Origin of the sequence: Peribacillus simplex NBRC 15720 = DSM 1321 (assembly GCF_002243645.1) — a bacterium.
Taxonomy (GTDB): Bacteria; Bacillota; Bacilli; order Bacillales; family DSM-1321; genus Peribacillus; species Peribacillus simplex.
This window is the reverse complement of sequence record NZ_CP017704.1, coordinates 3,540,417-3,771,102: the sequence shown is the minus strand read 5'-3', so window position 1 is coordinate 3,771,102 and position 230,686 is coordinate 3,540,417. Positions and strand designations below refer to the sequence as shown.

The following is a 230,686-nucleotide window of genomic DNA, read 5'->3' as shown; positions in this document are numbered from 1 at the left end:
AAAGAAGCCCTTTTTGGGTTTATCTGTATTTTGGCAGGCACTGCTTTTCATTGTTTAGCTTTTGGATTCGTCCATTTCTTTCCCTCGTTCCATACTTCCTCTAATGCTAAATTATAAGCGTAAACCCTATAAATATTTACATTTAGTCTGGAAATATAAGTAACATGTCCAAGCAAATGCCTTATTTTATTAATACTATATTTTGTAACTACAACGAAAATACTTTTGGCAGTGCTTTAGTACTGTTCGATACTACACTCCATTTCATTTTCGAAAAAAAAAAGAGTTACAAGAAAGGATTGAGATTTTATGGGAAATTTTGGTAAGAATAATCCGATGCACAGCAACTGGGGTTCTGCATGTTCCGACAGCGACTGGGGTTTTGGGAATGATTCAAGATTCGGTAATGATTCAAGATTTGATCGTCATTCAAAATTTAAAAAACCATGTAAGGTTTGTAAGTCTCACGACGATTCTGCTTGCGATTGCAATTTTAAAGCTCCAGCTCGCCAACTCGCTGCACCATTAAACAGCGATTGTGTCCTAGTTAATTCCGTTGTAGGCTCAAAAACGGTACAAAAGGTTGCAGAAGCAACACTTCCATTTACCGCGTTTACTCCTCCAATACCAGCTGGATCCACTATTGTTTCGGTAGCTGTTACACCGAATCTAGCTGGTGTTACCCGTAATACGACAATCATTAGGGACAAAGTCGTTAACATCGGGTTAATTCCTGTATCTATTCTGGTAACATTTTTGGCACCAGGATCGACAACTCCTGCAACAGCTACACTTTCAACAAGTTTACCATTCCAGGAGCATACAGATTTTCCAGGTGCCTGCCCTGAGGATACAGTAATAGAACCCCCATTAGTGGTAGAAGGGATCTTTGCTCAACCAGGCGTTCCAGTCATCGGCACTACGGGACTTGTTACTACCAATGCTATTTTAGTCAAGATTGTACTACGCACTACAATTACAGTGACTCGACAAGTTATTGTAGATTCACATGGTGGTATTTGCGACGTAAATGAACGTCGTTGTGAAACTACAGCTACTCCACCAACTAGTACTCTTCCTGCTCCATAAATGACGGTGTTGAGTTAGTTTTTAGTCTTGACTAGCAAAGCCTTTCTAAATAAAGAAGGCTTTGCTTCTTTTATTTATATTATTTTATAAGGTAGAAAGGAGTGACATTTCTATGTCTTATCACGAGGATTGTTCTAAGAAAAATCGCTGCGATGAGGACCATCACAAGGATTGTTGTAAGAAAAAACGCTGCGATAATGACCATCACAAGGATTGTTGTAAGAAAAAGCGCTGCGATAATGACCATCACAAGGATTGTTGTAAGAAAAAACGCTGCGATAATGACCATCACAAGGATTGTTGTAAGAAGAATCGCTGCGATGAGGACCATCACCACGATTGGTGTAAGAAGAAACGCTGCGATAATGACCATCACAAGGATTGTTGTAAGAAGAATCGCTGCGATGAGGACCATCACCACGATTGGTGTAAGAAGAAACGCTGCGATGAGGACCATCACAAGGATTGTTGTAAGAAGAAACGCTGCGATGAGGACCATCACCACGATTGGTGTAAGAAGAAACGCTGCGATGAGGACCATCACAAGGATTGTTGTAAGAAAAAACACTGCGATGAGGACCATCACAAGGATTGTTGTAAGAAGAAACACTGTGAGGACCATCACAAGGATTGTTGTAAGAAAAAACGCTGCGATGAGGACCATCACCACGATTGGTGTAAGAAGAAACGCTGCGATGAGGACCATCACCACGATTGGTGTAAGAAGAAATGCTGCGATGAGGACCATCACCACGATTGGTGTAAGAAAAAACACTGCGATGAGGACCATCACCACGATTGGTGTAAGAAAAAACACTGCGATGAGGACCATCACCACGATTGGTGTAAGAAAAAACACTGCGATGAGGACCATCACCACGATTGGTGTAAGAAAAAACACTGCGATGAGGACCATCACCACGATTGGTGTAAGAAAAAACACTGCGATGAGGACCATCACCACGATTGGTAGTTTGTTAAATGGAAAGTACTTTGATGCCGTACTTGATCAAAGTACTTTTTTAGTTCCCAAAAGATGAGTTATGTTAACATCTCATGTATCGCGTACTCATTCTGTTCTCCTTAGACTGACCTCTCTAATTCAACTATCCTTCTTTTAAACTCTTCGTTTATCACATTTTCTGAAACAAATACATACCCATCGTGAGTCTAATTCTGCTCAACCTTTTTAAATAACCTTTTAAATTCCTAAAGCAAGTTGTTCCCGCCCATCTTAAGAAAATATGATTTATTGATTCGACTTGCTTCTTCAACTATCCTGCCCCTTTAGTCTTCAAGAGAATCAAAAATATCCTTTATCAGAGTGATCTTTGAAAAAAAGTAATAATTTTACACATTTATGTTGGAACATTTGTTCTATTCATGTTATTCTTATAAAAACAAATAAAAAGATCAAATCGCTGCAAAAGATTTGATCCGTAATTATAATTAAAGGTCGGTTGTATCCGCGGGCCTTACACGGTTGTACCGCTGAGCCGAGCAATTTGCTAATCTTTAGGGTGCCGGTTATAAAGACAGCTCCGAACTTCAGCTAAAGCACCCTTTAGTTCATTAAGAACCGATTATTTATAACAATTACAGCTATTAATCAACCATTACTCCCCATCCATCTGTTTGCCCACCATAAGGTTTAATTAGTCCATTAAGTCGTTTTTGTATATCAATAATGTCTTCGTAATTTAAAAGCATTTTTGTAAAACAATAACAAGTCCACTCTTCTGTTTCATCATCTTGTTCTAATTCACAAATTAGCCCGTCATCTCTTAATGATTTTAATACAGCTTCACCACTCTTTTTATCTGGAACCGCAATAAAAAAATCTACATCTTGTGGTTCAGTAAATTTAACACTTGTCCATCTTCATCGTTAGGGAATTTTTCAGAAAATAATTTCATTATTTATCATCTCCATCATTCTTGAGTAGTGAATTAGTTCTTCTTGATATCTTACCATTTCACTTTACCTAACAGCCCAATTTAGTGGAACAAAAAAAGGCTGCCGCAGCAACCCCTGATATTTAAAGTAAAGCGTTAAACAAGGTTAGTGCATATTCTCGGCAATCTTTTTCAGTGCCTTTGCACGAGAAACGATAAATTCTCTCATATACTTCTCTAAAAACAACTTATCAGCTAAAACTCCAATTGGACCTAACGGTGACTTATATTGAAATTTATCTATCATTATAGTTCCACCTTGTTTTTCTATAAACTGATGTGTGTGTACGAAGGAATGGAAAGCTCCCTTCACCATAATATCTACAAACTTATTTGGTTTTTCCATGAATGTCACTTGGCTTTCAGCCTTTGTTTAATACCAAAGTGAATGGCTTCCCAAGTTACAGTATCTCCCTTCTAATAGCCCTTCTGTCACACCATCAACAGTAATTTCCTTTGTTTTCGCTGTCGTTTTGGTATGGATATCCACGCTCCTCTTAATGTCAAAACATAATTCAACTGGTGCTTTAATAAATTGTTGATATTCAATAACAGGCATTTCCCAATCTCCTTATAAGCACTTTCTAACCATCATTATAGCTCGTTATAGCAAATATTACCTAACCCGTTTCCATTAACCTGCCCTGTTTGTTCCATAAGAAAAAGCTGCCTTAAGACAGCTCTTTGGATAAATCTTTCGCCTACTATACTTACTTTTTCAAAACGGGGATCCATATTTCACTTCTAAATGTTGGTGAAGTTATATCTTTATTTTCGTTCCAAAGGATTTCTGGCCCTTCTCTTTGTTCATAGTTAGAGGATGGAAACCATTCGGAATAAATACGTCCCCATACATTTTGCAGTGTTTCTGGAAAGGGTCCGACTGCTTCGAATACCGCCCATGTAGACGCATCAACTTTCAGCTGCGTTAAGTTATCTGGACATTCCCTCGTTGTTGCTGCGCCGATATAATGATCAAGCTCCCCTTTTTCCTCCAACCGGCCTTCGGAAAAGTTCGCAGATGCACTAAGCAGCCCTAATGGCTCGACATTCGATAGGTTTTTAAGTTCATTTATCGTTTTCTCGTCTAAACTTTTCCACATAGATGCAATCTCTGGATTAACCCCGTTAAAAATGATTGGAACTCTTTTTTTAATTCCAATTATGTGAAATGCCTCTTTTTCTTCAATTCGATAGTTCATTTCACTGCCTCCTTTAATGGATAATTGGAAGGACATCGGTGGATAGGCTTTAAGTGAATGGCCATTACTTCTCGCTTCTGACGGTGTGATTCCATGCAAATGTTGAAACGCTCTTGCAAAAGAGTCAGGTGAGCTGTACCCGTACTTTATCGCTATATCAATGACCTTTATGTTGTTATCCTTTAGCTCAAACGCTGCAAGTGTAAGTCGTCTTCGGCGGATATACTCGGAAAGTGAAATACCTGCAAGGAAGGAAAACATCCTTTTAAAATGATATTCCGAGCAATAAGCTAGCCTTGCAACTTCTTTAAAGTCAATTTCGTTCGTAAGATTTTCTTCAATGAATTTAATGGCACCATTCATATTTTTTAGCAAATCCATTCAATGACCTCCCTTATATCAACAGAATAGCAGGAGTCGAAACTAATCATCCGACATTCTGTGCACGATTATGCAGGGTCTAATCCCTTTCGCACCTGTTAATGAAAATAACCTTATTGTTGAAATGGGGATTTACTGACTTTTTGCATAAATAGCTCTGGTTTATCAATATGATTAAAACCGTATTTTTTATATAATGAATGTGCATCATTAGTTGCTAACATAAACCTGCGAACCCCTTCAAGTTCGGAATGGTTGGTGATAACATCCATTAACCATTTTGATAATCCTAATTTACGATAGTCAGGTAATATAAACACATCGCAAAGATATGCATGGGTTGCTAAATCCGTTATTACCCTTGCAAATCCTACTTGTTCACTACCTTCATTACCTATTTCACCCTTATAAACCCCAAAACATAAGGTCGTATTTTCAATTGACTTTATTACTGTTTCCTTGGGTATTCCCTTTGACCAGTAAGCTTCTTGATTCAAAAAATTATGTATTAAATCTACATCTAAATACTTTTTATTAGTAGAAATCGAAAATCCTTTAATATACATTTTACATCCCCCTAAATTTTTTTAATTTTCTGTAATTATATCAACTGATTTTATCTTTTGAACTAGCCTGCTGCGTTAATCAAAATAATTAAAAGCTGCCTTAAATATAACTCGATCTTCGGCTAACGCACCAGTTAGTTAAGTAAGGGTTTAAGGGATTCTTGGAAGAATTTTAATTACAACAAGTATATCTAAGTAATTCGGAACAAATATTAAATATGTTGCAAATTCAAAGGAGGTGGCTAAAATGAACGCACAACGAGCAGAAGAAATTGCTTCTTCACCAAATATGGTTAATGTAACCTATAATCAGGAAAGTATCTACATTGAGCACGTGGACGAACAAAATGGAACAGCTACAATCCATCCCCTTGATGATCCCAATAAAAAACAAAGTGTTTCTGTAACCAGCTTACAAGAACAGTAATTTCCTCAATTCAATAATAAACCTCCACTTTCGGGTGGTGGTTTATTGTTCAGTTAATTCAAATACCATCTTTTTAATTAATCTCTCCCCTTGTTGAACTATCCTGCCCCGATAGTTCCATAAGAAAAGCTGTCTTAAAGACAGCTCCGTTCTTCAGCTAACGCACCCGTTAGTAGAATAAGGGTTAATGATTTTTATTTGCATACATTCTTGCCATTGTCGAAGGTGAAAATTTAATTCTATATTTCCCTTCAAGTTCTTTCTTTATTTTTTCTGTTAAATTTAATCCTTGTTTATTGTGTTCTTCTTCAAGTTCAATCCCATTAGGAAGCAACTTATCTTCATCCCAATCAATCCATTCACCATACATATTTACCCATTCAATCAATTCTCTTATTAACTTATTTGAAATCGGAATGTCCTCTATATCCAAGTTACAACCACATTGATTGCACCAAATAGGGTCCGCCCCAACATCACCTTCAACTTTTAACTCATTTATTTCTTTTTGTTCACAAAAACATTCCATATTATTTTCTGACTCCTCTACTACACGCTTTTTTATTATATTTTTCATTACTTTTTGTTAAACTAAACTGCCCCTTTAGTTCCATAAGAAAAGAGCTGCCTTAAAGACAGCTTCAATCTTCGGCTAACGCGCCCGTTAGTTCATTAAGAAAAGCGATTCTTATTAAAGAATCGCGCCCTATTGTTGAAGATTGATTAATTTAATTCAACTGGTGTTTATTGCAGAACTTTCATAAAGTGTCATATCAGCAAAAAAAGGTTGGATATCTAAAAAAGCACCTAACCTTTTTTGTTACCATAACGAGTGTTATAGGCCCAGTGACAGGGTTCTTGCTCTAATTCGTCAGATAGTTTCCAATTACTAGAAAATAGTTCTTGCTAGTATCATGTAATTCACACCTCTGCAGCATGCATAAGTTCGTATATTTTGCGAGTTGTATTTACATTCCTGATTGTTATTTGTTGATATGGCTTTGAACCAACGAGTTTAGCCATACCGGATTTGGTAATTTTTTTTTTATCAACCGACCATAGAATGGCTCCAGGAACGTATTTCACCGTATCAATTTCTGGTTTGATGACCAGCTTATTAAGCACTGACTCATCATCAATTTCGTCCCATAAAAACAGCACATCGCTTCTCATCTGTTGGTCGTTCGTCCAAGACTCTGGAAGGGAGTGTATGACTTTTTTAACATCATCAAAACTACGGACTAAAACTTTGATTTGTAATCCGAAGTTTGTATGTATAGCCTCTTCTAAAATATGGGATATTGTTGTTTTTGATTGGCCATTCACTGTGAAAATAATATTACCTGAATTGATATATGTAACTACAGAGCTCATACCCACTCGTTCAAAAACTTGTTTAAGCAACTTCATGTTAATTTTATTTTTCCCACCAACATTGATTCCCCTAAGCAGTGCGACATAGACCATGATAATCCTCCTATTAGTTTGCATTTTATATAAAACATTTGACGGATTAGAGCAAGAACTCTGTCACTGGGCCTTATAGACAGTTTTTATTTTGTCATATTTTATTTTTTAAATTTCTTAGATTCTCCATATCTCCATTTACTATCACATCAATATGAGCAGAAATGATATCAATATCTAAATCCCACCATTTAATTTCCAGCAATTCGTTAATGATTTCTTCTGAGAAACGGGTATTAAGTTTCTTTGCAGGATTTCCTCCAACGATAGTGTAAGGTTCCACATCTTTTGTAATAACCGATTTGGCTGCTACAATTGCACCATCCCCTATTTTTATTCCAGGCATAATGACAGTATCCATTCCAATCCAAACATCATTTCCAATTATGGTATCACCTTTAAACGGCAACTGATCTAACGTTGGCGTATATTTCTCCCAACCGTGTCCGAAAATATTGAATGGGTAGGTTGAAAAACCATCCATTCTATGATTAGCTCCATTCATAATAAACGTTACACCAGGTGCTATGGCACAAAATTTCCCTACGACAAGTCGGTCACCGAAAAATTCGTAGTGATATAACACTTGATCTTCAAAAGATTCACCATTTTTTGCATCGTAATATGAATATTCACCCACAATAATGTTTGGTCTAGTAATTGTATTTTTTATAAATTGCACGACCCGATTTCCTTTAATCGGATATTTATCTTTAGGATTTGGCCCTTGTTGCTTATTTGATTCCATGGATATCCACTGCCTTTCTTTCAGGAATTTTTTAATAAACTTAGCCGACCTATTTTATTACATTCCTCAGCGAACCAAATGGCACCATCAGGTCCTAATACAATTCCATGTGGCTCCGCATTTTGTGTAGGAATTAGATACTCCGTAATTTTACCTTGCATTGTAATTCGGCCAATTTGATTACTTCCCCATTCAGTGAACCATAAAGCACGGTCAGGCCCTGTTACTATTGCGTGTGGACGAGCATTTGCAGTAGGGATGGTATATTCACTTATTATTCCAGAGGTAGTTATTCTACCGATTTTATTTTCGTTAATTTCCACAAACCAAAGTGCATCGTCCGGTCCACTTGTAATACCTACAGGACCAGCATGTTTTGTTGGCAAAATGTAATTAGTCACTTCTCCGAGCATCGTAATCCGACCAATTTGATTACTCTGATTCTCAGTAAACCAGATGGCACCGTCAGGTCCAGCAACAATAAAAGAGGGATAGGAGCCAGGATTCGGTATCTCATACTGAATAATTTCACCTGATGGTAAAATTCGCCCTATTCTATTTCCATTCATTTCGGTAAACCAAATGTCTCCATTGTGTCCTTCAGTTATTCCAAAAGGTGCTGAATTTGGACTCGGGAGAGTATATTCGATGATTTCACCTGTTACTTTCAGTTTTCCAATTTTATTCGCCCTATTTTCCGTAAACCATACATCACCCTGAGTTGTGGAGATTATAGATAGCACACCTGCATTGGGTGTAGGAACAACGAAATGAGTGACTTCACCGTTAACAGTCATTCGACCAATTTGATTTGCTTTATGTTGTGTAAACCATAGCGCACCATCTTTTCCAGCAGTTATTCCATAAGGGCCTGAATCTATGTCAAGAAGTTCGTATTCGTCAATTTTTATCCCCACTATAATCCTCCTTCCTCTTGTATAAAGTTCTTCTAGTAATTCGTTATAAAATGATTGAATTCCTGCGAAAAAGGTCTTGCATACTCTATTCATATTAAGTTAACATAATTAATCTAACAGAAGTTTCCCCTCACAAACCCCCTTGGGCGCCAAGAACCTGTCACAATTTATTATTTTTTCAGGATTTTATCATTGTTAAATCAACGTTTGTGCACACTCGCGCACCTGGTATCCGTATAAAAAAGTGGGATTTTATGCAACTTCTTATTCAAGAAAATGGCCCGATTGCGGAACAAAAAAAATCCTTCATATCAATACAGGACTTTTGATCAAACTTTATCTCCCAACAACTGCCCACTCCAAGAAGTATGAAACTATCACACCAAAAAGAACATATAAAAAACTGTGTTAATCAAAATATTCAACCTTCGTTCTTTATTTAACGTACATTATAAATTCTATTTCAAATGCAGTATTCCTTGTTGAACTAACCTGCCCCTTTCGTATTATAAGGTCAGCCAGAAAATATTTCTGGTTGACCATTTTTTATATGGTTTTATTATAACGGTAGCCGGGGCAAAACGTACCTGCTCGTGGGGATAGACCCCGTCAACTAAACAGTTTGCCCCCTACTTGTAGAAACATGATTAGGCTGGTTGGGACGTAGATCTCGTATAACAAGCGAAGCTGTGACACTGCAAGGAGAAATAGGGGTACCGGTAATCCACTAGATTAGGAGGAGATTTAGAATGAATCCAGTCGTTGGTCTGGATATTTCAAAAGGGGAAAGTCAGGTTCAAGCATTTTTGGATAAGGGGAAACCTTATCAAAAGAGTTTTAAAATAACTCATACTGTTGAGGGGCTTAATTTACTTGTAGCGTTTCTTGAGGATGTAAAGAAAGTGTCTGGTCAGAAGCCTTCAGTCGTTTTAGAAGCCACTGGACATTATCAAACTCCAGTCGTTCATTACTTGGAAGAACGAGGATATTTATTGATTATCATTAATCCATTGATTTCATATAAGGCAAGAGGATCAAGCTTAAGAAAGGTAAAAACAGATGCCATTGATGCCTATCTTCTCTGTGAGTTGTTTTATAAAGAAGAGTTAGAGCCATATAAAAAGCGTGGAGTCCAGTTATTGAACCTTCGTAATCTCACAAGACAACATGAAAACATAACTGGCGTTATGATTCAAACAAAGCTTCAATTTCAGGCAGTGCTTGAACAAGTGTTTCCTGAATATAAAGGAGTTTTTGGAGATTTATATTCTGTGGTGTCACTCTTAACTCTTTCAGAGTTTCCCTCTTCAGAGGACATTTTGAAGGCAAGTGAAGAAGCAATTACAGCAAGGATATTTGAGTTATGCAAGAGTAGATCAATTAAATGGGCAAATGAAAAAGCGATTCAGCTTAAAGCTGCGGCAGCTCGTAACCCTTTTGAAAAGACAGTCTATCAGAGTCATATTTTAAGCCTTGGTATGTATATAAATATTCTTCTTCAGTACAAAGAGCATCTATCAAAGTTAGAGGCAGAGATAGACGCCCTCGCTAAAGAAATTGAAGAATATACGATCCTCAAATCTATCCCAGGTATCGGAGAAAAGATCGCGGCAACGATTATTTCTGAAATTGGTGAGATAGATCGATTTAATAATCCTAAAAAACTTGTAGCTTTCTCTGGAGTTGATCCTAGTGTATTCGAATCCGGTAAGTTTACAGCTACCAAAAATAGAATCACTAAAAGAGGTTCTAGCAGACTTCGACATGCCTTATATATGGCGGTTCGTTGTGCTATTCGTGATTGCCGGAAGTCTAAGACAACTGATGAAATTATCCCTCGAAATAAGAAGCTACGCGTGTTTTATGACAAGAAACGCGAGGAAGGAAAGCCTTATAAGGTAGCCGTCATAGCCTGTGTAAATAAGCTCTTACACTGGATTTTCGCTCTATTAAAGAACAAAATGACTTTCCAAGATATTGTTTAAAATTTATATTTAACTAAAAAGAACAAAACCTTCCAAATGAGAGTCTGAAGGAAGGTTATTTGGTATGCCTATTATTAGTATATCACGTATGTTTTTATCTTTTTATTGAAAAATGTTGACAAACTATTAGCTGGTTTAGTTCCATACAAAAAAGGCTGCCTCAGCAACCTCCTTATGGAAGTAAAGCACCCGTTAGTTAAACAAGGTTAGAGCATATTCTCGGCAATCTTTTTCAGTGCCTTTGCACGAGAAATGATAAATGCTCTCATGTACTTCTCCAAAAACAACTTATCAGCTAAAACTCCAACGGGACCAAACGGTGACTTATATTGAAATTTATCTATCATTATAGTTCCGCCTGGTTCTTCTATAAACTGATGTGTGTGAACAAAAGAATGGAAGGCTCCCTTCACCATAATATCTACAAACTTATTTGGTTTTTCCATGAATGTCACTTGGGCTTTCAGCCTTTGTTTAATACCAAAGTGAATGGCTTCCCAAGTAACAGTATCTCCCGCCTCTAATAGCCCTTCTGTCACACCATCAACAGCGATTTCCTTTGTTTTAGCTGTCGTTTTGGTATGAATATCCACGCTCCTCTTAATGTCAAAACATAATTCAACTGGTGCTTTAATAAATTGTTGATACTCAATAACAGGCATTTCTTATTCCCCTTTTATAAGCACTTTCTAACACCCACATTATAGTTCGTTGAGGCCATTATTACCTAGCCCTTATTCAACTAAACTGCCCCGATAGTTCCATAAGAAAAAGCTGTCTTTAAGACAGCTCTGTTCTCCAGCTAACGCACCCGTTAGCTTAAGTACAATAATTCACAATCTTACTTTTTTAGATAAAAACTATTACTAAAAGTTTTATATTGTATAAATATTTTAAATATGTAAAAAAGCTTACTCAAAGAGTAAGCTTAACCTCTATAAACACTATCACATGTTCCAGGTTTTGGTTCATAAAAACAATGGTCTTTAAATTGACCAGTATGAGGTTGATCATACCATGTTGGAGGGCATGGAGCATATGGATTAAAATACCAAAGAGCATATCTAGCCGGATGCTGTCTCCAGTGCTTCAAATTCTGTTCTGCTAATCTTCTTTCAATACCTCTCGCTCTTTGATAAAATACATTCCCTTTTTGAACAGCTTCAAAAGAATAATTTCCTCCTTGTACTTGATAAATGACTTGTGGAATTGTTCTTAAACCTTTAAAGTCTAAACAATTAGCTACAAGACGATTCACAATTACATTTCCAACATATAACATTCCTTGTTTTCCTTCACCTTCGGCTTCTGCTCTCATCATCCTTGCCATTAAGTCAACGTCTGAACTTGTGTATTTTGCTCTTGTCATTTTTCCACCCCAAAAATATTGTATGAAAAATAGCCTACAGTCATGTCATTATTTATGTAATATAAATGCTTAGTTATAATAACTTACAGCTTTTAAGTAAAATGAAAACTATTGCATTCTTTTTTCCCTTTAATTCAACTAACCTGCCTCGTTAGTTCCGTAAGAAAAAGGTTGCCGCAGCAACCCTGAAGTAAAGCACCCGTTAGTTCACTAAGAAAAGCGATTCTTATTAAAGAATCGCGCCCGATTGAAGAAGATCGTTACTAAAGGTCAAAAAACGAATTCCTTTGGGCTAAGCAATCTTTTACTAACAGAGAAAAACCTTTAATAGTATTACTTATATTTTTCATTTTCCAAGATAATCACTTTTTCCCCATGCGCTGCTTTCCCAATTTGTTTCGTATTTTCAACCAGCCGAAAAATATTATCACAGCATTGTTTGGTACCTATAAGCAATAATGGTACACCTATAAAATCAATTTTTAATGCTCTTGATAAATACCCCCCTATAGACATAGCAATAGGTACAGTTGGTGATGTATTGGAGAATACTATTTTTTCGTTAAAATGAAATTTCTCTTCTAGTAGTAAAGTCAATTCTTTTAATGCCGGAACAACAAGTTTCTCTCTTTTATGTCCAATTGTATAAACTGAGTTGCCCTCTTCATCGGTCCCGCGAAAAATTAGCTTTCCAAAATCTTCTTTCGTTAATTTATTGAAATATTTTACATTTAATATTTCTTCCGAAGTTAGTTTTCTTTCCGATTGAGGTAATTGTTTTAAATGATATGCGGCAGCCAAAGACGTGGTATGAGTACCCCCATAATCATTATAGATATACATCATGAAATCATCCCTAATAGTTTTATTTAACACTATTATGGGCATATACTCCATTTCCAATTCTGTTGATTATTTTTAGCTTTTATTATTCTCTATGTGGCAAATGCGCCATACTCTCCAAACTACCCCGTCAGTTTCATAAATAGAATACATTTACCCCATATAATTCAGGGAAATATATCGAATTTAGTCATATTCTCTTGATTCACATAATTAAGTTGTCCTATCCATAAACACGACCTTTTTGCGGTATAAGAATATTCCTGTCCTGGAATTATCAAGACCTAAATCATAAAAATCGTTAAAAAAATAAAAAGTACACCTATTAGTCAAGTATAATAAGTGCACTCTTTTATTGTTTTTATTATTTTTAAGCTCCCCTTTAGTGTCTAGGGTATGTATAAGGCAGCAACGCTTCTGATTCCATGCGGTGATTTTTTTAGTAAAAATGACGAAGCCTCCCCATCCTTGAGATGGGACATAAAATTTAGTAGCTCATCATCGATTGTTTCTTTTTTAATCGAGGCAGGCAATACTGTGTTCCTGACATCAGCGACCGTTTTAAGGTCAAAGGATTCTATTGCTTCCCCTTCTTGGTTCATGATTGAGAGAATTCCATCATTACTCGTTTTTAGACTAGGTTGATCACTAATTAAATGAGTATAGAATAAATCTTCGTTCAGCGTGTAGGTATTAGAGTAGTCCGCTGAATAAAGTTTGCTTTTTTTATCAATTTTGCCTGATTTAAAGTTTTCAAAGCCATAGTTGAATAAAAGCTCAGTATCAGAGTAGGCAACTTTGTCTGAAGGAGCTTTTAGAGTGACGGCAATCAAGTCCTGTTCTCCTCTAGTAGCAGTAGAAATCAGGGTGTAGCCGGATTGACTGACGAAACCGGTTTTCCCGCCGGTTATTCCCTTATAGGGGAGTTCGCCTTTTAACATTTTATGATGGGTAATTAGAGTTGTGTCCCATGTTTCCACTTCCCATGGTAAATTCTTCTTCCCAAAATACTCACGGAAAGTTTCATTTTTCATTGCATATTGGGTAATTTTTGCAAGGTCACTGGCTGTAGTTACATGGTCTTTGTCAAACAATCCATGGGGGTTTGTAAAATGAGTATCGGAGATGTTTACTTCTTTTCTTAAAAACTCATTCAAATCTTCCATAAACAGTTTTTCACTGCCAGACATATGCTCGGCAATTGCGATGGCTGCATCATTTCCGGAGTTGATTAGCATTCCTGCAATTAATTTGGAAAGCTCTATTTCCTCCCCAGGTTCAATGAATACCGAAGACCCGTCTGCCTCCGCTGCTTTTTTGCTTACAGTCACTAGTTCGTTCGGATCGCCGTGTTCTATAGCATATATAGCAGTGGCAATTTTCGTTAGACTGGCTGGATACATACTTTTTTTCATATTTTTTTCGTATAATACGTTCCCACTTTTCGCATCAATAATGATCCCGGCTTCACTATTGAGTGGTAAGTCAGATTCTGCACTTACAGTCGTAGAGGCGAAGGGGATTAAAGCCAAAATGAAGATGAAGAAAAACTTTTTCATATGCCGCTCCTTTAATGATAGTAAAATCCTATATAGCCATAATAAAATAAATCTGAAAGTATAGAGATGTTTTATTGAAAGTGAAATACAAAAGTAATTACCCCTTAATAATTTTGGAAACATTTCGGTTAATGACCTTCATTTTATTTCCTGAAATAACTTTATAAGGGGCATTGCCCTGTTAGTGGGAGGCTCCATTTCATTTAAATAAAAAAAGATTCCCCTGTTAAAAAGATAGTATTTTTGTAAATCACCAAATTAGGGTATCTGTGTGTTTTTTTATCTTGATGGCGATGGGTCCACCTCCATGACAATATCTTTTCATGAAAAAACCCTTCAAACTGAAGGGCTAGTTACTTTTTAGGATTACATCACTTATATGAAATATTCATGTTCATGTATTTTGGACCTGAATTTTTTGGACAGTTTACTTCAGATTCTGATTCATCTAGTGTTATGTTTTCATTTTCATACCTATTAATACACATTCCACTTTTACAATCGGTTTTCTTGATAATATAAATATAATGGTTACAGGTATGACTAATAAAACATAATATTGGCCACTTTCTTTGATCCAATCATAAATAAATGAGTTATAAACATATTCCAGAATAAACATATGAAAAAGATAAATTACTAATGTAATGGATCCTATCTCAGTAAAAAATGTATGCTTTTTAGGAACGATACAAAAAAAACAATAAGTTGCTGCTCCCATAATTAAATAAACGATCAACTTATATATAAAACCGAGGGAAATGGAACCTTCCATTAATTCCTTATAGCCTAAACGACCATAAAACCACTCCCTCCAAGTAATTTCACCATAGAAATAAATACCGGTAAAAATTAACCCTAGTACACCCCAGCCTATTAGGGCATTACTTTTCTTTTTAACCCATTCAAAATGATTTTTTTCTAAAAAATGTCCAACTAAAAAGAAAGGAAAGAAAAAGAACGTTCTCGACAAACTTAACCATTCATTTACTTCACCAATGTAACCAATTATTAGAGATACAATTATTGAAAAAACGATTCCATATTTTCGAGAGGAAAATACAAACAATAATAAATTCCAAAAGAATAAGCTTATTAAGAACCATAAGGCCCATCTTGGAGTCAAAATTGTGAATTCAATTGGTTCATCAAATAACTTCTGATAATAGAAGGTATAAATCACCTGGAATATTACATAGGGAATTAATATTTTCTTTATTAGCACCCAGAGGTCCTTTTTACTTTTTATCTTTCTTGAAAAATAGCCGGATACTAAAATAAAAGCTGGCATATGGAATGAAAAAACAAACAAATAAATAGTTAAAATCCATTCGTTTTCTTCTACCATTCTAGCTAATGTGTGTCCTAAAACTACTAGTACGATTAACACAGCTTTCGCATTATCAAAATAAGGATCACGTTTCATAAAATCTTACCTCCTATAAAGAAACTACTAGTTAGATCTCCTGATCCTCAATTATGGTTTGAATGAAAAAACCGGCTTTCCTCTAATAAAGGATTGCCGGCTTTTTACTAAAGGAACTTCATCGGAGTATCTACCATAACATAGCTTGTTTACAGTATAGTTAATGGAAAATAACAGTTTGATAACAGAGACTGAAACCAAAAAACTAACGCACCCGTTTAGTAACTTTCCGGAACGAACAATCACTTCCAGCATTTCAATACCCCAAGCAGTTCCAGACGTTTTCGCCTTACCAAAACGGGTAGTGTATTATATAAGCATGAGTATGATAACGTCTCTCTATAGGAGGAATGTTCATGAATTCGGTCATTTTATTTGATGGTGAATGCAACTTTTGCGATTCGAGTGTCCAGTTCATTATAAAGCGGGATCCTCAGGGGCTTTTTCATTACGCTTCGCTTCAAAGTGAGGCGGGACAAGAGTTGCTGAAGAAGTATGATGTTCCTGCAGATATAGATAGCATGGTCCTGATCGAAAGGGATAAGGCCTACTATAAATCGTCTGCAGCCTTGAGGATTTGCCGCCGCTTACAGGGGGCATGGAAATTGCTTTACGGCTTCATCATCGTTCCAAGCTTCATCCGGAACATCGTTTATGATTTCATTGCCAGGAACCGTTACAAATGGTTCGGAAAGAAAGAAGAAAGCTGTATGCTGCCGTCGCCAAGTGTTCGAAAGCGATTTTTGTAAAAAACAATGTATTTGTTGTATTAGAAATGGTCAACTTTCTAGTATCAAAAAAAAAGGACGATCAGCGATCATGGCTTTTCGTCCTTTCATTGTGTAAATGTGGAGTATCTCCATAAATGGTTGGCCGTTGGATGCGCCATCATTTCAAGCCCTTTGTTTTCCGCTAGGTGCAGGGGTTCCCAGTTTTGTTCATCTGCCTCCTTTAGATAGACTTCGTGATGCGGTGCCTGATCATGATAGCCGGCTATATTGATTTCGCCATTTCGGTAAAAGGTCCCGATCACTTTATAATCCACGGCAGGAGAAATGATGATTGGGTTGCCTACAGAGTGTGTCAGCTGAATCGTTGTTTTCTCATGATTGGATAATACGCGCTTCACTACAATGTCTTCATCCGGGGCCACTCCTTCTTCGAGAAAATCCCCATCATGGTTGTAGGCCTCACTTTTTCCGACTGCTTTGGAAAATTCAATCTCGGCTTCACTTTCCTTTTCGTGAATGTACACATCGACCCTAGTTCTGTATCGGGGTGATTCAGGATCAAACCCGCGGTTGTCTCCTTTAAAATAAGGAACCTTTGAGGCAAGATTGGGGTTTTTAAGCCACTCTTCCGGTAAAAAGGTGGAATAGCGCAGCTGCCAATTTCTTTTCTTTTTACCATCCACATCGTTTTCAACTGACTGCAAAAGCTGTTTTACAGGTCCTATCTTTTTCGTATTCGTTATTTCCTCGATCGCTGCCTGTGCTTGGGATGATCCTTTTTTTACGGCTCCGACAATACTCGCTACAAGGGATTTCACGGCATAGGACTCCTGCTCTGAACGCGGAAGGGGCCGCTTTGCTTTAATGGTATATGTGTATTCCTGATCCTCACTAATACTCCGATCACTGAAGGAACATCCACCCACTTTCCCAATATCCACGCCGTTTCGGTAAACCCGATACTCTTTTATTCCTTTGATGGGCTCCCATTCCAGGCTGGCTTGGCCTTTTGCGACAATCGTGGTGAATACCAAATCCAAAAGGATATTATCCTCTTTTTTATTCTCGGCCGTCGTTGATGTCTGTATTTTCATCCTGTTCACTGACTGTTCCTTTTCATTCAAGCTATCTATCGAGTACGTATAGATGGTTCCTGGAGTCAGTCCCCGATCTGCCATCCTTGGCTCTGGTCCGCTGTAAATCAGCTCTTTCCCCCTAAATACCCGATAGAAACCACCTTCATCAGGCCAAATAAGCTTAATGGCATCTTCTTTCCGTTCGATCTTACACATCAATGAAGCCGTTTTGAATACCGCTTGATGCTTCCTCTTATTCGAAATGAGATAAGCGATGCCCGCAAGACCAAGAGCAAGCAATGAATGCCGTGCAGTGAATGTAATTCCGCCTACTTTTAAACCGGGAAATGAATAATGGGCAATCAACTTCTTCATCACCTCTTCCTTTTCTAGGTGTTATTTCTTTACCCACTTTAATCTCCAAGCACACTTTGCAATGTGCTGTGAAGGTTATTTCCTCTGGGACTTTCTGATGACATAAAAAAACCGAGGGAATGGTTACTCCCTCGGTCATTTATAGTTTCACTGGATTATATTTTAACGGCGGCTTTTTTCTCCACCCTTACGTCCTGCTTCTTCCCTGCTCATTTTTCCATTACCGGAACCGTCAGAGCTGCCGTCGCCATCTCGTTGATTGGCCCGTGCCACTCCGCCTTTTTCGCCGATTTCCTGATAGAATTCCTTGCCATGACTGTCGGATGTCGCTTCTCCGCCTTTTTGGCCATTCTCTTTATAGAATTCCTTATCATGATTTTCGGATGTTGCTTCTCCGCCTTTTTGACCAATCTCTTGATAGAATTCCTTATCATGATTTTTGGATGTTGCTTCTCCGCCTTTTTGACCAATCTCTTGATAGAATTCCTTATCATGATTTTCGGATGTTGCTTCTCCGCCTTTTTGGCCAATCTCTTGATAGAATTCCTTATCATGATTTTTCGCTGTTGTTTCTCCACCTTTACGGCCTGCTTCTTCACTGCTCATTTTTCCATCATCAGACCCATCACGTTGATTGGCTCGTGCCTCTCCGCCTTTTTGACCAATCTCTTGGAAAAATTCCTTATCATGATTTTTTGCTGTAGCTTCCCCGCCTTTGCGGCCAGCTTCTTCCCTGCTCATTTTTTCATTGTTGTTAGTCATTAAAACTCCTCCTTATTAATTGGATTTTTGATGAACTAGCTACAGTTTTATGTATACCCGATGGTTGTGATATAAAACTAGAATCTATTAAAACTTTTCCATTAAAAAGGAAAAGCATCATGAATGATATCACTCATGATGCTTCCCGCTTATCCTTAACCTGACTTGGGAATCCCTTCTCGCAGGCGATCTGGCAGCTCCACAAGGGTTTCATTCAAAGTATCCAATTTCGTTTCAATCCTATGAAGCAAATAAAGGGTAACAATGATCGGGAACCCAATATCACTGACAAATGGCAGGATTTGATCCACTATTCATTCACCTCACTTCCAGGGTGTCCAACAAAGATGACCTTTCCATTCGTTAGATAAGTTCCACTTCCTCGACATTTCGCTCGACAAGGCGCGCCGCCTTCAAATCGACGAAATCCCCTGAAGATGTAACGAACACGTTCCCCGCAATCATTTTTTCCATTGCCAGTTTAACCGTATTTACTTCGACCGGCTCCTTCGGATTATCAACGGAAATCGTCGCTGACTTTCCTTCCTCGGTAACGAAAATCAATTCCAGTACTTTAGCCAATTCAAATCACCTCCCCCTCTTCCGCCATCCTTCCAAAAACCGATTAGCCAATCAATGAATACGTATCCACTCGGGTCACTTCACCCATTGGATGATTCTGAACACTTGTGATTGCAACAGCTGTCGAAAACAACTGATCCGCCGTCGCCTCGACCTTGATGTTCGAAAATGTCCTCCGCTTGAAAACGAGAGCCCCTTTTTCATTTAACCCCGTCTCAAAATCGATCCGCAACGTACTTGATACTGGAATCTGGTTTGCCATGCCACTCACCCCCTTTCACACTCTATATAAACTTTTACGGAATGAAAGTAGCATGGTCTTGAAATTTCTTCAGGGAAACGAATAAAAAGCCGCCCATCAATTGGGCAGCTCTATATCAGTATTTTTAAAAGCCATATTTTTAACAGTTTTTCAGGAAATCCTTTAAAACACATTTTATTACCGAAATTTAAATTCTCTACTCACCATTAGCCATTGTCTTCTTCTCTCATTAAAAAATCTTTCTCAATTATTAGCGGTTTTTCTACAAAATTAATTCTTCTCATTATTTGTTGTATTACTCTCGGAAAAAAGTAAGCTCCAAAGAAAGCACAGATAAAAGCCTGTGACCAAGTTTTTAACCATGTAGATAAGAATATATGATCATAACCCCTATTTATTGAGACTAATATAAATGAAATAAAAAAGGACATACTAAAAGCCATTAAAAATGCATAAATAATATTTCTGTATTTAACGTTAATATTCATTATTTTTCTTCTTCAACCCCTGATCTAATAATTTTAGGTTCCTTGATATTTTTAATTAATTTAATAAGTAAAACATTAATTCCCAACCAATAATCAATTATGCTTGATTTACGTTGTTCTACAGTTCTATTCCCAACTTTATTTTATTTCTTCCATTTACATAAGTAAAACCAATTTTTATAATAGATCTATTAGAATTACTAATATAAAGGAGTTAGTGAGGTTGAATTCGTATTATGCTTTTATCAAAACTATAGAAACAGGCAGTTTTACAAAAGCTGCTGAAGAACTTGGCTATACTCAGTCCGCCATTAGCCAAATGGTGCATTCATTAGAGGAAGAACTTTCTACCACTCTTATTTTACGCTCTCGAAAGGGTATTACACTGACACCAGATGGCGAGGAATTTTTGCCATATATCAGGAAGATTTGTAATTCACATAGGGAACTGACTGAAAAGCATAAAGAGATGGAAGGACTGCAAAGTGGACTTATTCGAATTGGCACATTTTCCAGTGTTACATGTCATTGGCTACCGGGATTGATCAAAGATTTTAAGGAACTTTACCCAACTGTTCATTTCGAATTACAACAAGGAAATTATACGGAAATCTCAAACTGGATTAAAGAAGGCAGCGTAGACTTTGGCTTTGTGAATTCAAATGTTACGGATTTAACTACGATTCCCTTGCAAGAAGATGAAATGCTGGCTGTAATGCCAGTTGATCATCCTTTAGCATCATCCACAAAAGTCTCATTGAAAGAATTGCTAAAAGATCCTTATATCCTGTTGGATGAGGGAGTTATAAATGAACCATTAATAATTTTTAAACAGTACAATTTTGAACCTGATACACAATACCGTGTATATGACCCTTATGCGATTATGTCCATGATTGAACAAGAGCTTGGCATTTCGATTTTACCGAAACTGCTCTTAAATAAATGTCCCTATAATATTGTAACGAAGGCTATCTCTCCTTCTATTACTCGAACAATTACTTTGGCATACAAGGATAAAAGAGTATTGCCAATAGCAAGTAGGTATTTTATTGACTTTATTATTGAAAGGTATAGAAATGAAGCTTAGTAAAAAGTCTTTATTCCAAATATAAAGATGCGAGAGGTCTTGTATTCAAAAACGAACCTGCTCGCTTATTAGTATGAATACCGTACCTCACAGTCTTCTACAACTTAAAAAACTCCCTTCTAAACTAATGAAGGGAGTTTCAAATGGGCCTAAAATTAGAATTTACATGCAGCGGAAGTGGGCTCTGGCTAATTGTCAGGTTATACTATTCCATCAATTGCAATGCTTTTTGCAAACTGCATTGCTTTACTAAATAAAACCTCTGAAAAGCTTATACAACAACCCGCCAGGTTTGCTCCAGCATTATCCGTCCATTAGAATACCGTTTTTGCTTTTCATCTTATTTTTTCCTTTAAATTTTTTTTTATAACTTACATTTTTCAGGTGAAGATATTGCATTTGGCTTTAAATGGCACGTCATGTTCGCCTTTTCTGGGAAATAATAATCACGAAAGGAAGTGGATGTTGATGTCATTAGAATGGTTTGACAGAGTAAGCGGGGAATTGCAGGATCATCTTAAATCAATTTGTGAGAAATATGACCGCAATGGCAGCATGATCGTGGAGCGCGGGTCTAAGCATCCACGCATCGAGTTTTACACAGAGCTGGATGACAATGAGAGGGATTATTTTTCCACGCTGTTTTTTGATCCGTATAATGAAGAATTTTATATGGAATCGTTCGATCCGGACCTAGGGCAGGTCAGCAAGGTCATCCTTTCAGACATTGAAGATATCGTCGATGCTGTACATGAGAGCTTCCATAACTATCTGGAAGAGGATGATACCGATTACGAATATGATATGGATATGGATGATGATAAAGATGATTTGTATGATCCAGACGGCGCAGATTCCGAAATATACGAAATCGATGTAGATTGGGAAACGCCTGAAGTTACCGCCTATATTCAGGATAATGAAGTCGAGGTCACCTATCAATTCGGTATCGTGCAGGAAACAGGTGATGGTGTGCTGAAACGGATAAATCGGATTCGGACAGCAGATGATGACCTGATAAAGGATGAAACGAATTTCATTTTCAGCAAAGAAGAAGCAAGCACGATCATCGCCATGATAGCCAGTCATATGGATTCACTTAGTGAAATGGAATAAAAAAACCAACAAAACCTTGTCCATGATCACATGGACAAGGTTTTATCATATAAGAATCAGTTCATATACCTCTGATAATTGCGTGACCCGTTCCGTATCACTAGCTTCCTTTGCATGCTTAATTTCCTGAGGAAGAATATGGTTAAGAAAGCTAGATTCTTTACCGGAAAGCTTATTGACGAGTTCTTCTTCAGAATGAAAATGTCCGCTTTTGATTTTATTATAAATTTCCTGCGCTTCAGGATATTGGTCCGTATAGTTAGAAATTATCTCACGTAAGTAACCAATCGTACGATCCATCATACCATCCCTCTCGAATGTTAGATTTTTTGCTTACATGCTATACCTTCCCCCATTTTTTGATGATAAATTCCTAAAAAAAAAGATATCCAAATCAATGGATACCCTTTTCAGTCCTCCTCCCAAAACAAATCATCCAATGTACGGGATAATGCTTTACAAATACCGACACACAAACTTAATGAGGGATTATATTTTCCGGATTCAATCAATCCTATCGTTTGCCTGGATACGCCGACAATCTTGGCTAGTTCATCTTGTGACAAGTCCTTTTCTACTCTCGCAAGCTTCAGTTTTATATTTTTCAAGGGAAGGCACCTACTATTTCTTATTATCTTAGCTATTTTTCATGCCGATTTTCTTCGCCAGCAAGTATATACCACCAAAAAACAGAAGTAAAATCGGCAAATAGATCATAACGGATACAAACGATACCAATACAAAATACCATACGCCCTGGGAACTGCTATCCGCATAGGATACAGCACTATTCACCCCCATGAATATAGCGATGATAAGTGCCAAAGCAATCGTACCAAAGACAGTCTTCCTGCTCATCGGTGTTTTGCTGGTGCGGTCATGCATCTCCACTTCATCCCAGAATACACCTAAGAAAATGGAACGGGCTAAGTAATACAGCCCTCCTGCAACAATGATCACGAATTCCAGATATAACTCCCCGCTGTCTGCACCATATTTATATAGTTTGAAAAGTGCACTCACCAAGCAAATGGCCAAGATGACGTGATACATTTCTTTATAAATTTTATTTCTTACATTCTCAATCCGCTCATCGGTGATCTTTTTCGTTCGTTTAAATAGACTCATCATCGATCGACCTCCATTAATTCCATCGCTTACCCTTATTATATGATTTATTTAACTTTTCGCAACATATATATTACATTTTATAATTTATAAATTGCAAAACGCATAAAAAAAGGGATCCACACATCAGTATGGATACCTCCCTAGCCTTATTTAGGGTTTTACTCGTAAGTTTTGGGGATTTACTCGTGAATTCTAAGCTTTTACTCGTGAGTTTTGGAGTTTTACTCGTGAATTTCAAGGTTTTACTCGTGAAATCATGATTTTAAATAATACCAAACCAATTATAGAGGGCAATGGGACGAGTTTGGGAACAAATAATACCTTCTATCTATAAAATTAGAATTTCATATATGAACTCAATAACAGATAGCAAATGAAATTCCCTTCAATACTTATTTAACAGCAAATACAAAAACTCCATTTTTTTTAAAATGGAGTTACTCTTTTTATCTAATTATGAATTTTCCATAAAAAAGTTTGATCATTTCAATGATCTTTATTCCGCAGACTCCCCCATTAGTTGAAAAAGAAATTTATATCATCTTGCTTATCGATTACTCTTCATTAAGATGATAGCAAAGTTGAACAACGCCAGAGGAAAAGCTTTTTGTATCAACGAGTGTTAGATTCAATCTCTCCTTTATGTCAACAAACAAAGGTTTTCCTTCCCCTAAAATAACAGGGTGAACAGATAACCTAAATTCATCAACCAGCCCCAGTCTTATAAAAGATGTAATAAGACTTGCCCCTCCATAAAGCCAGATGTCTTTACCAGGTTTATTCTTTATTTTATTCACTTCTTCAACAATATTATCATTTATGATTGTTACTTTATTATCAGTACTTTTTTTTGTTTTAGAAAACATGAATTTTTCTTTGCCGTGAACTAATTTCCACATTTCTTTTTCAGTATCGGATACCTCATTTTCTGGAGTATATTGTCCCCATAAATCATAGCTTTTTCTCCCATAAAAAATAGTATCAATTTGATTTAAGAAATCAATAAACCCCATTTCAGAGTCCATGATGCACCAGTCGACTTCTCCTTTAGGCCCTTCAATAAATCCATCTAATGTAACTGCTAAATCTAAAATTATTCTTCTTGGTCTTTCGTTAATCGTCATTCTTTAATCTCCTTTTGTCGTGTATCAGCAAAGCCAACAGCTTCGAGGCATTATCCGAATTGAACGTACTCTTGGATGACCTCAGGGACATTACAACAGGCGCATTGTGAAAATAGGCATCCCTATTGTCTCTGGAAATCCCCATGAATCTCGCTGCTTTTCAACATTTCATCAGAAGTTACTTCAGTTACGTTAGTTTTATATTACAGCTTCTATCATAGTATTAAAAGATTGTATCAAAAACTAAGGAGACTCGCGATGAAAGCAATGGTATGCACAAAATACGGTTCACCCGATGTACTGGAACTCAAAGAGGTAGCAAAACCAACGCCCAAGGACAACGAAATTCTGGTAAAGGTCCACGCCGCAACAGTCGCTTCAGGGGACATAAGGGTCCGGAGTTTCAAGAGCCCCTTCTTATTATGGCTGCCGATGCGAATCTTCCTGGGTCTTAGAAAACCGCGAAAATCGATACTGGGAGTGGAGCTGGCCGGGGAAATAGAGGAAACGGGCAGGAATGTGAAAAAATTCAAAAAAGGCGACCAAGTTTTTGCCATGACTGGAATGAACTTCGGGGCTCATGCCGAATACACATGCTTACCTGAAGACGGACCAATCGCAATGAAGCCTGCCAATATGACCTACGAGGAAGCCGCCTCCGTTTCTTTTGGGGGAACGACAGCTCTGCATTTTTTCAGAAAAGCCAATATCCAGGACGGACAAAAAGTCCTCATCTACGGTGCATCCGGTTCGGTAGGTACTTCAGCCGTGCAGCTAGCCAGATACTTTGGAGCAGAAGTTACCGGAGTATGCAGTGCCGCTAATTTTGAATTGGTGAAATCATTGGGAGCCGATAAGGTAATTGATTATACGGAAGAAGATTTCACGGAAAGACAAGAGCGATATGACATCATCTTTGATGCAGTCGGGAAAAGCTCGAAAGCCAATTGCAAGAAAGCACTGACCCCGAACGGGCGATACGTGTCCGTTGAAGGCCAAGGAATAGCAAAGATACTTACGGAAGATTTACTACTCCTCAAGGAGCTAATCGAAACTGGAACAATAAAATCGGTTATTGATAAACGCTACCCGCTGGAACAGATTCCCGAGGCACATAGATATGTAGAACAAGGACATAAAAAGGGAAATGTAGTGATAACCTTGGTTGATAATGATAAATCCTGACAGCGCTTTGCACACAGCCGCTTTTTGAGAACTTTTGTAACCCATGTTTCATTTTGCTGATAATTGGAAAACGAAACCTCATGCTCCTATGGATTTTCCCGTAGGAGTTTCAGCATTTAATCTTAAATATTAATTAACAACATCCGGGTATTTTTAACTATAAACATCTTTTATTTTTAATTATTTTAAGGAAGACCAAAAAAATAGCCCACCTTAGAGGGAGGCCATCTCCAATATGTATTGATTATTTAAATCTCTCCTTTTTCTAGTTTTTTATTTAAAAGTATATAATCATTTTTGTTAAAGGTTATCGCTACTCTATCTAATCTATCTCCATTTGGATATAAATATAACTGTTGATTGAATTTTATCCCTAAAGGTACAGCTGTTTGATAAATAAGATTTAAAATCTTAAAACATTCTAAATCTACCCCTTCTTTCAAATGATTTTTAACATGAATAATTACTAGATCTTCAATATTTTCAAACCTAGGTTTTCGAGGAGAAATATTATCAGCTTTACAAAGTCTTTTTAATAGATTTTGATAATAATCATGATTTTGTTCCAAATAAACCACCTCATTTTATTTATAATATTATTAAAATACACATTATAGAAGGAAAGAAAACTTCAGCATTATTTTCCTAACATTTTCTAATGAAATAGATGATCAAAAATCAGCTCAAATAGGTGAAATTATCTATATAGACCTTGAAATTACAGTTAGAAGTTTTGAAAATGATACAGAAATATCTGATGTTATTTTTAATCATCCTAATAGTAGCATCTATTTGGGAAGTGAATAAATTATACAACGTTTTTGAACTATGCTATATAGTACAAAAGCTAACCCAACTTACAAACAGACTTGGAAAAGATATGAAAATCATTATGATCTCCAAATGAATACTTTCATATGGAAAGTACCTTAAAAGGGTTAACTATTTTAAAAATGAAGATCTGCTAAATGTAGATCTTCATTTTTGTATATCTTTGAAATAATGAAGTTGATCGGATTAAATGGTTCCATAGGAAATATGGTACATCTGTTGAAGAAATGGAAGGAGCTTCGGCAGCACAAATCGCATTTCCTTCTATGATAGATTTAAAATGCGCCGTGATTAACTTCCCCACAAAAAAGCTGCCCCCTTTCCTTCCAAGGGGAAAATCTCACTTTTTCGTTATCACATCGAATCCAAAACCAAAGATATAAGCAGGTCGGCTGCGGTGAATACGGATAACTATAATTCCTTTTAAAATGAAAGAAATCAACGATTTTAACAAACTACACCTTCTTAAATACGAACATTAAATTATATTTATATTTTAATGTTCACTTTTTCATTGATTATCTATCATTTGTTTGTTATATTAGAAAAGTAATAATCGTAATTTACTCGTATATGCTCGGAAATATGGTCTGAGCGTTTCTACCTGGTTCCCAGTGAAAGAACTAGACTACGAGTTAAAGTATTCGGCTGCCCGCTTTCTTGAGCAGCTAATGATTTAGCATTATAATCATTTTGCTTAATCACCTTTACTTTGACTATCGTAGGTCTAGAAGGCAGTAATCATTCTGCCGTTCTGGACCTTTTTCTTTGACCGCAACTGCGAGTGTATCAAACAATCGAATAAATATGTTTTAAGGAGAAATTATATGAGAAAAAACATGTTCAAAAAGTACACTATATTAGGAATCATTACATTACTTTTCGTGTCGGTGATTGCAGCATGCAGTTCTGCTTCCAAAAATGAAACGGTCGAAAAAAAGACTCAAAGGCCTATCATGATTCAAGGTCCAATGCCAATCGAAGCTGAAAATTTCGCGAAAAGGTTAAAAAATGTTAAAGAAGAAAAATCAGGAGATTTTGTATTTTACATTGGAACTTTAGACAATTATCCTGTAATCGTTGCAAAAACAGGTAAAGGGATGGAAAACACAGCTGCCGCTACAGCATTGGCCATTGAAAGATATAACCCTATTGCCATCATCAATCAAGGAACATCAGGCGGACATGATCCAAGCTTAAACGTTTTTGATATTGTTTTAGGAAAAAGAACGGTAAACCTAGGTTCATTAAAAACAGCAGATAAAACTGAAAACCAAGGAATTGATCCAACCATTTGGAAACCGATGGACCTAATGGCTTCTGAAGGAAGTGCAGGAGAAGATCCTAACGCTGAAAAACCACGCTTCTACGAGGGAGATAAGGATTTACTCGCAGCTGCTCATGCAGTTAAAGATACTTACACAAAAGGTAAGGTTGTCGATGGTACTATCGGTTCTGCAGACGTTTGGAATAATGAAGTTGATCGGATTAAGTGGTTCCATACGAAATATGGTACATCTGTTGAAGAAATGGAAGGAGCTTCGGCAGCACAAATCGCCAAAGCTTACGATGTGCCCTTCTTAGGTATACGAGTACTATCGAATAATAAAGTAAATGGCGGTAAATATAACCCTAATACAGCAGCAGCCAATCAAGAATATGTTTATGAAGTAGTCAAAAAATATATCTCTACGATGCCAAGCAAATAAGGCCGGGCTCGGAGCATATAAAAGAATTAGAATCTTTTTGGTCAACTATCCCTATAATGAATAAAAGAAGAGCACATATTATATGTGCTCTTTTTTTATTCGCGTGGGCTGTGTCCAAATTAACCGGACTATTTTCCACATCAGAAATACTGTCTTCTGATAGGATGCTAACCATTCCCATCATTCATGGTGGATTGAACAACTGTTTGTTGATTCTTCCTCTTTGCAAAATGTTAAGCTGAGGCTATTCAATGTGTAAAGTCTAGCGGTAAAAATGAATAAATCGCTGTAGTTATTTTCTACGTACTCTTCAATGATGCCCATCCCTTTTCTGAATCTATCAACTAATAAATGCGTGTAGTTTTCATCCCAGGTAAACCGATTGATTCGTTTAAGTTCATCTGCCAAAACCTGAAACTTAAACTCCTCAACAAGAAGTTTCAATTGATACAATTTATCTCTATTTAAACAAAAGCAATTGTTTTCATTTTCATGATTTTCCCGGACGAATGTAATGAAACCATTTATATTCTCAGCCAACATATTCGCAATTTGCATCTCGAAGTTCATTTCTAACATCTCCTCAATGTCTAAAAATCTATATGAAGAGTGTATGAATTAAAATGATATTTTAACACCAGCAATTCTTCTTTATTTCGCCTGCGCATTTCCTTCTATGATAGATTTATAAAATGCGCCGTAATTAACTTCCCCACAAAAAAATGCCCCCTTTCTTTCCAAGGGGACAATCTCACTTTTTCGTTATCACATCGAATCCAGAACCAAAGAGATAAGCAGGCCGCCAGCGGTGAATATCCCCGTGATCGGCCCTCCGTCTTCAAATGCTTCAGGCATCATCGTTGAGGCGATCATGGCGATGATCCCGCCGCCTGCAAAGGCTGCCATCGCTGCCAGGACATAGTCCGGGGCATGATCGAGGAATAGATAGCCCGACATAGAGGATAGTGCCGAAATAAGCAGGACGGAAAACCACAGCAGCATGATTTTCTTCTTGGAATAATCACTTTTGAGCAGACCTGTTGTACTTGAGAGCCCCTCCGGAATATTACTGATGAAGATGGCAATGACCAATAACCAGCTTACCGAGCCACCACTTATTAAGCTTGCGCCAATCATGATCGACTCCGGTATGGCATCCATTACAGTCCCGATAAAAATGGCTAAGCCCGCTTCCTTCGAAGAGCTATTATTGGACCGTTTCCTTTTATCCGCACCTTTTTTGGAAATAAGAAAATCCAAGGCAGTAAACACGGCGGCCCCTGCGATGAATCCGATCGCCGTCGCCCAGATTCCTCCATCACTCACCGAATCAGCAAGCAGCTCATATGCCGCTGCACCAATCAATACACCCGTACCAAAAGCCATAATATAGCCAATGATGTTTTTCTTTATCGGAATGAAGATGGCGGCTAGTGCGCCAAGCAGGACCGCAGAACCCGAAACCCCTCCCCAAAAGACCGCATTCCACATAGAATTCCCCCATTTCCTTTTATGGGATAGTGTACCCGGGTTGATGTTGGGGTAAACAAGGGGCCGCTTTTTGCAAATTCCAGCAAAAAAAAGCAGTTATATTTCCTGCCGTAGTAGAAGTATAAAAAGAATAGTAGAGTCTTTCCGATTATGGTGCATCGCTGCCTTATATGACTGATATTTGCGATTTTCCTTCTTCTCTTTCACTAACCTTTTCAATTTTATCGACAAACATTTGGAAAACCTTTCTCTTTTCTTCCAGCTCTTTTATAGACTCTTTCAATTCGTTCAATTTTTGTTCAAAAGGTTTATGATAGAGCTCGCGGATGTTTCGAATAATTTCATCATTTATAGTGGATTGTACAACTTGCTTGGTAATATTGAATTTATAGGAATAAACCTGAAGATCACGCTTAACTTCTTCATACTCTTTTTCTATCCCATTTAACACATCACTGATTTCTTCATTCCATTCTACTAAAGCCTTTTTCACATGTTCCTCCACCCTTATTCCCCCTCTTTAACTACAAAAAAATCTTCTCCATAAAAACTTATTTTATCAAAAGTTCATTTCGGTTTCTTTTCGGCTTAGTTACTTAACATATAAGTTTCATTAAAAATAGATAACAGCTAACAACGAGTTACGAAACACTTTTAAAAATTCACATAGAATGTAACATGACAACTATAACCTATGGAGGTGTTTAGACTGATTCATACAGTTAAACCAGGTGAAACACTGACACAGATATCCAGGGACTATCGGAAACCGCTATCGGCAATCATCAATGCTAACCCGACAATAAATCCAAATGTCATTTATCCTGGTCAACCCATTTTGATCCCTGGTTTTCCCCCTCCTGATACCATTCCATTTCAGATCGATGTGTCCGTTAACAACCGTAAGCTAAGGCTGCTAAAAAATGGCGTACTGCAAAAACAATATCCAATCGCTGTTGGAAGAATGCTGTTCGGTACACCGGTAGGACAATTCATCATCATTAATAAAGCCCCCAACCCCGGAGGCCCATTCGGTACAATGTGGATGAGTTTATCAAAAGAACACTACGGTATTCATGGAACGAATGATCCCAGCTCAATTGGTAAAGCTGTCTCAAAAGGCTGTATTCGAATGCATAATCGGGACGTGGAGGAATTATCAAGAATTGTTCCAATCGGGACATTGGTTACGATTCATCCTTAATGTGTTTAGGGAAACCTGGACACTTTTTTTCATTCAAAAAAAGGCAGGGATTTCCCCTGCCAGTACAATAGTATCGTTTTATCAATCAATTCATATTTATCGGCCAATAATAAAACACCAGTGTAACCATGATGATCATGACGCCGCTGATCATTAAATAGGCTGGGTATCTTCGGGTGATGTTCATTTCTTTTTGCTCGTCTATTTCAATTGGGGTTTGAAGGATATTTGCTTGAAACTCCCTTTCTTCGAAGGTGATCGTTCCATACTTGGAGCCAATGATAAGTGCGCCTATACTTAGGATTAAACCGATGATTACAGGATTAAAGTATACAGGAAGACTAATTCCGAACATGCTGAGGCTTTCCCCGAGTATCACGCCAAAGAAGCCGAATACGATGCTCCAAAAGGCTCCTTCTTTTGTTACCTTCTTTGAAAATACGCTTGATATGGCAATCGGTCCCCATGATGCGGCAAATAATGTTGCTGCAAAGTAGCCGATCCACATGACAGCAGGCGGCTGGAATAATCCAATCAGTAAGATGATCAAGCTGATTACGACCATGGAAATGCGGCTGGCCCGTAATAGATGGTGATCTGTGTATTCCTTTTTCCTTGATTGTTCCATGATGTCCCGTGTAATGCTGCTTCCTATTATCTGAAGGAAGCTCGAACAGGATGATAATGCCGCAGCCATGATGCCGCTAACGATGATGACTCCAAGCCATGTCGGGACAATATTCATCGCTGCCCAAATGAATACCTTTTCCGTCGGTGCGATATCCGCTTTAATGGTGGTGATTGTCGATATGCTGATATGGAGAAACAAATAGACGGTCAAAATGGATATGGTGGCCCAAACGCCGGCCCGGATGGCTACATGTTCATTTTTTGCCATTAAATATCGGCTGCTTTGCCATGGACTCACTGCAATGACAATGCCCCAGACCAAGCCCATGATGACTGCCCATGCCAATGCTTCCCAAGGAGTTCCCATCGTTGCGGCCGGTCTGGTAATGCCATGCCAGCTTAATAAATCAGGCCGTTCGGCCAGGTTTGCCGCTTTCGTAACGGCATCAGGAAACCCGCCTGCAGATTTGATAATATAAGGAAAACTAAGATAGGTTGCGATTGAGAATAAAAAGAACATCACCGTATCATTCACCATGACCCCCTTCGCTCCTGAGAGAATGGTAAAGGATGAATACACTACCCACATGATCACTAAGGCCATTGGATAGGAAACACCAGAGACCTCGGCCAATAAAACGGCTGCCCCTTGAGTAACGGCAACCAAGTATGCAGAGATTCCGAGAATTGTCGTGATGGCAGCTGCCAGTCTTACCTTCTTAGAATGAAAGCGGTTACCAAAAAATTCAGGAACCGTCAATGATTTGCTTCTTCTTAAATACCTGCCAAACAGGAAGACTCCGAATATATAGCCGCTTGCATTAAAAATAACGAGGATCAGCAGCAGGATCGGATACCCTTCATAAGAAAATCCCGCTTCTCCCATGAAAGATACGGTGCTTAGGAAAGATGCTACAAGCGTACCGGTTATCATCAATGTGTTTCCGCTTCGTCCAGAAACATAATACTCCTCTGAGCTTTTCACTTTCCTGAATAAAAAGATGCCGATCGAGACATAAACACAAAAGGATACGATAATACCAAGCAGAAAGGCCACTTACATCCCCACCTTTTCAATCGGATCTTTTGCTTTTATTTCTTCTTGATTTCTTTTCATTTTTACTAGGAAAACCTTCGTGATCCACCCCATGACAATTAAGGAACCCCCATAACTTAAAGAGAAAATTAACTCACCCATTTCTTGACCCCCTTATTAAAATAGAAATAATCAATAGTTAAATATGCAATATCCATACCAAGTTTTTGAATATTCAGATTTTAATAGGGGTTTATTTATATTTTATCTTCATCATAAATAAATTGGTATTTGCCTAGTTTGCGCATGATCGTCGTTTGGCTAACCTCCAGCGCTTTGGCCATTTTTCTGGTTGATTTATATGTAGAAAGGGCCTGGGACAATAATTGCTTTTCCGTTTCCTCTAACGCTTTTTTCAAGGGAATGATGCCTGTTAAATTAACTAGCGCCGTATCTTTGTAGGTTAAATCGGAAGGTAAATCCTCTATCGTTACGATAGGTTTTCTAGCCGTCACGACAATTTGTTCAATTACATTTTCCAATTCCCGAACATTACCCGGGTAATCCTGCAGCTGCAGAATTACCTTGGAATGATCATCGATACTGATAGATTGACCGTATTTTTCATTGAATTTCTTCATAAAATAATCGGTTAATAATAGGATATCTTCCTTTCGCTCACGCAGCTGCGGTATTTCCATTGGAACGACATGCAACCGATAATATAGATCTTCACGAAACTGATTATTTTTGATCATTTGCTTCAAGTCTTTATTCGTAGCGGAGATAATGCGAATATTCACCTTTTTCTCCTTCGTTCCTCCCACCTTCATGAATGTTCTGTCCTGGACCAGATGCAGGATTTTCACTTGAATATCGAGCGGCATTTCCCCGATTTCATCAAGAAACAGCGTTCCGCCGTCAGCACTCTCAACAAGCCCTTGTTTCCCGTGCTTATTAGCTCCCGTGAATGCACCGCTTTCGTAACCAAACAGCTCGGACTCAATTAATGCGGATGGAATCGCGCCGCAATTAACTTGAATGAATTTCTTATCCTTTCTACTGCTAAGATCATGAATGACCCTTGATAATACGCCTTTCCCGACTCCGGTTTCTCCATGAATGAAGATCGATGAATCCATCGGTGCTACTTTTTCAGCTAATTCCAAAACCTTTATCATCTTATCCGAATTTGTAATGCAGTTATTGAACGAAACGGTTCTCGAACTCTCATGCTGAGCTCGCTGGTTCTGAAGATTCACTCTGTTCAATTTACTCTTCATCTCAACCAATTCCGTAATATCCCTGGAATTCGAAACGATTCTATATAAGTTCCCCTCCTCATCAAAAATCGGCTTCGCTGTGCTGAATACAGTCAGCCCATGCGGATAGGTTTGCTCCGCTGAATGGATCGCTTTCGTTTTCATCGTTTCTAATGTAACCGAATTGACGATCAGCCCCTTTTCAACTAACTCATTGATGTTCTTATTAATAAAGGCTTCCGGCGGCAGCCCTGTAAGCTTCTTACACGCTTCACTCACGAATAACGTGTTCCCGTTGGCATCCGTCACGAAAATTTCATCATAACTGGAATCCAGGATTTGCGTCAGCTCTTTTACCTTCCTTCTTGTCACCTCCAGCTCTTCATGCAGTGATTCATTTAGACTTATTAAGCTCTTAATCTTCTTTTTTAGCAGTATTTCCCTGACTTCATAGATCGGATAGCTTCTATATTGGTTATCACTATGTTGAATCACAAAATCATAGGTGCTCATATCCTCTTCACTTAGCTTATCTAAATCATCAACGACGACAAACGATGTATTAAGGTAAGCCGTGATTTCCTGATTATGCCCCTCACTATCCAATCTCTTCAAAAAGAAACCTTCATCTAATATACCGAGGATTTCCAAGTGATTTTTCATGACAATAAAAGACGAGGAATGTATTTTCAATAATGCTTTTACATCCAAAATAGAAATATCGGAAAATACAATTAGTGATTCTTTATTTAATTCCGTATCCACACAATCACCCCTTATTTTGATTTCGAACCGATTTTGTTACACTTTTTTATGCGCAAAGAAATAAGTGATCCTCTCATAAGCAACGAATGTCCATATATCAACCGATTCGAACCTGAACCTATAATGAATCACCACTTTTCAAAAAAGGTTCAGTTATCTATATATAAAATACTATATCCATGAGCCATACCCCTCTTTATAAAAGTAAAAAAACTATTTTCATCCAGATTCCCGGAACGGCATGGTTATTGCATATTGAACCTATATAGGGATATATAGAGGGCGATCAATGTCCTCTATACTCTCATTCTATCTAAAATTAGGGAGTGGTCATGATCATTGCTCAATTCAAGAATCTGTTTACTCATTTAACGATCGGTTCTACTGAATTAAAAAACCGGATCTTAAGTACAGCACATCAAACAAATCATGTCACGGACGGAATCCCCACCTCGGATATGGTTGCCTATCATGAAGCCCGTGCTAAAGGGGGCGTCGGATTGATCATCCTTGAAGCAGCATCCGTACATCCATCCGGCATGCTTACGTCCAAAACAATCGCAGGATATGACCAAAAAATTGTTCCTGCCTACAAAGAGATTTCCGACATGCTCCATAAATATGGAACGAAGGTTTTCTCCCAGCTATTTCATGGCGGAAGGGAAGTCGTATCGAGCGACTACCGAAATGCAGCATGGGCACCATCCGCCGTTCCCAGCCTGCGCTTCGGCGTCATGCCAAAGCCCATGAGCTTAGAGGATATTGAAGGAGTGATAGAAGGGTTCGCCCATTCAGCACAACTGGCAAAGGATGGCGGACTTGATGGAGTCGAAATTTGCTGTTCACACGGATACCTTCCTGCCCAGTTTTGGTCAGTGCATACAAATAAGCGCACTGATCTCTATGGCGGGTCTTTTGAAAATCGGATGCGTTTCATCGTGGAAATTTTGGAGAAAGTATGGGAAAGAGTCGGAGAAGACTTTACCGTCGGCATTCGCATGAGCTCGGATGAACTGACGATGGACGGGACCACTATGAAGGATTCCGTACAAATCGTCGAATATCTCGCGGAAAAAGTCCGATTGGATTTCATCAATGTCACGGCCGGAGATTCAAGCACCTTCGAGGGCTCAACACATATCGTGCCGCCATCACCGATAAAGCACGCATACCTATCACCACATGGATTCAAAATCAGGATGGCAGGAGCCGTACCGGTCTTTGTCGGCAATCGAATCGTCGACCCCGTTGAAGCGGAACAAATCGTATCAACCGGAAAAGCCGATGTCGTGGGAATGACCAGGGCCTTAATCGTCGACCCAGACATGCCCAACAAAGCAAAAAATGGCGACCTGCAAGCAATCGATGCATGCATAGGCTGTTTACAAGCCTGTATCGGTCACTATCATAAAGGACTGCCGATTGGCTGTGTCCAAAATCCGACAACAGGTAAAGAAGCATGGATATTACCAGAATTAAAGAAAACAAGAAACAAACAAAATGTCCTGGTCATCGGCGCCGGACCTGGCGGATTACAGGCAGCCATAACTGCTGACTACCTAGGTCATTCCGTTACACTGATCGATCAAAGCAAATCAATCGGTGGCCTGCTCCGCACCATGCGCAAAGCGCCCATGCGGCATGAACTGGCAGAATCGATGCTCGATAACTACTCCCGGAAATTAATGAGAAGCAATATAAATGTCCAATTAGGAAAGACAGCAACCGCCCAAGAAATATCCGAATCAAGACCGGACGCCATCATCTGTGCAACCGGCTCACGGCCCTTTACACCAGCCATCGAGGGAATGGATGACCCGCGGATCATCATGAGTGATGACCTCTTCAGCTCAACTAAAAAAGTTGGTGACAACGTATTAGTATTCGACTTTGGCGGCGACTGGCCCGGCATGGAAGCAGCCATCTATCTAGCCGAAAAAGGCCATGAAGTCACACTCATATCATCACGGCTGCACATCGGTGAAACCGTCCACCAATATCTCAGAAATGAATACCTAAAAAAACTTTACAACCTAAACGTCACACTCCTTCCCCACTACGACATCGGGGCAATCAAAGAAAATCACGTCATTATCCGGAACCTATTCACCCAACAAAAACAAGAACTAACCAATTGGGACTCCATCGTCCTCTCCCTTGGCCGCATACCCAACACAGAGCTATTCGAAGAAATGAAAAGCCATGCACCTATTGTGAAGCAGATTGGGGATTGCCTTGGGCCACGGACGATAGAGGAAGCTACTCATGAGGGGATGATGAGTGCTATAAGTTTATAGGGGAAAGAGACATTCCTTGGGGGATGTCTCTTTTTATTAACATATAGGTTAGGCACGACGCTATTTTATTCTTACCTTTTTTTAAAATTGAGCAATTTCCAAAAAAATATTAACCAAAGTATCATACAAAAAACTAACATGTATATATGAAAATTATCAAAATTAAGAAAGATGTAAGCAATACTAAATAGGATAGGTAAAAGCAAACCTACAAAGATAGTAGACTTTTTAACAATTTTATATTGTAGGAAGCAAATTCCTATCATTATAATAATAAGTAAATAAAACATAATATCAATCCCTAATAAAATTTTTTACTCCATAACTTTTGCTTCATCGAGAGCTTTTTTAGCGTTTAGGGGTATGTCTCTTTTTTTAAGATGTTTTTTTACTTAGCCTTCCGCTCAAAGTGATAATGAAGTCGATATTCACAAATATCCTTAGTCATATTAAACAAAATCCTCTGATCATCTGGTTTAATATCAAAATTCAGCTTAAAAATATCATCTTCGTAAGTAATTAACCCATTAGAGCTGCCGCTCCACTTAGACATAGGCATAGTAGCAATTAACTTGCTAACTCCTGCTTCATCGTAATTCCATAGCTTTTTAGATGATTTATCAGCAAAGTCGATTTGTTTTCGATACTCTGTTTCTGTTAAATAGCTATGAAAGACTGGTGCTGCTTCCTCAGAGGTGATTGGCTTAAACCAACTATCATCTCCTCGTTCTAGCATTGCTAGCAGAACAACCATTTTATAACACTTCGCCATACTCGTTTTCTCTACTTCCAACAGCCATTGTTCATAGCGATGAAAGATTTCGGATTCGGTTTCTGAAAGCTCTTTAGCATAGTCCAAGAAACCATAATATGAAGAGAATTCCTGACGATACTGCGGGGACTCAGAGCCACCTTTTAGATGTAATTCTAAATAAGAAGGCCTTCTACCTAATTCCTGCTTTAATATGAGATATTCATTTACTAATTTATCTCGTCTAGGCTGCTTCTTTTTCGCCATTTCCTTTAAGAGATTAATTACCTGAATATCTAATTCTATATCACATAACTCAGGAACAACCGGCTCAATGGTTTTCGTTTTTTTATTGGTCAAACTTGTATCAAACAAACTTAATTTAACATCTGCATTACGATAATTACCAATCAAATCTATAATAACGCAATGATCCTTGGAGTCATGTAGTCTCAGCCCTCTGCCAATCTGCTGGGTAAAGACCGTTAAAGATTCTGTTGGTCTAACAAATAAAAGCGTATCAACAGCCGGGATATCGACTCCCTCATTGAATAGATTGACCGTAAAGATAATATCGAGGGCTCCATCTGCAAGCTGACTTATTGCATCATCTCTATTCATGTCTTTTTGCTTTGAATGGAGACTAATAGCTCTAAATCCCTTTTGATTAAAAAAGGCAGAAAGAAAATCTGCTTGCTTAATGGATGAACAGAAACCTATTGTACGAGTCTTCCTTTTGTGCTTCCAGGCATTCAATACCTTTTGAGCCATCTCATCTCGTAATTGAAGCTGCAGTAACTCCTTTTCATCATATCGATTTCCGAGCCAAGTAATCTGACTATAATCTGTATCATCATACACACCAAAATATTTAAAAGGCGCTAACCAGTTCCGTTGAATTGCCTCAAGGAAATCGATCCGGAATGCTACATTTCCACCACAGATAGCATATACATCCTTGTTATCATTCCGATCCGGTGTTGCCGTGATTCCAAGCAAAAATTTCGGATTGAAGTAATCTAATACCCGTTGATAAGATTCAGCCGCTGCATGATGAAACTCATCGACGATAATCAAATCAAATTCTTCAGGATCAAAAGCTTGCAAATGCCGCTGCATGCTTAACGTGTAAATCGAAGCAAAACTAGTATGTCCATGCCTTTCCTTCACCTTGCCATTATAAATAGAAAAGCTTGCTTCCGGCATAACCATTTGGAATGACTTCTTAGCCTGATTTAGAATTTCTTCAAGATGAGCAATAAACAGCACCCGTTTAAAATTGCGCGCAAAGAACCCGGCCAAATATGTCTTTCCTAATCCAGTGGCCATTACGACTAACGCCTTATCATAATCTTCTTCCATTGTTTTATTTAATTCCTCTAATGCCTCAATTTGTGCAAAGCGAGGATAAATTTCCCCATACGGTGCAGATGATTCATGAATAATCTCCGCTGTTGGAATAGACTCATCAACTTCACTTGGAAGCATTAAATCCATTTCCTCTGTTTCTGTCCACTTTTGAGGAAGATTTGGATTAGTTATATGAAACTTCTCATAGCTTTTTTCATAATTCTTCAACGTTTCTTGATTTAAAGAAATCGTATGGTCACTATAAAACGTTTCTAAAAATAGATGCAGACCTTGAGAAAATACTTCTTCATCATTACTAACAGAAATACTCCATTCCACTCCATTACTTAAAGCCGAACGTGAAAGATTGGACGAGCCAACAAACAGGCAATCTTGGTTTTCTTTTTGGAATAGATAAGCTTTAGGATGAAAGGACACCCCATTACTCTTCCATAATCTGACCTCAATCCTTGAATCAATCTCTAACAATATCCTTAATGCTTCTGGCTGGGTCACAAACAAATAATCGCCAGTACACACTTTAATTTCCGCTCCACGTTCAGCAGCTGCTTTTAATGCTTCTCTCAAATATTGAACACCAGATTTCATCACAAAAGAGGTCAAAATACAAATAGCAGAAGTAGAATCAATCTGCTTCAATAGATGTGTCCCTAATTGACTGGTAATTAATTGGACCTTACTCATCTTCAACCTCAATCAGATAGATCTTCTCCTTAAATCCCCCGCGTTTATCTGCTTTGATCTTCCTTACCTTCTCCACTTCCTCGATAGAAGCCCCATGATACTCAGCCAGGGCATGAAGGATTTCTAACACATCTGCCAACTCTTCAATCGCATCTTCTTTACTTTCAGTCTCTACATATTCCTGTAACTCTTCAAAGCTCTTCTTTTTCAATTCTTCTATGTATTCCTTCTCATCTAGAACTCTTGTTGCAAATTTCTTTCCTGTAGCTTCAATAACTTCTGGAATACGATCACGAACTAATTTATTGTGGACTGGCATAAATGGGCCCCCTTCAAATTTTATCTTACAATTATATCACTTACCCAAATTTTGTATTTATCACAAACATCACTTAATCATGATATTATTTAATCATAGCAAACCTATAGGAGGATAACATGAAAAAGCAAGTTAAAGTAGTTGCAGCCATTATTGAAAATGAAAAAGATGAAATACTATGTGCGTTACGCTCTCCAGAAATGAGCATCCCAAATATGTGGGAATTCCCTGGTGGAAAAGTAGAAATGGGTGAAGATATTTTTACTGCTTTAAAAAGAGAGATTGATGAAGAGTTACAATGCAAGGTTGAAACAGAGACTTCAATCTTTAATGATACTACGCATGAATATGAAACCTTTATTATTAATTTATTGTCTATAAAATGTAGAATCATTGAAGGTACACCCACAGCCAATGAACATTCTAAACTGATATGGTTAAGGCGTGAGAATCTAAGCTCACTAAAATGGGCTCCTGCTGACATTCCAGCTGTGGAGCAATTAATCAATGAAAAAAATAGTCTTCTCAAATGAGAAGACTATACTCTTTTAGTGAACTCAGTATATAAACTAGCTGGGACTTCATTCTCTAATTCCATTGTAACGGTAATTGGCTTTTCCCCTTCATATTCCACCGTGTTACCCTTCCCGATATAAATATAAGGTTCTGTCTTTCCATCTATTTCTTTATACTTTCTAATAAATAAATGTAAATGTATCCCTCTATCCTGGTTGAATACAATATTCTTTCCTCTCTCAGAACTTGGGGCTGTACTATTTGGAGTCTGCCATTGAAAAATGCGCTCGTTTATAAATTCATCGTGGTAATTAATGCTCTCTTTTATATCTTCTTCCTTGTGTAAATCAATAAATAAGAAATAGTCATTTCCATTCGAAAGTAGACCAGAACCCCTAAAAGCACTATGGCTTTTGCGATAATTTGATAGTAATGCAGCATCCCCCATTTGATATTGCTCATACAGCTTCAAATGTGGCACACCATAGTAATCTTCTTTAAATTCCTTTTCATATCTAAAGATTCCATAAATAATAAGATCTTCTACATATATTCTATATTCTTCATTCTGTAGAACCTTTTGATAAGAAGATGTCTTAAATAAATGACCATCTTCAAGTGTAAATAACTTCAAGTTCCTCTTTTTCTGACCAGGATCATAAAAATCCTGATTTAGACACTGAAAGGCATGCAATACACTATCTTCATCTACCTCTTTAACCAACTTCAAAATCTCATGTTTTGCGGTTTCTAAAGAAATCTCATCATGATCCAATAGATATTTAGCAATAGCAAATTCATACACTCGCTTTAGAGGTAACTTACTCGATAATTCCCTTAATACTCCCTCAAAAGCTTCGTCTAGTAATAGCCTTTTCAATGAATCTTCTTTTTCTACCTTAGCTACAAATTGCAAATAAGTTTTATCCCGATTAATAAACTTAATCGGATCTGGAGCTCCATCAAACTTCATATAATCCATTAACAATAAAGGAATTTTACCTTGATTCATTTTCTTAAATTCAAAGTACTCTTCCTTCAAATACTTCAAAGAATTAAAGTTTTCCTTATCAATCTGCGCTAAAATCCGTTCTTCCGAGATTTTATCCATTTGAATATGCGTACAACCTGGAATATTTGCAAATCCAGTCGCTATAGCAACCTTCAAGCTCTCTTTATCATAATATCTACTACCATTCAAAGCGATGGCAATTAAGAACGTTTTACTATGATTCCCGATGAAATCAAGTACCGTTAGGAAAGTCTTGTCTTTATGTTTACGAAGTCCTCGTCCTAATTGTTGAATAAACACTATCGGAGAATTAGTAGGTCTTAACATTAATACGGTATTTACAGAAGGAATATCAACACCCTCATTAAAAATATCAACCGTGAAAATAAATTCTAAGTCATCATGGTCATCTTCTAGCTTATTTATATAATATGATCTCAGCTCGACTGAATCATTTCCAGATAAACAGATACTTTGAATACCCCTACTATTAAATTCTTGTGCCATATATTGTGCATGTTCAACGGTTACGCAAAAACCTAGACCTTTTCTTTTTTCACCGTCATGGCCATAGAAATTCATATTTTTAATAATAAAGTCGACTCTCTCGTTAACCTTTAATCTCTTCGTTATCTCTGCTACATCGTCAATATCTACATCACTTAAATCAATTCCCTCAATGTCGGTAATACCAAAATAATGAAAGGGAATAACGAGTTCATCCTCTAAAGCCTCATGTAAACGAACTTCCAAAGCAACATTATTATCAAATAGGTCAAAGACATTTTGTTGATCGCTTCTCTCTGGAGTAGCTGTCATCCCTAATGTGAATTGTGGGTCGAAATATTCTAGCACTGCTTGATAACTAGGGCTTGTCGCATGGTGAGCCTCGTCAAAAATAATATAATCAAATTCGTCTCGTTTAAATTCCTCGTAGCATTTAGACAAAGTTTGTATGGTAGAAAAAATATAATCAGCATTTTTTTGCTTTTGATTCCCAGTCAGTAATCCAAATGTCAGATTTTCATTAGGAAGGAGCTTCTCAAAGGTTTCTTTTGCTTTTTTTAATATTTCTTCTCTATGTACAATGAACAGTAATCTTTTAGGCTTGAATCCCTTTACATCAAAAGCAGACATATACGTTTTACCTGTACCTGTAGCAGCTATAACTAAGGCCTTCTTTTCCCCAAACGATCTAATTCTTTCAAGGTTTTCAACCGCACGTTTTTGCATGTTATTAGGAATGATATATTCAGAGCTTTCATAAATAAATTGGTGAGTATTCGTATAGCTCTTTAATTTACTCAAAAACTCTTCATACTTACTAATAAAATTGTCATCCGCTATGACACTACTATTCCATAATCCATCATATTCCTTTAATACATCTTTAAGAAATTGAGCATCCTCTTTAGCAATAATCTCAACATTCCACTCAATATTACTCTTAAGGGCGCTTTGAGTAATATTAGAAGATCCAATAATCACCTTATAACTATCCTTAAATTCAAAAATATACGCTTTCGTATGAAAACCAATCGCCTTATCTGTTTCAAAAATTTTCAAATGAATATTACTAAACTCATTTATTTTCTTTAAAGCCTTCGCTTCAGTAAAATTCAGATAAGTAGAAGTAATAATCTTCCCCTTTACTCCCCTTTTTTCCGCGTTCTTGAAAGTATCCAACAACAGCTGAAGACCACTATAATTAATAAAAGCGACGCTGAAATAAAACTTTTCACACTCATTTATAGAAGAAATTAATTCATTTAATAAATTACCCTTGTCTGAATTGACAATTAGCTTTTTCTCGATGCTCATGATTTGCTCCTGACTGTATATAAATATGAGAAAGTTTCAGATTTCAATACATTGTTTAATTTGTCCAACTTTAATGTTAGATAATGATAGCATAGAATTTCCCATACAAAAACAGCTAACAACCTCAGCTGCTTTAACAATCATTCCAAACATTATTTATCACTCTTTACTTCAGTTACAAGGTAAAAAATTAATGTTCACTTTTTTAGTTCTTTTGTTTACCATCACTTGTGATACGGTTCACTGTGATGTATCAAAGTGAGGCTTTTACTCCTCAAAGAAAACTAAATCCATTTTCTTTACTACATAAACATCTTCATTAGAAGTCAATAGATTCTACATAATTTCTTGATTCTATAGAAAATCTAGTAGTAGTAATCCAAATACCTTTAGAAGCTTTTTCCCTATTAAACTTCCTAAGAATTTTTCAGGTCTAGAAATCGTTGATTCCACTTCCCTCTTTTCGCTTGTAAATTAATCATATCAAACCCAAGGACATCTTCTCAGATGCTCTTTCTTTTGCTTCATAGTAATAGGTGCTTCTGGGAAGTTTCAGGACTTTACACATTACTGATATCGAGTATTTATGTTGATTGTTTTTGATCACATATACTTTCTTCCTCTATTAGCACAGCTTGCTTTAAAATGTCTTTCCCCATTTGCAGTTGTTTTAGTTGCTTACGGAGTTCTATTAGTTCTGATTCTTCTGATGTTCGATTATCAGGTTCTTTGAAAGAACCAGAGGTTTTATATTGAGATATCCACTTATCTAAAGACGATAGTGTCAGACTGTACTCCTGAATATATATAACTGTACCATTTGTTGCTTAAATTCTTGAGTAAATGTTCTTCGCTCTCTTTTGGTAATAGTTGATGCTCCTCGATTATTAACTGTAGTCTACTTGACCTTAAAATATCAGTCCAACTAAGTGTATCCTATCCATATATAACGAAAAGAAGAGATGCACGATTTCCGTGCATCCCTTCTTTTCGTTATCATATATGGAACTACCATTTTTACTACTTGTGAATTTAATATCTCTGTTAACTCATAGGAAAAGCGATCTAATCTCTGGGCAAGTCAAGAGCTTGATATGCTGACTGGTACTTTCCGCCATCAGCAACTTCTGAATGATATAAAGCCTTAAGTGCAAAATTTTTCTCTAGATTGTGTTCTTTCATCAACACTTTTAATTGCGTTTGTAATTCCATATTATCTTTCATTAGCTGTTTCATTTGCATTTTGAAGTACTTCATATAATCGTTACTTCCTTTCAGGTGCCGAACTTACTCATTAATATTCCATTTACTCGATTTTTCTATCATCCACCGTTAATCCAACCTAATGGAATATCCTCTAACACCTTATTTTGCACATTATCTTTACGGGTCACTAATAAATAGATAAAGAACAATGAAAAACATCATTTCACTTGTACTTTCGCAATTTTACTTTTATTCTTGGCCTTATCTACAGCATAGAAACTTAATATCCTATCTTTTTTTTGTTTTGGTATAGTGATGCTAACATTACCTTTTGAATCCACAGTGCCTTTCTTTACATATTTGCTGCCATTATAAATATATACGGTTGCAGCTTTCTCAGCTTTGCCTGTAATCTGTTTTGTCTTCGTCGTTATTTTATTAATTTTTGGTACAGCTGGCGCTTTTCGATCAATTGATTTGACGGTAATCGATTTTGTCATTTGGTTGCCTGCTACATCTTCTACAATAAATGTGTATTTTCCATTTTCATTTACTTTATAAGTAGTTTTGGCCGTTTGAACATACTTACCATTCGGTAGTTTGATACGCTTAATACCATTTTTGTCAGTTGCTTGTGCCGTCAGTATAACACTATTTTTCGTAGGTGCTGTTGTACTCACTTTTAATGTTATTTTCGGTTTAACCTTATCAATATTCGATACCTTCACTGAGCGCTCAAATACGTTTCCTACATAATCAAATACTTGAAATGTATACGTGCCATTTTCTATTGCTGTAAACGTCATTTGTGAGTCGTATTTGATGCCGTATTCTGGATAAGCGATATAATCAATGCCACCATTATCCTTAGCTGTAATATCAATTTTGACATCCTGATTTGTCCACGTTTTCTTGTTCACCTTAAACGTTGCAGTTGGTATTTCATGATCATCCACTAATACATTATATCTCGACACTTTTTCAGAGCCCACATCAGCACCAGTACTTTTTGCTCTCACAATCATTGTATATAGACCATTATGACTCGGTTGCCATGTGTAGCTCGAAGTATTGCTGAATTTTTGAAGAACGGGTCCCGTACCAGCATCCCCTTCGACTACATAATAAAGGTATTGAGGTTTATAACCACCCGTTGCTTGTGCAGTAAAGAAATATTTCCCCGGAACTTTTTTATCATCTATTTGAAGAGTCAGTTTTTCTATTTCAGGAATAATTGTTTTGAGTTGAAATTTGAGACTTTTCGCCAGTTGTTCTCCTTTGTAGCCTGTTAGAGCGCTGTTCGATATCGTTAACGTGTAATTGGAAGCATCTTGTAGCCTCTGTGTAGGCGCAATCGATAATAATCCATTATCCGATGTAATTTTTATTGGAACTGGACCCTCTGGCCCTGTTAGCTTGATTTCACTAGTATCTTTTACATTAATATGTTGATTAAACAACACCTCGAATGCGGTGTCTGTCGGGAATTTTGTCATACTAGTTTTTAAATCATTCATAACAGGCTTATTTTTACGATCATAGCCATTACGATATTGTTGCGTGAAAATACGTAAAGTTTCAGCTTGAATATTTGAATTTACCGTTAAAGTATGATCTCGAATCATCATCAGCCCATTCTGATAGAAAAGCTGATTTGCAACAACACCATTTTGAAGTGTGTATAAATATTTATTCGTATCATACTTGTACACATCGATACCACCTGTAGCTCCTGCTGCGAATGTTAATTGATCTTTTTTACTAAATGCAAAATAGCTATATGCCTGATCGAATACATATTTTTCTTTAAATAAATTAGGTGCAGTTGCCTCAATATTGAATGCAACTCCGCTATTGTACAAACGCAATCCATCAGGAGAAATTTGGGCCGTTTTATTTAATTTATAATCACCTGTATACAGTGAAGAATAAATATCCAATATCTTGCCTTTTTCTATTTTAAATGATGTAATTCCAACTGGACGTACCGTACTTGGAATCGTATAAAGTTTAGAATCCACGACATTGTAATAAATAACAGAACGCTCGGACATTATTGCCTCGGCCTGGCTATTATATACTTCGGTCTCTGTCGATAAATCATATACTTTCATATTATTATGCTGGCCAGAACCGGGTGTAATATAGATAAAGCCATCTTGATCGACAGCAATATCATAGGGATCTGCATCCACATCGATTAAATGATTAAAAGTCAAGTTATCTAAATTAACAACCGCAATTGCACCTTCATATGGGCCAAAATTATATTTATCATGCGCAATTTTTGGTTGCGTTACATATAGATGATTTTGGTAGATGTCCAAGCGCTCTGCCGTATACGGTAAAGTGAGCGTTTGGATCTCACCCGTTTTATAATTAACCGCATATATTTCTTTGCTGTCCACTCTTGTCATATAAATAGTGGAGCGTTCCGAATCCATCATTGTATCAAGGGGTGTAAAACCCAAATCGAATTTCCGTTCTGCCGCATGTGCTTCCCTACTCAAATCCATTGCTATAAAAGCCAAAAACAATAAAAGTATCCATACAGTGCGTATTAAGTACTTCAAAAATAGCCCTCCTTAAAATGTAGCTATAGCATTATATCATTTTAAGACATATAGAATAGTAAAATTTTCAAATTTTCATCAAAAATAAAAGAACACAGATACGGATACCACTTCTAAGTTCTCTTCTAACTCCTTTAAGTCATGTAAAGTAGTTTTTTCTACAGGTTTCCATGTAATATAATCTTCTTCGTCAACTTCACCTTCATAAATTATTGAATTAACATCTTCAGTCACTGGAGTCTTAAATAAGAAGTCCATTCCTTCATCCACAAGCTCTTGTCTCATTCTGAAGTATTGGCCCATTAATTTCTAAATAGACAAAGATATCACCCTTTTCGATTATTAAACCCATTTCAAAAATTTTATACACTAATAGAATAACAACCTAAAAATCGATCTCATCTATAACTTTAGGTGTAATTTTGAACTCTAAATAACATAAAAAACCTTGAAAAGCTTAAGCCAATCAAGGTTTAAAACATTTACATTATAGTTTAGGAATGTCAACCACTTCGCCTGGTGATTTATTAATAAGAATATCAGGAATGTTTGGGTTATTCTTTTTCAACTTATACTTTTGAATTTTTGTTAAATCAGGGTCAAAGGAAATATTCTGAGATTTAAACTCAAAGTTTATAAGTTTATTGTAAATCTTATTCAAAGAATCTTTCCATTCCTCTAATGAAGAACTTGAAACTCCATCAGAATTTTCTAACATACGATAGCCTTCTGCATAATGAAATATTAGTAAACCCGTTCCTAAATCACAAGCTTCGTTTTCTAAAATAACTCTTGGTATGTCAAACCCACTATTCCAATTATAATTTGCAGCAAAATAATGAAGTAATAAAGGGTTGTCTGTATTCGTTAGCTCACTGATTATATAGTCTTTATCTGTATTATAAAGTAACTGTTCAAGGAAACTAATAGTTTTTTTATCCACAGTAACTCACCTTAATTTCAATAATTTTAAAATTACTATTATACATAACTAATAGAAGTGATAAAATCAAACTCACCTATTGATATTTTTTTTAACAGCTTCTTTTATTTGTTCAATTACTTGATAGAGCCACTGAAGTGGTTCTAAATCAAGAGATGGAAAGTACACACCATCTGCACAAGATTGAATGTATTCATTCTTTTCGATATCTGAATACTCACTTCCTATAAAATCTGTTAAAAAGACAATAGCAGATTCCAGAAACTCTTTACTTTCCTCTGTTAATAATTCTTCTAATGCATCTTCTGGAGATTCAATATCCTGATGAAAAGTTCCAGCCAAGAACTGAAAAACAGATTCTTCTAATTTGTTAGAAGACAACATACCATCACAGCCTTTTGTATTAATTTGGATAACCAGCGAGAATATAATTCCCTTCTTGAGCTTTTTCGTTCCTTTCTTTCAGCATTTAGGGGATATGGGCGTACATAAAAAATTTAATTTAATATATTTCTTCAAAAAATAAAAGTTGATAGAACCAACTTTTCATGGTTGTATCAACTCCTCTTTAAATTTTGGATATCCCCGTACTTTATCTAGATCTATAAAACTTAATTCTCTGGTTCTTTGTATCTTTCTGGAATTTTGTTTCTCCATATTAGCATAAGTTCTTTAAATTGTTCAGTTTCCATTTCATTCTCATTTGGCTTATCGAAGATATAAAAGTGGTGAAGAACCGTTGTATCTTTTTTTATCAATACACTGGTAGCATTCCCTTCTATTTCAAATTCATCGTATTCACCTTCCACTACTTTGTGAACAATATCAATATACTCATCCACTTCTGTTTCAAATACAATATATTCAATGAAGTCTGAGAAAAGGTTAATTTCTTGTGGTAGGATAATTCTTAGATATCCTAATGGGTTTCTTTTAAATTCATATGAATATTTCATACGCTTTGATCCCCTTTTAAATTTTTTCATATAATGGATATGCCGTTGCTATTGATTCATCTTTATTCAAGTACATTTCTACCTTAATACAAAGCATAAAATCATTATTCCATAATGGTTCAACCTTCATGAGCTTTGAATTTCAATCATGCATCATTCATGTCGTCCAAATATCTCATAAAAAACAAAAAGCATCTGTTGCCTCAAAGACAATCAAATGCTTTATCGTTAGCCATATAAAGTAATTCATTACAAATCTTATCTTTACCAACGAGCGTTTCTTAATTTCTTAAGTTTATAGCTTGTTCCTTGTAACGATATTTCGTAAGCCTAAAATGCCATCTCGCCTAGCTATCTTTCGTATTTGACATAACTTATATTGTTACAAAAACTCTAGGTTGGCTTAAAACGGATAAATGTAGCTTCCTATAAGTATCATTATTCAGATACATATAGGTTATTAAAGAACTCAGCAAAACTATCTGCAAGGATAAACATATTGCCCATTTCTTCCTCTGGTTCTATATCATGAATCCAAAAATAGATCTTTCCTTGGTATTCTCCACTAACACCTATTAAAATTTCATTCCCTCCTGGGTCATTAGCAATTGAAATAAAATCTTCCGGTATTTCTCCTTCTAAAACCTCAAAAACTTTAGCTAAATTATCTTCATATCCCCAATTCCATAAAACTTATTAACTAAACTTTCTCCTTCATCATCAGATATTCTGAAGTTAGATTCTTGAGGATATCCCCCATTGTATTCTAGTAGAAAATCAACATATTGTTTAGGTAGAGTAACATCGTACTCCTGTTCAAATTGTTTTATATCTTGTAAAGAAATCTTTGGATTTTTGCTACTCATTTTTGTCATATTCGCACTCCTCTAATCTTACTTATTTTTTCCATTAACTTTTGATTGACCACCAATGTGTCTAAACTCTCTATGAATATCTTCATCTACTAGCATCATCGTTTTTCCATCTTGATGATGATGCCATGTATACCCTTCTGGTGGTTTCCTAATATCAATTATTGGAGGATCAGTATCTTTTGTAAGTTTAGCCGCTATATTTGCATTTTCAAAGTCTTTTGGATTATTCTTAGGCGAATGTACCTCGATTTTAACCGGCTCAACATTTGGATGTACATAGGGTGTAAAATCAGGATAACCATTTGGATAACTTACTGATATTCCAGACTTGTTAGTATAAGTCCAAATGCCATTATCATCGATGGAGATTTTCCCACCCTTTTTATACCACTTTTCAGGTATAGGAGATTTTCATTGGTGATAGATACATCTTTATTCAAGTACATTGGTACAAACTTCATGGGCTATGAATTTCAGTAAAGAATCACTCATATCGTCCAAAGAATAAATATCTCATAAAAAAACACCTGTTGCTTAAAAGGCAATCAAGTGCTTTAAAGTTTCACTCGCTTATGTTGCATTACTAACACAAGCTCTTAACATATGTTTTTCACAATAATGTTATTAAGACCCATTCATAGCATTAATCTTTTCAAATTAAACTTCGTCCGACAAAGCATCATTGTAATCCTGTAATTCTTCCATAATTTCTTTTAATCGATCAATATTATTTATAAATTCGTCGTAAGAAATTTCTTGATAATCGAAAATCCCTTCTCCATATTCATCACTGTCAAATATTTTTACTTCTGCCCCTAACTTCAACAAATTATCAACTAACCCTTTTAAATTCTCCATTTCATCAATATCATTCGCATCCGTTTCGGCAAAAAATTCTTTGTTTTCAATTTTATTTTTTATGTCTGTAATTCCTAAACCAGTGTACTTTCTTAAGGGTACTACACATTTACTAAATGGACCATTAGTGCTTATCTTAATTGCCATTTTACTCATCTATTATTCTCCTTTCCATTGAAATTCTAATTTGCAACACCTTCAATCATTTCTCCCGGATCTGTGACAAAACCCCAAACTCCCATCACAAAGTCTTTATCTATATGAGCTGTTTCGTTCTTTTTATAAAACCTAAATAAATCAAAAGTGGATAGTCCCTGGATCTATCCACTTCTTCTTTATATAAAAATATTTCTTACTTTATAACAAAGCATGATACCTTAGCTTTTACCAATCTTCTTCATCTTCATCCCAATCTGCTTTTGCCAATTCAAGGCGTTCAATAAAATAGTCTAAAAAATTATCGGCAAGTGTTCGACCATAGCCTTCATGATTATCCCACATTATTACTGGACATTCTCCATTTTTCATTTTATTAGTATCGAGGCAATAGGCAAATTCATCAATATCTTCTATAACCACAAGTCCATCTATTAAATCATAATACTTTTGATGACCCTTAGTAGCATCTACTACTGCTGGACCCGTAAAACCATATCCAATTATGTCCACACCAAAAAATCCACCATAACCATAGTTTCTTAAAAACCACTTGTAACTTTCCGGTAATGAGACCTGTAATTTTTGTTCAGTTTCTTTTACTTTGTCTTCACTTACTCCACCTGTAAAATCATCATCTTCGCCATACTGCTTAATATATTCTTGTAAAGCTGAATATTTCACCAAAATCACCACTAATCTTGAATTTCGTAATGCACGGACAAGTTTTAAGAATACAACAAGGGAATAATCTACTAAATTTTTTCGCTAATTTATCGGGCAGTTGATGACTTCATTGGATTTTATGAAACGTACCCCAGTATTGAACTAAAACTCCATGATGTACAAAATTTCATGAGTTATGAATATCATAAATGTACCATTTATATTCTCATAAAATTAAGTTTAACTGCATTTTGATTTTCTAATGTAAAAAAAAGCACTTGTCATCTAAAAGACAATCAAATGCTTTTTTGTTAGCTTTATGAGTATTTCATAACAAATCCAATGCGTAACCTAACGCTCTTGTTTAATTTCGAAATGGGTTGTTCCCTGTTAAATTTAAAATATCATCTTGCTTAGTTATCGTTCTTATTTTCATGACTAAATATCGTTAAACAACCCCATGATGGTACAACCATCATGAGTGACATGCTTAAGTCCATTTCACTGTCTACAACTTTTACTATATACCAACATTTACCCGATGTATATCCAATACATCTGAGATCCCTTTCTTACTCATTCTTTTAAGTAGATACTCATGGCCTTTTTCCAATGCTAGATTTCTTTCTTCTTCATAAATAGGAACGAGTGTATAAATGTGTATGTTTCCCTGTTTAGTATGAACGTTATCCATCTCGGATTCTTGGGAACGACAAACCATTATGCATGATAACTTTGTATTTGATGCAAATGGCTGAGGTGGTTCTCCATTTGGAAGAATAACCCCTTCTTCAAGCCATCCATCATAAATATGAGGAATATGAGCCACTTTCCTCAGCCACCCAAAAGGCCAATAATGGTTTTGATCTTTCATATTTTCATTCTCAACTATCCAACTTGAAGGCAATTTTAGTAATAACTCCGCATATTTAAAAGCACTTTCTTTGTCTGAATAGTCCATAGGTTGATCACTCATACCTGTAGTTACAAGAGTTACGAAATCTTTATTTATTGATGGAGGAATTATGTGAATATTGACCGACACTCTACTACCAGGAACAGTTTCACTTATAGTATTTTTGATAGGGCCAAAGTATTTAGCCACATGCTCTAAAATCACATTATGATGGTCTTGATCATTATCGTTTGTTTCAGTTACAGTAGTAGACCACCCTTTTTGATTTTCAAATAACTTAACTATTTCCTCTTGCCCTTGTTCCCTTGCAAAAGTTAATGCGTCCATATCTTTCTTAGATTCACCACTATATTTAACATCCGTATCTATACCACTTTCAATTAATAGTTTTGCAATATCAACATGCCCATTACTAATTGCACCAAACAATGGGTTTCTTTCTGGTTCGCTTACGTCCATATCAGCTCTACAAGATAATAAATATCTTACTATATCAATATGCCCTGCTGAAGCAGCTTCGTTCAATGCTCCACCACCGTATACTCCACCTAGCACATTAATATTTGAACCAAGTTCTATTAGTTTTTTAACTATATTTAACTCCCCTCTAGAAGCTGCGACATGAAGCCATGTACCAAAAGGAGTCATCATATTTAAATGTTCAGCATTAGAGCCGATTAATTCAATTACTTTTTCAATATTGCCTTTTTTTATAGCCGAACGAATTTCTTTTGCAACTTGTTTATTATCCATCCCTTAACTATTTCCTCCTTTTCAGTTCACTTTTCTATTCTTTTACATCCATTCTTTGCTTTAAATATTCAGCAATTTCAGTTTGTCCTCTTTCAATGGCAAATGCATAAGTATCCATATCTTTCATGTTGTCACCAGAGTATTTTATGGTTATATCTATATTATTCTCAACTAACAATTTAACAATCTCAAAATGACCACCATATATTGCAGCAAACAGAGGATTTCTATCTGGTTCACTAGTATCAATCTCAACATTCTGTTTAATGAGATATTCGGCAATATCTAAATGCCCTTTTGTAGCGGCTCTTTCAAGGGCATTTGTAGAAAAAGTTCCACCCTGTGCATTAGTATCTATCCCGGCATTAATAAGATATTCTATTATTTCTAAATGCCCATAAGCTGCTGCTGTATGTAACCATGTACCAAAGGGCGTCATCCATGTTAACATTTCTGGTTCTTTCACAAGTAAATCCCTTACCGTATCCAATTTGCCACTTTTGATGGCACCTCTAATGTCTTTCGCAATTTGAGTTTTATCCATTTAGTTTCTCCTTTATTTTCAAGGTCTTCTATTATTTCAATAATATCATCTAAGTCTGAATCTGCCTTTATGGGTGAGATATTTCTTCAAATTAAAAAGTTGATAGAACCAACTTACCTCGGTTTTATCAACTGTCAATTATTCCGACTATCTTTTTATTCTTAGTTTAGAAATTAATGCTTCAATACTTTCTGAAATAACCTCAAATGAATTCCTTTCGAAATCCTCTAACTTTACCTTACCGTTCTCATTATCAATTACCACTAACAAACCATTCCCTTCGATACCTAAAGGGATATTTTCAAGTCTATTGTTATGATTGCTCTTATATTGCTCTTATATCCCTCTAAGGTCCCCCGGAATGAATCAAACTCGAAGTTTGGCAAAACCGCATCTAATTTAATATAGAAATCATTTAAGAATCCGTCTAAATCAGCGAACCAATACGAATTAAAATATTCAATAATTGATTTATGGAATACCACTTCTACGTTCTCTTCTAACTGCTTTAAGTCATGTGAAGTAGTTTTTTCTACAGGTTTCCATGTAATATAATCTTCTTCGTCAACTTCACCTTCATAAATTATTGAATTAAGCTCTTCAGTAACTGAAGTCTTAAATAAAAAGTCCATTCCTTCATCAGCAAGCTCTTGTCTCAATCTGAAGTATTGGCGCATTGATTTCTTAATAGACAAAGATATCACCCATTTCGGTAATTTAATTAGCTAATAGAATTACAACCTAAAAAGTCGATCTCCTTTAAGTTAAAGAATCGAGGCAACCTCTATAACTTTGAACTATATATAATACATAAAAAAACCTTGAAAAGCTTAAGCCAATCAAGGTTTTTTAACTTAAATTACAAGTATTTACTGCACCTAAAAACTCTAAATCACTTTTATTAATTGTGATTTTCTTTTTAATTCCCTCATATTTAAAGTTGTATAGGAGAATAACAACATTATACTCACTTGGCAACTGTGCGCCACACAATGAAGAAAATTTAGGAATAATATCATCATCGTAAGAGAACCCTTCTAATAATCGACTTAGCGAGTTATCAGCTTCATCATAAAAATCCGCTTCTCTAACAGCGTCGTCATATCTATCGATGCCAAAACTTCGAGCAAACATTGATGGAATAAAATCCCCATCCTCTGTATAAGAAATTTCAAGTAAATTGTCTAATTCCTCTGATGAGTTAATATTCCCTACCCAAAATGATACAAATCCTTCTTTTTGCATAAGTTACCTCCTATTGGGTTTCAATCCACCTAAGTGTTAGACATTGACATTCAGTAGTAGAGTTATTTCTATTCTTAAAATAATAAAGGGTTCACTGGGAAGCCCTACAAAAAAAGGAACCTTGAAAGGCATTTTGCCAATCAAGGATAAGTTTCAATAGTTATTACTCCATCATATCAAAAAAGTATTCATTGTCTTTATCAACTTTTTTTATAAAACTCTCTAATGAATCAGCTATTTTATTGTCAAAGAAGTGTACAGAGTTCCTTTGAGTATCATTTAAATCAAGTGTTAAATATACACCCTCGTTTACTTCATAAAAAACAATTTTGTCTGCTTCTTCATATATCCCCTCTAAGTCAGGGTCATACTCATAGATACCTTCCCTTAGTGTAATATCTGCAATAGTATCAGGATCCATTAATCTACTTATTGAATTCTCATTATTGCCTTTAAAAAAACCATAACCAACTTCTAAGTAAAACTCCCTTAGTTCAGGGGGAAATTTAAATCCGAGTCTTTCCTCTGCTTTAATAAGGTCTTTTTCTTTTAATGGAAAAAACTTATGATTACTATTTTTAATATAATCAAATTTAGCCACCATCAATTACCTCCTTGGAAACAATTTATTTGATGGAGATCCTTTACCATGAATGCCTGCCTGATGTTCATCAGGAAATTTGGCAGGATGTATATTCCACCATTCATGTGGACCACCAAAATTATTTTCTATAATATGATGCGCATCATAAGGTTGCCCGATATCTCTTACGACTCTACCGTTCTTATCATAAACTTCTTCAGTATAACGAGGCCATTTTTGTCCTGTTTTTCCTTCCCATTCACTTATTAGTTTGTCTTTTACACTGTTAAACTTGTTTCTATGTTTCATAGTCTCAACTGGTGTCATTTTTTCAAATTTATGATTCCTTAAAGCTTCCTTTAATTGTTCCGTTTGTGCTTTATGAATCTTTAATCCTGTTATTGTCTCGACATTTCTAATATAATCTTTAGCTAAATCGTAATCAATTTTACCCGCACGCTTACCATTAATTTCAGACTCCACTCTCGCCATTGAAATTAACTGATCTCTCAACCCCACACCATTAACCACATTATAAGGTACTCCCCCTGCCAACGACAGTTGGTTTTTAGGGTTGTATGGCAATAGGTTAGGGATAGAGACTAGTTCTTTTGCCTTCGTAGCACCTTTTACTGCAGCGGCTTTGGTTGTCGCTACCCCAGTCTTCGTTACGGCTCCTGCTCCTTTTGTTCCTACTACTGATGTGACGACTGTTCCGAGGGCATAGGATACCCAGTGAGCCCGCGAATAGGCATCGCCATTTACCATATCTCTTTCATATGAGTCGGAGATGGATTTGGATATATATTTATAGGTTTTTATCGGGTGCATGATTGAATTTGCTACACCTTCAACCGTTTCCCCAGGATTTGTGACAAAGTCCCAAACCCCTGTCACAAAGTCTTTCCCTACATCATAAAAGCCTACGCCGATTCCTTTTGCAATGTCTGCTGTTTGCTTGGACGCTTCTAGCTGCATAACATATTGCTGCTGGGTAGGCCCTAAGTTTTCATACCCGATCTGCTTGGCGATTTTGAGGAACTCATCTGGATCTGTTACATGATCGAGTTGTGCCTTTAATTCTTTGATCCGGCGATTCTCCGCTTCCTCTTTCTTAACCTTCAGATATTGCGCGGTCTCTTTTTTCCTAACTTCCAGGTTTTTATAGGCTTCACTATTTTTATAAGCTGTTGCATTAAAATAGAGCGGGGATACTACTCCTCCTCTTGTACTGGATACTTTCAATTGCTCCATGAGTGCCGTCACTGCCGCTTGGTCCGCTTCGGATTTAGCATATTCAGCCGTCCACTTATGATCGATTTCGTTTACTTTATCTATCGTTTGGGTCCGTTTCTTGTCAGCCTTCTCCATATTCTCAAAGAACGCATCGTCGGAAAAGGGCTCTAACTGAATGATATCATCAATTCCAGCAAATATTTTTTTCAGATCATTTTTCTGGGCTGAGACCATTTCCTTGGAATTTCGAGTGGCATTTGTCAGCTCTTCCTCTAAAAAAGGGACCGTAACCACGGTTTCACTAAGGTTCGCTTCGATTGTATCTCCTTGAATTCCACTTAAAAAGGCAACATGCCGATTGATCAGACGCAGCCAAGAATCCACGACATCGATCTGTGCTTTGTAAAACCCTTTGATTGCCACTGCGCCTTGCCCCTGCAGCTCATCATCCAAATTAACGATACTCTCAAATCCTTTTGTTAATTCCGTTAGCTGTTCTTTTAGGTCCTTATATTGTCCGACACGTGTTTGCATTGCCTGAACTAGTGTTTGAGATTCGTAAATCATAGACATTATTGAAAGTCCTTTCAACTTCTTTTCTTATAAAACCTTAGAGATTACCAGATTTCTTTTTTATGTAATATTTTTATTCACTGTAAAATTATGGACTAAATATATTTTAGAAGAGTTTCTACTTTTATTCAAGAATTGAAGGGACTTTTTACTAAACGGATTAATAATGAAGGAAATAGTTTTCATTACAAAGAGGATAGGCTAATAGATTTGTATGTTTTCTTTGGAATATTGAACAAAGATGGGCTGTCCAGGAGCCACAAAATTGGCAAGCTGGACAGTATTTTTAATAGTAGCTAGACGATGGGTGATCACAAAGTTAAACTGATACGTAAATAAGGGCTATTCCTGTTGAAGGAATAGCCCTTTCTTTGTATCAAAATTAAAATGCCGGTATGGCAGTTTCACTATAATTCTCTTCTAAAAATTTACGTACCTCTGGGCTTGTCATAGCCTTGGCCAACTTTTGGACTGGCTCAGAATCCACGTTATCCTTGCGTGCTACTAATGTAATCGCAAAGTCATTTTCAACACCTTCTGTGAGAAGAGCGTCATTTTTTGGTGTCAAACCAAGCGGTGCAGCGTAGGCAGGTGTTATCACTATCGCATCTGCTTCATCATACGTTCTCGCTAGCATTAATAAATCCACTTCTTTAAACTTATAGTTTTTAGGGTTCTCAGTAATATCAGACATTGTATAGTATGGACCCTTTTTTTCTTTTAAAGTAATAACTTTATGTTGTGCTAGCAATGCCAATGAACGATCAATATTCGACACATCATTTGCAATGGCAATAACGGCACCCTCTGGCAATTGATCGATTGAATCGTATTCTTTGGAATACACACCATAATTGGCAAAATAAATTGGTTTCACTGGTACAAGCTCGGCATTTTTGTTTCGATTGAATTCCTCCATATATGGAACGTGTTGGAAGAAGTTCACATCCACTTCTCCTGCCGCTAGTGCGGTGTTAGGCTGCACATTATCACCTAATACAACCATTTCCAGGTTAATACCCTCCTCTGCTAGCTTTGGTTTAACAAGCTCAAGAATTTCCGTCATTGGGGGAATGAGTGAGGCCACTTTCAATGTTACCTCTTCCTTCTCCTGATTCTGCGCATTTTCTTTCTCTTTTACTTCATTCGCCTTTCCACATCCTACTAAAAGCAACATAATTGCTGTCATGAGAAAGAGTATTTTTTTCATGATGTTTCCCTCCATTATTTATCTTTTATCAATCATTCTGGCTACAGCTGTTCCAATAAATTGGATAAGCTGTACTAGAATAATCATAATGATAATCATATAAATCATTAGCTCTGTTTTAAACTGCTGATAGCCATACCTGATGGCAAAATCGCCGATACCACCGCCTCCGACCACACCCATGATCGTTGAATATGAAATAAAGCTGATAATCGATGTTGTTAGTCCGAGGACAAGCCCTGAACGAGCCTCCACGTAAAGAAATTTGAATATGACATCCTTTACAGAAGCCCCCATGGAAATGGCTGCCTCGATCACACCCTTTGGCACGTCCAATAAAGATTGCTCGACCAATCGCGAATAATGGGCAATGGCAATGATCGCTAATGGAACGCAAGCAGATGCTGTACCAATGGCTGTGCCGATTATGAGTCTTGTAAACGGGATTAAAAAAACAACCAATAACAAAAATGGGAATGAACGGATAATATTGACAAGTAAATTTAAAATCGAGAAAGCCCACGGATTTTCAAGCAAATGACCCTTCCTACAAAGAAATAGCAAGGTCCCGACAGGCAATCCAATCAAAATCGCAGCTAAAATGGACACACCAACCATGGTAATGGTTTCTCCAATTGACTGCCAAATTTCTGCCTCATATTGAACTAAAATCTCAGGCATGACCTAGCCCACCATTCTCTGCTAATTGTTCGATAAAGTATTCTGGACGATTATCCCTTTTTTGAATCCCGGTTGGTTCGATTAAGACAGTGCCATAAATCTCTCCATCTGCCATGATCGTAACACGATTGCATATACTTTTAATGACATCCAGCTCATGACTAACAATGACAATCGTCACACCGAAGCGTTTGTTTATGTTCTCTAGCACGTCTAATATTTCAGCCGTTGTATTTGGATCAAGGGAAGAGGTCGGTTCATCACATAATAACACTTGCGGGTTATTTGCCAATGCCCTTGCAATGGCAACACGTTGCTTTTGTCCCCCACTTAATTGTGCAGGATATCTCTCCATCTCCTTCTCCAATCCGACAAATTGAAGACACTCTACAACACGGCTCCGACGTTCTTTCTTTGGATAATTTGCCAGCTCTAAAGAGGCTGCCACATTGTCATAAACCGTTTTATTTGCCACAAGATTAAAATGCTGAAAGATCATGCCAATCGACTTCCGTGCCCCTCGAAGTGCTTTATTGTTCAATGTTGTCAATCTTTGGCCGTTTACCTCCACTTCACCCGCATCTGGGGTCTCCAACAAATTCATTAGCCGCAGCAACGTTGATTTCCCTGCTCCACTTGCTCCGATTATTCCATGAATTTCACCTTTAGGTATTGTTAAAGTAACAGACTTAATTGCCTGAAACTGTGAAAATTTTTTACTCACTTGATGCAGGTTAATCATAAAATCCCACTTTCTATTTGTTGAAAGATAAGCATATCGATCCTCATTATAGTTTCATCAAAGAAACACAACTGAGAACCATTTTATCAACTAATGAGGACCTAATGCAAAGACACAAATTAACATTTAAGCTCCCTCTTACTATTGGCTTTTTATATACCATTCTTAGATATGCGTGATTATTTCATAATCATCATCCTTTATGATTGGCTTTTTTGAGTTTTCACTCTATTAATCGGATTATTCCTTTCAAAATAATAGAGAGTATATTATAATTATAAATGATAATGGTTATCATTATCATTTATTTTTTTCTAATCTTCAAAATACGAATGTTCTAAAGGACGTGGAGGAAAATACATGATTCAATACCTTGATGAGAAAATTGCCAACTATGAGGTATGTGTCATCTTACCCTCAGGTTACGATCAAACCAAGAAATACCGAACGATCTATATGCATGATGGTGGAGAAACTGCCAAGCAAGCTGCAAACTATATCGATCATTTAATTCTTTCAGGTCAAATTGAACCACTTATCGTTATTGGAATTGAACCAATTGATCGCAAAAATGACTATACGCCGTGGGAAGCACCATCACTTGCACCACATGCTTCTAGCTTTGAAGGACAAGCGCAGGTTTATTTACATACTGTAGTAACCGAAATAAAGCCCTATTTAGATGCCCATTATGCTACGAATCCTGAACCTTCACATACAGCTATTTCTGGCTGCTCACTTGGAGGACTTGTTTCGATTTTCGCCTCCTATTATTATCCAGAGATATTCCATCAATATATCTCTTTATCTGCTTCCTTTTGGTACGAGGATGTTCTTCGCTATCTTCAAAGGGAAAAGATTGAACGGCAAGGAAATATCTATATCAAACCAACTGTGAATCGTAAAGATCATCAGCTCTATTTATATGTTGGGGAATTAGAGGGAATTTATAAAGAAACGATACAACAGCATATGGTTGACTACACGAAGAAGGCCCATCTTGAATTTATCAAGGAAGGCTATTTGGAATCTAATCTATTATTTGCGTCAGATCCAGAAGGAACTCATGATGACCTGTTCTTTTCTACCTACTTCATTCAATCACTTCGTTGGTTATTTGGCATCGAAACTAAAAACGAAACAATGGATCGTTAATTAGTCTTAATGCATCACAATAGCCCCCAAGAATGGTGATTTTCCACAAGTCTTGGGGCTTCGCGGCACGCAATTTATTATTGTTAATCAATTCTCAAGATAAGAAATAAACCACCTTAATTATTCGCCTTTTTCCCCAAGAGCTACCGCCAAAGTAAGGAATATATAAGGATAAGTTAACAAAGCAAGTTCTAAAAACCCAAAACCTCCAAAAACTAACATTTCCGGAGTGTGTCCGTCTAAATAATATCCTTTTCCGGTCATATACAATCCAACAAGGAGATATGTTGTTATAGATATTCCTATTAAAAATATCCTATGATATTAAACTTAATTTTTGTAAAACTATATACTAAAATACCAAAATATAATAATCCAAGCAGTATCAATAAAATAGGTATGTATAATGGCTCATAAAAAAAATCACTCATACTTTCAATTAGCATCTTATACCCCCTTCTAAAAATAAATTATTCTGGATTACAAGCATTAATATAAGTACCAGCCTATGTTTTACTTGGTCGCCACGCTTCCAAGTTCCAAGAACTTTTATAAAGTGGAAGGTTTGTATTCCGATGTTGCCGTCCCAGTATTAACCCTGTAACCCTATTAAGATTACTCTTATTTACAATTATGACTTTCCAAACACTGCCAATTAAAATGGCGGGTGTCGTCTTTTTGATAACTTTATCGGTCCAATATACCAGGTAATGTCTGAGAAATATTTGTCAGTTGGTCGACAACATCAAACACTGCTTTCGTCATAAATATTTGAACCACTATTAAAATGCTCAGTAATATTAAAAGAATTATTTTAAAAGTTGTATTCATGATAACTTATTACCCCTCTTTAGTGGGCCCATCCAGCAGCAGGGTTAAAAGTTTTCCCACTAATCTTTCTACTTAAATCCGTTACTCCATCATGTAACTGTCATCCAGCATAGTATAGTAACGATAGCACATTTCAATAAATATCAATATATTAATACTGTTAATGATTCTTCAAATTTATTTGTTTTTATCTACGCGCTTTTCTACTACGACCCAAGAAAAATAAATCAGTAGAGTGGTTATCAAAATTATGAAGCCAGCTTGTGTGATATAAGAAAAATCCCATTCTTTAATTTCTTTCTCATCAAGTCCATTATAATTTTGAATTACATAGTTCGAAGTCTCATAATCCATAAAAAAGTAACAAATAATTACTCCAATTAAAACTCCACCTAATATTGATAATAAAAACTTTTTCAATATGGTGTCCCCCTAACGCTTAGTAAAATGAGTGAGAAAAAACTTAATTCAGATAATCCCAAAGTCTCTACCTTCATCTCTAAAATTCAGATTACAAGTGCTTCTCTATAATTGTTCAAACTCTACTTCATACATGGTTCTCTTAAAAGGTATAAATACCTTCAAGTTCCTCGAGTAACTCTATAGGCAAATCATCCACTGTTTTTTCATTTTCTTCTCTCCATTTTTAATTTTATTCCTATAATTGCATAATAACCATAAATCCAGATTGATAGATTTCAAAATTGAATTCAGGATTTTCACATATGGAAAACTCCCCTTTCTTTCCTATAGGCTATGTTAAATCTTAATGTTGTTTTACCCCAAAAGAAAACCGCCCTTTGAATAGGCGGTTAATTAAACTATCGTTTCCCGTTAGTGGCAATGAATCCCCGAAGCATTGTTTCCTAATCTTTCTCTATTGTAACAAGTGAATAAACTGCTCCACCACCACCTGCACCTGACATAGCACTCTGAGAGACAACCTTCCATCCCTCTTGCAAAAGTTGATTTAAATCACTTAAGTTATTCTTCTTATCGGTAATATAATAAACTACGATTGCCTTTTGCATAATACATCTCCCTCCAGAACTCAATATATCCTATATAAAATTTCATAATTTTACCGAAGCCGTTCGTCGAAGCTTGCTGTTTAACATCTATCCTTTTGTAAGACATATGACCTCATTTACAACAACAACCGACTATTTCGTTAACTGGATATACACCGTGACGTTATTTCGACGACACCACCAAAAACCGGACAATTTGATCCGAGAAGTTAAACCAGTAATGGGCTTTTCTAGCATCGAACATGAACGACTGCTGTTCATGGAGTTCCATTCTTTCTCCCTCTATTTCCACTGTTAACTTCCCTTCGATAATGAATAAAAATTCATGTCCACTATGAGAAAAGGCGCTTCCTTTATTTTCACCTGGCTTTAAAGTGACAAGAATAGGCGAAAAAACAGCATCACGAATGCCGCTGGATAAATTCTGATAGTGAAATTGTTCATGATTATAATCTGAATTTTCTTGGGAGCGGTCCTCAGAAAAAAAGAAACTTGGGTTGACATCCAATGTATCAGCGATTTTTTTTAATGACTCTAATGTGACGCTTGATTTACCCCGTTCTACTTGTGATAAAAAGCTGATCGAAACGCCTGTTTGTTCAGCAAGGCTCTTTAATGTTAGTTTTCGCTCTTTCCTCAATGATTTCATTTTTTCCCCGATTGAATCAAAAGGCATAGAGATGCCCCCTTTTTTACATAGTATCTAGCTACATTATACAGTACAAATTTTGATGAATGTTCCGTCATTAATAAAAATAATTGACAGAAAATTTTAAATTATTTACAATAAAGGAAATAATAAATTGAAGTGACACTTCAATTTTAACGGGGTGACTCAAGATGGAGAAGAAACAAATGCGGCGAATTTTAATCGCGAGTTTAGTCGGAAGTTCGATTGAGTGGTTTGACTATTTTTTATATGGGACCGTTTCAGCTCTCGTGTTTAACCAGCTATTCTTCGTGAATGAGGATCCGACAATAGGGCTGTTGCTTTCCTATGCATCCTTTGCGTTAGCATTCTTCATCCGCCCTTTTGGCGGAGTGATCTTTAGCCATATTGGCGATCGTATCGGGAGAAAGAAAACACTTGTTTTAACACTTAGTTTAATGGGTGTCGCAACATTTGGGATGGGGCTTCTTCCTACGTATCAAGCAGTTGGGATTTGGGCGCCGATTTTATTAATCACGTTGCGCTTAGTTCAAGGTCTGGGAATTGGCGGTGAATGGGGAGGCGCGCTTTTATTGGCCGTTGAATATGCTCCCGCTGAAAAACGGGGCTTGTTCGGAGCTATTCCCCAGATGGGTGTTACGATAGGAATGCCGCTTGGAACCATTGCCTTATCTATTATGACACAGCTTCCTGAAAGCGCATTCATGACTTGGGGATGGCGTTTACCATTCATTTTTAGTGCTTTGCTTGTATTTTTTGGCCTATGGATTCGTAAAGGAATTGATGAAACACCGTCTTTCAAAAAAGTAAAGGAATCCGGAGAGGTTCCAAAGCTGCCGATTGTAGAAACTCTTAAGAATTATTGGCGTGAAGTGCTTATCGCCGTGGGAGCCAAAGTGGTAGAAACAGCGCCATTTTATATTTTTAGCACATTTGTCGTATCATATGCTACTTCAAATCTCGGTTTCTCACGGACAGCTACATTAACTGCAGTCATGATTGCAACAATTATAACGACGATTTTAATACCATTCATGGGGAAGTTATCTGATACAATAGGCCGCAAAAAGCTGTTTATAGTTGGAACGATTGGGATGGCACTGTTTGCATTCCCATACTTCTGGTTGCTGGAGCAAAAATCGGTACTGCTATTAATCGTTGCAACAGTGATGGGTTTAGGGGTTATTTGGGCTCCCATCACAGCTGTTCTTGGAACGATGTTCTCGGAAATTTTCGATGCAAGGATTCGTTATACCGGCATCACGCTTGGATATCAAATCGGGGCAGCTCTGGCAGGAGGAACAGCGCCGCTAGTTGCAACTGCTTTACTTAATAGGTTTAATAACTCCTATGTTCCTGTCGCCATCTATATTATTTTTGCATCTGTCCTGTCACTAGCAGCGATTTGGGCAGTTAAGGATCGCAGCAATCAGAAATTAGACGAAACACATAATACTAGTGCCATGTAATCTATGGATCTTTTACTTCAAGGAGGACAATTGAATGTTGGTTATAAATGAAAAGGAAATTCAACAATCATATGGAATGAAAGACGCAATAGCGGATGTAAAGGCCGTATTACGTGCACATGGTGCTAGAAAAATAGACAACCCTCATCGCACAGTTCTTGCTTTCCCTCAACACGAGGCATCGGCACTTTACATGCCAAGCGCTGATTTATCTGAGGAGGTTTCGGCGGTGAAAGTCGTTACCATTTTTCCAAAGAATCCTTCAAGGGGGATGGCAACAACACAAGGAGTCATCTTGCTGTCAGATGCAGAAAATGGCGAACATTTAGCATTGTTGAATGCCTCATATTTAACACGTCTCAGAACGGGGGCATTAAGCGGCATTGCCACAGACTTTCTTGCTCGTAAAGACGCCCGGATTCTCACGATTATTGGAACAGGAGCTATGGGATTTGAACAAGCAATTGGTGTGTTAGCCGTAAGGGACATTGAGCGTATTTTATTAGTAAATCGCACACGAGATAAAGCGGAGAAATTCGGTGAAAAGCTGCGGGCATTCGGAGTAACCGTTCCTTTTGAAGTTTTCGAAGATGTTTCAGCAGCAGTTCGTCAAGCAGATATTATTTGCTGTGCAACCCGCTCGAACGAGCCTGTATTTAATGGGCAGGATGTAAAGCCGGGCACACACATTAACGGAGTCGGATCTTATTTGCCGGATATGAAAGAAGTGGATAATACCACGGTTTCACGCGCTGCTAAAATTATCGTCGACGATTTGGCGGGCGTGAAGGATGAAGCAGGAGAACTCATTTCTGCAGCCAATCAGGGAAATTGGTCGTTTAATGATATTCACGGCGAGCTCTATGAACTTGTAACGCTGACCAAAACAGGCCGGGAAAATGAAGAGGAAATTACCTTCTTTAAATCAGTCGGTGCTGCTTACTTTGACCTCGCTGTCGCAAAAGGTGTTTACCGCCAATCGAAAGAACGGAACATCGGGATGGAGATTGAGGTATAACAGAAGCCAATACATTTTGCTATCTCTGAATGTAATAACAACCCGATTTTCAAAAAACAGGAGACGTACAACATGAGACCTAACGCGTTTTTTAAAGAACACAATATATTGTTGCTAAACTTTTTATAAAAAAACAACTGTCGACTTTGTCGACAGCCTGAAGAGCCTATAAACGGCTCTTTTTTCTTTAAATTTTTATTGCTTAGCATCAAATTCAGATTCTGAACGGTCTCTATCTGTAGGTATTTCATTTTCATATGCATTTTCATACTCAGAAACTACCTCTGTGGCTTCCTCGTTCAAAGAAGCTATACCTTTTTCCATTTTTTCGCTAGTCACATCTTGCTTAATACCTTCAACGTATTCATTCGAATTTGGACCTGATACTAATAAAGATCCATCATCTTGTGCATACGCTAAAAACACATATGATTTTCCTTCTTCCGGTAATGTATCATCTTCATACAAAACAACAGAAGAACCGTCTTCATTTATCCCTCCAGCCTTTTGAATAGGTATGGAAGTATCTGTAACTAAATCACCCTTTATATTTTGTAGGACAGTAACTTTGTAATATGTATACGGTGTTGAAACCTCTTTAGTACCGTCACTAGTTTCAATTGTTACAGGATCTTTGTATACAGTTTCAACATCTTCATCAACTCGGCCTATAAAAACGTAATCTGCATCACCTACAGTTTCATTTGGATCATCCACATCTACTGCAAAAGTACCATCCATTTGAATTACCTTTAAATTTTTTTTATCCTCCGAACTTACATTACTTATATCTTTCTTGGAATTAGAACAAGCTGAAACTATCAAAGAAAGACTAAATATAAATAATAGTGAAGCAAGTAACTGAACTATTTTCTTACCCATTGTTTTCATTCCTCCTCTTCCTGTTAGTATTTCTTATAAGCAGCGGTATAAGATGCTTTATCATTTGCACTTAATGATGTCTTTGTAGAAACATATTTATACATGACATCACTTGATGTATTATGTGCCAACCCTAATGCATGCCCTAATTCATGTGTTGCCACATTATGTTTTTTTGTAGCACTTAAAGTATCCATTACATATTTATTAAACTTTATAGAACCTTCAGATGAAGTTACTCCTGCAACACTGGATTTTTCACTATAATCAGAAATAGCAACATCTTGTATTACCTTTGCCGAATCTTTTCTAATTACTCCACTTTTATAGCCATTCCATGTTTTAACTCCTGCATTAAATTGAGTTTGATATTTTGTACTACCCTCCCAATCCATGTGTTTCCCAGAGTCTACAAGATTCCAAGATAATGTTTTTGCTGTGGCTGCTGAAGCACTCATTGGTATCGTAAACATAAAAACTAAAGATGCTGCTGTTACTATTATTCCCATTTTCTTCTTCAATGAATAGTCCTCCAAAGGTTATATATTTTAATAGTATTGATTATTAGGTAAATTAAATGAACATTACCGTTTTTATGCAAAAATAAGGTTATACTTCCATACTTCTTTTTACATCTTCACTTATAATTTGTCCCTGCAAATACAGCATTCAAATTAACTCAATAAAACACATAAACTACCTACAATCATCAACTTTTTTTCATTTTCTTCTCCCCCATTTTTAATTTTCATCTCTATAATGGGTATAATAGCCAAAATTTCAGATTAAAAGATTCCAAAATTGAAATCAGGATTATCACATATGGAATCGTTTCTCCTTCGTTTCTGTGATTCACCGAAAAAGGGTATAACAATTAAGAATTTTTATGATTACTCAAATAAATTAGTAAGAGGGGTAAAAAGTGGTGAACCCGTTACTCCTCTCAAGTGATACCTTTTTCCCACAAATAAAAAAACCTGACACCAGAGGTGCCAAGTGGTTGAAAGATTAATACACGACAAATCAAAAAGAATCCATCTTGAAAAAGATGGATTCTTTTTGATTTGTGTTACTGTGTCGATTGCGGAAGTTTGACTTAATTAAGTCATTACCTACTTGTTTCTGCTTCAGCTACCCTTTTGACACGTTCTAAAAATTCAACTACCACTTTATCGGTGGCAAATATTAAAAGTAATTTCAAAAACCACTTTAACGGGCGACTGGTGACTGTATATGTAAAGGAAGTTCTATTGTCATCGATTTTATTTAGTTCATAAAAAGCTGTAATTTCAAACATTTTAGCAAGTATAAAGCCCACTTTTAGCTTTTTCTCATTAGTTTCATTCAAATATTCCAATGTTTCTATATCATACTCTTCGGTTCGTTTTCCTTCTCGATATTTTTGGCGATATACACTCCCAACCACTTCTTCGGTTATTTTAACGGGCTTTTGTTCAACTACTTGAGGCATGATTTTTTGCATATTTTCTACAGAACCATCAAGAAACTTCCAAACCTGTTCAATCGGAGCGTTTATTTCTATTTCTCTTGTCCATTTTTTCAATGATAATCACCTCTACCTTCATTATATTTCCTTTATTATGTAAAACCAACTTTCCAACTGATAAATCGTTAAATAAGTTTCATTTTTCACCTAGATACAATAAATAACTCTTTTTTTGAATTTAAATGCCTTTCTGTAAAAAAATTACTTTATTAAGATTCTCTTTTTTGGTGTTATTCTTGTATAATAAACGAAACGGTTACTTTTTCAGGAGAATCCTATGAATTTTATTTATATTAATCAAAACATATTAGATAACCTATTTTATATCTTAGTAAGTATTTTGATTTATTACATTTTTTTAGATCATGGCAAAAGGTTAAGTCAGTATGGAAAGACCCTTATTACTGCATGCATGAGCATTCCTATTATATTATGTATGAAGTTTCCTATTTATATAGATGAATATTGTGTCCATGATCTCAGGCAAATCCCTTTTATTATAGGGACACTTTATGGTGGTTGGCCTGTAGGGGCTGCTCTGTTAGTCATGATATTAACTTTTAGGTTTGCTTTTTATGGTTTCAATTTACTTACGTTAATTGTATATATCATTATATTTATTATAACGGCTCTATTTTCTTCCAAATTCAAAAATTTTAATAGAAAAAATAAGCTTAATAGCTCGATACTATTAATTTTGTTTCTAGGAATACTAACCAGCTCTATTTCACTCGTTATGTCTGATTATTTTCGAATAACGGAGGCGTATGTATTTTATTTTATTATCCTCCCTCCTTTTATTATCGTTTTGGCTGTATATATCATGGAAATTTTAAAAGATGCCATTTTAATCCGAACACAAATGATAAGGCTTGAAAAAATGGAGGTAGTCAGTCAGCTTGCAGCCAGTATTTCACATGAAGTTAGAAATCCTTTAACAGTTGTGAAAGGATTTGTTCAACTGCTAAAGGCTCCTGATCTAACTCAAGATGTAAAAGAACAATATATCCAGCATGTTGTTAGAGAGCTTAATAGTGCAGAATCCATTATTAGTGAATATTTAGCATTTGCAAAACCTGCAATTGAAAAAGTGGATCCTATTTCAATTAACCGTGAAATAGGATATGTACTTGAAATGATAAAACCATTGGCTAGCATGAATTTAGTTACTATATCTGAACAGTTGGCTCCAGGTATTACCCGGGGGAATGTTCAACATTTCAAGCAATGCTTCCTGAACCTGATTAAAAATGGTATAGAGGCAATGCCAAACGGCGGGGACCTTAGTATTGTTTCCTATGTAAATAATTTCGACATCATTATCGAAATAAGTGACAATGGAGTAGGAATGAATAAAGAACAAATAAATCGTTTTGGCGAGCCTTATTACAGTTCCAAAGAAAAAGGAACAGGGTTAGGATCAATGGTAGCTGTTAAGACCATCCAAACGATGAATGGTACACTTCATATAACTAGCCTTTTGAATAAGGGAACAACGATTTCAATAACCCTTCCCGTTTATCATGAAGATTGTTCTATAAAATAAATGAAGAATCACGCCTCATAAAAAAAAGACCGCCGTTATCGGCGGACTTTCAAACTGTAGACAAACTCGATGAAAGCTCAGTTTGCCTGCAGTTTTTTATTTAAAAGTTCAGATGATTTCAGAAATCCGCTCCCTTTCCGCCGACTGTCTGCCAAGCCTCCTCGGCGCAAGCGCCTGTGGGGTCTTGGCTAGCCAGTAATTCGGCAGGAGTGTCGCAAATTTCTTCAATCCAATGAGGATTACAGTAAAAAACGATAAAAACCGGAGCACTTTATTCGACCAGCTGCACTGTCTTGGGCCATTGACTCAGTTTATCGAACTTCACCTCACTATTCGGACTCTGAACCCCTTTTATATCCAAACAGAAGTCCGCCTTCACCGGCGGACTTTTTACTGTTAAGTCATTAAAATTTATTTTTTCTGTTCAAGGCATTGATAAACCGCCATCATATCTCGTTTGTTCAATTCACGAATCCTTGCGAAAATCGGGATATCGGCAACGGCCTCGGTACGTTCACTTTCAGCCACAACATCGCTTAGTTTCCCTGTCAGCCAGGTCTGTACGTCGATGTTTTCGACGATTGCTTTACGCCCTTCATCATTGATGCCACTGGCATGACAACTCACACAAGGTATCGTTAATTTATATACACCGTCATGGAGGCCATCTTCTGAGATGACTTTCTTCCCATTACAGAATGGGCATTTATGACTTGCTTTAATTTTATTGATTTGGGTAACGATTTTTTTGTAGCCAAATGCTTCATATACATAGGTTAGCTTTTTGTATTTGCCATTAGTGAAATATTTATCAATAATGTTTTCTCTTGTTTCGTTAATATTGGCAAAGTCACAGATGGTGATCTGGTTTTTGCTGCTGATTGCTTCGATATTGCCTTTTATGCTGTCCCAGAATGGAAGGGTATTTTGTAAAACCACTTCATACCCGACGAAGCTTGCCAGTTCCAGTTCGAGCATTTTCAACGCTGCTTTTGTTTCCCGAGGAAGGAATGAGACATCATCTGTAAGTGCGATATCGCCGCCCACAATTGCTTTTAGTTTTTCGAGTTCTGGCAGCTTCCCTACAATTTTGATGACTTGATCAATCGGCTGTTGGATGATCTCGCGAATGTCTGTATCACCAAATGTTAGTTTTTTATGATGGTTCAGGACCGTTCCTTGACAGACAGGACAGGCGATCATCTCTTTTGATGCTTTCATCTGCTCTTTAATGATCGATTTTGATATGAACATATAACGCCCGATGATGATATTGAATCCTTCCCATGTTCGCGATGCCTTGCCTGCTTTATCGTAAAAGGACTTCTCCCAATACCCATATAAGAAGGTCTGCTTTTCGGCATCTGTCATCTCATTATAGCTTTTACTAATATCATGACCGAGTTCATTCTTGATCTCATCAAACAGGAATTGCAGCTTTGAATGTTGATAATATTTTAAAACTTCCATCACGTCTGGATGTAATAAGCCATCCCAGAATGGCACGTTTTTATCTTGAATGACTACATCAATGTCAAATTTTTCAATGACCCGACGCCCCGAACAGCTCGGACAATGATTTTCTGCAGAATAGAAATCAAAGCTTCTTGTATCTTTATTGGTTGGATGTGCAGCCACTAAATGGTTGATCATTCCGCCCAATTCATAAAGAAACGTATATTGACTGTACAAGTGCCGTTCAAGGTCGATGGCGATGACAGGTGCAATCGTGTCTGACTCGTACTCCCCATAAATCACACGAGCGATTGGTGATAAGCTTTTTAAAATGCCACCCTTGTAGACGTTCTCTGCCTTTTTGAAATAGTCCAGATGATTTTCCTGTAAATAATCTATGCCATTTTTTGACCGAAGTGTGGAAGAGATCTGCAATGGCTCCACTCGCTCTCCACTATCTTTGTGACGATAATGATCATCATGACTGACAACGTCAAGATGCTGGACAGGTGTTAGCTGTCTTTTTCCAAAATCAACGATAAAATCCGAGCTTTCCAGCATATAACCATTATGTTCAATCATGATGATGGAGACGGATTCATCCTCCAGGATGACCCTGACACTATCGATGAATTGGTTTAATATATTTTGCGATAACCCTTTTGAAGGCTCGTCAAAAATGAACAGCGTATGTGGGTTTCTTGTCTTCGCGAATAGCTCGGAAACTAAGTGGACACATTGAAATTCACCCGTCGATAGTGTTTGTGTTTTTCTTTCTAACGTCAAATAACCAAGACCAAGTTTGATCAATAAGCTCAAGCGTTTATGAGCGATGTCTTCCTTTGGCAATTCTTCGATGATATCTTCAATCGAACGCAGAAAAATATCATCAATTTCATCACTGTATTTGGTGAGTTTCTTTTTAATATCAAGAAACGTCGCAACGGTTGATCTACTGGTAATCGATTTGTTTCGGTCCTGCCCGACCATGACCAGCTTATCCTTTGGATACCGCTTCTGAAAATCTTTAGAGATACATTCATTGACAAGTGTAGATTTACCGCAGCCTGACTCACCCGTAAATGTAACGAGCCTATTCTTGGGAATCCGGATTTCTTCCATTTGAATATTACGGCAGTAAAGATCCTGAAATTGATAGTATTCCGTTGGCGTTGCTTCATTTCGTTCCCAGCTGATTGGTTTGGGACGCGGTGATTCCTCAACAATTTTCCCGCCATATTTCCCGCTGCCAGGTCCAAAGAACAATTGTTCATCTGTGCTATCTAACACCGTGTCTGAGTGATCAATGAGCCAAATTTGATTTTTATAACCTAATTGCTTAATCTGTTCCAAAATTTTCAAAAGTGTTTGATGATCAAGACCGACGGAGATTTCATCAATGATGATCACGGTATTTTCACTTGTTGCCATGAATTCGGCCAAATATAGCCGGGTTAATTCTCCCCCTGACACTGTCCCCATAATACGGTTCAAGCTTAAATAACCAATATTCATATTGATTATATTTTGGAGAATATGTTGTTTAGCTTCACTAATATGTAATGTTCCTGCAAGTGAAAGGATTGTTTCAATGCTTAAGTTGTTGATATCGGAAATAGTATGCGGGCGATCTAATAATTCAATGGTATATTGCTCAACGTCTTGATTGTAGCGCTTCCCCTCACACTTAGGACATTCGACATTTTTCGTCGTACCGCGTCCTTTACAGCTGGGACACCAGCCTAAGGCATTATTAAAGGAAAAAACTTCCGGAGAAAGATTGAATTTTTCAGCAAGACAAACACGAATCTCTTTAAACACACCAGTATGTGTGCCAATGGTTGAACGGGGATTGGCTGAAATGGATGATTTGCCGAGAAAAAGGACCAGCGGCATTTCTTCCATCTTGATGGCGCTGAAGTTGGTTTCCATAATATTAGGAAATAAATACTGATATTCAGACTTGGGCAATAAGGAAACGAGACGCTTCTTGGATTCTTCCCCAATGGTTTGACAAAAAGTCGTTTTCCCGGAACCGGATAAACCAGCAATTCCTAATGATTGATCGTCTGGCAGTGCTGCATCTAAATGGTTTATATTGTTCGCTATTAATCGATTTATTTTCATTTGTAACTCCTCTCCATTTTATTAAGCTCAGTCTTTCATATTAGCACAGCGACAAATGTATTTGGTATTTTTTTAACGGTAGCTCCATCCTTCTATTCTTTCACATTCCACTGCTCCAAAAACGTATGATTCATCGACAAAAATCGTGGACTTAGGATAGGGGTTTTTCCATAATCAAAAAGATGATTAGAGCCTTCTTATAGATTATAAAAGCCCCTCTCGATTAAGAGAAGGGCATTCTTTATGAAGTATGACCATATTTTTGCCCAATACACCTATTTTGTATTGGACTTTTTTGCCTTGTTTTCAAGCTCGCTTTTGGGCTCAGTGGAGAATTCGACATCTTTTCCATGTCCCTGCGGGTTAACACTTGGTGCGATTCGGCCTCTTCCTGCTGTCTTTTTACTCATTTGCTTCACCTCCAAGTATATTATGTCCGAACTGTTGTAAATTAAAATGGAGGTCGTTTATTTCTGTGAACGTCTGCCTACAATCAATAAAAAACCTGCATAGAACTAAAGTCTACACAGGTTTCAATAAGCTGTTTTCCATATTTGGGGCCCTTTTTGTCAATCTAGGGTCAGAAGTAAACTCTCCGTTGCATCGTTGAGCAAGAAAGGACTGGGTTCGCCAACCGTATAAATCTGCAAGTTATGCATAGCCCTGGTACATGCAGTGTAAAACAATCTTCGTAAGCTTTCATCACCATATGCTTGCGCAGATGCATCATAAATGATGACAGCATCAAATTCGATGCCTTTAGCCAAATAAGCCGGAATAATAACAACCCCCTGTTCATATTCATTTGTGCCTTTCTGTACGAGTTTAATTTCACCGATGATACTAAGAGCATCGTATGCAGCGGCACTTTCCGCAGCAGATTTACATATTATTGCAATTGTATTATACTCACGGCTTTGAAATTCTTTGACTTTAGACACGATTTTGTCGTGTAATTCATCACGGCTAGGCACTTGAGTCAGTACAGGCTTCTCGCCTTCACGATCGAATGCCTTAATTCGATGGCCTTCAGGAATTAGTTCACGTGTAAATTCGATAATCTGCTTTGTGGATCTGTAGCTTTGAGCCAATGTTATACTCTCGGTTTCACTTATTCCGTATAAACTGGTAAGCATCTGGAAATCTACCCGTTCGCTGGCATGAGCGAATATTGCCTGGTTAAAGTCACCGAGCACGGTCACCCTTGCAGAAGGAAACAACCGCTTCAAAAACTCGAATTGAAATGGAGAATAATCTTGTGCTTCGTCTACAAGCACGAATTTTATAGAAGTATTCGTCTGAAATCCTATAATTAGCTCCTTCAGCAGCAAATATGGAGTCGCGTCTTCGTAATGCAGTTTACCTTCGTCCAGCATTTTTTGCGTTGATAAGCAAATTTCCCTTTCGACAGGTGTTTTACCCTCGTTCCACAGATCGATCCGTGTTTGATCGTCAAAAAGTTGCTTGTATATTCCCTTAATGTCGATAAAATGAAGTGCTTTTATCCGTTTGCGTAACGTCTTCAATTTCTTACGAACAATCATACGCGCGAGCATTTTATTCTCTTTCTCATAATCGTCAAAGGAATCTTCAGTAAGGCCGCGTTTTTTCTCTAAGTAGGTGTATACCTTTTGATAGTCTTCCTTACTAAGATACTCGATTTCCTCCTGGACCCAAGGTTGTTTCAACTCGAATTTTTCCCTTTCATCAAGTAAGTCACATAACCACTCTTTCAACTTTTCAACCCTATTGTGAAATCTTAATGTAGTGTCTGTGTTATAAAATCTTTCTGAGATTTGCTTGGCGGAGACGAGCGTTTCCCCTCGAAACCTTAACCCTTTAAAGATCATTCCAGATAATTCTAGTGATTGACTGTATGCTTTGATTATCTCAAAGAAGCGAATTGAAGCCTTAAATCGGATACTCGCTGTCCTGGTGCTATAGGAAGGATCATCCGCTGCAGTTAACAAAAATTCTAATTGCTCATAAGGGTCCTCAACTTGAAATGAGTCAGCCAGACGATGGTCCAAATATTCCTGGAATGTTACCTGCTGCATATTCTCTTCGCCAAGTTCGGGTAGTACATTGGATACGTAGTTATTAAACATTGAGTTTGGAGAGAATAGAATGATTTGATTGGCCTTTAGCCTATCACGATACTTGTAGAGCAAGTAAGCGATCCGTTGGAGGGCAGCTGATGTCTTACCACTGCCAGCGGCTCCTTGAACAATGAGCAGACGTCCGCGATCGTTCCGGATGATCCTATTTTGCTCCCGTTGAATGGTGGACACAATACTGTGCATATGCTTATCCGTCCCCTTACCAAGCACCTGCTGCAGTATCTCATCTCCAATGGTGAGACTCGTATCGAACATTGATTCGATAACCCCTCCCTTGATGATATATTGCCACTTATTCTCCAACATCCCCCGAATTATGCCTCCGGGAGTTGAATATTCTACAGGGCCGGGAGGATAGTCATAATAGACACTCGAAATCGGAGCCCTCCAATCGTAGACAATGAAGTTTTCTCCTGTTGTATCAGCAAGAGTGGAGGTCCCAATATAAATATGTTCCGTAAGGGAAGACCCTTCTTCAGTTAAATCAATTCGCCCGAAATAAGGTACTTCCTGCATGCGGCGCAATGTTGACAATCTCTTGAAGGCATATCTATGTGCGCCTTCGCTTACTGACAAGTCTTGAGCCTGCTGCCTTAAGCCAATGATCGTCTCGAGGTAATCATCGAAAGTATCCATATTAACCTTGAGGTCATCCCAAAAGTGTTTACGGATATTAACAACTTCTTTTCTACGATGGGAAGTTTCACCTTCTATTTTGCTGATTTGCTTCGTAATTGTTTCCATCACCTCATCCAAACGTTCTTGCTCCTGCCGAATTTCATTGTTCATATCAGACACTCCTTTAAAAAATGAGAAATTAGGGGTTGACTAGAGGTGAGTTTTACCTTATACTTATAGTAAGGGGTAAACTGATTTTGTTTTATTGATAAATGTGTTTCTATACTAATTTATCACAATCTCTGAATTATATCAATGTATATTTCACATCAGTTGCCATAATAAATCGTCGTTTTAAACTCTAATTTAACATTTAAAGTCAGTAACCAGTTGAGCAAGTAGCTTGACTGGTTATTTTTATGACTATTTACATTTTGAAAGCCTGAATGCTTCGCTATTCCTGTTTTCATAATAGCTGCAACACTCACATCAACGGTTTATTCGTGGTATCGATGACATGTGATTCATATTGCCTTGACTTATTTTTGTTTGTTGGATAATGTTTAGAATAAAACTTTTTGTAGGAGAATTTATAATGAAAAAATATAAAACATGTCAGAGTTGTGGAATGCCGCTTTCTAAAGATGAATTAGGTGGAGGAACTGAAAAAGATGGTAGTAAAAGTACTAAATATTGTAGTCATTGTTATATGAATGGTGAATTCACTCAAAATATCACTGCGATAGAAATGCAAAAATTTGTTCAAAATCATATGATCGAAAATATGAAAATGCCTAAATTTATTGCTAAGTTTTTTTCTAGAGGAATCCCAAAGTTAGAGCGATGGAATTAATCAACTATTAGAAAGCGAATGAAATTTTTTATCTTATTCTGTAGATTTGAAGGAAAGTCATACTGTTCTTAAAAAATACGAAGAAATATAAAGACAAATCCATATCAACGGATTTGTCTTTATGTTTCTTCGATTTAAAAATATGAAAATGTTTTTGTGAATTTTCAATCTATTCCACTTGTGATTCTGGTTTATTATTTCATCATCTGTCTTGCTTCCATAAACAGCACTTGGATAAACTTTTTCATGTTATTACGGCTCTGGCTGCTTACTTTATTGCTCTTGTCTTCTAGCTCCAGCATTTTTTTGCGGACTTCCGAGAAATCAAAAAATGTGGATGAATAGGATTCGAATTTTGGATTCATATAATCCGTCAATCCTAATGAAGCGATATGGATGAGGGCCTGGTTAAGAGCGCGACGGACACGCTGCTCAGAAGCTTTCATTTCTTTCTGGATTTCGGCCTCTTTCGCTTGAAATCCCAGCTTTTCAGCAGCAATCCCAGCAAAAATTTCCTTTAAATATGGAAACGTGTAGGCGGAACCTAGTCTTTGCTTTTCATTTTGGAGGAATCCTAAAATGTTTAGTAAATCCTCGCTTCCCCCTTCGCCAATCATACCTAAATCGGAAATTAAGGAACGTCCGGCTTCCATAATATTTTTTGTATGAAAGGAGGACACTTTCGAAGACTTCGGGCGGCCCGTAAACACGTTCAACGATTTTTGAATGCCCTGGATCGATTGATCCACCAGTATTCGCTCGTTCACTTTGTTTAATATGCATGAAATTTCAACTTGGTTCAGCGGTTTTGTAATGTAGTATTCCGCCCCTAATCTGTACGCCTCTCCAATAAGTTCTTTCGATTCCACTTGCGAAATCATCACAAACTTTCCTTGAAATCCATCAGCAAGAGTCCTGATCGTTTCAATTCCGTCCCTAATTGGCATGAGCAAATCAATTAGGACAACGTCTGCTTTTTTTAAAAACAGTAAACCATTATTCACTACCGATCCGTCTTCTGCTTCTCCCACCACTTTGCCTAAATCTTCGTCTTCAATTATCTCTGTCAGCATTCCTCGAATGGCAGGATCGTCATCTATAATGAAATAATTCATCTCGTTAACCCTTTCTCCCCATAATCGCATCAATCGGAATTTCTACGATGAATACGGTTTCTTTATAGTTATCCATTAGCCTGATATGTCCTCCAAATTTTTCAACAGTTTGTTTCACATACGATAAACCAATTCCCGTCGAAGGGTTTCCCGCCTCATCGAATTTCTTTGTATATCCTGCTGTAAAAATGACTTCCTTCTGCTTCGGTGCTATGCCGGGGCCATCGTCACTGATGCAAAACTCCACGAATTGATCTTTCCTTTTCACATGCAGTGATACGTATCCCTCTTCATTTATGGCTTCCACTGCATTGGCCAATAAATTATTTATTAATGATAATACCATATATACATGGTAGTGAGGATGGTTACCATCTATATGCAAGGAAAATGAAATATCTTTGCGAAGGGACTCTGCATATCGTCTATTGGACACGATCATGATGTTACCAAGCTCGTCGATATTCATATATTCCTGCAGGTTTTCGGAAGACATGAGTTCCGACAGCCCCGCATAAATCCGCTGGTTATCTTTTTTGATCTCATGCACGAGACCGGCAATCTGCAACGCAGTTTGCGCATCGCTTCCATTAGTGCCCCCTGATTTTAACCGACGGTAAAAGTCATAACAAGTGCGGGTGATTTCTTCCGCATTTTGCATCGTTTTCTTCAGTTGAACCGATTCTTCATACAAACTTGAAATGAAAAGCAGCATTTGTTCCTTTTGCATGCGCTGCTCCGCTTCTGCGAATTTTGCTTCTCTCAGCTTTAATATATTAAAAAAGCCGAGAACGAAAAAGCTTCGAATAAAGGCGATTAAAACGAGTTGTTCAATGGCCAGCAAGGGTGTGTCCTGATTCGCCAAGAAGGAACGGATCGCCATTTCCGATACACTTGCAGAAAGCTCGATCAATACCCCTAAAAGCCCGATCATCAACGGCTGATCGTGCCGTTCGTTCAATTTCGTTTTATGAAATGCGAACGCGTAGATGAAGTAATAGAAAAAGGCTGGAGCATGAAGATACATCGCTTCCTCAACAGATATGTCCCGTATCCCGACAGCCAGTGAAAAACGAAAAACAAACACACTCATTCCCGTTAATATGCCTGCAATAATCGGGTGGTTCCCCCTCCCCCATAGTAAAAACAAGAAAAAGACGGGGGTTCCCAAACTGACTCTGAATGTATCGTCGAATGGATAAAACTTAAATTCACCCGCAAGAGGCACCGCAATCATAATCAATAGTAATATCCTTATACTCTTTTTCAATACGGTCCCTCCCCAGTCACTATATTAAAAACATAACACATGAAATGGTAAAAAAGAGAGAAGGGTTTTGACTGAAATGATTATTTTTTCTGGCCCTTGTAAATATCAGTAGGTTTCAGTAGGTTCCAGTAGGACGATCATAAACTTAAAATAATCTAAAAAATGAAAGCGTTAACAATTTAACAACTATCCTAGGAGGAATTTAAATGAAAAAGTTTGGCTTAGCTACTCAAATTTTTGTTGCACTTGTACTAGGTATCGTTGTCGGTGCTTTATTCCATGGTAATGAAACAGCCATGGCCATTATGGTACCTATCGGCGATATTTTCATTCATTTAATTAAAATGATTGTCATCCCGATCGTCATGGCTGCATTAGTAGTCTCCATAGCGGGAGTCGGCGATATTAAGAAACTAGGAAAATTAGGCGGGAAGACTCTTCTTTATTTCGAGATTGTCACCACAATTGCCATTGTTATTGGATTACTGGCGGCAAACTTGTTCCATCCAGGGTCTGGTTTAGATACAAGCAATCTTGAAAAAAGTGATATTTCAAAATACGAAGAAACAACAAAGACGGCTGAAAGCAGTGGCTTTGGAGAAACAATTTCTCATATTGTTCCTCAAAATGTATTTGAATCAATGGCTCAAGCGGATTTATTACCGATTATCTTCTTTTCTGTTTTATTCGGCTTAGGTGTGGCTGCGATAGGCGAAAAAGGAAAGCCTATTCTTGGATTCTTTGAAGGTGTGTTGGAAGTAATGTTTTGGGTGACGAATCTAGTCATGAAATTTGCCCCCTTTGGCGTGTTTGCACTCATAGGTGTAACCGTTGCGAAATTCGGTATCACAACATTAATTCCTTTAGGGAATCTAGTAGTTGCTGTTTATGTGACGATGGTATTCTTTGTGTTCGTCATTCTTGGAATTATAGCGAAAATGTCTGGGACAAGCATTTTTGTTATCTTGAAAGTGTTAAAGGATGAACTGATTTTGGCATTTACAACAGCAAGTTCAGAGTCGGTATTACCAAGGCTTATGGACAAAATGGAGAAGTTTGGCTGCTCGAAATCCATTACTTCTTTTGTTATTCCAACAGGCTATACGTTTAATCTAGACGGCTCATCGATTTACCAAGCACTTGCTTCACTTTTCGTGGCACAAATGTATGGTATTGATCTATCCATTACACAACAGATTACTTTGTTACTAGTATTGATGTTAACGTCAAAAGGAATGGCTGGCGTTCCGGGTGCGTCATTTGTTGTTGTTTTAACAACACTTGGTTCTATGGGACTGCCGGTGGAAGGTGTTGCGTTCATTGCCGGTATCGACCGAATTTTGGATATGGGAAGATCAGCGGTAAATGTCGTGGGGAACTCATTAGCGGCGATTGTCATGTCGAAGTGGGAAGGCGAATTTGACCAGGATAAAGCAAACCATTACGTTGATTCAATTAAACAATCAGACGTAGCATAAACTATAAAGGAGGAAACACGATGTCAACAATCCATCTAAATCATAACGTCCGTATTGAGAAAGATTTCTTAGGATCAAAACAAGTACCAGTGCATGCATACTATGGTATCCAAACATTGCGTGCAGTCGAAAACTTTCCGATTACAGGCTATCGCATTCATGAAGAATTGATTAAAGCGTTGGCTATCGTGAAAAAAGCAGCGGCTTTAGCAAATATGGATACTAAACGTTTGTACGATGGTCTTGGTAAAATGATCATTCAGGCAGCAGACGAAGTAATCGAAGGCAAATGGCATGATCATTTTATCGTGGATCCCATTCAGGGCGGTGCAGGTACATCAATGAATATGAACGCAAACGAAGTCATTGCTAACCGTGCCCTCGAATTGCTCGGAAAAGACAAAGGGGACTATGTTCAATTAAGTCCAAATAGCCATGTGAACATGTCACAATCAACAAACGATGTGTTCCCGAGTTCGATTCATATCGCCACTCTTCTTTCACTCGAAAAATTGTTAAATACGATGGAATATATGCTTACTATCTTCAGGAAAAAGGCCCAACAATTTGACAATGTGATTAAAATGGGACGGACACATCTTCAAGATGCAGTGCCTATCCGTCTTGGTCAAGAGTTTGAAGCATATAGCCGTGTAATTGAGCGTGATATTAAACGCATACAGCAATCACGCCAGCATTTATATGAGATAAATATGGGTGCAACAGCTGTGGGAACAGGATTGAATGCAGACCCTCGCTACATCGAAAGTGTGGTTGAACATTTGGCGGATATTAGCGGGCTTCCGCTTGTTGGGGCAGAGCATCTTGTGGATGCGACACAAAATACAGATGCTTATACAGAAGTCTCTGCTGCATTGAAAATATGTATGATGAATATGTCCAAAATAGCGAACGACCTACGTTTAATGGCCTCAGGACCCCGTGCGGGCCTTGCGGAAATTAACTTGCCGGCTCGTCAGCCAGGTTCATCCATCATGCCGGGAAAAGTCAATCCGGTCATGCCTGAAATGATCAATCAAGTAGCGTTCCAGGTTATTGGCAATGACCATACCATTTGCCTGGCATCTGAAGCGGGTCAGCTTGAACTGAACGTGATGGAACCTGTGCTTGTGTTCAATTTACTTCAATCCATCAGCATTATGAACAATGCATTCCGTGCCTTTACAGACTACTGTCTGGTAGATATTGAAGCAAACGAAGACCGTCTAAAAGAGAATGTCGAAAAAAGCGTAGGGATTATCACTGCTGTTAATCCGCATATTGGATACGAAGTGGCAGCGCGTATCGCACGGGAAGCCATTTTAAAAGGTAAATCAGTACGTGAACTATGCCTGCAGTATGATGTGTTAACAGAGGAAGAGCTTGATCTTATTTTAAATCCTTACGAGATGACAAACCCAGGTATTTCTGGGGCTGAGCTGTTTGATAGATCGTAATTTCCGATTTTGATGGAATGGCAGATGTGGTTGATGAATAACAAAAGTCTGGAGAATTGATATAAAAGCCCGCCTTTATAGAGGGGGCTTTTTTTGCTTTGCAGGATGAGTAAAAATATTGAAAATGGATAGCCCCAAATAAGGCTATCCAGCGTAATTTATAAAAGCCATCTAAATCACTTTACCTTTACACCAGCTTTAATCAAGGTAGGCGGAGTTTCCCCCTGTAATCCGGCTACAAGGTTGGTTGCGGCCAGCATCGCCATTTTCAGACGGGTTTCATATGTTGCGGAACCGATATGAGGCAAAGTGACGACATTCTTCATGGAAAGCAGCGGGTTGTCTTCCTGGACGGGCTCCTGTACAAAGACATCCAGTCCTGCTGCGTGAATTTCACCAGTTTTAAGCGCAGTGATCAAGGCTTCTTCATCCACTGTTTTCCCTCTTGAACAATTGATGAAAATGGCGGTTTCTTTCATGAGCTTGAATTCTTTTTCCCCCATCATCTTTTCAGTTTGGGGAGTTAGCGGTGTCATCAAGCAGACAAAATCAGATTGCTTTAACAGATCTTCCAGAGAACAGTATGTAGCTCCATACTTTTGTTCTGCTTCTTCGTTTCTAGATCTATTGTGATATAAGATGTTCATATCGAATCCAAATCGGGCCCTTTTTGAAACGGCAGAGCCTATTCCGCCCATACCGATAATGCCTAATACTTTATGATGGACGTCCAACCCAAACGATTTTTCTCCGATATTCGATGTCCATTGCCCTGACTTTACCATTTGATCCAACTCAGGCATTCTTCTCGCTGTGGACAGTATCAAGCCCATAATCGTATCTGCGACTGTCTCGTTCAATACCTCGGGAGTGTTCGACGCCATAATTCCTCGATTGGACAACTCCGTTACATCCAAATTGTCGTAACCAACCGATGAATTACAGACGATTTTTAATTGCGGTGCTTGATCCAGTAAAGTTTTATCAACCTTTAATCCTGACCCTAATATACCTTGTGCGTTCTTCAGCTCTTGAAGGAATTTGGGATGATTTTGTGAGTCAAGACCCTCAAAATAAACGACATCACAAGTCTCTTGAATATAATCCAATACTTCTTGATCCACTTTCTTATAGATGATTACTTTCGGTTTCATCACTGATACCTCACTTCCAATAAAGTAGGACCCCATCGGGATCAAATGTCGACATAACCTTTATGTTTTGAAATACCTCTATCTATAATCTACCATTATTTAAAAAAAGGTAGAAGCTAATTGAACTGCTGACCAAACCGCTAAAATTGACGCCAAAGTTAAAACTATATTTTCGAACCAATTGTTTTTATATTTTCCCATCAAGCTTTTTTGATTTGATAACACTAGCATCCCAATTGCAATAATTGGAAAACCGATGATGTTTATTGCATTTACGCCAATTGTTAAGGCAATGAAACCAGGCATGCCGGGAATTGACCAAATAAGCGGCGTAACTAATACGAAAATCATAATCCATTTAAACATTGGATCTTTTTCATATTTACCATTGTACTTTTCGCGTCGGTTTTTATTTATTACGTAAAAGGCATCTACTATCAATCTTGGAAAACCAGTTGACTTCCCTACTATACTCGCGAACAATACGCCAAATACCCCAAGATAAAAAATGTACCAGCCAAATTGTCCTAACGACATTTGTAATGCCATTGCCAAGTCATCAATCGTTTCCACATGAATTCCATTCGGTTTTAAAATTTCTGCTCCAACAACCCAAATGGCTAAATTAATCACAATGCAAACTCCGATGGCAAACAGTAAGTCATTTCTTTGAACCTTGACATGACTCGGCTTCGTCCAGCCCTTTTCCCTCATGAAATAGGGATGTACAAAGTTCGAAATCGATCCTGCCACTGCACCTATAATTGAAATCGCCACCAATAATGCTCCATGAACGCCAGTATCACTTGGAATGCTAAAACCAACTGTTCCTTTAATGATTTGCCCCACATCCGGTGTTGCTTGAATGGCTAGGAACAAGAAGGCAATGGTCAATAATGCCAAAAGCACTTTCATTACACTTTCAATTCTATTATAAATATTTCTGCCTATAAGCATAAACACTAATCCTACAACTACCATTGAAGCTAAGAATGGCTGATTAACATGGAATAGGGTCGATAATACCTCTCCCGCTCCCTTAATCATATAGGCATTAAAAAGATGACCCATGATTAATGCATAACCAAACATAAAGTAACCGAAAAATGGATGAATACGTCCATAGCCTTCAAGAATGGTTAACCCCTCTGTGTTACAAAGCTGGAACCGGGCAATAATATTAACGATAAGAAAACGAAGTACTAATGACAGAGCTAAAATCCACATTAAACTATATCCATAATCTGCACCAGCAACAGAAGAAGTCACCAGATCCCCAGCTCCAAGCCACGTTAACACGGCAAGAATTCCTGGACCATAGGCGGTTTTAAACTTCGTGATGAAATTTGATTTCTTACTTTCGACCTCAGGAACAATCACAGTGGATTCAGCAAGATTTGATTGATTTTTCAAGTTATTCACTCCATTCAAAAGAGTATGTATTCGCTTTCATTTTTTCTTAGCAAAAATACTTTGATAACTCTAGACAAATTATGACAAAAATTATGTCATTTCCGGAATTGACTTAAAGCTTACGCTGCAGTATGTTGTCATGCTTCTTGTTGAAGTGAATCAGATGTTAAAAAAGCTCCCCTCCTATTTGATTGAATGTTTCGACTATTTACATTGAAATTGTAAGACAAATTAAAATGTAAGTCAATCATAATATTTTTAAGTTTCTTTTAAAATCATATTATTAAAAAATCCTTGTGACCTATCGTACTAGCTTACAAATCAAGAGGATTGGTGTTATTGCGGATTAGAAAAAAGTTGGACTTTTTATAAAAAGATGAACCGAAATGTCAATTTCGGTTTTTCTTATTGAACTAAAAGGGCGTTATTAGTTGAGTTGGACTTTATGCAAATGGAAATTAATAAATTGGGGAACTGTATTTAAGGAACTAACAGGTGCTTCACTTCAATAAGGGAGTTGCTAAGCAGTTCATTTTCTTGAAGCACATAGTAAAAAAAGAAGCTGGTACTATTATGAAATTTAATAATACGAAGATGTGGTGATGAATAACTGATAGAGAATCAATAGTGCTGTCAAGGCAGGATTCGTTACTATATTAGGGATTAGTACGAGGTGCGAATAGATTAATGCCATCAGCAGATAATATAAGCGAAGGAGTGAAATATATGCCACAAGATAATAACATTGATCCATTTAATAATGCCGGGAACCTTGATACACATAGAGACGCAACTAATAATCCTACTAATAATAAAGATGACAACGATACAATTGACAGGCCTGTAATGATTGATGGTGGTTTGCACCCCGGATTTCAAAGAGAAGAACGTCCTAGGCCTAATGGTAGTATCCCTACAATAGAGGGAGTTGCAAACATTAAAGAGCGTTTTCCTTCGGACCATGAGAGACTTATGAGCAGAATCAATCTTGGTGATGCACTTATAAATCGAGAAAATACACATTCTGGACGGTTTGAAAGATAAAAAGATGAACCAATATGATCTAATATCGGTTTTTCTTATTGAACTAAAGGGGTAATTAGTGGAAGAAATAACCATAAGAAAAAAAGCTAAAGATCTGTATAGGCTTTAGCTTTTTATTAATTTTTCATTCTTTTCCCCCTCTCTCCCATACTATCCAGTATAGGAATAAAGCTTTTCCTAAGGTGTTAGTGGGTGTCTCTCATACGCTACTAGAACTTGGATCGATTTCATTAAAACTAAACTAGATGGCCACAGTAATGACCAATGATATGTTGGAAATACAAAAGACCGCCAATTCGGCGGTCTTCCTCTCATTGATATTATTTTTCCTTCCCTTTCACCCTGTAATGGAACGTCCATCAAACCTAAACTGCCTGAGCACTTATCATTTAAGTAAAGCAGCAATCTAAATAAAAAGAGACCTTTCTTTTAAAAGGTCTCTCAGACTGTAAACAAACTCAATATTTAATTAAGATTGCCTACATTTTTTTTGAGGGAGGTAGAATATGAACGTTGATTTCCACTCCAGGCACTCGCTTTCCGCGGGCGGTCCGGGAGCCTCCTCGGCGCTCTTAGCGCCTGTGGGGTCTCCCTTGGACGCGCTTTTCCCGCAGGAGTCTCGTACCTTCCGTTCCAATCAACTTTGTTTAAAAATTCAGATGGTACCCCTTTTGTCTACAAACTCAGAGAACTTCTTATAAAAGGTCTCTTTGAATAATCCTTATCTTTCACAAGCAATCAAGTCTTTATCACGATCTCTTGAACTATTGGCATCATATAGGGCCTTTGAAACGTGAGGTTTGTATTTCGTTTTTCCTCCTTTATTTTTAACGGAAGATGTACGAGCTACGCCTCCTTTGTAGTCTTTATTCAATGCTGTACAGTTTTTATACGTCTTCACCTTTGTTTTGGCACTGGCAACATCATTCGCGCCAAACGAGAGACCCAAAACTAGTCCTAAAGATAGTAAAATAGCAAATAATCGTTTCAAAATATGTACTACCTTTCCTAAATATTAACTTTTTACTAATCATAATGTATCATTCCACTTTTTACAATAACTATATTTCTATATTTAGAGTTTTCTAAAATAAAACCTGCTCTCACTTTATCCACTCCGAAGAAAAGACCACCAATTCGGCGGTCTTCCTCTCATTGATATTATCATTCCTTCCCCTTCACTCTGTAATGGACCTCCCCCGGTTCTTTGCAAAAGGTGATTCCGCTTCCCGGTTCGTAATATAAAGTCTTTTTGCCTAAAGAGCGTTCATGGAAGGTCGTATGCAGATAGGATGCCTGGTCCCTTTTGAAGGCGAGCTGATTTTTGCTTAAGTTAACAGGAAGGCAATGTCCATAGTTTGTGTGGACCAGCGTTTCTTTTTCGTTCATTTCCTCTAAGTCACGAATGTGGATGTAGGAAAACCAGACTCCTCCTCTTTTCCGGAATGAGCGTGAGGAGAACCAGACCATTCCCAGCTGGGCGTTTATGCAGACGGGCAGTCTGTATTTTCCGCCAAGCACGGATTTGGCTGCTACAAGTCCGCCATCCAGATCCAATCCAAAGTGGTTTAACGAGTTATTCAGGATTTCCTGGCGCGGTTGGGCAACATGGAATGTGCCGTCTCCTTCTACTACTGTAGTCATCTCCACACCATCGGCATCGTAACGCTCCATCATTCCTACCGTTTCCGTATTCAATAAATAGTTTTTTCGTATCATCCTTCCATTCACTCCCCATTTCCCTATTCCTTTTTATGGAGTATACTGGACATAGAGGCAGGTATACTCCTGCTCGCAAGCCCTTAGGTGATGTCTTCCAGGACGTACTCACTTAGGGGTTTTTATTTTCGTCTATCGTCACTTTCATTCTTGATATGTCATTCACCCCCATGCGACTATTATCCTATTTTATGCTTTTTTTGTAAAACTGCTCTATTTTTTCCTCTTTCCAAAATCGTTCCCTTTTGTGACTGCATTACCTGTTTGATTGGCTAACTCTTTACAAAATCCCATCAAAGGGCTATACTTTCCAATTTCCTTTTCAAATTTGCTACTCTTGATCGCTATTTTCTTGTTATTTTGTGTCCATTTAGAGAACAAACAGCCAAAATCCATATAAAAGTGAAATGAAATGACATTTTTGTGAAGTTTTAAGACACATCAAAAAAGTCTATCTGGATGATAGACTTTTTTGAACGTGGTTATTCTGCCATCTTTATTTCAATCGCTAAATTCCGCAGATAATCCAATAAGGGCCGTACTTCCTCTGGAGCTGTTATGTCAGTAAACGAGAAAGACTGCTTCTTCTTTTCATCTGCTATATCCAGCTGGTATGAAAACGCGTCCGCTCCTTGAGCTTTAACTCCAGCCATTTTACTTTCGGCAGCATTAGGAAGGTCAGCTGTCTTCATTAAGTTCTGCAATTCCTCATTTTGCTCTTTCGGCAATTCATCCGTATCTATCTGGAAATTCAAGTCGAGGTTGGCAAATCCCCCTATGCAGCTAAATTTGATATGCATGGTAGATGAAGCCTCCTATTCATGGAATATGACTACTCAGGCAGTCCAACCGCTTTAAAAGCATTTTCTATTGTCTCGATGGCTGTTTTCGTAACTTCCCCGCTATCAACAAGTTTTTGCGCTGCTTTGATGACAATTTGCACGAATTGATTGAAATTTGCCGTTGCAAATAAATTCTGCATCGCATTGAACCAGATCAAAGCCGCTTTGTCCGTTCCGATCTCCATGGATACTAGATAAAAGGCCTTGTTTGGTATGCCGCTATTGATATGGACACCATGATTATCGCGTTCTCCTTTATAGAAGTTCTTCATATGATCAGGCTGAATATCTTTACCCATTAACTTATTGTCAAATGCCGTACCTGGTGCTTTCATCGAACGGAGGGCCTGCCCTTTCAGGGTTGGTCCCATTATATCAGCACCGATTAGCCAATCGGCATCTCCGGCAGTTTGCTTTAAGTGAAATTGTTTTATGGCAACTCCAAACACATCTGAAAGATGCTCGTTCAACGCCCCGGACTGACCTTCATACTCCAATCCACTTGTGAACTGCGTAACCCCATGTGTCAGTTCGTGTCCAATTACATCGAGTGAATTGGCAAAATTGCTAAAGATGACCCCATCGCCGTCACCAAATACCATTTCATCTCCGTCCCAATAGGCATTCGTGAATTTATTCCCATAATGAACGTTCAGAATGAGATCAAGGCCTTGGTTATCAATTGAATTACGGTGCAAGACATTCTTGAAGTAGTCACGCACAACTCCGCTATAATCGTATGCAGCGTTAACGACAGGATCTCCACTAGATCGATCTCCTTCTTTCCTAGCCTCATTCTCCCGGAGTTTCGTTCCTCCCTTGCAATCGTAAACATGGCGGGCAGATTCACCTTGACGTCCAGAACCTGCATCCGTTAAAGCGACAACACCGTCAATATCGTATTCTTTCAAAATTCTGCGCCTGCGCATTTGACGGCTTTTCGCTAAACTGATCCGTGCTTCTTCTACTTCATTTTGTGCCATATTCTCAAGAATGTAGTTAGGTACGATGAAACACTGACATTTCGTTTTGGAACAATCTCTTTTGTGCATATCCGTCACTCCTTCATGTTTTTTTACGATCTATTACAATATCCTTTTTCAAGCTGCTTCTCTTAACACGTTTGTCTTCAGCATCCTTCAAGTTCATTTGCAGTTTTATCTGATTCGTTCAAATTGTGATCTTGATGCTCTTCATAACGCAACCATTTCTATAGTTTACTTTCGCCACTCCCGCCTCATTTCCCTCCATTCCTTTCCTGCCCAACTTGTTCAATCCATTTTTTTGTATCCAATATTTAATGGATCGAAAAGAATGCATTTACAGGCAAGGATGTAATACTTCACCTTTGTTTATTGGATTATTCTGTTCGTGCTGCATATACTGGATTGTTCCTTTAAACAAGGGAGCTTCCTCAGAACATAAACCACCTTTAAGGAGGGCGTAGCATTGGTAACTTCACAGGGAACTGCTTCAGTTAGCTTTCCATTCCCATCTGTATGGGGTATCCACTCTTCAATAGCTGGCAGAACGATTATTTGGGGCACACTTACCATTAACTCCATTACAGATAATAAGGTGGTTGGTACGGTTAATTTTCGTGGTACACCCATCCCGATTAATGGATTTTGGAATGAAAGCACCAAACAAATCGCATTTGATTCACCTTACGCCACATTCTCTGGCAACTTAACCATCATTGATGATCTCCAGATTAGGATTCGACATTTCATTCTACAAGGACGCTTTCTTATGAAACCTCCCTCTCTACAAGCAGGTGAGTCTGGATCGTGGATTGCCACTACTGATATAGCTCTGAATGAATATCCTGTTAGTGGTAATGCCTACTCCGGGCAATTACCTCCTGTTGGAGCTTTTTTAACATCGAATATCCTTCATCAGCATCAGAATTTTTTGGGAAGAACAATTTAGGGTAATCCATTCTGTGTGGAAAGGGTGTTTAACATAAGGAATCGTCTCTGTATTTCATAGGGGCGATTCTTTTACTTTTGATACGTCATCTTTTCAAATGTTTTAAATAAATTTTCCATCATATTAATACATTTTGATGTAATCCAGATGCCTACATATCTTATATACACTGCTACATAAAAAAATAGGCACACAAGTGACTCCATTGATTCAGGTTCGCAACAAGTTGCTCCCTGGCATCTTCACTGGTGTTCAGCTGTCCGCAATGCTTCCCCTTGTTGGGGGTGCCTTCTGAATAAAGAAAGGTACCATTTTACCTATCTCACTAAGTAGATATAAATATGAGATAGTGATTTTGGTAGATAACTTTTGAATCCATTAATTCAAAATGAGTACAGATGGAATATAGATTGACAGCGTTTTCCCTGTACTTCATACTATTGTAGTAACGGAAGTGACAGAATATTTGGTAAATTAGGAGGATGAAACTATGAAACCAGCAGTAATGACAATGGATTTACAATTATTAGCAGATGTTCTTAGGGAAAATAATTGTACAAGTTTAATAAACGCGATAGCAGAAAAGGATTTTCAAGTGGCACAAATGCTTGATGTATTAATATTTGAGGATAAATGGGAGGATGACATATGACTAAGCTCAGAATCCTTTTAACCATTCCAATTTTGCTATATGGAATTTACATATTTGTTGTCGTTCAAAACGATGAGCATATTCCACTTTATTTGCATCTTCTATTCGCAATCTATTTGATGTTGTTTGTACATTATGAAGAGAAAACGGAGGTGAAACCATGACAGATTTTTATCTTGGAGAATTTCGATATAACCCGTGCCAGGCTGAGTTCGTTGTAATCCCTAAGTTCCCAACACGTGAGTCAGTTTAATATGATCACCACAATAAGTGGCTTTTTTTGTTCAAAAATCATTAATAAAGCCTAAAAAAAGCCCCAACTCCTTAAAGGAATTGAGGCTTTCACTATTTATTTTCTTTCTTCCGGTTCCAATTAGATAATACGAGTTGTAACGATGCCATCGATTTGTTTGATTTTTTCTTCCAAGCCAGGAATGATATCGCCGTTTACTTCACCGTCAATGTCGATGATCGTATATGCATATCCCCCACGGCTTCTGTTAACCATGTCAGCGATGTTCAGATTAAAGCCAGATACAGCCAATGTGATTTGCCCAACCATGTTAGGAACGTTTTCGTGGAAAGTTGCCACACGACGGTTTCCTGTATAAGGAAGGGAAGTGTTTGGGAAATTCACAGAGTTCTTGATGTTCCCTGTTTCTAAAAAGGTCTTCAACTGACGAGCTGCCATGATGGCACAGTTTTCCTCTGATTCTAGTGTAGAGGCACCAAGATGCGGAATTGGAACGACATTATTCATTTTCAACACGTTTTCGTTCGGGAAGTCTGTAATGAACTTGCCTACTTTTCCGCTTTCAAGTGCAGCTTGCATATCATTTTCATTCACTAGCTCGCCGCGTGAGAAATTCAAGATATGTACGCCCGGCTTCATGATGCTGAATGTTTCTTGGTTAAACATTCCTCTTGTGTCGTCAGTTAATGGAACGTGTACTGTAATATAATCAGATTCTGCAAACAATTCTTCGATTGTCATTGCGCGCTGTACATTGCGGGACAAGTTCCAAGCTGTATCAACAGAGATGAACGGGTCAAACCCAATGACGTCCATGTCCAAATCCAGGGCATCATTCGCTACAAGTGCACCGATCGCTCCTAAACCGATTACGCCAAGAGTTTTTCCCTTGATTTCTTTACCAACGAATTGTTTTTTTCCTGCTTCAACAAGCTTTGGAATTTGTTCTCCTTCGCCTTCCAGTGTCTTTGTCCAGGCCACACCGGCAAAAAGGTTACGAGATGAAGCCATTAATGACGTTAGCACCATTTCTTTTACAGCGTTTGCGTTAGCACCAGGTGTATTGAAAACGACAATACCTTGCTCTGTGCATTTGTCGACCGGAATATTATTGACTCCTGCCCCTGCCCTTGCGATTCCTTTTAACTGATCGCCGAATTCCATAGTATGCATGTTAAAGCTGCGAAGTACGATCGCATCAGGGTTTTCACTGTCATTGTCGACTTTAAAATCGCCTTTGTTGAATACATTTAGCCCGCTTTCGGCAATATTATTTAACGCTTTGATCGTTTTGACTTTTTCTAAAAGTATTGTGCTCATTTTGTTTGCTCCTCTTTTGATTATGATAGTTTTGAAATTTCAAAATACTGACAAGATTTTTAAGCCCATGAAAATCTGCATCCTTTAAACCTTCACTATCTGTTAATATACAGAAAGAGGCAAGGGATAAAATCCCTTACCTCTGCCCAGGCGAACGGCTACGACACTATGTGTTCCCTCACGGTTATCCGTGTTTCGCCAGTTGCACATAGTCTTTTTCATTTATTTTATTCTATCAAACTATTCAGCAATCTTCAATATCATTTTAAAGGTTTATCTCTTTTTTTGCAGAAGTCAGAAATATCGACGAAACTTATAGTTTTATCTCCGAAATTAGATATATCGACGAATTCTATAGTTTTATCTCCGAAATGAGATATATATCGACGAATTCTATAGTTTTATCTCCGAAATGAGATATATCAACGAATTCTATAGTTTTATCTCCGAAATGAGATATATATCGACGAATTCTATAGTTTTATCTCCGAAATGAGATATATCGACGAATTCTATAGTTTTATCTCCGAAATGAGATATATATCGACGAATTCTATAGTTTTATCTCCGAAATGAGATATATCGACGAATTCTATAGTTTTATCTCCGAAATGAGATATATATCGACGAATTCTATAGTTTTATCTCCGAAATTAGATATATATCGACGAATTCTATAGTTTTATCTCCGAAATGAGATATATATCGACGAATTCTATAGTTTTATCTCCGAAATTAGATATATCGACGAATTCTATAGTTTTATCTCCGAAATGAGATATATCGACGAATTCTATTGTTTTATCTCCGAAATTAGATATATCGACGAATTCTACAGTTTTATCTCCGAAATTAGAAATATATCGACGAATTCTATTGTTTTATCTCCGAAAAAATGGAGAGTTTATTATCTAGGACGGTTCAATCTTTTTATTACAACTGTAATTAGTAAAACGACCACAAACAGGATGAAAATAATTATGAACGGAATGGTCGTTGTAAGAAGAGTGACCCATCCACTTGTCTCTGTGTCTTCTGGCTTAAACTCAATTTTTCCTATATCATGTTCCCCTACGGCATTGTTCATTCTATCTAGCGAAATTTCACTATTTGGTACAGACGCGATAAAGTATTGATCCTTTTCATACCCAACCAGCCGACCTCTTATTTCATAAGCACTTTTTTGTGACTCCAATTCTAAAAATGTCACTTTACCATCCTCTAAAGTCGTAAAAAATTCATCTTCAGTTAATTTCTCAGTTGGTTCTTTGTCATTATTAAAAATCAGCACAATCCCCAAAGTAACCAAGAAGATTAATAAATAAAATATTTTACTACGGAAAATCCGCTTCATCACATACCTTCTCCCACATTAAACAAACTATAGACAATAGTATCATATATAGTTAATTATTAACAATTAAGCTATCAACCACTTGCGAAATGGATAATATTAGTAAAAAATAGAGCGTATAGCAAACTTAAAAAAGGAGGTACTAATATGCTAATAAGAGAGGCAATGGTGGCTGATGCTGAAGAGATAGCGATAGTCCATGTGGATTGCTGGCGAACCACGTATAAAAATATAATATCCAGTGATTTTTTAGATAAACTATCTTATGGGCAAAGGACAGAATTATGGAAAAAGAATATATCCGGTGATGGAAATTATATTTATGTCGCAGAAAATAACGAGGGAAAAATAGTAGGATTTATTAGTGGCGGTAAAAGGGAAACGAATCAAGTTGAGGATTCTGGTGATTTAACTGCGATATATATTCTCGAAAACTTTCAAAGAATGGGGATAGGTAAGAGACTCATCAAAGAATTATTCTTTAAATTCGAAGGACTGGGATTTAAGACAATTTTCGTAGAGGTGCTTGAGGATAATAAATCTCGATACATCTATGAGGCATTTGGTGCTGAATTGCTTAAAACCGAAAAAATCAAAATGGCTGGCGCTGAATTAGATCTATTAGTTTATTCGTGGAAAGACATTAGCCCAGTATTGTTATGAATGAACTTCAGGTAAGATCGCTAACTTAACACTTCAAAAAAAGACACAGTCCTTCGGAAGGATTGTGCCTTACTTATGATTTAATTTTGATTAAATCCGCTTTCGTCCATGTAAAATACTTCCCAGGAATGTCCGTCGATATCCAGAAAACTCCAACCGTACATGAATCCATGATCAATGGCTTCATTAAAAGGCTTTCCGCCAACATCCAGTGCCCTATTCACGATTTCATCGACTTCTTCCTTACTTTTAACGGACAGGGCGACGATGGTTTCCGTACTCGCTGCAGAATCCGGGATTTCCTTCTTGGTAAACGTTTTAAAGTAATCTTCAACCAATAACATGACATATATGGACTCGCTGATAACCATGCATGTCGCATTTTCATTGGTCATTTGCTCGTTAAACTCAAAGCCTACCTTTGTGAAAAATTCTACTGAGGCATCCAAATCTTTAACAGGCAAGTTTACAAAGATCTTTTCTGCTTGAACTCCCATCCAATTCACCCTCGCTTGATTTATTTTGTTCACTCACCTACTATTCGCTGCATTTTTCGATTTTCCTGCTTGCAGCAGTCATTGCATTCACTTCCTAATTGAACAGATACAATCTTAGCAACGGGGACATCCATAATTCACCTGCTTAAAAGTGTATTTCAAATATTAAACAGGATGATTCAATTTTAAAACAACCTGGGAGTTTACCTTAAGAAATTTTCAAGGAGTATTTGCTTCTCTTGTTTTTTCAACATTGGATGGTGACAGCAATTGCGCATAAAAATCAACAGACTGCCGCCCTTTTGCATTCGTATACCAGATGTTCAATTTGGATTTCATAACTAAAACACATCTTTTCTTTTTTGAAATAAAAACTTTATAATTCCATGTTTTACTAAAATTAAATAATTTCAAGGAGGTAAGCATATGAAAAATAGTACTAAAACGTGAAGTATCCGGAACATTTTCTTTACTGGTTTGGATTTCAATTATTTTACAAGGATTTAGCCCAATCATTTCGTCCTCCGATAGCTAACTAAACGCTCGAAGCACCACCTATTATGCAAGTAGAGCAATCCACGTTTTACAAACCTAGCACAGTTCAAAAATAGATGGGAAACGACAACATTACCCTATGGGATAGGTGGTTCATAGATGGTTACCATTCAAACATATATATCAAAGAATAGTTATGATGCAATTGTTAATAAACAGTTATTAGCTAACGGGGATTTTATCCCAATCCATCACTCAAGCGCTAAGCAACTGGGAAATCAACAGTTATTTACTTCAAATGGAACTTCCTTATACGGCACAGTCATTATATCTTATCAAGATCAATTTCTCTCGAGTTTTTATGATTGGGATGATGTTGATGGTATTTGGCTTTCAATTTTACAGGCATTGTATGATTGTTTAAATACCGGTATTGGCAGCTGCGACTTTTCAGAACGCTCTATGGATTGGCAAATGAAAAGGCTAATAGAAAAAAATCCTGCTATATCATTTACATGGAGCCATGGTTTCGCTAGCAAAGAATGGAATGATATTCCTAAGAAATCCACACTAAGATTCCCTGAAAATGTGCTATTGAATAGTTTAATAGAAAAGGGAACTAAATTCTTAAAATTTAGAAATGCTCTATATGATAGCGGTCCAAACCAAAATATTAACCAGTTAATTATCGATCTTAAATCTTTTAGTAGTGATTTGGGGTATGTGCAATTGGAATAGTTCACTGTGCTAAGTGAAGCTGAAGTCTTGCAGCTGTATGTGATGGGTTTATAGTAAAAACATCCTTGCCAGCATTCGCCAGCAAGGACTGTTTTTACGTGTTTTTCTTGTTTAGAAGTTTCTAATATAGAAGGCATTTGACGTTTTCTTTTACTTCAAATAAACACTCATAATCTGTGTTTCGTTTATATTTGCTTGGGTACTATTTGTTTTTTCTAGTTTTTCAACTAGCTCGCCATTCGTGACAACAATCGGAGTTACGATGCTCGGAGCTTTGGATTTTAGAAAATCGATATCAAATGTAACAAGCTTGTCTCCTGCTTTTACACTTTGCCCTTCTGCGACATGGACTTCAAATCCCTCACCTTCAAGGTTAACAGTTTCTAATCCAATATGAATTAACAATTCTATGCCATGCTTTGTGCGGAGGCCTAGAGCATGTTTAGTATGAAAAACCTGGATTACTTCTGCATCGATTGGAGATACGACCAACCCCTCCTCGGGAAGAATCGCTATCCCGTCCCCCATCATTTTACCGGAAAACACCGGATCCGGAACATCTTCAATATTTATTACTTGTCCATTTATAGGAGCAACCAGTTGTTCCACACTTTCTTTTTTACTGAATAATTTTTTGAACATAATAATTCCACCCTTCTCTTTTGGTCTTGAATCCTTGCATCTCACAATGAAACGTTGAATATTTTGTTAATTCTGATAATCATTGATATTATTTTTTCTTTTTCAATTTCCCTACTGCTTTCTTTTTATTCTCTTCCACTCTAAATATAACAATCTCGGTTATTAATTCATAAGGAATTGGCTTATTTAGTGGAAACTGAACGGCCCCTTTTGAACATTTATATTCAGATAAAGCAGATTCAAAAGCAGAGATCGCGCTAGGAGTTGGATAGAATCCTATATGTTTTTTATAGGCAGCGAAATGTACCAAATTTCCAAATAAAACAAAGGTAGGCATTTGATAGCTTATCTTTTCTTCTGCATCCGGTGCTGCGTCCTTTATGACTTTTCTTAACGTTCTTAGTTTCTCCTGAACTTCTTCGGGAAATTGTATTATATATTCATCAATTGAATGAAATGTATTGGTTCCTTCCATGATTTCTCCTTTCATTAATCCAAACTACTATACACTTATTATAACATTTCCCTCCCCCACCAACCCGAGCACCCGATAGTTCGCTAACCTATATTAAGAGGGTCATTTTTTTAAGAACTCTTCCATTCTATTCATTACACCTTCTAGCATGGTAATCGACCTTGAAGTATTCAAAGGTTCACTATCCAAGGAATGGTTGGCATGTGGGATTTTATCCATGCTTATATTTGTTTTATTTTCAATCCTTTCAATTTTACCTGGAATATAATGATGATCTTTTTCTCCTATAACTATATGTGCTGAATGATCGCTGCTCAATAACCCTTCAAAAATCGAATCGAACTTCAATAGTGGCGTAAGCAAAATCATTTTCGAATTCATAAACCGATTACTTTTCATCATTCCGTTGATGATGGGTATGGTACCAAGTGATTTGCCTAGAAACACTGTTCCTTGATATTCATGGTTTTGGAGTACTTCCGTAATGACGAGATTGATATCATTAACGATCACTTTTGTGATATCTACCAATGGATGCTTGAATATATCCTTATCGTAAGCGTAATGAATATGCACGACATCATACTGATTTTGAAGCATGATCATCGTCGAATAATAGAATAACGGCTTCTCATACGTGTACCCCGCACCTGAAAACATAAAACAAACGGCTGGACTTCCGTTTTCAATATGTGTGTATGTAATTTCTTTTTTATTACTATTTATTTTTTTTTGGTTAACCTTCATGAAAGATTCCTCCCATTAATCCATTCTATCGTTTGCTCTATATATTCATTAGCTACCTGCTGCATTCCTCCTTGATTGATACTAACTAGATAGAATCCAAGAATAAGGTTTCGTTTTTTATTCGAAATAGGTATACTTTAGCTATCAACCTATTTTATGGAAATTACTCTGCATTTCTGATGATCGATCAATCCATGCCTTAAAGGAGAGTGTGTAATGAAAATCAAAGCGTTATGTTTCATTCTTGTCCTGCTAGTCACTGGTTCCGTGGGCACGATTCATGCAAGTGCAAACGATCAAAAGGTGAAAGAACTGGATATCGGGGAGTCTTTCGATGGTGCGGAAGGCACGATGGTTCTCCAAAACTTAAAAAATGATAAAGTATTTATTTATAACAAACAGAGAAGTAAAGTACGCTATACTCCAGAATCGACATTCAAAGTCGCGAATGCATTAATTGGCTTACAGACAAAAGCTGTGAGCGATGAATATGAAGTGAAGCGCTGGGATGGCGTAATCAGGGAATTTGAAGATTGGAACAGAGATCATACACTGGCTTCAGCCATGAGGCATTCTGTGATCTGGTATTATCAAGCAATGGCCCGCGATATCGGGGTAGAAAACATGCAGCAATATGTGAACCTGCTCGATTACGGCAATCGTGATATCTCCGGTGGGATCGATCAGTTCTGGCTCGATAGCAGCATAAAGATTTCTGCCCGGGAACAAGTCCAATTCATCGAAAACCTTGTAGAGGAAAAAATGCCTATCGATAAGCAGCATATGAGAACCGTTAAGAGAATCATGATCAATGAAGAAGCAGACTCATATGTCCTCCATGGAAAAACCGGTACACGCCTTTCTGATATGGGATTGGGCTGGTATGTGGGTTACATCGAAACGGACAAAGGCAAATGGGCCTTCGCCACCAACTTGGATGGCAGCGGAAGCAAAGCCAAAACGATTACGCTTGATGCCCTGAAAGAAATGGATATCCTAAAAGAATAAAAGTTCACGCATGCTCTTAATTCGGGCATGCGTTTTGCTTTGTATTAAAGATATCTGAAAAACCGTGGGTAAAAAGTATTCGATTTTCACCTGATTAATGATTAATAATTTTTCTCCCTTTATAAATTCACCAATTCCATTTGATGATGTATGATGGCGAATTATTCGTTAAGAAGACGACTGTTTAAAGTTAGACTATAAAATCAAGGAAAAAGGGATTCTATCTAAATTTTAAAACATAGTTGATTGGAACGGAAGGTGCGAGACTCCTGCGGGAAAAGCGAGTCCAAGGGAGACCCCGCAGGCGCAAAGAGCGCCGAGGGCGGACCGCCCGCGGAAAGCGAGTGCCTGGAGTGGACATTAACTTACGGAGTCATGTTAACCCTATCTCCCGTTTTCTTTTCTGTTTTAATAACGCCGGCTTTGGAACTCGCTGTGAGAGTGCCGTACATTCAGCAAATGCAAACTGTTTACACCCTTTACAACGGTTCTCATCCAGTTTGGATAAAGCTTTATTAATGGCATCACCCGTACTGGAAAAGAATTGTTCCTCACCAACCAGTTTAATAAATCCAGTTTTTCTCAGCATTTCTTTAGGTTCCTGTTGCATCCCGGAAATCAACACTTGTAGATTATGAAACTTGAATTGCTTCACGATGTCGGTTAGAAGTGCTTCTCCCGATGTATCAATAAATGGCACATTGCTCATTCTTAATAGGAGGACTTTTGGTTTAGAACGCATTATTTCCTCGATTTCTTCTTGCAGCCTTTCGATTGAACCAAAGAATAAAGGTCCTTCTATCGTATATATGTTAATCTGCGGACAACTTGAACCTTGTTGCACCATTTCTGGTTTAACTAGTTTATCAGCTGGATCTGGTAATACCTTTGATAATTTCAATGTACCGCTCATCAGTTTAACGAACGATAGAATGGCTAATAGTAATCCGATCCCGACACCTGTTGTCAGGTCAATCAATACGGTTAACACGAAGGTAACGATCAATACGATCGAGTCCATAGTTTTTGCTTTTAAGATATGCGAAAATTCTTTGCGTTCGCTCATGTTCCATGCGACAAACATAAGAATGGGGGCCATACTGGCCAATGGAATGGCCGAAGCATAAGGAGCCAAACTGACTAACACCAGTAATACCACCAGCCCATGAATCACACCTGATATCGGGGAAACTGCACCGTTTTTAATATTCGTTGCGGTACGGGCGATGGCACCTGTAGCCGGAATGCCTCCAAATAAAGGCGTAATCATATTGGTCAATCCTTGCCCCATCAGCTCTTTATTGCTGTTATGTTTACTGTTGGTCATGCCATCTGCCACTACAGCGGATAATAGTGATTCAATTCCTCCAAGCATGGCAATGACCAAAGCAGCCGGAAGGAGTTCAATCACTAGGCCGCCAGTGATATGGGGAAACTGAAAATGGGGCAATGCATTAGGAATGGCGCCATAAGCCGATCCTATGGTAGCTACCTGACCTGGAAATAATAAGCTAGCGACTAGAGTTGATACAATCAATCCCAGCAGTGCCCCAGGAATTTTCGGTAAATATTTTGGAGTTAATATGACGAGAGTTAAACTTATGATAGCTACCAGTACACTATAGAAATTCACTGTATTGAAATTCAATAAGATTTCTTTCATATTTAAAAGAAAGACTTCTTCTTTTTTTAAGTTACTGAGTCCAAAGAAATTGGCAATCTGGCCCGAGAAGATAATCACAGCAATTCCAGCAGTAAAGCCGATGGTAACTGGACGCGGAATAAACTTGATGAATCTTCCCAGTTTGAAGACACCCATAAGAAAAATCATGATACCTGCCAGGAAACCGGCGATTAACAGTTTTTCATATCCGTACTGCATGACCACACCGAACAAGACTGGGACAAAGGCTCCAGTCGGGCCTGCAATTTGATATTTCGACCCTCCAAAAAGGGAGACCATAATTCCTGCAATAATAGATGTGTACAGTCCGTATTCCGGTCTTACTCCAGAAGCAATCGCAAAAGCCATCGCTAAAGGAATTGCTACAATCCCAACTACCACCCCGGCAACCAGGTCTTTCTGAAAATGGCCTAAGTTATATCCTTCAAGCCTGCTAGAACCCATCATTTTATCGCTCCTTCTTTTATTGAATATGTATTTCGTCCTTGCTGACAATTTTGCTATATCCATCTATGATTCGATCTAATTTACCTGTTTCGGGATGGATGACCATACCATGAACGGCAATGGAATCCGGTAATAATGGATGGTTTTCGATTAAACGGACACTATTCGTTACACTCTCCTCAACGCATTGAAAACCTGACAGCCATTTTGATAAATCAATACCGGAGTTTGTAAGGACATCAATTTGCTCCTGACTGACTTTCTTCTGCTTCGCGGCATCAAGCAGTGAAGAGGATTGAAGCCCCACCATACCGCATCCATGATGTCCGATCACACACACTTCCTCCACTTTTAGCTCATAAATAGCGACAAGGATACTGCGCATAATGCTGCCAAAAGGGTGAGAAACAATAGCTCCAGCGTTTTTAATGATTTTCGCATCTCCATTTCTTAACCCCATCGCCTTTGGAAGCAATTCCAACAGACGGGTATCCATGCACGTTATGATGACGATCTTTTTATCTGGATACTTTGTCGTTTGAAACTCTTTATATTTGTTATGATCGACAAACGTCTTGTTATAATCCAGAATGCTAGAAATAACTGACATTACTTAATTCTCCTTTCTCTTGCAAATCTTTGTTAAGGTGTGAAAATTGAAGGAAATGGTCTATGTACAATAATCCAGATGCCTTTCATCCAGCCCTGTTTTATCATTTGGTGCTATATTCCATGTTAGAGATATTAAATTAGAGTTAAATGATAGAAGGATTAGAAAATGGTGAGAATTATTACATTTTCTTCTCTTTTGTTTTGCATTTTTCTTACTCACCGAAGCCAAAAAGGGTGATGCATATTAGACAGCTAATATGCATCACCCTTTTTTATGATTTGTTCCGTTTACGTCTAGATTAATAAACCCTTATCTGAGCAACTGTTTTATTCATGGCCATCATTATCATCCACTTCATCATCTTCCCATGTGATTGTTTTTACTTCTTTTGTGTAACCGTCCACTTGGACTACTGCGTCTCGGTCGTCCTCTAATTCAACTTCGACCAAATAATAAGGTGTCTGACCTGAAGGTTGATAAAACTCTGTATCGTCACCTGTTCCTTTTACATGTTTTTCCGCAATCGCAATTGCTTCGTTTTCTGTAATGATACTATCTGCTACCATTGTCGAGTCAATAATAGCTCCTGTATATGGGTCGAGTATTAATGTGATTTTTTCGTTTTTCTTATTTACTACTGCTTTATAATAGGAGTTGTCTTTCTCCTGCACAAAATCAATTTGTTCCAGGTCACCTTGTGAGGAAATACGCGCCATTATTTCATTCTGGGTCAGTTGCTTTTGGGGCATTTTTTCCGTCGTTTCTTCAGCTGCATGAACTATGGTTTCTTTTATGGAGCGAACTTCACCGCTTTTCGCATCCATCCTAATTAGATATACCCCGGTTTCAAGCTGCATTTCAACCTGATATTCTTCACCTTCACTTTTCGTTGTCTTTATAATGGTTCCAGGATATTTATCCTTTGCTGTCTGGTTCACTTCTTCTTTCGTCAAGCTTTCCGCGGATAATGATGGAGCCCACCATTGAAATCCGACGAATAATAGCAGACCAAAAACGAGAGTTGATCCAGCTGTTAACAGCACTTTTCCACTCTTCATCGTATCCCCCATCCAACGCATTCTGGCTTAATTAAATAAAAGAGTAACGTTCGTTCCCCTGCCTTCGAGACTATCCATTTCAATCCGTACATCAATTGCATCAGCAATTTCCTTTGCCATGGAAAGCCCCAAACCTGATCCGCCTTGCTTTCGGGTTCTAGCTTTATCTACACGATAAAAGCGATCGAACACTTTTGGCAATTCAGTCTTTGGTATTCCATCCCCTCTGTCTTCGATGCGGATAAATGCTTCATTACTTGTTTGTCCTATGTAGACTGAGATATGCTCGTCACTATACTTTCTTGCATTGTCTAAAAAAATAAACATTAGCTGTTTTAACTTTTGAACGTCCGTTACTGTTTCAATTGCATCGCCACTATAAATCTCAACTGTTCGATTGTACGCATTTTTATATACTTTCGATAACTCGGCAATGATATCGGTCAGATTGACGTTTTCCTTCTCTATATTCCATTTTTCCTGGTGCTTTGCAAGCAGAAGCATTTGCTCTGTCAGCTCTCTCATTCTAATCGCTTCAGAATGAATGGCCTCTATGGATTCATCGAACAAATCAGGCCGCTCCAACCCTTTTCTTTTCAAAAGACTTGCATAGCTTTCGATGACAGTTAACGGTGTTTTTAATTCATGTGAAGCATTTGATACGAATTGCTCCTGTTTTTCGAAGTTAGCTTGTAGCAAATCGATCATGTGATTAAAGGTTTTTCCCATTTCCACAAGTTCATCTTTTGATTTTTCCTCTAGGCTAAGACGCTTAAATTGGCCGCTTGTTTGAATCTCCTTCATCGTATCAATCATCGATCGAATCGGCCGGGCGATGAAGTTACTAAGAATGGTGCTTGATATCAGAACAGGTATCATGGCAATGACAGTTACAGCGATTAATACGATGCGCAAAACAGCGAGCATTTCTTCGGTTGCTGTAATGCTTTTGGTGATTTGAAGATTAACTACACTTCCATCCCCCCAAACTATCGGGTACGAAACGAATACATACTTTTTCTGATGATAAGTGATGATCGCACTCTTCTCACCTGGATAAAAATCACTACTTCGAAAGCTTAATTGTTTTTCAGAATTGGATGTCACAGCTGTTCCTTTTCGTTGACCTTCTTTTACAATACCAATCATGCCATCTATAGGCAGATAAGCTCGAAGTAAATCATTTGGTGAAATATTATTAACATTTTTACTAACATCAAATGCAATTTTCTCTGTCTCCGCTTTCGCACGATTAAGTTCGTTTACCATCATCAGATTACTGAAAACAAAATAAATGGAAACATTCATCAAAAGGAGCAGGAAAATGAATAATACCGCTGTATATAAATTTATTTTCTTCCGCAGCCTCATTTTGCTTCCTTCATGACGTAGCCAACGCCTCTTACGGTATGAATAAGCGGCGTATCAAAGCCATATTCGAGCTTTTTGCGAACATATCGGATATACACATCCACCACATTTGTTTCTCCATAGAAATCATACCCCCAAACCGCTTCAAGAATTTGATCCCGGTTTAGCACTTGACGCTTATTCTTCAGTAAATAAAGAAGTAAATCATACTCTTTTGGCGTTAGGTCAATTTCACTTTCACCTCTAATGACTTCGCGCGTTTTGACATTCACCTTTAAATCAGCAGTATTAAGCCATCCATCATCTTCATCTTCCATTGAAGATGCTGCAGTCCGCATTCTTAAAACCGCACGAATTCTGGCAAGCAATTCCTCAATTTGGAAAGGTTTAGTGATGTAGTCATTCGCGCCGAGATCAAGACCGGAAACTTTATCTTCAACCGAGCCTTTTGCAGTTAACAGGATGACTGGGGTGGAATTGTTTTTCATACGAATTTTCCGAAGCAGCTCGATCCCGCTTATGCCTGGAAGCATCACATCCAATAAGATCAAATCCCATTTTCCTGATCGATACGCCTCAAGGGCTTCGTTTCCGTCCATTGCCTTTCCGATTTGGTAGCCTTCGATTTCAAGCTCTAATTCAAGCAGTCTTAAGATTTTTTCTTCGTCTTCTACAATTAGTATTGATTCTTTACTCATTTGTAAGGCCTCCTTTTGTGTCGGCTGTCCCCATTTATGTGTCATTCATTTTCAAATTAAATGGATTGGTTTATCCTTATGTATGCCTGTTCGTTCAATAAGAAAAAGGCTGCCTCAGCAACCTTCCTTATTTTGAAGTAGGTTATTAAAGAAACCATTCACCTTGAGCAATTTTCACTACTTTACCTCCTACATGAACGACGATTTCCCCGTTAACATCACCTGCTTTTAAAAACAATAAAGAAGGTCTTTCGATTTCACATCCTTGTTCTACGCGAATGTCTATTTCACTTTTTTTAAAATATCGGTATTTAACTAAGTAAGCAGCTAAACATCCATTAGAACTGCCAGTGGCTGCATCTTCTGGGATACCATAATAGTCCGCAAAGTCTCGAACATTCAAATCATTTTTCGAATCATACGTTTCTGGAGAAAAAACCATAATGGCTTTGGCATCCGTGTGTTCAATTAACTCAAAATACTTTTCTCTATTAATCTTTACTTTTCTAACTGCTTCCAATGATTTTAATGGGACAACAAGCACTGGAAGTCCCGTCGAAACTTCTTGAATGGGAAATCTATCATCTATGTTTTCTTTATGTATATTTAAAACTTCATAAATTTTATCTGTATCTAAAATCCGGCCAAAAGTTGGTTCATTTTGTTTCATCCATAGAAGCTCTTCTTGATTATTGAATGATACTGTTATCTGTCCACCTTTAAAGTTTAAAATAATGGTATCCAATGGTGCTTTTAATACTTCGTTTTGAATGATATATGCAGTTCCTAAAGTCGGATGACCAGCAAAAGGAACCTCTTCATTAGGTGTAAAAATCCGAACATCATAGCCCCCATCATTTTTTGAATCAGACAAGATAAAGGTTGTCTCTGAAAAATTAATTTCTTTGGCTATTTGTTGCATTTCATTATCCGGAATATTTCCAGCGTTTTTAAAAACCGCGAGTTGATTTCCTGTATATTTTCCATTTGAAAACACATCAACAATAGAATAATTAATCCTCTCCATAAGACTCCCCCTCGTTTTTCTTTTTAACGAATGTCCCAATTATTGCATGTAAATTTTGAAAATTAAAGTCGCTATTTGCCCAGTTATCTCCAAAAAAAAAAAGAGCTGCCAGAGCAACTCTCATGTTAAAAGCCCTATTTACTTTGTACCTTATTTCAATCTGTTCCTGTCAAAATGATATTTTTTTAAGACTTTCGAATTTATATTTATGTTCGATAAACTCACGCCAACTAAAAACAACTGGAGATTTCAAAGGATTTGGAGTCCATATCTTTTTCGCTGATAGTAGAACTTAATCCAGTAGTTGAATTTTAATCCTTTTTTTCGTTGGACCTTTTTGTTGAATTTTCATAATGGAAAAGTCTTTAATTTCATTTGTGTTGTTAACGTGGGTTCCGCCACATGCTTGCTCATCAATATCATTTATTTGAACGATTCGAATTTCATTAAGAGAAGCTGGCAGTAAATTAATGACCGTTTTAATAAACCCTTCTTTTTGCTCTGCTTCAGTCCTACTAATGGTTTTCGTGTAAACATTATGGGGTTGTGCCAGTACCTTCTTTATCGATTGTTCTAGTGAATCAAATGGTATTTCTTCCATTATTTCAGGAGTAAAAGACAGCTCTAATCTCGCATGTTCTTTTTCAATTTGACTACTTGTTGCTAAAGCATTGTAATGTTGATATAAATAACCTGAAATGACATGCAGTAATGTGTGATACTGCATATTCTTAAACCGCCAAGGCCAGTCAATCTGCATTTCTACTGTTTGATTAATGTCCTGTACTGGACGTTCCAGTTCATGAATAATTTCACCATCTAATTTTTTTATTGTTAATATATTATAGGTTTCATCACCTTGTTTAATAATCCCTCGGTCACAAGGCTGCCCACCGCCACCAGGATAAAAAATGGTTTGATCGAATACAACAAATCGTTCTTGTATTGAAACAATCTTTGCCGAACATTCTTTTATATAACTATTCTCTGCATATAACTCTATCGTGGCCACTTTTTTCTCCTTTTGTTGCTTTGATATCCTCTACCAGCATTTCAACATGTTCTTTTTTCGTAGCCCAACTGGTACAAAATCTCACAGCACTGTGTGTAGCATCGACTTTTTCCCAGAAGGAGAATGAATACTTTTTGCCTAATTCCAAAATTACATCTTCAGGCAAAATCGGAAACTGCTGATTTGATGTGGAATCATATCGTAATGAAAATCCATTTGCAACAAATGCTTCTCGAATCATGATTGACATTTCCACGGCATGATTAGAAATTTCATAGTATAAGCCATCTTCAAATAAGGTTTCAAACTGGATCCCCAATAGTCTCCCTTTAGCCAGCATTCCTCCCTTTTGCTTGATGAAATATCGGAAATCCTTTTTCAGGGCATCATTCATGATGACTGCCGCTTCACCAAACATTGCACCAACTTTCGTTCCCCCTATATAGAACACATCACATAACCTTGCAACATCCGCCAAGGTTAAATCGCTGTCTTTCGAAGCTAAGCCATACCCTAATCTAGCGCCATCCAATACCAATGGCAAACTACATTCCCGGCAAACTTTACTTAATGCTTCCACTTCTGTTTTACTATAAGTCGTTCCATTTTCTGTAGGGTTAGAAATGTAAACCAAGCCTGGCTGTACCATATGCTCATGAGTAACATCATTCCAGTGAGCATCATATAATTCTTTCACTTGTTCAGCTTGAATTTTTCCATCATCACTCGGCAACGTAAGCACTTTATGACCAGTGGCTTCAATTGCCCCTGTTTCATGTACTGCGATATGACCAGTAATTGCGGCAACTGCACCTTGATGCGGCCGCAAAATTGAAGCGATGATAGTTGTATTCGTTTGTGTTCCTCCTACTAAAAAGTGTATATCTGCATTCGCCGCATCACACTCTTTTCGAATGTAAGCTCTCGCTTTTTCACAGTGCTCATCCACTCCATATCCGGGTGTTTGTTCTTCATTGGTTTCTATTAATCGTTTCAAAATTCGCTTATGAGCACCTTCTGTATAATCATTTTCAAAACGTATCATCCTATATTCTCCCCAAACTATCCAATTTCTTCTGAATGAACATCATAGAAGCATGGATTTCTTTTATTTCATTTTGTGATAATCCTTGGAATAACCTCACTAATTGTTCATCTGATTTTTCATTAATCTGGTTAAAAAGAGTCATCCCTTTAGGAGTTAATCGAATCAGACTAGTTCTGCTATCCAAGGTCGAATTTTCCTTGATAACTAGTCCATCTTTACTTAGCTTGGCAATTATTCTACTCATATAGCTACGATCAATTTTCAGTTTATCAACTAGATTATTTGCTATACACTGCTCCAATAAACCGATTTCTAAAAGTACCCTTGCCTCTGTGAAAGAATATCCGGTATCCAATATATGCTTATCAAATAAACCAAGTATATTGGTATAAAATCTATTGAATTGCCGTATATCAGCTATGGTATTTTTATTTATATTCATTCTAGACTTCCTTTTCAGTGGACTTTATCCACTAATATTTTATTGGAGTTAGTGGACTATGTCAACATTTTTCGTTAATCTTTGAAGGATCAATCGATACCACTAGTTTAACCAATTTCAAAAAATTCACTTTTAGAGCCCTCATAAAACAACTGTTCTACTAGCCCTTTATAGGTAAGTTTCTCTAAATGTACTAACCTGCCATAGTGCAATAAAAAAAGGAGCTGCCCAAAAGCAGCCCCAAACGATTTATTATTGTTGAACTAATGCACCCATTAGTTGATTAAGGAGTTTTATCTTTACTGCCTGCTACGAACCCATATGCCCGCCGTCAGACAGCTTGCCATCCCACCAGGTAAATACCAGGCCAGCCCAAAGTGCTATGGCGCCAGGAATCCATGCAACCATTGCAGCAGCGAACGCATCATCGGCCGTAGGCATAAGGGCGACTCCAACAAAAGCCAGGATAACCGCTAAGATAATCAACGCGATACCAAGCTTCCTGAGGGGATATTTTTTCTTTGCGCTACCTTTGTTATCTGATGTTTTCGTCATAAATTCACTTCCATTATTAAAATTTGGTGGATCATTATGAACTCATTAAAGGCTTCTTCCATCAATAATTTGGCATAACCATTATCTCTGTATTGTGCTTTTACATACAAATCACTTATCCAACCCACTTGATTACCATTTAAGAAATCATAACCCTTATCGATTAGAACCCAGCCAATTAATTCAGTGTCATCCAATAAGCAAACATAATAAGCATAATATTTTGCAGAGTGTTCATATGCTTCAATCATTTTTTGCTTCTTTGCGATTTTCACCTGCTAATTCATAAACTTCTTTTATCTCCATTTCTTAAGCCTTTTTAAAGCTTAACCCCATATCTTCACCCTCTAAAACACATTATTCAACTCTTGGAAATTAATCCCAACCTTATTATATTCGCTCTTTATACACCTAGTCCTTCTTCAACTGCTTCGTTGGCTTAATAAGCAAAAGATCTGAAATTCACCTGAAGTGCAAAAGTCCCTTAATGAACTCCCTCAGTTTGATGCGAATATCTCTCGAATGCTCACTTATTCGCAGGATTTCATACCCCTTGTAATTAGACTTACGGGTAAATGAAATGAGTTCAGATAAGTTAGGCTTCGTGAAGGCATAGTTAAATAAAGGAGTCAGTTACCACTCCACATTTTACCATATAATGTACATCTCCATGCCGCCCCTGGAGGCTTTCCCTCCCATGTCTCAACGGGTCAATCGCCCTCTCATTCCTTCGTCATGCCTATCCAAGGGGTGGAGGCCAGTTATGCTAACCTGATGGGTCACTGTGCCCTTTTGTTTAAGAAACCTGGTACTCGTACATATTTGAAATCCTACGAATAAGACAACATTCAAAATTAAAGTTAACTATTTTGAATGATACATTCTATATAACTAATGTTTTATTTCTATGCTGCTAATGGGATTAATACTTGGACTTTATTTGGACAATAAGACTCGTTTCGTCGTGCTATTCCTACAAAAATCCTTGCTAGTTTACCTATGAGTTTCATGATTGATTTCATTTTCTTTATCTTCTTTACCTTCACATTATGGGAATGGACGGCCTTAAACTCAGGGTTATTCATCACAAGGCTCATAGTTGCTAAGTAGAGGAATCGTCGTAGTCTTGACCTTCCACGCTTTGAAATGACAATCTGACCTTTCCATTTGCCTGAACTTGCTTCAGCTAGATGTAATCCCGCATGCCGCAATAGAGAGTTTCCGTGAGAGAAACCACTTAGATCTCCTGATTCACCCAGTATCCCGGCTAATGAAATTTCACTTATTCCTTTAATCATAAGTAGTTTTTTTGCAAATGGTATTTTGTAGAGAACTTCTTTAACTTGTTGTTCAACTCTTTCGAGTTGTTTGACAGCGAGGTCATATTCCTCTAATAATTGTTCTAAATGGAATTTATAAGCATCAAGAGCTTGTCCGGTCCCAATAGAGGATTTTGCTAGATTGATTAGTAATTGAGCCTTCTTGGGTCCTGGTTGTCGTTTCATTAAAGACTTCCAACCCCTCATGACATCTAGTGTTTCTAGTGAAGATATTTCATCCGGTGTAGGAAATAAACGAAGGGTTGCGATCGCCCCTTTGCACGTTACATCTTTAAACACTTGTCTGAGTTCAGGAAAGACCACATCCACCCATCGATTTACTTGATTAATAGACATCACGAGACGTTTAACAATCACATCACGATTAGACATTAGAACTCTAAGCTTCTCAAATGATTCTGATGATGGGCGAATAAAGGAATAGTAGCCGTTTTTGACCATATCCGCGATAACGAGCGCATCTTTTTTATCACTCTTAGATTGGGTATTATCACGATTCTCTTTATTCCTTTTTACTAAGTGGGGATTGACTGTTACAACCTCAATGTTTTGGTTATATAACCATTTTGAAAGGTTAATCCAGTAATGGCCTGTAGGCTCCATACCTACTATTGCTGCATCTAAGTTTTTTAATCTTTTTAAATCATGAATCCATTTTAATAGTTTAAGGAACCCCTCTTCATTATTTTCAAATGTAAGAGGCTCTCCAACTACAATTCCACGGAAGTTAACTGCTCTTGCAACGTGTAGTTGTTGAGCGATATCCACACCAACAATAAGGTGTGTATCGGAAATTCTTTCTATTAGTTGATTTTGTTTGTCTTGCATTTTAAAATTCATAGTAGGGCTTCCTCCTTAAGACTCTGAGTTAGATTGGACTCTATACTCGTATCTTACTGAGGGGCTCTATTTTTTTCAAACCTGATATTTAACGATCTACAGGAATGCTAAAGGGGCAGTTTAGTTCATTAAGAAAATCAAAATTGGGGATAATACCTTTAATATTGTTAAAGGAAAAGGAGATGCCCAATGAAAAATAAATTGCCTTTTTTATTCTTAGCTATGCTAATGCTAGTAAATGTTAATGTTAATGCACAAACTTCTGAAAGGTATACCGACAATAGTAAGAAACATCTGGTTAATGCAAATAAATTTTATAATAATAAAAAAACAGGGGATTATAGCGAATACAAAACAGCGACCCTAAATATTAGAGAAAAAATTCTTTATAAAGACTTAAAATCCACAGTAAATAAAAATGCGGGAAAATATTCAGAAGTTAATATTTATAATAACAAAAACCCAAATATAGATCCTAAACGTCAAATATATCTTTTTTGTTCTTTTAAAGAGACTAAAGAAAAAATGATTTACAAATTTATAATTATAGATGCTGAGACACAAGAGCCAATATCCGAAGGAAACGGAGAAAGTTGGTACCACCATTAAAGGTTTATAATAACTTCAAATAAGAAGCCCTTCTCAAACGGAAGATACTACTTCATAATGGATTCTTTTCTTGTGATTCAGTATACAGTTTTTATAAAATAGTTTGATTATTTTTAGTAATCCATAATGAACTAAACCAGCTAATAGGATGTCAATATCTTTCTCTAATATTTTCATTTCCCTTATGATATACTATTTTTGGCCATGCCAAATAACCCTCCAAAACCCTTTTGGAAGGATTTTTCTCTGTTTCACAAAACCGTTAATTAGGCTAAATCTAGGAACGTTTCTTTTCTGCTTAATAAAGCATAAATCCAATGAAGCAACTTATTCATACAGGCAACGATTGACACTTTGGCAGGTTTTCCTTCTGATTTTTTCTTATCATAGAATGCTTTAAGCTTTTTGTTCCTTGAACTTCTTATGCCGCATAGTACGGCAAGATACAGAGAATGACGTAGTCTGCTCGAACCCCTTTTGGTAATACGATTAATGGTTGCCGTAAACTTACCCGATGAGTGAACACTTGGATCCACTCCAGCGAAGGCAACCAGTTTTTTCGGATGATTAAACCGATCGATTTCACCAATTTCAGAGATAATCGTTGCTGCGATTTTTTCTCCTATACCGGGAATCGATTGGATGATCTTATATTCTTCCATTTCATTTGCCAGGGCCACTATACGATCTTCCAAATCAGAAAGGTGTCCCTGGTAATGAAAAAGCAACTCAATATACATACGAAGATTGATTACGTGACTTTCATACACGTTTTTTTGAAATGGATTTCGAGATGCGGAATCCATTATTTTTTTTGCTTTTTCCCATGCCCATTCACCCGATCTGCTAGAACAGAACTCTATTACACTCTCTGCTAGTCTACTTTCTCCGGCCGTTAATACCGCCTCTGAAGTAGGATATTCCTTTAACATCAATAAAGAAACCTTCGAATATAGATCCCCAAAAACCTTTCGGTATTCAGGAAACACCTGATCTAAAATGGTGTGAAACTGAAGTTTAGCCTCCACATACATATTCGTTACGATTTCCTGTTGTCTTGACAAATTACGAAGGTCTAAAAGCTGAATTCCTCTAATTTTATGAGGTTCAAAATCCTCCTTGTAATACAGCACACACAACTGGTACGCATCGATTGCGTCCGTTTTTACCTTCCGCAAACTGGACTTCTTTGCCTGATAAGAAATAATCGGATTTAGTAAGATATATAGAATCCCTTGTTCCTCCAAGTATTGAATAACGGGAGAATGGTAATGCCCTGTAGATTCTAAAATGACCATAGGCATCTGCCCTGCCACCTCTTCAACTTCTTTTAGAAAGTCTAAAAATTGATCCAATTCCTCCTTGGTATGCTTCATTGAAAAGCTCTTCCCATACGGTTTAGATTGGTCTAAAAATGCCTGTACTTGGCTCTCTTCTTTTGCCACATCCAGACCAACAACTGGATTCATTGTTTTTTCCTCCTCTACTTACTAACCAGTACCCCTAGTCCTCCATGTAGTGTCATAGCTTCGCTTGTTATACGAGATCTACGTCCCAACCAGCCTCAAACATGTTTCTACAAGTAGGGGGCGGACAGTTTAGTTCACGGGATCAAGTCCCACGCACCCGTACGTCCTACTCTGGCTACTGATATAATAGATTCTATTAAAAAAAGGTCAACCAGTAATTTTTACTGGTCAACCTTATAATACGAATGCACCCGTTAGTTTAAGTACATTACTTCACAATCTTTAGTTTTCGCGTTAAAAAATCCTTTTACTTCTTCTCAACATATAATGTTGAGAACCTAACTAAAAGGAGTGAAATCACATGAGATATTTCCCACGCCAGGGGACAATGAGTCCACAATCCCCTCCTCCAACATTCATACCACCAAAACCTTCTGTGTCCTATATCGTCGACTGTCTATATCAAAACACTTATGTATGGCTTATAAATGGCAGACAATTTTGGTTTTACCCTACTCGTGTGGAATATGGAGAAGTATCTGGATATAGATGGAACGGTGCTTTCTGGCAATTCTACGGTATTGACCCAAGACTTATAGATGCTGTTGCCTGCCCTCCTACCCCTACATTATACTAAAATCCTAAAAAAGCCTTATCTCGAATAGTCTCAAAATAAAAGATCGCCCCTATCTTTTAATTTTGGAGGTATTGTATGACAAATTTTCATTCATTTCATGGAACTGTCACGGTGATTAGTGATTTTTTTACAGGTCAAAATGGTGAAAGAGAAGGTTGTTATAAATTATTTACAATAGAAAATGAATTGGGTTCAATAGTAAATTTTGTGGTTTCACCCTCAACTTACTTCGTTGACCATGAAATGGTCATAGTAGGAGATCGCGTGACAGGATATTATGATGGAGATTTACCTGCTATTCTTATTTACCCTCCACAATATCAAGCGCTTGTCATGGTAAAAGATAACCCAAATCAGAATGTAAAAGTTGATTATTTTAATAACCAATTGGTGAGTAGTGATGGACAATTACAATTAAAATTATCTCCCTATACCCAAATATTATTAACAAATGGGCAACTCTTTTCAAGATATCCAGCGAACCGAGATTTAATTGTTTTCTATGGACCTGCCACAAGAAGTATCCCTGCTCAAACCACACCCTATCGTATAATCGTTTTATGTTGAGCGCATTATTATTTCAACCAGCAATAAAAATAGGTATTTAAAACTCGTTCAGTTTTTGGCGAGTTTTTTATTATAATTTGTTCTTTCCATAACCCAATAAAATTAATATTCCTTTTTCAACTAAACTGCCCCTATAGTTGCATAAAGAAAAAGCTGCCTTAAAGACAGCTCCGATCTTCAGCCTGTTAGTTCTATAAGAAAAGCGAACCTTATTCAAGAATCGCGCCCGATTACTGAGGAACGAATATAAAACCTTGGTACCAAATGGCCTTGTCATTTATTTATGATACGGTTCACCGCACCTATTCAAGCAGTGATTTTTTTAAAACTGTCAGCCTTTTAATTTTACACTTCTACTTTAAATCGACGCTGCTGAGGAAGCAGCTGCTTGATCAGCCTTCACACAATCAATTGCAACAACGAGTGCAATAATAATGGTTTCCATCTCTTCATCTATTATTTGAACCTTGTAGCTATCGCCCCAAGTGAACCACTCCTTGCCCACTTTACCTACGATTTTACCATGCTGTAAAACCTGAAAATCCATATCCCACCAATTACCATGTACTTCAATGCCTGCCGCATCAATTGTATATCGTGCTTTTAAGAAGGAAAATTCCTTCTTTATTGTTAATACCTCTCGACCATTCACCTCAACCAAAAACTTTGGTAAAAAGCTGAACACCTTTTTCGTAATGAGTGCTACTTCATCTCTTGCTGTATTCATAATGGAGAAAGTCTTTGGAACTTGCATAAAACTTCCCTCCACGTAATATATATCCTTCTCCTGCTGATCCTTTACTGTAAATTTCCCGCTAAGACTGAATACCTTCTGCTTTATATAAAGCTGCCTCATACTTATGCCTCCCAACCTTAAGTCTTTTACATTACTTACGTTTGAAATGGGCATTGGTTCCAATCTTATGCATTAAATTCCAAATAATAGCTCCACTCAAAAGCGCCTTCTTTTCGGTTCACCACTATTTATCCTTAACTAATTTACCTTTTGTAAAGTCAGCAATTCTTCCTTCGCAATCTGGCCCAATTGTTGAACAACTCCTTATGTACTCTTGAACTATCCTGCCCCGTTAGTTCATTAAGAAATCCACAGGATCTATCCCCCATATAGGCAGTATATGCTCGTTTTTCTCTCCATGAAACCCTCCCCTAATTTATGCAATAAAAATGGGAAATGCTTAAAATGATTTTCCGACAAAAGGCCCTTTATGTAAACTAGCTCTGCATATCATATTCATATTTTATTTTTATATAAAAAAGATAGTTTGCTTTAATAACTTCTGGTAAATTAAAGAAACATAGTTATAAAAAGTTATATAAGGGGAATTTCATGAAAAAGAAATGTTATTTAAAATTATTAATTATTTTTGTACTTTTGGGTGGAGGAGTATATTGGTATTACAACAGTATTGCAATCTGGGGTACATCTGAAAACGGAATGTGGAAAGCAACTTATAAAAAGAATCAAGATCAATATGTTGAAAAGGGTTGGACTGGCACCCTTAAGCAAAAGTCTGGAGATAAAGTTACTGTAGAAGATATAACTTTTACAGATAATAATAAAACTCTAATGTCTGTAGGAGATTTTGAAGAAGGAATAGCCGAAGACGGTGAAGAAACGGTATTATACCCATTTTCTGCAGAATTTTATGGTGGAGATGGGCCTAAGAAAGGGCATATTTATAAAGTTCATGTTACTTGGAAGGATAAAGGAAGATCCCATACTGATAGCTTTCGTCTTAAATAATTGAACTACAAAGTTAAAACGTAGCAAAAAAGCCTTCTAATTCACTTCTTGTAAAATAATGAAGAAACATATTTGAACGTTCATTATAAAAAAGTATTTATACCAATCAAGATGGAGTGTTAAAATACGGAAGCTCTAGGATTCTTACTCCAAATAGTATAAATGGAATATTACAGCCAGATATAAATTACATCGTAGAACAGGGAAAACTTACATTCTCTAACGATTTACCCCTATCTGGATCCCCTATTATTCTTCAATTTGTAATAATTTATGGATAAAGAAAAAGTTAAAAGTTCTTACGCATCCAATAAACAAAATGCCGGACAATCACCATATTGATTACCGGCATTTTTTCATTAGCAAATCATGAGTATTAGTTGACTACAACTTCAATAACAATTGGAGTTGCATCATCAAGTGCATCGCCATCTGGAATAGTTATAGTAGTAGTAGTAAGGGTTGAGGTATCAGCTGTTTGAATCTGAGCATTTATATATAAAACATAATAAGCAAATGAACCTGGAAATGCTGTTACAGCAAAAAAGAGCTGCCGAAGCAACTCTCTTATTGCAGTAAGGACCCGTTATTTGAATAGGATTTTCAAAAAGCCCTTTGTTTTGTATTGTTCGGGTCAATTGTCTTAATTTTTTTAATGAAATAATAATGTTTGTAGAGGGCGAGCACTATCAATAAGATTTTCACTAACAGGATGTCCACATAAAATACAGAAATTACGATGAAGAAATCGGCAATTATATTGATTCTGATTTTCTCTTTTCGAGTCATACCTTTTTTTTGCAGGAATGCTTCAACGTATTTTTCATATAATGAGGTGCTTTTGAACCAGTTTTCAATCGACTTGGAACTTTTAGCAAAGCAAAAAGCAGCAAATAAGTAAAATGGACCGCCCGGCAGAACTGGTAACACAGTCCCTGCAATACCAATCAAAAGAGATATGGACCCAAGAAGAAAAAATAGGATACTTTTTACTTTTTTAATTGTAATCACCTTTTTATTTATATTCTATCTCCTTATAACGTAAAGAGGAAGTCTAATTGATTCAACGTCATTGATTAGTATCTTCCCTTTTTCTTTTTGAACTAACCTGCCCTCTTTATAAATAAAAAAAGCATAAACAGGATTTCTTATCAATTCATTCATACAGCATAGTTACGACACCAGCATATTCTAACAAATTTTCTTTGGAAATATCCAATGTCTCAACTTCGGTTGTTCGCTGTCCGGAAATCTGAAGAAACTTATCTACCTTTGAAAACATCAAGCCAACAACCGACAATGCCTTTGTTCTATAGTGCATGGGAATTGTAATAGTAGATTTCAATTGACGCATCACTTGAGCAGCTTCTATTGCATTAATCGTGAATGTACCTCCTACAGGAATGATAAGGATATCCACTTTTCCAATTTCATTTACTTGTTCTTCTGATAATAGATGCCCTAAATCTCCACAGTGACAGATAGTTAGACCGTCTATTTGGAAACGGTATAAAATATTGGGGCCTCTCTTCTCGCCATTTACCTTGTCATGAAATGTCTTAAATCCACTAATTCTTACAACTTCGCGAATGTATTCCTTCGGCTCATTAACAAGCAAGTATTCACCTGTTGCAGCTTCAATTTTATTGTGATCGAAATGATTATGTGTAACGGCAACTATATCTGGTTCAACACTCGGCATACGGTAACGGATGAAGCGATAATATGGATCAATAAGAATCCTGGTTCCACTTTCGGATGTTAGTAAAAAGGCAGAATGTCCAAACCACTTTATTTTCATACTAAAATTCTCCTTATTGATTCAAAATTATTAAAATCAAGCAACTTTTAAGGAACCCCGGACCTACAGTTCAGTAATAGTCAATATTTTATTTAATAACTAACCAACGCTGTCTTACCAAATGTCATTCGACACTTGACCAGGATTTTGAAACCCAGTATGTAAACAATACCTCCCTTTTGCTTGCGGCATATAGAACCAATTCCTTGGCTATGGCTTACACCTGTAACCATGGCAACCTGTCATTTTAGCTTAGTTTGTAATAGCAGAACACCACCTTATAGAAATTTATTCCATTTATTATAATTCCATTATTCATGTAATAGTCCTTCTACACCTGATCTGTCCCTTTAGTTCCTTAAAAAAGCGATTCTTATTAAAGAATCACGCCCGATTGTGGAACTAAAATAAAAGAGCTTTTTTTCTTTTTCCAGGGGACATTCCGCTGATTGAACTTGGATAAAATACGCAAACGAACGGTCACCTAAAGGAAACTGCTGTATATCATAATGGTAAGTTTTGAGAAAGGGTGAACAGAATCGATGATACATCCAGATACCGAGATTCGGTTTGTCAATGAAAAGATTGGTGTGGGCATTTTTGCCACAAAAATGATCCCCAAAGGAACGATAATCTGGGCATTGGATGATTTGGACATCATCCTCGAGGAAGATGAAATTGAATCGCTTGATATCGTGCGAAGGGAAATCGTCTATAAATATGCCTACCTCAACGATGACGACCGCTATGTGCTATGCTGGGACCATGCCAGATACATGAATCACAGCTTCAGTCCAAATGTGGTATCGACGGTCTATGAGATTGAATTTGCGTCGAGGGATATTCTACCCGTAGAGCAAATAACATGCGATTATGCATCGCTCGGGATAGACGAACCGTTTGAGTGTGAACCGGAGGAAGGGACGTCTAGCACCGTAGTGATGCCGGATGATTATCTGCATCGCTACAAGGAATGGGATGAGTTGGCTCGGGAGGCATTCAAACGATTGAATCAAGTAGACCAGCCGTTGCGTCATCTGATTCGACCGGAGTTCGTCGACAGGGTAAACGCGATTGCAGAGGGACGTGCCGAGCTGGATTCCTTTATTACGCTCTATGAAGATGAGTAAAGGCAACTAAACAACCACTCAGACGGAGCTGATGGTTGTTCAATGTTCATTAAAACCAGCTTTTTTGGCGATTCAGCAAGATGGAACATGAATCATCAACGTGAGGGTATAAAACCCAGAAAAGACCCCACCTCTGCCAAGGTGTGGTCTTTTTCTTTTCTATGCCCATCCCTTGCAGATCTCAGCAAGCCTGCTTAAAAACTTTCCTCAACAATCTGCCCCAATTGTTGAACAAGGATCAAACAGCACTCTTGAACTAGTTCCATAAGAAAAGCGATCCTCATTAAAGAATCGCGCCCAATTGTGAAAGAAAAACTTTTTCATTAAAACGCAGGCGGGGTAACTGAAAATAATACAGCTGCATTCTGACTAAAATTATTTTCCCATTTATGTTTGAAATTTGCTGGTATTTTCACACTATCACCAGCTTCCAATATATATTCTTCTTCACCTATATACAGCTTGATTTTCCCTTCCAAAATATATGCTACTTCCTCTCCTCTATGTTCTATAGGGCTTTCTGACGAGGAAATATTCGGAGGAACTTTCATAATCGCTGTTGCCAAATTCCCCGTAAAATCAGGTGACAATAACTCATAAGACAAATTATCAATGATCATTTTCTTCCGTTTACTGGACCTAACGATTAAATCCTCCGTAATCGTTTCTTCAAGCAAAAAACTAAATGTTGGAACATTCAAGGTTTTAGCTAAGACCTTTAGGGTTTGAATAGAAGGATTCGCCAAACCTCGTTCAATCTGGCTTAACATTGAAGGTGTAATTTCAGCTAATTTTGCTAACTCTCTACTACTCATTCCTTTAGCTTTTCTATATTTTTCAACTTTCTTGCCAATATCTATATTTTCCATAACCGCTACTCCTTAACGACTTATTAAATCACACTTAAATAAAATTAATATAAATTAACATCGAGATGATTGTGTGTTAAACTGTATTAAATTTTATTTAATTATAATTCACCAAACAATTTGTTACAAGAAAATGAGGAGGATCAAAAAAATGAAAGAGATTGAAAGCAAAGAATTACAATCATGGAAAGACAAATATCCTTTATTAAACAAGCTCATTTCGACGGATGAAGTATTTTGGCTCAATCCAAATGTCGAAAAGTTTCAAACAGGAATTAAAAAATCCCCCCTTACTCAAGAAGATGTAAGAGATGCAGAGGAAAGGTTGAAACGTTTTGCCCCATATATCGCCAAGGTTTTCCCTGAAACAAAAGGAACGAACGGTATCATAGAATCTCCTTTAGTGAGAATTCCTGCCATGAAACAATCCTTGGAACAAGATCATCAACAACCTATATTAGGAGAATTATTACTGAAATGTGATAGTCACCTTCCTATATCAGGATCCATCAAAGCAAGAGGCGGGATTTATGAAATACTCAAACATGCGGAAGAATTAGCTTTCCAACATCAATTGTTAACAATTCAAGATGATTATTCGATTATAGATAGTGATAGATTCCGAACCCTTTTCTCAAAATATTCAATCGCAGTAGGCTCGACTGGAAATTTAGGACTTAGTATTGGCATCATCAGTGCAAAGTTAGGTTTTAATGTTTCTGTTCATATGTCAGCTGATGCAAAACAGTGGAAAAAAGACTTGCTTAGAAGCAAAAATGTCAAAGTCATTGAATATGAAGCTGATTATAGTAAAGCTGTAGAGGAAGGCCGAATCCAAGCAGATAGTGACCCAACATGTTATTTTGTCGATGATGAAAATTCTCACGACCTATTTTTAGGATATGCAGTGGCTGCATCTCGTTTGAAGAAACAATTGGAAGAGCTAAAGATAATTGTAGATGAAAATCATCCTTTGTTTGTTTACCTTCCATGTGGAGTAGGTGGTGGTCCTGGAGGCGTAGCTTTTGGTTTGAAATTATTGTATCAAGACCATATTCACTGTTTCTTCGCAGAACCTACCCACTCGCCATGCATGTTACTCGGTTTAATGACTGGACTACATGATAAAGTTTCTGTACAAGATGTTGGTATCGATAATGTGACAGACGCGGATGGACTTGCTGTTGGAAAGCCATCTGGGTTTGTGGGTAAAACGATGGAACCCTTTTTAAGCGGCAATTATACGGTCAGCGATGAACAGTTATATAAATTGCTAAAAGAACTAGTCGATACAGAGGGGATCCATTTAGAACCTTCAGCACTAGCAGGCATGATAGGACCAAGTAAATTATGTAAAGAGGGCATCGATTATTTACAGAAGCATAGTTTAACGGAAAAGATGAGTAAGGGTACACATATTATTTGGGGGACTGGCGGAAGCATGGTTCCTGAAGAAATGATGACGCAATATTATCAAAAAGGGTTGAAATTAGCGTTAGAGAAACAGAAGTAATTTAACTTTGCCCCAAAATTACATGTGGCTATAAAACAAAAAAGACTGTAGGCAAAAGTAGTTCTATCTAAATGTAAAAACAAAGTTGATTGGAACGGAAGGTTCGAGCCTCCTGCGGGAAAGGCGCGCCGAGGGCTGGCCACCCGCGGAAAGCGAGTGCCCTACGTTCCAATCAATGTTCGAATTTTCACAAACCCTCTAAAAAACTGTAGACTACAGGAATGCTAGCCTGCCCCGTTAATTGCATAAAAAAAAATCTGTCTAGATGACAGATCTGAATTACTGCTATTGCACCTGTTACTTCTATATAATGATTGATGGAGTGTCAGAAAATTCCCCTAACAATCACATAGGAATGTACCCTTTAGTTAGATAAACAAATATCATAACAGGAATAAAACTAAAGACCATAAATAAATTGCTAAAGGCTATTAATCTGTTGTTTGAGAATGAACCTAATACCACTCCAATTGGGTTAATTACAAATGTTAGCATCCCATAAGATTCTTCAATTTTAAAGACCAAATAGGGAATCCAAGAAACAATTCCACAGAGTAAAAGCGTAACAGATAGCCAAAAGTATATCTTTGTTTTTGGATTGACTTGACTCATATTCCAACGCCTTTCAATACAATAATGCCCTAATCTTAACACAATTTCCAAATAAAGTTACCGAATTTCCCTGCCCCATTACCTCCATAAGAAAAAGCTGTCTCAAGGACAGCTCTGATCAATAACTATTAGACTGCTTAATCTTGTTCATCAAGTTCAATAAAATAATGATCCTTACGATATGACACTGCCTCCATGGTTGCTATCAGGTTTTGCTCATGCAAGACGTCTATTCGATAAAAACCTGTCCGATAGTTTCGTTTAACTTCAGTTGCACGGGCTACTATCTTGTCTCCGGGTTTAGCTGATTCAATAAACTGGATTGTTGTCGAGAGTCCTAAGGATGTTTTTCCATATGCATTACAGGCTACGGAAAAAGCATGATCTGCTACAGCATAAATAACAGCCCCGTGAACAGTTCCATATGCATTTACCATATGGCTTTGCACTTCTAACGTTGCTTCTGCAAAACCTGCCTCGAATTTTGTTAACTGAATGCCTAACGACTGAGCATACGGATCGTTTTTTACTTGCTCATGAATTTGTTCATAGTGTTTTTCATAAATTTGATATTCATCAATTTTCTTCCTCACTATTACCTACCCCTTTGATTGAATATTTTACTCCCATTACCATTGATATTAAGGATTGGTTACGGGAGATGGAGCAATAGTCATTATGATTTTAAAAAACCAATTGCACTAACATCATGTAGACAATCGTTCCCCCTGCTATGGAGAGGAGCATCATTTTCTTCCAAAAGTGAAGCAGGGCAACTACAGCCACCGCAATAAACTCAGGGATGCCGTGACTTCCGGATTGTAAGCTCACATCCTTTAAACAATAAATGACCAAAAGCCCAATTACCGCGGGTGGCAGTATTTTACCGAGATACTGTACATATTTAGGTGTGGGTTTACCTGATGGGAAAACGATGAATGGAAGAAATCTTGTAAGCATTGTGCCTAAAACAACCATTGCTATTGTAATGATTTGCTGTGTTAAATCCATTGTCATATGGTCTTGACCTCAACTTTCTCTAATGGCTTTCTAAGTAAGGTGAGTACCCCTAAAATTGCAAACATAGCAGGGATAATGAAATTGTTACCGCCAAAAATAATAAGGCAGACAGTTGACAGCCCAAGCCCTGCGAGAGCACTATGATGTTTTTTCTCTTTCATCCACTGTTCAATGAAGATGACAACAAAGAGAGCCGTCATAACAAAATCGAGTCCTTCTGTGTTGAACTTGACAAGTGATCCAAAAATGCCGCCTATCGCTGATCCTATCACCCAATAGGAATGATTGAGCAGTGTCACGAAGAACATAAACCAGCCCTTGTCTACATTCTTCGGAACATCAACGGTACAATTGATGGAAAACGACTCATCGCAAAGCCCATAAATCAGATACAGCTTTTTCTTCCCGGTCCCCCTATACTTATCAAGCATGGAAATGCCATAAAACAAATGTCGTGCATTCACCATTAAAGTTAGAAAAAGGGCGTTAATCGGATTGAACGCAACAAGCAATAAATTGGCTGCAATAAACTCCATTGATCCTGCAAATATTGTTAGACTCATCAATATCGGGTAAATCGCACTGAAACCTAATGAATTCATAAAGATTCCATAAGCGATTCCTAAAAATAAAAAGCCTGCAAAAATGGGCATTGTGTACGGAAAAGCTGCACGAAATGCAGTTAGCATTTGAGTTCTTTTTTTCATATAATTCACATCCTGATGGCTTAATTTATTTAAACTTAACATACAAAATCCGTACAAAAAACAAGTTAATTGTATGGATTACAATTAAAATAAAATTCCCCCATTTTATCAAAATGGGGGTACTGATTGGCTTATCACCTTATATTCGTTTAAATCCGCTTTTTCAACTCAACCGTTTCATTATTAGAATTCCATACAAAAAATGATATGATTGTATGGAATAAGATAGTAGAGGTGAACTATGCCAGTAAATTCATTTGATAATTATCCAATGTCTTGGAAACCTGATAAGAAAGCATTAAAGCGTCCTTTTTATAAATCTCTTGCATCATTACTTGAACAAGATATAACAAATGGTTTTTTAGCACCTGGAACAAAGTTACCTCCGCAACGAGAATTGGCAGATTTTCTTGACTTAAACTTCACTACGATTACCCGTGCCTACAAAATAAGCGAGGTAAAGGGATTAATATATGCCGTTACGGGAAGCGGAACCTTTGTAGCTCCTAATGCCACTCGTTCTATAACCATTTCCGCGGATAAAACGGCAAACAGCATTGATCTTGGTTTTGTGGCATCTTTTGAGCAAACCAATGATATTGTTACAGAAACCATTCAAAAAACTGTGAACAAAAGTTATTTGGAGCAGCTCCTGAATTACAACGATCCAACTGGTATTCCACATCAAAAAACAGCAGCTCTAAACTGGATGGAATCTTTCGGAATTCACGCGGATCAAGAGCATATAGCAATCGTTTCTGGTGCCCAAAATGCATTGGCCATTGCCTTGGCTGCTTTGTTTGTACCTGGAAATAGAATTGCAACAGACTTATACACATATTCGAACTTTATCGAGTTGGCAAAGATGTTCCATATTAAGTTAGTACCCATCCCTGGAGACCAGTTTGGAATGCTGCCAGATGAACTTGAAAAGCAGTGTTGTCAAACAAATATTGACGGCATTTTTCTGATGCCCTCTTGCAACAATCCAACCACAATCATGATGTCAGATATTCGAAAGCAAGAATTAGCTGCGGTCATCCTTAAGCATCGTTTAATTTTGATTGAGGATGATATTCATGCATTTCTGACGGCAGGCGTTATCTCCGATTACCGGCAGCCAATGTTCCATTTGCTTCCAGAACAGAGCGTTTATATTTGTGGCACCTCTAAGTCAATATGTTCTGGATTAAGAGTGGCCTATATGGTCTATGGGGATGCATTGCGCGAGAAAATTTCCCAGGCCATTTTCAACATAAATGTAAAGACCTCTTCTTTTGATGCAGAGGTTATCACAGAGCTTATCCTATCAGGAAAGGCTCATGAAATTGTTTCTCAAAAGAAACAGCTTGCACAGACTGCAAATGATATTTATTCGGAATATTTTCCTTTAAGAAAGGATGTCGGACATCCTCTCAGTTTTTATCGTTGGCTTCCAATTCAAGGACATAACAATGCGTTACAGCTGGAAACGGATTTGAAAAGGCACGGTATTCGAGTTTTTCATTCCAATCGTTTTCAAAGCGGGCAGACCACCCCTGATATGTATTTACGTATTGCACTTTCTTCTACAAACTCATTTGATGAGTTAAAAATAGGATTAGAAATATTAAAACAGTATCTCACTGCTTCAAAAAGATAAAGGATTCAATTTTTACGAACCTGCCCCTTTAGTTACATAAGTTTGTCTACAGTTTTTAAAAAAAACGTTCCAGTTGATTTCATCCGAATAAACAAATAAAAAAACATTAAAGATAATCAAGTTTTCTTTTAAAATCATGGCTCGGGGTGAGAGCATTCCGACCCCCCCGTTCCAATTATAAAGTGAATTTTCCACCATGATAACAATAGTAATTTTCAGCTTTAAGATTTTTAATCTTTCTTAAAGACTGTTCTGCTTTCTCGCCATCTAAACAAAAGTGTGGGTTAGCAATGACCAATTCATGATTCTCTTTAACAGCTGCATCACCTGTGATTACACTTTTTAAACTTGGAAAATATAATGAAATATGCCCTGGTGTTGCTACTACTCTACATTCGTTATCTAAAATCAGTTCTCCATCGTGTACCTTTTCATCAATTGAAACATGCTTCAAATTCTTTAATTGTTGTATAAACCATTTACCGAATTCGATTTCTTGATTTGGCATATTTTCAAGCATTTCTTCAGCTTGAACCAATCTCTCTGACTTCATTTCACCACTAATATATTTTGATTCTACTTCACTAGCTATAATGTTAATCAAAGGATACTTTTCCTTGAAATCATATAAGGAACCTATATGATCAATATCAAAATGAGTAATGATTATATTCTTTAAATTCTTCATTTCATAACCATTTTTTATAAATTCATTTTCAATTAAAGGTAAAAAATCATGATACCCTGTATCGACCAAAGTTAGTTCATTCTTCAATATAATCAAGCTAGGATTAATGTGATTTTTTTGCCCATTAAATTCAAATTCAATTGGCAATTCTATTATCTTCATTTTTCCTCCTCCACACCTCCCGTTTATGATAACCGAGTATTCTCCTTTAAATCTCTAATTACCTGCCTCTTTAATTACAAAAGAAAGAAGATATAATTAAAATATTCAATGTACCCAAAGGTAATGACCCTCTTTATTTACTAATAATCCGTTCGCCCGAAATAAATTTCCATAAAAAAATCACCCCACCCATAAGAACTAAAGGTGAGGTGATATGCATTCAATCAAACATTACATAATCCCCTTCTTTGATTTGATTCCTTCCAAACCATCCAAGGTTCACTTCAATTGCATAATTATAAGAAAGTCCCGGATCATAGGTAGGACATATATCTTCTTTACAAGGTTCCATATGAAGTATTTTTAGAATTTCCCCATCTGAATCAAGAAAAGCAATGGATAAAGGAATTAATGTGTTTTTCATCCAAAAGCCACCATATATTTTTTCTGTAAACACAAATAACATCCCCTCATTTTCGGGTAATTTTCCAACAAACATTAAGCCCTTTTCTCTTTTTCTTTCAGTATCTGCAACTTGAACGATTAATCTAGTTTCCCAGTTTCCACTGAGTATTTTTATCATTCTTTTATTCATTCTATTTTTCATGTTCACTCACCTTCGAGTATTATTATAAGCAGGAAGAAATTCTGATGTCTTTTTATAGGAAGTTCATGATATTGAAATTTCCTTTTTTGAAAAAACGTCTTTTCCCCTGATAATAAAAAGGAAGAAAGTTGGAGATAAAACGAAAACAAGAAGAAAAAACTAACTAGGCAGGCTCCTTTTCACTTCTAATACTTATTCTTTGGGATTAAATTTAATACTTTGTTTTCAATAATCACAGCAACCATATATAAAAAGGCCGCCAATTGGTGGCCTTCCTAATGAACTAACGCACCCGCTAGCTTAAAAACGTTCTCTAAATATACAGTTTCCAATTAGGGTCTTTTATATCTTTCTCATTTGGCTTTCTTACAAACTCAATACAGCCTTCTTCGCATGCCCCAAACGTAACGAAGTTTTTTTGTGCTTGGCTCAATGAAACTTCATTAGCCCCGCCTTCGTAATCAGGGTCTCGAAATTGAACACCGTCATCTTCCCAAAAGCATATTTTGCAAATTGCATATGTATCTGTTGGTTCTTCATCTAACGTTTTATATCCACAGCAAGGACAAGTATATTTCATACCATCACCTCGATACTTTTTATGAATTTTACCATTCATTCTAGTTCAACTAAACTGCCCCTATCGTTGCTTAAGAAAAAGAGTTGTTGAATAAATTCCCTTATTGAAGTAAAAGAATCTGTTAGTTCAAAAAGAAACCCTGCATGGAAACAAAGAAAAGAAATAATGAGACAACAACACACCCCAAAAATCCACCTTTTTATCTTCTTGAAGTTCGACTAATCCTGTTACTAACATAATTGCCCCCAAAAACAACATGGAATACGGCATCAACTCAAAATTTCCGGTAATTAGTTGATAGGCTGATAAAGCAAGAACAAATATTACTAAGATAACTTTAACTTTTTTCAAGAATATATTTCTACTTAAATACAATTTTTTCATTTAATCATACCATTTAACACCTTTTCATTTGTGTGGAAAATGGAAATTCCTTCATTCACTTCCCCTCTTTTTTGCAAGAAAAAGCCGACTGGTTTTTTAATAAAACCAATCGGCTATATGTGCTTTTAATTTATTTGATTGTTACGCATTTACTGCTTTACGGGCCTGGCTTGCATGTAATTTTTTCATTGCAAATCTTGCAATCGGCTGTGCGATCAAAGCTTCCACCCAAAATGCGATGAAAAAGTTACGAGGCCAATCATAAAAGAACGTTTGAATCGGCTCCAAACTAATTTCTCTCATGCCAATCCAAGATCCGATAACTGTCAGTAAAATGGACAGGATGGTTACGCTAAATAATATCGTGAATAACACTCTTGCATTAAAACCGTCCGTAGGTTCAATAAACTTTTGTACGAGTTTATTAACAATTGGATTTACAACAAGTGTTACCAATAAAATGACACAAACCCATACAAATGGAATTACTTGTAAGGTTTCAAAATACACTTCTTTACTGAATCCAAATTTAAATCCCATAATAAGAGGTGCGATAATGTTGACTGAAAGTATTGATATAATCGCTAAGAATAATACAAAGTCTTTTCCATTTCGCGGTAATCTTGTTTCTACGTGCATATGATCATCTCCATTAAAAATATTTCAGATGGCAGACGTATCGTGAGACATATATTTTTGGTCAATAAAAAAGACCAATATCTCTACACACTGATATAACAATTTTATCACGTTTTTCAAATGAATTTCAATGCTTTATACCTAGCACTTAACTATCCTGCCCCGTTTTTCCCCTAAGAAAAAGGCTGCCTCAGCACCCTTACTTACTGCAAACAAATCATGAAACAGCAGGACTCATAGACCCCCAGTTAATTACAAGAATTCACTTGATTTTCTTTTAGTTAAAAAGCACAAAATAAAATCTGAAATTTCACACTTCTTCTAATGATTCCTAAATACGAAACCTGTATACTTTTCTCATGTTAGTTTTTATTACATCGTTAGTCATATTATATAACACTACGAATAGGAGTTGAGTGTAAATTGTCTACATATCTAGAAAGTCATGCTTCAGAAGAAGCGGAGTTCCACCATGCTGCAGATTTGGATGAATCTCTGAAGCCGAGAACTAAAGAAGATAGGACGGTTGGCCCGATATCCTATACATTCATGTGGATTGGAGACGGCGTCAATTTAGGGAATATGACACTTGGGGCAAGCTTAGTCGTAGCGGGTACCGCAACATTGAACATCATTCAGACATTTGCTGCAGCAGCCATTGCCATCGCTATCATTTCCGTGATTTTCGCTTTAAATGATAGGATTGGATACAGGACGGGCATTCCCTATGTTGTTCAGCTCAGAATGTCCTTCGGGATGAAAGGATCCATCATTTCATCACTTTTGCGTGGAATTCCAGCCATCATCTGGTACGGTTTTCAAAGTTGGATCGGCGGTACTGCCTTAAACGAAATCGCGAAGGTCATTACGGGTGGTGCTTTTGATAATGCCGTCATTTGTTTTGTCGCGATTCAATTGGTTCAAATTGCGCTTTCGCTGTATGGCTTCCATGCCATCAAATGGGTGGAAATACTTGCATCCATTGTTATCATGCTAGCGCTAGTCTATGTATTTGGTATTCTTCTTACATCACATAGCGAGGTCATCGCGGAAAAATGGGTGCACGCTGAAGGCTCATGGGGCTTGCCGTTCTTTGCTTTCATCATGATGTTTTTAGGAAATTATGCGGCTATCTTTTTAAGCGCAGGGGACTATTCAAGAGAGCTTAAGTCTGGCATCAGTGATGCAAAACGAGGGTTTTTGTATTTTTCGCCCATTTTACTAGCATACGGCTTCGTACTGACAATCGGCGTAATGCTTGCTTCCGCTACCGGCATTTCCAATCCCGTTAAGGCGTTTGCAATTGTGGTGGATAATCCTTATATCACAGTAGGCGTTTCTGCATTTATCGTTATAGGTGCAATTGCGGTAAATATGGTTGCCAATATTATTCCGCCAACATATGTCATTACTTTGATTACAAAGTTGAAATATAAGGTTGCCGTTATCATAACCGGAATTCTTGCCTTTTGCTCATTCCCTTGGGTGCTTGTACAGGATTCTTCGGCGAAGGGCCTTGGTTTGTTCATTCTGATTTATTCCGCATTTTTAGGTCCGATCGTTTCGATTTTATTAGTCGAGTATTATATATTAAGAAAGCAAAAAATGAATGTTTCCGATTTGTACAGAGAAGACGGGCCATTTGCAGGATATAATCCATGCGCGCTGCTCGCCATGCTTATCGGCGCCGGCGCAGCCTTTATAAAAGTCGAGCTGGCCTGGATCATCGGCGTTGTTGTGGCAGGCATTGCCTATATTATTCTGATGAAGTTTGCCTTTAAGGATTCAAGATTCAAAAAGGGGACGATATTCGAGAATGAGTTTTAACTTATTGAAAGGGATACTACTCAAAATGGGAGTATCCCTTTTTTAAGTAAGGCTAGTTTCATGAAATAAATGTCTGGCCATTTTTGTAAGTGAATGCATGGTTTCCTTCTTTTTTCAATAAAACCGGCAAATACTGCGCAACCATTTCGGCAATTCCGAGATTCAGTGGATGGAGTATCCAATCAATGGATTTCCAATCAAGAATGCCTTCCCGCGTTTTTTTCGGTGTTTCATATTTTAAATCCTCATCCGCCATATACAAATATACATATATTCCATCCAATTCACCTTCAGGAGTTTCCCAGGTTACCGTTCCTTTAGAAAAAAAGGTCTCTACCTCTATCCCAGTTTCCTCAAACACCTCACGCTGTGCACCTATATCAGGTGTTTCACCTTTCTCGATTTTGCCCCCCACCCCGTTCCAAACACCCATAATCGGTGCTTTCTCCCGGTTAAGCATGAGAAGTTCATTATTCTTCTTTACAAAACAAACCGTATACTTAAACATTATACAAAGTGACCCCTTTATCGTTAATTAACCACATGGCCGTGACGAATACCTGTTAGCGCGGTCACACGTGCTATTTCCACTATATTTCGGTCCATATAAGTAAGAAAGATCTTGACCAAACATTCCTAATACCGTTTGCCCACTATTAAAAACATTGGCTTCTCTCACTTCTTCTGCCTCCAAAGTATTAACACACTCTCAAATTTTAACAATGAATAAAGAATCCGTAAACGCTCTCCGTCAATGTATGAATGGACTCCCCATTAGTTCCAATTCTTTTATTTTAGCGCAAAATAATTACTTTACTCGTTAGTTTGGACGATATATTCGTAAGTTTGAGCGATATATTCGTGAGATCGGGCGATAAACTCGTGAATTTGAGCGATAATATTCGTGAATTCGTACTTCACTCGTGAATTTGCTCTGTTTACTAGTGACTTTTGCTGTTTTACTCGTGAATTTTCGCTTTTTACTCGTGAGTTCGGATTTTCATAAAGAAAGCAGCGATTCCCTTAAGAATCGCTGCTCCTCCTATTTATGCTCCTGCCCAAACATCTTTCGCATATCTGCCATTCTCCTCTAATGATTGCAGCCATTCTGTGGCTTCTTCTCTCGGTGTTTGATAGATATGCATATAGCTGTCGATTAATGTTCGTTCAACATCTGGCGCCATATTGCTTCCGTCTCCGCAGATGTATAGGTGTCCTCCTTCTTTTAATAAAGGAAGGATGTCATGGGCGTTTTCTGCTAATCGGTTCTGGACATATGTTTTTTCTTGACCGGGACATCTCGAGTAAGCGGTGTGCAGTGTTACAAGGCCCTCTTGTTCGGCTTGCACGAGTTCTTTTTGATAGAGGAAATCGTGTTCAGGATTACGGCATCCAAAGTAAAGGTGGGCAGTCCCTAGCGTTTCACCTTTTTCCTTTAAAACGCGACGTGCCTGTATGAATCCCCTGAATGGTGCAATTCCTGTTCCAGGGCCAATCATGATGATAGGTTTTCCTGTTTGCTCTGGGAGCTGGAAATTGGATTGCGGCGTATTGATAAAACAGGCTATTTTGTCTCCTTGGGAGCGTTCAGCCAAATAATTCGATGCAATTCCTTTGTATTCCCCGTTGCCGCTCAAAGCTTCTCCACGGACGACGCTTACGGTGATGCTTGTTTCTCCTTCGTTGTGGAGTGGTGAGCTTGAGATGGAGTAATATCTTGCTTTTAAAGGTGGCAGTAAAGCCAGGAACAGTTCAAATGGGATTTCACATGCAAGATACTTTTCTATTAGGTCAAGCATGGTTATGCGCTTGTTCAGGATTTCTTGTTTATAGGTACTGTCCAAAAGAAGAACTTCAAGTTCTTTTACATGTGGAGGACATACCGTATAAGTGGCAAGCGCCCGTATTTGAGACCGGGTGGCGGGCTCTTGGAACTCCACATAGTTTGATAGTAACTCTTCTATTTTTACCGGTTTTCCTGTAGGAAGATGGGCAGCTTTTCCGGAATCCCCAGTCAGATTCACGTAATCTTGGCCGTTTAGATTAAATCGACTGAGCACTCGTTCGACAAGTTCCGATGGATTTTGTGGAAGAACCCCGAGATGATCGCCTTCCTGATATTGTATTCCCTCTGGCAGAGTCAATTCTATATGCCGTGTACTTCTTCCGCTATCTACATGTTGTAATTCAAAATTCCTTTTTACAATGGATGTAAAAGCATGATGGGTGCGGGCTAATGGCGTGCCGCTCACATCGCTTACGAAGTTCATCGTAAGCGAGCTGACTACCCGATCATTCTTATTCACTTCAATGTTCAGGGTTTCGGCAAGATTCGGCCAAAGGGCTTCTGTCCATTTCTCGTAATCCCCTTCAAAGTCGTCGCTTGCATCTCCATAGCCTGTTTCTGACAGCCGCACTGCTCCTTTTTGTTCCAGCTGCTCATCAATGAAGATTGGAATGCGCTGGTACGTATTAGCCCAACTGCGGTCCCCGCAGCCGAAGATCGCATAGTGAACACCATCCAATGTGTCACCCTGGTTTTCCTTCAGCCATGAAACGAAGTCACCTGCATTATCAGGGGGATTTCCATTATAAGATGCCGAGACTATGAGAACAGCTCCTCCTTGGGGAAGACGATCAGTGTAATCATTTAAAGGGGCAACCTCGGCATTGTAGCCTTGTCGCTTTCCTGTTTCGGCAAGGTCACGAGCAATCCCTTCCGCTGTTCCCATGTTTGATCCAAACAGGACGAGTAATGGTGTGCCATGTGCTGATTCGATTGCAGATGCCGTAGCTCCTTTGTCCGCAGATTTTGATTCTGGAGAAGCAACGTTAAACGACACCGGCGGCTTCCTCGGCGAAACGCGCATGGTCATCCCGTCCGGCTTGAGAGTCAAAGTTTCTTTAACATCCAATTGATATTCTTCATGATCAATCAAGTCAAAGTGCTGTAAAACCATACCAAGCACCAGTGTCGCTTCATGAAGGGCAAACTGCTGTCCGATACAGGCGCGCTGCCCGTTTCCAAACGGTTTATAAGCATGATAAGGGATGGATCCCGAATCCTCGAACCTCTCAGGAATGAACGATTCAACGTCATCACCCCAAACGGATGGATCACGATGAAGCTCGGGAATTAGCAGCGAGAACACATCACCTTTCTTCACATTGTATTTTCCGCCCAGCATGGTATCTTCTTTCGCATAAACGGAAAACGCCGGAGCTGTCGGCCACAGACGAAGCGCTTCATTCAGCACCATCCGGACATATTTCAGCTTTTTCACTTGTTTGTAATCAGGAACATCATCACCCAGCACTTCATCGACTTCCTCTTGCGCTTTTTTTAACTTGTCTCTGTTATTCATGAGGAAATAGATGGCGAACGATAGGAGACCGCTCGTCGTTTCATGGCCAGCTATTAAAAAGGTGATGATTTGAAAACGAATATTTTCATCATCCAGTGATACTCCGGTTTCTGGATCGACTCCTTTCAACATATGGGAAAGAAGGTCATCTTCTCCCTGATCACCATTTAGTTTTCGTTCAGCAATCAATTCATCCACTAGAGAGAACATATATTGAATGTCTTCCCTGAATTGTTTTTTAGATTTGATCATCAGTTTATCTTGGATGCCAAGTCGCTGCGTTTGGCTCATCGCTTCATCCAACGCACGTACCATACTGGTGACAAAAGGGTGGGTGGTCTCCCGATAAAAACTGTTAAATCGGTAATTGAACCCGCAGAGTCCGATCGTATCCAAGGTCAATCGTGTCATATCCTCAGGAACATCTATCTCATCAGCCGGATTCAGGCGGGCCCATTTTTGAATGAGTTGAGTAGCAAGATCCACCATTTTAGCATGATAGCTTTTCATTGCTTGCTGGCTTAAGCTGGGCAGCAGGATGTTATGGGCCTTTTTCCAATTCGGCTCCGTTGTTTCACTTGTGAAGAGACCATCGCCGCCAAACGCTCTCACTTTTTGTAGGGCTGGACCGACTTTCTTATCAAACCTTGTTTCATCACAAATTTCTTTAGCGAGGGAAGCACTGGACACGAATGTAGTGATTCGACCCGGAAATTGAAACTGAAAAATCGGCCCAAGTTCTCGTGCCAGCTTCATGAAAGACTGAAGCGGCTTATCCTTATCAATGATAGGCAGGCTGCCTAGGGGGCCATATGTCTTTGGCTGTGGAAACTGAGTTGTGTTTTCCATTTTATTAGCACCTCTTTTAATAGTTTAGAATGCGGAATGAACGTTCATTCCGCTTAAATGTTAAAAATGTCTCAAGCGTGCAATCGCACTGCATCCCAAAAGCTTTCTTCCACATCTGCCAATAGTTTTGGGTCAGGTTCTAATTCCCCTATGCGAACAAGACGCTCAAGCTCAAGAAAAGCCCCGTAAATGATGGCAATCAAAGCTGAAGAAGGAAGCTCCTTAATTTCTTTTTTCTCTTTTCCTGAATCAAAGAAATTTTTAAATATATTCAATAGCCCTTGAAAGCTAGCATGACTATCTTCATTTAAAAAATGGGCTCCACTATGTATTTTTATAAAATAAAGAGCTTGGTCCTGCTCGGTTGTAAAATCAACCATTGATTTAAAAATATGGTGAAACTGATTGCGTATTGAATCATCATGAGGAAATCCATTCTTGACCGTTTCAGTGAAAATATCCAAGTACTCTTGAAAAATCTTGTTGCCTAGCACTTCCTTATTCTCGAAATAACGATAAATGGTACCCGCTCCAACTCCTGCCGATGTAGCAATCATCGGAATCGTCGTCGCATCATATCCACGTTCCGCAAATAGCACTAAAGCGCTGGATACTATACTGTCTCGTTTATTTACTGCCGTGATCATAATGATTCACCCCTTTTTTACAAGTTGCGGAATGAATGTTCATTCCTGTTAATGTAAGTGTATACCCAATAAAATCCAATCTCAATCGCGCATACTACCCATATTTTGTGAATTCTTTATTAACTGAGGGGGCTAAAAGGCTGAAAGGATTTCTTTTTAAGGAATTAAATGGTACTACAAACTATCGTTTGCCCCATAAGAAAAAGAGCTGATAGTCACAGCTCTACTACTGGTTTACTGAAATTAGGTATGCAAACTTCTTGTTCACCTATTAAACGAGAAGAACTTATGCATGATTATAGCGTTCAGATAGTTTCTTTCTATGGGCATTGAACACTTCTTCCAAGGGGATATTGTACTTGTTCGCAATCACAATCAAGTTTCCTAACACATCTCCCAATTCTTCGGTTAGCTCCTGTATGTTCTCTTCAAACGAACCAATAACTTCACCAGGTCTATCCCTGCCAATTTCAAGGGAGCGAATGGCTCGTGCCACCTCGCCAGTTTCTTCTGCCAAAAAGCCGATGCGAATGAAAATGTCCAATTCTGACCATCCTCGTGCTTCATAATAATCTTTTACCCATTGTTGAAATTCAGTGACGTTCATATTCATCCACCTTTCAGTTAAATAATTCAAATTTAACAAACCTTCCTGAATTTTGTATGATAAGAAAGAAAGATTACTAAATGGGAGATGTGATATTTTGAAAAGTCTAGCTGTATTTTGTGGATCAAGCAAAGGTGCATCTGCTGTCTATGTTGAAGAGGCTAAAAACCTGGGTGCGGAACTGGCAAAACGTAATATTACCCTTGTCTATGGGGGCTCAAGTGTAGGAATCATGGGTGCAGTTGCAGATTCCGTTCTGGAAGCAGGCGGAAATGTAATTGGAGTATTGCCAGATTTTCTAGAAAAAAAAGAAATAGCGCATAAGAGCTTAACCGAACTGATCGTCGTGGAATCCATGCATGAAAGAAAAGCAAAAATGGCTGAGCTTGCAGATGGGTTCATTGCCTTGCCAGGCGGGCCAGGAACATTGGAAGAATTCTTTGAGATTTTCACTTGGGCTCAGCTTGGTCTTCATCAAAAACCTTGCGGACTCTTAAATATCAATCACTATTATGATCCTTTGGTCGCTTTATTCAATCATATGTCCGACGAACAGTTCCTGCATGAAAAATTCCGTTCCATGGCGCTCGTAGATGTTGAACCAAATGGACTTCTTGATCAATTTAATACATATGAACCGCCAACCGTAAAAACTTTCATCACCGAAAAACAAACCTGATCATTAAAAAACAACCGGCCAAGATCAATAATGACCTTGGCCGGTTGTTTTAAACTGCTGCGCACTGAAGGGTTAAGTGAATAACAGGTTTAAATAATCTCCATGCCCTTCAATAAGTTGCACTTCATGCTGGGATGAAATCCAGAAAAAATGGAATGTCAGCCCCTCTTCATCTCCTCCACCCGTTGGCTGAAAGTCCCATTCATCAGGAACATTCGATACACTTATTTTATAAAAATATCTATTATGTATGGCACCATCTGCGTTCTCCCAAAAATCTTCTGCAATTAAATTTTCTACATAAAAATTTTCCAGACCTGTTTCTTCTTTCATTTCCCTCATCACTGCTTGGTAAGCATCTTCTTGAGGCTTCACTGTTCCCTTGGGTATCTGTATACCCGCTTCCCTAATGGGATGTTGAAAAACCAATACCTGTGTTTCTCCATTTTTGATTCTTGTCACATACCCGTAAGCTTTTTTTATCGGTATCACCATCAATCACCAAAAGCAAATATGAGCTCTGTCTCGCATACCGTTTCTCCATCGACAGTAGCCCTTCCTTTTCCTTTACCGATAGGACCTTTCAAGCGAGTAATCTCTACTTCTAAACGTAATTGGTCTCCTGGTCTTACTTGCCTTTTAAAACGACATCCATCGATCCCAGCCAAAAGCCCGATCCGCCCTTGATTTTCTTCTTTTGTTAGCATAATAACAGCACTTACCTGTGCTAATGCCTCGACGATCAATACACCTGGCATCACTGGATAATTTGGAAAGTGACCAGTAAAAAACTCTTCATTTGCTGTTACATTTTTAACGGCCACCGCTCTCTTTCCTTCTTCCAATTCCAAAACTCTATCAACTAAAAGAAATGGATAGCGATGCCTGATAATGTCTTTGATTTCTTGGATATCAATCAATATTAAGTCCCCCATTGCGATGGATTGCTTTCACTTTATTTTACCATCAGCATCACCATTTGGATATTTTTGTATTTAACATACTACACTTCTTTCAACAAAAAAAGGCTGTCTGAGCAACCCTGTTTTTTAAATTCGCTTACAAATCCTTTGATTTTTTTGCCTTCGACTTAGTTACCGGGGACAGAACCATTTGTTCATACCTCTCATATCCCCCTAATAATTTGTGAATCAAGCTTATTTTAGGAACAACAAGGTAAACCACCAATCCTGAAATGGTGCTTAGTAGAGCTCCTGCCAGCACATCCGCTGGAAAGTGGACACCTACCCAAATACGGGAAATGCCAACAAGGAAAGCCAGCATGATCCATAACACCCACCATCCTCTTTTAAAAAGCCAAAAGGATACACAAAACGAGAAAAACAAAATGGTATGGTCGCTTGGAAATGAATTATCCACTGCTTTTTCAATTAACTTATTAACATTGGTCAATTCGGCAAATGGCTGATTGTTCGAATGTAATCTCCCTGCCATTTTCCCCATCATTTCAGCTATTACAAACGTAATCATCCCACAAACAACCATCATTCTACTCTGTTCATTTCGAGTGAACCATATTACGATGACTGCTAAAGCCAAGAAAAATACCATATACTCGGCAATGAAAATGACAGAAGGGTTTAAATAATCGTACTGTTTCCCTAAGTCATTTATCATTCTAAATACATTGGTATTCAGTTCAAAAAAATCCATTTCATTCCCAACTTTCTTCTTTTTCTTACATAATAAAGAGAAAGAAAGTAAATCTCCATCGTTCTTCATAACAGTTTAAGCTACCATCTTACAATTTTGTCACGCGGTTGTTTTGCTATTTCAAGGCTTAACTTATTGAAGCTTACTTGTTAAAAGCGCCACAATCATTTAATCGTGTGAAAAAAGGACATGATACGATCTTGTAACTTTAATGTAGGGTTTAGAATTATAACTAATAGCTCAAGTTTTATTCTTTTAAAGGTTTTATTAAAGTTGAATAGAATTATAAATTGGAATAAATAAACAAAATCGAGGTGATATCTTGCAGATATTATTAATTCGGCATGGTGAGTCAGAAGACGATTTTCTAGAAGAAAATTACGAAGGAACTACTGATTTGCCACTAACTATTAAGGGAATTGAACAAGTAGAAAAAATGTGCAGACGTGTCTCGGAAGAGTTTCCACCAGAATACATTTGGTCAAGTACCTTGCTTCGTGCTAGTAAAACTGCCGAAACTTTATCAAATACTATCAAATGTCCAGTAACATTCTTGGAAGATTTACGAGAGATGCAGGATAGGGAGAATAATTTAGATTTTAGATTACGAGCTGAAAATGTTCTTTCTTACATTAGAGAGAACAGTGCAAATTATAAACGAATTGCCATCATATCCCACGGAGGGGTGATTACTAAAATAATTGAAAGCTTTCTTCAATTACCACCCGCAATTAATGATGTGTGGTTCAATTCTCATAATACAGGAATACATCTTCTTGAGTATACTGATCATCCATACAAACTTATAAGATTTTTAAATAGTACTACGCATCTGGAATATAGCTAACGATAAGGGCTGTCTTAAGGCAGCCTTTTCTTTATGTAATATACAGGGAGAAAAGGCTGACAAGCATTAAAAACATTGGACGCTTCTGTGCAGCTACTCAATGATTAAAAAAGGTTTTTTATGGAGATTTGTTGAATTCTTAGGTAAGATTCAACGAAAGGTGGAAAAGTATGAAATTAATAAATTCTCCTATTTACCCAAAAGTTAACAATGTTTTCATTCATGTTAAAGATTTAAAAAAATCAGTTGGATGGTATTGTAATCTCCTTGGCATTCCTCATAATAGTGATTCTGTCGAATCGCCGGTTTACAATATTCCTATAACATATGAAACTGGATTAACGTTAGATGACCATACATTTGATCCTGATTTTAGATTCGAACCATCCAACAATGTATTGTTTAATTTCTACGTAAAGGATATAGACGAAGCCTATAAATTCATTAAGGATAATAACATATGTATTGTTAAAGAAATAGAGCGTATTGGAGATTTTGCTTATTTTAACTTTCAAGATCCTGATGGTAATGTACTTATGATTTGTAATTGTTAAGGATGAAAAGAATTGGTTGGCTTTTATCTATCTAGTTTTTAATTTCCACACAGTTTAGGGAGGTTAAAAATGCTGCACATACAGAAAAAGTCCGATACTGTCATCATTATCATTCACGAAATATATGGACTGAACCAACATATGCAGGTTTTTTGTGAGTCATTATCAAATCAGGATTTTGATGTCATCTGTCCTAATTTGCTAGAACGGGAGACGCCTTTTGATTATTCCCAAGAGGAAGCTGCTTATCGACATTTTATGGAGAACATAGGCTTCACAGGCGCTTTGCATAAAATAAAGGAAATATTATCGGAAATAAAAGATGAATACCAGAAGATTTTCATCCTTGGATTCAGTGCAGGGGCAACTGTAGCATGGCTGTGCAGTGAGGAAGAATGTGTCGATGGAATAGTTGGATACTACGGTTCCCGTATTAGGAATTATGCAGAATTAGCGCCACGATGCCCTGCACTGTTATTTTTCCCACTAGAAGAGCCATCATTTAATGTAGACGAGTTAATTTCAGCTTTAGAGAGAAAGAATGTCGAAGTTCATAAATTCAACGGAAAACATGGATTCAGTGACCCTTACAACTCAAACCATCATATAGAATCAGCTCAAGAAGCCTTTAGCAACATGATGAAATTTTTTATGATGAATTGAAGTTCCACATTCAACCTAATTACCGTTTTGTATTGATCCAATGTATCGAACCCGCATCACTATGGGGATGACAGTCATTTTGAACCTTTTTATATTCCATTTCCAATTCTTTTAAGGTTAACTTCATAAGCTGTTCCACAGTTTTATTTACAGTATGTATCATAAGTTTATAGATTAATTCCTTCCGTCTTTCTTCCATGCCCTTCTTCATTTCACCCTCTCCTTTTATTCTGATATTATATGAAATGTACCCTCAGACAGGGGGAATGATCATCGGATTCCTTCTCTTCGATTTTACTTATTTTAATATATTCATTCTCTAAATCGGTTAAGGTTAATTCAAATAGATGGATGTCATTCTTTTTATAAACTCCCTTGTTAATCAACTTGTTGATTAGGAAGTTTCTTTTTTTCTCAATTGCTTTACGTAATAATATTCCCATAATAAATCCTCCTTTATTATATGAACAACTACGGTATTGAAACGGAACCTTTCGCTTTACTCATTCACAAAAAAACCGGAGACACCTCTTTACATGAAAGAAAAGTCTCCGGTTTTCCGGTCAATTAACCTATAATTCCTATTTATTTACTCGGTATTGTTATTTCTAATAATACTAACTCTGTGCTCCGTAGTCAACAAAAAATTTCCTGCATCTTATTTATTTTTGCTTCGCTTCATGAAATGCTGCTTTCACTTTACCCAACAGATCTTTATCCGTAATCAATTTATACCCTGCAAGTGCAAGAGCTTTTGCTCCGGTCAGGATGGCTTTGTCTCCAGCAGGAGATTTGGCACAGTCACGGAATTCATTCGTATGGGCAATCAGCTCGTCATGTCCAATTTTTATATAAGGATGTGCTGTAGGCACTACATGGCTTACATTACCTGCATCCGTCGAGCCAAAGCCACTCTCTTTACGAGGACCCACCTCTTCCCCTAATTGAACCAGTTCTTCTTTTAACAGATCATCCAGAACTGGATTAATGACAAAATCGAGTACTTCATTTTGGAAACGTTCAACTTTAACCGTACTTCCTGTGGCAAGTGCTGCCCCTTCGGCAACAGCACGTATTTTATTGGATACTTCTTGGCAAAGTTTCCATGTTGTTGCTCTAATGTAAAACCTGGCAGAAGCATATTCAGGAATGATGTTAGGCGCTTCCCCGCCATTGGTGATTATTCCGTGAATTTTGACCTCGGCTGGGAGCTGCTGACGCAAAGCATTAATGCCATTGAACAGCTGAATCACCGCGTCAAGTGCATTCACGCCTTCTTCAGGTGCAGCTGCTGCATGTGCTGACTTCCCGTAAAAATGAAAATCAAGGGGGTCGACAGCCAAAAATGGACTTGTGACACGCGTTTGCCCGCCAGGATGGATAAGAATTGCCGCATCCACCGCATCAAATAGACCGTGCTTCACAAAGCTGCCTTTTGCGCTTCCATTCGGCCCGCCCTCTTCAGCCGGTGTTCCGAAAACAATCACCTCTCCGCCCGTTTCCTCCAGCACTTGAGCCAGGGAAATGCCTGCTGCAACACTCGTAGTGCCGATAATATTATGGCCGCAAGCATGACCTAAACCCGGCAATGCATCATACTCGGCTAAAAAGGCAATTGTGGGTCCTTTCTTTGCAGATGTTTTTTTGGCGATGAATCCTGTTTCATGTCCAGCTATATTGCGGGTCACTTCAAATCCTTCATTTTGAAGTATTCCAGTTAATGTATCCGAAGCGAAGAACTCTTGATTCCCAATTTCGGGTTTGGCATGAATGGCTTGACTCGTTTCGATATATAATTTGGAATGAAGGTCGATGTGATCTTCAATGATCTGCTGATGCTGCTTCTGCACTAATTCTCTCGCCATGCTCTTATCTCCCCTTTTTCTTGAATCGATTTCTTTGTTCTCACCATTACTTTTCATTAGCTGGTTTTGTCCAAGCATCCTGGTAATTCACTAATTCATCTACTGAAACATATGCAGGAATCGTGTTTCCTTCAAACGTTTTTTCAATGAATGCCTCCACTTTTTTCGATTGATAAAGCTTCACTAATTTTTGCAGCTCAGGACGATCGGCATTACCCTTTTTAACCGCAATGATATTAATATATGGTTTCGCCGTTTTGCTTTCATGGAATAAAGAATCTTTTAAAGTAAGGCCTGCTTCAACGGCAAAGTTATTATTGATGGCTGAAGCATCGGCATCATCCAATAGACGCGGTGTATTGCCGGCAGCAACAGGTTGGATTTTCAAGTTTTTCGGATTTTCCTTAATGATTTCCAATGATCCCGATCCATTGAATTCCTCTTTCAATGTAATCAATCCAGCTTCCTGAAGAAGGAGTAATGCACGGCCAAAGTTTGTTGCTTCATTCGGAACGGCAATCGTAGCGCCATCCGGAAGATCCTTGAGATCTTTATGTTTTTTCGAATAAAGGCCCATAGGCGCAATGACAGTCGACCCGATAGCCTCTAATTTCAGATTTTGGTCTTGAACGAATTCATCGAAGTAAGCGACCGTTTGGAATGAATTGGCATCGATTTCACCTTCACTTAACGCAAGGTTCGGTTGGATATAATCATTGAAAGTGACCAGTTCGATATTAAGACCTTCCTCTTTCGCTATGTCGACAATGTATTCCCATGTTCTCGTATCCCCGCTGCTGACACCGACTTTTACTGTTTTCACATCATCCGAACCGCCTGATGCACCTTCTTCTTTCCCGCATCCTGCAGCCACGATGGCCAATACCAATACCATGATCGTTAATAAGATTTTCTTCATTTCTCCTACCTCCTGTTATTTTTATCTTCTTCTGATTTTTCTTGAAATAAAATTCCCGGTGGATTGCAATAATTGAACGATGATCACGAGCGCCGCCACTGTGACGACCATCGTCATCGTATCGAACCTTTGATAACCGTAAGCCAAAGCTAGATCTCCGACCCCGCCTGCACCGACGGCACCTGCCATGGCCGTAGATCCGACAAGCCCGATTGTCGCTGTTGTAAATGTAAGGATCAACGAACTAAGTCCCTCGGGAATCAAAAAGCGATAAATGATTTGCCATGTCGTAGCTCCCATCGCCTGAGCTGCCTCGATGATCCCTTTGTCCACTTCCAACAGGGAGTTCTCCACAAGCCGGGCAATATAAGGAGCCGCGTAAAAGATTAGCGGAACAATGGCCGCATTCGTTCCAATCGCACTGCCGACAATCATTCTGGTAAACGGAATAAGTGCTACAAGCAAGATGATGAAAGGAACCGACCGCAATATATTGATGACCGGGTTCAATACATTAAAGATCCATTTATTCTCCAGGATGTGACCCTTTCTTGTAATGACAAGCAGGATACCGAGCGGAAGCCCAATCAATCCGGAAAATACCAATGAGATGGCTACCATATAAAGTGTGTCACCGAAAGCTGTCGACAGCTGGTCTGCCGTTATTTCCATTCCCCAAAGCGTATTACCCATTTATCTGCACCTCCTGGACGAGAATCCCCTCATCTTTAATATATTGATAAGCCTTGTCCACCTCATTTTTGTTCCCTGTCACTTCGATGATCAAATTCCCAAAAGGCGTTTCCTGAATTTCAGAAATATTGGCTGATAATACACTTAAATGAACATCATATTTCTTCGAGATGGTTGAAAGTAAAGGAGTGCCAGAAGTAGTCCCAATAAAATTAATTTTCCAAATAATCGGAATGTGGGACCCTATGCTTTTTAAGAAACTTTGTGGAATCTCGTCATGTATGACCGTTCTCACGAAGTTTTTTGCAATATCCGTTTGCGGTTTGGCAAAAACTTCGAAAACAGAACCTTGTTCAACGACGCAACCGCCCTCCATGACCGCTACCTTATTGCAAATTTCCCTAATTACAGACATCTCATGTGTAATTAGCAGAATGGTAATATTGTATTCTTTATTAATCTTTTTTAAGAGCTGCAGAACTGCACTCGTTGTTTGTGGATCCAATGCCGATGTAGCTTCATCACACAATAAGATCGATGGATTGGTAGCCAATGCTCTCGCAATGCCGATCCGCTGCTTTTGACCGCCGGACAATTGTTCCGGATAACTCTTTGCTTTGCTTGATAAGCCAACGAACTCCAACAGCTCGCCTACCCGCTTTTTTATTTCATTACCCGGAGTTCCGGACAAAACCAGCGGCATGGCAATATTATCAAAAACAGTCTTTGAATTTAGCAAATTGAAATGCTGAAAGATCATCCCGATTTTTTTCTTTTCAGCCCGCAATTCCTTCGGGTTCAATTTGGTTAAATCCTTGCCCCCAACAATCACCTGCCCATCTGAAGGATGTTCAAGCAAATTGACCAACCTGATCAACGTACTTTTCCCGGCCCCGCTATAACCGACTACACCGAATATATCCCCCTTTTCCACTGTCAAATTAATGCCCTTCAAAGCCTCAACAGTCTGTTTCTTTGTTTGATAAACCTTTTTAACATTTTGAAACTCAATCATCCAATCTCCCCCCATGCTGTTTATTTGTACGAATTCATTATCCAGAGAGAAGAGCTTTGCAAAGTTTCATAATGATAGGGTTAAATTCTGCGAAATTCATGAGTAAGAGTGCGAAACTCACGAGTAACTGCACCAATTCTCCAAATAACCATATACATTTTGAATAAACAAAAGAGGCCTCTTCCGTCATCAGACAGAAGAGGCCTCTTTTAGACATAAAAAAGAGTAAACTCTTAAATTAATTATCTAAGAAAAGCTCCTTCTTATCTTTCAAACTTTCGTCCGTTGGAATTAGCACAGTATTTTTACAAAAGTAAAAACCCGCTGCCGAGGTATCATAGGGCCAAGTCCCTCCACATCTCTTGATAAGAATTAACGTTATATTTAATTATGTCCTTCACTATATATTCAATTTTCTCTAAAGTCAACCATATTTTTCATCGCTCTAAATATTTTCACAGTATATTGATTTGATGCTTTTTAATTATATTAATATAATTTATATTTATATTTTATAATGATTTGCTCATTCTCCATACTGGGTATTTTTCATTTTCTTCGCTTATCTTCATCATGCCTGTATTCGTATATAAACGAATCGCCCTTTGATTATCCGGAGAAACCCTTAAATGATATTCGGATACATTAAATTGCCTGAAAAATCTTTCTGCGTAGCGAACCAATTCCTTGCCAAGGCCTTTGCTGCGGTGTTCGGGAATAAGATAAAATAGATTCACATAGCCAATCTCGGTTCCTTCATATTCCCGAATTTGAAGTTCCATTTGTCCAATCGGTTCTTGGTCCTTTTCAATGATCACTTGTCCATCCGGAAATTTGCGGACCCGTTCTTTCATTCGTTGCAGATATGTATTTTCATCTCCAAAACCATCTTCAGATCCAAAACTTACAACAAAGGAATCTTTCCTGAATTTAATGATAATATCTTTATCTTAGTCCGTATCAATGGTCCGAAAGATCAACTTCATCCACCCCTATCATTTTATTGAAATATCTTTCAAGCAAACAAAACTCATTTGACTAACGCTCTTTTATGATATTTATTTTTATAAATAATAGGCTTAACGGGGCCCTTTCGTTTTTGTGCCTTGATGAAAAAACATTTGCCATCTTCCGTTCGTACATTTCCAGATTGAACTCCTTAGAGTATGTTCCACTTTACCTTCATCAAAAATCCGGTAAGTAGTTAACACGGTATCATTAGACAATTGATGCATATCAAATTGACTTAGTGTCATTTTCACCGCTCCGGCTCCCTCTTGCCCCAAAAAGTCGCTTTTAGACCATATGTTACCCGAACTGCCGAACTCAAAGAAATCATCTTTCAATAATAATGAAAGCTCTTCTGGAGATGTACGGACTTCAGATTTTAACAATTTCTCCTCCAGCTGATACAAATGCTCTTTTAACAATGAAGATTCACTTTCCATTCATCTTGTCTCCTTTTTCAACTATTGGTGAAATTCATGATCCATGCTGGCAAAGATTTTTTATCCAGTTGGTTAATAATTGCGGTCAGCAGCATTTTTTTCTTTTTTAACCGTTTTTGCCATACCTATTTTCTTATTAAGAAACTGGACTCACGACGGATTTCTAAGTGTTAAGAACAATTTATCATTTCCCGCCAGAAGACTCCCTCTTCAAGCGTGTGAAGGGGGAGAGCCCAACGGTAAGGGGGAGATGAATGGCGGTTGGCCTAAACCAAAGTATTCTTTTGACAAACGTACGTTCTCTGGTTAATAATAACAATAAGGGGGTGAAACCAATGGTCGTAAACAAAGCTTATAAATTTCGAATCTATCCAACGAAAGAACAATTAGTTCTCATCAATAAAACATTTGGCTGCTCTCGTTTTGTCTATAACTTCTTTTTAGGCAAACAGAAGGAGAAAGATGCTTACTGGTATATCTGTGAAGAAATGAAGCAGAACGGCCAATTACCCTTTAATAAATGGAAAGGCTCTTTTGTGAATAAATACGCAACAATCAAAGAACTTCCAGCTTTAAAGAAAGAATATTCTTTCCTGAAAGAAGTAGACAGTATTGCCTTACAGAAATCGGTGGAAAATTTAGCAGATGCCTATAGTCGATATTATAAAAAGCAAAACAAGTCACCACGCTTCAAATCGAAAAAGAATCCGGTCCAGTCCTACACGACTAAACATACGAATGGAAATATCGGAATGATTGGAAACCAAATCAAATTGCCCAAACTCGGTTTAGTTCGTTTTGCTAAAAGCCGCGAAGTCGAAGGGCGAATCATCAATGCCACAATCAGGCGGAACCCTTCAGGTAAATATTTCATTTCCGTTTTAGCCGAAACCGATGTACAAGTACATCCTAAAACGAATCGTTCGTGCGGTGTAGATGTTGGTTTGAAGAACTTTGCGATTCTTTCAGATGGTACGGTCTATCAAAACCCAAAATTCTTCCGGACGGTCGAAAAAAAATTGGCCAAAGCACAACGGATTCTTTCAAAGCGACAAGAAATAGCTTTGAATCGAAATAACCCATTGTCTGAAGCTAAAAACTATCAAAAACAAAAACGAAAAGTGGCCATCCTACACGAAAAAATTTCAAATACCCGAATGAATTACTTACATAAAGTCTCTACCGAAATCATCAAAAACCACGATGTTATTGGAATGGAAGACTTGCAAGTGTCCAATATGATGAAAGATCACAAACTAGCTAAAGCGATTAGTGAAGTATCTTGGTCCCAATTCAAAAAAATGTTGGAATACAAAGCAAAATGGTATGGTAAACAAATCGTGACCGTATCTAAAACGTTTGCTTCTAGCCAATTGTGTTCTGGCTGCGGGTACCAAAATAAAGACGTTAAACATCTGAATCTTCGTGAATGGGATTGTCCTTCTTGTTCTACTCACCACGATCGAGATATTAACGCAGGACTTAATCTAATGAATGAAGCCATAAGGCTTCTAACCGTCGGAACGACGGGGTTAGCCTAATTAAAAATTGGCCGATAGGCTAATGTTCTTAGGAATCCCCCACTTCAATCAGACCATAAGGTCGATTAGTGGCGGGTAGTTCAATCCACAATACTAGCGGTAATTCCTTTTTGACTGCCATTCAATGCGAACTATTCCTTACTAAAACATAATAATAAGTTCCTCAAAATGGATCATTGAGTCCATAAAAAGAAGGAGCTGCAAATGGCAGCTCCTTCTTCTGTGCATCCGTTTGTTTTCCCATCATGGTTATCGTGATAGGGTACCTTGCAGACGATTCGTTTCGGCGATTACTTTTTCTTCATCGATCGTTAAGCAGCGGCCATCTTTCACGACCATTTTGCCATCAATGTATACATCACATACATCATTTCCGCGTGCTGCATAAAGCAGATGCGAATAGGCTTCACTCAGTGGCTGCAGATGTTCTTTGTTATATGGGTAAATGGTGATGAAATCTGCTTTTTTACCAGCTTCCAGTGATCCTGTATGGCCCATGCCAATGGCTTCGGCGCCCATTCTCGTGGCCATGGCGAGTGCTGTTTGTGCCGGGAATTTAGTGGCATCCTTATACATTCCTTTTTGCAGTAATGCTGCTGTCCTCATTTCTTCGAACATATCGAAGTTGTTATTGGAGGCGACGCCATCTGTTGCTACTCCCACTTTAATGCCTGCATCAAGAAGGCTGACGACATCTGCTATTCCAGATCCCAGTTTCAGGTTACTGATTGGATTATGGGCAACGCGTACATCATGCTGTTTTAGTATTGCCCGCTCTTCATCATTGAGAACCACTCCATGTGCCATCACGGTAGGCTGATCGAACAGCCCTAGACGGCGAAGGTGCTCGACAGGACGGGATCCGTAACGTTTTTCGATGTCGAGGATTTCAAAGTCCGTTTCCGATACGTGAATGTGCACCATCAAATCATTCTCTTTTGCAATCCGTGCACTTTCCATAATCGCTTCAGGTGTACAGGCATAAGGGCTATGTGGTGCGACCATGGTAGTCAGGCGGCCATCGGCAAACGTTTTATAGTTTTTTGAAAACTGCTCAGCCCCCATCAGGTTTGCTTTTTGGTCTTTTTCAGTACCCAAGCTGAAGATCGTGTAGGAAAAGGCTCCGCGCATTCCTGTTTCGCCTATCGTCTCCATGACAGCACCCGCATCTATTCCATTAGGATTAAACATATCCGAAAATGTCGTGGTTCCTGATTTCATCATTTCCATAATGCCAAGCTGAGAGCTTACAGAAGCGATTTCCGTTGTAAATTGGCTTTCAATCGGCCATATTTTCGTTTCAAGCCATGGCTTCAGCAGCATATCGTCCCCGATACCGCGTAAAAGGGTCATTACAATATGCGAATGGGCATTCACAAGACCTGGCATAATCCATTTCCCGCCAAGGTTGACCACTTGATCTGCATCTGCCAATTGTTCTTCAACATGCTGGCCGATGTAGGATATGGTATGATCTTGTACAATCATCATGCCGTTTTCAAAGATTTGATTTTCTTTGTCCATAGTAAAAAATGTAGCATTCACATATATTGTTTTCATAAGTATTTCCTCCAAAGTCGTATCATGTATCAACATGTTCTATTCCGCATTCTAAACTAGCACCTTACAGGTAATCAAGTAATTCCATATTATCAGGGGCCATTTCCATTTACCTTAGGAACCTATTGGAAGAGCTCCAAGGTGAATGCTTCCTTTAATATATCCGTTCAATCAGCAAACCACATAGGTGATGCCAATGCAAAATCAGTTGCTTAAAAAAATCTTCCCTCTATTGCTCGTGACAATAATGGCTTCTTGGACATCTTGAAGGCTGTAGTAGGAATCCGGCTTCATGAACTTCAATCTTTTATCATTAATGAAACCCATTAAAAGGTTAAACGTTTCATGCCAAGTTTGAACGGAAGCCTTCTGATTCCAATGCCGAAGATGAAACATTTCAACATTTACTTTTGTACTTTGTGATATTTTCGCCCAATTTACAGACTGTCCTGATAAAAGGCCAATCGTTAATAAGATGCCATTAGGCCGAACACAAAAAGCTAGCTCTGAACCTTCGATGCCGCCCACTGAATCTATGGCCGCTTTCGCCCCGCTCCCATTCGTCCATTCCATCACTGTGTCATGCAATGATGATCGGGACGTATCGATCACATATGACGCACCAAGTTTAAGCAGTTCTTCCGTATACTTATTGTTTCTCGTTACAGCAATCAGCTTAAATCCAAGTATCTTGGATAACTGGGTAAAGATACGGCCAATGGAAGATCCGCAAGCATTTACGAGTAATACATCATCCGGTTTCAATGCCAATACTTCTGTACAGATTAGCCATGCGGTTATCGGATTTATATATAATTGCGCTGCTATATAATCTTCAATCGAATCGGGAATGACGATGGCCAGCTCCGCAGATGTTTTAACAAATTCCTGCCAGGTCCCTTCACCGCGCAAAGGCAGAACACGTTTGCCTATCAGCTCTTTCGAAACCGATGGACCCACCTCTTCTACAATGCCGACCCCTTCATAACCAGGTATGGAAGGCAAGGGAATTCGGTGGGAATATGCACCGCGAATGGGCAGCAAGTCAGACGGATTAATGGGACGTGTAGTCATCCGAACGAGGACTTCCCCCTCGAAAGGTTTTTGAATAAATCTTTTTTCAACTTTTAAAACCTTTTGCGGATTCCCAAACTCATAGAATTTAACACATTTGGCTTCCAAGATAATAAGTCTCCTTTAATGTATAAGTCTATCTATTTTATCATTTAAACTTATCGCACCTCTAAAAAACTTAAAGAGCTGTTAACTCTGGATTTAATGTATTGTGGTTTTCCACGTTTTAATCACTTCTAATTAAGCATTCATAATCCCTTTTCACCTTCAATTGAACTGCCCTTCGTTCCATAAAAAAAAGGTTGCCGCAGCAACCCAGGTTTAGAAGTAAAACATCCTTTTGTTAGATAAGAACCAAATCACAACTTTTCTAATATAAAAACCCCTATCAGTTTAATCTGGCATTTTAGTAGGAAACCCGGGATATTTCACAACAGGCCATTTCTCCTTGCGTAGTGAATCGAGCAATTCTGATCCAACATTCAAGTTGCTTTCAACTAGCTCTTTAGGAGTCAGTGCCATCCACTGGTTTAGAGATACGTCTACAAAGCGATTGCTTTTGAACATTTCTAAAAACCATAACGTTTCGGTACCGGTGTTCTGAATATAGTGCCCAGTAGCAAAGGGTACATATCCGACATCACCTGCTCTATAATCAAGTGTACGAGCTGTACCGTTTCCAGTAAATACTGTCATGCGCCCTTGTCCAGTAAGGTAATACTGCCATTCGTCGTTATTGGGATGCCAATGAAGTTCTCTCATTCCACCCGGCTCAATCTCAACAAGTGCTGCTGCGATTGTTTTTGAAATAGGGAAGTTAGAAGAGTCCACAATTCGCACGCTTCCACCAGGGGTTTTGATTGGTGTTTGTTTCAATAGCTCGTGCTTAAAGGTTAAAGGAACTTCTCCATAAGGTGACTGGACTTCCTGACTTTCCAGTGAACCGGGTACCTTTCCCTGATAGATATAGATCTGATCTGAAGGAATGGAGTTAAAGGCACTCTCTGGAACGCCGAAATTGGCCGACAGAACATCTTTTGGAGTATGTGCAAACCAATCTGAGATGGATAAGGTGTTAAGATCGGAAAAGTTTCCGTCATCGAAGACGAGCAAAAATTCGCAATGTTCCAACCCTTGAATCGAATGTGGGATTCCTGGGGGGAAGTACCAAAGATCGCCCGGGCCGACGTCGGCAATGAAATTTCGTCCTTCTTGGTCAACCGAGGTTATGCGTGCCCGTCCTAGCAGCATATAAGACCACTCTGCTTCTTGATGCCAATGGAGTTCACGTACTCCTCCTGCCGTTAAGCTCATATTTACTCCCGCAAGTGTGGTCGCAATCGGAAGTTCCCTTACGGTGATCTCCCGTGACCATCCCCCGTGATTTAATGTCATTGAAGTGTCTGAGAATGAGAATTTCAAGTTAGGAAGCAAGCCTGAATCAGTGATAGGCGGGACGAGCATATTTGAATTTTGAAGATCCCGCATAATATTTCGCGGGCCAGAGTCAATCGCTCCAGCTCCATCACTCCGGATAGGCTGTGGCACATACCCGTCCATTTGATTAATAGTTCGTTTTTCCATCAAAAAGCACCTCTTTTTGGCATTATAAAGGGATAAGCCTTTATAGTAGTCTTATGATTTGGGCTTCGAATGTATGTCACTGTGCCTATTGAGAAAAAGCGAAAGGCATCCCCTTTTGAAGGATTGCCCCATTTAATGTTGGTTGGATTAATATAAAAAGCAAACGTCTTGATCTATATTAATTGGGAAGAAACTATTTCTAATGATCTTGAGATAAACCAATTGGAATGCATAGAGGCGATTGATCAACTGGATTTTCAATAATACAGCATTCCAGCCTGAAGACATCCTTGATCATTTCTTTTGTAAAGACCGTTTCAGGCGGTCCCTCTTTATAGATTTTTCCCTTAACGATGCTAATCAGATGATCGGCATACTGTGCCGCTTGATTCAAATCATGCAGAACCATGACAATCGTGCGCCCATAAGTTACGTTTAAATCGCGCAGTAATTCCAATATTTCAATTTGGTGTGCTAAGTCTAGATAGGTTGTCGGTTCATCTAGCAGTAAAAGATCGGTTTCTTGTACCAAAGCCATCGAAATCCATGCCCTTTGCCTTTGTCCTCCAGATAATGCATCCAATGTCCGATCAGCAAACTCCGTCATTTTTGTTGCTGATAATGCACGGTCGACAATAGCATGATCTTCTGGGGTTTGTCTGGAAAATAAGCCTTTGTGCGGATGCCTGCCATAATAACATAGTTCTTTAACGGTTATATCTTCAGGAGCTTCCGGAGCTTGGGGTAAGATAGCCAATTTCTTTGCCACTTCCTTGGAAGATTGATGATGAATAGCTTTTCCATCTAAATAGATCGTGCCTTGCTGAGGTGTTAATAATCTAGCTAGAGACCGTAGAATGGTAGATTTGCCACAACCATTGGAACCAATGATTATACTGATCTTACCTTCAGGAATTTCTAAATCGATATTATCAATGATTTGAGTTGATCCATAAGAGAGAGAAAGATGCTCTGCTGATAATGTTGTCATGATCTCCAGCCTTCCTTATGTTATTTTTCGTTCACGACGTAATAGATATAAAAAATATGGTACTCCAATCACCGCAGTGATAATTCCGGCGGGTATTTCTATTGGAGGGAATAATCCTCTTCCCAGGCTATCGGCAACGAGTAGAAAGATAGAACCAAAAAGAGCTGAAGCAGGAAGTAAAACCTTGAATTTTGACCCTACCACTCTCCGGGCAATATGTGGGGCAATTAAACCAATAAATCCGATAGAACCAACCGCAGCTACACAGACTCCGATTAAAATGACAGAAACACTTAACAATATATAACGCAGTAATTTTGATCTTTCCCCGAGACCTGTAGCTATTTCGTCTCCAAGGCTCAGTACATCCATTTTAGACGTTAAAGCAATCAATACCGGGACAAGAGCAAGACATGGAAGCAAAATGAATACTTGATCCCATCCTCTTCCCCATAGACTGCCAGTCAACCACAGCAGTGTCGTATTTACATCATCCGGGAACTTGACCATGAAATACTCTATCCCCGCTTGACATATTGCCCCTAAAGCAATTCCCACCAAAGCTATTGTATTTGGTTGAGCTCCTTTTTTATAAACAAATATCATCAAAATTGCTGCCATGACCGCCGCTCCGATAAAAGCTGAAAGGGGCAGTATGATAATGGGCGATTGCGGAAATAAAACAATGACGATAACAGCTGCCAAACCGGCTCCTTTTGTTACCCCAATCACATCTGGAGAAGCCAATGGATTTCGAAGGACTCCTTGCAGAATGGCTCCAGCCGTTGCCAATCCGGCCCCCACTATCACGGCAATTAAAATACGCGGTATGCGGTAGTTGTGCAGAATGAATGCCTGACTTTGCATGCCATTTCCAAGGAAATTTTGGATGATTTCTAAAGGTGAGATATAAATGGCCCCTAATCCCAGGCTCACCATTGATAAAATTAGCATGGTAACCGTCAGCATTAGGAGAATAGAATAAGGGTGCAAAGTTGATTTCAACCCAAATGTCCGTTTTAGTTTCATTGCTTAATATTCCTCCCTCTCTTCGCTAAATAAAGGAAGAATGGCGCACCGATTATAGCTGTTACGATGCCTACCGGCGACTCAAAAGGATAAGCGATAAACCGGGCGAGAATATCTACATAAACTAAAAGTAAAGCGCCGAATAATGCAGAAAAAGGGATGATTCTTCGATAATCCCCACCCACCAGTCTCCTGACGATATGAGGAACGATCAATCCTACAAAGCCCACTGGGCCTGCGACGGCAACCGAAGATCCTGCCAAAATGATCACCAATATTCCTGCTAAAATACGGATTCGGTACACCCGTTGCCCAAGTCCTTGCGCCATATTTTCTCCTAAGACAAGAATGGAAACAGATCGAGAGAACAATACAGCGACCAATAGCCCAATAAGAGACCAAGGAAGAATCATGTTAACGTGCGCCCATGTTTTCCCATTAATAGATCCGACTAACCAATAGAGCACATCTTTCGCTTGTTCATTAAAGATGATCATACCTTGCGTTAAAGAAGATAAAAAAAAGTGAACAGCCATTCCAGCCAATGCAAGCTTTACTTGGGTCATTCCCCCTCCCGAAGCAAAAGAATAGACTGCCATCCCTCCCACTGCTGCACCAATGAATGCAACGCAAACTAGAGAAACGGAAGAAAGGTTAGGAAAGAAAACAAAAGCTGACACAATAAAAAATGAGGCACCTGCATTAACTCCAAACACTTGTGGAGAAGCTAATGAATTCCGGGTAATAGCCTGCATCAGAGCACCCGCCACCGCTAAATTAGCACCGACCAATGCTCCAACCAAAGCTCGGGGTAATCGAAGGGTCCTTATAATAGTCTGTTCCTTGGACGAGTCGACCTCAAAAAAGGACTTCAAAACCATTGATGCATCTATATCGGCGGCTCCCACAGAAATACTAGTCATGACTCCTAAAATTAGCAAAACGATTCCAGCTATAGCGGTACAATACACTTTCATTTTACTTCTAACTATAGTTTCCATTGACTATACAACACACTTCCTAACTAAATTTAAACCTAATGGAAAGCGAAGTAAGAATTAGATCTCTTACTTCGCTTTTGTTCATCTATTCTTCACCCAGCATGTTTAAAGTGTCTTTAGCAATGGCCTCTGCGGATACAACACCACGGTATCTCGTCCATAAATCTCGATCAACACTATACACTTGTCCGTTTTTTACAGCCTTCAAGTCTTTCCAAAGAGGATTGTCTTTCCACTCATCAGTAAGTAACTTACCCTCATTGTTCGCTAAAAGCAGCACATCCGGATTAATCTCGACAAGCTGCTCCAGGTTCATCTCGGCATGTGGCTGTTCCTGCTGAATGGCATTTTTCAATCCCATGCGTTCAAGCAATTCCCCATCATAAGAAGAAGAAGTATGAGCTTGGAATGAAGTATCACGTACAACTGCAGGTAAAACCGTCATATTTGAATCAACAGTAAGTTTCGATTTAAGTTCCTTAATCGTTTTTTCATGCTCGCTTAATCTATTTTCTGCTGCATCTTCCTGATTTACTGCCTTTGCAATCGTTTTAAAAGAATCCAGGTTTTCTTGATAAGTAGATTCCCGACTTTTTAAGACAACAGTAGGAGCGATCTGCTGTAAATCCTTATAAATCCCTTTATGCCGCTCAGCATCTGCAATAATTAAATCCGGCTGTAAAGAACTGATAACCTCTAAATTAGGCTGTTCACGTGTTCCTACAGAAGTATAATCTATTTCTTGACCTACAAGTTTTGTAATCATATCTTTTTTGTTGTCATCTGAAATCCCGATAGGTTTTATTCCTAGAGCATTTAAAGAATCAACGAAAGATAACTCAAGCGTAACTATTTTTTTAGGAGTATTTTTAATTTCCGTTTCTCCCATTTCATGCTTAATCGTCCTTACTTCTTGATTACTTGTTTCGGCAGAGGTCTTCTCTGCTTCTGTTGTTTTTTGAGAATTATTACATCCTGATAACATCATCATAATCGTAAATAACAGGATTAATGCTCCTCCCCCAAATGTTCTTACTTTTCTAGATTCTCTCATTTTTTGCACCCTTTCCATCTTCTATACCTATTTAACTTCTTAACCAACGAGTTAATCATAATTGAAAATGATTATCATTATCCTGCTGTTATGATAAAGTCATAGATTGATACCGTCAATATTAATAAAATTTTGTGAATAAAAATCATTATGGCCATTAAGACAACCTACATGGATTTTATTACTTACAGCTACGATCTGATTCGTGAATTAAGCAAAGTAAAAGACAGTTTGAGCAAATGCGTATTTCAGATTGCCAAAAATCGAGGTAGAAAGACCCCACCATAAGGTCATCATTATCGGTAAACTCAGTTCTAAAATAACCCCTTAATTAAACTATTCATTGTCCAAAACAAGTTATTTTTGAGAAAAAATGTTAATATCTAGTAAAATCAATTCCAAAAGGAGGGGAATTCCCTTTGTCTAGACAGGTATTAGGAAAAACATTTGTAATTTTAGGTGCTCTTGCAATGATTATTAATCTTTCTTTTTTCAAACAAATGGAATGGTATGATATAGTCCGATGGATTTCATATGCTTTATTTGGAATAGGTTTTCTTTTAATTCCTACATACTCCAAATCAAAAAGTAATGATTTATAATATAGACACCAGCTCAAAATAAAAAAGAGCAAACCTATTAAGGTCTGCTCTTTTTATCCTTGCCTTTTAAAAGAATCATTTTCTTTCCATCAGCATCTCTTCAAGAGGATATTCTTCATTAGAAGCTTCTTTTTTTGAGCGTTTTATGGAGGTTTTAATAAGAATCGTAGAAGCAATTGATAATGCCCCCATGATCAGGTAACCTGTTGATCTTGAAAACACTTCAATCAAGATGCCAATTAGGACGGGTCCCAAAAACATTCCAGCAGAATATAAACTTTGGAACAAGCCCATTCTCGTAGATTGTTTAATCTCTGGTATATTTTCAACAGCCCAGGAAGTGACGACCGTAAAGATTAACCCGTAACCGAAACCTTGAAATGCCTGCAATAGAAAAAGCATCGTTAGATTTTCAGCATAAGGAATCAATATGATTATGACCCCTTGTAATACCGCTCCTAAAATCGCCGTATTCATTAAACCGATTTTTTTATAAAAAAGGGCTCCACATAATCCTGCGGCTAAACCATATATGATCAGGTGAGTGTTTGCCAGCATGCCAATCAATAGTGGATTGGCTCCAAGGTCGGTTGCAACTAAAGGTGTGAACGTATCCCTTGTACCAATAGTGACCATCAAAGCAATCGTTGCCAAAACAGAAATGACCCAGATTTTTTTATCGGTGATTTGCTCGACAAGTATTTTCTTATCGTATTTAACTTTTACCCCTTTAATACTTAGGTCTTTTGTGAAAAATGTTAAAATCAGCGCAATGATGGCGGCGGCCACCGCTACTAAAAAGCTATATCGATACCCATAACTATTGGCCACTACTGCACCGATGGTTGTCCCTAGTATGGAGCCAACCGGCGATGCAACACCCAATATCGCTACGGCTTTTGCAGCTTCCTTCACACCAAAATAAGAGGCGAACATAACATTGTAAATAACCCAGGTGGAACCAGTTAAACCGTCCGAAATTTTGCCAAGGTACAATGTTGTTGCATTTGGTATGAAAAAGGCTAGCGTCCACATTACAATGGTTATCAGCAACCCCATTTGGATAAACAATCTTCGTTTATGCAGCATATCCGAAAATACGCCTATCGGAAGTCGTGTCAATAAGGCCACGATTCCTGAAATTCCGATTATACTGCCTATAATAACTGAATCGAACCCCAGATCTTTAGCATAAGAGGAGATAAATGGATCAAATGCCGTAATGGTGACAAAGAACAACAAGCTAATGATAAAGAATAAGATGGTTTCTTTTCGATTATTAAATTTATTAGTTTTGTTCATATATTCCACCCTTTCATTCCCCTCCCTTTCGTGTCCTCTAGACAGAAAGGCGATGCTATTAATGTTTACACATATTCTCATATATTTTCCAGGGCTATAATCTAATCTGCAGATACAGCCCATCCACCTGACACTTATTTCAGGCAGGATGGGAGTATCCATTTCTTCAAGGGCTGCACCAGAAGCATGTCCTTAATTGAATGCGTTTTCAGCAATTCCTATCATTTAGAGCACACTCATGTCATCCTGACCGTTGCCGATAATTTATGTCCTTCCAAGCCTTCGATTTCGGATTGATCTTCCGCATGGGATGCCAGGAATTGAATGCCCTGACCTGTGATTTCCTGATGTGTCATGACTTTCACATAACTTCCTGCCCAAAGTCCCCCCGTATATCTTGCTGCCTTTTGAGTCGGCAATGTATGGTTGGTTCCAGAGACTTTGTCAGAGAAGACGACGGAACTGCCTTCATCAAGGAACAATGATCCATAATTATTTAGTTTATCCATCAATTCACGGCTATTTTTGATATGCAAATGTAAATGTTCAATGGCATAATCATTGCAAATATCCAGTCCTTCTTGTAATGAATCTGCATGGATGATTTCCCCTCTTTTTTCCCATGATTCGTGTGCAGGGGAAGATGGTGAGAAGGTTTTCAAAAAGCCTTCGATTGCTTTTTCAGTTTCTTCGGCAACCGTTCGGGACGTTGTGACAAGAATAGCCCGTGCATACGGATCGTGTTCAGCCTGGGCCAGTAAATCGGCCGCTATTTTCGTAGGTGACGCCGAATCATCTGCAAAAACCATCACTTCACTCGGTCCAGCAATAAGGTCTATGCCCACTTTACCGAACACTTGACGTTTTGCTTCTGCTACAAACCGGTTTCCTGGTCCAGCGATGATATCCACTTCTGGGATGGATTCTGTTCCATATGCCATGGCGGCAATTGCCTGCGCCCCGCCAATTGCAAAAATGTCTGTAGCACCGGAGCGGATCAAGCCATATAAAACTGCCGGATGGATACCGCCTTCATAATTGGCCGGGCTGCAGGCAACGATTCTTTTTGCTCCCGCTACCTTTGCTGGGGCAACGACCATGGGTCCTGATGATAATAACGGGAATCTCCCTCCTGGAACATAAGCCCCAACCTTTTCGATCGGTACGATTCTATGACCCATCTTAATACCCTCGCCAAAATCCTTTTCGAATGGAGTTAGGCAGCTCAACTGTGCTTTAGCAAATTCGGATACTCTTTCCACGACTCGATCAATCAGCACTTTTACCTCTTCAGGAAGAGTCCTGATACAACGCTCGATCTCCTCTTCACTAACCCGGACCGGACGATCGGAATCACCGAATTTTTTTTCATATTCCCGTACGGCATCATTCCCGCCTGCTTTTACATTTTCAATAATGGACTTCACCGTTTGTTCTACTTCATGTGAAGAGGTCTGTTCGAATACGTCCGCCTTTTTCATATATTCCATCCTATTTTCCCCCTAATCGTTTTTTAGTGAAGAGACGGCTGCAGTACAGCCGTCAACTGGCCAATCATGATACGCCGGTAAAATTCCCATCATCCATTGCAGAGTCACCATCTTGTTGTGATTCGTTTTCATCAGGCAAATAGATCTGACGCAACACTTCCATCCCATCAAACAATAGCCATTCCTCCGAAATTTTTTCATTACGGATTTTATAGTGGCTGATTCCAGCAATATCAATGGCTTTTCCGCTAGGGGCTCCGAAGTATCCTGTTCCTTCGTGCACGCCTTGTATTCTCCAGCGTACCGCTACATCCCAATCACTGTCAGATCCGCGTCTATTACACGTTATCCGTTCAAGGATCACTTTCCCATTCGGTATGGAGGCAAAGAGGCTCATGAACATTCCTTGAATTTCACTTACCCCGATTACATCCTTGTTGCAGACATAATGAACGACTGCATTTTCCTCATAAAATTCCCGAACAAAATTAAATGAGCGCCGAGCCCAAATTCGATTGAATACAAGCTGCATGAACTCCCCTATTTCGAACTCATCAGAAGATGGAGTGAATAGTTTTGGAGGAAGTCCCGTTTCTGCTGTCTCTTTAAATCCAAACTGTATAGCCGGAGCAAGCTTCTGCGTACTTTTAGCCATTTTTTTAGCAAACTCGACCGGATCCAATCCAAGTTGCAGGACAAGATGATATGTATCCATCACAAGCCATTCTTCGTAAATCTTATTATTTAAAATCATACAATCAGCACTGGTTCTGAACATCACTTTCTTTCCGGTGGCAGGACCGTATAAACTATCTCCAAGGTTCGTTGCAACAGAACGCCCTCGATGTGAAGTGAAAAATCCTGCTTCATCATCCCCTGACCAGATTACACTCCATCCCAGCCCCTTCCGATCCGGAAAAGCATGCAATGTTTGCAGCGTACCTGATATGACTTCGTTAACCCCATGACTATTAATCAACCCTTTATGAACAGATATGCTTGTGCTATAGGTATCGTAAATAAGCCCGATGTCTTTTTCTTTCCAGATTTGCCGTGTAATTTTCACAATATAATCAACGATGTTATTGTATTCAGGGTTAAAACCGTTCATCCTCTGTTTCTTTTGATTCGTTTCTTCTATATTAATGTAGTCATAATCATCTTTTGTATCGAGCATATTAACGTCTTCAGCATCAGCATAGAAGATAAAGTTTGCTGATTTCTTGACCGGTTGGCTTGTATTCTTTGCTGTTTTTTCTTCTTTTGGAGCTACTTCGATTGAACCTGTCTTCTTTTCTGCCATAATACCCATCCTTTTCGTATAAAGTAAATTCGTCCAAAATGCAGGACTTCTTTTAAAGTCATTTAACAGATTGAGTGGCCTTGCTTGCAGAGATAACATCAGATAACGCAGTAGTAATCACATTATTTAACACGATGCAAACAAATTTTGCGCCTTTGTCAAAAGCCACATTAGCAGCCTCGCTGTTACTGGCTACGGTACCAATTGGCACATCGAGTTCTTTACCTTTTATGAACAGTTCACTGATGACCTTTTGCACTTCAGGATGACTTGCGCCTTCTAGTTGATATCCCATGTTCACCGAGAGGTCTGTGGAACCGATAAATGCCAAATCAATACCAGGAACTGTTGCAATGGCTTCAAAATTGCTGGCTGCAGATAGCGTTTCAATATGCACAATTATCATAACATTTTCATTACTCTCATCTAAATATGGTTTTCCACTATCTTTTCCGTAACGCGCTGGTCTGGTTGAATACGATACCCCTCTATTTCCATATGGAGGGAATTTAGCCCGCTTAACTACGTCAAGAGCATCTTCTTTTGTATTGACCATTGGTACTTGTACACCTTTTGCTCCGCGATCTAAAGCCTTTTGAATACTAGAAGGGTCATATGAAACCCGGACGATCGGGACAAGCCCAACAGAATCTGCCGTACGGATAATGTTTTCAAGCTCTGATGGACTGAATGCACCATGCTCGTCATCTATTACGACAAAATCAAAGCCGGCATAACCGAGCATTTCGACTAATGGCGGGGAATTTATCCCTAAAAATACACCAAGAACTTGTTCACCACGTTTTATTTTTTCCTTTATGGCATTTTTCTTCATCGTCTTCCCTCTCTTTCTACAGACATTTCTACAGACTCGTTCAATGCTGTAAAGATCGCAACCAGTTCCCGGCATTTCAATCACCTGACAACCATTTCCTCAATGCAGCGCTTACTTTTTCAGGCTGTTCCAAAGGGCTTAAATGTCCTGAATGGCTTATGATTTCAAGACTCGACGTCGGGATGTTTTCCGATAAAAACTCTGACATATGCAGGGGACATACCCTGTCATCCCTTCCTACCAAAATCATGGTCGGACATGCAATGGCAGGAAGGATGGGACGTTGATCCGAACGCGTCATCACTGCTTTTAACTGATTGATATACCCTTTAATGCCGATTTTTTCAGCCATATCGATAATCTTTGAAACTAATGCTTCATCATTTCTACGGTCTGGGTGGATTAATACCGGCAGAAGGTGATTGATTGTAATATCCAGAAATTGACCGTTATTCGCCATATCGATGAACCTCTCCCAACCTTCGATTTGTTCCAGGGTTGGAGGATTTGGATTTGTATCAAGCAATGCTAATTTCATGACCCGTTCCGGTGCTAGACGCATGATTTCCAGAGAAATGATGCCACCCAGTGATAAGCCTGCAAGTGCAAACTTATCAGGGGCCTCTTCCAATACCGACTTTGCGATTCCTTCTATAGTATCAGCCTTCGACACATCACAGACTTTCACATCAGTAAGATCTGATAGGTTCACCGTTTCCCATAGACGTTCATCACAAAGTGTACCCGGAAGCAAAATGAGCGGTACTTTATCCATCCTTATTTTTCACCCATTTTCAGTTTATCGGCAATTTCCTTTTCGAGTTCTTCAAAGTTATCCGGTTTAATCATTTTACCTAAATCATTGGCATGGAATCCAAATTCAGCCGCATCCTTGATCACTTTTGGCGACCAATAAGGGTCTTTTCCATCAAATACTTTATGTTGTTCAAGAACGGCGAAGATCCAAGCATCTTCTTCACTGATGTTTTCGAAACCTCTCCATAAGCCTGGCGGTAATGAAATTAAGTCCCATTGATCGATGATCGTTTCGCCATCAATTTCATCTGGACCCTTCCCCCAGTAGAAACGCCATTTTCCTGAGAGAGGAAGGAAGGATTCAATGTAATCATGCGTATGGTAAGCAGGACCGTTTCCTTTTTGGGCTTTCACCATTCCAATTTGAAAACCATGCGGCTCGGTAATTTCAGGTGTGAAATTATCATTTTCACTTGCTGTATCACCTATTAATGTATAGTTGATACGTTGATGACCCGGAATGATACTATCAATGAACATTAACGGTATTCCTTTTGATTTCATTTGATCAAAACGGACGATCCAATTGTTTTCCATTTCCTCATTCGTTACCGATTTTTTTACTTTAGGCTCTTGTACTGACATTTTAATTTCCCCTTCCGAGTTCGTTAATTTTTTCATTTCTCAATTTTCACGACATATCTATTTAGAGGGTAAAGACTGCTAGTTTTAATTCTGTCATTTCCTCGACTGAATACTTAACCCCTTCTCTGCCAGTGCCGCTGTTTTTCACACCGCCATATGGCATTTGGTCAACCCTGAATGATGGTATGTCATTCACGATGACACCTCCGACTTCAAGCCGTTCAACAGCATCAAATGCTTTTGGCATCGAAGTCGTATATACACCTGCTTGAAGACCGTATAAAGAATCATTCACATGGTCGATGGCTTCATCCCATGTTTTATAGGAATTCACTGAAACGATTGGGGCAAATGCTTCTTGACAGCTTATTTCCTGTGTTGGCCCTGCATTTTTAATAATGGTTGGCTGAAGGATTGCACCTGTTCTTTGACCGCCATATGCGATTTCCGTTCCAGCCTTCCTAGCCGATTCGATCCACCCTTCCACACGTTTTGCTTCATTAATCGTGATCAAAGAGGAAAGATCTGTATCTTCGGATTCCGGATCCCCCAATTTAAGATGCTTCGTCTTTTCTATAAACTTTTGCAAAAATGCCTCATATAAATTTTCCTGTACATAAATGCGTTGGACAGAGATGCAAACCTGGCCTGAATAGGCAAAGGAACCTTCTGCACAGCGCAGTGCAACCGCATCTAAGTCATCAGCGCTGTCAATGATGACAGCTGAATTTGAACCAAGCTCCAATGTCACCTTTTTCAAGCCCGCTTTTTCTTTGATCCCCAAACCGACTTCAACACTTCCTGTAAATGTAACCATTTTAATTCTCGGATCAGTGACCAATACATCGCCGACGACGCTTCCTTTACCTGTGACAACATTCAGGGCGCCTTTAGGTAAACCTGCTGCTTCAAAAATTTCAGCTGCGGCCAACGCACTAAGCGGTGTCTGTGAAGCTGGTTTTAAAATGACTGAGTTGCCTGCAGCAAAGGCAGGACCAAGTTTATGTGCCGCTAAATTAAATGGAAAGTTAAATGGTGTGATGGCCGCAATAACGCCAAGCGGTTCACGCTTGGTATAAGCAAAACGACCTTTGCCATTTTTAGCGGCATCCATCGGAATCGTTTCACCATGAATCCGTTTTGCCTCTTCTGCCGCAAACTTGTATGTTTCAATCGTGCGTAAAATTTCGCCTCTTGCAGTTTTCAAGGGCTTAGCATTTTCTTTAGCGAGTATTAATGCACATTCCTCAAGTCTTTCCTTAAAAATTTCTGCTGCACGTTCCAATATATTTGAGCGCTCAAGGGCGGTTAACTTTTTCATTTCTTTTGCACCTTGTTCAGCACATTCTATCGCGTTTAGAACGGTTTCCTTTTCTGCCAAAGGCACTTGCGCAATCACTTTTCCGGAATAAGGAGACAGAAGATCGTAATGATCATTTCCTTCCAGCCACTCGCCGCCAATGTATAGTCTCTTTTTATCGGAATTTGCTGTGATCAAGTTAGTTTCCCACCCTTCCCTTAAAGGCGCTTTGATAGATTCCGAGAATCTTTTGTTCATTTAGCTTATAAGGAGTATTCGATAGCAAGCGATCAATTTTTGCAGCCTGTTCCGCCAGCATCGGTAATGAGTCCTCTTCAATCCCAAGCTCTGATAACGATGTAGGTAAATCAAGATCTTCCAGAAGCTGATACATATAATCAACAACTGCCTTTAACGCTTCGCTTGGCTGTGATTTGAAATCACCCAGCTGTAAAAAGGACGCTACATCTATCATTTCTTTCGTGCATGTTTTCCCAATCACTTCGAAAACAAATGGCATTAAAAGGGCATTTGCGACCCCATGCTCAATATGATATTTACCGCCTAGCGGATATGCCAGTGCATGAACCGCCCCAACCCCTGCATTTGCTAGAGCCACACCCGCTAACGAGCTTACCCAGCTCATTCCGGTTCGTGCATCCAAATCATTTCCGTTATGGACAGCTCTCTTAATGTTCGAAGGAAATAGTTTCATTGCTTTCTCTGAATAAACTTTCGTAAGCGATGTAGCCTTGATGGCAATATAAGATTCAATGGCATGTGTAAAGGCGTCCACCCCTGATGCCGCGGTAACTCGTGCCGGGCAGGAAATGGTCAATTCCGGATCGATGATCGCTACATCCGGTAGGAATACCGGGCTTACGATCCCCCTTTTTACTTGCTGCTCTTCATCACCGAAAATGGCATTCATCGTCACTTCTGAACCTGTTCCTGAAGTCGTCGGCAAAAGAATGCTTTTGACGGTTCTTGATTCAACCACTTTTTCGCCGTTTATATATTTTGTTATATCGCCTTTCCCGCATAAAGCTGCTGTTGCTTTCGCTACATCCAGCGCACTTCCCCCGCCGATTCCGATGATTAAATCACATTTTTCTGCATCTAGCGTTTGTACGGCATCCTTCAATAGCTGAAACGTCGGCTCTCCCGCAATCTCCGTATATGTGATGGTTGGTATGGAAAGGGGCATAATGTGATCCAACACTTTTTGAACAACGCCCACTTTTTCAAGACCTTTGTCACTTACAATCGCAACCTTCTTTGCTCCCAGCTCTTCTATTTCCTTTACTAACGTCGTAAATGCTCCAACACCAACCCGGAAAACTGTCGGCATTCGAAAATCATGGATTACATATTGAGCAGCTGACATTTTTCATCCTCCTTTGAATACGTATTCAAAAAAACTCACCAGACAGTCCAACCGCCATCAACCACCAATGTTTGACCTGTCATCATATCTGAACAATCTGATGCCAGATATACCACACCGCCAAATAAATCCTTCGTTTTAGCAAGTCTGCCAAGCGGAATCCGACTCAATACTTCCTCTTTGAACGTTTCATCTTCAAACATCGGCTTGGTCATCGGTGTTTCAATGAAGGTTGGAGCAATGGCATTGACATTGACTTGATGCGGAGCCCACTCTATCGCAAGCGCTTTCGTCAGCTGTGTAATTCCTCCTTTGCTGGAGGAGTATGCAGCCCGTTTGTAATAACCGACGAATGCCATTTGCGAAGACATATTTATGATCTTGCCTTTTTTTTGGCCGATCATATACTTCCCTGCAGCTTGGCTCGTAAAAAATACACTTTTTAAATTAATGTCCAGTACTGTATCCCAATCTTTCGATGTCAACACTTCAGCTGGCTTTGCCACGTTTATTCCTGCATTATTTATTAAAATATCAATCTTACCGAAGTGTTTGTTTATGCCTTCCATTACTTGCGCCGTTTCATCAACCTTAGTTAAGTCAAATGAAACGGGTAAAACATTTGCACCGGTTTGACCAATTTCATGTGCTGCTTCTTCGAGTTGCTCTTTATTGCGGGCAACTATCGCTATATTGGCCCCAGCTTGCGCAAGCAAATGGGCTAAGTCTTTACCGATTCCTTTACTTGCGCCTGTAATGATGGCCACTTTACCGTTTAAATTAAATAAATGATTTATATCCAATCTATCACCTATCTTTACCTCATCGAGGCGATTTTTGTACACGCAGGCATTTTGCATTTTCATTTTGAATACGTATTCAAAATGTTGCAAAATGATTGTTAGCGATTACAAATTAAAATATAAACAACTTTCTGACTTTTGTAAATAGTAAAAATAATATTAGTCTAAAAATTTTAAAAATGACCGATTTCTTTTTAAGGAGTGTTAATACACTTAAGGTCCAATCCAAAACCGGCCTTTACCCTTAATCTTGTATGGGGGCTGGCCCTGTTGTTTTACGGACCATCAGTTCAGGCTTAAGGAAAATTTGTATCGACGAAGATGATGTTTCTTTATTTTCTATGAGATAAATTAATTTTTCCAAAGCTGTTAAAGACATTTGATCCATTTGTTGAGATATTGTGGTCAGCCCTATAAATTCATTAGCGGACAATCTTATATTATCAAACCCAACAACGGATAAATCATCAGGAATTTTCAATTTCAGGCTTGAAGCTGCATCTAGGACTGCGAGAGCCATCTGATCGGATGCGGCTATGATTGCAGTCGGCCTGTCTTTCTTTTTCAGCAGTTTTTTTGTAAATGAATAAATCTTGTCATAGGAAAATTCGCTATTGAAAATCAAACCATCATCAATTTCATATCCGTTCTCCATTAGCTCTTCTTTATAACCTACCGTTCGCTCATAAGTTGCCAAGTATTTGGATGGGCCGGATATTTTCGCTATTTTTTTATGTCCTAATTTTATTAGATGCTGAACAGCAAGCCTGGCACCTTTATTATTATCCATTACGATAAAGTTAACGTCCTTGATATCGAGGAAACTATTATATAATAATACGGGAAATCCATTATCATGTAACTTCTTGATTTTATCAGTATAATTTTTACTAACGCTTGTAAGGATGATTCCCTCAACCCTTTTGCCAATCAGCAAATTAATGGCTTGTTCCAAGTTTTCATCTTTATGCCCCGTGTTGTAGACGATGACATCATATTTTAATTCTTGTGCCCTTTCTATGATGACTTCCGCCGTTTCGGCAAAGAATGGATTTGAAATGCTCCCTAATATTAAACCTATTGATTTGGTTCTTTTTTCAACGAGGCTTCTGGCAATTTCATCCCTTGTAAATCCCAGCTCATTAATTACAGCAAGAACCTTGTCACGCGTATTTTTCTTAATATAGGGATAATCATTTAAAACCCTGGAGACTGTTGATTGTGAAACACCCGCTATTTTTGCCACATCTTCTGTCGTCACTCTCTTCATGCTTCATTAATCCTTTCCATGTCTAGAAATTGTTATCCTAGGAAACTAAAATAACAAATTTATATCAAATAAACATTATGAATTTCCTTTAATATATCATAATATTTAAAATTTTACTTTCAGTTATGGAACTGTTTTGGGTTTGAATTGCTTCAGGTTGCACTTTTCGCAAAATAGGAGGATCTAAAGTGAATGAAACAGCGTTTGTTGCTTATCTTATCTTCCTATAGAAGGAAGAGCCCATCTCTAAAGATGGGCTCCGGACTGTAGACAAACATTAATTGAGCTTACATAAATCGTTGTTTTCCACTCCAGGCACTCGCTTTCCGATCAACGTTCAAATTTTACAAACAAGATTGGTCCTCTTTGCCTTCCAGGTTATTTTAGTGAAACTTTCCCTTCAAAAAGCGATACAGTCCATCTTCTCTATATGAATACTCCGTCACTTCATCGGCTTGTTCTTTGACCAGGTCAGTGGCATTTTTCATGGCCACGCAATGCCCGGCGAGTTTAAATAGCGGGAGGTCATTTTCACCATCGCCTACTGCCAGGATATTTTCCGGTGCTAGCTGGAAATGTTTCAGTAGCAGTTGAACGCCTGTTGCTTTTGTGATCCCTTCCACGGTCACTTCTACATTATGATGAGTGGAGGAAGCTGTGGTAAAGGCATTGTACTGCTTGATTTTCCCCAACTCCGCTTTCCATTCTCGAATCGTATTCATTTCATTGCTGAAAAAGTAGATTTTGGCTACGCTGCTAATGTCCAGTTGTTCTGACCATCTTATTTTGTCTTCCACTGCATCCTGTCTTGATAGCCATTCATTTTCATCGACTGTCTCAGGTTTTGGCATCAAACCTTGTTTAACCATATAGTCTTTATCTTTAAGTAATGCCATCCGTGTTCCATCATTCGGATGAACTTCGTAATAAATCTCTTCTGCTCCTGCTTTGGCTACCAATTCTTCCACAAGTTCCGTCGACAGGGCGTGTTCGACAATCTGTTGCTTTCCGATGAATACGGACATTCCATTGGCAGTCACCATTCCATCGGCTTCCATGCCGGACGGCAAAACGTCCCTCACTTCTTCCAGCGTTCTTCCTGTTGCAATGAAAATCAGCTTACCGCTTTCCCTAAGTTCGCCTATGTATTGTTCCAGCGTCTCATTCACAGTATTTCTTTCGTTTAATGTCGTGCCATCCAAATCTAGCACTATTGCCTTGTTGGTCATGCAAATCACCTCAAGAATCCGTATGATGATGAAAATGCCAACAGCCCATTATCTATAAGATCTTAGGCTGTTGGTTTCATTCATTTATTTTTGTTCATCTACCTTAACAGTATAACAGTTTAGGATAATCCTAAAAGTTTCATGACGCTTAGGATGAAGAGACCGACCACACCGAAGTCCGAATCACCAAATGTGGTACCTTCAAAACCTACATCCCCCAAGAAGACCAGGAGTATCGCCGGCAGGAAACTAATGATGAGCCCGTTGGCAAAGGATCCAAGCATCGCTCCGCGTCTGCCTCCTGTGGAATTTCCAAATACACCTGCTGCAGCTCCGGTGAAGAAATGCGGTACGAGCCCTGGAACGATTACTTTCAATCCAAGTACCGGAAGGATGAACATGGATAATAGTCCAGCCAAGAAACTGAATAGGAACCCGATGATCACTGCATTTGGAGCGAATGGAAAGATGGTCGGACAGTCCAATGCAGGTTTTGTATTCGGCGCCACTTTATCGGCAATCCCTTTGAATGCAGGGACGATTTCAGCAATTAACATCCGAACCCCCGCAAGGATGATGTAGACTCCTGCAGCAAATGTTATCGCCTGGATGAAAGAAAATACGATAAAATTCGAACCGCCGGATAATTCCGTTTCAATATAGTTCTGTCCGGCAAACAATGCGACGATCACGAAGAACAACGTCATCGTAAGCGATACAGCGACTGATGTATCCCTCAGGAATCCTAAAGATTTAGGAACCTTGATTTGCTCTGTCGTTTTTTCCTTATTTCCAAACCATTTTCCAACAGTCGCGGATACAAAATATCCAATTGTCCCGAAATGGCCGATGGCAAAATCATCGCTTCCGGTAATCTTCCTTACATATGGCTGAAGGAGGGCAGGGAACATCACCATGCATACTCCTAATAGAATGGAACCGACCAAGATAAGCGGAAATCCGTTGAGCCCGCCGACCGATAGGGTGACTGCAAGTAAACAAGCCATGAATAAGGTATGATGTCCCGTTAAGAATATATATTTAAATGGCGTGAAACGAGCTAGCAAAACATTGACAACCATACCAAAAACCATGATTAGTGCAGTCGAAGTCCCAAAATCACTTTGGGCGGCTGCGACAATGGCTTCGTTATTCGGTATGACACCTTGTACATTGAATGCATGATCGAACATTTTACTGAATATATCAAGGGCGCCAATGAGCACTGCCGCTCCCGCTCCAATGATAATGAAGCCCATGACGGTTTTTAGCGTTCCAGATACAACATCCGCACTGGATTTCCGCTGTAACAGCAGTCCAATGAGGGCAAACAGCCCCACAAGTATGGAAGGTGTACCCAAGATGTCATTCATGATTAGTTCCAGCATTGCCTCTCCCCCTCTTCTTTATGTTTTCTTCTTATAGATGTGAAGCTAATTTCGATGTGATTTCAGGAATGCTCATCATGTTTTCCAGCGTGACGATCGTACGGGTTCCATCATCCAGCTGACCGACAATATCCGCCGCTCCCAGGAAAATATCCGCCTGAACCGTTTTTGCGGATGCCAGATCCGTATGATCCACCTCGGCCGTCTTCCCCATTTCCGTCAACGCTTTCTTCACATTCATCTCCATAATGAAGCTGCTTCCCAATCCGTTTCCGCATACTACCATGATTTTCTTCATATCAATCTCTCCTTTTTTTATCCTACATGCATTTCCAATTTAGATTTGATTTCAGGGATGCTCATCATGTTCTCCAGTGTGACGATCGTACGGGTTCCATCATCCAGCTGACCGACAATATCCGCCGCTCCCAGGAAAATATCCGCCTGAACCGTTTTTGCGGATGCCAGATCCGTATGATCCACCTCGGCCGTCTTCCCCATTTCCGTCAATGCTTTCTTCACATTCATCTCCATGATGAAGCTGCTTCCCAATCCGTTCCCGCATACTACCATGATTTTCATTCCGCTTCCTCCTTCGAATATTTATGAACGTACTCCATAAGGACCGATTTATTTGAAGTGCGTAAGATTTCTTCTATATTGGCTGGTTCATTCAATAATTGAGTGAGCTGGATCAATGCCCGCAGATGCGAATCGTTATCCACGGCCGCCAAAATGATAATCAGGCGAACCGGTTTATCCGGCGCAAAGTCAACGGCTTCATCCAATTTCAGCAAACTCATGGATAAAGACCTGACCCCCTGCTCCGGACGTGCATGGGGAATCGCCACTCCAGGTGTTATCACTACATATGGTCCATTCGTTTCTATCGCCTCGATCATTGCATCCACATATCGTTCCTCGACGGTTCCTAAGTCCACGAGAGGCTTGGCCGCTACTTGAATGGCTTCTTTCCAATCGGAAACATGCTGCTGTAATTGAATCGTTTGCATATTGAGCAGTTCTTCTAACACAGGCTTCTCCGCCTCCTTTAAAGAAAATTGGTTTATTTTTGGTGTATGGGTATACACATTCGACTTCAAAGCCTTTTCAAGCTGATCCTTTTCATGGATGGTTGCATACTTGGAAATGATTTTTAATAAAGCTGCAACATCCACACTTTCCGTCGTATATCCATACAATTCCTGCATGACCTGCTGGCGCAATGTATGTTTGTCCTGCATTTCCAAAATGGGCGGTACAACAAATAATGCCGCTTTTGTTCTCATATGCACCGTTGAAAAAACAAGATCGTACGACAGTGGGTATTCAGCCGCTTTCCTTACTGACAGAACATCCAGGAACAAAATATCCGGAAATAATTCCCTCAATGTATAAATGAGGATATTGCTGATGCCAATACCATTCGGGCATACGACAATCGCCCGTTTTCGATCATCCAATGTGGTCCCTTGCCTGCGCAGCCATCCGCCAAAATAGATCGTGAAGTATGCCACTTCCTCTTCTGATACTGGACGGCCAATCTCTTTCTCCAACACCCACAGGGATTTTTTTGTCAAATGGTGCAGTTCAGGATAGACCTTCTGCACCCGTCCCGTCATCGGGTTCATTTGCGGGAGACCATACCGCAGGCGATGATATGCCGGTTTAAAATGAACGTATAATTGTTGGCATAGCTGTTCTTTGTCTTTCAGGTGAACAAATGCCAGCCTCTCGAACTCTTCCACGATTTGCTGCAAAAGGTGTTGAATGACTTCATCATCCTTAAGAGGGGAAATGTCCTTCGTTCGATTCATGCTCAGTAAATGTAAGGTTGCATATAAGTTTTCCGTTTCGCTCCATACTGATTGAAAGGCATTCGTTCTGGTCATTTCCTCAACCATTTTGTATTCTTCCGTCGCAACAAACGGAGCCCAACTCTCGTCGGCCTGTAACTCTTCCCCTTTTCCTATGAGCTGATCTGTACATAGAAATAAATAGCTTAGTTCATGAAGCCGTTCATCCGTAAAGGTGATGCCTAATTTACGTTCGATCCTTTCAAGCTGTAACCGGATCGAGCTGATTTGCTTTTCATGATTTCCCCATATGCACTCCATGATCAATTCACTATTGGGACTATTCAGTACATCATGCACGAGACGTTCAATGATATATCTCTTTACTCGGCTTTCCCCAATCACCACGTAGCCATCTTGTTTGGAATACTGTATCTTGAGCGATATGTCCCTGTTTTTCTCTTTAAGACTTTTTAAATCCTTCAACACCGTATTTCGTGAAAGCCCGGTGATCGTCTGGAAATGATAGACGGACAATTCCTCTTGGCTTAACAGGATCATGAGGTAAAAAACTTTTTCCCTATCTGTCTCTGAAAATATATAATTGCGTTTTGTCAGTTTTACATTCAATTCTTCATCCTTGATTGTTTCAGAAAAGGAGTAGCCCATTTCACGATTATATTGAATCGGTTGATATCCATGAAATTGGAGCCAGTCATTCGCTTTGCTCAGACCATATTGGATTTGCCTTCTCGTCAGACCTGTTTGGGCTTCAAGTTCTTTCATTTTTGAAATGGGCGAATGCTGTAATAGTTTTAGTAAATTGGCGCTTCTTTCATCTAAAAACATTCTCAATCCCTCTCCCTGCTTCTACGATATCCCACTTCTTATTAAAAATGTAGCGTTTCTAAGTCCGAATGTTGTCATAGGTACTGCACAATAATATACTCTTTAAACATTTGTGCACAATACCGCATGTAATCAATTTTCAATACAGACTATATTTTAAAGGAGGATAGAGCACCGAGGGCGGACCGCCCGCGGAAAGCGAGTGCCTGGAATGGACAAATTGTCCTAATACTAAAAAAAAACTGTAGGCAGACTCGATTTTCATCGGGTTTGCCTACAGTCTGAGAGGGAACAAAAAGTACCCTCTTTTATTCTACTAAAGTATCATTTGTATAAGAGTTATATCTGCTTGCTGAAATCGCGCTGAGCTCCCCTATAGCTTCCGATTATGTTTTGATAACCAGGAAGCTGGCTGGAAAGTAAAGCACCAAAACCTTCGACATCGTTGCGCCAATCACGTTGTAATTCGCAAGCTACGCTAAACCAGTTCATAAGCTGCACACCACCATGGGCCATACGCGATAATGCCGCATCAGCTACCTGTTTACTGACTGTTCCAGAAGCATCAGTGACAGCGAATACTTCATAACCTGCGTTCAAAGCGGAAAGAGCCGGAAAAGCAACGCAGACATCTGTAACTACACCCGCGATGATAAGTTGTTTTTTACCAGTTTCTTCGATTGCTTTAACAAACTCTTCATTATCCCATGCGTTAATTTGTCCGGGCCGAGCTATTTTTGGTGCGTGAGGAAAAAGTTCTACCAATTCTTGCATGAGCGGTCCGTTTGGTCCGTTTTCAAAGCTTGTTGTTAAAATAACTGGTAAATCAAAAAACTTGGCGGTGTTGGCAAGAGCCATAACATTGTTCTTGAATTCATCAACACCATAATCACGCACTAGCCCGGAAATAAGACCGGTTTGATGATCCACTAGAAGAACGGCAGCATCATCTTTGGAAAGACGAGAATAGAGATCAGACATTTTTAAAGTCCTCCTTTTATTAAAGCATCGAAGAAAGTTCATATGTAGGGAAATTCCCCCCAACTCCTTCGTTGGTTCCAGTCAGTTTATAACTTAACTGACTTCCGCCATAAGTTTATCTATAAACTTATAGCTTGTCAAACATATATTATAAGAATCATTGATTATTGCTAATACTCTGTCTTTTTATATTAATCTAGAACTGGAGTGTTATCGATCCAATGAATGAATTGTTGTAAATATCGCTCAAGATAACGTTTTGTTTGATCGTCAGTAAGCACTTTCCGATCAGAATCAATCTTTTTATGTACTTGCGATATCAGCATTTTTTGAAATGGGAGAACATGCACTTGCATGGCTTCTAGTATTTGCCTGATTTGCATTTGAGCAAATGCAGTACCCATTCCACCAGGAGTAGCCCCAATCAGTCCAACTGGTTTTTTGGCAAGAACGGCGGACTCTCGAGGTCTTGATGCCCAGTCCAATCCATTTTTTAATACGCCTGGTATTCCAGAATTGTACTCTGGACTTACGATAATGATACCGTCAACGTCCTGAATGGCTGATTTAAATGATGTCACTGTTTCTGGGACGCCACTTATTTCTAAGTCTTCATTAAACAACGGAAGATCATTAATTTCGATCCAGCGAAATTGATAAGAATCAACCATATCCGTCAATGATTGAGCAATGATTCGATTATAAGAATTTTCCCGTAAACTGCCGCAAATAAGGCCGATGGTTCTGGTCATCTACTTCCCTCCCTTTTTGAAATCATCTCCTATAATACCATAATATACCAACAGTAAAAAAGTGACGTTATTCCTAATCACTAAATATGGCAAAACATAATAGCTGGGTAAAAAGAACTTCCTAAAATTGATCATGAATTCTAAATTCCGTGCTCTAAAGTCCCTCTTCCATTTTCTGAATATTTACAACATACTATAAACTATAAGGCGATTGGGAGGCGTGCAGAAATGGATGAAAAGAAAGTTACATGGTTAGAGCTCTTTTATGATTTGTTATTTGTGGCGGCCGTTGCGGGCGCCACTCATGTTTTACTGCATGTTGAAGATGGATATATCCATCCAGAGTATTTATTTAAGTTCGTGTTGATTTTTATTCCTATCTGGTGGGCTTGGGTAGGGCAAACCATATTTATTAACCGGTTTGGAAAGGATGTATTTCATCAACGGCTATTTTTGATACTGCAAATGTTTTTTGTCCTAATTATGACATCAAGCTTATCAGCTGATTTTGATCCTTATTATCTTTCTTTTTTAATTGGTTATATTGGCTTAAGAGCCGTGACTGCTATCCAATATCTTGTTGCACAGCGGATAGAAGAGGGAGTTCGAAAAAAGGCAGCACTCTTTTTGGGAAGGTATTTTTGGATTGGGATCGCCATTTCATTATTCTCCGTCCTTTTTGATTCTTGGCTTCGATATGCTGTGCTGTATTTGGGCATCCTCATCGATATCATTATCCCAATCCTTGGAAGAAAGTGCTTAGAAAAGGTTCCTACAAATACGGCCCACTTGTTGGAACGCTTTGGTCTATTTACCATCATTCTCTTTGGGGAAGCTCTTATCAGCACCCTTGCGGTAATTCAACCTAAACAAGGAAATTGGGATTCGATAGCCTTTTCCATCTTTTCATTTGCCTTGATAATAGCTATGTGGTGGCAATATTTCGATAACATGGAGAAGAAAGTCGATAAGTCTGTACAATCTTCCGGCCAAATCATCATTTACGGTCATCTGTTTATTTTAATGTCTATAAGCATGATTGCAGCAGCCATCAGATTATTGTTTTTACATGAGGTCCATTATTCATTTATCCTCTATTTTGTGTTTGGTTCCGTATTGCTCTATTTCATTTCAACCACTTTTGTTTTCCACCAATATAGACATAAGCACCAGCGGTTGCAAATATATCATTTAGGGTTATTCTTAGGGATTTTAGCAGTCTTTTTTATTTTTAATTTGTTTGTCGTGGTACCGAATATTGTGATAATAGGCGAACTAACACTGTTTTTTATCATCTTTGCTAAACTAACGACCACATAATAAAGGAATCAAAGAAGCCAGTATCAAACGATAATACTGGTTTCTTTGTATCGAAGATGGAAGTTTTTGCATTTGACACCAAATTAGTTTATTCATAAACTGATTGTGACAAAGAAAGAATGAGGTGACATTCATGAAAGAAAACACAACGAATCCCTCTACATCTATTAATGAGGAACGACTAGGTTTAATGTTATGGTTCCGAATAACACGTATATATAACCAGAGTATCCGGGAATCCAATCAACATTTAAAGAAATGGAATCTATCGGCAGCCCAATTCGATATCTTGGTTCAGGTAGGTTCCCATGAACGATTGTCTCAGCAAGAACTGGCAAACAAGCTTTTTGTGACAAAAGGCAATATCACTCAACTATTAAGGAAAATGGAAGAGTTGGGATTGATTAAACGGGAACAGGAATGGAAAACAAAATACCTTTCATTGACTGAGGAAGGAAAAGAGTTTTTCCATGAAGTTGTTCCAAAACAAGAGCATTTTCAGGCATCACAGTTTGCCAACTTGAATGAGACGGAAAAACAACAGCTTTTGGACTTACTTAGTAAAGTTCAAAATTGAAAACAGATCACCCGTTGGAATGGTGATCTGTTTTTCTATTCATAATCTAATTTGTACTTTTGAGCAGATGTTATTTCGGTTTTTTCATGAACAATGAAAGCACCACATTCACGATGGCGAAAATCAAACTAATTTTAAATACAAGTGATGAACCTGAGGCAGCAGCTGCCGGTAAATCATTTGCCACATCAGTCATGTAGCCATTTTGGTTCGCAGAGAATAGCGAAACCATGACCGCTATCCCAATTGCCCCTGATACTTGTTGAGATGTTTGCGTAATCGCAATGCCATCCGGATAGAACTGTTTTGGCAATGCATTCAATGTATTCGTTTGTACTGAAGCAAGTACCATGCCTATACCAAGCATCATCACGATATGCGTAACAACCATGATCCATAGTGCTGTGTCTGTTCCATACATTGCATATAGCCCGTAGCCAATGACAACTAGAATCGTTCCTGGTGTAATCACGGCACGAGGTCCATATTTATCAAATAGCTTGCCGATTATTGGGGCAAAAACACAGTTTAATAGACTGCCTGGCAGCATGATCAGCCCAGTAGCGAACGCAGACACCAATAACGCCATTTGCATATACATTGGTAACACTACCAGCATCGATAACATGTTAAGGAATGTAATCATGTTCATCGCAAGGCCCAGTACAAATAGTGGGTATTTGAATGCTTTTAAATTCAACATTGGGTTTTCCATCTTCGTTTGACGGATTGCAAAGAGAATGAGAGCGATCAAACCAACGATGATCGTGCCAATTACCGTCATATCCGTCCAACCATGATCCCCGCCTACACTTACACCGTATACAACTCCACCAAAACCAATCGTCGATAACACAACTGACACGATATCGATTGATACTTGTCGAGTTTCATTGACATTCGGAATATAGATATAGCCAAAGATAAGCGAGAACAACAAGAACGGAATCGTAAACCAGAATATCCAAGGCCATGATAACGTATCTAAAATCATCCCTGCTAATGTAGGACCGAATGCGGGACCCGCCAAGATGACTAAGCCCATCACACCCATTGCCCCGCCTCGTTTATTCGGTGGGAAAATCGTGAAAATGACACTTTGCGTCAACGGCAAAATGATCGCCAGTCCAGCTGCCTGAATGACACGGGCTGTCAATAACACGCTAAAAACCGGCGCTACTGCAGCGATGACCGTTCCGATGACCGAAAAAAATAAAGACGCCATGAACATTTGGCGTGTCGTGAATTTTTGCATTAAAATTCCTGTTACTGGCACTAAAATACCAAGCGTTAAAAAGTAGCCTGTTGCAAGCCACTGTATTGTCGTCGCATCCACGCCAAAAATGTGGCTCAATTCACCTAAGGCGATGTTCAATGCGGTTTCACTAAATAGCCCAACAAAGCCTGCTACCAAAAGAGCAGCCATTATCGGTCCTGTTTTAATATTTTTATTATCCACTTGTTAAAACTCCTTCAATATATTGGGTAACAATTGCGAAATTACTTTTAGCGGCTTTGCCGATGTTTCGGCCAAACAAAGCATCATTGCCCCTTCGATAGAGGCTGTCATCATCAATGCAATATTGGAAGCTAACTCTTTTGAATATCCATCTTCCATTAGCTTTTTAAAATAAATCCCTTGAATTTTCGCATATAGTTCGGCGCAAGCCTTTCGTACAGGATCGCTTAATGTGGCCATTTCACTTACCATGCTGCTAAATGTGTAACCCGTAATCGTCCCTTCACTTTCTAAATTGACGATTAACTTTTCAATCATAGAATTTGTCGCTTCTAACGTTGTCGGATATCGTTCAAAAATATCCACGATATCCATCGTAATTACTTCATTCAAAGAATGAAGGCAAGCAATTAATAATTCCTCTTTTCCATTAGGAAAATGGTGATAAAGCGAACCTTTCGTAACATTACATACTTTTAAGATTTCGCTTAGTCCAACACCTTTATATCCTTTTTGTTGAAAAAGAATCGTTGCATGGTCGATTATCAACGATTTTGTATCCATTTCCGTAGCACACCCCCGCCATACCAACCGGTCTATTTGTAACTATAGCAAAAAAATTTCTTTAGATGTAAGTACTTTTTTACTTCTCTTAATAACGAATTCACAATTTAGACAAACTTTTTATAAACTGCATTTTGATTTTCTATTTGATTATCAGTTGACACTTTGTATACATATGTATACATTTAACCTAGGATAAAAATTGTATACAAACGTATACACAGAAAGAGGTTTTTACATGAGAAATGAAAAATTCAAAAAAGATGGACATCACGGTAGTGAGTATTTCAAAGGAAAAGAGCATGGTTCACACCATCGTGGCCCAAAAACGTTTCGCCGCGGAAGAGCAATTTCTTTTTTAGAAATGATGAATCTTAAACGTTCAACCATTAAGGAACAGTTAGATAAACCAGAATTTCAATCCATTAATCAAATCTTAGTCGGTGAATTAAAAGCCATTGATATGTTAATCAACGAATTCATTCAATTATTTGAAATACAAGAAAATGAAGCAGCCGATAAGAAGGAAACTTCCAATAATGGTGAGAAAGGAATGGAAATGAATGAAACAAATTAACAGTTATATCGATTCAGTGTTTTATATCAAAGATGACATTTTGGAAGAAGTCATTACGTCCATACAAGAAAACGGAATGCCGTCCATATCGGTATCTCCCTCATCTGGAAAACTACTTACTATGCTTATATCCATTTCAGGAGCTAAAAATGTTTTGGAAATAGGCGCTCTTGGGGGCTATAGCGGGATTTGCCTTGCCAGGGGATTCGGCAACGAAGGAAAATTAACCTCCCTTGAATTAAAGGAGGATTACGCAAATTTAGCTTATGGCAATCTATCCAAAGCTGGCTTTGGCGATCAAGTATCATATATGACCGGAGCAGCTCTGCAAAGCCTGGAAAAACTCGTTCGTGATAACAAGAAATTTGATTTTTTCTTTATAGATGCTGACAAGGACAATTATGAAAATTACCTGCAATATTGCATTAAACTGGCAGAACCGGGTGCTTTAATCGTCATGGATAACGTACTTGCAGGAGGCAGTGTCGCAGATCAGGATGCTAAACCTAAACATTATACTGCATTTATGAAGTCATTCAATGAAACTGTAGCCAATCATCCTAAATTGGAATCCCTGCTTATTCCAATCGGTGATGGGCTCACCATTTCAAAAGTAAAGAAATGAAGGATTCAAGGTATGTAGCTCAAATTCATGTGTAAATTGCGTTTCACGGGTATAGTGCGAATTCACGAGTATATCGATCAAACTCACGTATATATCGCCCAAATATCCTATTCATGAAGAAAATTAAAATGAATTTCTATAATCTTGAATGAAAATGATTTTTATTATCAATAATAAATATGAAAGAAGGGTAACCAGTTTGATGGTTACCCCCGATGGTTTAAATTTCTGGATCAAATGTTTTGCAATCCGTTTCTTTGCTATTTGATGCTTGATTCCCTTTATGACTTACAACATAAATAGCTTCTGCACTGCATTTGTTTCCAGAATCCCAAAATTTACAATTATTCACTTCACATAGAACATCTTTTGCCATCTTATCACACCTCCTCATTTGCTATCATTAACAAAGTTGGGGTTATTGATACTTTCCTTTTTCAGGTTTTTGTGTCTAATTTTAAGGAAAACGAAAATGAGAGCATTTTCTAACATTCGCAACGAACAAAAATCCGGGCAGCTTCCGCCCGGATCTTTTTATGCTTATGCTGATCTTTTCAGTAGTTCCGCTTGCGGAATTTTCCAAAGCTCCCGCCATTTTTTCAAGGCCGAAATGAGAATGACCAATCCTAGGCATAACATGGTGATCGATAATATTCCGTTCAAGATGCTGAATCCTGCAGAGTCCGGGTTCAGGTATACGTTTTTCACCATCCAGTACCCTGCTACATTAACCGTTACATATAAGTAGGCAAGGGGTACGAGGCATGTCCAGATATACCAGCGTTTGTCTGCAATTTTCAATACGACGGTCGCACCGATGATGAGTCCAATCGAAGCCATGAGCTGGTTGGATACGCCAAAGAGTGCCCAGATCGAACCAATGTCCCCAGAGTAAAGTAGATATCCCCAGATAAAGCAGGCTAACGCGCTGGCGAAGATGTTACCCGGCAACCAGTCGACCCTTTTTAATGGTTTATAGAACTCCCCGAAGAAGTCCTGGATTAAATAACGGGCAACACGTGTCCCCGAATCGATTGCGGTTAATATGAACACCGCCTCGAACATGATGACGAATTGGAAGAAAAACGAAGCCAGTTTGTCAAAGAAGGGTATTTCGGTAAAAATATAGGTCATGCCGACAGCAAGTGTAACTGCCCCGCCTGTCCGTCCCTCCAGATCAATGCCGATTTCTTCACTAAGTTCGTTAAGATGTACGGTTTCCATACCTAAAGTTTGAAACACTTCAGGTGAAGAGTTAATCGCAAAATAATCCCCTGGCTGCAGCGAAACCGCAGCAATCAAAGCCATGATGGCAACGACACATTCGACAAGCATCGCTCCGAAACCAACGGATTTGATATCACTCCAACGGTTTAACATTTTTGGAGTTGTGCCTGATCCGACAAATGCATGGAATCCTGAAATCGCCCCACAGGCGATGGTTATTGAAATGAATGGCCAAACAGGACCGGCTACAATCGGGCCCCCGCCATTAATGAATTCGGTAAACGCAGGAAATTGGATTTCAGGATTCACCACGAAAACGCCGATAATCAATGCGGCAAATACACCGATTTTCATAAATGTACTCAAGTAATCACGAGGTGCCAGCAGCAGCCAAACAGGCAATGCGGCAGCGAAGAAAGCATAGATCGGCAAAATGATGGCAAGTGTGCTCGCTTCAAGTGTCAATAATTCACCAAGTGCCGTTCCTTGAATGTTCGGACCAAGTAAAATCCCGGCCATGATGAGCGCGAACCCGACGATGGTCGCCCCTTTCAGGTTGCCGGTTTTTTTATGGTAAAGCCCTACCCCCATGGCGATGGGGATGGTGATCCCGACAGCAAACGTTCCCCATGGATTATTTTCCAAAGCATGCAGAACGACCATTGAAAGTCCTGCCATCGTGATCGTAATGATAAAAAGCATCGCAAGTCCTGTACAGAAACCTGCTACAGGTCCAAGTTCTTCTTTCGCAACTTCCGAAAGGGATTTGCCGTCTTTACGCATCGACGCGAAAAGCACGACGGCATCATGGACGGCTCCCCCGATTACAGCCCCGATCAAAAGCCATAATAAACTTGGCAAATAGCCGAATTGTGCAGCAAGGATCGGCCCCACCAAAGGACCAGCCGCTGCAATGGCTGCAAAATGGTGGCCGAATGCCACCCATTTATTTGTTGGAACATAATCTTTTCCATCTTCTAATTTATGGGCCGGAGTCGGCTTGGAATCATCGAGTTTTAATACTTTGAGTGCTATGAATGTCCCGTATAAACGGTAGGCAATCATTAATATACAAATGGAGCCTATGACAATTGTAACCGCATTCATATTTGAACCCCCTCTATTTCTTACATCGTAAAAAAATGATATCACAATGAAAGCGGCTTCAATGGGTTTTCAAGCTATAATGCAGATATCGGGGGATGGACTGCATTATGAAGAAGCTAAAATGCAGAATTATGAAAATTTTTAAAAACCAATAAGCTGCTTTAGCTCCTTCACATACGTGCGGCTTACCGGAATGTTTGATCCGTCACTCATAATGAGATTATAAGTCGAGTTGAACCAAGGCTGTATTTCCGATATATGGATGACATTCACGATAAAACCGCGATGCACCCGTAAAAATGAGCGCTTATCGAGCTTCCTTTCAAGCACGATGAGAGGGTCACCGATTTTATATTCATTTTCTTCGGTTTTAATGATCGTCTTTCCTTCCATGAGACCAATGAATAAAATAGTGTCCCGGTCGATCAGAACGATCCGATCATCTATCACTACAGGCAATTTACCTGTCTGTTCCACCGCCGTTCGGCTGGCGGGAGGTGCTGTCCCTGATTCATCTTCCCCAATTTGACGCTGCTTCATGAGCTTATCCAATGTTTGACGAATCCTTTTTTCATTAAATGGCTTTAATAGATAATCAAATGCATATAACTCGAAGGCTTGGAGGGCAAACTCATCATAGGCGGTCGCAAAAATGAGCGATGGTGCCGGGTCAAGTTCCGCCAATTGCTTAGCCAAATGTAAACCATTGCCCTCTGCAAGCTCAATGTCCAAAAAGACAAGTTCAGGCTTAAGACGGGAGATATCCCTCATGGCATCTTCCATCCCCTCGGCCTCACCCACGACTTCAACTTGCCTGCTTCTCTTCAGTAGATATTTCAATTCATCTCTTGCCAGTGGTTCATCCTCTACGATAAATGCTTTCAACATCGTTGACTTATGCTCCTTTTTCGTTGAGTGGTATTGATATTTTCACTTGTGTTCCGTGCCCCGTTTCACTTTCTATCGTGAGGCTGGCATGGCCTTTATAGATCCCTTCCAGCCGTTCACTGATATTATGAAGGGCCGTTCCTGTACCTTTAATCGATTCTACAGCATGCTTACCCAATTCATCTATTCTCCCGCTTGAAATCCCTTTTCCGTTATCTTCCACAACAATGCGCATCGTATCGTCCTTAAAGTATGCGTGAATGATGATTTCACCTTTGCTTTTCACGTGTGAAAATGCATGGTGTACCGCATTCTCAACAAGTGGCTGCAACGTGAATGGAGGGATGAGAACTTCCTTAAGCCTTGGCTCAATGCGATAGTCGATATGATATTTATCTGGAAAACGTGCCTGCTCCAGGGATAAATAAGCGTTGACATGCTCCAATTCCTTTTCTAGCGGCACCAGTATTTGTCGGGCCCCTTGTAAATTAGAGCGAAAGAAGGCACTGAGCTCCTGCAATAAATTTCTTGCCTTCTCGACATCCGTCCGGCATAAAACGGATATCGTATTGATTGCATTGAATAAAAAATGAGGGTGGACCTGTGCCTGTAATGCCTTAATTTCAGCATCTTTCAATAATTTCGTTTGCATTTCCGCTTTAGCGAGTTCCAATTGAGTAGAAAATAGTTTTGCCAACCCTTCAGCTAACTCTTGTTCCACTTGGCTTAATTTATCCGGATGCTTGAAATACATCTTCAAAGTCCCGACCGTTTTCTGTTGGACCTGCAACGGCAGGACCACTGCCGCTTGCAATGGGCATTGATCATGAAAACAATAAATATCCTTTTTTGTTTTGGCCACGATGATTTTTCCTTGTTCAAGTGCTTTTTTCGTTAAGCCTGTCGCTATTCCCACCTTAGGGACATGGTGATCTGACGCAGCACCCACATGGGCAAGTACACTATGTTCATTGGTAATGGCCACGGCGTCGGCTTCAGTCAGCCCCAAGATGATTTGGGCGATTCTCTTGCATGAAGTTTGATTCAGACCTTGCCGGAAAAAGGGCAATGTCTGATCAGCAATCAGGAACGCAAGATTCGTTTGTACCGCCCGCGTCCGTGCTTCGTCCCTCGTGATCGACTGAATGATGAGCATGAATAGTAAAGTCCCGAAACCGTTGATGATGATCATTGGAAGTCCGATTACTTGTACGAGCTCCCACGACCTTTCAAATGGTTTGGCAGTCACCAGGATGATGCCCATTTGGATCGCTTCCAAGGTCATGCAAATGGGAAGAGCAAACCAAGGGGTGATCGTCCCATGCTTTCGGCGCCTTTTCCCCAAAAACCCCGATAAGACCCCAGCCAAAATCGCGGCGATCGCACAAGCTCCCGCCGTAAAACCCCCGAGAAAATAACGGTGAAGCCCCGCAATCAAACCTACTCCTAACCCAACAAATGGGCCCCCAAGCAGACCGCCGATAGCCACGCCCATGATCCGTGTATTGGCAATCGCATTATCGGGAGCAATCTCAGCATGCCAATCACCCTCTGGCATGGCATGATTCCCGATTTCGATTCCTGTATAGTTACTTATGATGCCGAATGTTCCAAAAAGTGCGATAAACATGATTTTCTTTGACATTTCATGTTCATGGCCTATCATTTGCCGAAAGGGTTTCATATAAGAAAGCAGGAATGCAGCAATTACGATGATCCCAACTTTTTCAAACAGCGACGGTAATAAATCAACCAAAGCATTCACCCCATTTCTGGCTTTTTCATTCATCTTACACCAGCCATGAAATCCTTGTCGAATTTTGTTTTTACGATTAACACCGATAATCCTATTTGCGCTAATCAAGAACGCGCTAATCAAGAACATGGAAACAAACATGTCACATTTGGGACATACGCCTTCAGATTACCTCTCTTCAATATAGCGGGAGAAAAAGCTACAAGCTGCAGAACTATTAGATAGGCGTAGGGAACAATAGAATGCTGTGGTTGGGTGCAATCTCGGTATGATCCAATCTAAAAAAAGCCTATAAATACCAAGGCTTTTTCATTAGGGAGAAATCATTTTATCTGAGTCGTTTATAGTGGAATCTGACATGGTGTCACCATCCTTAGGCAGACATTTAACAAGTTTTTCGTCATAGAAGTTCCTGACAAATGAAAGCCAATCACCCCTGCATTTGTTGAGGATCAAAGGCAGTAATTGAATTTTTTTTAACATCCTTTGGTCGCCTTTGAAATGGAACGCTTTTTTTTCAATCTTCCTATCACTAACAATAACACCGGGAGCAGAAAACAAATGGTTAAGGAAAATGGCGTCCACGCTTTTGAAGTAAAGTTTCGACTATGTACTGTATCTGGATGTGTAATGATGGAGAATGCAAAAATTAAAAATGCTAATGGGAAGTGAAGAATTTTGTGATTTTTTAATCCTAGTACTTGAGCTAACCCCAGAGAGAGTCCATAATAACAAATCGTTAGCTTGAAATACACGGAAAGAATCCAAATGATGGCTACAATGACTTCAATACGTTCAAAAAAATTACCAACACTCAACAACTTTCCTAATCTATAAGAAGGATTTTTTTGTAGGGCGGTAATATCAGTACCCAGTACGAGGATACTGAAAATAATCACCAAGAATAGAACGATGCCTCCTAATAATGTTCCTCGATATAAGTTTTTTTTCATTTCATCCTTTTCATTTACATATGGCATGATCATTAAAAAGAAAACGAGCTGTACATACGGGAGTGCTAAAGTTTGATATGATCCCTTAATAATTGGTTTCATGCCTTCTTCAAAAATAGGTTGTATATTTTCTATTTTGATATCAGAGATAAGAAGTAAAAATAACATGAAAAGCAGAAATACTATCCAAGGAAAAAAGATCAATGCAGTTCGGCTGATGACTTCTAATCCTAACCGTACACCGATTATGCATGTCAATAAAAAAAGAACCATAATCATTTCGATAGGTGTTCCAACCAAAATTTGTGTCGTTGAAAAACTCCCTATTTCATACAATAAAGCAGACGAAAGATACAAAATATAAAAAAGAAAGAGCAATGCCGAGGTTTTCCCAACCCATTTCCCCAATATTTTTTCATTAGCTTCGACATAAGTCTTAGATGGATAAATAGAGGCTAATTTATTATATAAGAAAACAAAACACAAACTGATGAGCGTAGTTATGATATAGGAAATCCAGGCATCCTGCTTCGCTATCTTAACAAGTAGAGCAGGTACATTAAGTATCGAACCTCCTATCGTAAATATGATGACCAATATAAGAAATTCTCCGGAGCTAATTTTTCCTTTCTCGAGCATGATAAGTAAACCCCCTAAGACAGAATCCGTTCCATGAAAGATGTGAAGGGATCATAAAATTTTGTTATCCAGTCTAAGGGATTAGGAATGGTAATATTTTTGATTAATAAAATACTCAACGTCATGCCAACTAAAAGCAATAGAATATAAACGGAGATTTCCCTCCAGCATTTATTTTTAATAAGTTGAGGTAATTCGAAATATGAAATAACAGCTCCAGTAAACACTGTTCCAATCATTGCCCACATTGTTTGTACTCCTCGATTTCTTTTTGAAGGATTCTGGTTATAATCTTTGGTCACATTCACTTCCAAAGCTCGAATTGCTGCTCCCACAGCCAGTTAGACATATAATAAGTAAGATGAATGTTACGGTTATGGTTTCACCTTGGATGCAAATATATCCATTTAAATAAAATAATTTGTAATGAAATAAAGGGCATGTTTTGAAAAAAGATTATTCAAAACATGCCCTTCTTATATTTAATAGAATTCCCCTAACTGCGCCTTTGCGGGATCTGAAAAGGCTAGTTATCGGGAAACGCCGCATCCTCATACCCCCGGTATCATTTCTGAAACAACAGTCGTCATTTTTGGAACCCACCACAACCAAAAATAGTTTATTGTGAAACGAGGAGAGTAAACAGGTTATTTCATTTTAGGAACAAGTATGAGGTATGAATATGGAATTGAAAAATCAAATCATTTATATAAGTAAAAAAGTATTGAACAGTATTAAGAATTTCAAATTCAATTTTGAGACTAATTTTTTTATCTTTGATAAAGAGCTAAATGTTTTATACTCAAAAAGTAATTTTGAAAAAAAAGATTTACGTAAATTGATTATTAAAGATTCTGTTGAAAATAATGCATTTGTTTTAAGTTCATTGCAAAATACTACTGTAAAAACTAAAAATCAAATCTTCGGGAAGGATTTTAGTGTTATTTCTTCCCCGATTCATGAAATTAAAAATAAGGAATTGCAAGGATATGTAGGTATAATCACAAAGGATGATAGTGAAGAATTCAAAATGATTTCTGAGATGCTAGCAAATCAAATCTCCTACGAGTTACATGTGCATCGTGAGAAATTATTAATTGAAGATATAATAAAAACAAATACATCATCTATAATCACCAGGGAACAACAACATGAAGTTGAATTGCAAATAATAAAGAATATAACTCAAGGTCTCAAAGATAAAGAAATAGCTGATAATCTGCATATTAGTGTTTCTACAGTTAGGAACTACGTAAATAAAATGTTTGAGGAATTAAATATAACTTCAAGATCACAATTAATCAGCATGTACTATGAAAATAAATTGTATGATATTCTTAATGAAATAAAGATAAATAACCGCTATTTTTAGTACTTATAGGAGGAGTTATGATTAGTAGAGTCAGAATTTTTTATACACTAGGGGTTATATCATTAATTGGTGCTGCACTATTCCCAGTAGGATATGTAAAATCTTTCAATATATTTATCTCGTTGTTTATTTTAGGTATATTACTTATCTTAATCGCTCAAATTCAAAAAAAGAAAAATAAATGATGAAGGCCCTTTAAGTCTAAACTCTTGAGAGACCTTCATTATTTACCTATAAGTTGATACTATTTACTACTTGATGTTATCCTGCAAAACACTAATATTATAGAGCTAGCCCATATAAGAGCTTATATGGGCATTCACAGTAGCCATCATGAGCATCATAATTCTACACACATATATAACAATCAAAAAACAGCAGTAAAAACACCAATAAATTTAATCCCATTTCTTTTCAACGAAATGGGATTTTTTATGCTTACCCGAAATATGTTACCTATTGTATAAGAGGGATAAAGCTTTTATTATGTTAAAATTTAAAGGAATGATTATTGCGCTTGATAAAAAAGGAACTACATGTAATATTTAAGCTTCATGCGAACTTGGATCATTTGTTTATGCTTTCAGTTCAGGAAATTTCATGAGAAGTTTAAATAATAAAGTAAATAAATCGGAGGCGATTAATGTGTTGGTAGTTACCACAGAAAAAATTGAAGGGTACAAAATTGTAGAGGTAAAAGGGCCTGCCTTCGGTCTAATTGTAAGAAGCAGAGGGATTGGCGGCGATATCATGGCAGGGTTAAAATCCCTGGTAGGCGGAGAAATCAAGCAATATACAGCGATGCTTGAAGATTCAAGAAAAGAAGCTATGGACCGTATGATAAAAAATGCCAATGAAATGGGTGCAAACGCAATTATAATGATGAGATATGATTCTGGGGAAATCGGTACAAATATGAGCGAAATTGTTGCATATGGAACCGCCGTCATTGTGGAGAAAATATAATGAAATTCATCATAGGGTACTATATATTACAAATTATTATAGTTATCTTATGTATTTTACTTGGATACTTTATCTATGATAAACGGTTTAAACGTAATCACGGTGTAAAAGTTCCTGATGGATTTCAATCGACAGATGAAATAAATATAGACCCCGTGACAGGAGAAAAAACAAGGGTGTATTATAATCCTGATACGGGTGAACGCTTTTATAAAAAAGAAAAATAATTAAAAAGCCACGTTTTTACAATTAAAACCCCTTGTAACCATACAAGGGGTTTTGATAACGACATTATTTTTCCATTACAGGCTTATAGTGCCCTGGTATGTTTTGGGCTGAAATGGCCAATCGGTTCCAGCCATTGATGGTGATGATTATGGTAACGAGATCGATATATTGTTTTTCATCAAAATGAAGGCGGACCCTCTCATACAGTTCATCAGGTACACCGTTTGCAGAAATGGCCGTGACCGCTTCCGTCAATTCCAGCGCTGCCCTTTCCGAATCAGAATAGAATGGTGTTTCACGCCAAGCACTCAAACAGTAAATTCTTTGTTCCGTTTCACCCATTGCCCGGGCATCCTTTGTATGCATATCCAAGCAGTACGCACAGCCATTGATTTGAGACGCGCGAATTTTAATCAATTCGATTAATGTGCTATCGATTTCCGTTGTTTTCTTGTACTCCTCCAAACCCATCATTAATTTGACCACTTCACGATTTGTCTTCATGTAGTTAATCCGTTGTTCCATGTCTATCTCCTCCATAATCTTTTTAGGTTCCACTTATAAGACAAAATAGAGGTTTGATTTGTGACATCCAAAAAAAAAGACCCCTCAATCTATCACAGGAATATGATTTAATTTATCGGGATTGGAAACAATGAAGATTTTGCGGATATTTTTTTGTTTTGGATCTAATTCAAAGCAGATGACTTTGATAGGCTTTCCTTCTTTCATTTGCAAAATTCCTTCCTGGCCATTGACCATCACCGGAAGAAGTTCTCCTATGAAGCCTCCTTTAGCAGAAACGCCTTTAAGAAAGGAGGATACGCGCTGTTTGGTTACAATTGGATTTAATGCAGAAAGCACTTTTCCTCCGCCGTCAGTAACAAGGACAACATCTTCTGTAAGGAGATCCAAAAACTCCTCAAAGTTTCCTGTCGCAGATGCTTTTATGAATTTTTTTGCCAAAATATCGACATGTTTCGTATCCTCCGGATGGACGGGCCTATCATTCTGTAATTTCCGCTTAGCCCGGCTGTAAATCTTTCTGCAGTTCACTTCATTCTTTTCCAGCATCTCGGCAATATCTTCATAGCTATAAGTGAATGCTTCTCTAAGCACGAACACCGCTCTTTCAACAGGTGACAGCTGTTCCAGCAAAACGAGGAAGGCATAAGCAACCGTTTCATCCGTTACAACCTTATCTAAAGGCTGCTCTGTTTCGTTTACCCGAGGTTCAGGCAGCCAGGGCCCTGTGTAAACCTCTCTTCTCTTACGGGCTGAATTTAAAAAATTGAGACAGCGATTTGTCGTCATTTTCGCAAGATATGCTTTCATGTCCTTAATTTGTTCAGTATCAAGCTTAAGCTGCAGGAATAAATCATGAACGATATCTTCTGCATCGGTAACCGATCCAAGCATCCGGTATGCGATGGAAAAAAGAAAAGGTTGATATGTCTTATATAATGTATCCAACTCCACTTACTTCACCTATTTTCTATCAAATTCGTTTATCGAGAACTTTTTGACCCTTTCCATAACTATTCTCTAAACCAATCATTTATCCTTCTTCACCTCGTTTAAAGCAGTAATTCAAACAACATAAAAAAGAGCAGCAAAAGAGCTGCTTCCTTCGTTCTTTTTAAGGTTTTAGTATCTGATGAAATCCGCTATTAATATAAACACAGCACCTATTACAATCCAGATCAATAACAAGGGCCAGAAGAACTTCACCCATTCTTGATATTTGATTTTAGAGACTGCCAAGCTTCCCATAAGCATGGCAGAGGTAGGGAGAATGCAGTTTGATAGACCATCTCCCAACTGATAAGTAAGGATGGTCGTTTGTCTCGTAACACCAATCAGGTCGGAAAGCGGTGTCAAAATCGGCATGGTCGTTGCTGCCATACCCGTTCCTGAAGTAATGAACACATTCATGATGGTCTGAAATACATACATGCCAAGAACTTGGATCGAACTAGGCAAATGGCCTACTGTTGCTGCAAGTCCATTTACAACTGAATCGATAACATGTCCTTGCTCTAACACTACGACTACACCTTTTGCCAGACCAACAATAAAAGCACCGAATGTAATATCCCTTGCCCCCTGTACAAACTCGCTGGCAATTTTACTCGGACCATATTTAGATAAAAACCCAACAACAACACCTAAAGATAAGAAAAATGCAGCTAATTCTTCCATCCACCAGCCTTTTTCGGAAACACCCCAAATCAAGAAGCAAAATCCTATCAACACGACAATAATCGTTAAGTAATGTCTAGGCTTCATGGAGGATAAAGAGGATATATCCAAATTCTCATGCTTTTCTTCTTTTTCCAAGTCATACACAATACCGTCTAGTGGATTATTCTTCACTTTTTTTGCATATCTAATGATATAAATGCTCGTGACAATCAGTAAAACCACCAAAATGATTCCACGTAACCACATCCCGGAAAACATCGGAACTTCTGCAATGGCTTGAGCGATTCCTACATTGAAAGGATTAAGAAGTCCAGCTGTAAAGCCGACAGCTGCGCCGAGCATCACCATGGCAGTTCCAGTCAATGCATCATAGCCTAATGACCTTGCAATCGCAATGCCAATAGGTACAAATGCCATGACTTCTGCTGACATTCCAATCGTGAATCCGCCGATTGAAAATAGAGTTAAAAAAATGGGAATGATGACGATTCCTTGGTTCATGAAAGTCTTTCCAACCCTTGCAGCCACGGCTTCAATCGTACCTGTGGAATTAATGATTTGAAATACTCCACCGACAATGAAAATAAAGAAAACTGTGTCACTTGCATCTATTAGGCCATGAACAATTGCTAAAGGAACCTCGAATATACCAATGGGGTTGTTCTCTACAGAATGATAAGAGTTTTCTACTACTACCGTATTACCAGTTTTTTTATCTTCCACTCTGTCAAACTCACCTGCGGGCACTAAATAGCTTAATGCAGCTGCAAATAGGATCATACAAATAATAATTACAAATGTGTGTGGCATTTTTATTTTACTTTTTTTAAATGGGGGTTCACTTTTTATTTTTTCAGCACTCACTTTACTCATTTTTCATACCACCTTTTACATTATTTTCACCTGGATCCCCCGCAAAACGGAATCTTCCCTTATCTTCATTTACATGATTTATTAGCTTTCCACCCTTCGAATTCTTCCCGAATTTCTTGAAGAAGCTGAGGGTTCATACATACTTCGTATGCTGTCATCGCTAAAGCCTTTGCTGCTTTATTTAATCCAATCATTCCCCTCTCTGAAGCTGCAGCTTGTACAAACTCTGGAGTATGGGTAATTGCGTCATCCGTTATTTTGATGTACGGATGAATCGTCGCAGTTACTTGTCCAACATTACCAATATCCGATGAACCGATTCCTCCTTTTGCAGGCGGGTCACATACAACCTCCCCTAACATCTCTAGATTATCTTTAAATAAGGCGGCTAATGCTTTATTATTATTTCGTTCAGCATATATCAGGCCTTCGGTTAACTCGATCCTGGCACCTATGGCTTCTGTCGCATGACGAGCTGCAGCATATACTTTCTCACGAACAACATTTAACTCTTCCACAGTGCTTGCCCTCAGTAAAAATTCAGCCTCGCAATAGGCAGGAACTACATTCGTTGCATCCCCGCCCTTTGTTATGATTCCATGGATTCTCACATCATCTTTAAAGAACTGACGTAAAGAATTGACGGCAACAAAAGTATTAATGACTGCATCAAGAGCACTTATTCCTTTTTCGGGAGAAGAAGACGCATGTGATGCTTTACCATAAAACTTAAAAGATGCATCCACACATGCCAGTCCGCCACGCAATACCATTGACTGTTTTTGCGGATGACACATCATAGCTACATCCACATCATCGAAAATGCCATCCTCGACCATCACAATTTTCCCTCCGCCTTCCTCTTCCGCAGGTGTCCCCAATACGACGATTTTCCCCGGAAGGTCAGGATGAGCATCTTTCAGTGCCAATGCCGCTCCAATGGCTGATGTTCCAATAATATTATGGCCACATCCATGGCCTAGTCCTGCCAGTGCATCATATTCAGCTAAAATGGCAATCGTTGGACCACCAGGATGCCCCTCCCATGTTGCCCTGAATGAAGTTTCTAAATTTGCGACCCCTTTTTCTATCGAGAAGCCGGCCTTCTTTAAAGGCTCTATCAACCATTTCACTGCCTGGTATTCATGGAAACTAAGTTCTGGATGAGCATGAATGTTCAATGCAAGCTCACGTAATTGAGCATCTCGGGCATCAACTGCCATTTGAATCGATTTCTTTCCTTCAGCAACATGTATTGACATAAATATACAACCTCCGAAAAATTCAGAAAATTAAATGTTTCTTTTTAAATATTACGTTCACTTTAATGATAAGTAAAATTAAGGTTTTTTTATGAAACTAAAGAATTTTTTTATAGTTTAAAAAGTAACATCTATGAATATTTATAAAATTATTAAAATTTCCGAATACAAAAAGGGGGTTAGGCGTGGTATCATTTTGAACCAGCATGGAGCTTTAACGGGATTAACTCTTTGGGGATCCCCATAGTTTCAAAACAAGAATTAGTTATAATCCATGATTTTTTACTATTTTATATGGGGTAAAGTCAGGAAAATGCGGATTTACAACATTAAGGATAATGAAAGGTAAAAAAGCCTAATTTCTCACTAAAATTCTGAGAAATTAGGCTAAGACTAAATTAGAGGTGAAATTAGAGTTAATTGAGGCTCAATTAACTAGTCAAAAGAAAGAAAAAAAGGGCTGCTATCAAAGTTTTTGAATGAACTAGGTCAAGTAGCTCCCCACCGTTCAACAGGATTCCTTCTTATGCCCCCCTTTTTGGACAAATATCTTACCATTCTCTGTTAAAATGGTGCACCCAATTTCGGATACTCATTTATCAAGGTGCTTCATACCATACGATATCATCAAACATTTTTACAACCCGCGGTATGAAGCCTTCTTCATAATCTTCCGGATATTGAACTATCGCATAGTAAACGCGGTCGCCATGTTGAAAAACCGACACTGTACCCAATAATAAATAATTACTGCCCTTCTGACTAATGTCAAATTCGACCTCAGACCAATCAAATCGGTTAGGCGCATTATCAGATCGCTGTTCAATCTCAAAGCCGTTGCTTATCACAACTTCCCTCGCAAACTCTGCCTGTTCTTCTATTGTCGCATTCGTACCCTCACTTTTGGAAAATATCTGAACTTTGGCATCCTCATTTCTCTTGCCTGCAAAATTTGCAAAAACAATCATTGCATCTCCTTCACCAGAACTAGCCTCTTCAACAACCATGTCATCCACGATGTAGGTTGAAAATCCCAATGCCTGACTATGATGAAGCGTGAATTGGAATGATTCTTCCGTACCTTCTAATATGATCATATCCGTTTTCGTATTTGGCCGATCTTTTGTCGGATCATCGACCGATTCACCTGGAGGATCTTCATCTTGCCCGTCGGTTTGCTTAGGATTATCATTTGGCTTTTCTGAAATTGGTGGAGATTCCTTATTTTCCTCCTGGACTCCTTTACAAGCACTAAGTCCTGTTACCAAAAAAACGGCTGCCAAAATCAACAATATCTTTTTCATTGGAACCCTCTTTTCATGTGTTTTAACAAATTATTATACGGTCCCATATGTAAAAAAGTTACACTATGCTTCTTTGCAAGTATCAAACTTTATAGACTTAAAAAAGATCGATACTCCACTCTTTCCGAAAAGAAAAAATATAAGAAATCGTGCATTTGGCTTTATTTTTTATATTATGAAATTGATTCATTTACTAATTTCAAGGAAAAACTACTTATTAAGTTAATAAGTATCATTTCACAATAAGGCATTATTTAATATCCCTTTTTTCTATAACAAAGACGCTTTCCAGTTCAGGGAAAGCGTCCGATAAAGTAGTAATCAAAATATGCAAAGTTAGTTGATTTCATTTGCTTTACCCAATAAGGTAGTGAACACAATTGGTTTTCCATCCCTAAATTCGAATTGTACAGTTACTCCTTAAACATCAAAAATTGTTCTAATACATCGTTTTCACCAGTTAACGCTTCACGCATCCGTAAGCCATCGACATTAATACGGGCTTGCCGAAAATAATCTTCCCTAATTGAGACCAGGAATCCTTTGATGCGTCCATATCTTTATTTAACTAAACTACCCGATAGATAGTTTGAATAAGGAGTACTTTTTAAAACCAATTTGAATGTATGATAATCTAAAGAATCGCACGTTCAAAAGGCCGCCAATTGGCGGCCTTCATAACTTCCCTTGCCTTATAATACTAATTGAAAAATAAATGTCTATGTATCGTTTATGGTTAAGATCCAATGCTATGTTCTACTGCAGTATCCCAACTAGGAAAATAATACAAAGCATTTTTCATTAACTCCGGATCTGACTTCTTTACCTCTTTCTTTCGAGGTGGCTTCCCTTCTTTTTCTACTAATTGAGAAATTTGATTCACGACTTCTTCAACACTCATATTTACTTCCATCTCTGTTCCCTCCTTCTTTCTGTTATTTATATATTTTCCTAATTGATGAAAAATAATACAATTTTTCTTAAACTAAACTACCAGTTTAGTTTAAGAAGGGTATTTTTTTATCTAATTTGAATGTATGATAATTGAAATGATCGTACAGACAAAAAGCCAACGAAATCGTTGGCTTTTTGTCTAAATAATTCACAAATGCTTTATCAAGTTATCGTTAGATTCACCTATGGTTAATGTTAAATACTTTCTAGAGGTAATAAGATTAATAAACGAAAAACATAAGGAAACCGAAGCAATAATAAATACCATTACTATGCTATATCGCTGGCCCATTATCCAAATATTATTTATTTTATTATAGGGATACAGGTTATTTTCTTTAGTGCGCTCTTTATTTTTAAAATTTTTAGTAACTCAAAAGATGTAAAAAATTAATACAAATCAACGACACAAGAAATAGACTACTTTAAGCTTTTAGGGGTCTATATTGTTTTACCTCTCATCTTATAGCCTTCAAACTGGCGTAGAACATGTCGGCAACCATACCTTGCGAAAAACGTTTGGCTATTGGTTTTACAAGGCGACCAAAGATATTGCCATGCTGCAACGGATTCTGCATCATTCTCATCCATGTAATAAGCATAGGGAGCCCTCCTCGGCGCTCTTTCCCCGCAGGAGTCTCGTACCTTCCATTCCAATCAGCTGGAACGTTTTTTATAAAAAAAACTGTAGGCAAACTCGCTTTTCTTCGAGTTTGTCTACAGTCTGGAGGGTCCGAATGCTCTAATCCCAAACCATGATTTTAAAGGTAGACTTGGTTATCCTTCATGTTTTACTTTTTTTATGGAGTCTAACCCTAACTAGATTGAAGAAATTTGCGATACTCCTGCCGAATAGCTGGCTAGCCGAGACCCCACAGGCGCTTGCGCCGAGGAGGCTTGGCAGACAGTCGGCGGAAAGGGAGCGGATTTCTGAAATCAAGCTGGAACGTTTTTTATAAAAAAAACTGTAGGCAAACTCGCTTTTCTTCGAGTTTGTCTACAGTATGAAAGGAGAACAATCAATATAACCTTTTAGCAATATAGCTTTTTAATTTCACTCACAAACTTGGAAACACTGGCTAATTGTAAAGATGATTGCCGGTATAACATCCATGTTCTTCTTTTTATCTCTTCACCATTTTTTAAGATCAAATCATGGGAAAACAAATCATCACTTTTTTGCAAAAAAACACGAGGAATAATGGCATACCCTAGCCCTCTTCTTACCATTTCCCTGCATGTCTCATAGCTGTCCACTTGCATCATTACCAGAGGAGGCGATGTAAACCTTTCATTCCACCAATAATCAATACCTTTTTCAGAGGGAATTTGCGATATATTTCTATATTTCAGTAAAACATTCGGTTCTTTACGATTAATCATCGGAAAATCTGGAAGGCTATCAACAAGTATCTCATCTTTTGAAATGATGCATATATTTTCTTCCTCAAGAAGAAACTTTTCATCGAGCCACTCATAATCGCCTTTTACAATCGCAACATCAATCTCACCTTGCATAAGCAATTCCATCATTTCCGTACTGAAGCCCGTATCAACATTTAAATGGACCATTGGACAATTAACCATGTACTCTTCCAAAATGGAAGGCAGGTTATAAAGTCCGAAATGGCTGCTTATACCTAATTTCAAACTACCCTTCGTTTCACTTCCCATACTCAATAAATACTCTTTTGTTTGACGTAAATCTATGAGCATTTTGTTTGCATAGCTTACCAAATATTCTCCAGCAGGAGTCATTTTAATATTTTTCCCATTTTTAGCTAGTATTTCAGTCTGGAATTCCTTTTCAATTTGTCTTACGCGGTACGTTAATGCGGGTTGGGTCATGTAAAGTCGCTCTGCAGCTTTTGTCAGATTCTGGTCTTTATATAAATATTGTAAAATTAAACAATCTTTTTCATCCATACGATTTCCCCACCCTTAATAGTTTCGCAGCCTAATAATCAACGGTTTCAGCGATCCTCTATCATTCTATGTAAAGCGATATGCTGCTCCCCCTTCCTTCATATCAGCTCAGGAGTAAGTCCAGGATTTTGCTTAAATCGGTTTTCATGATGAGCTTCAATCGTTTGCAAGAAGCTTTGCATGGAGTTTGTCATATAAGCATCTTTACGGTGAATGAAGACTGTCGAGATATTGCGGTATTCTTCCGGAATTGCATGTACGTGCACTTTTTCATTGGCTGTAAGGTGATTTACCGCTGATTGTGGTACGAGGGTAATGCCAAGGCCGAGTGTTACGCTGGTTAAGATCGTTTCCAATACATTGAACTCCATGATCCTTTTGGGCATCAATTCTTCTTCTTTAAGCCATTGTTCCAGTTTAGAGCGATAGCCACAACCCTGACTGAATACTAAAAATGGTTCTGTTATAATTTCTTCAAGGTTAAATGTTTCATTTCTTGTAACTAATACTAGTTTTTCTGTACATACATCGTATGGCTGAATGAGCGGATGTTTAATTGGTCCTGTAACAAAAGCGCCATCCAGCCTATGTTCAATGACATCTTTAATTAGGTCTTCTGTTAACCCCGCCTTTATGGATAAATCGACATTTGGATACTGTTTATGATATGAGGCTAGAATCTTGGGAAGATCGCTGACCGTTTCAACTGTACCGATGTTCAATATCCCTGTAGGTGTTTCACTATCCAGGAATACCTGCTTGAGTTCTTCCACATCAAGCAAAATTTTGTTTACATACTCCAGCATTTTTCTGGCCTCTGCAGTTAAAGACATGCCACGTTTATGTCGATTGAATAAAGGCGTCCGTAACTCCTGCTCTAAATGCTTAATCCTCGCCGTTACATTGGATTGGACGTAATTCAACTCAACAGCCGCCTTACTTACGCTTCCATATTTAGCGACGCACTGGAATATTTGCAAATCTCGCATTTCCATGAAAGTGACCCCCTTTCTCAACTATCATTAATAATGATGATTATATTCATTTTAAGTCATTTTACATGATAATGACTTTATCATAAGGTGTGTATAGGAATTTAATCAATCATTATTTTTGAGGGGAAGCTTTTATGAAAAAAAATCAAGTTTTAATCGGTGCACTTTTATGTTTGACAGCCAGCATTTCTTGGGGAGCGATGTTTCCAGTTGCAGAAAGGGCCTTGATGTATATTGATCCTTTTTATTTCTCTTTTTTGCGATATTTAGCTGTTAGCGTAATTTTAGGGATATTGCTTTTAATTAAAGAGGGGAAGGAGTCATTTAAGCTGGAAGGGAAAGGAAAGAAATTATTATTTTTTGGAACGATGGCGTTCACTGTATACAACTTTCTCATTTTCGCAGGTCAAGACTTACTGGGACATAACGGGGTAATTGTTGCTTCCATCATGGAATCATTAATGCCCATGATTTCAATTTTAATAATATGGGTTTTCAAAAATGCGAGACCCATGAAATATACCATCGCCAGCATGTTCCTTGCCTTGATAGGGGCCATTCTTGTCATTACCAACGGCAACTTATCCTTCGTAGTTTTATTGAAAGATAGCATCATCCCTATCCTTTTCATTCTTATCGGGGTTATAGGGTGGGTTATTTATACGATGGGCGGCAACCAATTCAATGGATGGTCAACACTCCGCTATTCGACTTTAACGTGCATTTTAGGAACAACAGTATCAGCAATCATAACATTCCTCGCAACTGCAATGGGCCTGTCTGTCCCTACAGCAGAGGTTATGCAATCCATTTATGGCGAAATGATTTTCATGATTATTTTCCCCGGTGCCATTGCCCTTTTAAGCTGGAATTTAGGCATTAAACTTTTAACGCCGATCAATGGAATCCTATTTATCAATCTGGTTCCAATAACCACGTTGGTCATCGTTTTTATCCAAGGAAAATCACTATCATCATTCGAATTACTCGGAACTTTTTTAGTCATATATGCATTGATTCAAAACAATTATTATCAAAGAAAAAACTTGCCTTCCCAAGTTGAGAAATTGAATCCAAGGAAATTGAAAAGAATCATTTAATTAAAGGTACAAAACATCAATAGGAGGGCAACGATGGATTTATTAACGCTTATGCTAATCTTTGGATTAGCTGTACTGTGGGAATTGGCCACGATTAATAAGAATGTGAAAAAGATGAATGAGCAAAATGCAGAATTAATTAATCTATATCATAATAGAAGTAAAAGAATTAAGTAAAATAGACTTTTGGCGATACAACGCAAAAAAGCCTTTCATTTAGAGAGGCTTTTTTGCACTTTGATTCGTTATTGGATGATCGTACTATTCACCAAGCTTCTTCCGGATATCCGCTGCTACATTCTTTAACGCCTTTTTTGATCCCCGTTCAAGGTCCCGGTCCAATTTCCTTTCTTTATAACTGACAAATAAAGAATTGAGATCATAGCCTTCAGGATATAAATCGACGGCCTTTATTTCAAGCTCGAGCCTATTGGCATGAACCTCCTTGAAGGTATCTTCGAAAAGAACGGTGACATTATTGTATGAATCTTTTTTCTTATAAACGATCGCATATCCGTCCAGTTCGCTTACCTTTACTTTGTCGCCGACTTCATATTCATATGATGCTTCCTTTGGAATCGCCGTTGGCTTCGCTTTTTTGATTTTACCTTCCTGGACACGCTCCAAGTCATAGTCTTTATTATCGATATAGAGCTTTGCCTTTTGCAAAACCTTTTCACGAACATTCATCTTTTTCGCGATCCACAGGGCATTGCTTTCCCCGGATTGCCCGATCAACAGCTTATACTTTGGCTCAAGTGTTTCACTATTGAACTGCATGGCCGCATTCATGAAATCACTGTGTATTTCCGAATAGCGCTTGATTTCACCATAATGGGTCGTCGCAACGGTTATGCAGCCCCTCTGATAAAATTCCTCAAGGATGGCAATCGCTAAAGCAGCACCTTCATTCGGTTCCGTTCCGCTCCCGATTTCATCGAACAGCAGCAAGGAGTTATTGGTTATTGCCCCCATGATTTCCGAGATGTTTTTCATATGCGATGAAAACGTGCTCAGCGCATTTTCAATACTTTGATTGTCACCGATGTCGACGAATACCTGATCGAAGACGGCAAGCTCCGTCCCCTCTTTTCCGGCAACATGAAGCCCTGACATGACGGCCAACGTAAGGATGCCGATCGTTTTCAGGACGACTGTTTTCCCCCCGGCATTTGGACCAGTAATGATCAAGCTGCGATAATCCTTACCGATCTCAAAATCCAAAGGTACACTGTCTTGTGGCAAAAGAGGATGTTTACAGCCTTTTAACTGAATATAACCATGATCATTGATTTTCGGTTCGATGGCATCCATGCTTTTACTGAACTTGGCTTTTGCGAAGATCATGTCATATTGACTGATTAGCTCGATATTGATCTTGATCGGTTTCAGCTGCTCGAAAACCGTCCCAGATAATGTGGCCAAAAGTTGATACTCTTCCATCGATTCTTCCGCTTTTAAACTAGCCAATTCTACATTCAACTTCGTTACAGAGGCAGGTTCAATGAACACGGTAGCCCCTTTTGCAGAAACTTCCACGATCGTTCCGGCCACCTGATTTTTATAAGAGGCTTTGATCGGGATTGTATAGCGATCATCTTTTTTGCTGATGAAAAACTCCTGAATGAACTCTTTATTGGCCCCGCTCTTCAAGAACTTATTCAACCGTTCCTCTATTTTACTTTCCGTCTTGATGATTTGGTTCCGAATCCGTTTCAGATCCTTGCTGGCTTCGGAAACGACGATATTTCCCTTTATGGTAAATTGGATTTCTTCTTCAATGCTCCTGAATTCAGTCATGGAGCGGGCGTAGGAATGCAGGGTAGGTGCAAAGAACTCTTTATCGGTCATGAATTTCTTGATATTCCTGCAGCCTCTTAAGAAGTCTGCTATCGCCACCAACTCAGTGGGCTCCAAAATCATTCCCTTTTCCAGTTTGTCGATATGGTAGCCCACATGGGAAATACCCTTTAAGGGAATATGGCTTTCTGCATTTAGCAAATTCCTTGCCTCCGTCGTCTCGCTTAACCGATTTTTAACAACGTTCAAAATGCTGCTTGGCTTTAACTGATCCAATAATGCTTTTCCTAAACCACTTACACAATGGTTTTTCACCATTTCTTTCAGTTGTATATATTGTAGTTTTTCATATGTCATCAAATTCATATCATGATCCTCCTTGAATGAGTGTGCGATTTTCCTTAAATCCAAAAAATGCCCGCAAAAGTCCCCCTACCTTTACAAATGAACAAGCCATTTGAGTAGAAAGCTCCTGCGGGCACGGCCTTATCGATAGATAAGTACCTAAAATCGATAACAAATTGGGCAGCTCGAATAGACCTGCGTACACAAAAAAGCATGATAGGACAAATCCCACCATGCTTTTCGTCGTAACACCTACATGTTACACGATTTATGGAAAAGGAAGCAGTCTTAAGGTAGGTATTCACAATGCAGAATTGCACTGTAAAAAAAGGCATACTTAATCCACTGACCAATCAGTGATTAAATACCTTATTCAACTAAATTAGTTGATACCTACTCCCGACATAAAACACCACACCTTTTCTTAGATTGGTATTAACATACCATATAAGTAATAAATAGTCAATATTTTTTCGTATTTTATATTGGCATGTAAATCGTATGTATAATTTATTTAGAATTTAAAAGAGGTGATGCAAACGGAAATTCCCAAGAAAACAAAAACCGCCACGCAGCATTTCCAGAGCTAACTAAACGTTATTGCAATAATGCTTCAGTAACACCCCTTTTCAGTGTCTGAATATTTACTTTAAAATTGGGGTATGTTATCCTTATATTAACATAAACTGAAAACAGCCCCATGCGCTAACATGAGGCTGACAACTAGCAAGAGTGGTTGGTCACAACTAACTTAATTAATCGTCAGAAGAAGAACCATTGCCATCTTGGGAGGATGAGTGGTTCTTTTTCCGTTTCTTGGCGAACACAGACAGGATAAGACTGGTTGCTACAGCAACAAATATCTCTTTCCCCATATCTGTAATTAAGTTCAATAAGAAATGAATCATGCGGTCACCTCCTTCCCCATCTATAATTAGATGGAAAAGCAAAACTGTGACCACCACTCTATCCTCAGTTGTCCCTCTATTTTATCATATATTTCCCTTAATGGTAATTTTATGAAAATAAAACATGATTAAAAGTGCAGCTAACATTTGACGCCTGTTAAGTCATTAAAAATAGGGGATTATCCATTGGATAATCCCCTTTTCGGTTTAAGCTTCATCACTCATTATGAGAGGGACTGTTTTCCCTTCATTCACGTTGATCAATCCATGGTCGGTTATTTTCAGAGCCGGGCTGACAGGAAGCGATAAGGTGCTTAATGACATGATGACATTATAATGTTCGTAGCCTAACGATTTAAGTACATCTGTCAGGTGCTGAACCTGCCTTGATACGATGTCCATTGGCTCTTCGGAAAGAATCCCTCCTACCGGAAGAGGAATCATGGATAGGACCTTGCCATCTTCAACGCAGCAGACTCCGCCTTGCTTCCTTATTACTTCGTTAGCGGCGATCAGCATATCCTGCTTATTATGGCCGATCACCAAAAGATTATGGTTATCATGCGAATAGGTGGTGGCGACAGCTCCCCGCTTCAAAACATCCCCGGCGATCAACCCGTGCGCCCTGTTACCGTTTTTCCCGTACCGTTCGAATGTGGCGATTAAACCGTATGGGCTTTCTTCCCAGCATAATTCACCATTCTTCCCATTTAAGCTATCATGGGTTTCAGTCGTGAAAGTGGAACCATTCTGCACGTTGATGATCCGGCATTTGATGTGTTCATGATTATCTGAGATTGGGATGTTAAAATCGTTTTCAGTAAGTTCCGCAAGCTTCACACTTTGATAGAAATGCTCAGGAAATTGTCTTTCCTTCACTTCTTGCACATATGGACGTGAAGATTCATAAACGAGCTCACCTTTTTTGTATACTTGTTCAATATCAAATGTTTCCAAGTTGGATACAAGAAGGAAATCTGCTGTTTTTCCAGGTGTAATGGCGCCGCGGTCATACATCCTCATCCGCTGTGCAGGTGTATAGGTGCATGCATAAATGGCTTTTTCCGGAGTCATCCCCATTTGAATCGCCTTCTTTAAAAGGACATTCAAATGTCCTCTGTTTTGGAAAGAGTCGGTCATGACATCATCGGTGACAAAGCAGAAATGCTCATCCACCTGCTTTTCCTTCAAGTAATTTATCACTTCTTCAGTCATTGATTTTTCTTGAATCTCAATGAACATTCCGGCACCGATCCGCGCGTCCATCCCTTCCACAGTCTGGTGTGTATGATCTGAATTCACTCCGGCATAAACAATCTTCTGCAGGTCCAAGTCGAGCAGCTTTGGAACGTGCCCCTCAATGATCAGATCTGGATAACGGGAACGGATATGGGACAAGATCCGATTCGTTTTGCAATCCGGGTCGGTTATGACCTCATAGTAATTCATGATTTCGCCGAGACATTTAATGTCTTCCGTTTGCATCAATTCATCTATATCATCTATTTCTATAGCACCGCCTGTTGTTTCCATCGATGTCGCAGGAACGGAACTCGGGATGGCATAAAACATATCCGCTACGCAATCTTTACTTGCTTTGATCATTTCCTTCACACCGGAAATTCCGAAAACATTGGCCATTTCATGCGGTTCCGGCACGATCGTCGTCACGCCATTTTTGATTAACCCGTAGGAAAAAGTCGCAGGCGTCACCATCGTACTTTCAATGTGGAGATGGATATCGATCAGACCTGGAACCATATACTTCCCCTGTCCATCGACGATTCTATCCGGCTCGAAGGCATCCAATTCCCGTTCTCCTATATAATAGAACTTTCCATCCTTGATGGCTGCATTCCCTTTAATGAATCTTTTAAAATAGCTGTTAAACACGTTGATATCTCTTACAAGCATATCCATTCGCATAACTTACCCTCCTAAGCTAGTCAACAAGCACCATCTGGTTTCTCGGAATTTCAAGGATGATTTCCTGGCCCGTCCGATAGGAATCCGACATTTCCTTGTTCACAGTGAAATCCCCTATTGGAGTTTCAACGACATATTGATAGCTTCTTCCCAGATAGGTACTTACCTTAACTCGGCCAGATAAACTATTTTCTTGAACAGCTCCAGTGTTATCCTTTTCCCTGATCAACAGATCGTCCGGTCTGATGGCTCCTATTTTTCCCGTTGAATTGTTCATCTGTGCATCCTTGTGCAGCACAAATGAGTACCCAGACTTTTTCAGTTCGATTTTATCTTCATGATCTGTCCGCTTATCGAAGTCAATGAAGTTCTTGAAGCCGATGAAGTCTGCGACAAACTTGGTTTCAGGATATTTGTAAATGGTCGCAGGATCACTAAGCTGCTCGATGATCCCTTTATTCATGATCGCCACCTGGTCAGATATCGAAAAGCATTCTTCCTGGTCATGGGAAACATATACCGTTGTAATCCCCAGCTCTTGTTGGATACGGCGAATCTCGACTCTCATATTCACCCTTAAGTTGGCATCAAGATTACTCAATGGCTCGTCAAATAATAGGATGTCCGGTTCAATCACCAGCGCCCTGGCAATCGCAACCCGCTGCTTTTGCCCTCCGGAAAGCTCTTGGGGATATCTCTTTTCAAATCCTTTTAAATTAACTATTTCGAGCACATTCATTACTTTTTTTTCGATTTCACTTTTAGAATTCTTTCGGAGACGGAGACCGAATGCAATATTATCGAATATCGACAAATGCGGAAATAATGCATAGTTTTGGAACACAAAGCCAAAATTCCGCTTGTTGACGGGCACTTTCGTATAGTCCTTTTCCTTGAATAAAAACTTCCCTTCGTTCGCCTGTAAAAAACCGGCAATTAAACGCAGGGTCGTCGTTTTCCCACAGCCGCTCGGGCCAAGAAGGGATACCAGTTTCCCTTTTTCAATCTCAAGATTGAAATCTTTTAATATATTCTGTTTGTTATATGCTACAGATATATCTTGTAAAGTGAATAAAGCCATCCATCATTACCTCCTTTATCGTTTTGTGAAATAAGACAATCCCATTAGCCGTTCTACTATAAACATGAAGAAAGCTGTTATGAACATGAGTAATACGGAAATGGCCGAAATGGTAGGATCGAAGTAGTTCTCCACATACGTCAGCATCTGAATCGGAAACGTACTTACCCCAGGGCCTGTCATATAAACAGAAATGTCTACATTATTGAAGGATTCCAAGAAGGCGATCATGACTGCCGCCAGAATTCCTGATTTTATATTCGGGAGGACAACTGTAAAGAATGTGCCCAATTTACTGGCTCCGAGACTCTCCGCCGCTTCTTCAATGGAAAAGTCAAAGTTTGATAAGCTTGAAGAAATCACACGGATGATGAACGGCAGCATGATAACAGTATGTCCCACAAACAGAGCCGCATAAATCGGAAGCTGATAAGTTCCCACAATATAACGTAAAAACGCAAAGCCCAGCACGATTCCCGGTATTAATATGGGAGAAACGAAAAATGCATTAATCACGCTTTTCCCTTTGAAATCAAATCGGCTTAATGCATAGGCAGCCGGCACTCCCAGTAACAGTGCCAAAAGGTTGCCTCCGAGTGAAACAAGGATGGACGTTTTAAAAGCGACCAAAAACATTTCCACATTAAAAATATTTTCGTACCATCTTAAAGAAAACTCTTCTGGTGGGAACTTCAGAATATTTCCGCCTTCAAATGACGTAACGGATATGATAAGCAAAGGCCCTAGTAAAAAAAGGAACACCAGGAGAGTAAACAGGGCCAATCCTCGATTTTTTTCCTGCATACACCTCTACCCCTTTGGATTTAATTTTTTTGCCAAACCATTCATGATCGATATGATAAGAACTGTCACTGCAATCATTATGGTAGCGACAATCGATGCCACTTGCCATTCGTTCAACGTAATCGCGTTTTGATAAAGAAATGTCGAAATGACCCGCTGTTTCCCACCTAATAAAGCAGGCGTTGTATAGGCCGTGAAGCTCCCTACAAAAACAAGGATGCTGCCAATGACCAAACCTGGAACCGAAAGCGGAATGATCACTTTTGAGAATACTGCCAATCTTGATGCTCCAAGGCTCTCGGCCGCTTTTAATAAGTCAGTCTCGATGTTCTCCATCACACCCACCAGCGTCACGATGATCAATGGCAGGAATAAATGGACCAATCCGATGATGATGGCAGTAGGCGTGTACAATATATCAAGCGGCTTTTCAATCAAGCCCATGCCCATAAGCAATTTATTCACCACACCGTTTTTACCGATAATCACCATCCAGCTGAATGAGCGGACCACGGGGCTTGTTAATAGCGGGAAGATCGTCAGCAAAAGCATGATGGCTTTTTTTCGTTGTTTCAATTTTGAAATATAATAAGCTGCTGGAAATCCTAATAGAATGCAAACGATTGTCGTGAACAGACTCACCCTAAGTGTCGTTAGCAGAATTTCAATAAAGTATCGATCTTGGAAAAAATCGAGATATCCTTGTATGGAAAAACCGCCGCTTTCATTAAAAAATGTCGTGCCAATCGTCATTAGGATCGGAATGATCATGAAAACCGTTAAAAATAGAACGCCTGGAAACAGCAGCAGGTATAGATAGCGTTTTTTCACCTCGGAACCCCCTGTTCGTATTATTTATGAATTGATTATGCGAATGAACAGGTCGAAAAACGCTTCCGCATCGACGTCCAGACAAACATGCGCATTTGGCGGCTTCATCAGCCTATTTTGAAAGTCGCAAACCATCTGTCCGTCACAAAGCTCACTCTTTGTTTCAACATCCACATAATATTCTTCTCTGGTGACAAGATCTTCTTGCAAAGCGATAGCTACAGCTAATGGATCATGCATCGCACATGCCCATATACCGTTACGTTCAAAATACCTTTTCCGATAATCTGATGTACTTTCCCTTATATAATCAGCAAGTGCATCGTTTTGAATCAGTTGGATATGCTCTTCACCCAATAGAACCTTTCTCGTGACATCAAGACCAACTTGCGTGATGGATGTGAATCCCGCCTGTAATACGATTTTGGCTGCTTCAGGATCGACATACGTGTTATATTCAGAGGTTGGCGTGACATTGCCAACCCCTTTAACAACTCCGCCCATGAAAATGACTTCTTTAACAAGCTTGGTGATTTGCGGACATTTTTTCACCGCTAAGGCCAAATTCGTAAGAGGTCCCGTCATGACAAGAGTCACTTCACCAGGAAAATTCAAAATGGAATTGATGATGAAGTCAGAAGCAAATCCATCATCAGGCTGTTTTTTGACTGGCACATCCTTCAAGGCTCCGCCAATCCCGTCTTCGCCATGGATCCGGTGTTCAAAAAAGGGGCTCCTGATAATTGGGCTATCTGCCCCCTTTATGACTGAAATGTCCTGTTCACTCAATAAATCCAATATTTTGCATGTATTACGAGTGGCCGTATCAAGTGACACATTCCCGTTCACTGTTGTTACCGCCAATATGTCGAATTGACGGCTTTTAACAGCAAGAATGATCCCGATCGCATCATCTATTCCAGTATCCACATCAAGAATCATTTTTTTCTTCATCAAGCACACCTCTTTTCTTTCTTAGTGTGTAAGTTCACGATTCCAACGATCGATCCATTGTTTAGAGTCTTCATTTACAAACTTCATGTCTAATACACGCAGGCTGTTAATGACGTCATCTCCATAGGTTAAGCCTTTTGCTTCCGTTTTAGAGAGCTTGACTTCCGTATTGACAGGAGAATCCACTTTCGCTTTCGCTGATTTTTCTTGAACTTCCTTGCTTAAGATGTAATTCATGAATTCGCCGGCCAATTCTTTTTGATCGCTGGCTTTAACAATATTCACCGTATTCATCACTGCGTAGCCGCCTTCTTCAGGGGAAATGAACTTAGCATTAGGAACGGCTTCCTGTAGATCGCCAAAATACATTTCCATGATTGGGCCTGCAGCGATTTCCCCTTGCGAGAACATGTTGACGAACTCTGATGTTTGCCCGTATTCCTTAACCGCATTCGGCATGATCTTCTTCATTTGATCGAAGGCTTTATCTTCATTGAACTCTTTACTTCCGCTAACTTTTGAAGCGGCATCTAAAAACATCGGTCCAGTTGTTGAAGTGATTGATGGGATCGTGATCTTTCCTGCCAAATCCTTGCTCCAAAGATCTTTCCATGAGGTAATCGGTTTACTCACTTCATCGGGATTATAGGCAATGCCAAATTGTGCAATGGTATAGGCTGGTCCAAAGTCATCGCCATTCGGCGCTTTTGCTTTGTCATATATATTATCAATATTCGGAATTTTACTATGGTCAACTTTCTCAAATAACCCTTCATCGATGCCCTGCTGTGCATAGTAGTCGGATAAATAGATAACATCCACATCGCTATTCGCTTGGCGTACCTTGTTCAATCGATCTGCATTATTTCCTGAATCAACGACAATCTCGACATTATGCTCCTTTTCAAATGGCTCATAGACTTCCGGACGGAAGAAATCATCTGCGAATCCCCAAGTGGAAACGACTAATTTGGCTGGTTTTTCCTTTCCATCCTCCTTTGAAGAGCATGCGGCTAAAACTAATGTGAAAAGCGATAACATCATCAATATTTTTTTCATCATCCAAACCTCCAATTTTATATTGTTTATAATTTCCTTTTTACATATATAAATGTAAAAAAAAGACAATCTTAAATAGAATTGAAATTCTACCCAAGATTGTCTTTTCTTTGTAAACAAAGATAAAACTTATCATTTGGTTCTCATGTGGCGTTCCCTCCAGATAAATCCGAAGTGAAATCCATTTATAAGATTATATAATTTTTTCCTTCAATACAATATTGGTGAATGCCAGCTGCGTCGCTGAGTCATAATCCCTCAGGACAGCTTCAATATCCCAATTCGTTTGCGTTTCCAGCTTTTGTTTCAGTTTCTTTTTATAAAGCAGGGACATATGAAAGTCAACCTCCTGCTTCAGGCTGGGAACTTCCCCTTCTAAAGCTTCAGAGCGCGGGGCACGTCGATGTTTGGCCTGAAATGTAATCACATTCTGCTCAACAGTAACCTTCAGCAGCGTCGTACCAAAGCCGAACAATTCCTTCGATACCTCATTATACATATGAGAAAGCAATTTCTTCGTTTCGTTAGAGTTTATCGGTAAGATGACTATCACCTGCCAAACTATCGTTTGAGGTAATTATATATACTTTTTCTTATTTGCACAAGATAATATTCGGATTTCACACAAAAAAAATCTTTTTTTTTATTATATAGTACATTTACACACCAATACACGAATTATAAAAATAAGCATATGGGGATTTCAATATATTTATATAACTTTATATCCAATCCAGCACCTTCTATTAATGAAAACTTTTTCAGAGAAATAAGCGCAGGATTGAAAACAATTGATATAACCTTGTATCGCATTGAAAACGCTCTCATGTGGATTTAATATAGCTAGTATAGAGCGATTAAAAATAGAGAGTATCAAAGGCTCGTTAAATGAGGGAGGAATTATTATGAAGAAAGCTTTTGAGAAAGCGCAGCAGTTCGGTAAATCTTTTATGCTCCCGATAGCCGTTTTGCCAGCGGCCGGTTTATTGTTGGGAATTGGCGGTGCTCTTTCTAATCCAAATACAGTTGAGGCTTATCCTTTTTTAGACTTTGCTTGGCTTCAGGCCATTTTCACGATCATGAGTTCTGCAGGAAGCATCGTATTCGGCAACTTGCCGGTCATTTTTGCCGTCGGTGTTGCAGTAGGATTGGCACGTTCGGATAAAGGGACCGCTGCACTGGCAGCCATGATCGGCTACTTCGTCATGAACAGTTCAATAAATGCACTGCTTCAAATAAATGGGGAACTTGCCAAAGAGAATTTGGCAGGCTCCGGACAGGGAATGGCGGTCGGGATCCAAACACTGGAGACTGGTGTGTTTGGCGGTATCGTAGTAGGTATCGTTGCCGCACTTTTGCACAATAAATATAATAAAATTCAGCTTCCGCAAGTGTTAGGGTTTTTCGGTGGTTCCCGTTTCATTCCCATCATCGTTTCCTTCGCGTCCATCTTGGTTGGAGCCGTGCTTTTTATCGTATGGCCTTATTTCCAACTTTTCATAAACCAATTAGGTGCGCTGGTAACGAGCACAGGTACGATCGGGACTTTCTTTTACGGATTCATATTACGGATGCTCGGGCCGTTAGGATTGCACCATATTTTCTACCTTCCCTTCTGGCAAACAGCATTAGGCGGAACGATGGAGATTAAAGGGCAGATTGTCAGCGGGACCCAGAATATCTTCTTTGCGCAATTGGCCGACCCAACTACCGTCAAGTACTATGAGGGTGTTTCCCGGTTCATGTCCGGACGGTTCATCACGATGATGTTTGGTCTACCTGGAGCAGCATTGGCCATTTATCATTGCGCTAAACCTAAAAATAAGAAAGTCGTGGCCGGTTTGCTTCTTTCAGCTGCCTTGACCTCTTTCTTAACAGGCATTACCGAACCGCTTGAATTCAGTTTCTTATTTGTCGCCCCAATCCTTTATGTTTTTCATGCCTTGTTTGACGGACTTGCCTTCATGATGGCAGATATATTCAATATAACGATCGGCCAAACCTTTTCTGGAGGATTTATTGATTTTACTTTATTCGGGATACTCCAGGGCATCAGTAAAACAAACTGGATTTATGTACTTCTCGTCGGCATTCCGTGGTTTTTCCTATACTACTTCACTTTTAAATTCTTGATCAGGAAGAAAAATTTGAAAGTGGTCGGCCGTGAAGATGATGAACAGGCCGCTGTTACACAAGTAACGGCATCAGAGAGAACCCAGACCATCGTTAATGGATTAGGCGGACAGGAAAATATCGATATAGTCGATTGCTGTGCAACCCGTCTACGTGTCACGGTAAAGGATGAATCATTGGTGAAAGAGGACGTCATTAAACAAACCGGTTCAAAAGGCGTCGTAAAAAAAGGAAATGGCATTCAAATAGTATACGGTCCCCAAGTAACGATCATCAAAAATGAAGTGGAAGAATACTTGGGTCATTAAGAACATAGATAACGATAAGGACGTGTTAAACATGCAACAGGTGCTGGATAAAATTCACAAAGGCTTAATTGTATCATGTCAAGCATTGGAGAATGAGCCGCTGCACAGCTCTTTTATTATGGGACGCATGGCCATTGCTGCCAAAGAAGGCGGTGCAACGTGCATTCGCGCAAACTCTGTAGCTGACATAATGGAAATCAAGAAAAATGTGGACCTTCCAGTCATAGGGATCATTAAACAGGTGTATGGACAAAACGATGTCTATATTACTCCCACCATGGCCGAAATTGATGCATTGATGGAAACTAAAGCGGAAATCATTGCGACGGATGCTACAGCCCGGGTAAGACCGGACGGTAAAACGTTAAAGCAGTTTTATAGCGAAATACGAGCAAAATATCCGGATGTTCTACTAATGGCGGATGTATCCACCATTGAGGAAGCAGTATACGCTGACGATTTAGGATTCGATATTGTGGCGCCCACTTTATACGGCTATACGAACGAAACGTTCGGCCAGAAAATATATCAGGATGATTATGCTGTGCTCAAAGAGATAGTAAAAGAAGTGAAAAAAGCAAAAGTGATCGCTGAAGGAAATGTCATAACACCAGAAATCGCTCGCTCGGTATTGAATATGAATGTACATGCAGTAGTAGTGGGCGGTGCCATTACCAGACCGCAGCAAATCACTAAAAGATTCGTGGATGCGATCCAAAAATAGAATTTGCACATAGTAATGAAAGACCCAGACTGGCAACAGTTTGGGTCTTTTTTTTCGATTCATATTCCTGTTTCCGTTCCTCCGGTTATTGACGTACCTAATGGATACATTAAACTATGAATACATATAAGAAATTTGAAATGGGTGAACAAATGGAATATCTCGCAGAAAACCTCATATATGGCATTGAGTGCAGCATGGACAAATTCACCAAAACAGAAGAAGAATTGGCCAATTATATTCTGCAGCACCCTGAAGAAGCAAGTAAGTTAACCATTAGTCAAATAGCTAAAAAGCTTCATATTTCACCTGCAACCATTACCCGTTTCTGCCAGAAATTAGCCTTTTCTGGGTTCAATGAGTTCAGACATGAGCTGAAAAGGTTCGTGGATCTCCGAAATACGCCTAATAATATGAAGAACATCAAGCAGGTGGATTATTTCGCTAAACTGTATCAAGATCATTTAGGTATCATTGATAATACCTTTCATATAACCACATATGACGATATCCAAAAAGCTGTATCTTTCCTTACACAGGCAAATAAGATACATGTATATGGAATAGGGAGTTCAGGTATAGCGGCCCAGGAGTTCAAGTCCAAGTTTTTCCGTATCGGCTTAACTGTTGAAGCCATTACAGATCCCCACCAGTCAATGATGGATGCAGCTTTAAGTAACGAGAATAGTGTCGTCATCGGCATTTCCATTTCCGGAACAACGAAAGAAGTGATTTCTGCTGTTAAAATCGCAAAGAAGCAAGGCTCACGTATCTTGATCTTTACTGGAGATAAGAATTCCGAGCTCTCACACCTTGGCGATATATCACTATTGGTCACGAGCAAGAACAGCATGCATATGGGACAAAACATCTCTCCATTGCTTCCGTTACTATTACTTTTTGATTTAATATATACAGAGTTGGTTGCTAAAGATTATAAAAACAGGATAAGCATCAGGGAAAAGACTTTAAAGGTATTAACCGAGAACGACTGACTTTCGGCCGATCCGTTAAAAAAGTACGTTGACTTACCCATACACGAATTACACCATCATATAAAAAACTGCATCTCCAATTGGTTAGATGTTACTGACAATTGGGGTGCAGTTCACTTTTTTTCCTTTTAAACTAAATTCCTTATTACTGGCATGGAACGTTCTTGGAGGCTCTCGGAAAGAAGACTATACGCAACTATTTTATTCTTGTACTGTTTGACTACATCCACATGGTCGTTGTAAATGTACACAAATAATCTAACATCGTTTTTTCCTCTTTTAGTATCAATTATTATTGGAGTCCCACTGTTCTCTGGATGTAAAAACAATTTCTCGTTCCCTGGGAATATATGATTTTTTTTCAAAAACCTAGCTTCGTTAAAATAATTAATTACTTGAATTTTGTCTTCACCTTCCAAACGTTTTCCATCAAAGGTTACGATTGCATTCGAGCCACTAATTTCTGAATGTATTTTAAATTTACTCATAATCCAATTCACTGCATCGGTTGGAAGGCAGGTAACTAATAATTTAAGCAAACTTAAGATAATTGTTAAAATCAATACAGGCACTGTCATATTTGATCATCTCCGCTACGTTATAATTTAATGTTTAATTGAAAGATGTGGTCAGTTTTTCTTTGAAATGACCGTTCTATACTTGAAGGAGGGCACAAAACATATTCAAACTCTATCAATATATTTTTTGTTTAAATTTTTTAACCATAATAAAAAGCTTCATTTGATTGTTCACACAGCTTACAAGGTGATTTTTTTAAGGTATCTATCAGATTCTATTCGTTCATATTTTTGTCACATTTGTGAACAAATTCACAATTTTCCACAAATAGAGTATGTCTTGTAAATCACTCGTACAAAACATGAGCTCTATACAATTAAGCCTATATTTTCATGCATTTTGATATGCTATTATAATAATCATTCACGTGATATCTTAGGCTAATTTTATTACGAAGTAGATGATGCCCACAGTTAACATTAGGGCAAGACCAATATAAATATAACTAAGGTTCAACAAATTCCCTCTCGTTGCTGCAGAATAATCACTATCACTCTTCCCCGCTAACGAAAGGGTGCCAACCAGGGCAACTAAACTAATGGCTACTACTAATATTACACTTATCGTCATGATTCAACGCCTCCCCATATTATTATCTACTTCCTTAAGCCATTTCAAATTATTCCGATTCTCATCGTATATCGTAGTGTAACTACATAAAAAATCGTTCCTTATTGGCATGTCAAAATTAAATTGTCCAGGTTGATCGCTCATCGTAAATATATTAGAAAACCCTACTTCTCTATAATAAAAGAACAACCAATTTTAGGACCATCCAATTAAGTGAAATTTCCACCATCCACTTGTTGAATTCTTTCGTTAATATACATAGAAAAGTGCAAAGCGAAATGGCTAAGATACCGCGTATTGCAGGAACTCAGACCTAACTTGCTTCCTCGAAAAAGACAAAAAAAGAATCATGACTTTGTCATGATTCCAATTTGTAGACAAAAGGGATCGGAAAACGTAACTTTCATCAAATGATGTTCCTGAACCAACTGACCCAAAACAACACCTTCAACTTCTCGGGTATGGTTACAATTTAGACGTTGATTTCCACTCCAGGCACTTGCTTTCCGCGGGCGGAAAGGGAGCGGATTTCTGAAATCAACGGAACTTTTAATTAAAAAAACTGCAGGCAAACCGAACAAGTTTTTCTACAGTCTGGAATCATCATGACTCTCTCTCGTAAATATCAAAGCATATGATTATAAACTTTTTAAAGCCTCTGCAAACCTTTTGATGCCCTCGTGAATGGAATCCTCATTTTCCCTTGCAAAAGTAAAGCGTACGTATTCCTTATTTGTACCTAGTGTTGAACCCGGAACGTATATGACTCCTCTTTTGATGGATTCCTCCAGTAACTTTATTTCGTTCAATGGCACATTCAGCTTACACCACAAATGAATTCCACCATTTGGCGAATAATAATCAACTTTTTTTTGCAGGAATTGTTGAAGACTCGAAACCATTGCATCCCTTCTTTTTTCCAGTTGCCCCCTTAAGTAGGCAATATGGGCAGGAAAATACTCTGAATCCAAAAAATCGTTTGCTATCCATTGAGTGTATGAGCCATGACCGAAGTCAACCTGCTGCTTAGCATCAGATAGTCTCTCTATAACTGGTTTCGGTCCTATAATCCACCCAATTCTTAAACCGGAAGCAACAATTTTTGACAAAGAGCTTATATATAGAACATTTCCGTTGTTGTCCATCGATTTGAGAGTGGAAATTTCTTCCCCAGCAAAGGAAGTTAAACTATAAGGATCGTCTTCTATGACCGGTATTCCATATTCGGATGAAAGTTCAAGAATCCTTTTACGACGGTTGATATGAAGGACAGTTCCTGTAGGATTTTGAAATACAGGGTTCAAAAAAATCATCCTGATCCGATGTTTTTTATGGAGTTCCAGTAAATCCTCTGGGTTGATGCCATCTTTATCAACTGGTAAAGGAAAAATTCTTAGCCCCGCGGATTGAAAGATGGGAAGGTTGTAACTATATGATGGATCTTCCAATACAACGGCATCTCCTGGCTTTAACAAGCATTGGACCACCAGATGTAGGGCTTGCTGTGCACCAGAAGTAATGAGTATAGAAGATGGATGCGTGTCAATTCTCCTATACTGTTTAACATGATTGGTTATCGTTTCCCTTAAAACCGCATTGCCTTGAGGGTGATCATAACCTAAGCTACCAATGAAGGACCTATTAGAAATGATTTCACGTAAGGATTGGACTGGAAATAAGTCTTCTGAAAGCTCTCCACTAGCTAAGTTAATAAGGTTATGCCCTTCCGTCTCTTTACGTATTCTTTGGGTTACTGGCATATTAGGCAAAAAAGAACCCGCTTCGATATATCTATTCCAACTAGGTATACGTTTTCGAGTAATTCCCCAGATATCCTTGCTGATCATCGTTCCGCTTCCTTTTTTCCGTTCAACTAGCCCATTCGCTTCCAATTCATCATAAGCCGCAACAACTGTGCTTCTGTTAACTCCCAGTTCACTTGCCAAGAAGCGTTCAGACGGTAGCGGCTTATCCAATAAAAATGTTCCATCAGCAATGCCACTCTCGATGTAAGCTGCTATTTGCTTATATAAAGGCTTTTTGGATTTTCTGTCAGTTTTCCATTCCATAAGCTACATCCTTTAAAAAGTTTAGTAAAAAGCGTACTAAATTATTAACTTTATATACTTTTTCATTCCCAAAAGTAGTCAAACCTCTTATTTCAGTATAATCTTCAGCAGAGATTATTGCACTCTTAGGATAGAAGCTGTAATCCAAAATAAAAATGGCCTCCATTTCTATGGAGGCCATTTTTATCTTCTTCAACTATGCAGGCCCCCCTTCAGCCAAGGGCGATCCCGATAGTGTCCGATCGGGATTTGGATCAGGCACGTTTTCCTTTGCGGACCATCTATCTTGTAAAGTTCATCACACATATTCACATCAAAGCCGAGCAGCGGGTGCCCGTTCATTCCGAGGGCTGACGACGCTAGCAGTAATTTCTGAACGAGCATCCCCGCCTCCATTTGCTTGATGCGGTATCCTCTATATCCAAGTTGCGTTTTGGAATGATCCCGCTCACCAACTACATGTATGCAAATCGGGACTTGCTGAAAATTCATGATATCGAGGGACATTCCGTATTGCAATCGGAGCCGATGATCGCCTGATTGTATCTGTCGTAATGAATGTGTCGTGCTGTCATAATGGTATGCACCATCTTGAATGTCTTCCACATTATACAAACAAGCATATAAGGAAACGCGATGTTCGTTGTTCTCGTTTATTCCATCCAAGTCATTTCGATAGGAGAACGAAGCAGTTGCCTCCTGCAGGAGTGCCGCCAGTTGCCATTGACTGACTTTCCCCAGTATGAAGTCCATTTCAGGTGAAAATCGCTTCCGGCAAACTGATGCCAAGTCATAGGACAACCGCTTCACGATAGGAAGGGTTACAATTTGACCTTCGGATTCCGTCCCATTCTTTGGATTGATCCGTCTGAATGACTGGGTGGACTCGATCATGGATGCTTCATTCATTTTAGTTAACATCGGAAATTCCCTGATCCTCTGCGACCGAACATAGTGTTCAGGCTGAATATCCGGCATTTCCCTGCATAATTCCGTCGAAGTGACAGGTCCGTCCATACTCCTTTCTTCTCTAAATTTAAAAGAAGGTTCTGCCGATAAGGGGATCACCGCATACGTGCTCTCTTCCTCTTCCGAAAGCCCGAGCAGATGATTGATGGCCCGATCAAGGAATTGGAAGCACACCCCTGCTGCGATTCCAAACCGTTTCGCCACTTCGAGCAACTGTCCAAGAAGCACGCCCGCATCCAGACCTTGCAGACGGTATGAAAAGTTATTATATTTGTAGAAGTTTTTCCAAAACATCGTCGATACAAAAACCGTACCAAAGCATGCGGACATATCAAAGGTATCACCAAGAGCCTTTGTTACATATGAATCAAAATCCCCTTCCCGCAGCAAAACCAACCGGTGGTGTGCCGCATCATAATGGTATACGCCAGCAGGGAGTCCCTCCATCTTCAAGTACACGTACAATTCGCTTGGATACAAAGCTCCCCCTGATGCCGGAAAACGCCGGAATGACTGCATGAGGTCCTCAGATTCTGAGGATCTCGGTACCTGACTGACTTGGGTCAGGCCATATGCATACCAGAGGAAATGACCGATTCCTTCGAGGTCCTGATTTGAAGGCCCGCTGCACTCCTCGAGCGTCAGCGGCACCTCCAGTGATAGTGGAAAAACAGGCAAGTCACGGTAAAGCTTATACGTTAGCGGTGCATCATCCCAATCCACTTCCCAATCCGGCGGACTTGCCTTTTCGATATCAAAATGCAAATTGTGCAAAAATGCGTCTAGACTCATCCTCCAACCTCCTAAGTCACCGCTTATGGAAAAGGATGCGGGTGCGGATTGAGCTGTTTGAATTCAAGCGACCGTTCAGCATATCCAAGTTCCATCGGAACCCTCAGTATTCTCTCAAGCCCCGTTATGCGGGTAAGATGATGGCCGAATGTCATCGGCAGCATCCCCGGGATCAGCACTTTCACGCAATGTAATCCATTCCGTGCAATTTCCGGTGTCGTCTGATCCACTACAATCACCTCGAGTTGCAATCGGCGAAACTCCTGAAGGATTTTCTGCAAATCTTCAGTCAAGTCCGGATGGTTCACCTTTTCCCCGTATTCTTCAGCGAATGTTCGCATCGGGCGGTCATCATCCAGCAGAAACTGCAGTCGCTCTTCGGCTTGTGGTAAACCGTACAGCATGCCATGATCATCCATTTTCCGTACCAGTGAGGAATCATGCATCATTTTCTCAACCTCATCCTGGTTCTCTTCCAATTTATCGTCAAGGGTCAGCATCATGCCAGCCAACTCGAAGACCGCGCTTTTCACAGCCCGGACCGGGTCCAGATGGGCCCCTGCCGCACATATGATATTCAATCCTTTTTGTTTCCTGTTTTTCGCCAACGCCCATACGCTTGGTATACCATGTTCCATCGTCGAATTAAACAAATGGATATCATATCCCGCTGCCGCCCTCGCCCTGTCAATCATCAGTTCCAGTTCTTTGTCATTTGCAGAATAAGGGTCAAGGCGTGTGAGAGGCAGCTGCGCATACCAGGTCAGCAGGAACGAATCACGTTCCACCACTTCCATGATGCCGTAGAAAATGGCCTCCTCCAAACTTCCTCCTAAAGCACAACCATTGGAAGTTTCATAGACAAATCCATGACCGCAGCCCAAGCTGTAATAAGAGAGCAATTCCGGGACCAAGATTGGCCGCTCTTGCAAAAATGAGTGGCCCCACACCCAATCTATCGAGCGGTCAGGATTAAACGGTTGAAACGGGAAATCATGCTGTGCATAATTTTCCTTCGAGTGTACCCCTATCCTGATGGGATCGAGCGCAAACTCTTTCACGTTGTTGTAGCTGTCATGTATGACTGTCCGTTTGCCGCGTGGCTCCATTCCGCAATACCTTTCCAATCCCTCCAATATGGCAGTCATCTCACTGACCGCGTATGAGAGGGTCCGGCCTGCCGCCCCCTCATCTCCTATGAACAACGGCAAATTAACACTTACATCGGCAAATGGCGGCACAAGGTCTATCATTTTATTATTCAAGAATCCTGTGCGGTGGTCCAAGTAATCCTTGGCCAGTACTTCATTCAGCTCCTCCATTGAACGGGTACGGTAACTACCGGGACTGATTTTCGGACTTGGCTGCAACGAAATCCTTGCACGCTCCTTCGAATCATCAGGTAATGTTGAGCAAACCGGACACAATGGATCTGGTAAAAATGAGTGCCATGAACCATTCAGCGTTTTCAGGCTGATTAATGATACATGCCCTTCCGACCGGGCGTGTTCTCCTTTCATCGTCTTCCTTACCTCTGCACAAATCAAGTGCGCCATCTGTAAAAGGCCTGTGCGGGACGCAGCCGCATCACGCTCCATCCCCCCATTTTCCTGCAGCTGTTTGCGGATTTCCCACATTTCTTTTCGATCACGCCCGGCCATGAGATGCCTTTGGTCTGCACACTGTGAGCAGCCAGGAACACCCGGGCGGACCAACGGACCTACCACTCCCTCTCCAAATGATACGAACCCCCGCAGCCATGGAATGCCTGCTTTCCTTATCACCTCTTCCGCCTTTAGATGGACAGCGGGATTCCAAGCATCCTGCAGCAGAATGACCATTGCCGTCGTTTGCGGTATTCCTGCCTCGAAATCGGTTAGGCGATTCACCTGATATTGGCCGGACAAGTCCCCATGAACATGGTCGGCCAACACTCCTTCCCCGACAACCAATACGTCAGTTTTCACCCTGATTCCTCCTCTCGCAAAAACACCCCAAACACACCTGCAATTTCTTCCTTCAAGAAAGGTTCCAGATCCATTTCGAAAACGTGGATTCGCTTACTGTTCTTCTTCAAGACTTGAATGGCGGACTGTACTAGTTCGGAATTCCCTTTCACCTCACACGAAGGAATCGCAAGTTTCAGGGGCCCCTTTTCTTCCTCAAGAACAGGCGATGCCACTAAACCTGGAGCTGTGAGGCAAACGGTCTGGTTTTGGACTTTCATGACGGCCTTTTGCAAGGCATTCCGTAATGCGATCGTTACATTCAAACCGACAGCGCCAGACCATCCATCGCTCGTTCCGACCCAAACTACCGGGAAACCGGCCACTTCCTCACCCAACGCGATGATCGGATCTCCTTGCAGCCGGGTCAGCGCTTGTAAATAATACCCGCAGCGCTCATCTTCCACCTGAGCCAACTGCACCGTCACAAGTTTTTCCTGATTGAACCGCTTATTGCCAAACTCTGTATCCAAACTGCTTTGCAGGCCACGGCAAACACATTCAGCAAATGTTTCCCCTGCCCCGACACCGATCGATTCCTTTATATCGTCTGCCCCCGGAAGCGGAGGAAGAGTCGAAACGAGCTGACAGAGTGTTCGGGATACATATGCTTCAACTCCTGCAAGACCGGTTTCCCTCCTCGCTTCCTGATGCGTCAGATCTGACCGGATAATTTCAGGCAGTAGTTCGGCCGGACCGGACGATAACGGATCAACAACCTGAACGCGGCATTGAGCCAACGGCAGCTGTTTTAAATCCCCCTCATCCCAACTATGAAAGATTCCGGATTCCGAGGATGTCATCCTGCTGAAATACATAAACACCTTCCCCGGCTCACCCGGGTCCGATTTCTGTTCGAGCCGCCGTTCAAAATCTTCAATCCATGTAGCAGTCCCTTTTCCCGTCACCCCCGGGTGGGGAATGAACGGATGCCATTTCCCCTCCAATGTATCCATATCTAACAGATAAAATTGATTGGCTTGTTCTGCTGTAATAACGCCTGTAGCCTCTTTAAACCATTCGAATACCATTATATTGGCTAACATTGCTCCGGCTGTGGTGGAAAATGAAGATGGTGCCTGATTCTTTTCCAGCTCAGCTTGATGTAAACGATGCCACGCCGACTCCCAACATCCCTTGGAATCCGGATGGACAAGCGGACCAGCCATTCCTACTTGATTGATGATCAATGCAGGAAACAGGATCTTTTTCCCTTGCCTGCAAACCGAATGAAGTTCTCTTAATTCCTCTATATCACCCTCCTGCGACACATATAATATCGAGTCAAAAGGCCGCACGATCTCCTGCCATTCAATCTCTGCTCCCTTTTCAAGCACGACCTCCTCTATCGTAGCCTCGTCGTCCGTCTTACGCGCATGTGCCACGATTTCATTCAACCTCTTTCTATTGGTCGGTATCGTGTCCGTAATGAGGATATGGAATGCAGGCAATCCGGATTCGATCAGTGAGGACACCAATGAAAGGAACAATGGGCCAGAGCCTATAGCCAACGCCTTTTTCCTTCGATAAGCTTCAAAACGGTGAGCCCCGGAATCGCCGTAACTTTCCAGGAACTCGATTTGCGAAGCATACCTTTCAAGAACTTGATTCCCTAATTGATGGGGACTGTCCTGACTTACATCCCGAACAAACCCATTACCGTACAAAACCTCGGCAATTTCCATCACCCTGTTCCGGTATGGGCCAGGCAATCCATCCGTCAACTCGCTTAATGTATGGTTCCCGTTGAACATCGGTAATAACTTTTCAATCCACTGTACGATCGAGCTGCCCTCCATACGGAACGAACTTATGTTATTCCTGAAATACACACCTCTGTTTGGTTCCGGAAGAAAAAACGTATCCCTTTTCACTTTCAAACGCATAGAAGGGGTCAAATTCACCATTCCGCTCCTCCTAACCCGAAGCATTCTAAGTACTGCTTCAGCACTTCACTTTAATCCTATGTACGACAATTTGTCCCTTATGTCTAATACAATAAAGAAAAGTCCCTGCTGCACCGCAGGGACTTTTCTTTAGAAGACCTGAAACCTTAACGTCCGCAACGTCCGCAACGACCGCCGCACCCTCCGCAGCGTCCGCATCCACCACAGCGACCACAGCGACCGCCGCAACCAAAGCAACCAAAGCACAAAAAACAGCCAAAACAACTAAAGCAACCACCCACACCAACGAATTGTCGAGACGGATCATCCAGACTATACTGGTTTTGCTCCCAAGGAACTGGCTGAGTCACCTGGAAATCATCGACATTCAGATTTTGCAATTGATTTTGAAATTCATACATTTTATATAACCTCCGTGTATTAATTAATAAGGCAATGCTTAGAACAGGGAATCGAAACGAAATGGTCAGGGAATTAAAAGCACACCAAATACTCCCTCCAACAAAATATGTCAGGGGAGTGGGTATTGCCACTGATTAAAAAGCCTATTTTTATTAAATCTTCATAAAACGGTTCAAGACGGAAACAGGATAATCACTATATTAATTATGTGGCTGAGTACAAATGAAAAACTTCGAGACAAAGCTGAAAGAACCTGGAACTAAGTTGGCAAGCCTAGGATAGGAGCTTAGCTTATCAACTCGAAAAGGGGTCTTTTGCTAGTTAGAAACATAGAACCTCAATATCCTTTTCATCTATGAATTACGATGCTACTCCAAACAGTTAATGTATGAAATTCAATCTCGCTTCGAACCAAAAAAAAGCCCTTGCACTAACTAATACAAGGACTTTGTTTAATCACTTTGAATTTTCTTTTGGTAAATCTAATGTTGGAGTACGATCAAAGAAATTCCACGGTTTTAACATGGCGTGTACCCATTCTGTTGGCATCATTGGCCATTCTTCAGCTCGTGCTATATGAGTTGCACCTGTGGTCATCCATACCACATTATCTGTATTGTCAATGGAACCGTTGTCTGCCGAATATTGTCCTAATCCTGTATCTGTTTTGCTGCGGTTCGGATATTTACCTTCCGGATATCGCTCATCCGGGTCATAATTTGTGACCCACAACTGCTTGTCCATAAAGTTAACTCGCTTAAAAAGCCAGTCATCATCACTAAATAAGGCTCCTTTGGCAATCGGGTGAGTGCCTCCTGCAAAAGGGATGATTTGATAGGAAACAGGATTTCCTACCTTATTCTCCTTATTAAGATTACTGAACAGTCGAATAGTGGAAGAATCAAATTTTTGAATCGACTCTTGCTCCGTCTTTACTGTTTTTTCTTCTGTTACCATAACACTTTTGCGTGGACCGCCCTCTTGATTTTTTTCTACCTTTGGATTAATTTCCATTAGAGAATTACTTTCGCCATCAACATCTAGGTCAAGCCTGAAATTGTAAATGTGCTGGTGAGTGGTTCCGACAATATTATTATCAAGCAAAGTACCATATTTTGTATCCTCTTTTGCAGTTTTGTCATGCATTGTTTTTGATTTAACACCTTTTACTGCTTCAATACCGGATGCTCCTACATCAATATTAATTATTCCATTTTGTGATAACTTCCAATCAAAGATATAATCATAGTTTCCTATTGTACTAACCCAGCGAACCACTAATTCACGGCGTTCACGGCTTTGATTTTCTTCTTTAAATGTCGCAAGGTCGGCATGTTTATATTCTGGCCCCGCATATTGTTCAAATACTGCAATGGCATTTTTAATAACGTAAGGATTGCCCGAGTTATCTGCAATTGTTGCATCTAGCAGCACGGCGTTTTCTGGTACGTCAGCTCCAAGTTCTAGCGGTGCAGTTAATGTGCCCATTCCATATTCACCAGCATCCAAATAGGACTTGAAGTACCAGCCAACGTCAGGATCTCCGTAAGGAACTATCATCCCACCCAGCGATCCTTCATACATAATTTTTCTTTTTTTCCCATGGTCATCATAAGTAACGGTTGATAACACAGGTCCTACCCGAGTATCCAATCGCAAGTGAAAATCCCAGTTTTGCCAGCTAATCGTATTTCCTTTTATTTCATAGTTCTTGCCTTCAGGCTCGGTAATATTAAGCGGTTTTACAGCGGATTTCTTCTCATAATCTCTACCATCATATGCGTTTAATTGCATCGGGATTGGAATGACACCTTCATCTTCTACTTTAATAACCGCTTTCTTTTCAAGATCTACAACAGCGACCAAATTTTCAATAGGATGCGCCCAAAAATTCCCATCCCCTGTATCCAAATAAGATACTATTTTCAATAGACGCTTATCATGCTCCAATTTATCTTCACCATCGAAATAACCTACTGTCAAAGGGGTCGCAACGACCTTTTTAGGGTCATCTATACCCCGCTTTTTTAGTGCTTTTGCATAGTCTTCACTTGCTTCAATCGCTCCTTGAACAGTAGCAAAATCATCCAGGATTAACATGCCATGAACGCCGTCCATTTCATTCCATGAAACTAGTTTTTTTGATGATATATTCACTTCACCCTCAATAACTTGTTTGCCATTCAATGCAATGAACTCTGCTTTTCTTGCAAATGCGTTGTCTTTTTTCTCTTTATCGTACTCCCACTCCCACACTTTCTTTTTTTCGGGAAGCTTTAGTGTAATTTCTGTAAAACGAAGAGTATCTTTATATTTCCCTGCCTCTTTGATTACATTAACCACCGCTTTAATTTCTTTAGGAGTTAAAGGATCTAAAGGATGATAAGCTTCTTTTATTTTAGCTGTTTGCTTGATGTCAGGGAGAACTTCATTCACAAAATGATCAGTTACGTAGATTTTCTCATCTTTTTCTATCACGTTTGATTCAAGTGTAATCGCTTTTCCATTAATATACGCTTTATCAGAATCAGGTATTATTTTTATGACCGTATCATCTTTTTCGATGGTGATTTTTTTTGTAAAAAAACTCCAAAAGTTAGATTTAACAGTTGCACCAGTACCTTCTAAAGCTGTTTCTAGCTTAATTAATTCCACTTCACCGCCATGAGCAGAAGCATTGTTATTATGAATTAGTGAATAAGGAGAGAATATGAAAGTTAGTGTAGTCATTACAATAATTGATGCTTTGAAAGTTCTTTGCTTTGTTTTCATAGAATGTTTCCTTTCATTATTTATTTTTAACTTTCATTAGCTAAATAATAGTCTTAGCCACCGTACCAATTTAAGCCTTTTTCACCTAAATCAATCCATACACTCTTTGAGTGTGTATACATATCCATGGCTTGTACCCCTAATTCTCTACCAAATCCACTTTGTTTCATTCCTCCAAAAGGAGTTGTACTATCTAGCATACTGTACGTATTCACATAGACAGTTCCCGCTTGGATACCACGCGCCATACGATGAGCTCTTTTTAAGTCATTGGTCCATATCCCTGAAGCTAAACCGTAAATAGTATCATTTGCTTGTCGTAGAGCATCCTCTTCATCCTTGAAGCGAATAACCGACACAACTGGTCCAAATATCTCTTCACGCGCAATTGTCATTTCGTTGGTTACATCTCCAAAGATGGTAGGTGTGAAATAATATCCATTTTTCTTGCCTCTTTGGCCACCTGTCACTAATTCCGCACCTTCTTCAAGACCAACCGCTACATACTTTTCAATCGTCTTTAACTGTTGTGCGGAAACTTGTGGACCCATTTGTGTTGTCGCTTCAAGGGGATTTCCTACCCGTATTGATTGTACTTTACTAGCAAAAAGATCCATAAATTTATCATAAATACTTTCTTGGACAAATAAACGAGAACCAGAAGCACAAACTTGACCTTGTGCAAAGTAAATGCCAAACATCGCTCCATTAACTGCATCTTCAAGAGTGGCATCGTCAAATACAATGTTAGGTGATTTCCCTCCCAGTTCTAACGAAACTGGTTTCAAGTTTTTTGTAGCTGCTTGCATAATTAAGCGACCCGTGTCCGTTGACCCTGTAAAAGCAATTTTATCGACGTCTGGATGAGAAGCTAAACCAGACCCCACGGTTGAACCTGGACCGGGTACAATATTAATCACCCCATCAGGAATACCGACTTCTTGGAACAGTTTAGCCAGTTCTAAAATACTTGTTGATGTTTCTTTTGCTGGCTTAATAACAATTGTATTTCCAGCAGCTAAAGCAGGAGCTAATTTCCACATCGTCAGCATTAAAGGAAAGTTCCAAGGGACAATGGCGCCAATTACACCTAATGGTTCTTTTAGTGTGTAGTTGAAACGATTGTGAGGTGATGCTAATGTATCACCCTGAACCTTATTTGCAAGTCCTGCATAGAACTCCAGTACATCTATGGTAGAAGGAAGCGCTATATGCTTGGTTTCATTGATTGGTAAACCATTATCTTTTGATTCTACTTCCGCTAAAAAGTCTGAATTCTCCCACATTTTCTGAGCTGCTTTATACAGAAGTCTACCTCGGTCACTAGGAGACATAGTCGCCCATGGTCCGGATTCGAACGCCTTTCGAGCTGCTTTAACTGCATGGTTTAAATCTTCCTCGCCCCCTTGTGAAACAAGGGCATGAACTTCTCCTGTGCCAGGATTAATCGTTTCAAATGTTTCTCCTGAGAGTGAATCTGTCCATTTTCCATCGATAAATAGTTGATATTTTTTCATTTTCTCCACCTCTTATCTATTTTTTTGATAAAACTTCGAAATTACTAACCATACAATTTTGAAAAACATAGGTTGCTAGGTTTCCTTATGTGATGCGTATCTTGAATAAGCTAAAAGCTCCTAACTTTGTTTACATGCAGCGTTGGAAAGCGATTACATTTTTGTGATTTTTCAACATGGATAATGAACTCTAAATTCTTGTTTTTTTGGTAAATGGCATCCAGTAAAATTGAATGTCATCAGGAGTAATCCCTAGCTCTTTAAACTTCGTACGATAAACTCTATATTCAGATAGATATGTCATAATGCAGTCTGAAATCTGCTCATTTATAGTGCTTCTATTTCAGCACGAGTTAGCGTTTCAATTTCTGAATTGTACATGAATGCATACCTCTTCCATTATTTTATTGATTTTTTTAAAGAGATAGAGTAATTAGCAAATCTAAAAAACACATAAACATACCCAAAAATTCAACAACCGTTACAAAAACGTTATATAAAAAAACATTACTCTCCTTCAATTAACCTTAAATCAATAACTCAAAAATGTACTACGCATCCACTTATTCAGTTTTGATAAGGAGATGTTTATTTTCCTACCTCACACACTTCCGTTTCTTTCATCTCCTTAGGTTAATTTTAAAAAGTCCTTCTAATTTATTAACTATTACATGTAATTATTTTATATTATCCAGAAAAATCAGAAAATTTACTATTACCCAAATGGGTCATTTTATATCAAAAAGTAATTCATTTTATTTTAAAATGTTATATAATCAAAAAAAGTTAACATGGAGGAAAGCCTATGAAGGAAATGTCTAACCCCAGCTACAAAAAAATTTTATCTTTTATGGATGAAATTACTTTTACTAATGAAAATTTCCGTGAAAAAGTACTACAAGCCTTTGCAAATTTATTTGGTTACTGCCAATCTATTTTTTGGTTATGTGATGATAATAATGACTTGTTCGAACCTATTACGTTAAATATAGATAAATATGTTATGGATGATTATCTTAATAACTTTTATCAATTAGATTTGCTGGTCCCAAAATATAATATGCAAAAAGCAAGTAAACAAACTGTTATAAAAAACCTTGATTTACTTCCGCCTGAATTATATGAAAAAAGTGTATACTACAATGATTTCATGTTAAAATATGGATTTTATTATGATGTGAGTGTTTTTTTATATGATAGAAACAGTATTAAAGGTGTTCTGAACTTCGTTAGATCCAAAAAGGAGAAGCCTTTTAGTACATCCGATATTATGTGTTTAGAGGTTATTTCTAGGTTCTTATCGCAAAAAACAAGCGATTTCCCTTATCATTCTGTAAGCGTTCCCAAAGAAAACCTAATTAATCCTTTGAAAAATAAGATTCTGGCTAGTTCTCAAGATCTCAGACAACCAGATTTAACATTAAAAGAAGCAGAAATATTACAACTGGTTCTAAAAGGGCATACCAATATCACCATTGCCAGCGAACTATTTATTAGTGTTAATACAGTAAAAAGACATTTGCAAAATCTTTATAGAAAGTTTGATGTCTCAAACCGAACAAGTTTATGCTATAAAATTGTTAAACCTTAAACACAATCAAAAAAACCAGAAGGTCCCCAACACCCTTCTGGTTTTCATATTAATTGCCTTACAAGTAATTTTTTTTCTTCGTCATTTACAATGAAAAAATCCTTATTATAAAGATTGCCCCACCCTTATTGATGGAAGAATCACTTATGTACTGCCGTATCCAATCAGGCGTTTCTCCATGTCTTTTCAGGATATAAGAAGGCTGTATAGAATCCTTAATAAGAATCCACACATCACTCTTTCCAATTAGTTCTGCAGTTGTTCATAACGATTCCAGTTCACCGATTTTTCCAGCACGATTGATATCAAGACGCCCATTATGAGCCCATTCGTCAAAAATGGCTGTAAAAGCGTGGGAACATTCGAAAATGCATTAGGCAGGATGTTCATCAAGCTCACTCCAATCAATACTGGTACGGCAAGCCTGAATATCGTGTCTGAAGTGAAATGCTGACCCTTGAGGCTGTTGAAAGCCGTACCGAACAGCTGAAGGTAAGCAACGAACAATACTGCATTCCCGACTGTTATCGGCATGGTGGCCAGGAAAGAGATGAAAGGAGGAATGAGCCCAATTATGGTCAATAACATGCCTCCAAGTAAGAAGGGCCTCCGCTCATAGATTTGAGTGCTCTGCAAAAATCCGATGGATGAAGTAAAAGGTGTATACGGAACAAGGCCAAGCAACGGGGCGAAAATGGTAAAACCGCCAGTCATGAATAAAGAATTTCGATACTGCTTGTGTTCAGCTTTATCACCGATTAATTCCGATGCGGCTTGAATGGAAGCGAACGTGTTGCACAAATTCAGTAATCCTGCAAAAAAGGATATCGCTATTATCCCGAATTCCAGGTTTGGAGCACCTAATGGGAAAAATGAAAAAGCGGCACCCGTCGATCCCATTTCTCCCCCTGCCTCCGGAAATAGCAGCTCGTAAAAAATCCATCCCACCATAATCCCGATCAATATGGAGAAATTGCTTATGGTCCTTGGTCCTTTTATCTTTAATATACTTACTAAAAGTACAATCCCCACTGATAGGAAACTGACCGGGATGTTAATTTCCCCATTCTCCGTAATCCCCAGCATCCCCTTGAAAAAGACAAAGATGAGCTGGAACGTCAGAAGGAATAAATAAACCGTCATGACCATTGGGGTAAAAATCTTCTGAACATAAGAAATCAGGTTGAAGGCAGCAATAATGAGGGTCACGACACCAGCTGCAATGAGGCCAGTAGC

General features: G+C 38.6%; 229 protein-coding genes, 5 pseudogenes and 3 riboswitches (1 of these 237 running past the window's edge). Of the genes and pseudogenes, 55 read left to right on the top strand and 179 right to left on the bottom strand.

All coding sequences use genetic code 11. The annotated features are described in order from the left end of the window. The first annotated feature begins 309 nt into the window (after positions 1-309). On the top strand, positions 310-1,089 hold the full coding sequence (locus BS1321_RS18220) for a hypothetical protein (protein ID WP_063232429.1): 780 nt from the start codon (positions 310-312) through the stop codon (positions 1,087-1,089). A 101-nt stretch (positions 1,090-1,190) separates the two neighbouring features. Next, a complete protein-coding gene (locus BS1321_RS27595; RefSeq protein WP_157732819.1) occupies positions 1,191-2,129 on the top strand; it encodes a hypothetical protein in 939 nt (312 codons plus the stop codon). Between the two features lie 565 nt (positions 2,130-2,694). On the opposite strand, the gene BS1321_RS18210 is transcribed toward BS1321_RS27595, so the two are convergent. The 4 genes and pseudogenes from BS1321_RS18210 to BS1321_RS18195 form a co-directional block, all read right to left on the bottom strand. Beyond that, a complete protein-coding gene (locus BS1321_RS18210) occupies positions 2,695-2,922 on the bottom strand; it encodes a ribonuclease E inhibitor RraB (RefSeq protein ID WP_375781415.1) in 228 nt (75 codons plus the stop codon). Positions 2,923-3,150: 228 nt separating this feature from the next. Further along, a pseudogene (locus BS1321_RS18205) lies at positions 3,151-3,603 on the bottom strand (SRPBCC family protein). A gap of 151 nt (positions 3,604-3,754) precedes the next feature. Then, entirely contained in the window at positions 3,755-4,627 is an 873-nt protein-coding gene (locus BS1321_RS18200) for an AraC family transcriptional regulator (RefSeq protein WP_063236540.1), read from the bottom strand. A gap of 113 nt (positions 4,628-4,740) precedes the next feature. After that, positions 4,741-5,193, bottom strand: coding sequence for a GNAT family N-acetyltransferase (locus tag BS1321_RS18195; protein ID WP_063236541.1), 453 nt, complete (start codon positions 5,191-5,193; stop codon positions 4,741-4,743). Between the two features lie 247 nt (positions 5,194-5,440). On the opposite strand from BS1321_RS18195, the gene BS1321_RS18190 reads away from it, so the two are divergent. Further along, positions 5,441-5,620 (top strand): small acid-soluble spore protein H, encoded by a 180-nt coding sequence (locus tag BS1321_RS18190; RefSeq protein WP_063236542.1) that lies wholly within the window; start codon positions 5,441-5,443, stop codon positions 5,618-5,620. 184 nt (positions 5,621-5,804) lie between these two features. Here the strand turns inward: BS1321_RS18190 and BS1321_RS18185 are convergent, their stop codons facing one another. The 4 genes from BS1321_RS18185 to BS1321_RS18170 form a co-directional block, all read right to left on the bottom strand. Further along, positions 5,805-6,197 carry a hypothetical protein gene (locus tag BS1321_RS18185; protein ID WP_326151187.1) on the bottom strand — a complete coding sequence of 131 codons (393 nt, stop codon included), beginning with the start codon at positions 6,195-6,197 and terminating at the stop codon, positions 5,805-5,807. 344 nt (positions 6,198-6,541) lie between these two features. Further along, positions 6,542-7,087, bottom strand: a complete 546-nt coding sequence (locus BS1321_RS18180; RefSeq protein ID WP_063236563.1) for a DUF1697 domain-containing protein — start codon at positions 7,085-7,087, stop codon at positions 6,542-6,544. Between the two features lie 94 nt (positions 7,088-7,181). After that, positions 7,182-7,835, bottom strand: a complete 654-nt coding sequence (locus BS1321_RS18175) for a Vat family streptogramin A O-acetyltransferase (RefSeq protein ID WP_063236564.1) — start codon at positions 7,833-7,835, stop codon at positions 7,182-7,184. 20 nt (positions 7,836-7,855) lie between these two features. Then, complete coding sequence (locus BS1321_RS18170; protein WP_063236565.1) at positions 7,856-8,752, bottom strand: Vgb family protein; 897 nt, start codon at positions 8,750-8,752, stop codon at positions 7,856-7,858. A gap of 749 nt (positions 8,753-9,501) precedes the next feature. Here BS1321_RS18170 and BS1321_RS18165 point away from each other — a divergent pair. Continuing rightward, positions 9,502-10,737: an IS110 family RNA-guided transposase gene (locus BS1321_RS18165; RefSeq protein WP_094246592.1), complete on the top strand. Its 1,236-nt coding sequence runs from the start codon at positions 9,502-9,504 to the stop codon at positions 10,735-10,737. Positions 10,738-10,943: 206 nt separating this feature from the next. On the opposite strand, the gene BS1321_RS18160 is transcribed toward BS1321_RS18165, so the two are convergent. From BS1321_RS18160 to BS1321_RS18140, 5 genes are all read right to left on the bottom strand, one after another. Next, complete coding sequence (locus BS1321_RS18160; protein ID WP_063235175.1) at positions 10,944-11,399, bottom strand: SRPBCC family protein; 456 nt, start codon at positions 11,397-11,399, stop codon at positions 10,944-10,946. A 266-nt stretch (positions 11,400-11,665) separates the two neighbouring features. After that, the gene (locus BS1321_RS18155; protein ID WP_034310898.1) at positions 11,666-12,106 is read right to left on the bottom strand and encodes a cell wall hydrolase; all 441 of its coding nucleotides are present in this window, start codon (positions 12,104-12,106) and stop codon (positions 11,666-11,668) included. 333 nt (positions 12,107-12,439) lie between these two features. Continuing rightward, positions 12,440-12,952: a DUF3189 family protein gene (locus BS1321_RS18150; protein WP_063235180.1), complete on the bottom strand. Its 513-nt coding sequence runs from the start codon at positions 12,950-12,952 to the stop codon at positions 12,440-12,442. Between the two features lie 386 nt (positions 12,953-13,338). Continuing rightward, positions 13,339-14,508 carry a D-alanyl-D-alanine carboxypeptidase family protein gene (locus tag BS1321_RS18145; protein WP_063235176.1) on the bottom strand — a complete coding sequence of 390 codons (1,170 nt, stop codon included), beginning with the start codon at positions 14,506-14,508 and terminating at the stop codon, positions 13,339-13,341. A gap of 454 nt (positions 14,509-14,962) precedes the next feature. Then, a complete protein-coding gene (locus tag BS1321_RS18140) occupies positions 14,963-15,934 on the bottom strand; it encodes an acyltransferase family protein (RefSeq protein ID WP_063235177.1) in 972 nt (323 codons plus the stop codon). Positions 15,935-16,290: 356 nt separating this feature from the next. Here BS1321_RS18140 and BS1321_RS18135 point away from each other — a divergent pair, with 356 nt between their 5' ends. After that, the gene (locus BS1321_RS18135) at positions 16,291-16,683 is read left to right on the top strand and encodes a thiol-disulfide oxidoreductase DCC family protein (RefSeq protein WP_063235178.1); all 393 of its coding nucleotides are present in this window, start codon (positions 16,291-16,293) and stop codon (positions 16,681-16,683) included. A gap of 86 nt (positions 16,684-16,769) precedes the next feature. Here the strand turns inward: BS1321_RS18135 and BS1321_RS18130 are convergent, their stop codons facing one another. The 6 genes from BS1321_RS18130 to BS1321_RS18105 form a co-directional block, all read right to left on the bottom strand. After that, a complete protein-coding gene (locus tag BS1321_RS18130) occupies positions 16,770-18,116 on the bottom strand; it encodes a DUF3238 domain-containing protein (RefSeq protein ID WP_063235179.1) in 1,347 nt (448 codons plus the stop codon). 162 nt (positions 18,117-18,278) lie between these two features. Then, on the bottom strand, positions 18,279-18,722 hold the full coding sequence (locus BS1321_RS18125) for a KGG domain-containing protein (protein WP_198319693.1): 444 nt from the start codon (positions 18,720-18,722) through the stop codon (positions 18,279-18,281). Between the two features lie 311 nt (positions 18,723-19,033). Beyond that, a complete protein-coding gene (locus BS1321_RS18120; protein ID WP_057913045.1) occupies positions 19,034-19,189 on the bottom strand; it encodes a YvrJ family protein in 156 nt (51 codons plus the stop codon). Between the two features lie 52 nt (positions 19,190-19,241). Continuing rightward, a complete protein-coding gene (locus BS1321_RS18115; protein WP_063235182.1) occupies positions 19,242-19,460 on the bottom strand; it encodes a DUF2922 domain-containing protein in 219 nt (72 codons plus the stop codon). A gap of 43 nt (positions 19,461-19,503) precedes the next feature. Further along, a complete protein-coding gene (locus BS1321_RS18110) occupies positions 19,504-19,722 on the bottom strand; it encodes a DUF1659 domain-containing protein (RefSeq protein ID WP_063235183.1) in 219 nt (72 codons plus the stop codon). Positions 19,723-19,928: 206 nt separating this feature from the next. Continuing rightward, positions 19,929-20,210, bottom strand: coding sequence for a DUF2798 domain-containing protein (locus tag BS1321_RS18105; protein WP_063235184.1), 282 nt, complete (start codon positions 20,208-20,210; stop codon positions 19,929-19,931). Between the two features lie 223 nt (positions 20,211-20,433). On the opposite strand from BS1321_RS18105, the gene BS1321_RS18100 reads away from it, so the two are divergent. Continuing rightward, complete coding sequence (locus tag BS1321_RS18100; protein ID WP_063235185.1) at positions 20,434-21,300, top strand: LysR family transcriptional regulator; 867 nt, start codon at positions 20,434-20,436, stop codon at positions 21,298-21,300. 468 nt (positions 21,301-21,768) lie between these two features. Beyond that, the gene (locus tag BS1321_RS18095) at positions 21,769-22,416 is read left to right on the top strand and encodes a hypothetical protein (protein ID WP_063235186.1); all 648 of its coding nucleotides are present in this window, start codon (positions 21,769-21,771) and stop codon (positions 22,414-22,416) included. A gap of 45 nt (positions 22,417-22,461) precedes the next feature. Here the strand turns inward: BS1321_RS18095 and BS1321_RS18090 are convergent, their stop codons facing one another. The 4 genes from BS1321_RS18090 to BS1321_RS18075 all read right to left on the bottom strand — a co-directional run bounded on the left by BS1321_RS18090 (position 22,462) and on the right by BS1321_RS18075 (position 24,671). Next, positions 22,462-22,719 (bottom strand): sigma-G-dependent sporulation-specific acid-soluble spore protein CsgA, encoded by a 258-nt coding sequence (locus BS1321_RS18090; RefSeq protein WP_230162881.1) that lies wholly within the window; start codon positions 22,717-22,719, stop codon positions 22,462-22,464. 107 nt (positions 22,720-22,826) lie between these two features. Beyond that, positions 22,827-23,024 (bottom strand): helix-turn-helix transcriptional regulator, encoded by a 198-nt coding sequence (locus BS1321_RS18085; protein WP_063235187.1) that lies wholly within the window; start codon positions 23,022-23,024, stop codon positions 22,827-22,829. Between the two features lie 28 nt (positions 23,025-23,052). After that, entirely contained in the window at positions 23,053-23,547 is a 495-nt protein-coding gene (locus BS1321_RS18080; RefSeq protein WP_063235188.1) for a DUF6773 family protein, read from the bottom strand. Positions 23,548-24,101: 554 nt separating this feature from the next. Beyond that, positions 24,102-24,671 (bottom strand): dihydrofolate reductase family protein, encoded by a 570-nt coding sequence (locus tag BS1321_RS18075; protein WP_063235189.1) that lies wholly within the window; start codon positions 24,669-24,671, stop codon positions 24,102-24,104. A 258-nt stretch (positions 24,672-24,929) separates the two neighbouring features. Here BS1321_RS18075 and BS1321_RS18070 point away from each other — a divergent pair, with 258 nt between their 5' ends. Continuing rightward, positions 24,930-25,856 (top strand): NAD(P)-dependent alcohol dehydrogenase, encoded by a 927-nt coding sequence (locus BS1321_RS18070; RefSeq protein ID WP_063235190.1) that lies wholly within the window; start codon positions 24,930-24,932, stop codon positions 25,854-25,856. A 248-nt stretch (positions 25,857-26,104) separates the two neighbouring features. On the opposite strand, the gene BS1321_RS18065 is transcribed toward BS1321_RS18070, so the two are convergent. Then, positions 26,105-26,425 (bottom strand): hypothetical protein, encoded by a 321-nt coding sequence (locus BS1321_RS18065; RefSeq protein ID WP_063235191.1) that lies wholly within the window; start codon positions 26,423-26,425, stop codon positions 26,105-26,107. 429 nt (positions 26,426-26,854) lie between these two features. Here BS1321_RS18065 and BS1321_RS27590 point away from each other — a divergent pair. Beyond that, positions 26,855-26,944: pseudogene (locus tag BS1321_RS27590) on the top strand (5'-methylthioadenosine nucleosidase); the annotation flags it as partial. A 290-nt stretch (positions 26,945-27,234) separates the two neighbouring features. Next, a riboswitch (purine riboswitch) is annotated at positions 27,235-27,338 on the top strand. A gap of 176 nt (positions 27,339-27,514) precedes the next feature. Next, positions 27,515-28,396 carry a 5'-methylthioadenosine/S-adenosylhomocysteine nucleosidase gene (locus BS1321_RS18060; protein WP_063235192.1) on the top strand — a complete coding sequence of 294 codons (882 nt, stop codon included), beginning with the start codon at positions 27,515-27,517 and terminating at the stop codon, positions 28,394-28,396. A 180-nt stretch (positions 28,397-28,576) separates the two neighbouring features. Here BS1321_RS18060 and BS1321_RS18050 read toward each other — a convergent pair whose 3' ends face one another. From BS1321_RS18050 to BS1321_RS18040, 3 genes are all read right to left on the bottom strand, one after another. Beyond that, positions 28,577-28,966 carry a hypothetical protein gene (locus tag BS1321_RS18050; protein WP_063235194.1) on the bottom strand — a complete coding sequence of 130 codons (390 nt, stop codon included), beginning with the start codon at positions 28,964-28,966 and terminating at the stop codon, positions 28,577-28,579. Positions 28,967-29,161: 195 nt separating this feature from the next. Continuing rightward, entirely contained in the window at positions 29,162-29,887 is a 726-nt protein-coding gene (locus tag BS1321_RS18045) for a ZIP family metal transporter (protein WP_063235195.1), read from the bottom strand. 166 nt (positions 29,888-30,053) lie between these two features. Further along, positions 30,054-30,392 (bottom strand): hypothetical protein, encoded by a 339-nt coding sequence (locus tag BS1321_RS18040; RefSeq protein ID WP_063235196.1) that lies wholly within the window; start codon positions 30,390-30,392, stop codon positions 30,054-30,056. A gap of 204 nt (positions 30,393-30,596) precedes the next feature. Between BS1321_RS18040 and BS1321_RS18035 the strand changes: the two genes are divergently transcribed. Then, positions 30,597-31,091, top strand: coding sequence for a L,D-transpeptidase family protein (locus BS1321_RS18035; protein WP_063235246.1), 495 nt, complete (start codon positions 30,597-30,599; stop codon positions 31,089-31,091). 85 nt (positions 31,092-31,176) lie between these two features. Here the strand turns inward: BS1321_RS18035 and BS1321_RS18030 are convergent, their stop codons facing one another. The 3 genes from BS1321_RS18030 to BS1321_RS18025 all read right to left on the bottom strand — a co-directional run bounded on the left by BS1321_RS18030 (position 31,177) and on the right by BS1321_RS18025 (position 34,784). Further along, a complete protein-coding gene (locus BS1321_RS18030) occupies positions 31,177-32,778 on the bottom strand; it encodes a sodium:solute symporter family protein (RefSeq protein WP_063235197.1) in 1,602 nt (533 codons plus the stop codon). After that, positions 32,779-32,919 carry a hypothetical protein gene (locus tag BS1321_RS27585; RefSeq protein ID WP_155726506.1) on the bottom strand — a complete coding sequence of 47 codons (141 nt, stop codon included), beginning with the start codon at positions 32,917-32,919 and terminating at the stop codon, positions 32,779-32,781. A gap of 95 nt (positions 32,920-33,014) precedes the next feature. Continuing rightward, entirely contained in the window at positions 33,015-34,784 is a 1,770-nt protein-coding gene (locus BS1321_RS18025) for a sigma-54 interaction domain-containing protein (RefSeq protein WP_063235198.1), read from the bottom strand. A gap of 332 nt (positions 34,785-35,116) precedes the next feature. Between BS1321_RS18025 and BS1321_RS18020 the strand changes: the two genes are divergently transcribed. Continuing rightward, complete coding sequence (locus BS1321_RS18020) at positions 35,117-37,081, top strand: oxidoreductase (protein ID WP_063235199.1); 1,965 nt, start codon at positions 35,117-35,119, stop codon at positions 37,079-37,081. Positions 37,082-37,469: 388 nt separating this feature from the next. On the opposite strand, the gene BS1321_RS18010 is transcribed toward BS1321_RS18020, so the two are convergent. Next, positions 37,470-39,887 (bottom strand): DEAD/DEAH box helicase family protein, encoded by a 2,418-nt coding sequence (locus BS1321_RS18010; RefSeq protein ID WP_063235201.1) that lies wholly within the window; start codon positions 39,885-39,887, stop codon positions 37,470-37,472. After that, a complete protein-coding gene (locus tag BS1321_RS18005; RefSeq protein WP_063235202.1) occupies positions 39,880-40,206 on the bottom strand; it encodes a nucleoside triphosphate pyrophosphohydrolase in 327 nt (108 codons plus the stop codon). Before BS1321_RS18005 ends, BS1321_RS18010 begins: the two co-directional genes overlap by 8 nt. 119 nt (positions 40,207-40,325) lie before the next feature. Between BS1321_RS18005 and BS1321_RS18000 the strand changes: the two genes are divergently transcribed. Then, positions 40,326-40,739 carry a (deoxy)nucleoside triphosphate pyrophosphohydrolase gene (locus BS1321_RS18000; protein WP_063235203.1) on the top strand — a complete coding sequence of 138 codons (414 nt, stop codon included), beginning with the start codon at positions 40,326-40,328 and terminating at the stop codon, positions 40,737-40,739. 5 nt (positions 40,740-40,744) lie between these two features. On the opposite strand, the gene BS1321_RS17995 is transcribed toward BS1321_RS18000, so the two are convergent. From BS1321_RS17995 to BS1321_RS17900, 21 genes are all read right to left on the bottom strand, one after another. Then, positions 40,745-43,555, bottom strand: a complete 2,811-nt coding sequence (locus BS1321_RS17995; RefSeq protein ID WP_063235204.1) for a DEAD/DEAH box helicase — start codon at positions 43,553-43,555, stop codon at positions 40,745-40,747. 1,065 nt (positions 43,556-44,620) lie between these two features. Continuing rightward, on the bottom strand, positions 44,621-44,812 hold the full coding sequence (locus tag BS1321_RS17990) for a hypothetical protein (protein WP_063235205.1): 192 nt from the start codon (positions 44,810-44,812) through the stop codon (positions 44,621-44,623). A 167-nt stretch (positions 44,813-44,979) separates the two neighbouring features. Beyond that, entirely contained in the window at positions 44,980-47,334 is a 2,355-nt protein-coding gene (locus BS1321_RS17985) for an Ig-like domain-containing protein (RefSeq protein WP_063235206.1), read from the bottom strand. A 78-nt stretch (positions 47,335-47,412) separates the two neighbouring features. Then, positions 47,413-47,604 (bottom strand): hypothetical protein, encoded by a 192-nt coding sequence (locus BS1321_RS17980; RefSeq protein WP_162268748.1) that lies wholly within the window; start codon positions 47,602-47,604, stop codon positions 47,413-47,415. A gap of 217 nt (positions 47,605-47,821) precedes the next feature. Beyond that, positions 47,822-48,277: a DUF4274 domain-containing protein gene (locus BS1321_RS17975; RefSeq protein WP_063235208.1), complete on the bottom strand. Its 456-nt coding sequence runs from the start codon at positions 48,275-48,277 to the stop codon at positions 47,822-47,824. A gap of 72 nt (positions 48,278-48,349) precedes the next feature. Further along, a complete protein-coding gene (locus tag BS1321_RS17970) occupies positions 48,350-48,661 on the bottom strand; it encodes a contact-dependent growth inhibition system immunity protein (protein WP_063235209.1) in 312 nt (103 codons plus the stop codon). A 227-nt stretch (positions 48,662-48,888) separates the two neighbouring features. Continuing rightward, positions 48,889-49,233 (bottom strand): hypothetical protein, encoded by a 345-nt coding sequence (locus BS1321_RS17965; protein ID WP_063235210.1) that lies wholly within the window; start codon positions 49,231-49,233, stop codon positions 48,889-48,891. Positions 49,234-49,671: 438 nt separating this feature from the next. Then, a complete protein-coding gene (locus BS1321_RS28435; RefSeq protein WP_411836537.1) occupies positions 49,672-49,842 on the bottom strand; it encodes an SMI1/KNR4 family protein in 171 nt (56 codons plus the stop codon). 50 nt (positions 49,843-49,892) lie between these two features. Continuing rightward, entirely contained in the window at positions 49,893-50,108 is a 216-nt protein-coding gene (locus BS1321_RS28430) for an SMI1/KNR4 family protein (RefSeq protein WP_250645047.1), read from the bottom strand. A gap of 18 nt (positions 50,109-50,126) precedes the next feature. Then, positions 50,127-50,429, bottom strand: coding sequence for an HNH endonuclease (locus tag BS1321_RS17955; protein ID WP_232522814.1), 303 nt, complete (start codon positions 50,427-50,429; stop codon positions 50,127-50,129). Positions 50,430-50,765: 336 nt separating this feature from the next. Continuing rightward, the gene (locus BS1321_RS17950) at positions 50,766-51,122 is read right to left on the bottom strand and encodes a hypothetical protein (RefSeq protein ID WP_063235211.1); all 357 of its coding nucleotides are present in this window, start codon (positions 51,120-51,122) and stop codon (positions 50,766-50,768) included. Positions 51,123-51,350: 228 nt separating this feature from the next. Then, on the bottom strand, positions 51,351-51,806 hold the full coding sequence (locus tag BS1321_RS17945; RefSeq protein ID WP_063235212.1) for an SMI1/KNR4 family protein: 456 nt from the start codon (positions 51,804-51,806) through the stop codon (positions 51,351-51,353). Positions 51,807-52,308: 502 nt separating this feature from the next. After that, positions 52,309-53,457 carry a suppressor of fused domain protein gene (locus BS1321_RS17940; protein ID WP_063235213.1) on the bottom strand — a complete coding sequence of 383 codons (1,149 nt, stop codon included), beginning with the start codon at positions 53,455-53,457 and terminating at the stop codon, positions 52,309-52,311. Positions 53,458-53,491: 34 nt separating this feature from the next. After that, positions 53,492-54,001, bottom strand: a complete 510-nt coding sequence (locus BS1321_RS17935; RefSeq protein WP_063235214.1) for an ankyrin repeat domain-containing protein — start codon at positions 53,999-54,001, stop codon at positions 53,492-53,494. 287 nt (positions 54,002-54,288) lie between these two features. Continuing rightward, positions 54,289-54,696, bottom strand: a complete 408-nt coding sequence (locus BS1321_RS17930; RefSeq protein WP_411836536.1) for a SecY-interacting protein Syd — start codon at positions 54,694-54,696, stop codon at positions 54,289-54,291. Between the two features lie 154 nt (positions 54,697-54,850). Then, positions 54,851-55,246, bottom strand: a complete 396-nt coding sequence (locus tag BS1321_RS17925; protein ID WP_063235215.1) for an immunity 22 family protein — start codon at positions 55,244-55,246, stop codon at positions 54,851-54,853. Between the two features lie 163 nt (positions 55,247-55,409). Beyond that, positions 55,410-55,847: an SMI1/KNR4 family protein gene (locus tag BS1321_RS17920; RefSeq protein WP_063235247.1), complete on the bottom strand. Its 438-nt coding sequence runs from the start codon at positions 55,845-55,847 to the stop codon at positions 55,410-55,412. A 6-nt stretch (positions 55,848-55,853) separates the two neighbouring features. Continuing rightward, positions 55,854-57,638 (bottom strand): ribonuclease YeeF family protein, encoded by a 1,785-nt coding sequence (locus BS1321_RS17915; RefSeq protein ID WP_063235216.1) that lies wholly within the window; start codon positions 57,636-57,638, stop codon positions 55,854-55,856. 382 nt (positions 57,639-58,020) lie between these two features. Continuing rightward, positions 58,021-58,848 (bottom strand): MetQ/NlpA family ABC transporter substrate-binding protein, encoded by an 828-nt coding sequence (locus BS1321_RS17910; protein WP_063235217.1) that lies wholly within the window; start codon positions 58,846-58,848, stop codon positions 58,021-58,023. 18 nt (positions 58,849-58,866) lie between these two features. After that, positions 58,867-59,529 (bottom strand): methionine ABC transporter permease, encoded by a 663-nt coding sequence (locus BS1321_RS17905; protein ID WP_063235218.1) that lies wholly within the window; start codon positions 59,527-59,529, stop codon positions 58,867-58,869. Next, a complete protein-coding gene (locus BS1321_RS17900) occupies positions 59,522-60,271 on the bottom strand; it encodes a methionine ABC transporter ATP-binding protein (protein ID WP_063235219.1) in 750 nt (249 codons plus the stop codon). Before BS1321_RS17900 ends, BS1321_RS17905 begins: the two co-directional genes overlap by 8 nt. 360 nt (positions 60,272-60,631) lie before the next feature. Between BS1321_RS17900 and BS1321_RS17895 the strand changes: the two genes are divergently transcribed. Then, positions 60,632-61,426: an alpha/beta hydrolase gene (locus tag BS1321_RS17895; RefSeq protein ID WP_063235220.1), complete on the top strand. Its 795-nt coding sequence runs from the start codon at positions 60,632-60,634 to the stop codon at positions 61,424-61,426. A gap of 1,008 nt (positions 61,427-62,434) precedes the next feature. Here the strand turns inward: BS1321_RS17895 and BS1321_RS17890 are convergent. The 3 genes from BS1321_RS17890 to BS1321_RS17885 all read right to left on the bottom strand — a co-directional run bounded on the left by BS1321_RS17890 (position 62,435) and on the right by BS1321_RS17885 (position 63,964). After that, positions 62,435-62,677: a hypothetical protein gene (locus tag BS1321_RS17890; RefSeq protein ID WP_063235221.1), complete on the bottom strand. Its 243-nt coding sequence runs from the start codon at positions 62,675-62,677 to the stop codon at positions 62,435-62,437. Positions 62,678-63,123: 446 nt separating this feature from the next. Continuing rightward, entirely contained in the window at positions 63,124-63,288 is a 165-nt protein-coding gene (locus BS1321_RS27580) for a hypothetical protein (RefSeq protein ID WP_155726507.1), read from the bottom strand. 163 nt (positions 63,289-63,451) lie between these two features. After that, positions 63,452-63,964, bottom strand: coding sequence for a helix-turn-helix domain-containing protein (locus BS1321_RS17885; RefSeq protein ID WP_063235222.1), 513 nt, complete (start codon positions 63,962-63,964; stop codon positions 63,452-63,454). Between the two features lie 164 nt (positions 63,965-64,128). Here BS1321_RS17885 and BS1321_RS17880 point away from each other — a divergent pair, with 164 nt between their 5' ends. Further along, a complete protein-coding gene (locus BS1321_RS17880; protein WP_063235223.1) occupies positions 64,129-65,427 on the top strand; it encodes an MFS transporter in 1,299 nt (432 codons plus the stop codon). A gap of 34 nt (positions 65,428-65,461) precedes the next feature. Continuing rightward, the gene (locus BS1321_RS17875; protein ID WP_063235224.1) at positions 65,462-66,445 is read left to right on the top strand and encodes an ornithine cyclodeaminase family protein; all 984 of its coding nucleotides are present in this window, start codon (positions 65,462-65,464) and stop codon (positions 66,443-66,445) included. A gap of 195 nt (positions 66,446-66,640) precedes the next feature. Here the strand turns inward: BS1321_RS17875 and BS1321_RS17870 are convergent, their stop codons facing one another. From BS1321_RS17870 to BS1321_RS17860, 3 genes are all read right to left on the bottom strand, one after another. Beyond that, on the bottom strand, positions 66,641-67,336 hold the full coding sequence (locus BS1321_RS17870; protein ID WP_174524193.1) for a hypothetical protein: 696 nt from the start codon (positions 67,334-67,336) through the stop codon (positions 66,641-66,643). 14 nt (positions 67,337-67,350) lie between these two features. Continuing rightward, positions 67,351-67,848 (bottom strand): matrixin family metalloprotease, encoded by a 498-nt coding sequence (locus BS1321_RS17865; protein WP_232522707.1) that lies wholly within the window; start codon positions 67,846-67,848, stop codon positions 67,351-67,353. Between the two features lie 587 nt (positions 67,849-68,435). After that, positions 68,436-68,891 carry an SRPBCC family protein gene (locus tag BS1321_RS17860; RefSeq protein ID WP_063235226.1) on the bottom strand — a complete coding sequence of 152 codons (456 nt, stop codon included), beginning with the start codon at positions 68,889-68,891 and terminating at the stop codon, positions 68,436-68,438. 220 nt (positions 68,892-69,111) lie between these two features. On the opposite strand from BS1321_RS17860, the gene BS1321_RS17855 reads away from it, so the two are divergent. After that, entirely contained in the window at positions 69,112-70,380 is a 1,269-nt protein-coding gene (locus tag BS1321_RS17855) for an ATP-binding protein (RefSeq protein ID WP_063235227.1), read from the top strand. Between the two features lie 108 nt (positions 70,381-70,488). Here BS1321_RS17855 and BS1321_RS27575 read toward each other — a convergent pair whose 3' ends face one another. The 4 genes from BS1321_RS27575 to helD form a co-directional block, all read right to left on the bottom strand. Beyond that, entirely contained in the window at positions 70,489-70,650 is a 162-nt protein-coding gene (locus BS1321_RS27575) for a hypothetical protein (RefSeq protein WP_157732817.1), read from the bottom strand. Between the two features lie 141 nt (positions 70,651-70,791). After that, positions 70,792-73,962, bottom strand: a complete 3,171-nt coding sequence (locus tag BS1321_RS17850) for an ATP-binding cassette domain-containing protein (RefSeq protein WP_063235228.1) — start codon at positions 73,960-73,962, stop codon at positions 70,792-70,794. A 275-nt stretch (positions 73,963-74,237) separates the two neighbouring features. Beyond that, positions 74,238-74,372 (bottom strand): small, acid-soluble spore protein L, encoded by a 135-nt coding sequence (gene sspL / locus BS1321_RS17845; RefSeq protein WP_063235229.1) that lies wholly within the window; start codon positions 74,370-74,372, stop codon positions 74,238-74,240. A gap of 159 nt (positions 74,373-74,531) precedes the next feature. Continuing rightward, positions 74,532-76,871: an RNA polymerase recycling motor HelD gene (gene helD, locus BS1321_RS17840; protein ID WP_063235230.1), complete on the bottom strand. Its 2,340-nt coding sequence runs from the start codon at positions 76,869-76,871 to the stop codon at positions 74,532-74,534. 424 nt (positions 76,872-77,295) lie between these two features. On the opposite strand from helD, the gene BS1321_RS17835 reads away from it, so the two are divergent. Then, complete coding sequence (locus BS1321_RS17835) at positions 77,296-77,553, top strand: zinc ribbon domain-containing protein (RefSeq protein WP_063235231.1); 258 nt, start codon at positions 77,296-77,298, stop codon at positions 77,551-77,553. Between the two features lie 194 nt (positions 77,554-77,747). On the opposite strand, the gene BS1321_RS17830 is transcribed toward BS1321_RS17835, so the two are convergent. Beyond that, positions 77,748-78,668 (bottom strand): response regulator, encoded by a 921-nt coding sequence (locus BS1321_RS17830; RefSeq protein WP_063235232.1) that lies wholly within the window; start codon positions 78,666-78,668, stop codon positions 77,748-77,750. 4 nt (positions 78,669-78,672) lie between these two features. Next, on the bottom strand, positions 78,673-79,938 hold the full coding sequence (locus BS1321_RS17825; RefSeq protein ID WP_063235233.1) for a sensor histidine kinase: 1,266 nt from the start codon (positions 79,936-79,938) through the stop codon (positions 78,673-78,675). A gap of 206 nt (positions 79,939-80,144) precedes the next feature. Between BS1321_RS17825 and BS1321_RS17820 the strand changes: the two genes are divergently transcribed. Both BS1321_RS17820 and aspA read left to right on the top strand, forming a co-directional pair. Beyond that, positions 80,145-81,416 (top strand): cation:dicarboxylate symporter family transporter, encoded by a 1,272-nt coding sequence (locus tag BS1321_RS17820; RefSeq protein WP_063235234.1) that lies wholly within the window; start codon positions 80,145-80,147, stop codon positions 81,414-81,416. Positions 81,417-81,436: 20 nt separating this feature from the next. Then, positions 81,437-82,873, top strand: a complete 1,437-nt coding sequence (gene aspA / locus BS1321_RS17815) for an aspartate ammonia-lyase (RefSeq protein ID WP_063235235.1) — start codon at positions 81,437-81,439, stop codon at positions 82,871-82,873. Positions 82,874-83,049: 176 nt separating this feature from the next. On the opposite strand, the gene BS1321_RS17810 is transcribed toward aspA, so the two are convergent. Together BS1321_RS17810 and BS1321_RS17805 are read right to left on the bottom strand one after the other, a co-directional pair. Beyond that, the gene (locus BS1321_RS17810; RefSeq protein ID WP_063235236.1) at positions 83,050-84,027 is read right to left on the bottom strand and encodes a 2-hydroxyacid dehydrogenase; all 978 of its coding nucleotides are present in this window, start codon (positions 84,025-84,027) and stop codon (positions 83,050-83,052) included. A 99-nt stretch (positions 84,028-84,126) separates the two neighbouring features. Next, positions 84,127-85,449, bottom strand: a complete 1,323-nt coding sequence (locus BS1321_RS17805) for an Nramp family divalent metal transporter (RefSeq protein WP_232522813.1) — start codon at positions 85,447-85,449, stop codon at positions 84,127-84,129. 678 nt (positions 85,450-86,127) lie between these two features. Here BS1321_RS17805 and BS1321_RS17800 point away from each other — a divergent pair. Next, on the top strand, positions 86,128-86,484 hold the full coding sequence (locus BS1321_RS17800) for a hypothetical protein (RefSeq protein ID WP_155726509.1): 357 nt from the start codon (positions 86,128-86,130) through the stop codon (positions 86,482-86,484). A 721-nt stretch (positions 86,485-87,205) separates the two neighbouring features. Here the strand turns inward: BS1321_RS17800 and BS1321_RS17795 are convergent. The 4 genes from BS1321_RS17795 to BS1321_RS17780 form a co-directional block, all read right to left on the bottom strand. After that, positions 87,206-87,475, bottom strand: a complete 270-nt coding sequence (locus BS1321_RS17795; protein ID WP_063235239.1) for an excalibur calcium-binding domain-containing protein — start codon at positions 87,473-87,475, stop codon at positions 87,206-87,208. A 173-nt stretch (positions 87,476-87,648) separates the two neighbouring features. After that, positions 87,649-88,203 carry a competence protein ComK gene (locus BS1321_RS17790; RefSeq protein WP_063235240.1) on the bottom strand — a complete coding sequence of 185 codons (555 nt, stop codon included), beginning with the start codon at positions 88,201-88,203 and terminating at the stop codon, positions 87,649-87,651. 482 nt (positions 88,204-88,685) lie between these two features. Beyond that, on the bottom strand, positions 88,686-89,003 hold the full coding sequence (locus BS1321_RS17785; RefSeq protein WP_063235241.1) for a protealysin inhibitor emfourin: 318 nt from the start codon (positions 89,001-89,003) through the stop codon (positions 88,686-88,688). A gap of 32 nt (positions 89,004-89,035) precedes the next feature. After that, positions 89,036-90,097, bottom strand: a complete 1,062-nt coding sequence (locus BS1321_RS17780; protein WP_063235242.1) for a M4 family metallopeptidase — start codon at positions 90,095-90,097, stop codon at positions 89,036-89,038. A gap of 397 nt (positions 90,098-90,494) precedes the next feature. Here BS1321_RS17780 and BS1321_RS17775 point away from each other — a divergent pair, with 397 nt between their 5' ends. From BS1321_RS17775 to BS1321_RS27565, 3 genes are all read left to right on the top strand, one after another. After that, the gene (locus BS1321_RS17775) at positions 90,495-90,977 is read left to right on the top strand and encodes a hypothetical protein (protein ID WP_063235243.1); all 483 of its coding nucleotides are present in this window, start codon (positions 90,495-90,497) and stop codon (positions 90,975-90,977) included. A gap of 490 nt (positions 90,978-91,467) precedes the next feature. Then, positions 91,468-91,629 (top strand): hypothetical protein, encoded by a 162-nt coding sequence (locus BS1321_RS27570; RefSeq protein ID WP_155726510.1) that lies wholly within the window; start codon positions 91,468-91,470, stop codon positions 91,627-91,629. Beyond that, entirely contained in the window at positions 91,626-91,793 is a 168-nt protein-coding gene (locus BS1321_RS27565; RefSeq protein ID WP_155726511.1) for a hypothetical protein, read from the top strand. Before BS1321_RS27570 ends, BS1321_RS27565 begins: the two co-directional genes overlap by 4 nt. 209 nt (positions 91,794-92,002) lie before the next feature. On the opposite strand, the gene BS1321_RS17770 is transcribed toward BS1321_RS27565, so the two are convergent. Together BS1321_RS17770 and BS1321_RS17765 are read right to left on the bottom strand one after the other, a co-directional pair. Next, on the bottom strand, positions 92,003-93,202 hold the full coding sequence (locus BS1321_RS17770) for a phosphoglycerate dehydrogenase (RefSeq protein WP_063235244.1): 1,200 nt from the start codon (positions 93,200-93,202) through the stop codon (positions 92,003-92,005). A gap of 137 nt (positions 93,203-93,339) precedes the next feature. Continuing rightward, a riboswitch (ZMP/ZTP riboswitch) is annotated at positions 93,340-93,418 on the bottom strand. Positions 93,419-94,109: 691 nt separating this feature from the next. Further along, the gene (locus BS1321_RS17765; protein WP_063235249.1) at positions 94,110-94,556 is read right to left on the bottom strand and encodes an ATP-dependent metallopeptidase FtsH/Yme1/Tma family protein; all 447 of its coding nucleotides are present in this window, start codon (positions 94,554-94,556) and stop codon (positions 94,110-94,112) included. Between the two features lie 147 nt (positions 94,557-94,703). Here BS1321_RS17765 and BS1321_RS17760 point away from each other — a divergent pair, with 147 nt between their 5' ends. Further along, a complete protein-coding gene (locus tag BS1321_RS17760) occupies positions 94,704-95,219 on the top strand; it encodes a GNAT family N-acetyltransferase (RefSeq protein ID WP_063235250.1) in 516 nt (171 codons plus the stop codon). Between the two features lie 80 nt (positions 95,220-95,299). Here the strand turns inward: BS1321_RS17760 and BS1321_RS17755 are convergent, their stop codons facing one another. After that, entirely contained in the window at positions 95,300-95,716 is a 417-nt protein-coding gene (locus BS1321_RS17755) for a VOC family protein (RefSeq protein WP_063235251.1), read from the bottom strand. Positions 95,717-95,935: 219 nt separating this feature from the next. Continuing rightward, positions 95,936-96,232, bottom strand: coding sequence for a hypothetical protein (locus tag BS1321_RS17750; protein ID WP_063235252.1), 297 nt, complete (start codon positions 96,230-96,232; stop codon positions 95,936-95,938). Between the two features lie 138 nt (positions 96,233-96,370). On the opposite strand from BS1321_RS17750, the gene BS1321_RS17745 reads away from it, so the two are divergent. Then, positions 96,371-96,949: a hypothetical protein gene (locus tag BS1321_RS17745; protein ID WP_063235253.1), complete on the top strand. Its 579-nt coding sequence runs from the start codon at positions 96,371-96,373 to the stop codon at positions 96,947-96,949. Between the two features lie 150 nt (positions 96,950-97,099). Here the strand turns inward: BS1321_RS17745 and BS1321_RS17740 are convergent, their stop codons facing one another. The 3 genes from BS1321_RS17740 to BS1321_RS17730 form a co-directional block, all read right to left on the bottom strand. Then, a complete protein-coding gene (locus tag BS1321_RS17740; protein WP_063235254.1) occupies positions 97,100-97,591 on the bottom strand; it encodes a PTS sugar transporter subunit IIA in 492 nt (163 codons plus the stop codon). 88 nt (positions 97,592-97,679) lie between these two features. Further along, positions 97,680-98,066 (bottom strand): iron chaperone, encoded by a 387-nt coding sequence (locus BS1321_RS17735; RefSeq protein ID WP_063235255.1) that lies wholly within the window; start codon positions 98,064-98,066, stop codon positions 97,680-97,682. 102 nt (positions 98,067-98,168) lie between these two features. Continuing rightward, positions 98,169-98,813 (bottom strand): hypothetical protein, encoded by a 645-nt coding sequence (locus BS1321_RS17730; RefSeq protein WP_063235256.1) that lies wholly within the window; start codon positions 98,811-98,813, stop codon positions 98,169-98,171. Positions 98,814-99,029: 216 nt separating this feature from the next. Between BS1321_RS17730 and blaOXA the strand changes: the two genes are divergently transcribed. Then, positions 99,030-99,821 (top strand): class D beta-lactamase, encoded by a 792-nt coding sequence (blaOXA, locus tag BS1321_RS17725; RefSeq protein ID WP_063235257.1) that lies wholly within the window; start codon positions 99,030-99,032, stop codon positions 99,819-99,821. Positions 99,822-100,194: 373 nt separating this feature from the next. On the opposite strand, the gene BS1321_RS17720 is transcribed toward blaOXA, so the two are convergent. From BS1321_RS17720 to BS1321_RS17665, 12 genes are all read right to left on the bottom strand, one after another. Further along, on the bottom strand, positions 100,195-101,952 hold the full coding sequence (locus BS1321_RS17720) for a SulP family inorganic anion transporter (RefSeq protein ID WP_063235258.1): 1,758 nt from the start codon (positions 101,950-101,952) through the stop codon (positions 100,195-100,197). A gap of 16 nt (positions 101,953-101,968) precedes the next feature. Further along, the gene (locus BS1321_RS17715; protein WP_063235259.1) at positions 101,969-102,562 is read right to left on the bottom strand and encodes a beta-class carbonic anhydrase; all 594 of its coding nucleotides are present in this window, start codon (positions 102,560-102,562) and stop codon (positions 101,969-101,971) included. A gap of 329 nt (positions 102,563-102,891) precedes the next feature. Beyond that, positions 102,892-103,623 carry a PepSY domain-containing protein gene (locus BS1321_RS17710; RefSeq protein ID WP_162268749.1) on the bottom strand — a complete coding sequence of 244 codons (732 nt, stop codon included), beginning with the start codon at positions 103,621-103,623 and terminating at the stop codon, positions 102,892-102,894. Between the two features lie 27 nt (positions 103,624-103,650). Then, positions 103,651-104,994 (bottom strand): sensor histidine kinase, encoded by a 1,344-nt coding sequence (locus BS1321_RS17705; RefSeq protein WP_063235261.1) that lies wholly within the window; start codon positions 104,992-104,994, stop codon positions 103,651-103,653. Then, the gene (locus BS1321_RS17700; protein ID WP_063235262.1) at positions 104,991-105,692 is read right to left on the bottom strand and encodes a response regulator transcription factor; all 702 of its coding nucleotides are present in this window, start codon (positions 105,690-105,692) and stop codon (positions 104,991-104,993) included. Before BS1321_RS17700 ends, BS1321_RS17705 begins: the two co-directional genes overlap by 4 nt. Positions 105,693-105,837: 145 nt before the next feature. Continuing rightward, the gene (locus BS1321_RS17695) at positions 105,838-106,719 is read right to left on the bottom strand and encodes a PhzF family phenazine biosynthesis protein (RefSeq protein ID WP_063235263.1); all 882 of its coding nucleotides are present in this window, start codon (positions 106,717-106,719) and stop codon (positions 105,838-105,840) included. Between the two features lie 292 nt (positions 106,720-107,011). After that, on the bottom strand, positions 107,012-107,731 hold the full coding sequence (locus tag BS1321_RS17690; RefSeq protein WP_063235264.1) for an alanyl-tRNA editing protein: 720 nt from the start codon (positions 107,729-107,731) through the stop codon (positions 107,012-107,014). Then, positions 107,700-108,776 (bottom strand): threonine aldolase family protein, encoded by a 1,077-nt coding sequence (locus tag BS1321_RS17685; RefSeq protein WP_063235265.1) that lies wholly within the window; start codon positions 108,774-108,776, stop codon positions 107,700-107,702. The genes BS1321_RS17690 and BS1321_RS17685 overlap by 32 nt, the downstream gene beginning before the upstream one ends. 1 nt (position 108,777) lies before the next feature. Continuing rightward, positions 108,778-109,221 carry a MarR family winged helix-turn-helix transcriptional regulator gene (locus BS1321_RS17680; RefSeq protein ID WP_063235266.1) on the bottom strand — a complete coding sequence of 148 codons (444 nt, stop codon included), beginning with the start codon at positions 109,219-109,221 and terminating at the stop codon, positions 108,778-108,780. A 309-nt stretch (positions 109,222-109,530) separates the two neighbouring features. Next, the gene (locus BS1321_RS17675) at positions 109,531-109,776 is read right to left on the bottom strand and encodes a hypothetical protein (RefSeq protein ID WP_063235267.1); all 246 of its coding nucleotides are present in this window, start codon (positions 109,774-109,776) and stop codon (positions 109,531-109,533) included. Beyond that, a complete protein-coding gene (locus BS1321_RS17670; protein WP_155726513.1) occupies positions 109,773-110,027 on the bottom strand; it encodes a GNAT family N-acetyltransferase in 255 nt (84 codons plus the stop codon). The genes BS1321_RS17675 and BS1321_RS17670 overlap by 4 nt, the downstream gene beginning before the upstream one ends. Positions 110,028-110,681: 654 nt before the next feature. Further along, on the bottom strand, positions 110,682-111,956 hold the full coding sequence (locus BS1321_RS17665) for an IS110 family RNA-guided transposase (RefSeq protein ID WP_063236580.1): 1,275 nt from the start codon (positions 111,954-111,956) through the stop codon (positions 110,682-110,684). 189 nt (positions 111,957-112,145) lie between these two features. On the opposite strand from BS1321_RS17665, the gene BS1321_RS17660 reads away from it, so the two are divergent. After that, a complete protein-coding gene (locus BS1321_RS17660; RefSeq protein WP_063236594.1) occupies positions 112,146-112,565 on the top strand; it encodes a hypothetical protein in 420 nt (139 codons plus the stop codon). A gap of 266 nt (positions 112,566-112,831) precedes the next feature. On the opposite strand, the gene BS1321_RS17655 is transcribed toward BS1321_RS17660, so the two are convergent. After that, positions 112,832-114,034 (bottom strand): IS110 family RNA-guided transposase, encoded by a 1,203-nt coding sequence (locus BS1321_RS17655; protein ID WP_094246568.1) that lies wholly within the window; start codon positions 114,032-114,034, stop codon positions 112,832-112,834. A gap of 712 nt (positions 114,035-114,746) precedes the next feature. Between BS1321_RS17655 and BS1321_RS17645 the strand changes: the two genes are divergently transcribed. Continuing rightward, on the top strand, positions 114,747-115,238 hold the full coding sequence (locus BS1321_RS17645; protein ID WP_063236215.1) for a hypothetical protein: 492 nt from the start codon (positions 114,747-114,749) through the stop codon (positions 115,236-115,238). A gap of 358 nt (positions 115,239-115,596) precedes the next feature. Here the strand turns inward: BS1321_RS17645 and BS1321_RS17640 are convergent, their stop codons facing one another. Then, positions 115,597-116,094: an LURP-one-related/scramblase family protein gene (locus tag BS1321_RS17640; protein ID WP_063236216.1), complete on the bottom strand. Its 498-nt coding sequence runs from the start codon at positions 116,092-116,094 to the stop codon at positions 115,597-115,599. A gap of 492 nt (positions 116,095-116,586) precedes the next feature. On the opposite strand from BS1321_RS17640, the gene BS1321_RS17635 reads away from it, so the two are divergent. Further along, positions 116,587-117,003 carry a hypothetical protein gene (locus BS1321_RS17635; RefSeq protein WP_063236217.1) on the top strand — a complete coding sequence of 139 codons (417 nt, stop codon included), beginning with the start codon at positions 116,587-116,589 and terminating at the stop codon, positions 117,001-117,003. 116 nt (positions 117,004-117,119) lie between these two features. After that, positions 117,120-117,284 carry a DUF4183 domain-containing protein gene (locus BS1321_RS28780; protein WP_157732815.1) on the top strand — a complete coding sequence of 55 codons (165 nt, stop codon included), beginning with the start codon at positions 117,120-117,122 and terminating at the stop codon, positions 117,282-117,284. A 95-nt stretch (positions 117,285-117,379) separates the two neighbouring features. On the opposite strand, the pseudogene BS1321_RS17630 reads toward BS1321_RS28780, so the two are convergent. The 3 genes and pseudogenes from BS1321_RS17630 to BS1321_RS17620 form a co-directional block, all read right to left on the bottom strand. Next, positions 117,380-117,544, bottom strand: a pseudogene (locus BS1321_RS17630) (DUF4183 domain-containing protein); the annotation flags it as partial. Between the two features lie 62 nt (positions 117,545-117,606). Continuing rightward, positions 117,607-117,954, bottom strand: coding sequence for a YbaN family protein (locus BS1321_RS17625; protein ID WP_230161227.1), 348 nt, complete (start codon positions 117,952-117,954; stop codon positions 117,607-117,609). A 205-nt stretch (positions 117,955-118,159) separates the two neighbouring features. Further along, entirely contained in the window at positions 118,160-118,804 is a 645-nt protein-coding gene (locus BS1321_RS17620; protein WP_063236218.1) for an MBL fold metallo-hydrolase, read from the bottom strand. A 542-nt stretch (positions 118,805-119,346) separates the two neighbouring features. On the opposite strand from BS1321_RS17620, the gene BS1321_RS17615 reads away from it, so the two are divergent. Beyond that, entirely contained in the window at positions 119,347-119,934 is a 588-nt protein-coding gene (locus BS1321_RS17615; RefSeq protein ID WP_063236219.1) for an SET domain-containing protein, read from the top strand. A 323-nt stretch (positions 119,935-120,257) separates the two neighbouring features. Here the strand turns inward: BS1321_RS17615 and BS1321_RS17610 are convergent, their stop codons facing one another. Beyond that, a complete protein-coding gene (locus BS1321_RS17610) occupies positions 120,258-120,803 on the bottom strand; it encodes a helix-turn-helix domain-containing protein (RefSeq protein WP_063236220.1) in 546 nt (181 codons plus the stop codon). A gap of 151 nt (positions 120,804-120,954) precedes the next feature. On the opposite strand from BS1321_RS17610, the gene BS1321_RS17605 reads away from it, so the two are divergent. Next, positions 120,955-122,316, top strand: a complete 1,362-nt coding sequence (locus BS1321_RS17605) for a D-serine ammonia-lyase (RefSeq protein WP_063236221.1) — start codon at positions 120,955-120,957, stop codon at positions 122,314-122,316. A 749-nt stretch (positions 122,317-123,065) separates the two neighbouring features. Here the strand turns inward: BS1321_RS17605 and BS1321_RS17595 are convergent. The 3 genes from BS1321_RS17595 to azlC all read right to left on the bottom strand — a co-directional run bounded on the left by BS1321_RS17595 (position 123,066) and on the right by azlC (position 124,697). Further along, complete coding sequence (locus BS1321_RS17595) at positions 123,066-123,521, bottom strand: PaaI family thioesterase (RefSeq protein ID WP_063236222.1); 456 nt, start codon at positions 123,519-123,521, stop codon at positions 123,066-123,068. A gap of 91 nt (positions 123,522-123,612) precedes the next feature. Further along, the gene (locus BS1321_RS17590) at positions 123,613-123,945 is read right to left on the bottom strand and encodes a branched-chain amino acid transporter permease (protein WP_063236223.1); all 333 of its coding nucleotides are present in this window, start codon (positions 123,943-123,945) and stop codon (positions 123,613-123,615) included. After that, positions 123,942-124,697 carry an azaleucine resistance protein AzlC gene (azlC, locus tag BS1321_RS17585; RefSeq protein WP_094246632.1) on the bottom strand — a complete coding sequence of 252 codons (756 nt, stop codon included), beginning with the start codon at positions 124,695-124,697 and terminating at the stop codon, positions 123,942-123,944. Before azlC ends, BS1321_RS17590 begins: the two co-directional genes overlap by 4 nt. Before the next feature lie 199 nt (positions 124,698-124,896). Between azlC and BS1321_RS17580 the strand changes: the two genes are divergently transcribed. Beyond that, the gene (locus BS1321_RS17580; protein WP_063236225.1) at positions 124,897-126,297 is read left to right on the top strand and encodes an aminotransferase-like domain-containing protein; all 1,401 of its coding nucleotides are present in this window, start codon (positions 124,897-124,899) and stop codon (positions 126,295-126,297) included. A gap of 175 nt (positions 126,298-126,472) precedes the next feature. On the opposite strand, the gene BS1321_RS17575 is transcribed toward BS1321_RS17580, so the two are convergent. From BS1321_RS17575 to BS1321_RS17555, 5 genes are all read right to left on the bottom strand, one after another. Then, a complete protein-coding gene (locus BS1321_RS17575; RefSeq protein ID WP_063236226.1) occupies positions 126,473-127,147 on the bottom strand; it encodes an MBL fold metallo-hydrolase in 675 nt (224 codons plus the stop codon). Between the two features lie 220 nt (positions 127,148-127,367). Further along, the gene (locus BS1321_RS17570; protein ID WP_063236227.1) at positions 127,368-127,754 is read right to left on the bottom strand and encodes a DUF192 domain-containing protein; all 387 of its coding nucleotides are present in this window, start codon (positions 127,752-127,754) and stop codon (positions 127,368-127,370) included. 313 nt (positions 127,755-128,067) lie between these two features. Next, entirely contained in the window at positions 128,068-128,334 is a 267-nt protein-coding gene (locus BS1321_RS17565) for a CPCC family cysteine-rich protein (RefSeq protein WP_063236246.1), read from the bottom strand. A 126-nt stretch (positions 128,335-128,460) separates the two neighbouring features. After that, positions 128,461-128,685, bottom strand: coding sequence for a hypothetical protein (locus tag BS1321_RS17560; RefSeq protein ID WP_232522706.1), 225 nt, complete (start codon positions 128,683-128,685; stop codon positions 128,461-128,463). 174 nt (positions 128,686-128,859) lie between these two features. Next, positions 128,860-129,357, bottom strand: a complete 498-nt coding sequence (locus BS1321_RS17555; RefSeq protein ID WP_063236228.1) for a hypothetical protein — start codon at positions 129,355-129,357, stop codon at positions 128,860-128,862. A gap of 423 nt (positions 129,358-129,780) precedes the next feature. Here BS1321_RS17555 and BS1321_RS17550 point away from each other — a divergent pair, with 423 nt between their 5' ends. Then, a complete protein-coding gene (locus BS1321_RS17550; RefSeq protein WP_063236229.1) occupies positions 129,781-131,184 on the top strand; it encodes an NCS1 family transporter in 1,404 nt (467 codons plus the stop codon). A gap of 58 nt (positions 131,185-131,242) precedes the next feature. On the opposite strand, the gene BS1321_RS17545 is transcribed toward BS1321_RS17550, so the two are convergent. From BS1321_RS17545 to BS1321_RS17530, 4 genes are all read right to left on the bottom strand, one after another. Then, on the bottom strand, positions 131,243-131,644 hold the full coding sequence (locus tag BS1321_RS17545) for an NUDIX hydrolase (protein ID WP_063236247.1): 402 nt from the start codon (positions 131,642-131,644) through the stop codon (positions 131,243-131,245). 586 nt (positions 131,645-132,230) lie between these two features. Beyond that, positions 132,231-135,398, bottom strand: coding sequence for a bifunctional cytochrome P450/NADPH--P450 reductase (locus BS1321_RS17540; protein WP_063236230.1), 3,168 nt, complete (start codon positions 135,396-135,398; stop codon positions 132,231-132,233). Between the two features lie 71 nt (positions 135,399-135,469). After that, positions 135,470-136,045: a TetR/AcrR family transcriptional regulator gene (locus BS1321_RS17535; protein ID WP_063236231.1), complete on the bottom strand. Its 576-nt coding sequence runs from the start codon at positions 136,043-136,045 to the stop codon at positions 135,470-135,472. Between the two features lie 286 nt (positions 136,046-136,331). Further along, complete coding sequence (locus BS1321_RS17530; RefSeq protein WP_063236232.1) at positions 136,332-136,652, bottom strand: MazG nucleotide pyrophosphohydrolase domain-containing protein; 321 nt, start codon at positions 136,650-136,652, stop codon at positions 136,332-136,334. Between the two features lie 97 nt (positions 136,653-136,749). On the opposite strand from BS1321_RS17530, the gene BS1321_RS17525 reads away from it, so the two are divergent. Further along, positions 136,750-137,331, top strand: coding sequence for an LOG family protein (locus tag BS1321_RS17525; RefSeq protein WP_063236233.1), 582 nt, complete (start codon positions 136,750-136,752; stop codon positions 137,329-137,331). Positions 137,332-137,403: 72 nt separating this feature from the next. Here the strand turns inward: BS1321_RS17525 and BS1321_RS17520 are convergent, their stop codons facing one another. The 3 genes from BS1321_RS17520 to BS1321_RS17510 form a co-directional block, all read right to left on the bottom strand. Continuing rightward, positions 137,404-137,826, bottom strand: coding sequence for an NUDIX hydrolase (locus BS1321_RS17520; RefSeq protein WP_063236234.1), 423 nt, complete (start codon positions 137,824-137,826; stop codon positions 137,404-137,406). After that, positions 137,826-138,251 (bottom strand): 3-hydroxyacyl-ACP dehydratase FabZ, encoded by a 426-nt coding sequence (gene fabZ / locus BS1321_RS17515; protein ID WP_063236235.1) that lies wholly within the window; start codon positions 138,249-138,251, stop codon positions 137,826-137,828. The genes BS1321_RS17520 and fabZ overlap by 1 nt, the downstream gene beginning before the upstream one ends. 139 nt (positions 138,252-138,390) lie before the next feature. Next, the gene (locus BS1321_RS17510; protein ID WP_063236248.1) at positions 138,391-139,005 is read right to left on the bottom strand and encodes an undecaprenyl-diphosphatase; all 615 of its coding nucleotides are present in this window, start codon (positions 139,003-139,005) and stop codon (positions 138,391-138,393) included. A 322-nt stretch (positions 139,006-139,327) separates the two neighbouring features. Between BS1321_RS17510 and BS1321_RS17505 the strand changes: the two genes are divergently transcribed. The 3 genes from BS1321_RS17505 (at position 139,328) to BS1321_RS17495 (ending at position 141,069) form a co-directional block, all read left to right on the top strand. Beyond that, positions 139,328-139,852, top strand: a complete 525-nt coding sequence (locus BS1321_RS17505; protein WP_069981791.1) for a histidine phosphatase family protein — start codon at positions 139,328-139,330, stop codon at positions 139,850-139,852. 170 nt (positions 139,853-140,022) lie between these two features. Beyond that, the gene (locus tag BS1321_RS17500; RefSeq protein WP_063236237.1) at positions 140,023-140,406 is read left to right on the top strand and encodes a VOC family protein; all 384 of its coding nucleotides are present in this window, start codon (positions 140,023-140,025) and stop codon (positions 140,404-140,406) included. A gap of 69 nt (positions 140,407-140,475) precedes the next feature. Next, entirely contained in the window at positions 140,476-141,069 is a 594-nt protein-coding gene (locus BS1321_RS17495; RefSeq protein ID WP_063236238.1) for a dienelactone hydrolase family protein, read from the top strand. A gap of 19 nt (positions 141,070-141,088) precedes the next feature. Here BS1321_RS17495 and BS1321_RS17490 read toward each other — a convergent pair whose 3' ends face one another. The 8 genes from BS1321_RS17490 to BS1321_RS17455 all read right to left on the bottom strand — a co-directional run bounded on the left by BS1321_RS17490 (position 141,089) and on the right by BS1321_RS17455 (position 147,009). Continuing rightward, positions 141,089-141,280, bottom strand: a complete 192-nt coding sequence (locus tag BS1321_RS17490) for a hypothetical protein (RefSeq protein ID WP_063236239.1) — start codon at positions 141,278-141,280, stop codon at positions 141,089-141,091. A gap of 25 nt (positions 141,281-141,305) precedes the next feature. After that, positions 141,306-141,512 carry a Fur-regulated basic protein FbpA gene (locus tag BS1321_RS17485; RefSeq protein ID WP_063236240.1) on the bottom strand — a complete coding sequence of 69 codons (207 nt, stop codon included), beginning with the start codon at positions 141,510-141,512 and terminating at the stop codon, positions 141,306-141,308. A gap of 219 nt (positions 141,513-141,731) precedes the next feature. Next, entirely contained in the window at positions 141,732-142,934 is a 1,203-nt protein-coding gene (locus BS1321_RS17480; RefSeq protein ID WP_063236249.1) for a M20 family metallopeptidase, read from the bottom strand. 46 nt (positions 142,935-142,980) lie between these two features. Then, entirely contained in the window at positions 142,981-143,853 is an 873-nt protein-coding gene (locus BS1321_RS17475) for a MetQ/NlpA family ABC transporter substrate-binding protein (RefSeq protein WP_063236241.1), read from the bottom strand. 21 nt (positions 143,854-143,874) lie between these two features. Continuing rightward, complete coding sequence (locus BS1321_RS17470) at positions 143,875-144,525, bottom strand: methionine ABC transporter permease (RefSeq protein WP_063236250.1); 651 nt, start codon at positions 144,523-144,525, stop codon at positions 143,875-143,877. Positions 144,526-144,538: 13 nt separating this feature from the next. Further along, positions 144,539-145,561, bottom strand: a complete 1,023-nt coding sequence (locus tag BS1321_RS17465) for a methionine ABC transporter ATP-binding protein (protein WP_063236242.1) — start codon at positions 145,559-145,561, stop codon at positions 144,539-144,541. A gap of 260 nt (positions 145,562-145,821) precedes the next feature. Next, positions 145,822-145,933: riboswitch (SAM riboswitch) on the bottom strand. Positions 145,934-146,073: 140 nt separating this feature from the next. Continuing rightward, the gene (locus BS1321_RS17460; protein ID WP_232522705.1) at positions 146,074-146,379 is read right to left on the bottom strand and encodes a GNAT family N-acetyltransferase; all 306 of its coding nucleotides are present in this window, start codon (positions 146,377-146,379) and stop codon (positions 146,074-146,076) included. 261 nt (positions 146,380-146,640) lie between these two features. Continuing rightward, positions 146,641-147,009 carry a nuclear transport factor 2 family protein gene (locus tag BS1321_RS17455; RefSeq protein WP_063236244.1) on the bottom strand — a complete coding sequence of 123 codons (369 nt, stop codon included), beginning with the start codon at positions 147,007-147,009 and terminating at the stop codon, positions 146,641-146,643. 335 nt (positions 147,010-147,344) lie between these two features. Here BS1321_RS17455 and tnpB point away from each other — a divergent pair, with 335 nt between their 5' ends. Beyond that, entirely contained in the window at positions 147,345-148,550 is a 1,206-nt protein-coding gene (gene tnpB, locus BS1321_RS17450; RefSeq protein ID WP_094246710.1) for an IS200/IS605 family element RNA-guided endonuclease TnpB, read from the top strand. A 249-nt stretch (positions 148,551-148,799) separates the two neighbouring features. On the opposite strand, the gene BS1321_RS17445 is transcribed toward tnpB, so the two are convergent. From BS1321_RS17445 to BS1321_RS17415, 7 genes are all read right to left on the bottom strand, one after another. Beyond that, positions 148,800-150,110 carry an amidohydrolase family protein gene (locus tag BS1321_RS17445; protein ID WP_063235165.1) on the bottom strand — a complete coding sequence of 437 codons (1,311 nt, stop codon included), beginning with the start codon at positions 150,108-150,110 and terminating at the stop codon, positions 148,800-148,802. A gap of 204 nt (positions 150,111-150,314) precedes the next feature. Beyond that, positions 150,315-151,292, bottom strand: coding sequence for a zinc-dependent alcohol dehydrogenase family protein (locus BS1321_RS17440; RefSeq protein ID WP_063235164.1), 978 nt, complete (start codon positions 151,290-151,292; stop codon positions 150,315-150,317). A gap of 285 nt (positions 151,293-151,577) precedes the next feature. Next, positions 151,578-152,768 (bottom strand): oxalate decarboxylase family bicupin, encoded by a 1,191-nt coding sequence (locus BS1321_RS17435; RefSeq protein WP_063235163.1) that lies wholly within the window; start codon positions 152,766-152,768, stop codon positions 151,578-151,580. A 199-nt stretch (positions 152,769-152,967) separates the two neighbouring features. After that, positions 152,968-153,759, bottom strand: coding sequence for an ABC transporter ATP-binding protein (locus BS1321_RS17430; protein ID WP_063235162.1), 792 nt, complete (start codon positions 153,757-153,759; stop codon positions 152,968-152,970). 15 nt (positions 153,760-153,774) lie between these two features. Next, entirely contained in the window at positions 153,775-154,788 is a 1,014-nt protein-coding gene (locus BS1321_RS17425) for a FecCD family ABC transporter permease (protein WP_063235161.1), read from the bottom strand. Further along, positions 154,785-155,789, bottom strand: coding sequence for a FecCD family ABC transporter permease (locus BS1321_RS17420; protein WP_063235160.1), 1,005 nt, complete (start codon positions 155,787-155,789; stop codon positions 154,785-154,787). Before BS1321_RS17420 ends, BS1321_RS17425 begins: the two co-directional genes overlap by 4 nt. 85 nt (positions 155,790-155,874) lie before the next feature. Next, positions 155,875-156,843: an ABC transporter substrate-binding protein gene (locus tag BS1321_RS17415; protein ID WP_063235159.1), complete on the bottom strand. Its 969-nt coding sequence runs from the start codon at positions 156,841-156,843 to the stop codon at positions 155,875-155,877. Between the two features lie 419 nt (positions 156,844-157,262). On the opposite strand from BS1321_RS17415, the gene BS1321_RS17410 reads away from it, so the two are divergent. Further along, a complete protein-coding gene (locus BS1321_RS17410; protein WP_063235158.1) occupies positions 157,263-157,445 on the top strand; it encodes a hypothetical protein in 183 nt (60 codons plus the stop codon). Between the two features lie 75 nt (positions 157,446-157,520). Here BS1321_RS17410 and BS1321_RS17405 read toward each other — a convergent pair whose 3' ends face one another. The 17 genes from BS1321_RS17405 to BS1321_RS17325 all read right to left on the bottom strand — a co-directional run bounded on the left by BS1321_RS17405 (position 157,521) and on the right by BS1321_RS17325 (position 175,531). After that, on the bottom strand, positions 157,521-158,747 hold the full coding sequence (locus BS1321_RS17405) for an MFS transporter (protein ID WP_081113043.1): 1,227 nt from the start codon (positions 158,745-158,747) through the stop codon (positions 157,521-157,523). A 236-nt stretch (positions 158,748-158,983) separates the two neighbouring features. Then, the gene (hisD, locus tag BS1321_RS17400; protein ID WP_063235156.1) at positions 158,984-160,237 is read right to left on the bottom strand and encodes a histidinol dehydrogenase; all 1,254 of its coding nucleotides are present in this window, start codon (positions 160,235-160,237) and stop codon (positions 158,984-158,986) included. A gap of 64 nt (positions 160,238-160,301) precedes the next feature. Further along, positions 160,302-161,540 carry an ester cyclase gene (locus tag BS1321_RS17395; protein ID WP_063235155.1) on the bottom strand — a complete coding sequence of 413 codons (1,239 nt, stop codon included), beginning with the start codon at positions 161,538-161,540 and terminating at the stop codon, positions 160,302-160,304. Positions 161,541-161,598: 58 nt separating this feature from the next. Next, a complete protein-coding gene (locus BS1321_RS17390) occupies positions 161,599-162,375 on the bottom strand; it encodes an HpcH/HpaI aldolase family protein (RefSeq protein WP_063235154.1) in 777 nt (258 codons plus the stop codon). A gap of 76 nt (positions 162,376-162,451) precedes the next feature. Further along, positions 162,452-163,150, bottom strand: coding sequence for an alpha/beta fold hydrolase (locus BS1321_RS17385; RefSeq protein ID WP_063235153.1), 699 nt, complete (start codon positions 163,148-163,150; stop codon positions 162,452-162,454). A 2-nt stretch (positions 163,151-163,152) separates the two neighbouring features. Beyond that, the gene (locus BS1321_RS17380; protein WP_063235152.1) at positions 163,153-163,776 is read right to left on the bottom strand and encodes a cupin domain-containing protein; all 624 of its coding nucleotides are present in this window, start codon (positions 163,774-163,776) and stop codon (positions 163,153-163,155) included. 61 nt (positions 163,777-163,837) lie between these two features. Then, entirely contained in the window at positions 163,838-165,271 is a 1,434-nt protein-coding gene (locus BS1321_RS17375) for an aldehyde dehydrogenase family protein (RefSeq protein ID WP_063235174.1), read from the bottom strand. Positions 165,272-165,275: 4 nt separating this feature from the next. After that, complete coding sequence (locus tag BS1321_RS17370; RefSeq protein WP_063235151.1) at positions 165,276-166,463, bottom strand: iron-containing alcohol dehydrogenase; 1,188 nt, start codon at positions 166,461-166,463, stop codon at positions 165,276-165,278. Positions 166,464-166,498: 35 nt separating this feature from the next. Further along, positions 166,499-167,266, bottom strand: a complete 768-nt coding sequence (locus BS1321_RS17365) for an SDR family NAD(P)-dependent oxidoreductase (protein ID WP_232522703.1) — start codon at positions 167,264-167,266, stop codon at positions 166,499-166,501. A gap of 244 nt (positions 167,267-167,510) precedes the next feature. Further along, positions 167,511-168,536 (bottom strand): LacI family DNA-binding transcriptional regulator, encoded by a 1,026-nt coding sequence (locus BS1321_RS17360; RefSeq protein WP_063235150.1) that lies wholly within the window; start codon positions 168,534-168,536, stop codon positions 167,511-167,513. Positions 168,537-168,919: 383 nt separating this feature from the next. Further along, a complete protein-coding gene (locus tag BS1321_RS17355) occupies positions 168,920-169,765 on the bottom strand; it encodes a Cof-type HAD-IIB family hydrolase (protein WP_069981762.1) in 846 nt (281 codons plus the stop codon). Positions 169,766-169,884: 119 nt separating this feature from the next. Further along, positions 169,885-171,153: a PTS ascorbate transporter subunit IIC gene (locus BS1321_RS17350; RefSeq protein ID WP_063235149.1), complete on the bottom strand. Its 1,269-nt coding sequence runs from the start codon at positions 171,151-171,153 to the stop codon at positions 169,885-169,887. 31 nt (positions 171,154-171,184) lie between these two features. After that, entirely contained in the window at positions 171,185-171,451 is a 267-nt protein-coding gene (locus BS1321_RS17345) for a PTS sugar transporter subunit IIB (RefSeq protein WP_048883161.1), read from the bottom strand. Positions 171,452-171,468: 17 nt separating this feature from the next. Then, entirely contained in the window at positions 171,469-171,735 is a 267-nt protein-coding gene (locus BS1321_RS17340) for a PTS sugar transporter subunit IIB (RefSeq protein ID WP_048883162.1), read from the bottom strand. Continuing rightward, positions 171,732-173,798, bottom strand: a complete 2,067-nt coding sequence (locus BS1321_RS17335) for a BglG family transcription antiterminator (RefSeq protein ID WP_063235148.1) — start codon at positions 173,796-173,798, stop codon at positions 171,732-171,734. Before BS1321_RS17335 ends, BS1321_RS17340 begins: the two co-directional genes overlap by 4 nt. A 339-nt stretch (positions 173,799-174,137) precedes the next feature. After that, complete coding sequence (gene ycaC / locus BS1321_RS17330; RefSeq protein ID WP_063235147.1) at positions 174,138-174,779, bottom strand: isochorismate family cysteine hydrolase YcaC; 642 nt, start codon at positions 174,777-174,779, stop codon at positions 174,138-174,140. A 191-nt stretch (positions 174,780-174,970) separates the two neighbouring features. Continuing rightward, a complete protein-coding gene (locus BS1321_RS17325) occupies positions 174,971-175,531 on the bottom strand; it encodes an NADPH-dependent FMN reductase (protein WP_063235146.1) in 561 nt (186 codons plus the stop codon). 228 nt (positions 175,532-175,759) lie between these two features. Between BS1321_RS17325 and BS1321_RS17320 the strand changes: the two genes are divergently transcribed. Beyond that, the gene (locus BS1321_RS17320) at positions 175,760-176,851 is read left to right on the top strand and encodes a low temperature requirement protein A (RefSeq protein WP_063235145.1); all 1,092 of its coding nucleotides are present in this window, start codon (positions 175,760-175,762) and stop codon (positions 176,849-176,851) included. Positions 176,852-176,984: 133 nt separating this feature from the next. Beyond that, positions 176,985-177,428, top strand: a complete 444-nt coding sequence (locus BS1321_RS17315) for a MarR family winged helix-turn-helix transcriptional regulator (RefSeq protein WP_063235144.1) — start codon at positions 176,985-176,987, stop codon at positions 177,426-177,428. A 70-nt stretch (positions 177,429-177,498) separates the two neighbouring features. On the opposite strand, the gene BS1321_RS17310 is transcribed toward BS1321_RS17315, so the two are convergent. Together BS1321_RS17310 and BS1321_RS17305 are read right to left on the bottom strand one after the other, a co-directional pair. Next, positions 177,499-178,854: a DHA2 family efflux MFS transporter permease subunit gene (locus BS1321_RS17310; protein ID WP_063235171.1), complete on the bottom strand. Its 1,356-nt coding sequence runs from the start codon at positions 178,852-178,854 to the stop codon at positions 177,499-177,501. A 36-nt stretch (positions 178,855-178,890) separates the two neighbouring features. Further along, positions 178,891-179,451: a TetR/AcrR family transcriptional regulator gene (locus BS1321_RS17305; protein ID WP_063235143.1), complete on the bottom strand. Its 561-nt coding sequence runs from the start codon at positions 179,449-179,451 to the stop codon at positions 178,891-178,893. Between the two features lie 238 nt (positions 179,452-179,689). On the opposite strand from BS1321_RS17305, the gene BS1321_RS17300 reads away from it, so the two are divergent. Next, entirely contained in the window at positions 179,690-180,028 is a 339-nt protein-coding gene (locus BS1321_RS17300; RefSeq protein WP_063235142.1) for a hypothetical protein, read from the top strand. Further along, on the top strand, positions 180,015-180,653 hold the full coding sequence (locus tag BS1321_RS17295) for an O-methyltransferase (RefSeq protein ID WP_063235141.1): 639 nt from the start codon (positions 180,015-180,017) through the stop codon (positions 180,651-180,653). The genes BS1321_RS17300 and BS1321_RS17295 overlap by 14 nt, the downstream gene beginning before the upstream one ends. 220 nt (positions 180,654-180,873) lie before the next feature. Here BS1321_RS17295 and BS1321_RS17290 read toward each other — a convergent pair whose 3' ends face one another. From BS1321_RS17290 to BS1321_RS17270, 5 genes are all read right to left on the bottom strand, one after another. Further along, entirely contained in the window at positions 180,874-181,029 is a 156-nt protein-coding gene (locus BS1321_RS17290; RefSeq protein ID WP_069981761.1) for a DUF1540 domain-containing protein, read from the bottom strand. 164 nt (positions 181,030-181,193) lie between these two features. Continuing rightward, positions 181,194-182,987 carry a carbon starvation protein CstA gene (gene cstA, locus BS1321_RS17285; RefSeq protein WP_063235140.1) on the bottom strand — a complete coding sequence of 598 codons (1,794 nt, stop codon included), beginning with the start codon at positions 182,985-182,987 and terminating at the stop codon, positions 181,194-181,196. 141 nt (positions 182,988-183,128) lie between these two features. After that, positions 183,129-183,875, bottom strand: coding sequence for a LytR/AlgR family response regulator transcription factor (locus tag BS1321_RS17280; protein ID WP_063235139.1), 747 nt, complete (start codon positions 183,873-183,875; stop codon positions 183,129-183,131). A gap of 7 nt (positions 183,876-183,882) precedes the next feature. Beyond that, complete coding sequence (locus tag BS1321_RS17275) at positions 183,883-185,664, bottom strand: sensor histidine kinase (RefSeq protein WP_063235170.1); 1,782 nt, start codon at positions 185,662-185,664, stop codon at positions 183,883-183,885. Positions 185,665-186,107: 443 nt separating this feature from the next. Then, positions 186,108-187,223, bottom strand: coding sequence for a GerAB/ArcD/ProY family transporter (locus BS1321_RS17270; RefSeq protein WP_063235138.1), 1,116 nt, complete (start codon positions 187,221-187,223; stop codon positions 186,108-186,110). Positions 187,224-187,905: 682 nt separating this feature from the next. Between BS1321_RS17270 and BS1321_RS17260 the strand changes: the two genes are divergently transcribed. From BS1321_RS17260 to BS1321_RS17250, 3 genes are all read left to right on the top strand, one after another. After that, the gene (locus BS1321_RS17260; protein ID WP_063235136.1) at positions 187,906-188,595 is read left to right on the top strand and encodes a response regulator transcription factor; all 690 of its coding nucleotides are present in this window, start codon (positions 187,906-187,908) and stop codon (positions 188,593-188,595) included. Between the two features lie 645 nt (positions 188,596-189,240). Further along, positions 189,241-189,561 (top strand): YbjQ family protein, encoded by a 321-nt coding sequence (locus BS1321_RS17255; RefSeq protein ID WP_034304199.1) that lies wholly within the window; start codon positions 189,241-189,243, stop codon positions 189,559-189,561. Beyond that, positions 189,561-189,788, top strand: coding sequence for a hypothetical protein (locus BS1321_RS17250; RefSeq protein ID WP_034304201.1), 228 nt, complete (start codon positions 189,561-189,563; stop codon positions 189,786-189,788). Before BS1321_RS17255 ends, BS1321_RS17250 begins: the two co-directional genes overlap by 1 nt. A 64-nt stretch (positions 189,789-189,852) precedes the next feature. Here the strand turns inward: BS1321_RS17250 and BS1321_RS17245 are convergent, their stop codons facing one another. From BS1321_RS17245 to BS1321_RS27885, 6 genes are all read right to left on the bottom strand, one after another. Further along, the gene (locus BS1321_RS17245; RefSeq protein WP_063235135.1) at positions 189,853-190,314 is read right to left on the bottom strand and encodes a carboxymuconolactone decarboxylase family protein; all 462 of its coding nucleotides are present in this window, start codon (positions 190,312-190,314) and stop codon (positions 189,853-189,855) included. An 84-nt stretch (positions 190,315-190,398) separates the two neighbouring features. Further along, positions 190,399-191,268 carry an RNA polymerase sigma-70 factor gene (locus BS1321_RS17240; RefSeq protein WP_063235134.1) on the bottom strand — a complete coding sequence of 290 codons (870 nt, stop codon included), beginning with the start codon at positions 191,266-191,268 and terminating at the stop codon, positions 190,399-190,401. A 168-nt stretch (positions 191,269-191,436) separates the two neighbouring features. Further along, complete coding sequence (locus tag BS1321_RS17235; protein ID WP_063235133.1) at positions 191,437-192,867, bottom strand: YfcC family protein; 1,431 nt, start codon at positions 192,865-192,867, stop codon at positions 191,437-191,439. Between the two features lie 65 nt (positions 192,868-192,932). After that, positions 192,933-194,129, bottom strand: a complete 1,197-nt coding sequence (locus tag BS1321_RS17230) for a M20 family metallopeptidase (protein ID WP_063235132.1) — start codon at positions 194,127-194,129, stop codon at positions 192,933-192,935. Positions 194,130-194,728: 599 nt separating this feature from the next. After that, complete coding sequence (locus BS1321_RS17225) at positions 194,729-195,433, bottom strand: hypothetical protein (protein WP_063235131.1); 705 nt, start codon at positions 195,431-195,433, stop codon at positions 194,729-194,731. 736 nt (positions 195,434-196,169) lie between these two features. Beyond that, positions 196,170-196,346 (bottom strand): hypothetical protein, encoded by a 177-nt coding sequence (locus tag BS1321_RS27885; RefSeq protein WP_169803986.1) that lies wholly within the window; start codon positions 196,344-196,346, stop codon positions 196,170-196,172. 520 nt (positions 196,347-196,866) lie between these two features. On the opposite strand from BS1321_RS27885, the pseudogene BS1321_RS17220 reads away from it, so the two are divergent. After that, positions 196,867-196,977, top strand: a pseudogene (locus tag BS1321_RS17220) (site-specific integrase); the annotation flags it as partial. 442 nt (positions 196,978-197,419) lie between these two features. Here BS1321_RS17220 and BS1321_RS17210 read toward each other — a convergent pair. Then, positions 197,420-198,313 carry a LysR family transcriptional regulator gene (locus BS1321_RS17210; RefSeq protein ID WP_063235129.1) on the bottom strand — a complete coding sequence of 298 codons (894 nt, stop codon included), beginning with the start codon at positions 198,311-198,313 and terminating at the stop codon, positions 197,420-197,422. A 98-nt stretch (positions 198,314-198,411) separates the two neighbouring features. Then, entirely contained in the window at positions 198,412-199,308 is an 897-nt protein-coding gene (locus BS1321_RS17205) for a LysR family transcriptional regulator (RefSeq protein ID WP_063235128.1), read from the bottom strand. A 134-nt stretch (positions 199,309-199,442) separates the two neighbouring features. Between BS1321_RS17205 and BS1321_RS17200 the strand changes: the two genes are divergently transcribed. Beyond that, entirely contained in the window at positions 199,443-200,408 is a 966-nt protein-coding gene (locus BS1321_RS17200; RefSeq protein ID WP_063235127.1) for a DMT family transporter, read from the top strand. 33 nt (positions 200,409-200,441) lie between these two features. Further along, on the top strand, positions 200,442-200,585 hold the full coding sequence (locus tag BS1321_RS27880) for a hypothetical protein (protein ID WP_169803985.1): 144 nt from the start codon (positions 200,442-200,444) through the stop codon (positions 200,583-200,585). Between the two features lie 84 nt (positions 200,586-200,669). On the opposite strand, the gene BS1321_RS17195 is transcribed toward BS1321_RS27880, so the two are convergent. The 9 genes from BS1321_RS17195 to BS1321_RS17160 all read right to left on the bottom strand — a co-directional run bounded on the left by BS1321_RS17195 (position 200,670) and on the right by BS1321_RS17160 (position 210,615). Next, the gene (locus tag BS1321_RS17195; RefSeq protein WP_063235126.1) at positions 200,670-202,574 is read right to left on the bottom strand and encodes an endonuclease MutS2; all 1,905 of its coding nucleotides are present in this window, start codon (positions 202,572-202,574) and stop codon (positions 200,670-200,672) included. A 734-nt stretch (positions 202,575-203,308) separates the two neighbouring features. Continuing rightward, positions 203,309-203,461: a hypothetical protein gene (locus BS1321_RS27555; RefSeq protein WP_155726505.1), complete on the bottom strand. Its 153-nt coding sequence runs from the start codon at positions 203,459-203,461 to the stop codon at positions 203,309-203,311. Between the two features lie 207 nt (positions 203,462-203,668). Beyond that, complete coding sequence (locus tag BS1321_RS17190) at positions 203,669-205,387, bottom strand: adenine deaminase C-terminal domain-containing protein (RefSeq protein ID WP_063235125.1); 1,719 nt, start codon at positions 205,385-205,387, stop codon at positions 203,669-203,671. A gap of 16 nt (positions 205,388-205,403) precedes the next feature. Then, a complete protein-coding gene (locus tag BS1321_RS17185) occupies positions 205,404-206,468 on the bottom strand; it encodes an ABC transporter ATP-binding protein (RefSeq protein ID WP_063235124.1) in 1,065 nt (354 codons plus the stop codon). Between the two features lie 15 nt (positions 206,469-206,483). Then, positions 206,484-207,272 carry an ABC transporter permease gene (locus BS1321_RS17180; protein ID WP_063235123.1) on the bottom strand — a complete coding sequence of 263 codons (789 nt, stop codon included), beginning with the start codon at positions 207,270-207,272 and terminating at the stop codon, positions 206,484-206,486. Positions 207,273-207,278: 6 nt separating this feature from the next. Continuing rightward, on the bottom strand, positions 207,279-208,103 hold the full coding sequence (locus BS1321_RS17175) for an ABC transporter permease (RefSeq protein WP_063235122.1): 825 nt from the start codon (positions 208,101-208,103) through the stop codon (positions 207,279-207,281). Positions 208,104-208,127: 24 nt separating this feature from the next. Further along, positions 208,128-209,057 (bottom strand): nucleoside hydrolase, encoded by a 930-nt coding sequence (locus BS1321_RS17170; protein ID WP_063235121.1) that lies wholly within the window; start codon positions 209,055-209,057, stop codon positions 208,128-208,130. A gap of 21 nt (positions 209,058-209,078) precedes the next feature. Further along, positions 209,079-210,116: an ABC transporter substrate-binding protein gene (locus BS1321_RS17165; protein ID WP_063235120.1), complete on the bottom strand. Its 1,038-nt coding sequence runs from the start codon at positions 210,114-210,116 to the stop codon at positions 209,079-209,081. Positions 210,117-210,309: 193 nt separating this feature from the next. Continuing rightward, positions 210,310-210,615, bottom strand: coding sequence for a DUF2294 domain-containing protein (locus BS1321_RS17160; RefSeq protein ID WP_081113038.1), 306 nt, complete (start codon positions 210,613-210,615; stop codon positions 210,310-210,312). A 406-nt stretch (positions 210,616-211,021) separates the two neighbouring features. Here BS1321_RS17160 and BS1321_RS17155 point away from each other — a divergent pair, with 406 nt between their 5' ends. From BS1321_RS17155 to BS1321_RS17145, 3 genes are all read left to right on the top strand, one after another. Further along, positions 211,022-212,557, top strand: coding sequence for a maltose/glucose-specific PTS transporter subunit IIC (locus tag BS1321_RS17155; RefSeq protein WP_063235118.1), 1,536 nt, complete (start codon positions 211,022-211,024; stop codon positions 212,555-212,557). A 31-nt stretch (positions 212,558-212,588) separates the two neighbouring features. Continuing rightward, complete coding sequence (locus BS1321_RS17150) at positions 212,589-213,281, top strand: N-acetylmannosamine-6-phosphate 2-epimerase (protein ID WP_063235117.1); 693 nt, start codon at positions 212,589-212,591, stop codon at positions 213,279-213,281. Positions 213,282-213,397: 116 nt separating this feature from the next. Beyond that, positions 213,398-214,276, top strand: coding sequence for a MurR/RpiR family transcriptional regulator (locus tag BS1321_RS17145; RefSeq protein ID WP_230162085.1), 879 nt, complete (start codon positions 213,398-213,400; stop codon positions 214,274-214,276). Positions 214,277-214,404: 128 nt separating this feature from the next. Here the strand turns inward: BS1321_RS17145 and BS1321_RS17140 are convergent, their stop codons facing one another. From BS1321_RS17140 to BS1321_RS17095, 11 genes and pseudogenes are all read right to left on the bottom strand, one after another. Beyond that, positions 214,405-214,854: a YfmQ family protein gene (locus tag BS1321_RS17140; RefSeq protein ID WP_063235116.1), complete on the bottom strand. Its 450-nt coding sequence runs from the start codon at positions 214,852-214,854 to the stop codon at positions 214,405-214,407. Positions 214,855-215,230: 376 nt separating this feature from the next. Next, entirely contained in the window at positions 215,231-215,425 is a 195-nt protein-coding gene (locus BS1321_RS17135; RefSeq protein WP_063235115.1) for a hypothetical protein, read from the bottom strand. Positions 215,426-216,063: 638 nt separating this feature from the next. Further along, positions 216,064-217,494, bottom strand: coding sequence for a MocR-like pyridoxine biosynthesis transcription factor PdxR (gene pdxR, locus BS1321_RS17130; protein WP_063235114.1), 1,431 nt, complete (start codon positions 217,492-217,494; stop codon positions 216,064-216,066). Next, positions 217,478-217,690, bottom strand: coding sequence for a hypothetical protein (locus BS1321_RS17125; RefSeq protein WP_063235113.1), 213 nt, complete (start codon positions 217,688-217,690; stop codon positions 217,478-217,480). The genes pdxR and BS1321_RS17125 overlap by 17 nt, the downstream gene beginning before the upstream one ends. Further along, positions 217,687-219,255, bottom strand: a complete 1,569-nt coding sequence (locus tag BS1321_RS17120) for a SagB family peptide dehydrogenase (RefSeq protein WP_063235112.1) — start codon at positions 219,253-219,255, stop codon at positions 217,687-217,689. Before BS1321_RS17120 ends, BS1321_RS17125 begins: the two co-directional genes overlap by 4 nt. 23 nt (positions 219,256-219,278) lie before the next feature. Continuing rightward, complete coding sequence (locus tag BS1321_RS17115) at positions 219,279-221,222, bottom strand: TOMM precursor leader peptide-binding protein (protein WP_063235111.1); 1,944 nt, start codon at positions 221,220-221,222, stop codon at positions 219,279-219,281. Beyond that, positions 221,219-223,168: a putative thiazole-containing bacteriocin maturation protein gene (locus BS1321_RS17110; protein WP_063235110.1), complete on the bottom strand. Its 1,950-nt coding sequence runs from the start codon at positions 223,166-223,168 to the stop codon at positions 221,219-221,221. Before BS1321_RS17110 ends, BS1321_RS17115 begins: the two co-directional genes overlap by 4 nt. A 37-nt stretch (positions 223,169-223,205) precedes the next feature. Beyond that, positions 223,206-223,427 carry a hypothetical protein gene (locus BS1321_RS28775; RefSeq protein WP_411836523.1) on the bottom strand — a complete coding sequence of 74 codons (222 nt, stop codon included), beginning with the start codon at positions 223,425-223,427 and terminating at the stop codon, positions 223,206-223,208. 4 nt (positions 223,428-223,431) lie between these two features. Then, positions 223,432-223,569: pseudogene (locus tag BS1321_RS28770) on the bottom strand (heterocycloanthracin/sonorensin family bacteriocin); the annotation flags it as partial. 457 nt (positions 223,570-224,026) lie between these two features. Then, positions 224,027-226,342, bottom strand: a complete 2,316-nt coding sequence (locus BS1321_RS17100) for a copper amine oxidase (RefSeq protein WP_063235108.1) — start codon at positions 226,340-226,342, stop codon at positions 224,027-224,029. A 53-nt stretch (positions 226,343-226,395) separates the two neighbouring features. Beyond that, complete coding sequence (locus tag BS1321_RS17095; RefSeq protein WP_063235107.1) at positions 226,396-227,859, bottom strand: aldehyde dehydrogenase family protein; 1,464 nt, start codon at positions 227,857-227,859, stop codon at positions 226,396-226,398. Between the two features lie 805 nt (positions 227,860-228,664). Between BS1321_RS17095 and BS1321_RS17090 the strand changes: the two genes are divergently transcribed. Then, on the top strand, positions 228,665-229,450 hold the full coding sequence (locus BS1321_RS17090; RefSeq protein ID WP_063235106.1) for a response regulator transcription factor: 786 nt from the start codon (positions 228,665-228,667) through the stop codon (positions 229,448-229,450). Between the two features lie 246 nt (positions 229,451-229,696). On the opposite strand, the gene BS1321_RS17085 is transcribed toward BS1321_RS17090, so the two are convergent. Continuing rightward, positions 229,697-230,686 carry the 3' portion of a uracil/xanthine transporter gene (locus tag BS1321_RS17085; RefSeq protein ID WP_063235105.1) on the bottom strand. Its footprint extends 306 nt past the window's final position, so only the last 990 of its 1,296 coding nucleotides appear in the window; its start codon lies off the right edge, out of view; the stop codon is at positions 229,697-229,699.

Excerpts from the sequence above, each read along its gene's own strand:
- BS1321_RS18220 (WP_063232429.1), top strand. The coding sequence starts at position 310 with ATGGGAAATTTTGGTAAGAATAATCCGATGCACAGCAACTGGGGTTCT.
- BS1321_RS18200 (WP_063236540.1), bottom strand. The coding sequence starts at position 4,627 with ATGGATTTGCTAAAAAATATGAATGGTGCCATTAAATTCATTGAAGAA.
- BS1321_RS18195 (WP_063236541.1), bottom strand. The coding sequence starts at position 5,193 with ATGTATATTAAAGGATTTTCGATTTCTACTAATAAAAAGTATTTAGAT.
- BS1321_RS18190 (WP_063236542.1), top strand. The coding sequence starts at position 5,441 with ATGAACGCACAACGAGCAGAAGAAATTGCTTCTTCACCAAATATGGTT.
- BS1321_RS18185 (WP_326151187.1), bottom strand. The coding sequence starts at position 6,197 with ATGAAAAATATAATAAAAAAGCGTGTAGTAGAGGAGTCAGAAAATAAT.
- BS1321_RS18180 (WP_063236563.1), bottom strand. The coding sequence starts at position 7,087 with ATGGTCTATGTCGCACTGCTTAGGGGAATCAATGTTGGTGGGAAAAAT.
- BS1321_RS18175 (WP_063236564.1), bottom strand. The coding sequence starts at position 7,835 with ATGGAATCAAATAAGCAACAAGGGCCAAATCCTAAAGATAAATATCCG.
- BS1321_RS18165 (WP_094246592.1), top strand. The coding sequence starts at position 9,502 with ATGAATCCAGTCGTTGGTCTGGATATTTCAAAAGGGGAAAGTCAGGTT.
- BS1321_RS18160 (WP_063235175.1), bottom strand. The coding sequence starts at position 11,399 with ATGCCTGTTATTGAGTATCAACAATTTATTAAAGCACCAGTTGAATTA.
- BS1321_RS18155 (WP_034310898.1), bottom strand. The coding sequence starts at position 12,106 with ATGACAAGAGCAAAATACACAAGTTCAGACGTTGACTTAATGGCAAGG.
- BS1321_RS18150 (WP_063235180.1), bottom strand. The coding sequence starts at position 12,952 with ATGATGTATATCTATAATGATTATGGGGGTACTCATACCACGTCTTTG.
- BS1321_RS18145 (WP_063235176.1), bottom strand. The coding sequence starts at position 14,508 with ATGAAAAAGTTTTTCTTCATCTTCATTTTGGCTTTAATCCCCTTCGCC.
- BS1321_RS18140 (WP_063235177.1), bottom strand. The coding sequence starts at position 15,934 with ATGAAACGTGATCCTTATTTTGATAATGCGAAAGCTGTGTTAATCGTA.
- BS1321_RS18135 (WP_063235178.1), top strand. The coding sequence starts at position 16,291 with ATGAATTCGGTCATTTTATTTGATGGTGAATGCAACTTTTGCGATTCG.
- BS1321_RS18130 (WP_063235179.1), bottom strand. The coding sequence starts at position 18,116 with ATGAAGAAGTTGATTGCCCATTATTCATTTCCCGGTTTAAAAGTAGGC.
- BS1321_RS18125 (WP_198319693.1), bottom strand. The coding sequence starts at position 18,722 with ATGAGCAGTGAAGAAGCAGGCCGTAAAGGTGGAGAAACAACAGCGAAA.
- BS1321_RS18110 (WP_063235183.1), bottom strand. The coding sequence starts at position 19,722 with ATGGCAAACCAGATTCCAGTATCAAGTACGTTGCGGATCGATTTTGAG.
- BS1321_RS18105 (WP_063235184.1), bottom strand. The coding sequence starts at position 20,210 with ATGAATATTAACGTTAAATACAGAAATATTATTTATGCATTTTTAATG.
- BS1321_RS18095 (WP_063235186.1), top strand. The coding sequence starts at position 21,769 with ATGTCATTAGAATGGTTTGACAGAGTAAGCGGGGAATTGCAGGATCAT.
- BS1321_RS18090 (WP_230162881.1), bottom strand. The coding sequence starts at position 22,719 with ATGATGGATCGTACGATTGGTTACTTACGTGAGATAATTTCTAACTAT.
- BS1321_RS18080 (WP_063235188.1), bottom strand. The coding sequence starts at position 23,547 with ATGATGAGTCTATTTAAACGAACGAAAAAGATCACCGATGAGCGGATT.
- BS1321_RS18075 (WP_063235189.1), bottom strand. The coding sequence starts at position 24,671 with ATGACGATTAACGAAAGACCAAGAAGAATAATTTTAGATTTAGCAGTT.
- BS1321_RS18070 (WP_063235190.1), top strand. The coding sequence starts at position 24,930 with ATGAAAGCAATGGTATGCACAAAATACGGTTCACCCGATGTACTGGAA.
- BS1321_RS18060 (WP_063235192.1), top strand. The coding sequence starts at position 27,515 with ATGAGAAAAAACATGTTCAAAAAGTACACTATATTAGGAATCATTACA.
- BS1321_RS18050 (WP_063235194.1), bottom strand. The coding sequence starts at position 28,966 with ATGAACTTCGAGATGCAAATTGCGAATATGTTGGCTGAGAATATAAAT.
- BS1321_RS18045 (WP_063235195.1), bottom strand. The coding sequence starts at position 29,887 with ATGTGGAATGCGGTCTTTTGGGGAGGGGTTTCGGGTTCTGCGGTCCTG.
- BS1321_RS27585 (WP_155726506.1), bottom strand. The coding sequence starts at position 32,919 with ATGGGTGAGTTAATTTTCTCTTTAAGTTATGGGGGTTCCTTAATTGTC.
- BS1321_RS18020 (WP_063235199.1), top strand. The coding sequence starts at position 35,117 with ATGATCATTGCTCAATTCAAGAATCTGTTTACTCATTTAACGATCGGT.
- BS1321_RS18010 (WP_063235201.1), bottom strand. The coding sequence starts at position 39,887 with ATGAGTAAGGTCCAATTAATTACCAGTCAATTAGGGACACATCTATTG.
- BS1321_RS18005 (WP_063235202.1), bottom strand. The coding sequence starts at position 40,206 with ATGCCAGTCCACAATAAATTAGTTCGTGATCGTATTCCAGAAGTTATT.
- BS1321_RS18000 (WP_063235203.1), top strand. The coding sequence starts at position 40,326 with ATGAAAAAGCAAGTTAAAGTAGTTGCAGCCATTATTGAAAATGAAAAA.
- BS1321_RS17995 (WP_063235204.1), bottom strand. The coding sequence starts at position 43,555 with ATGAGCATCGAGAAAAAGCTAATTGTCAATTCAGACAAGGGTAATTTA.
- BS1321_RS17990 (WP_063235205.1), bottom strand. The coding sequence starts at position 44,812 with ATGAAGTACTTCAAAATGCAAATGAAACAGCTAATGAAAGATAATATG.
- BS1321_RS17970 (WP_063235209.1), bottom strand. The coding sequence starts at position 48,661 with ATGTTGTCTTCTAACAAATTAGAAGAATCTGTTTTTCAGTTCTTGGCT.
- BS1321_RS17965 (WP_063235210.1), bottom strand. The coding sequence starts at position 49,233 with ATGAAATATTCATATGAATTTAAAAGAAACCCATTAGGATATCTAAGA.
- BS1321_RS28430 (WP_250645047.1), bottom strand. The coding sequence starts at position 50,108 with ATGACAAAAATGAGTAGCAAAAATCCAAAGATTTCTTTACAAGATATA.
- BS1321_RS17950 (WP_063235211.1), bottom strand. The coding sequence starts at position 51,122 with ATGAGTAAAATGGCAATTAAGATAAGCACTAATGGTCCATTTAGTAAA.
- BS1321_RS17940 (WP_063235213.1), bottom strand. The coding sequence starts at position 53,457 with ATGGATAATAAACAAGTTGCAAAAGAAATTCGTTCGGCTATAAAAAAA.
- BS1321_RS17935 (WP_063235214.1), bottom strand. The coding sequence starts at position 54,001 with ATGGATAAAACTCAAATTGCGAAAGACATTAGAGGTGCCATCAAAAGT.
- BS1321_RS17925 (WP_063235215.1), bottom strand. The coding sequence starts at position 55,246 with ATGCAAAAAGAAGGATTTGTATCATTTTGGGTAGGGAATATTAACTCA.
- BS1321_RS17915 (WP_063235216.1), bottom strand. The coding sequence starts at position 57,638 with ATGTCTATGATTTACGAATCTCAAACACTAGTTCAGGCAATGCAAACA.
- BS1321_RS17910 (WP_063235217.1), bottom strand. The coding sequence starts at position 58,848 with ATGAAAAAAATACTCTTTCTCATGACAGCAATTATGTTGCTTTTAGTA.
- BS1321_RS17905 (WP_063235218.1), bottom strand. The coding sequence starts at position 59,529 with ATGCCTGAGATTTTAGTTCAATATGAGGCAGAAATTTGGCAGTCAATT.
- BS1321_RS17900 (WP_063235219.1), bottom strand. The coding sequence starts at position 60,271 with ATGATTAACCTGCATCAAGTGAGTAAAAAATTTTCACAGTTTCAGGCA.
- BS1321_RS17895 (WP_063235220.1), top strand. The coding sequence starts at position 60,632 with ATGATTCAATACCTTGATGAGAAAATTGCCAACTATGAGGTATGTGTC.
- BS1321_RS27580 (WP_155726507.1), bottom strand. The coding sequence starts at position 63,288 with ATGCAAAAGGCAATCGTAGTTTATTATATTACCGATAAGAAGAATAAC.
- BS1321_RS17885 (WP_063235222.1), bottom strand. The coding sequence starts at position 63,964 with ATGCCTTTTGATTCAATCGGGGAAAAAATGAAATCATTGAGGAAAGAG.
- BS1321_RS17880 (WP_063235223.1), top strand. The coding sequence starts at position 64,129 with ATGGAGAAGAAACAAATGCGGCGAATTTTAATCGCGAGTTTAGTCGGA.
- BS1321_RS17875 (WP_063235224.1), top strand. The coding sequence starts at position 65,462 with ATGTTGGTTATAAATGAAAAGGAAATTCAACAATCATATGGAATGAAA.
- BS1321_RS17870 (WP_174524193.1), bottom strand. The coding sequence starts at position 67,336 with ATGAAAACAATGGGTAAGAAAATAGTTCAGTTACTTGCTTCACTATTA.
- BS1321_RS17855 (WP_063235227.1), top strand. The coding sequence starts at position 69,112 with ATGAATTTTATTTATATTAATCAAAACATATTAGATAACCTATTTTAT.
- BS1321_RS17850 (WP_063235228.1), bottom strand. The coding sequence starts at position 73,962 with ATGAAAATAAATCGATTAATAGCGAACAATATAAACCATTTAGATGCA.
- sspL (WP_063235229.1), bottom strand. The coding sequence starts at position 74,372 with ATGAGTAAAAAGACAGCAGGAAGAGGCCGAATCGCACCAAGTGTTAAC.
- helD (WP_063235230.1), bottom strand. The coding sequence starts at position 76,871 with ATGAACAATGAAATTCGGCAGGAGCAAGAACGTTTGGATGAGGTGATG.
- BS1321_RS17835 (WP_063235231.1), top strand. The coding sequence starts at position 77,296 with ATGAAAAAATATAAAACATGTCAGAGTTGTGGAATGCCGCTTTCTAAA.
- BS1321_RS17830 (WP_063235232.1), bottom strand. The coding sequence starts at position 78,668 with ATGAATTATTTCATTATAGATGACGATCCTGCCATTCGAGGAATGCTG.
- BS1321_RS17820 (WP_063235234.1), top strand. The coding sequence starts at position 80,145 with ATGAAAAAGTTTGGCTTAGCTACTCAAATTTTTGTTGCACTTGTACTA.
- aspA (WP_063235235.1), top strand. The coding sequence starts at position 81,437 with ATGTCAACAATCCATCTAAATCATAACGTCCGTATTGAGAAAGATTTC.
- BS1321_RS17810 (WP_063235236.1), bottom strand. The coding sequence starts at position 84,027 with ATGAAACCGAAAGTAATCATCTATAAGAAAGTGGATCAAGAAGTATTG.
- BS1321_RS17800 (WP_155726509.1), top strand. The coding sequence starts at position 86,128 with ATGCCATCAGCAGATAATATAAGCGAAGGAGTGAAATATATGCCACAA.
- BS1321_RS17790 (WP_063235240.1), bottom strand. The coding sequence starts at position 88,203 with ATGATACGAAAAAACTATTTATTGAATACGGAAACGGTAGGAATGATG.
- BS1321_RS17785 (WP_063235241.1), bottom strand. The coding sequence starts at position 89,003 with ATGCATATCAAATTTAGCTGCATAGGGGGATTTGCCAACCTCGACTTG.
- BS1321_RS17780 (WP_063235242.1), bottom strand. The coding sequence starts at position 90,097 with ATGCACAAAAGAGATTGTTCCAAAACGAAATGTCAGTGTTTCATCGTA.
- BS1321_RS27570 (WP_155726510.1), top strand. The coding sequence starts at position 91,468 with ATGAAACCAGCAGTAATGACAATGGATTTACAATTATTAGCAGATGTT.
- BS1321_RS27565 (WP_155726511.1), top strand. The coding sequence starts at position 91,626 with ATGACTAAGCTCAGAATCCTTTTAACCATTCCAATTTTGCTATATGGA.
- BS1321_RS17770 (WP_063235244.1), bottom strand. The coding sequence starts at position 93,202 with ATGAGCACAATACTTTTAGAAAAAGTCAAAACGATCAAAGCGTTAAAT.
- BS1321_RS17765 (WP_063235249.1), bottom strand. The coding sequence starts at position 94,556 with ATGAAGCGGATTTTCCGTAGTAAAATATTTTATTTATTAATCTTCTTG.
- BS1321_RS17760 (WP_063235250.1), top strand. The coding sequence starts at position 94,704 with ATGCTAATAAGAGAGGCAATGGTGGCTGATGCTGAAGAGATAGCGATA.
- BS1321_RS17755 (WP_063235251.1), bottom strand. The coding sequence starts at position 95,716 with ATGGGAGTTCAAGCAGAAAAGATCTTTGTAAACTTGCCTGTTAAAGAT.
- BS1321_RS17750 (WP_063235252.1), bottom strand. The coding sequence starts at position 96,232 with ATGATTGGGCTAAATCCTTGTAAAATAATTGAAATCCAAACCAGTAAA.
- BS1321_RS17745 (WP_063235253.1), top strand. The coding sequence starts at position 96,371 with ATGGTTACCATTCAAACATATATATCAAAGAATAGTTATGATGCAATT.
- BS1321_RS17740 (WP_063235254.1), bottom strand. The coding sequence starts at position 97,591 with ATGTTCAAAAAATTATTCAGTAAAAAAGAAAGTGTGGAACAACTGGTT.
- BS1321_RS17735 (WP_063235255.1), bottom strand. The coding sequence starts at position 98,066 with ATGGAAGGAACCAATACATTTCATTCAATTGATGAATATATAATACAA.
- BS1321_RS17730 (WP_063235256.1), bottom strand. The coding sequence starts at position 98,813 with ATGAAGGTTAACCAAAAAAAAATAAATAGTAATAAAAAAGAAATTACA.
- blaOXA (WP_063235257.1), top strand. The coding sequence starts at position 99,030 with ATGAAAATCAAAGCGTTATGTTTCATTCTTGTCCTGCTAGTCACTGGT.
- BS1321_RS17720 (WP_063235258.1), bottom strand. The coding sequence starts at position 101,952 with ATGATGGGTTCTAGCAGGCTTGAAGGATATAACTTAGGCCATTTTCAG.
- BS1321_RS17715 (WP_063235259.1), bottom strand. The coding sequence starts at position 102,562 with ATGTCAGTTATTTCTAGCATTCTGGATTATAACAAGACGTTTGTCGAT.
- BS1321_RS17710 (WP_162268749.1), bottom strand. The coding sequence starts at position 103,623 with ATGAAGAGTGGAAAAGTGCTGTTAACAGCTGGATCAACTCTCGTTTTT.
- BS1321_RS17705 (WP_063235261.1), bottom strand. The coding sequence starts at position 104,994 with ATGAGGCTGCGGAAGAAAATAAATTTATATACAGCGGTATTATTCATT.
- BS1321_RS17700 (WP_063235262.1), bottom strand. The coding sequence starts at position 105,692 with ATGAGTAAAGAATCAATACTAATTGTAGAAGACGAAGAAAAAATCTTA.
- BS1321_RS17695 (WP_063235263.1), bottom strand. The coding sequence starts at position 106,719 with ATGGAGAGGATTAATTATTCTATTGTTGATGTGTTTTCAAATGGAAAA.
- BS1321_RS17685 (WP_063235265.1), bottom strand. The coding sequence starts at position 108,776 with ATGATACGTTTTGAAAATGATTATACAGAAGGTGCTCATAAGCGAATT.
- BS1321_RS17680 (WP_063235266.1), bottom strand. The coding sequence starts at position 109,221 with ATGAATATAAATAAAAATACCATAGCTGATATACGGCAATTCAATAGA.
- BS1321_RS17675 (WP_063235267.1), bottom strand. The coding sequence starts at position 109,776 with ATGACGAAAACATCAGATAACAAAGGTAGCGCAAAGAAAAAATATCCC.
- BS1321_RS17670 (WP_155726513.1), bottom strand. The coding sequence starts at position 110,027 with ATGATTGAAGCATATGAACACTCTGCAAAATATTATGCTTATTATGTT.
- BS1321_RS17665 (WP_063236580.1), bottom strand. The coding sequence starts at position 111,956 with ATGAATTTTAAAATGCAAGACAAACAAAATCAACTAATAGAAAGAATT.
- BS1321_RS17660 (WP_063236594.1), top strand. The coding sequence starts at position 112,146 with ATGAAAAATAAATTGCCTTTTTTATTCTTAGCTATGCTAATGCTAGTA.
- BS1321_RS17655 (WP_094246568.1), bottom strand. The coding sequence starts at position 114,034 with ATGAATCCAGTTGTTGGTCTGGATGTGGCAAAAGAAGAGAGCCAAGTA.
- BS1321_RS17645 (WP_063236215.1), top strand. The coding sequence starts at position 114,747 with ATGACAAATTTTCATTCATTTCATGGAACTGTCACGGTGATTAGTGAT.
- BS1321_RS17640 (WP_063236216.1), bottom strand. The coding sequence starts at position 116,094 with ATGAGGCAGCTTTATATAAAGCAGAAGGTATTCAGTCTTAGCGGGAAA.
- BS1321_RS17635 (WP_063236217.1), top strand. The coding sequence starts at position 116,587 with ATGAAAAAGAAATGTTATTTAAAATTATTAATTATTTTTGTACTTTTG.
- BS1321_RS17620 (WP_063236218.1), bottom strand. The coding sequence starts at position 118,804 with ATGAAAATAAAGTGGTTTGGACATTCTGCCTTTTTACTAACATCCGAA.
- BS1321_RS17615 (WP_063236219.1), top strand. The coding sequence starts at position 119,347 with ATGATACATCCAGATACCGAGATTCGGTTTGTCAATGAAAAGATTGGT.
- BS1321_RS17610 (WP_063236220.1), bottom strand. The coding sequence starts at position 120,803 with ATGGAAAATATAGATATTGGCAAGAAAGTTGAAAAATATAGAAAAGCT.
- BS1321_RS17605 (WP_063236221.1), top strand. The coding sequence starts at position 120,955 with ATGAAAGAGATTGAAAGCAAAGAATTACAATCATGGAAAGACAAATAT.
- BS1321_RS17590 (WP_063236223.1), bottom strand. The coding sequence starts at position 123,945 with ATGACAATGGATTTAACACAGCAAATCATTACAATAGCAATGGTTGTT.
- azlC (WP_094246632.1), bottom strand. The coding sequence starts at position 124,697 with ATGTTAAGTTTAAATAAATTAAGCCATCAGGATGTGAATTATATGAAA.
- BS1321_RS17580 (WP_063236225.1), top strand. The coding sequence starts at position 124,897 with ATGCCAGTAAATTCATTTGATAATTATCCAATGTCTTGGAAACCTGAT.
- BS1321_RS17575 (WP_063236226.1), bottom strand. The coding sequence starts at position 127,147 with ATGAAGATAATAGAATTGCCAATTGAATTTGAATTTAATGGGCAAAAA.
- BS1321_RS17570 (WP_063236227.1), bottom strand. The coding sequence starts at position 127,754 with ATGAAAAATAGAATGAATAAAAGAATGATAAAAATACTCAGTGGAAAC.
- BS1321_RS17565 (WP_063236246.1), bottom strand. The coding sequence starts at position 128,334 with ATGAAATATACTTGTCCTTGCTGTGGATATAAAACGTTAGATGAAGAA.
- BS1321_RS17555 (WP_063236228.1), bottom strand. The coding sequence starts at position 129,357 with ATGCACGTAGAAACAAGATTACCGCGAAATGGAAAAGACTTTGTATTA.
- BS1321_RS17545 (WP_063236247.1), bottom strand. The coding sequence starts at position 131,644 with ATGCTTAACCGGGAGAAAGCACCGATTATGGGTGTTTGGAACGGGGTG.
- BS1321_RS17540 (WP_063236230.1), bottom strand. The coding sequence starts at position 135,398 with ATGGAAAACACAACTCAGTTTCCACAGCCAAAGACATATGGCCCCCTA.
- BS1321_RS17535 (WP_063236231.1), bottom strand. The coding sequence starts at position 136,045 with ATGATCACGGCAGTAAATAAACGAGACAGTATAGTATCCAGCGCTTTA.
- BS1321_RS17530 (WP_063236232.1), bottom strand. The coding sequence starts at position 136,652 with ATGAACGTCACTGAATTTCAACAATGGGTAAAAGATTATTATGAAGCA.
- BS1321_RS17520 (WP_063236234.1), bottom strand. The coding sequence starts at position 137,826 with ATGGTGATACCGATAAAAAAAGCTTACGGGTATGTGACAAGAATCAAA.
- BS1321_RS17510 (WP_063236248.1), bottom strand. The coding sequence starts at position 139,005 with ATGGATTTTTTTGAACTGAATACCAATGTATTTAGAATGATAAATGAC.
- BS1321_RS17500 (WP_063236237.1), top strand. The coding sequence starts at position 140,023 with ATGAAATTAATAAATTCTCCTATTTACCCAAAAGTTAACAATGTTTTC.
- BS1321_RS17495 (WP_063236238.1), top strand. The coding sequence starts at position 140,476 with ATGCTGCACATACAGAAAAAGTCCGATACTGTCATCATTATCATTCAC.
- BS1321_RS17490 (WP_063236239.1), bottom strand. The coding sequence starts at position 141,280 with ATGAAGAAGGGCATGGAAGAAAGACGGAAGGAATTAATCTATAAACTT.
- BS1321_RS17485 (WP_063236240.1), bottom strand. The coding sequence starts at position 141,512 with ATGGGAATATTATTACGTAAAGCAATTGAGAAAAAAAGAAACTTCCTA.
- BS1321_RS17480 (WP_063236249.1), bottom strand. The coding sequence starts at position 142,934 with ATGGCGAGAGAATTAGTGCAGAAGCAGCATCAGCAGATCATTGAAGAT.
- BS1321_RS17475 (WP_063236241.1), bottom strand. The coding sequence starts at position 143,853 with ATGAAGAAAATCTTATTAACGATCATGGTATTGGTATTGGCCATCGTG.
- BS1321_RS17470 (WP_063236250.1), bottom strand. The coding sequence starts at position 144,525 with ATGGAAATAACGGCAGACCAGCTGTCGACAGCTTTCGGTGACACACTT.
- BS1321_RS17465 (WP_063236242.1), bottom strand. The coding sequence starts at position 145,561 with ATGATTGAGTTTCAAAATGTTAAAAAGGTTTATCAAACAAAGAAACAG.
- BS1321_RS17455 (WP_063236244.1), bottom strand. The coding sequence starts at position 147,009 with ATGGAAAGTGAATCTTCATTGTTAAAAGAGCATTTGTATCAGCTGGAG.
- tnpB (WP_094246710.1), top strand. The coding sequence starts at position 147,345 with ATGGTCGTAAACAAAGCTTATAAATTTCGAATCTATCCAACGAAAGAA.
- BS1321_RS17445 (WP_063235165.1), bottom strand. The coding sequence starts at position 150,110 with ATGAAAACAATATATGTGAATGCTACATTTTTTACTATGGACAAAGAA.
- BS1321_RS17435 (WP_063235163.1), bottom strand. The coding sequence starts at position 152,768 with ATGGAAAAACGAACTATTAATCAAATGGACGGGTATGTGCCACAGCCT.
- BS1321_RS17430 (WP_063235162.1), bottom strand. The coding sequence starts at position 153,759 with ATGACAACATTATCAGCAGAGCATCTTTCTCTCTCTTATGGATCAACT.
- BS1321_RS17425 (WP_063235161.1), bottom strand. The coding sequence starts at position 154,788 with ATGAAACTAAAACGGACATTTGGGTTGAAATCAACTTTGCACCCTTAT.
- BS1321_RS17420 (WP_063235160.1), bottom strand. The coding sequence starts at position 155,789 with ATGGAAACTATAGTTAGAAGTAAAATGAAAGTGTATTGTACCGCTATA.
- BS1321_RS17415 (WP_063235159.1), bottom strand. The coding sequence starts at position 156,843 with ATGAGAGAATCTAGAAAAGTAAGAACATTTGGGGGAGGAGCATTAATC.
- BS1321_RS17405 (WP_081113043.1), bottom strand. The coding sequence starts at position 158,747 with ATGAACAAAACTAATAAATTTAATAATCGAAAAGAAACCATCTTATTC.
- hisD (WP_063235156.1), bottom strand. The coding sequence starts at position 160,237 with ATGGAATATATGAAAAAGGCGGACGTATTCGAACAGACCTCTTCACAT.
- BS1321_RS17395 (WP_063235155.1), bottom strand. The coding sequence starts at position 161,540 with ATGGCAGAAAAGAAGACAGGTTCAATCGAAGTAGCTCCAAAAGAAGAA.
- BS1321_RS17390 (WP_063235154.1), bottom strand. The coding sequence starts at position 162,375 with ATGAAGAAAAATGCCATAAAGGAAAAAATAAAACGTGGTGAACAAGTT.
- BS1321_RS17385 (WP_063235153.1), bottom strand. The coding sequence starts at position 163,150 with ATGGATAAAGTACCGCTCATTTTGCTTCCGGGTACACTTTGTGATGAA.
- BS1321_RS17380 (WP_063235152.1), bottom strand. The coding sequence starts at position 163,776 with ATGTCAGTACAAGAGCCTAAAGTAAAAAAATCGGTAACGAATGAGGAA.
- BS1321_RS17370 (WP_063235151.1), bottom strand. The coding sequence starts at position 166,463 with ATGTCAGCTGCTCAATATGTAATCCATGATTTTCGAATGCCGACAGTT.
- BS1321_RS17360 (WP_063235150.1), bottom strand. The coding sequence starts at position 168,536 with ATGAAGAGAGTGACGACAGAAGATGTGGCAAAAATAGCGGGTGTTTCA.
- BS1321_RS17355 (WP_069981762.1), bottom strand. The coding sequence starts at position 169,765 with ATGACCAACAAGGCAATAGTGCTAGATTTGGATGGCACGACATTAAAC.
- BS1321_RS17350 (WP_063235149.1), bottom strand. The coding sequence starts at position 171,153 with ATGCTGGAACTAATCATGAATGACATCTTGGGTACACCTTCCATACTT.
- BS1321_RS17345 (WP_048883161.1), bottom strand. The coding sequence starts at position 171,451 with ATGAAGAAAATCATGGTAGTATGCGGAAACGGATTGGGAAGCAGCTTC.
- BS1321_RS17340 (WP_048883162.1), bottom strand. The coding sequence starts at position 171,735 with ATGAAAATCATGGTAGTATGCGGGAACGGATTGGGAAGCAGCTTCATC.
- BS1321_RS17335 (WP_063235148.1), bottom strand. The coding sequence starts at position 173,798 with ATGTTTTTAGATGAAAGAAGCGCCAATTTACTAAAACTATTACAGCAT.
- ycaC (WP_063235147.1), bottom strand. The coding sequence starts at position 174,779 with ATGTCTGATCTCTATTCTCGTCTTTCCAAAGATGATGCTGCCGTTCTT.
- BS1321_RS17325 (WP_063235146.1), bottom strand. The coding sequence starts at position 175,531 with ATGACCAGAACCATCGGCCTTATTTGCGGCAGTTTACGGGAAAATTCT.
- BS1321_RS17320 (WP_063235145.1), top strand. The coding sequence starts at position 175,760 with ATGGATGAAAAGAAAGTTACATGGTTAGAGCTCTTTTATGATTTGTTA.
- BS1321_RS17315 (WP_063235144.1), top strand. The coding sequence starts at position 176,985 with ATGAAAGAAAACACAACGAATCCCTCTACATCTATTAATGAGGAACGA.
- BS1321_RS17310 (WP_063235171.1), bottom strand. The coding sequence starts at position 178,854 with ATGGCTGCTCTTTTGGTAGCAGGCTTTGTTGGGCTATTTAGTGAAACC.
- BS1321_RS17305 (WP_063235143.1), bottom strand. The coding sequence starts at position 179,451 with ATGGATACAAAATCGTTGATAATCGACCATGCAACGATTCTTTTTCAA.
- BS1321_RS17300 (WP_063235142.1), top strand. The coding sequence starts at position 179,690 with ATGAGAAATGAAAAATTCAAAAAAGATGGACATCACGGTAGTGAGTAT.
- BS1321_RS17295 (WP_063235141.1), top strand. The coding sequence starts at position 180,015 with ATGAAACAAATTAACAGTTATATCGATTCAGTGTTTTATATCAAAGAT.
- BS1321_RS17290 (WP_069981761.1), bottom strand. The coding sequence starts at position 181,029 with ATGGCAAAAGATGTTCTATGTGAAGTGAATAATTGTAAATTTTGGGAT.
- cstA (WP_063235140.1), bottom strand. The coding sequence starts at position 182,987 with ATGAATGCGGTTACAATTGTCATAGGCTCCATTTGTATATTAATGATT.
- BS1321_RS17280 (WP_063235139.1), bottom strand. The coding sequence starts at position 183,875 with ATGTTGAAAGCATTTATCGTAGAGGATGAACCACTGGCAAGAGATGAA.
- BS1321_RS17275 (WP_063235170.1), bottom strand. The coding sequence starts at position 185,664 with ATGAATGAAAAAGCCAGAAATGGGGTGAATGCTTTGGTTGATTTATTA.
- BS1321_RS17270 (WP_063235138.1), bottom strand. The coding sequence starts at position 187,223 with ATGCTCGAGAAAGGAAAAATTAGCTCCGGAGAATTTCTTATATTGGTC.
- BS1321_RS17260 (WP_063235136.1), top strand. The coding sequence starts at position 187,906 with ATGGAATTGAAAAATCAAATCATTTATATAAGTAAAAAAGTATTGAAC.
- BS1321_RS17250 (WP_034304201.1), top strand. The coding sequence starts at position 189,561 with ATGAAATTCATCATAGGGTACTATATATTACAAATTATTATAGTTATC.
- BS1321_RS17245 (WP_063235135.1), bottom strand. The coding sequence starts at position 190,314 with ATGGAACAACGGATTAACTACATGAAGACAAATCGTGAAGTGGTCAAA.
- BS1321_RS17235 (WP_063235133.1), bottom strand. The coding sequence starts at position 192,867 with ATGAGTAAAGTGAGTGCTGAAAAAATAAAAAGTGAACCCCCATTTAAA.
- BS1321_RS17230 (WP_063235132.1), bottom strand. The coding sequence starts at position 194,129 with ATGTCAATACATGTTGCTGAAGGAAAGAAATCGATTCAAATGGCAGTT.
- BS1321_RS17225 (WP_063235131.1), bottom strand. The coding sequence starts at position 195,433 with ATGAAAAAGATATTGTTGATTTTGGCAGCCGTTTTTTTGGTAACAGGA.
- BS1321_RS27885 (WP_169803986.1), bottom strand. The coding sequence starts at position 196,346 with ATGGAAGTAAATATGAGTGTTGAAGAAGTCGTGAATCAAATTTCTCAA.
- BS1321_RS17210 (WP_063235129.1), bottom strand. The coding sequence starts at position 198,313 with ATGGATGAAAAAGATTGTTTAATTTTACAATATTTATATAAAGACCAG.
- BS1321_RS17205 (WP_063235128.1), bottom strand. The coding sequence starts at position 199,308 with ATGGAAATGCGAGATTTGCAAATATTCCAGTGCGTCGCTAAATATGGA.
- BS1321_RS17200 (WP_063235127.1), top strand. The coding sequence starts at position 199,443 with ATGAAAAAAAATCAAGTTTTAATCGGTGCACTTTTATGTTTGACAGCC.
- BS1321_RS27880 (WP_169803985.1), top strand. The coding sequence starts at position 200,442 with ATGGATTTATTAACGCTTATGCTAATCTTTGGATTAGCTGTACTGTGG.
- BS1321_RS17195 (WP_063235126.1), bottom strand. The coding sequence starts at position 202,574 with ATGAATTTGATGACATATGAAAAACTACAATATATACAACTGAAAGAA.
- BS1321_RS27555 (WP_155726505.1), bottom strand. The coding sequence starts at position 203,461 with ATGATTCATTTCTTATTGAACTTAATTACAGATATGGGGAAAGAGATA.
- BS1321_RS17190 (WP_063235125.1), bottom strand. The coding sequence starts at position 205,387 with ATGCGAATGGATATGCTTGTAAGAGATATCAACGTGTTTAACAGCTAT.
- BS1321_RS17185 (WP_063235124.1), bottom strand. The coding sequence starts at position 206,468 with ATGGCTTTATTCACTTTACAAGATATATCTGTAGCATATAACAAACAG.
- BS1321_RS17180 (WP_063235123.1), bottom strand. The coding sequence starts at position 207,272 with ATGCAGGAAAAAAATCGAGGATTGGCCCTGTTTACTCTCCTGGTGTTC.
- BS1321_RS17170 (WP_063235121.1), bottom strand. The coding sequence starts at position 209,057 with ATGAAGAAAAAAATGATTCTTGATGTGGATACTGGAATAGATGATGCG.
- BS1321_RS17165 (WP_063235120.1), bottom strand. The coding sequence starts at position 210,116 with ATGAAAAAAATATTGATGATGTTATCGCTTTTCACATTAGTTTTAGCC.
- BS1321_RS17160 (WP_081113038.1), bottom strand. The coding sequence starts at position 210,615 with ATGTATAATGAGGTATCGAAGGAATTGTTCGGCTTTGGTACGACGCTG.
- BS1321_RS17155 (WP_063235118.1), top strand. The coding sequence starts at position 211,022 with ATGAAGAAAGCTTTTGAGAAAGCGCAGCAGTTCGGTAAATCTTTTATG.
- BS1321_RS17150 (WP_063235117.1), top strand. The coding sequence starts at position 212,589 with ATGCAACAGGTGCTGGATAAAATTCACAAAGGCTTAATTGTATCATGT.
- BS1321_RS17145 (WP_230162085.1), top strand. The coding sequence starts at position 213,398 with ATGAATACATATAAGAAATTTGAAATGGGTGAACAAATGGAATATCTC.
- BS1321_RS17140 (WP_063235116.1), bottom strand. The coding sequence starts at position 214,854 with ATGACAGTGCCTGTATTGATTTTAACAATTATCTTAAGTTTGCTTAAA.
- BS1321_RS17135 (WP_063235115.1), bottom strand. The coding sequence starts at position 215,425 with ATGACGATAAGTGTAATATTAGTAGTAGCCATTAGTTTAGTTGCCCTG.
- pdxR (WP_063235114.1), bottom strand. The coding sequence starts at position 217,494 with ATGGAATGGAAAACTGACAGAAAATCCAAAAAGCCTTTATATAAGCAA.
- BS1321_RS17120 (WP_063235112.1), bottom strand. The coding sequence starts at position 219,255 with ATGAGTCTAGACGCATTTTTGCACAATTTGCATTTTGATATCGAAAAG.
- BS1321_RS17110 (WP_063235110.1), bottom strand. The coding sequence starts at position 223,168 with ATGGTGAATTTGACCCCTTCTATGCGTTTGAAAGTGAAAAGGGATACG.
- BS1321_RS17100 (WP_063235108.1), bottom strand. The coding sequence starts at position 226,342 with ATGAAAACAAAGCAAAGAACTTTCAAAGCATCAATTATTGTAATGACT.
- BS1321_RS17095 (WP_063235107.1), bottom strand. The coding sequence starts at position 227,859 with ATGAAAAAATATCAACTATTTATCGATGGAAAATGGACAGATTCACTC.
- BS1321_RS17090 (WP_063235106.1), top strand. The coding sequence starts at position 228,665 with ATGAAGGAAATGTCTAACCCCAGCTACAAAAAAATTTTATCTTTTATG.